At 61.8% G+C, this 224,089-nt stretch carries 235 protein-coding genes, 2 tRNA genes and 2 pseudogenes; 106 read left to right on the forward strand and 133 right to left on the reverse strand.

Translation table 11 applies throughout. The features are described from left to right. Positions 1-119: pseudogene (locus G7020_RS01455) on the forward strand (IS30 family transposase); the annotation flags it as partial. A 2-nt stretch (positions 120-121) separates the two neighbouring features. Here the strand turns inward: G7020_RS01455 and G7020_RS01460 are convergent. After that, positions 122-1,102, reverse strand: a complete 981-nt coding sequence (locus tag G7020_RS01460) for an integrase repeat-containing protein (RefSeq protein ID WP_181082266.1) — start codon at positions 1,100-1,102, stop codon at positions 122-124. Between the two features lie 48 nt (positions 1,103-1,150). Further along, a complete protein-coding gene (gmtY, locus tag G7020_RS01465) occupies positions 1,151-2,524 on the reverse strand; it encodes a gamma-mobile-trio recombinase GmtY (protein WP_181082267.1) in 1,374 nt (457 codons plus the stop codon). A 110-nt stretch (positions 2,525-2,634) separates the two neighbouring features. On the opposite strand from gmtY, the gene G7020_RS01470 reads away from it, so the two are divergent. The 4 genes from G7020_RS01470 to G7020_RS01485 all read left to right on the forward strand — a co-directional run bounded on the left by G7020_RS01470 (position 2,635) and on the right by G7020_RS01485 (position 4,572). Continuing rightward, complete coding sequence (locus tag G7020_RS01470) at positions 2,635-2,982, forward strand: hypothetical protein (protein ID WP_336509692.1); 348 nt, start codon at positions 2,635-2,637, stop codon at positions 2,980-2,982. 365 nt (positions 2,983-3,347) lie between these two features. Then, positions 3,348-3,485 (forward strand): hypothetical protein, encoded by a 138-nt coding sequence (locus G7020_RS01475; RefSeq protein ID WP_169904023.1) that lies wholly within the window; start codon positions 3,348-3,350, stop codon positions 3,483-3,485. Positions 3,486-3,839: 354 nt separating this feature from the next. Beyond that, complete coding sequence (locus G7020_RS01480; RefSeq protein WP_169904024.1) at positions 3,840-4,142, forward strand: hypothetical protein; 303 nt, start codon at positions 3,840-3,842, stop codon at positions 4,140-4,142. Positions 4,143-4,197: 55 nt separating this feature from the next. Further along, complete coding sequence (locus G7020_RS01485; protein ID WP_169904025.1) at positions 4,198-4,572, forward strand: hypothetical protein; 375 nt, start codon at positions 4,198-4,200, stop codon at positions 4,570-4,572. Positions 4,573-4,629: 57 nt separating this feature from the next. Here G7020_RS01485 and G7020_RS01490 read toward each other — a convergent pair whose 3' ends face one another. Then, complete coding sequence (locus G7020_RS01490; RefSeq protein ID WP_169904026.1) at positions 4,630-5,313, reverse strand: hypothetical protein; 684 nt, start codon at positions 5,311-5,313, stop codon at positions 4,630-4,632. Between the two features lie 254 nt (positions 5,314-5,567). Here G7020_RS01490 and G7020_RS01495 point away from each other — a divergent pair, with 254 nt between their 5' ends. The 8 genes from G7020_RS01495 to G7020_RS01530 all read left to right on the forward strand — a co-directional run bounded on the left by G7020_RS01495 (position 5,568) and on the right by G7020_RS01530 (position 10,531). After that, a complete protein-coding gene (locus G7020_RS01495; protein WP_181082268.1) occupies positions 5,568-6,203 on the forward strand; it encodes a hypothetical protein in 636 nt (211 codons plus the stop codon). A gap of 220 nt (positions 6,204-6,423) precedes the next feature. Further along, on the forward strand, positions 6,424-6,828 hold the full coding sequence (locus G7020_RS01500) for a hypothetical protein (protein ID WP_169904028.1): 405 nt from the start codon (positions 6,424-6,426) through the stop codon (positions 6,826-6,828). 72 nt (positions 6,829-6,900) lie between these two features. Continuing rightward, positions 6,901-7,488 carry a DUF262 domain-containing protein gene (locus tag G7020_RS01505; protein WP_169904029.1) on the forward strand — a complete coding sequence of 196 codons (588 nt, stop codon included), beginning with the start codon at positions 6,901-6,903 and terminating at the stop codon, positions 7,486-7,488. Positions 7,489-7,598: 110 nt separating this feature from the next. Next, positions 7,599-8,090, forward strand: a complete 492-nt coding sequence (locus G7020_RS01510; RefSeq protein WP_169904030.1) for a phage protein NinX family protein — start codon at positions 7,599-7,601, stop codon at positions 8,088-8,090. Positions 8,091-8,187: 97 nt separating this feature from the next. Further along, positions 8,188-8,631, forward strand: coding sequence for a hypothetical protein (locus G7020_RS01515; protein WP_181082269.1), 444 nt, complete (start codon positions 8,188-8,190; stop codon positions 8,629-8,631). 203 nt (positions 8,632-8,834) lie between these two features. Beyond that, positions 8,835-9,890, forward strand: coding sequence for a hypothetical protein (locus G7020_RS01520; RefSeq protein WP_181082270.1), 1,056 nt, complete (start codon positions 8,835-8,837; stop codon positions 9,888-9,890). A 73-nt stretch (positions 9,891-9,963) separates the two neighbouring features. Continuing rightward, entirely contained in the window at positions 9,964-10,311 is a 348-nt protein-coding gene (locus tag G7020_RS01525; protein WP_169904034.1) for a hypothetical protein, read from the forward strand. 4 nt (positions 10,312-10,315) lie between these two features. Next, complete coding sequence (locus G7020_RS01530) at positions 10,316-10,531, forward strand: hypothetical protein (protein ID WP_181082271.1); 216 nt, start codon at positions 10,316-10,318, stop codon at positions 10,529-10,531. Between the two features lie 175 nt (positions 10,532-10,706). Here G7020_RS01530 and G7020_RS01535 read toward each other — a convergent pair whose 3' ends face one another. Beyond that, positions 10,707-11,264, reverse strand: a complete 558-nt coding sequence (locus tag G7020_RS01535; protein WP_169904035.1) for a hypothetical protein — start codon at positions 11,262-11,264, stop codon at positions 10,707-10,709. 186 nt (positions 11,265-11,450) lie between these two features. On the opposite strand from G7020_RS01535, the gene G7020_RS01540 reads away from it, so the two are divergent. The 7 genes from G7020_RS01540 to G7020_RS01570 all read left to right on the forward strand — a co-directional run bounded on the left by G7020_RS01540 (position 11,451) and on the right by G7020_RS01570 (position 16,755). Further along, positions 11,451-12,155, forward strand: a complete 705-nt coding sequence (locus G7020_RS01540; RefSeq protein WP_169904036.1) for a hypothetical protein — start codon at positions 11,451-11,453, stop codon at positions 12,153-12,155. 118 nt (positions 12,156-12,273) lie between these two features. Beyond that, positions 12,274-12,453, forward strand: a complete 180-nt coding sequence (locus tag G7020_RS01545) for a hypothetical protein (protein ID WP_116827117.1) — start codon at positions 12,274-12,276, stop codon at positions 12,451-12,453. Positions 12,454-12,548: 95 nt separating this feature from the next. After that, entirely contained in the window at positions 12,549-13,049 is a 501-nt protein-coding gene (locus tag G7020_RS01550) for a hypothetical protein (protein ID WP_169904037.1), read from the forward strand. 94 nt (positions 13,050-13,143) lie between these two features. After that, positions 13,144-13,842: a hypothetical protein gene (locus G7020_RS01555; RefSeq protein WP_169904038.1), complete on the forward strand. Its 699-nt coding sequence runs from the start codon at positions 13,144-13,146 to the stop codon at positions 13,840-13,842. A gap of 98 nt (positions 13,843-13,940) precedes the next feature. Beyond that, the gene (locus tag G7020_RS01560; RefSeq protein WP_169904039.1) at positions 13,941-14,342 is read left to right on the forward strand and encodes a hypothetical protein; all 402 of its coding nucleotides are present in this window, start codon (positions 13,941-13,943) and stop codon (positions 14,340-14,342) included. 144 nt (positions 14,343-14,486) lie between these two features. Continuing rightward, positions 14,487-15,779, forward strand: coding sequence for an HNH endonuclease (locus tag G7020_RS01565; protein ID WP_169904040.1), 1,293 nt, complete (start codon positions 14,487-14,489; stop codon positions 15,777-15,779). A 139-nt stretch (positions 15,780-15,918) separates the two neighbouring features. Then, positions 15,919-16,755 carry a prepilin-type N-terminal cleavage/methylation domain-containing protein gene (locus G7020_RS01570; protein WP_258189224.1) on the forward strand — a complete coding sequence of 279 codons (837 nt, stop codon included), beginning with the start codon at positions 15,919-15,921 and terminating at the stop codon, positions 16,753-16,755. Here G7020_RS01570 and G7020_RS01575 read toward each other — a convergent pair. The 4 genes and pseudogenes from G7020_RS01575 to G7020_RS01590 form a co-directional block, all read right to left on the reverse strand. Then, complete coding sequence (locus G7020_RS01575; RefSeq protein WP_011645027.1) at positions 16,736-17,698, reverse strand: SdiA-regulated domain-containing protein; 963 nt, start codon at positions 17,696-17,698, stop codon at positions 16,736-16,738. The two genes, G7020_RS01570 and G7020_RS01575, sit on opposite strands and share 20 nt — an antisense overlap. Positions 17,699-17,742: 44 nt before the next feature. Continuing rightward, a pseudogene (locus G7020_RS01580) lies at positions 17,743-18,023 on the reverse strand (TraR/DksA family transcriptional regulator). After that, complete coding sequence (locus G7020_RS01585) at positions 18,023-18,874, reverse strand: universal stress protein (RefSeq protein WP_011645025.1); 852 nt, start codon at positions 18,872-18,874, stop codon at positions 18,023-18,025. Before G7020_RS01585 ends, G7020_RS01580 begins: the two are co-directional and overlap by 1 nt. Positions 18,875-18,888: 14 nt before the next feature. Then, positions 18,889-20,376, reverse strand: coding sequence for a SulP family inorganic anion transporter (locus tag G7020_RS01590; RefSeq protein ID WP_011645024.1), 1,488 nt, complete (start codon positions 20,374-20,376; stop codon positions 18,889-18,891). Between the two features lie 509 nt (positions 20,377-20,885). Between G7020_RS01590 and G7020_RS01595 the strand changes: the two genes are divergently transcribed. Both G7020_RS01595 and G7020_RS01600 read left to right on the forward strand, forming a co-directional pair. After that, positions 20,886-21,446: a recombinase family protein gene (locus tag G7020_RS01595; protein ID WP_011645023.1), complete on the forward strand. Its 561-nt coding sequence runs from the start codon at positions 20,886-20,888 to the stop codon at positions 21,444-21,446. A 3-nt stretch (positions 21,447-21,449) separates the two neighbouring features. Beyond that, positions 21,450-24,416, forward strand: coding sequence for a Tn3 family transposase (locus tag G7020_RS01600; RefSeq protein WP_019486346.1), 2,967 nt, complete (start codon positions 21,450-21,452; stop codon positions 24,414-24,416). Between the two features lie 32 nt (positions 24,417-24,448). Here the strand turns inward: G7020_RS01600 and G7020_RS01605 are convergent, their stop codons facing one another. From G7020_RS01605 to G7020_RS01630, 6 genes are all read right to left on the reverse strand, one after another. Next, positions 24,449-24,652, reverse strand: coding sequence for a glutathione S-transferase N-terminal domain-containing protein (locus tag G7020_RS01605; protein WP_181082273.1), 204 nt, complete (start codon positions 24,650-24,652; stop codon positions 24,449-24,451). 112 nt (positions 24,653-24,764) lie between these two features. Next, positions 24,765-26,423 (reverse strand): GMC family oxidoreductase, encoded by a 1,659-nt coding sequence (locus G7020_RS01610; RefSeq protein WP_219852536.1) that lies wholly within the window; start codon positions 26,421-26,423, stop codon positions 24,765-24,767. Beyond that, positions 26,413-27,054 carry a gluconate 2-dehydrogenase subunit 3 family protein gene (locus G7020_RS01615; RefSeq protein WP_219852537.1) on the reverse strand — a complete coding sequence of 214 codons (642 nt, stop codon included), beginning with the start codon at positions 27,052-27,054 and terminating at the stop codon, positions 26,413-26,415. The genes G7020_RS01610 and G7020_RS01615 overlap by 11 nt, the downstream gene beginning before the upstream one ends. After that, positions 27,054-28,025, reverse strand: coding sequence for a hypothetical protein (locus tag G7020_RS01620; protein WP_181082275.1), 972 nt, complete (start codon positions 28,023-28,025; stop codon positions 27,054-27,056). The genes G7020_RS01615 and G7020_RS01620 overlap by 1 nt, the downstream gene beginning before the upstream one ends. A gap of 10 nt (positions 28,026-28,035) precedes the next feature. Further along, entirely contained in the window at positions 28,036-29,145 is a 1,110-nt protein-coding gene (locus tag G7020_RS01625) for an enolase C-terminal domain-like protein (RefSeq protein ID WP_181082276.1), read from the reverse strand. Continuing rightward, positions 29,142-30,944, reverse strand: a complete 1,803-nt coding sequence (locus G7020_RS01630; RefSeq protein ID WP_181082277.1) for a thiamine pyrophosphate-requiring protein — start codon at positions 30,942-30,944, stop codon at positions 29,142-29,144. Before G7020_RS01630 ends, G7020_RS01625 begins: the two co-directional genes overlap by 4 nt. 489 nt (positions 30,945-31,433) lie before the next feature. Between G7020_RS01630 and dusA the strand changes: the two genes are divergently transcribed. Both dusA and tal read left to right on the forward strand, forming a co-directional pair. Next, positions 31,434-32,435, forward strand: a complete 1,002-nt coding sequence (gene dusA / locus G7020_RS01635; RefSeq protein WP_181082278.1) for a tRNA dihydrouridine(20/20a) synthase DusA — start codon at positions 31,434-31,436, stop codon at positions 32,433-32,435. A 521-nt stretch (positions 32,436-32,956) separates the two neighbouring features. Beyond that, on the forward strand, positions 32,957-33,883 hold the full coding sequence (tal, locus tag G7020_RS01640; protein ID WP_181082279.1) for a transaldolase: 927 nt from the start codon (positions 32,957-32,959) through the stop codon (positions 33,881-33,883). A gap of 26 nt (positions 33,884-33,909) precedes the next feature. Here tal and rssC read toward each other — a convergent pair whose 3' ends face one another. Continuing rightward, positions 33,910-34,392, reverse strand: coding sequence for an anti-sigma factor antagonist RssC (gene rssC / locus G7020_RS01645; RefSeq protein ID WP_181082280.1), 483 nt, complete (start codon positions 34,390-34,392; stop codon positions 33,910-33,912). Then, positions 34,389-35,573 (reverse strand): two-component system response regulator RssB, encoded by a 1,185-nt coding sequence (rssB, locus tag G7020_RS01650; protein WP_181082281.1) that lies wholly within the window; start codon positions 35,571-35,573, stop codon positions 34,389-34,391. The genes rssC and rssB overlap by 4 nt, the downstream gene beginning before the upstream one ends. 204 nt (positions 35,574-35,777) lie before the next feature. Between rssB and G7020_RS01655 the strand changes: the two genes are divergently transcribed. After that, complete coding sequence (locus G7020_RS01655; protein WP_181082282.1) at positions 35,778-36,077, forward strand: PilZ domain-containing protein; 300 nt, start codon at positions 35,778-35,780, stop codon at positions 36,075-36,077. Between the two features lie 19 nt (positions 36,078-36,096). On the opposite strand, the gene G7020_RS01660 is transcribed toward G7020_RS01655, so the two are convergent. Next, positions 36,097-36,798 carry an MlaA family lipoprotein gene (locus tag G7020_RS01660; protein WP_181082283.1) on the reverse strand — a complete coding sequence of 234 codons (702 nt, stop codon included), beginning with the start codon at positions 36,796-36,798 and terminating at the stop codon, positions 36,097-36,099. A 191-nt stretch (positions 36,799-36,989) separates the two neighbouring features. On the opposite strand from G7020_RS01660, the gene G7020_RS01665 reads away from it, so the two are divergent. Next, positions 36,990-37,256: a DUF4404 family protein gene (locus tag G7020_RS01665; protein WP_181082284.1), complete on the forward strand. Its 267-nt coding sequence runs from the start codon at positions 36,990-36,992 to the stop codon at positions 37,254-37,256. A gap of 54 nt (positions 37,257-37,310) precedes the next feature. Here G7020_RS01665 and queF read toward each other — a convergent pair whose 3' ends face one another. The 4 genes from queF to G7020_RS01685 form a co-directional block, all read right to left on the reverse strand. After that, entirely contained in the window at positions 37,311-38,141 is an 831-nt protein-coding gene (gene queF / locus G7020_RS01670; protein WP_181082285.1) for an NADPH-dependent 7-cyano-7-deazaguanine reductase QueF, read from the reverse strand. 80 nt (positions 38,142-38,221) lie between these two features. After that, a complete protein-coding gene (locus G7020_RS01675) occupies positions 38,222-39,001 on the reverse strand; it encodes an ABC transporter permease (protein ID WP_181082286.1) in 780 nt (259 codons plus the stop codon). After that, positions 38,998-39,927, reverse strand: coding sequence for an ABC transporter ATP-binding protein (locus G7020_RS01680; protein ID WP_181082287.1), 930 nt, complete (start codon positions 39,925-39,927; stop codon positions 38,998-39,000). The genes G7020_RS01675 and G7020_RS01680 overlap by 4 nt, the downstream gene beginning before the upstream one ends. 533 nt (positions 39,928-40,460) lie before the next feature. Next, on the reverse strand, positions 40,461-40,868 hold the full coding sequence (locus tag G7020_RS01685) for a PA2817 family protein (protein WP_181082288.1): 408 nt from the start codon (positions 40,866-40,868) through the stop codon (positions 40,461-40,463). A gap of 1,040 nt (positions 40,869-41,908) precedes the next feature. On the opposite strand from G7020_RS01685, the gene G7020_RS01690 reads away from it, so the two are divergent. From G7020_RS01690 to G7020_RS01955, 54 genes are all read left to right on the forward strand, one after another. Beyond that, a complete protein-coding gene (locus tag G7020_RS01690; protein WP_028690967.1) occupies positions 41,909-42,661 on the forward strand; it encodes a hypothetical protein in 753 nt (250 codons plus the stop codon). Positions 42,662-42,779: 118 nt separating this feature from the next. Further along, positions 42,780-42,992 carry an AlpA family transcriptional regulator gene (locus tag G7020_RS01695; protein WP_009459729.1) on the forward strand — a complete coding sequence of 71 codons (213 nt, stop codon included), beginning with the start codon at positions 42,780-42,782 and terminating at the stop codon, positions 42,990-42,992. 42 nt (positions 42,993-43,034) lie between these two features. Continuing rightward, positions 43,035-43,910, forward strand: a complete 876-nt coding sequence (locus G7020_RS01700; RefSeq protein WP_028690966.1) for a ParA family protein — start codon at positions 43,035-43,037, stop codon at positions 43,908-43,910. Next, positions 43,894-44,142: a hypothetical protein gene (locus G7020_RS01705; protein ID WP_019726333.1), complete on the forward strand. Its 249-nt coding sequence runs from the start codon at positions 43,894-43,896 to the stop codon at positions 44,140-44,142. The genes G7020_RS01700 and G7020_RS01705 overlap by 17 nt, the downstream gene beginning before the upstream one ends. Then, positions 44,135-45,793 carry a ParB family protein gene (locus G7020_RS01710; protein ID WP_028690965.1) on the forward strand — a complete coding sequence of 553 codons (1,659 nt, stop codon included), beginning with the start codon at positions 44,135-44,137 and terminating at the stop codon, positions 45,791-45,793. The genes G7020_RS01705 and G7020_RS01710 overlap by 8 nt, the downstream gene beginning before the upstream one ends. Positions 45,794-45,808: 15 nt before the next feature. Further along, on the forward strand, positions 45,809-46,369 hold the full coding sequence (locus tag G7020_RS01715) for a DUF2857 domain-containing protein (protein ID WP_023093474.1): 561 nt from the start codon (positions 45,809-45,811) through the stop codon (positions 46,367-46,369). 3 nt (positions 46,370-46,372) lie between these two features. Then, the gene (locus G7020_RS01720; RefSeq protein WP_028690964.1) at positions 46,373-47,605 is read left to right on the forward strand and encodes an STY4528 family pathogenicity island replication protein; all 1,233 of its coding nucleotides are present in this window, start codon (positions 46,373-46,375) and stop codon (positions 47,603-47,605) included. Positions 47,606-47,923: 318 nt separating this feature from the next. After that, the gene (locus G7020_RS01725) at positions 47,924-48,703 is read left to right on the forward strand and encodes a PFL_4669 family integrating conjugative element protein (RefSeq protein ID WP_028690963.1); all 780 of its coding nucleotides are present in this window, start codon (positions 47,924-47,926) and stop codon (positions 48,701-48,703) included. After that, on the forward strand, positions 48,700-49,227 hold the full coding sequence (locus G7020_RS01730; protein ID WP_028690962.1) for a DUF3158 family protein: 528 nt from the start codon (positions 48,700-48,702) through the stop codon (positions 49,225-49,227). The genes G7020_RS01725 and G7020_RS01730 overlap by 4 nt, the downstream gene beginning before the upstream one ends. Positions 49,228-49,300: 73 nt before the next feature. Beyond that, positions 49,301-49,741: a single-stranded DNA-binding protein gene (locus G7020_RS01735; RefSeq protein WP_028690961.1), complete on the forward strand. Its 441-nt coding sequence runs from the start codon at positions 49,301-49,303 to the stop codon at positions 49,739-49,741. A gap of 283 nt (positions 49,742-50,024) precedes the next feature. After that, positions 50,025-52,037, forward strand: a complete 2,013-nt coding sequence (locus tag G7020_RS01740) for a DNA topoisomerase III (protein WP_028690960.1) — start codon at positions 50,025-50,027, stop codon at positions 52,035-52,037. 519 nt (positions 52,038-52,556) lie between these two features. Beyond that, the gene (locus G7020_RS01745; RefSeq protein WP_023103930.1) at positions 52,557-54,164 is read left to right on the forward strand and encodes a DNA cytosine methyltransferase; all 1,608 of its coding nucleotides are present in this window, start codon (positions 52,557-52,559) and stop codon (positions 54,162-54,164) included. A 242-nt stretch (positions 54,165-54,406) separates the two neighbouring features. Continuing rightward, entirely contained in the window at positions 54,407-54,964 is a 558-nt protein-coding gene (locus tag G7020_RS01750) for a hypothetical protein (protein ID WP_023103929.1), read from the forward strand. A 330-nt stretch (positions 54,965-55,294) separates the two neighbouring features. Further along, positions 55,295-55,507 (forward strand): hypothetical protein, encoded by a 213-nt coding sequence (locus tag G7020_RS01755; RefSeq protein ID WP_003290186.1) that lies wholly within the window; start codon positions 55,295-55,297, stop codon positions 55,505-55,507. A 21-nt stretch (positions 55,508-55,528) separates the two neighbouring features. Then, the gene (locus G7020_RS01760; RefSeq protein ID WP_017512401.1) at positions 55,529-55,921 is read left to right on the forward strand and encodes a hypothetical protein; all 393 of its coding nucleotides are present in this window, start codon (positions 55,529-55,531) and stop codon (positions 55,919-55,921) included. Positions 55,922-56,094: 173 nt separating this feature from the next. Then, complete coding sequence (locus tag G7020_RS01765) at positions 56,095-56,781, forward strand: hypothetical protein (RefSeq protein WP_017512402.1); 687 nt, start codon at positions 56,095-56,097, stop codon at positions 56,779-56,781. A gap of 80 nt (positions 56,782-56,861) precedes the next feature. After that, positions 56,862-57,599: a hypothetical protein gene (locus G7020_RS01770; RefSeq protein ID WP_017512403.1), complete on the forward strand. Its 738-nt coding sequence runs from the start codon at positions 56,862-56,864 to the stop codon at positions 57,597-57,599. Between the two features lie 97 nt (positions 57,600-57,696). Continuing rightward, a complete protein-coding gene (locus tag G7020_RS01775) occupies positions 57,697-57,975 on the forward strand; it encodes a hypothetical protein (protein ID WP_009459701.1) in 279 nt (92 codons plus the stop codon). A gap of 289 nt (positions 57,976-58,264) precedes the next feature. Continuing rightward, positions 58,265-59,077 carry a hypothetical protein gene (locus G7020_RS01780; protein ID WP_023103925.1) on the forward strand — a complete coding sequence of 271 codons (813 nt, stop codon included), beginning with the start codon at positions 58,265-58,267 and terminating at the stop codon, positions 59,075-59,077. Positions 59,078-59,201: 124 nt separating this feature from the next. Continuing rightward, the gene (locus tag G7020_RS01785) at positions 59,202-59,555 is read left to right on the forward strand and encodes a DUF3085 domain-containing protein (RefSeq protein WP_009459699.1); all 354 of its coding nucleotides are present in this window, start codon (positions 59,202-59,204) and stop codon (positions 59,553-59,555) included. Positions 59,556-59,923: 368 nt separating this feature from the next. Continuing rightward, positions 59,924-60,841 (forward strand): DUF3577 domain-containing protein, encoded by a 918-nt coding sequence (locus G7020_RS01790; RefSeq protein WP_023103924.1) that lies wholly within the window; start codon positions 59,924-59,926, stop codon positions 60,839-60,841. A 57-nt stretch (positions 60,842-60,898) separates the two neighbouring features. Beyond that, complete coding sequence (locus G7020_RS01795; RefSeq protein ID WP_023103923.1) at positions 60,899-61,588, forward strand: DUF3275 family protein; 690 nt, start codon at positions 60,899-60,901, stop codon at positions 61,586-61,588. 94 nt (positions 61,589-61,682) lie between these two features. After that, positions 61,683-62,006 carry a hypothetical protein gene (locus G7020_RS01800; protein WP_023103922.1) on the forward strand — a complete coding sequence of 108 codons (324 nt, stop codon included), beginning with the start codon at positions 61,683-61,685 and terminating at the stop codon, positions 62,004-62,006. Between the two features lie 101 nt (positions 62,007-62,107). Then, positions 62,108-62,515 carry a hypothetical protein gene (locus G7020_RS01805; RefSeq protein WP_023103921.1) on the forward strand — a complete coding sequence of 136 codons (408 nt, stop codon included), beginning with the start codon at positions 62,108-62,110 and terminating at the stop codon, positions 62,513-62,515. A gap of 16 nt (positions 62,516-62,531) precedes the next feature. Further along, entirely contained in the window at positions 62,532-62,792 is a 261-nt protein-coding gene (locus G7020_RS01810; protein WP_023103920.1) for a hypothetical protein, read from the forward strand. A 78-nt stretch (positions 62,793-62,870) separates the two neighbouring features. Further along, positions 62,871-63,518 (forward strand): hypothetical protein, encoded by a 648-nt coding sequence (locus G7020_RS01815; RefSeq protein ID WP_023103919.1) that lies wholly within the window; start codon positions 62,871-62,873, stop codon positions 63,516-63,518. Positions 63,519-63,556: 38 nt separating this feature from the next. Beyond that, positions 63,557-64,690, forward strand: a complete 1,134-nt coding sequence (locus tag G7020_RS01820) for a DUF6094 domain-containing protein (RefSeq protein WP_254912518.1) — start codon at positions 63,557-63,559, stop codon at positions 64,688-64,690. A 50-nt stretch (positions 64,691-64,740) separates the two neighbouring features. Next, positions 64,741-65,061, forward strand: a complete 321-nt coding sequence (locus tag G7020_RS01825) for a hypothetical protein (protein ID WP_023103917.1) — start codon at positions 64,741-64,743, stop codon at positions 65,059-65,061. A 90-nt stretch (positions 65,062-65,151) separates the two neighbouring features. Further along, the gene (locus G7020_RS01830; RefSeq protein WP_023103916.1) at positions 65,152-65,457 is read left to right on the forward strand and encodes a hypothetical protein; all 306 of its coding nucleotides are present in this window, start codon (positions 65,152-65,154) and stop codon (positions 65,455-65,457) included. 135 nt (positions 65,458-65,592) lie between these two features. Then, positions 65,593-67,872 carry a helicase-related protein gene (locus G7020_RS01835; RefSeq protein ID WP_028690958.1) on the forward strand — a complete coding sequence of 760 codons (2,280 nt, stop codon included), beginning with the start codon at positions 65,593-65,595 and terminating at the stop codon, positions 67,870-67,872. Positions 67,873-67,985: 113 nt separating this feature from the next. Further along, positions 67,986-68,855 carry a hypothetical protein gene (locus G7020_RS01840; RefSeq protein WP_028690957.1) on the forward strand — a complete coding sequence of 290 codons (870 nt, stop codon included), beginning with the start codon at positions 67,986-67,988 and terminating at the stop codon, positions 68,853-68,855. Between the two features lie 160 nt (positions 68,856-69,015). Continuing rightward, positions 69,016-69,615: a PilL N-terminal domain-containing protein gene (locus tag G7020_RS01845; protein WP_028690956.1), complete on the forward strand. Its 600-nt coding sequence runs from the start codon at positions 69,016-69,018 to the stop codon at positions 69,613-69,615. After that, on the forward strand, positions 69,612-70,253 hold the full coding sequence (locus G7020_RS01850) for a hypothetical protein (protein ID WP_023103912.1): 642 nt from the start codon (positions 69,612-69,614) through the stop codon (positions 70,251-70,253). The genes G7020_RS01845 and G7020_RS01850 overlap by 4 nt, the downstream gene beginning before the upstream one ends. A gap of 14 nt (positions 70,254-70,267) precedes the next feature. Next, the gene (locus G7020_RS01855; RefSeq protein WP_023103911.1) at positions 70,268-70,993 is read left to right on the forward strand and encodes a TIGR03759 family integrating conjugative element protein; all 726 of its coding nucleotides are present in this window, start codon (positions 70,268-70,270) and stop codon (positions 70,991-70,993) included. After that, the gene (locus G7020_RS01860) at positions 70,975-71,580 is read left to right on the forward strand and encodes a transglycosylase SLT domain-containing protein (RefSeq protein WP_028690955.1); all 606 of its coding nucleotides are present in this window, start codon (positions 70,975-70,977) and stop codon (positions 71,578-71,580) included. Before G7020_RS01855 ends, G7020_RS01860 begins: the two co-directional genes overlap by 19 nt. Then, positions 71,577-72,116, forward strand: a complete 540-nt coding sequence (locus tag G7020_RS01865; protein ID WP_017515759.1) for an integrating conjugative element protein — start codon at positions 71,577-71,579, stop codon at positions 72,114-72,116. Before G7020_RS01860 ends, G7020_RS01865 begins: the two co-directional genes overlap by 4 nt. Before the next feature lie 4 nt (positions 72,117-72,120). Next, positions 72,121-74,310, forward strand: coding sequence for a type IV conjugative transfer system coupling protein TraD (gene traD, locus G7020_RS01870; protein WP_023103909.1), 2,190 nt, complete (start codon positions 72,121-72,123; stop codon positions 74,308-74,310). Beyond that, entirely contained in the window at positions 74,307-75,056 is a 750-nt protein-coding gene (locus tag G7020_RS01875) for a TIGR03747 family integrating conjugative element membrane protein (protein ID WP_023103908.1), read from the forward strand. Before traD ends, G7020_RS01875 begins: the two co-directional genes overlap by 4 nt. 98 nt (positions 75,057-75,154) lie before the next feature. Next, positions 75,155-75,538, forward strand: coding sequence for an RAQPRD family integrative conjugative element protein (locus tag G7020_RS01880; RefSeq protein WP_023465080.1), 384 nt, complete (start codon positions 75,155-75,157; stop codon positions 75,536-75,538). Next, on the forward strand, positions 75,535-75,768 hold the full coding sequence (locus G7020_RS01885; protein ID WP_009459672.1) for a TIGR03758 family integrating conjugative element protein: 234 nt from the start codon (positions 75,535-75,537) through the stop codon (positions 75,766-75,768). Before G7020_RS01880 ends, G7020_RS01885 begins: the two co-directional genes overlap by 4 nt. Before the next feature lie 16 nt (positions 75,769-75,784). Then, positions 75,785-76,144, forward strand: coding sequence for a TIGR03745 family integrating conjugative element membrane protein (locus tag G7020_RS01890; RefSeq protein ID WP_023103906.1), 360 nt, complete (start codon positions 75,785-75,787; stop codon positions 76,142-76,144). A 12-nt stretch (positions 76,145-76,156) separates the two neighbouring features. Then, positions 76,157-76,555: a TIGR03750 family conjugal transfer protein gene (locus tag G7020_RS01895; RefSeq protein ID WP_023103905.1), complete on the forward strand. Its 399-nt coding sequence runs from the start codon at positions 76,157-76,159 to the stop codon at positions 76,553-76,555. Continuing rightward, entirely contained in the window at positions 76,552-77,241 is a 690-nt protein-coding gene (locus tag G7020_RS01900) for a PFL_4703 family integrating conjugative element protein (protein WP_023835765.1), read from the forward strand. Before G7020_RS01895 ends, G7020_RS01900 begins: the two co-directional genes overlap by 4 nt. Continuing rightward, on the forward strand, positions 77,238-78,164 hold the full coding sequence (locus tag G7020_RS01905; protein WP_023103903.1) for a TIGR03749 family integrating conjugative element protein: 927 nt from the start codon (positions 77,238-77,240) through the stop codon (positions 78,162-78,164). The genes G7020_RS01900 and G7020_RS01905 overlap by 4 nt, the downstream gene beginning before the upstream one ends. Beyond that, a complete protein-coding gene (locus G7020_RS01910; RefSeq protein WP_017515583.1) occupies positions 78,154-79,584 on the forward strand; it encodes a TIGR03752 family integrating conjugative element protein in 1,431 nt (476 codons plus the stop codon). The genes G7020_RS01905 and G7020_RS01910 overlap by 11 nt, the downstream gene beginning before the upstream one ends. Next, positions 79,565-80,005: a TIGR03751 family conjugal transfer lipoprotein gene (locus G7020_RS01915; protein ID WP_023103901.1), complete on the forward strand. Its 441-nt coding sequence runs from the start codon at positions 79,565-79,567 to the stop codon at positions 80,003-80,005. The genes G7020_RS01910 and G7020_RS01915 overlap by 20 nt, the downstream gene beginning before the upstream one ends. Further along, positions 80,005-82,872 (forward strand): conjugative transfer ATPase, encoded by a 2,868-nt coding sequence (locus G7020_RS01920; protein WP_023103900.1) that lies wholly within the window; start codon positions 80,005-80,007, stop codon positions 82,870-82,872. Before G7020_RS01915 ends, G7020_RS01920 begins: the two co-directional genes overlap by 1 nt. Positions 82,873-82,885: 13 nt before the next feature. Next, positions 82,886-83,650 (forward strand): DsbA family protein, encoded by a 765-nt coding sequence (locus tag G7020_RS01925; RefSeq protein ID WP_028690954.1) that lies wholly within the window; start codon positions 82,886-82,888, stop codon positions 83,648-83,650. A 178-nt stretch (positions 83,651-83,828) separates the two neighbouring features. Next, a complete protein-coding gene (gene radC, locus G7020_RS01930; protein WP_023103898.1) occupies positions 83,829-84,323 on the forward strand; it encodes a RadC family protein in 495 nt (164 codons plus the stop codon). A 161-nt stretch (positions 84,324-84,484) separates the two neighbouring features. Then, the gene (locus G7020_RS01935; protein ID WP_017514119.1) at positions 84,485-84,931 is read left to right on the forward strand and encodes a TIGR03757 family integrating conjugative element protein; all 447 of its coding nucleotides are present in this window, start codon (positions 84,485-84,487) and stop codon (positions 84,929-84,931) included. Continuing rightward, positions 84,928-85,875, forward strand: coding sequence for a TIGR03756 family integrating conjugative element protein (locus tag G7020_RS01940; protein WP_023103897.1), 948 nt, complete (start codon positions 84,928-84,930; stop codon positions 85,873-85,875). The genes G7020_RS01935 and G7020_RS01940 overlap by 4 nt, the downstream gene beginning before the upstream one ends. 9 nt (positions 85,876-85,884) lie before the next feature. After that, positions 85,885-87,279: an integrating conjugative element protein gene (locus G7020_RS01945; protein ID WP_023103896.1), complete on the forward strand. Its 1,395-nt coding sequence runs from the start codon at positions 85,885-85,887 to the stop codon at positions 87,277-87,279. Then, the gene (locus tag G7020_RS01950) at positions 87,276-87,632 is read left to right on the forward strand and encodes a hypothetical protein (RefSeq protein WP_017516006.1); all 357 of its coding nucleotides are present in this window, start codon (positions 87,276-87,278) and stop codon (positions 87,630-87,632) included. The genes G7020_RS01945 and G7020_RS01950 overlap by 4 nt, the downstream gene beginning before the upstream one ends. Before the next feature lie 15 nt (positions 87,633-87,647). After that, the gene (locus G7020_RS01955; RefSeq protein ID WP_028698647.1) at positions 87,648-89,168 is read left to right on the forward strand and encodes a conjugal transfer protein TraG N-terminal domain-containing protein; all 1,521 of its coding nucleotides are present in this window, start codon (positions 87,648-87,650) and stop codon (positions 89,166-89,168) included. 11 nt (positions 89,169-89,179) lie between these two features. Here G7020_RS01955 and G7020_RS01960 read toward each other — a convergent pair whose 3' ends face one another. The 3 genes from G7020_RS01960 to G7020_RS01970 form a co-directional block, all read right to left on the reverse strand. Then, complete coding sequence (locus G7020_RS01960) at positions 89,180-89,545, reverse strand: DUF3742 family protein (RefSeq protein WP_028690953.1); 366 nt, start codon at positions 89,543-89,545, stop codon at positions 89,180-89,182. Between the two features lie 84 nt (positions 89,546-89,629). Then, complete coding sequence (locus tag G7020_RS01965; RefSeq protein WP_028690952.1) at positions 89,630-90,262, reverse strand: RES family NAD+ phosphorylase; 633 nt, start codon at positions 90,260-90,262, stop codon at positions 89,630-89,632. Between the two features lie 12 nt (positions 90,263-90,274). Continuing rightward, positions 90,275-90,901 carry a hypothetical protein gene (locus tag G7020_RS01970; RefSeq protein ID WP_023657212.1) on the reverse strand — a complete coding sequence of 209 codons (627 nt, stop codon included), beginning with the start codon at positions 90,899-90,901 and terminating at the stop codon, positions 90,275-90,277. A gap of 319 nt (positions 90,902-91,220) precedes the next feature. On the opposite strand from G7020_RS01970, the gene mobH reads away from it, so the two are divergent. Then, positions 91,221-93,065 carry a MobH family relaxase gene (mobH, locus tag G7020_RS01975; protein WP_028690951.1) on the forward strand — a complete coding sequence of 615 codons (1,845 nt, stop codon included), beginning with the start codon at positions 91,221-91,223 and terminating at the stop codon, positions 93,063-93,065. An 80-nt stretch (positions 93,066-93,145) separates the two neighbouring features. Here mobH and G7020_RS01980 read toward each other — a convergent pair whose 3' ends face one another. From G7020_RS01980 to G7020_RS02035, 12 genes are all read right to left on the reverse strand, one after another. Beyond that, positions 93,146-95,797: an excinuclease ABC subunit UvrA gene (locus G7020_RS01980; protein ID WP_028690950.1), complete on the reverse strand. Its 2,652-nt coding sequence runs from the start codon at positions 95,795-95,797 to the stop codon at positions 93,146-93,148. 25 nt (positions 95,798-95,822) lie between these two features. Then, positions 95,823-97,688: a Na+/H+ antiporter NhaA gene (nhaA, locus tag G7020_RS01985; protein WP_028690949.1), complete on the reverse strand. Its 1,866-nt coding sequence runs from the start codon at positions 97,686-97,688 to the stop codon at positions 95,823-95,825. 60 nt (positions 97,689-97,748) lie between these two features. Then, complete coding sequence (locus G7020_RS01990; protein WP_028690948.1) at positions 97,749-99,062, reverse strand: replication-associated recombination protein A; 1,314 nt, start codon at positions 99,060-99,062, stop codon at positions 97,749-97,751. 51 nt (positions 99,063-99,113) lie between these two features. Then, on the reverse strand, positions 99,114-100,421 hold the full coding sequence (locus tag G7020_RS01995; protein ID WP_028690947.1) for an NAD(P)/FAD-dependent oxidoreductase: 1,308 nt from the start codon (positions 100,419-100,421) through the stop codon (positions 99,114-99,116). An 18-nt stretch (positions 100,422-100,439) separates the two neighbouring features. Beyond that, positions 100,440-101,270 carry an S-formylglutathione hydrolase gene (fghA, locus tag G7020_RS02000; RefSeq protein ID WP_023464790.1) on the reverse strand — a complete coding sequence of 277 codons (831 nt, stop codon included), beginning with the start codon at positions 101,268-101,270 and terminating at the stop codon, positions 100,440-100,442. Positions 101,271-101,328: 58 nt separating this feature from the next. Continuing rightward, positions 101,329-102,663, reverse strand: a complete 1,335-nt coding sequence (locus G7020_RS02005; protein WP_023464791.1) for a DUF3422 family protein — start codon at positions 102,661-102,663, stop codon at positions 101,329-101,331. A gap of 182 nt (positions 102,664-102,845) precedes the next feature. Beyond that, a complete protein-coding gene (locus G7020_RS02010; RefSeq protein ID WP_023103885.1) occupies positions 102,846-103,244 on the reverse strand; it encodes a VOC family protein in 399 nt (132 codons plus the stop codon). Between the two features lie 43 nt (positions 103,245-103,287). Then, positions 103,288-104,397: an S-(hydroxymethyl)glutathione dehydrogenase/class III alcohol dehydrogenase gene (locus G7020_RS02015; RefSeq protein ID WP_011871467.1), complete on the reverse strand. Its 1,110-nt coding sequence runs from the start codon at positions 104,395-104,397 to the stop codon at positions 103,288-103,290. A 59-nt stretch (positions 104,398-104,456) separates the two neighbouring features. Beyond that, complete coding sequence (frmR, locus tag G7020_RS02020) at positions 104,457-104,732, reverse strand: formaldehyde-responsive transcriptional repressor FrmR (protein WP_007182548.1); 276 nt, start codon at positions 104,730-104,732, stop codon at positions 104,457-104,459. 282 nt (positions 104,733-105,014) lie between these two features. After that, a complete protein-coding gene (locus G7020_RS02025; RefSeq protein WP_028690945.1) occupies positions 105,015-105,905 on the reverse strand; it encodes a carbon-nitrogen hydrolase family protein in 891 nt (296 codons plus the stop codon). Further along, positions 105,902-106,510 carry a GNAT family N-acetyltransferase gene (locus G7020_RS02030; protein ID WP_028690944.1) on the reverse strand — a complete coding sequence of 203 codons (609 nt, stop codon included), beginning with the start codon at positions 106,508-106,510 and terminating at the stop codon, positions 105,902-105,904. Before G7020_RS02030 ends, G7020_RS02025 begins: the two co-directional genes overlap by 4 nt. Position 106,511: 1 nt before the next feature. After that, positions 106,512-106,919 (reverse strand): ketosteroid isomerase-related protein, encoded by a 408-nt coding sequence (locus G7020_RS02035; protein ID WP_023103882.1) that lies wholly within the window; start codon positions 106,917-106,919, stop codon positions 106,512-106,514. Positions 106,920-107,073: 154 nt separating this feature from the next. On the opposite strand from G7020_RS02035, the gene G7020_RS02040 reads away from it, so the two are divergent. Continuing rightward, on the forward strand, positions 107,074-107,979 hold the full coding sequence (locus G7020_RS02040) for a LysR family transcriptional regulator (protein ID WP_023103881.1): 906 nt from the start codon (positions 107,074-107,076) through the stop codon (positions 107,977-107,979). Positions 107,980-108,129: 150 nt separating this feature from the next. Here G7020_RS02040 and uvrB read toward each other — a convergent pair whose 3' ends face one another. The 3 genes from uvrB to G7020_RS02055 form a co-directional block, all read right to left on the reverse strand. After that, positions 108,130-110,106, reverse strand: a complete 1,977-nt coding sequence (uvrB, locus tag G7020_RS02045; protein ID WP_028690943.1) for an excinuclease ABC subunit UvrB — start codon at positions 110,104-110,106, stop codon at positions 108,130-108,132. A gap of 375 nt (positions 110,107-110,481) precedes the next feature. Then, on the reverse strand, positions 110,482-110,913 hold the full coding sequence (locus G7020_RS02050; protein ID WP_023835768.1) for a DUF488 family protein: 432 nt from the start codon (positions 110,911-110,913) through the stop codon (positions 110,482-110,484). Positions 110,914-111,165: 252 nt separating this feature from the next. Beyond that, positions 111,166-112,146 carry an IS5-like element ISPa26 family transposase gene (locus G7020_RS02055; protein ID WP_024086516.1) on the reverse strand — a complete coding sequence of 327 codons (981 nt, stop codon included), beginning with the start codon at positions 112,144-112,146 and terminating at the stop codon, positions 111,166-111,168. 448 nt (positions 112,147-112,594) lie between these two features. Between G7020_RS02055 and G7020_RS02060 the strand changes: the two genes are divergently transcribed. The 3 genes from G7020_RS02060 (at position 112,595) to G7020_RS02070 (ending at position 116,592) form a co-directional block, all read left to right on the forward strand. Further along, on the forward strand, positions 112,595-113,536 hold the full coding sequence (locus G7020_RS02060; protein WP_028698648.1) for a LysR family transcriptional regulator: 942 nt from the start codon (positions 112,595-112,597) through the stop codon (positions 113,534-113,536). Between the two features lie 466 nt (positions 113,537-114,002). Further along, entirely contained in the window at positions 114,003-115,217 is a 1,215-nt protein-coding gene (locus tag G7020_RS02065) for a glutathione-independent formaldehyde dehydrogenase (RefSeq protein ID WP_023093406.1), read from the forward strand. Positions 115,218-115,701: 484 nt separating this feature from the next. After that, positions 115,702-116,592 (forward strand): LysR family transcriptional regulator, encoded by an 891-nt coding sequence (locus G7020_RS02070; protein WP_023103878.1) that lies wholly within the window; start codon positions 115,702-115,704, stop codon positions 116,590-116,592. Between the two features lie 22 nt (positions 116,593-116,614). Here G7020_RS02070 and G7020_RS02075 read toward each other — a convergent pair whose 3' ends face one another. Beyond that, on the reverse strand, positions 116,615-116,908 hold the full coding sequence (locus G7020_RS02075) for a helix-turn-helix domain-containing protein (protein WP_009459591.1): 294 nt from the start codon (positions 116,906-116,908) through the stop codon (positions 116,615-116,617). 119 nt (positions 116,909-117,027) lie between these two features. On the opposite strand from G7020_RS02075, the gene G7020_RS02080 reads away from it, so the two are divergent. After that, positions 117,028-117,681 carry a substrate-binding domain-containing protein gene (locus G7020_RS02080; protein WP_023106332.1) on the forward strand — a complete coding sequence of 218 codons (654 nt, stop codon included), beginning with the start codon at positions 117,028-117,030 and terminating at the stop codon, positions 117,679-117,681. A 118-nt stretch (positions 117,682-117,799) separates the two neighbouring features. After that, positions 117,800-118,768, forward strand: a complete 969-nt coding sequence (locus G7020_RS02085) for a Dyp-type peroxidase (RefSeq protein ID WP_020924940.1) — start codon at positions 117,800-117,802, stop codon at positions 118,766-118,768. Positions 118,769-118,805: 37 nt separating this feature from the next. Here the strand turns inward: G7020_RS02085 and G7020_RS02090 are convergent, their stop codons facing one another. The 3 genes from G7020_RS02090 to G7020_RS02100 form a co-directional block, all read right to left on the reverse strand. Beyond that, entirely contained in the window at positions 118,806-120,749 is a 1,944-nt protein-coding gene (locus tag G7020_RS02090; protein WP_023103875.1) for a tyrosine-type recombinase/integrase, read from the reverse strand. Positions 120,750-120,975: 226 nt separating this feature from the next. Beyond that, a tRNA-Gly gene (locus tag G7020_RS02095) sits at positions 120,976-121,051 on the reverse strand. A gap of 19 nt (positions 121,052-121,070) precedes the next feature. Beyond that, a tRNA-Glu gene (locus G7020_RS02100) sits at positions 121,071-121,146 on the reverse strand. 213 nt (positions 121,147-121,359) lie between these two features. Between G7020_RS02100 and G7020_RS02105 the strand changes: the two genes are divergently transcribed. Both G7020_RS02105 and G7020_RS02110 read left to right on the forward strand, forming a co-directional pair. After that, entirely contained in the window at positions 121,360-122,127 is a 768-nt protein-coding gene (locus G7020_RS02105; RefSeq protein ID WP_181082289.1) for a hypothetical protein, read from the forward strand. A gap of 21 nt (positions 122,128-122,148) precedes the next feature. Beyond that, positions 122,149-122,832, forward strand: a complete 684-nt coding sequence (locus G7020_RS02110) for a glutathione S-transferase family protein (protein ID WP_181082290.1) — start codon at positions 122,149-122,151, stop codon at positions 122,830-122,832. A 264-nt stretch (positions 122,833-123,096) separates the two neighbouring features. On the opposite strand, the gene G7020_RS02115 is transcribed toward G7020_RS02110, so the two are convergent. The 3 genes from G7020_RS02115 to msrB all read right to left on the reverse strand — a co-directional run bounded on the left by G7020_RS02115 (position 123,097) and on the right by msrB (position 124,991). Beyond that, positions 123,097-123,993 carry an ATP-binding protein gene (locus tag G7020_RS02115; RefSeq protein ID WP_181082291.1) on the reverse strand — a complete coding sequence of 299 codons (897 nt, stop codon included), beginning with the start codon at positions 123,991-123,993 and terminating at the stop codon, positions 123,097-123,099. 84 nt (positions 123,994-124,077) lie between these two features. Further along, the gene (locus tag G7020_RS02120) at positions 124,078-124,560 is read right to left on the reverse strand and encodes a glutathione peroxidase (RefSeq protein ID WP_181082292.1); all 483 of its coding nucleotides are present in this window, start codon (positions 124,558-124,560) and stop codon (positions 124,078-124,080) included. A gap of 32 nt (positions 124,561-124,592) precedes the next feature. Next, complete coding sequence (gene msrB, locus G7020_RS02125) at positions 124,593-124,991, reverse strand: peptide-methionine (R)-S-oxide reductase MsrB (protein ID WP_181082293.1); 399 nt, start codon at positions 124,989-124,991, stop codon at positions 124,593-124,595. Positions 124,992-125,178: 187 nt separating this feature from the next. Here msrB and G7020_RS02130 point away from each other — a divergent pair, with 187 nt between their 5' ends. Both G7020_RS02130 and htpX read left to right on the forward strand, forming a co-directional pair. Continuing rightward, positions 125,179-126,390 (forward strand): pyridoxal phosphate-dependent aminotransferase, encoded by a 1,212-nt coding sequence (locus tag G7020_RS02130; protein WP_181082439.1) that lies wholly within the window; start codon positions 125,179-125,181, stop codon positions 126,388-126,390. A gap of 129 nt (positions 126,391-126,519) precedes the next feature. After that, entirely contained in the window at positions 126,520-127,392 is an 873-nt protein-coding gene (gene htpX, locus G7020_RS02135; RefSeq protein ID WP_181082294.1) for a protease HtpX, read from the forward strand. Between the two features lie 63 nt (positions 127,393-127,455). On the opposite strand, the gene G7020_RS02140 is transcribed toward htpX, so the two are convergent. From G7020_RS02140 to ccmA, 15 genes are all read right to left on the reverse strand, one after another. Next, positions 127,456-128,106, reverse strand: coding sequence for a thiopurine S-methyltransferase (locus G7020_RS02140; RefSeq protein WP_181082295.1), 651 nt, complete (start codon positions 128,104-128,106; stop codon positions 127,456-127,458). A gap of 69 nt (positions 128,107-128,175) precedes the next feature. Beyond that, on the reverse strand, positions 128,176-129,570 hold the full coding sequence (locus G7020_RS02145; protein ID WP_181082296.1) for a sigma-54-dependent transcriptional regulator: 1,395 nt from the start codon (positions 129,568-129,570) through the stop codon (positions 128,176-128,178). Continuing rightward, on the reverse strand, positions 129,567-130,748 hold the full coding sequence (locus G7020_RS02150; RefSeq protein WP_181082440.1) for an ATP-binding protein: 1,182 nt from the start codon (positions 130,746-130,748) through the stop codon (positions 129,567-129,569). The genes G7020_RS02145 and G7020_RS02150 overlap by 4 nt, the downstream gene beginning before the upstream one ends. 137 nt (positions 130,749-130,885) lie before the next feature. Beyond that, entirely contained in the window at positions 130,886-132,355 is a 1,470-nt protein-coding gene (locus tag G7020_RS02155; protein WP_181082297.1) for a sigma-54 dependent transcriptional regulator, read from the reverse strand. A gap of 402 nt (positions 132,356-132,757) precedes the next feature. Continuing rightward, a complete protein-coding gene (locus G7020_RS02160) occupies positions 132,758-133,054 on the reverse strand; it encodes a flagellar protein FliT (protein WP_181082298.1) in 297 nt (98 codons plus the stop codon). A 207-nt stretch (positions 133,055-133,261) separates the two neighbouring features. Further along, positions 133,262-133,690 (reverse strand): hypothetical protein, encoded by a 429-nt coding sequence (locus G7020_RS02165; RefSeq protein WP_181082299.1) that lies wholly within the window; start codon positions 133,688-133,690, stop codon positions 133,262-133,264. A gap of 29 nt (positions 133,691-133,719) precedes the next feature. Then, complete coding sequence (gene ccmI / locus G7020_RS02170) at positions 133,720-134,937, reverse strand: c-type cytochrome biogenesis protein CcmI (RefSeq protein WP_181082300.1); 1,218 nt, start codon at positions 134,935-134,937, stop codon at positions 133,720-133,722. Beyond that, the gene (locus tag G7020_RS02175) at positions 134,934-135,407 is read right to left on the reverse strand and encodes a cytochrome c-type biogenesis protein (protein WP_181082301.1); all 474 of its coding nucleotides are present in this window, start codon (positions 135,405-135,407) and stop codon (positions 134,934-134,936) included. The genes ccmI and G7020_RS02175 overlap by 4 nt, the downstream gene beginning before the upstream one ends. Further along, positions 135,404-135,934, reverse strand: a complete 531-nt coding sequence (locus G7020_RS02180) for a DsbE family thiol:disulfide interchange protein (protein WP_181082302.1) — start codon at positions 135,932-135,934, stop codon at positions 135,404-135,406. Before G7020_RS02180 ends, G7020_RS02175 begins: the two co-directional genes overlap by 4 nt. Before the next feature lie 2 nt (positions 135,935-135,936). Beyond that, on the reverse strand, positions 135,937-137,910 hold the full coding sequence (locus tag G7020_RS02185) for a heme lyase CcmF/NrfE family subunit (protein WP_181082303.1): 1,974 nt from the start codon (positions 137,908-137,910) through the stop codon (positions 135,937-135,939). Then, positions 137,907-138,374 (reverse strand): cytochrome c maturation protein CcmE, encoded by a 468-nt coding sequence (ccmE, locus tag G7020_RS02190; protein WP_181082304.1) that lies wholly within the window; start codon positions 138,372-138,374, stop codon positions 137,907-137,909. Before ccmE ends, G7020_RS02185 begins: the two co-directional genes overlap by 4 nt. Further along, positions 138,371-138,547, reverse strand: coding sequence for a heme exporter protein CcmD (gene ccmD / locus G7020_RS02195; RefSeq protein ID WP_181082305.1), 177 nt, complete (start codon positions 138,545-138,547; stop codon positions 138,371-138,373). Before ccmD ends, ccmE begins: the two co-directional genes overlap by 4 nt. Continuing rightward, a complete protein-coding gene (locus G7020_RS02200; RefSeq protein WP_181082306.1) occupies positions 138,544-139,299 on the reverse strand; it encodes a heme ABC transporter permease in 756 nt (251 codons plus the stop codon). Before G7020_RS02200 ends, ccmD begins: the two co-directional genes overlap by 4 nt. Before the next feature lie 148 nt (positions 139,300-139,447). Further along, positions 139,448-140,119 (reverse strand): heme exporter protein CcmB, encoded by a 672-nt coding sequence (gene ccmB, locus G7020_RS02205; protein WP_181082307.1) that lies wholly within the window; start codon positions 140,117-140,119, stop codon positions 139,448-139,450. Further along, positions 140,116-140,751 carry a cytochrome c biogenesis heme-transporting ATPase CcmA gene (ccmA, locus tag G7020_RS02210; protein WP_181082308.1) on the reverse strand — a complete coding sequence of 212 codons (636 nt, stop codon included), beginning with the start codon at positions 140,749-140,751 and terminating at the stop codon, positions 140,116-140,118. The genes ccmB and ccmA overlap by 4 nt, the downstream gene beginning before the upstream one ends. A 133-nt stretch (positions 140,752-140,884) precedes the next feature. On the opposite strand from ccmA, the gene G7020_RS02215 reads away from it, so the two are divergent. Together G7020_RS02215 and G7020_RS02220 are read left to right on the forward strand one after the other, a co-directional pair. Next, on the forward strand, positions 140,885-142,408 hold the full coding sequence (locus G7020_RS02215; RefSeq protein ID WP_181082309.1) for a flagellar hook-length control protein FliK: 1,524 nt from the start codon (positions 140,885-140,887) through the stop codon (positions 142,406-142,408). After that, positions 142,405-142,734 carry an EscU/YscU/HrcU family type III secretion system export apparatus switch protein gene (locus tag G7020_RS02220; protein ID WP_181082310.1) on the forward strand — a complete coding sequence of 110 codons (330 nt, stop codon included), beginning with the start codon at positions 142,405-142,407 and terminating at the stop codon, positions 142,732-142,734. The genes G7020_RS02215 and G7020_RS02220 overlap by 4 nt, the downstream gene beginning before the upstream one ends. A gap of 20 nt (positions 142,735-142,754) precedes the next feature. Here the strand turns inward: G7020_RS02220 and G7020_RS02225 are convergent, their stop codons facing one another. From G7020_RS02225 to flhA, 14 genes are all read right to left on the reverse strand, one after another. After that, positions 142,755-143,171, reverse strand: coding sequence for a DUF2802 domain-containing protein (locus tag G7020_RS02225; RefSeq protein WP_181082311.1), 417 nt, complete (start codon positions 143,169-143,171; stop codon positions 142,755-142,757). Positions 143,172-143,174: 3 nt separating this feature from the next. Continuing rightward, positions 143,175-143,654 (reverse strand): chemotaxis protein CheW, encoded by a 480-nt coding sequence (locus tag G7020_RS02230; RefSeq protein WP_181082312.1) that lies wholly within the window; start codon positions 143,652-143,654, stop codon positions 143,175-143,177. A gap of 84 nt (positions 143,655-143,738) precedes the next feature. Then, complete coding sequence (locus G7020_RS02235) at positions 143,739-144,542, reverse strand: CheW domain-containing protein (protein WP_181082313.1); 804 nt, start codon at positions 144,540-144,542, stop codon at positions 143,739-143,741. A gap of 79 nt (positions 144,543-144,621) precedes the next feature. Next, positions 144,622-145,410 carry a ParA family protein gene (locus G7020_RS02240; protein ID WP_181082314.1) on the reverse strand — a complete coding sequence of 263 codons (789 nt, stop codon included), beginning with the start codon at positions 145,408-145,410 and terminating at the stop codon, positions 144,622-144,624. Positions 145,411-145,521: 111 nt separating this feature from the next. Beyond that, entirely contained in the window at positions 145,522-146,316 is a 795-nt protein-coding gene (motD, locus tag G7020_RS02245; RefSeq protein ID WP_181082315.1) for a flagellar motor protein MotD, read from the reverse strand. 149 nt (positions 146,317-146,465) lie between these two features. After that, positions 146,466-147,206 (reverse strand): flagellar motor protein, encoded by a 741-nt coding sequence (locus tag G7020_RS02250; protein WP_181082316.1) that lies wholly within the window; start codon positions 147,204-147,206, stop codon positions 146,466-146,468. Continuing rightward, a complete protein-coding gene (locus G7020_RS02255) occupies positions 147,206-148,318 on the reverse strand; it encodes a protein-glutamate methylesterase/protein-glutamine glutaminase (RefSeq protein WP_181082317.1) in 1,113 nt (370 codons plus the stop codon). The genes G7020_RS02250 and G7020_RS02255 overlap by 1 nt, the downstream gene beginning before the upstream one ends. A 48-nt stretch (positions 148,319-148,366) precedes the next feature. Further along, entirely contained in the window at positions 148,367-150,541 is a 2,175-nt protein-coding gene (locus G7020_RS02260) for a chemotaxis protein CheA (RefSeq protein ID WP_181082318.1), read from the reverse strand. Between the two features lie 11 nt (positions 150,542-150,552). Continuing rightward, positions 150,553-151,347 carry a protein phosphatase CheZ gene (locus tag G7020_RS02265; protein WP_181082319.1) on the reverse strand — a complete coding sequence of 265 codons (795 nt, stop codon included), beginning with the start codon at positions 151,345-151,347 and terminating at the stop codon, positions 150,553-150,555. Between the two features lie 20 nt (positions 151,348-151,367). After that, positions 151,368-151,742 carry a chemotaxis response regulator CheY gene (locus G7020_RS02270; RefSeq protein WP_171819274.1) on the reverse strand — a complete coding sequence of 125 codons (375 nt, stop codon included), beginning with the start codon at positions 151,740-151,742 and terminating at the stop codon, positions 151,368-151,370. A gap of 283 nt (positions 151,743-152,025) precedes the next feature. Then, positions 152,026-152,751 carry an RNA polymerase sigma factor FliA gene (gene fliA / locus G7020_RS02275; RefSeq protein ID WP_181082320.1) on the reverse strand — a complete coding sequence of 242 codons (726 nt, stop codon included), beginning with the start codon at positions 152,749-152,751 and terminating at the stop codon, positions 152,026-152,028. A gap of 17 nt (positions 152,752-152,768) precedes the next feature. Then, positions 152,769-153,596: a flagellar synthesis regulator FleN gene (gene fleN, locus G7020_RS02280; RefSeq protein WP_181082321.1), complete on the reverse strand. Its 828-nt coding sequence runs from the start codon at positions 153,594-153,596 to the stop codon at positions 152,769-152,771. Positions 153,597-153,687: 91 nt separating this feature from the next. After that, on the reverse strand, positions 153,688-154,968 hold the full coding sequence (gene flhF, locus G7020_RS02285) for a flagellar biosynthesis protein FlhF (protein ID WP_181082322.1): 1,281 nt from the start codon (positions 154,966-154,968) through the stop codon (positions 153,688-153,690). Between the two features lie 15 nt (positions 154,969-154,983). Beyond that, entirely contained in the window at positions 154,984-157,104 is a 2,121-nt protein-coding gene (flhA, locus tag G7020_RS02290) for a flagellar biosynthesis protein FlhA (protein ID WP_181082323.1), read from the reverse strand. A gap of 220 nt (positions 157,105-157,324) precedes the next feature. On the opposite strand from flhA, the gene sodC reads away from it, so the two are divergent. Then, positions 157,325-157,846: a superoxide dismutase family protein gene (gene sodC, locus G7020_RS02295; RefSeq protein WP_181082324.1), complete on the forward strand. Its 522-nt coding sequence runs from the start codon at positions 157,325-157,327 to the stop codon at positions 157,844-157,846. Positions 157,847-157,922: 76 nt separating this feature from the next. Here the strand turns inward: sodC and flhB are convergent, their stop codons facing one another. The 16 genes from flhB to fliE form a co-directional block, all read right to left on the reverse strand. Then, positions 157,923-159,059, reverse strand: coding sequence for a flagellar biosynthesis protein FlhB (gene flhB, locus G7020_RS02300; RefSeq protein ID WP_181082325.1), 1,137 nt, complete (start codon positions 159,057-159,059; stop codon positions 157,923-157,925). A gap of 91 nt (positions 159,060-159,150) precedes the next feature. After that, positions 159,151-159,930 (reverse strand): flagellar biosynthetic protein FliR, encoded by a 780-nt coding sequence (fliR, locus tag G7020_RS02305; RefSeq protein WP_181082326.1) that lies wholly within the window; start codon positions 159,928-159,930, stop codon positions 159,151-159,153. Further along, a complete protein-coding gene (gene fliQ, locus G7020_RS02310; protein WP_181082327.1) occupies positions 159,930-160,199 on the reverse strand; it encodes a flagellar biosynthesis protein FliQ in 270 nt (89 codons plus the stop codon). The genes fliR and fliQ overlap by 1 nt, the downstream gene beginning before the upstream one ends. A 169-nt stretch (positions 160,200-160,368) precedes the next feature. Continuing rightward, a complete protein-coding gene (gene fliP, locus G7020_RS02315) occupies positions 160,369-161,145 on the reverse strand; it encodes a flagellar type III secretion system pore protein FliP (protein ID WP_181082328.1) in 777 nt (258 codons plus the stop codon). Further along, positions 161,145-161,564: a flagellar biosynthetic protein FliO gene (gene fliO, locus G7020_RS02320; RefSeq protein WP_181082329.1), complete on the reverse strand. Its 420-nt coding sequence runs from the start codon at positions 161,562-161,564 to the stop codon at positions 161,145-161,147. The genes fliP and fliO overlap by 1 nt, the downstream gene beginning before the upstream one ends. Position 161,565: 1 nt before the next feature. After that, positions 161,566-162,045 carry a flagellar motor switch protein FliN gene (gene fliN, locus G7020_RS02325; protein WP_181082330.1) on the reverse strand — a complete coding sequence of 160 codons (480 nt, stop codon included), beginning with the start codon at positions 162,043-162,045 and terminating at the stop codon, positions 161,566-161,568. Positions 162,046-162,084: 39 nt separating this feature from the next. Next, a complete protein-coding gene (gene fliM / locus G7020_RS02330; protein ID WP_181082331.1) occupies positions 162,085-163,056 on the reverse strand; it encodes a flagellar motor switch protein FliM in 972 nt (323 codons plus the stop codon). An 11-nt stretch (positions 163,057-163,067) separates the two neighbouring features. Continuing rightward, positions 163,068-163,601, reverse strand: coding sequence for a flagellar basal body-associated FliL family protein (locus G7020_RS02335; protein WP_181082332.1), 534 nt, complete (start codon positions 163,599-163,601; stop codon positions 163,068-163,070). 208 nt (positions 163,602-163,809) lie between these two features. Further along, a complete protein-coding gene (locus tag G7020_RS02340) occupies positions 163,810-165,042 on the reverse strand; it encodes a flagellar hook-length control protein FliK (RefSeq protein ID WP_181082333.1) in 1,233 nt (410 codons plus the stop codon). Between the two features lie 102 nt (positions 165,043-165,144). Beyond that, the gene (locus G7020_RS02345; RefSeq protein WP_181082441.1) at positions 165,145-165,453 is read right to left on the reverse strand and encodes an Hpt domain-containing protein; all 309 of its coding nucleotides are present in this window, start codon (positions 165,451-165,453) and stop codon (positions 165,145-165,147) included. Positions 165,454-165,656: 203 nt separating this feature from the next. Continuing rightward, positions 165,657-166,109, reverse strand: coding sequence for a flagellar export protein FliJ (fliJ, locus tag G7020_RS02350; RefSeq protein WP_181082334.1), 453 nt, complete (start codon positions 166,107-166,109; stop codon positions 165,657-165,659). Positions 166,110-166,112: 3 nt separating this feature from the next. Continuing rightward, complete coding sequence (gene fliI, locus G7020_RS02355; protein ID WP_181082335.1) at positions 166,113-167,471, reverse strand: flagellar protein export ATPase FliI; 1,359 nt, start codon at positions 167,469-167,471, stop codon at positions 166,113-166,115. Further along, positions 167,461-168,258, reverse strand: a complete 798-nt coding sequence (fliH, locus tag G7020_RS02360) for a flagellar assembly protein FliH (RefSeq protein WP_181082336.1) — start codon at positions 168,256-168,258, stop codon at positions 167,461-167,463. The genes fliI and fliH overlap by 11 nt, the downstream gene beginning before the upstream one ends. A gap of 3 nt (positions 168,259-168,261) precedes the next feature. Beyond that, entirely contained in the window at positions 168,262-169,278 is a 1,017-nt protein-coding gene (gene fliG / locus G7020_RS02365) for a flagellar motor switch protein FliG (RefSeq protein ID WP_181082337.1), read from the reverse strand. Further along, complete coding sequence (fliF, locus tag G7020_RS02370) at positions 169,271-171,052, reverse strand: flagellar basal-body MS-ring/collar protein FliF (protein ID WP_181082338.1); 1,782 nt, start codon at positions 171,050-171,052, stop codon at positions 169,271-169,273. The genes fliG and fliF overlap by 8 nt, the downstream gene beginning before the upstream one ends. A gap of 14 nt (positions 171,053-171,066) precedes the next feature. Further along, positions 171,067-171,396 carry a flagellar hook-basal body complex protein FliE gene (gene fliE, locus G7020_RS02375; protein ID WP_181082339.1) on the reverse strand — a complete coding sequence of 110 codons (330 nt, stop codon included), beginning with the start codon at positions 171,394-171,396 and terminating at the stop codon, positions 171,067-171,069. Between the two features lie 535 nt (positions 171,397-171,931). On the opposite strand from fliE, the gene G7020_RS02380 reads away from it, so the two are divergent. Both G7020_RS02380 and G7020_RS02385 read left to right on the forward strand, forming a co-directional pair. Beyond that, the gene (locus tag G7020_RS02380; protein ID WP_181082340.1) at positions 171,932-173,128 is read left to right on the forward strand and encodes a benzoate/H(+) symporter BenE family transporter; all 1,197 of its coding nucleotides are present in this window, start codon (positions 171,932-171,934) and stop codon (positions 173,126-173,128) included. Positions 173,129-173,243: 115 nt separating this feature from the next. After that, positions 173,244-174,245 (forward strand): NADP-dependent oxidoreductase, encoded by a 1,002-nt coding sequence (locus tag G7020_RS02385; RefSeq protein ID WP_181082341.1) that lies wholly within the window; start codon positions 173,244-173,246, stop codon positions 174,243-174,245. Positions 174,246-174,355: 110 nt separating this feature from the next. Here the strand turns inward: G7020_RS02385 and pyrF are convergent, their stop codons facing one another. Continuing rightward, a complete protein-coding gene (gene pyrF / locus G7020_RS02390) occupies positions 174,356-175,066 on the reverse strand; it encodes an orotidine-5'-phosphate decarboxylase (protein ID WP_181082342.1) in 711 nt (236 codons plus the stop codon). Between the two features lie 143 nt (positions 175,067-175,209). Between pyrF and G7020_RS02395 the strand changes: the two genes are divergently transcribed. Further along, a complete protein-coding gene (locus G7020_RS02395; RefSeq protein ID WP_181082343.1) occupies positions 175,210-175,377 on the forward strand; it encodes a DUF2897 family protein in 168 nt (55 codons plus the stop codon). 3 nt (positions 175,378-175,380) lie between these two features. Here G7020_RS02395 and G7020_RS02400 read toward each other — a convergent pair whose 3' ends face one another. The 6 genes from G7020_RS02400 to G7020_RS02425 all read right to left on the reverse strand — a co-directional run bounded on the left by G7020_RS02400 (position 175,381) and on the right by G7020_RS02425 (position 180,753). Beyond that, positions 175,381-176,811: a PLP-dependent aminotransferase family protein gene (locus tag G7020_RS02400; RefSeq protein WP_181082344.1), complete on the reverse strand. Its 1,431-nt coding sequence runs from the start codon at positions 176,809-176,811 to the stop codon at positions 175,381-175,383. Positions 176,812-176,958: 147 nt separating this feature from the next. Then, positions 176,959-177,756: an OmpA family protein gene (locus G7020_RS02405; protein ID WP_181082345.1), complete on the reverse strand. Its 798-nt coding sequence runs from the start codon at positions 177,754-177,756 to the stop codon at positions 176,959-176,961. Then, positions 177,753-178,106 (reverse strand): DUF4398 domain-containing protein, encoded by a 354-nt coding sequence (locus G7020_RS02410; RefSeq protein WP_181082346.1) that lies wholly within the window; start codon positions 178,104-178,106, stop codon positions 177,753-177,755. Before G7020_RS02410 ends, G7020_RS02405 begins: the two co-directional genes overlap by 4 nt. A gap of 22 nt (positions 178,107-178,128) precedes the next feature. Continuing rightward, a complete protein-coding gene (locus tag G7020_RS02415; RefSeq protein WP_181082347.1) occupies positions 178,129-178,944 on the reverse strand; it encodes a substrate-binding periplasmic protein in 816 nt (271 codons plus the stop codon). 129 nt (positions 178,945-179,073) lie between these two features. After that, positions 179,074-180,003, reverse strand: coding sequence for an electron transfer flavoprotein subunit alpha/FixB family protein (locus G7020_RS02420; protein WP_181082348.1), 930 nt, complete (start codon positions 180,001-180,003; stop codon positions 179,074-179,076). Then, on the reverse strand, positions 180,004-180,753 hold the full coding sequence (locus tag G7020_RS02425) for an electron transfer flavoprotein subunit beta/FixA family protein (RefSeq protein WP_181082349.1): 750 nt from the start codon (positions 180,751-180,753) through the stop codon (positions 180,004-180,006). It lies immediately after the preceding gene. A 330-nt stretch (positions 180,754-181,083) separates the two neighbouring features. Here G7020_RS02425 and G7020_RS02430 point away from each other — a divergent pair, with 330 nt between their 5' ends. Further along, positions 181,084-182,739 carry an electron transfer flavoprotein-ubiquinone oxidoreductase gene (locus G7020_RS02430; RefSeq protein ID WP_181082350.1) on the forward strand — a complete coding sequence of 552 codons (1,656 nt, stop codon included), beginning with the start codon at positions 181,084-181,086 and terminating at the stop codon, positions 182,737-182,739. 408 nt (positions 182,740-183,147) lie between these two features. Here the strand turns inward: G7020_RS02430 and G7020_RS02435 are convergent, their stop codons facing one another. From G7020_RS02435 to G7020_RS02445, 3 genes are all read right to left on the reverse strand, one after another. After that, positions 183,148-183,714 carry a DUF1285 domain-containing protein gene (locus G7020_RS02435; RefSeq protein WP_181082351.1) on the reverse strand — a complete coding sequence of 189 codons (567 nt, stop codon included), beginning with the start codon at positions 183,712-183,714 and terminating at the stop codon, positions 183,148-183,150. 9 nt (positions 183,715-183,723) lie between these two features. Beyond that, on the reverse strand, positions 183,724-184,326 hold the full coding sequence (locus tag G7020_RS02440) for a DUF4823 domain-containing protein (RefSeq protein ID WP_181082352.1): 603 nt from the start codon (positions 184,324-184,326) through the stop codon (positions 183,724-183,726). Between the two features lie 339 nt (positions 184,327-184,665). After that, entirely contained in the window at positions 184,666-185,286 is a 621-nt protein-coding gene (locus G7020_RS02445; protein ID WP_181082353.1) for a TetR/AcrR family transcriptional regulator, read from the reverse strand. 73 nt (positions 185,287-185,359) lie between these two features. On the opposite strand from G7020_RS02445, the gene G7020_RS02450 reads away from it, so the two are divergent. Further along, a complete protein-coding gene (locus G7020_RS02450; RefSeq protein WP_181082354.1) occupies positions 185,360-186,493 on the forward strand; it encodes an aminotransferase class V-fold PLP-dependent enzyme in 1,134 nt (377 codons plus the stop codon). A gap of 204 nt (positions 186,494-186,697) precedes the next feature. Here G7020_RS02450 and G7020_RS02455 read toward each other — a convergent pair whose 3' ends face one another. The 14 genes from G7020_RS02455 to G7020_RS02520 form a co-directional block, all read right to left on the reverse strand. Continuing rightward, the gene (locus G7020_RS02455) at positions 186,698-188,107 is read right to left on the reverse strand and encodes an amino acid permease (protein ID WP_181082355.1); all 1,410 of its coding nucleotides are present in this window, start codon (positions 188,105-188,107) and stop codon (positions 186,698-186,700) included. 178 nt (positions 188,108-188,285) lie between these two features. Continuing rightward, positions 188,286-189,071, reverse strand: coding sequence for a TatD family hydrolase (locus tag G7020_RS02460; protein WP_181082356.1), 786 nt, complete (start codon positions 189,069-189,071; stop codon positions 188,286-188,288). Between the two features lie 268 nt (positions 189,072-189,339). After that, positions 189,340-189,696, reverse strand: coding sequence for a PilZ domain-containing protein (locus G7020_RS02465; RefSeq protein ID WP_181082357.1), 357 nt, complete (start codon positions 189,694-189,696; stop codon positions 189,340-189,342). A gap of 31 nt (positions 189,697-189,727) precedes the next feature. Beyond that, positions 189,728-190,714 carry a DNA polymerase III subunit delta' gene (locus tag G7020_RS02470; RefSeq protein ID WP_181082358.1) on the reverse strand — a complete coding sequence of 329 codons (987 nt, stop codon included), beginning with the start codon at positions 190,712-190,714 and terminating at the stop codon, positions 189,728-189,730. Then, positions 190,707-191,339, reverse strand: a complete 633-nt coding sequence (tmk, locus tag G7020_RS02475) for a dTMP kinase (protein ID WP_181082359.1) — start codon at positions 191,337-191,339, stop codon at positions 190,707-190,709. The genes G7020_RS02470 and tmk overlap by 8 nt, the downstream gene beginning before the upstream one ends. Beyond that, positions 191,336-192,403, reverse strand: coding sequence for an endolytic transglycosylase MltG (gene mltG / locus G7020_RS02480; protein ID WP_181082360.1), 1,068 nt, complete (start codon positions 192,401-192,403; stop codon positions 191,336-191,338). The genes tmk and mltG overlap by 4 nt, the downstream gene beginning before the upstream one ends. Continuing rightward, a complete protein-coding gene (gene pabC, locus G7020_RS02485; protein ID WP_181082442.1) occupies positions 192,400-193,215 on the reverse strand; it encodes an aminodeoxychorismate lyase in 816 nt (271 codons plus the stop codon). Before pabC ends, mltG begins: the two co-directional genes overlap by 4 nt. 2 nt (positions 193,216-193,217) lie before the next feature. Further along, positions 193,218-194,462: a beta-ketoacyl-ACP synthase II gene (gene fabF, locus G7020_RS02490; protein WP_181082361.1), complete on the reverse strand. Its 1,245-nt coding sequence runs from the start codon at positions 194,460-194,462 to the stop codon at positions 193,218-193,220. 188 nt (positions 194,463-194,650) lie between these two features. Further along, positions 194,651-194,887 carry an acyl carrier protein gene (gene acpP, locus G7020_RS02495; RefSeq protein ID WP_016493661.1) on the reverse strand — a complete coding sequence of 79 codons (237 nt, stop codon included), beginning with the start codon at positions 194,885-194,887 and terminating at the stop codon, positions 194,651-194,653. Between the two features lie 191 nt (positions 194,888-195,078). Continuing rightward, complete coding sequence (gene fabG, locus G7020_RS02500; protein WP_181082362.1) at positions 195,079-195,822, reverse strand: 3-oxoacyl-ACP reductase FabG; 744 nt, start codon at positions 195,820-195,822, stop codon at positions 195,079-195,081. A 14-nt stretch (positions 195,823-195,836) separates the two neighbouring features. Continuing rightward, positions 195,837-196,772 (reverse strand): ACP S-malonyltransferase, encoded by a 936-nt coding sequence (gene fabD / locus G7020_RS02505; protein ID WP_181082363.1) that lies wholly within the window; start codon positions 196,770-196,772, stop codon positions 195,837-195,839. A gap of 59 nt (positions 196,773-196,831) precedes the next feature. Next, the gene (gene plsX / locus G7020_RS02510; RefSeq protein ID WP_181082364.1) at positions 196,832-197,902 is read right to left on the reverse strand and encodes a phosphate acyltransferase PlsX; all 1,071 of its coding nucleotides are present in this window, start codon (positions 197,900-197,902) and stop codon (positions 196,832-196,834) included. A gap of 3 nt (positions 197,903-197,905) precedes the next feature. Next, a complete protein-coding gene (gene rpmF, locus G7020_RS02515) occupies positions 197,906-198,088 on the reverse strand; it encodes a 50S ribosomal protein L32 (protein WP_037021568.1) in 183 nt (60 codons plus the stop codon). Between the two features lie 12 nt (positions 198,089-198,100). Continuing rightward, positions 198,101-198,628: a YceD family protein gene (locus G7020_RS02520; RefSeq protein WP_181082365.1), complete on the reverse strand. Its 528-nt coding sequence runs from the start codon at positions 198,626-198,628 to the stop codon at positions 198,101-198,103. Between the two features lie 101 nt (positions 198,629-198,729). On the opposite strand from G7020_RS02520, the gene G7020_RS02525 reads away from it, so the two are divergent. Beyond that, positions 198,730-199,308, forward strand: coding sequence for a Maf family protein (locus G7020_RS02525; protein WP_181082366.1), 579 nt, complete (start codon positions 198,730-198,732; stop codon positions 199,306-199,308). Between the two features lie 8 nt (positions 199,309-199,316). Here G7020_RS02525 and G7020_RS02530 read toward each other — a convergent pair whose 3' ends face one another. Genes G7020_RS02530 through rluC form a run of 3 tightly spaced genes read right to left on the reverse strand, consistent with a single transcriptional unit; the run spans position 199,317 to position 201,922 of the window. Beyond that, on the reverse strand, positions 199,317-200,300 hold the full coding sequence (locus G7020_RS02530) for a S49 family peptidase (RefSeq protein ID WP_181082367.1): 984 nt from the start codon (positions 200,298-200,300) through the stop codon (positions 199,317-199,319). After that, complete coding sequence (locus G7020_RS02535; RefSeq protein ID WP_181082368.1) at positions 200,290-200,976, reverse strand: HAD-IA family hydrolase; 687 nt, start codon at positions 200,974-200,976, stop codon at positions 200,290-200,292. Before G7020_RS02535 ends, G7020_RS02530 begins: the two co-directional genes overlap by 11 nt. Continuing rightward, positions 200,969-201,922, reverse strand: a complete 954-nt coding sequence (rluC, locus tag G7020_RS02540; RefSeq protein ID WP_181082369.1) for a 23S rRNA pseudouridine(955/2504/2580) synthase RluC — start codon at positions 201,920-201,922, stop codon at positions 200,969-200,971. The genes G7020_RS02535 and rluC overlap by 8 nt, the downstream gene beginning before the upstream one ends. Positions 201,923-202,481: 559 nt before the next feature. Here rluC and rne point away from each other — a divergent pair. Both rne and G7020_RS02550 read left to right on the forward strand, forming a co-directional pair. After that, complete coding sequence (gene rne / locus G7020_RS02545; RefSeq protein ID WP_219852541.1) at positions 202,482-205,550, forward strand: ribonuclease E; 3,069 nt, start codon at positions 202,482-202,484, stop codon at positions 205,548-205,550. 208 nt (positions 205,551-205,758) lie between these two features. Next, on the forward strand, positions 205,759-207,363 hold the full coding sequence (locus tag G7020_RS02550; RefSeq protein ID WP_181082371.1) for an FMN-binding glutamate synthase family protein: 1,605 nt from the start codon (positions 205,759-205,761) through the stop codon (positions 207,361-207,363). 9 nt (positions 207,364-207,372) lie between these two features. On the opposite strand, the gene murB is transcribed toward G7020_RS02550, so the two are convergent. The 8 genes from murB to G7020_RS02590 all read right to left on the reverse strand — a co-directional run bounded on the left by murB (position 207,373) and on the right by G7020_RS02590 (position 214,213). Then, positions 207,373-208,398, reverse strand: coding sequence for a UDP-N-acetylmuramate dehydrogenase (murB, locus tag G7020_RS02555; RefSeq protein ID WP_181082372.1), 1,026 nt, complete (start codon positions 208,396-208,398; stop codon positions 207,373-207,375). Further along, positions 208,395-208,859: a low molecular weight protein-tyrosine-phosphatase gene (locus G7020_RS02560; RefSeq protein WP_181082373.1), complete on the reverse strand. Its 465-nt coding sequence runs from the start codon at positions 208,857-208,859 to the stop codon at positions 208,395-208,397. Before G7020_RS02560 ends, murB begins: the two co-directional genes overlap by 4 nt. A gap of 2 nt (positions 208,860-208,861) precedes the next feature. Then, positions 208,862-209,626: a 3-deoxy-manno-octulosonate cytidylyltransferase gene (gene kdsB / locus G7020_RS02565; protein ID WP_181082374.1), complete on the reverse strand. Its 765-nt coding sequence runs from the start codon at positions 209,624-209,626 to the stop codon at positions 208,862-208,864. Then, positions 209,623-209,808 (reverse strand): Trm112 family protein, encoded by a 186-nt coding sequence (locus G7020_RS02570; protein WP_037021556.1) that lies wholly within the window; start codon positions 209,806-209,808, stop codon positions 209,623-209,625. The genes kdsB and G7020_RS02570 overlap by 4 nt, the downstream gene beginning before the upstream one ends. A gap of 46 nt (positions 209,809-209,854) precedes the next feature. Next, positions 209,855-210,859 carry a tetraacyldisaccharide 4'-kinase gene (lpxK, locus tag G7020_RS02575; protein ID WP_181082375.1) on the reverse strand — a complete coding sequence of 335 codons (1,005 nt, stop codon included), beginning with the start codon at positions 210,857-210,859 and terminating at the stop codon, positions 209,855-209,857. Then, entirely contained in the window at positions 210,859-211,287 is a 429-nt protein-coding gene (locus tag G7020_RS02580) for a biopolymer transporter ExbD (RefSeq protein ID WP_181082376.1), read from the reverse strand. Before G7020_RS02580 ends, lpxK begins: the two co-directional genes overlap by 1 nt. Beyond that, the gene (locus tag G7020_RS02585) at positions 211,284-211,916 is read right to left on the reverse strand and encodes a MotA/TolQ/ExbB proton channel family protein (protein ID WP_181082377.1); all 633 of its coding nucleotides are present in this window, start codon (positions 211,914-211,916) and stop codon (positions 211,284-211,286) included. The genes G7020_RS02580 and G7020_RS02585 overlap by 4 nt, the downstream gene beginning before the upstream one ends. Before the next feature lie 71 nt (positions 211,917-211,987). Continuing rightward, positions 211,988-214,213 (reverse strand): DNA internalization-related competence protein ComEC/Rec2, encoded by a 2,226-nt coding sequence (locus G7020_RS02590; RefSeq protein ID WP_181082378.1) that lies wholly within the window; start codon positions 214,211-214,213, stop codon positions 211,988-211,990. Between the two features lie 182 nt (positions 214,214-214,395). On the opposite strand from G7020_RS02590, the gene G7020_RS02595 reads away from it, so the two are divergent. After that, the gene (locus tag G7020_RS02595) at positions 214,396-214,911 is read left to right on the forward strand and encodes a DUF2062 domain-containing protein (RefSeq protein WP_181082379.1); all 516 of its coding nucleotides are present in this window, start codon (positions 214,396-214,398) and stop codon (positions 214,909-214,911) included. A 4-nt stretch (positions 214,912-214,915) separates the two neighbouring features. Here the strand turns inward: G7020_RS02595 and G7020_RS02600 are convergent, their stop codons facing one another. From G7020_RS02600 to G7020_RS02610, 3 genes are read right to left on the reverse strand one after another with little or no spacing between them, the layout of a single operon-like run. Continuing rightward, positions 214,916-216,163 (reverse strand): lipoprotein-releasing ABC transporter permease subunit, encoded by a 1,248-nt coding sequence (locus tag G7020_RS02600; RefSeq protein WP_181082380.1) that lies wholly within the window; start codon positions 216,161-216,163, stop codon positions 214,916-214,918. After that, complete coding sequence (lolD, locus tag G7020_RS02605) at positions 216,163-216,858, reverse strand: lipoprotein-releasing ABC transporter ATP-binding protein LolD (RefSeq protein ID WP_181082381.1); 696 nt, start codon at positions 216,856-216,858, stop codon at positions 216,163-216,165. Before lolD ends, G7020_RS02600 begins: the two co-directional genes overlap by 1 nt. 7 nt (positions 216,859-216,865) lie before the next feature. Then, the gene (locus tag G7020_RS02610; RefSeq protein WP_181082382.1) at positions 216,866-218,113 is read right to left on the reverse strand and encodes a lipoprotein-releasing ABC transporter permease subunit; all 1,248 of its coding nucleotides are present in this window, start codon (positions 218,111-218,113) and stop codon (positions 216,866-216,868) included. A 101-nt stretch (positions 218,114-218,214) separates the two neighbouring features. Between G7020_RS02610 and G7020_RS02615 the strand changes: the two genes are divergently transcribed. From G7020_RS02615 to G7020_RS02625, 3 genes are read left to right on the forward strand one after another with little or no spacing between them, the layout of a single operon-like run. Next, entirely contained in the window at positions 218,215-218,787 is a 573-nt protein-coding gene (locus tag G7020_RS02615) for a PilZ domain-containing protein (RefSeq protein WP_181082383.1), read from the forward strand. A 1-nt stretch (position 218,788) separates the two neighbouring features. Continuing rightward, the gene (locus G7020_RS02620; protein WP_181082384.1) at positions 218,789-219,094 is read left to right on the forward strand and encodes a phosphodiesterase; all 306 of its coding nucleotides are present in this window, start codon (positions 218,789-218,791) and stop codon (positions 219,092-219,094) included. Then, complete coding sequence (locus G7020_RS02625; RefSeq protein ID WP_181082385.1) at positions 219,091-219,813, forward strand: glycerophosphodiester phosphodiesterase family protein; 723 nt, start codon at positions 219,091-219,093, stop codon at positions 219,811-219,813. The genes G7020_RS02620 and G7020_RS02625 overlap by 4 nt, the downstream gene beginning before the upstream one ends. Before the next feature lie 203 nt (positions 219,814-220,016). On the opposite strand, the gene sthA is transcribed toward G7020_RS02625, so the two are convergent. From sthA to nqrF, 4 genes are all read right to left on the reverse strand, one after another. Continuing rightward, on the reverse strand, positions 220,017-221,411 hold the full coding sequence (gene sthA / locus G7020_RS02630; protein ID WP_181082386.1) for a Si-specific NAD(P)(+) transhydrogenase: 1,395 nt from the start codon (positions 221,409-221,411) through the stop codon (positions 220,017-220,019). Positions 221,412-221,580: 169 nt separating this feature from the next. Then, positions 221,581-221,805: a (Na+)-NQR maturation NqrM gene (gene nqrM / locus G7020_RS02635; protein ID WP_181082387.1), complete on the reverse strand. Its 225-nt coding sequence runs from the start codon at positions 221,803-221,805 to the stop codon at positions 221,581-221,583. Further along, positions 221,802-222,725 (reverse strand): FAD:protein FMN transferase, encoded by a 924-nt coding sequence (locus tag G7020_RS02640; protein WP_258189230.1) that lies wholly within the window; start codon positions 222,723-222,725, stop codon positions 221,802-221,804. The genes nqrM and G7020_RS02640 overlap by 4 nt, the downstream gene beginning before the upstream one ends. 130 nt (positions 222,726-222,855) lie before the next feature. After that, complete coding sequence (nqrF, locus tag G7020_RS02645) at positions 222,856-224,079, reverse strand: NADH:ubiquinone reductase (Na(+)-transporting) subunit F (protein ID WP_181082389.1); 1,224 nt, start codon at positions 224,077-224,079, stop codon at positions 222,856-222,858. Positions 224,080-224,089: the final 10 nt, after the last annotated feature.

The raw sequence follows: 224,089 nt of genomic DNA on the forward strand, positions 1-224,089 counted from the left end.
TGACCGTCGAAGCCGTCAATCGGACAGTAGCGAGGATCAATCTACGCCCGCGCAAGCGCTTGGGCTGGAAGACGCCGTACGAAGTGCATACAGGGGTGAGCGTTGCACTTATGTGTTGAATTCAGGACGGATATTTTTTACGAGCACTTTTGTATTTGACACTACTGCTGATACCCAAAACCTTCACAGCGCATCGCACATCGTCTAAGCAAATGTAATTTTCCGGCAACAAAAAGTTTATCCAACCCGGAAAATCTTTATATTTTTCTTTAGGCCACTTTGGCAACCGAGCATCAACCGAGCAACCATTCTGATACTCTACACTGGTGGAGAATCTATATTGCGCAGCAACAGACTTGGCTTCTTGCCAAGTCGAGCACCGCACAACACAAGAATCACTTCCAAATACTTCTTGCCAACTAATCCAATATTTTTCATAAACCGTCTCCGGATGCGCTGGCAACTTTGAATCTTCCTTATGGCGAGTTATATATTCAACCCGACTATTAATGCCAATTCTACGCACCGCCGACATGAACCCTTCGTAAGTCTCATACTTACCCTTACCTTTTTTTATATTTTTAACCTTTATAAAAAACGGCCAACCTTTCCATTCACCGGAGTAAAATTTATTAGGATTACTAGGCAGCAAAGGATCTTCTTTATATCGCGCTTTATAGTCGCAACATGATTTTAATCCTAATCGAACGGCTGCTTCGGAAGCCATACCCATTGTAGGGTATCGAACCGGCTTAATCCGACCGATCCATGCTGAGAACCCTAGATATGCTTCCCCGTAAAATTGACGAGGATTAGATGGTAGCCTCGGATCCTCCTTATAACGCGAGCAATATTCATCAAACGTTTTGATACCCAATCGGTTAACGGCTTCCCCTGCCTCAGCAACAGCACCATAATTTGCTATACCACTGAAAGCATCCCACCCTTTATACTCACCCTTATAAAATTTGGCTGGACTCCACGGCAACCCTGGAATCTCCTTATACCTTTTATAATAAGCTCGCGTATCCGTCACCCCCATCGCCTTAACAGCTTCCGATGCTTCCGCATAACTCAGAAAATATTTATTTTTCTTGTACACGGCACGCCCCTACGAATTAAGCTTGCAGTAAACATTACTGTTTACACATCAGGAAAAGAGACCACTAGCAACTTTCTCAGCATGTTCAAAGCTGGCTCTCAACTCTTCTTCTGTTTGATGCATATAAACCAAGCAGGAATCTGGGTCTTTATGATGCATCGCCTTCTGAATTTCTATCTGGGATAACCCGTACGCATGCAAACGAAATCCATAAGCATGCCTATGACCATGCTCAGTAGTTCCAAATTTTTTTTCATGCTCTAAGCCAATACGGTTGACAGCATTCTTATGCTGACGGGAAAAATTTTTCAAAGTTTCAGGCTCGCCTTTGCTATTTGTAAACGCATAGGGGTGCTCTGATCCAACTGGCGCATCCACCCTCTGACAGCTCAAATAGCGTTCAAACGTATAAAGAAATTCTTTTGCCATCGCAACGGGCGAGAAGTGCACCTGAAAAAAACCTTCAGTAGAGTCATTTAGTAATGGCGCTTTCCAACCAGCATGCAGTGCCTTGGATTTTGGATAATCGGTTCTAGGCATTAACCGATATCGACGCGCTAGATATTCTCTTCGAGAACCATACTGTTTATCGGGAGATGCTCCAAATGCAGGGTGATATATCCTGACTAGAGCTTCACCCCGTTTACGATCGACGATGATATCTTGCAGATAGAGCTGAAATGCCTCACTTTTCCTAACACCACCGTAATGCATTAACAAAGTAAGAGCGCGCCCCTTATAATCTATGAATGCATGTTTTACTGCATCTGGATCTTCGCATCGACGCACCCAGCCATTGATCAGTAAATTATTAATCTCCTTTTCAGGAAATTTCTTCGTAATACGACCGCTTGACTTCGGAGTCCTACTCGTGCGAACACCTCTTACTTTCTCATTCCGCCTCTTCGCCTCATCAGGATCGCTCAAGTGGGATAAGAATACCTTGGCTTCTTTATTGTAATATGCGCACCAATTCATCCTCTCCTCTTCAGTGTTCGCCTTGTGGAATGGGTTTGCGCGCTTTGTGTTGTACTCTGGCTGTTTGGCTAGCCAGTCTGTGTACTTGGTCAGATGAAATAGAAGCGTTCGGAAATCATCAGGTTTTCTGGGCATCCAGTACAAACCACTGGGGTCTAACAGTGAACTGGTATTGATCGTCCCTAACTCGATAGATTGAGCGAACGCAGATAACAGATCTGTTGTGTCCTGAAATCGATCTTTGTTCGCGTTGATGTACTTGATTAAAAGTTTTACCGCGAACGCGCTCCGCTCCCTCCAGGAGGCGCTCTTGGTTTGCTGATCTGCTAGGTATCTTAGGTGCGATACCAAAACCCCTCCCTGCGTCAGCAGACCTGGAAGCTGGATCTCACGGCCCGTCTCGTCGTTTCGATACCTTACATTTACCTTTGCTACGTAGGCCATCGCTCTCGAGCCTCATAGTATTTAGTATTTGTTATGCGGATCTAGCATCAACACTAGTAATTATTTTGGATAAGTCCAGCCCAATTCTCAGAGGAATCAGAGGAAATAGTATGTTTCTGGTTGCGGTGCTAATGCATCATTGGAAGCAGGACGACACGCGCGGCTTCGATCTTTCGCTATGGTTTGGTCAGGAGCTCTGTGGGCTCTGCTACGCCACACCTAGAAAGAGCAAGATCTGCATCAAGATCGTGATTCTCGAGGGCAAGCCAGACAAGTCGCACCCCCTACGAGGTGCCGTGGCTGCGCTGGCGCTGACCGCAATCGAGAACTACGCCCTTATGATCGGTTGTACGGAGATCGAGGTCCAGGAGCCTGCAGCAGGTGCTATCCCGGTCTATGAGAGCCTGGGGTTCGCCTTCGATCCGACGGACCGGCTTGTCATCTCTATTGAGCAGTAATACTATCCACCTAAATCCCGATACCCGAGAGGTGTCTATGCAGAAGCCAAAGCACGAACCGAAACCAATGATGGCAGCACGCTTCCAAGCAGAAGCTCGTGCGGTCCTTGCTAATCGTTCCGTGAAAGCCAGCCGTTTTCTGGACGTAGCAATGTCCAAAGGCCGTGATTTCGAGCCCGTTGGCCGCCTCGCTGGCTGACAAGCATCATTGATTTCCAAAGAGCTGCCCTGACGGGCGGCTTTTTTTGTGCCTGCAATTCACAATACCCCCGGCCGGGTTCGTGGATCCTCCATAAGCATGCTTCTGGCACGCTTGCGAACGCCTCAATATTGCCCTCATTAACTTCCAAGAGTGTGGAGAGATCATGAGCAAGGCTGAAGAAAGAACAATGAAATCACTGCGAAACTGGTGGGCTCAGGGCAAGGCGACGGCCAAGCAGGTCCGCCAGTGCATGGACCTGGAACAAAAGGCTCGGGTTGAGCAGCTGAAATCCCCACTCTGAATCCCAACCAACTGGCTGTACTGGCCGGCCCCGGCTATTCAAGGTAGGAATTATGAGTAAGTTAGCAGCGCTTTTGGGCCCCGCGGACGAGAAGACGCCGTATCAGCGTGGACGTGAAGCAGGCCAGAAGGGAGACCCGGGGCCAGCCTTCCCCAATCCGGATTCGACCTGGGAAGACCGATTGTACGCCCGCGGTTGGTCACGAGGCGCAGATGATCGGGCTGGCCAACGGAGTTAGTTGCCGTCCAACAAAAAAGGGGCCCATGCGGCTCTTTTTTCGTAAAGAGGGTTCTGGCACAGGGTAAGTGGCAACAAGATGGCCATATCAAATTCATCTCATGCAAGGAATTCAATATGGCTACCGCCCACACCATCACACTCGCTTCGGGACTGGCGGTGCCTGTCGTGCAGTACAACTCGACCATCAACGGTAAAGGGTTCTACGTCAGCTTCAACGACCACGACATGTGGATCTATGGCTGCGACACCACTGCGCTAGTGCGTGATCAAATGGATGGGTTCTACATCCTCAATGGTGATCACCGTGCAGCCTACGCATCGCTTATCTCGCAAGGCTTTGAAGCGTGCATGGATTACTTCAAATCCAACATCGGGATCGCAAACAAACGTAGCGACCTTCCGCCGCAAGCCGCCTGAGCCTGATCACCCCACCCTCACGCCCGGGCTCGCCTGGGTCTCAAGGATTCAAATCATGAACCCTGGTCAGACCATGAGTATTCAATCTCTCAAAAGCAACTTGATCGGTGTTATGCCGGTCCTCGATGCGAACCTAGCCGCTGCGCACAGTGAGTACATGGCCGGCGACATACCTGCCGGTGCTTTTCACTATGTACGTTCACGTCATCTGACTGCCTGCGCAGTAGTCTCCCGCGATGACCTTGAGGCCGTAGACGCTTACAAGGCATGCGCGTTCTTAGCGATAGATCTGCGCAATGGAATCAAGGAGCTGACCGAGAGTGTGAAGGACCAGGTAGATGCTTGGTGGCAGTGTTATCGAGATGCGGGTTTTACGGAGCTTCACCCGTTTTTTGAAGCACCTATGCTGCCTTCTACGCCTATCAATTGAGCCATCTCATCAAATTCCAACCCGGTGCCAATGAGACCCGGGTTGAGTTCTTTGAAATCAGTTAGGTCTGAGTGCCGGCACCAACCTGACCAAGTCCAGCCTCCCCATCAACCTCGCGTAATCCTCTGACCACTGGCAGTAGTTCTGTGCGTCACCGTCACCCTCCCCTATCAGCACCAACTGGTGATACACAAGCCCGGTCATCATCGGCATGTGCCGGACTACTGGAGTGTGCTGCTTGCCGGAAAAATAGACCGACTCAGCAAAACTCAGAAGCTCAGATGGGTTTTGGCTTTTGCGATGCTGAGAAGGAAGGATAGTGGTGTCAATGACACACCCATTTTCCAAGGTGATCCAGGCATGAGCATTTATCGGCCGGCCTACAGGACGCCCATCCTGAAAGTCCAACCCATAGCCCCCGGCGACGTCGCGCTGCAGCTGCTCTAGGTCAAGGCCCACATAGAGGCCATCAACCAGCTCGATGTCTCCAACAGTGACGGTATGCCGGACACCCAACTCAAGCAGGATGTATGACAGCTCACGGGCGACTCTGAAGCATTTCCCTGGCAGCACGTCGGTATGCGGGAGAAACTCCGAGAAGTCACGAGCGATCGCATCAACAATCTGAGGTATGTCGATCTTCAACCCTGGAGTGATCCTCAGCGGGTAGTTCGACAATCCACCTGCAATCGCATCGGTCCGCACCATGGCTACCTTGAAAGCGTCTATGTACTCGTGCATTGGTACTTGCTCCGGCGAATCAGTGTCAATGGGCGATGACGATACAGATCGACCAAGGATCAAGCGACCCCAGCACACCATTCCCTGGGCTGGATAACGACCGCATTGGTACCCCACCTGAGGTATTGGAGGTTCGATTAGGCGTGCATTCCAAACGTTGGGGCGGCAGCCTTATTTTCCCCTTGGGAGGTTCTGGCACACTTAGTACGCCCTGATGATGGTTCCACTGTCCAAACAGACTCGGAGCCTCAACCATGAACCCAGCATTTCAAGAAGCCCTCGCCGCCCGCTTGCTCTGGATCAATGTCGCTGCTTTTGCTGGCATCGAAGGGTGCGAGGCTCAAACCGAAGCCGCCTTGGAGGTTGCCTACAACGCGGTGCACGATCTTGCGTCGAATGATGTTCTGACCTACCGCCACTATGGCCCCTGCGTGCCAGTCTTGCTTCAAGACATCCCTGAGCTGGCAGACCAATACAGCCTTGCTCACGAGCTCTATACAGAACTGCATGAAACCAACGTTAAGAGCGGATCGATTGGCAGGCTCTCAGCCAGTTGGTTGCAACCTGAGCCACATGAACACTTCTCTTACACAAGCTGGCTTGCTGCGGTCGATATGGCTATCGCTCAACTCATGGACGCTCGTGTCGGTACGGTTGCACACATTCGCCAAGGGCATTACCGCACAGTGATGCACCAATGGTCACATGGAGAGTCGCCGGTCGACACGGCAGAGGAATGCATTGATGCCTACGAGTGCAACCAGGAAATGTTGGAGGAGGAAGCCCACCGCGCGTACTGCCAGGACATTCACGACACCTATGCGTCGATTGAAGCAGATCTCTGGGCGGGATGGCGTGAGGAGTGTGAAGACCTGGGGCTTGCGGCCTAACACCGGTGGCTAGCGATTCAGTTCGTCAGACCCAATTTGCGAAACCGAATACCCAGTTCTCAGCTCATAGCTCATAGCTCATAGCTCATAGCTCATAGCTCATAGCTGGGATTCGGGCCATGCCAATCCGTCATTTTCAACGAGATGGGGGCTTCTGGCACACCGAATCCTCTACGAATATGAGGCCAATCAAATGCGACCCTTCAGAAAGGAAATATCCATGAGCGCCCACATCCCGGACTATCGCCCATCCGTTGGCCAGACTTTGTTTATGGGATACATGAACGACCAGCCCTACCTTGTGTCTGTAACCGGCTACCACCAAGACGCCCGCTTTACGAAAGAGCAGATCGAATTCACTGTCTGCAAAGACGGCAAGGCGCACAGCTCGAGCATCGATCTCTTCAAGTTCTACCCGGACGCCCCGATCGATAGTCAATTCGTCTTCTGCGTGGTGCAGACGTCATTCGATGGGCGGGAGCTTCTTGAGGTAGAAGAAGCCTACTTCTTCGATGCGACAACCGCGTTTGCGCACAAGACCAGCCTGGAATCTGGCGTGATCAAATCCCGACTGGATCTGCATGACAAAGACCGGACCTTCCGCGTACAGGTTGAGATGGTGTAAGCCTGGCTACCACCGACATACTGGCCCCACAAAAGTACGGACACTGGTTGTCCCTGAATACGGATTACAGCAATGGCACGTCAGATCAGCGAATTCGAGCAGCAACTGAATAAACTCATCAATCCACTGCGCACCGCACGCTGGTCAGCGGACTACCGCTGGGATGGCTTGGAGCGCGCATTGAGTGGTCTCGGTGAAGATTATGGTGGATTGGAGATGATCCCGGACTTCCAGCGCGGGCATGTTTGGACACACGATCAGCAAGCCCACTACATCGAAAACTGTCTGCGCGGCGTTGTACCTGTCAGCGGTTTGCTGATCCAGTTCAATAGCGCTAGCTGGAACGAAATCGCCAAAGCAGATACCGATCTCCCGCCTGGACTGCAATGCGTTGACGGACTGCAACGCTTTACTGCAATCACCGAGTTCGTCAAAGGCAACGTGAAGCCATTCGGGTTCACTGCTAAGGAGTTGATGGGCACGGCGTACAGCGCACGGAAGTTCTACGTGAAGGTCGCTGTCTATGACTTCACCAGCCGCGAGCAACTGCTAACGCAATACCTCGACTTGAACGCGGGCGGCACGCCGCATAGCGCCAAAGAAATTCAGCGCGTGCGTGAGCTGCTGGAACAAGCCAAGAAAGTCGTCGACCCCAACTAACCGGGCGAACCCTAAACCTGGAACGATGGAAATGTCGGCGATGTTTCGGCTTCTGGCACACCGCCAATCAAGGCAGCATAGAGGTATTGATTCCAGCCGAGGACACCGAAATGACCGCCCACGCTCCCATCCTGCCCGACCAGTCCCAAGCACTTTCGGGTTTCGTACGAATCTATCTTGAGGAACTGGACGGTCCAGCCCTGGACTGGGCGGTTGCTCAAGCGGCCGGGATCAAGGTTCAGATAGAGTGCCCCCAATACCAGAACCTCACACGAGCCTATCGCGTTACCTCGCGGGGCTTGAGCCTGTTCAAGCCGAGCGCAGACTGGGCTCATGCCGGCCCGTTGCTGCGCGAATACCAGGTGGCGCTCAATCCAGAGGCTCACTACGGGGCCGAAGGCACTGAGAACTCCGAGCGCTGGATTGCAAACATCTACTACAGCGGCGGCGAACAATACACCACTGAGCCTGCGCGCAATGAACTCGTAGCGCTTTGCCGTGCCGTCGTTGTCACAAAGTTCGGGGACTGGGTCAGTGTGCCAGTTGAATTGAGTGTGGCACCGGAAGCGGCGTACCCAAGCACAGACGTTGTCATGCCATAAGGCATATACCCATAAAAACCCGCAAGGGGGTTTTCAATGAGGACCCGTTGTTCTGAGGTAAATTGATAGCTTGTCCTGGGCAATATCTGGAAGAGACATGACTGAATATTCACCTACGCTTGGTACCCCGAAGCCTCCTCCACGACGCCAGCTCATCGTGGCAGCCTTCACTGGCTTTAACATGTATTTGATCGGAGGCATGGTTACTCTCGTGCATGTCCTGCCAGAAACAATTGGTCAATATCTCCTGGGGATGACCCTGCTCGTATGGGTTTTCCAATGCTCGGGCGGGCTTGTTTATGAGCTGTACTACCGCAAAGCAGCAGATCGAGCCTTTTGTGCCGCGCTGGTAGTCGTTTATGGGCTGGGCTACGTCTTGTGCATTCAGGGATCGAATCCCCAGCTCCCCACCCCGCCTCAGGGCATTTCTACTAACTTTGTGATCAGCGCACTTATCATCGTTGCACTAGGTGCGATCGCTTCGTTCCTTACTCGATGGACAGTGTGGGGAGACTTTCGCCTCCGACTCATGGGGCTTTAACACACAGAGTCCTTCACAAGGCCCGGCATATGCCGGGCTTTTTGTTGTCCGGCACGAGCAGGTGCATTCGACTCCTCAGAGCAGGTTCCAAGTAGTGCTGTTGAACCCGAACGTCGCTGCTTGGGCGGTTCTGGCACACGCAAAGCACCCTGATACTGACCCTATCGAAACACAGGTTCTAAACACATTCAGGAGTATCAAACATGAGTTCAACCGTTACCACCGGCAAACTGATTGGCGCATTCCGCGGTCAAGACGGCCAGCCTTGCTATGTCATGTTTGAGCAAACCTACGAATCGAACTGCTACCCCCACACCCCTCGCTGGAGCGCCCGGGCAATTGGATCGTCATCGCAGATGATTCGCGCGATCTTTCGTTCTGCCTCGGCCTGCGAAGGCCAATCGCTGGTAGGTGCTGGCGGACGGACAATCACGCCTGAGAGCTATATCGCGGGCTGGCTAGCAGAGATGGCCAACCCTGTCGCGATGGCCAACCTGGACATCATCCTTAAAGCTGGAAAAGAGTGGAATTCTCCGCTGACCATGAGCGCGTTCAACGACTCCAAGCCCGCGATGCAAGCACAGGGCTATGGGACACAGGTCGCGGCGCTTGAGGCCGGCGAATCCGTAGAGCTTTCCCTGTACGCGGACAGCAACCTCTTGGGCACCTTGTATGACGGCATGACTCTAGGCGCACACCGGGTTATTCAGAGCTACAACATCCCACTGAGCAACCCGCGTGACGAAAGCCTGGGCTACAAGCCTCAGAAGGCCAAGGCATACGACGTTACATCGCCGCGCTGCATGCAGGTCCGGGACAATGACAACGTCCTGATGATGGGCAGTGACGGACAGTGGCGCTGTGAGGGCTGGGCATACAGCATCGTTGCCCAGTTCGTAGCCTCGCTTTGGGAAGCAGAGGTTAAGGAGCCAGGCAGCTACCGCAAACGCATTCAGGCACTCCGAGCCTCGGTGGAAAACGCAGAGCCGATGCCTGCCACCGGCGTAAGGGTTATCGTCGACACGACCGTGAAGGTCGAAGACTACAAGCAGCGGACCATTGAGCGCTTGTTGGCGAAGGTTGAACACAGCTCTGTTGGTAAAGAAATCCACTTCGCTATGCCGCAAGGTCAGGACGAGATCTACTCCCTCACCCAGTTCCCTGCCGCAAACACGACTTGGGTCATCGACGCCAAGCCCGCGGCAAAGCCTACCCCGCAGCAAGCACCCATGGAGCAATTGAGTTTCCTGGCAGGCTGAATTCAGGTCGATCGTGCGGTGGCCAGTTACAATGCCGATCATGGCCACCGCGCATAAACTTCGGAGTGTATTCGTGAACAATCCCGCAACCACTGAACGCCCAGGTTTGAAGCTCCTCGCAATCGAAGCCAGGCCCGAGTCATTCGCTTTCCACTACAGCCGCGACGGCCGTGAGTGGGCGGTTGAACTGGGTGCGGTAGCGAGCGAGAAACTGCAAGACCTGATCAACGGCGCGTCCGACCTGGATCAAGCAACGCTCAGCGAGCTCCGCAAGTTTGGCCTCGTGGTGTTGAATCCGGATGGCGGAATTAAATACCCGGTCTCAGTGACCGAGATCGGATTCAGAACTGCCAAAGGTCTGGCCGAAATTCAAACCGCGCCAGCGGTGCCAGGCCGGATGCTCATCACAGACCCTGAGTGAGTTTATGATTACGACACAGCAACGCGAATACACCGTGGCCATGGCTTCATCCGGCAATAGCTATCTGATTCACCGTTTCTTCCACGAGGTGCTTTCAGGCGGGACGGGACAGGAATCGCATATTTACAGCTCAAAGTGCGGCAGCGTAGCTGTTCCAGGGATAGATCGGGATCCTGAGTTGGTAAAAACGTCAAAGCGCTGCAAGCGTTGCTTCAAATGAGTGAGCCCGGCACTGTCCGGGCTTTTTGTGACCTGCACTTGGACTCGCCTTTAAATCCTCAGTGAGGAATTCGCCCTAAGCTGAGGGATTGGTAGAGACGGGCGAGTTTATTCAGACCCACCCCAGACTCAGGGATGTTCGGGGGAACTCAAGCTTGCGAATACTCAGATGAAGATTAGATAAATGCCGTTGGGCACGACTGTTCAATTGGATGCTGGACGGGACTTTTCCCGGGCGTTTGAAACTCATCACCGGCCAACACTCTCTCGCAAAGCTGCTTCACAAATGCAATATGAGCTGCTTGTTTGGCCCCTTTCTCCGTCGAGTCTTTGACTCTGACCCTTACAGACCCATGCAGAAAAGCGGCCTGCATGAATATCGAATGGGTATAGACATTTTTTATCAGGCAGCGGCGCTTGATTTCAGTAAGAAAGGTGATCGCATCTGGAGCGCGGGGTAACGTGTTGATGACGTGGGAGCAGACCTCCGCATGGGTTGCTAGATCCGGCACCACATCTGCGATGTAATCCAAAGCTACTGAACTGCGCGTCATCAAGGCATGACGCAAAGCGGTTTCACTCACAATCTCACATGATTCAAAGTCGAAGACCTCAGCATTGGTCGGAGCTATACGGCCACTACGATTCCCGCGCCTGGTGTTTGAAGCCGAGCCTTCTGGTGAACCATCAAGCCCGATTTCGTACATGGATCTACTTTCTAAAAGATTGCTCACTCAAATCTACCTTCTGAATCGAACAGCCTTGTAGCACGGCGTTTTTGACCCAGGCAATCCAATAACTGCAAGGATAAATCCGAGCCCAACAATTTAGTTCATTTGCGGTGAAAGCCTGAGGTTCTGCCACAACGAAAATGGCATCAGCATGTGATCATCTAGTCCAATGACTCATGAGTACAACCAATGAAATCCACCCTGACTTCGGCCGCAGGCCTGCGCTTCGTCAAGTTCGACATCGAGCGCTGCATTCGTATCGTGACTGAGGACGGCGAACATTGCCTGCCGATTGACCCTCGGCAGTGTGAAGACATTCTAGCGCCGATTGCCCTGGATGGATCGTTGAGCATCGGAGACCACCAGCGTTTGAATCTCATCACCATTGAAATTGGTGGCGCTTCCTACGCGGCTATGGACACCATCGATGGGGAGCTCTACCAGCGGGCTGCCAATGCAGAATCCGACGATTACTCGCACATCTTCTCAGAAGGTTCGTATGGAGGCGTCGTGTGGCGCGTTGTGGGCTACCTCTCCAACCGTCCTGGCGATGCCTTGCAGCTGAACAGCGGTAATGACGAAGCAGGCGTGCGGGCAGCCCTGGGCGCTTTCCAGTCGCTTCTTTCGCCAGCACCTGCACCCTCCCCAACTCGTGTGGTAGTGGAACTCTCCGATGGCGGCTTGGTGGGCATACATAGCCAACAACCTGTCGAGGCCATCGTTGTGTGCTTCGACCACGAGGATGAAAGCAATGGAAGTGTCAGCGAACAGGCACAGTGGTTCAAGGACAATGCCGGCAAGACTGCGGCGATCTGGCATCACCGCGACAATGCAACAGAGGAGATGCAGGCCTTCTTCGCCAAGGCAGCAGAGCGCTCCACCGCCCCAAGTTGAAACTCTGACCGCTGGCCCACCAGCGCCGGTATTCGGCAACTATTGTTATCGTCGAATTCCGAGATGTCGAGCGCGGTACCGGGCTAGAATCCACTTAACGCGTACTGAGGAGAACCCAATGCAAATTCAACCCGAAACAACGTATCGGTTCACTAAGAGCGGCAACCTTGTCCGCACCAAATCACCCACTGACTACGGCGGACGTGGCAACTGGGTTGTTGCCCGCATCGACACCGGAAAAGAAATGATTGTGCCGGGACGTGCTCTGATCGATCCCGACCATCCGGATTGGTCTTAGGGAGCGCTGGAAATACAGAGTGTGCCGTAGGTTCTGGCACACTCAGAGCGACCTCACAATGTGTCCATCATCCAGCGGACACCATCGAGGTCATCATGCAAGGTAACATCAGCTACCGCCCTTCCCCTTTCCCAATTGCCACTAAAGCCACCAACGGTTTCCGAACGCTGGCTGAACTCTGCACCTTGTGGAATGTGCTCAGCGCCGTATGCCTGACTGATGATGGTGCTGAACTGGACAATTCCTTTCTGCACTTCGACAAGGGAGACGACGTCGCCGATGTCTGGCACTGGTTTGAGCAGCAGAACCCCTTGTTCGTAGCAGCGAGTGCTGGGCAGCACATCGGCGATGACCATCCATTCCGCACCTTGGGATTGGTCGAACAGGCCCTGGCCCACGTCGCAAGCATTCACCCTTCCGTCACGCAAGTCGTCTACGGCGATGATCTGCGCTGGCGCTACTCGGCGAGCGGGGGCGCACCGGTAGCTTTCAATCGCACTGAAAACATCAGCCTTCTCGAAGACGCTGCTGATGAAGCATTCGACCGTGCACTGCAGAACGTGGTCCTCACCTTGGGCAAGGTTAGCAGTAGCTGACTGCCGGCACCTCCTCGCGGTGTACGTGCTTCTGGCACATGATAGTTGCCCTCACGATGAGAACTCATAACCGAGCTCACAAGAGGGCCACTAGATGAACACCCCACGAACTATTCCCGCAGCGGGTCTGCGATTCACGAAGTTCGCCATGGAGCGTTGCCTGCACGTTATCTACGACAGCGGCGAGCACTACATGCCCTTGGACGCCCGCCAGCGCGAAGAGATCCTTGCCCTGGTTGCCAATGCGACCAGGCTGACTGATGAAGACGCCGCCCGCCTGGCGCTCATTCACTGCGAACTTAACGAGACCATCAGTATCGTGCTGGATACCCTGGACAGCCCCCTGTACGCGCTGGCCAGCGACCCCAACGATCTTGAGCACATGCTATCAACTGGTCATTACGCCGGTGTCGTATGGCGCGTGGTGGGCTTCCTGTCTGATACCCCGGACGAAGCCATTCAACTCAACGTCGGGACCTGTGAGGCGAGCGTGCGTCAGGTGCTGGAAGCATTCGAATCCTTGGTTGAGGCAGCAACTGCCCCAGTCCGCCTTGTGGCAGATGTCACTGGTGGCGCACTGCACGGCATCTATGCCGAGCGACCGGCGGAAGTGGCATTCATCAGCCATCACCGTGACGACCTGGACGAGGAGCAGGTCCGGGAAGGCTACACCGCCACCAATGGCCAGCCAGTGGCTATGTGGCTGCAAGACTCTACTGGCGGCGAGAAAATCGTGGTTGACCACTACTTCACCGAGCTCAAGAAATCCGCGCAACGGAGCGCGGCGGCTTAAACTGGGCATTCGTCGCGCCGGCGTCATGCTGGCTATCTCCGGTGCCGCTGGATCAACTGGATGCAGTGGCACCCAATTCTGAATTATGAGGGGGCATCTTGGCTGGGGAAATTTCTGTAACGTTCGGCTTCTACTTCTGCGTAGAGCCACAAACGGTTGAGGGCAAGCAAACTTCCAGCCTTTACGACCTGGTCGAACCAATTGATGAGACGTTGGCTGGACGCTTCTTTCAAGCGGAAGATGAAAATACGAGTCGTTATGCATACGGTTGTGCCAGCGGGTGGTTCGGGCAGGAGATGACAGGCACAGGTAATCTGCCTGCCGGGGACCGCTGGGCAGACTTCAAAGTCCGCAACGGGGATTTCGAAGCGCTCAAGAAGGAGTACCAGCGCTTCATTGAAGACGACAACGTTATTCAATTGAAAGCGTTGATGGATGAGCACTATGGACCGGACTCCTACGAGATCCGCCTGGGATCATTTGCCGGTCAATCGTTCTAAGCCACTTCCTCACTTGATATGCACCCCGGGCTGGTATGGCCGGGGCTCTGTCGCCGGCTATCCAATCCCAGGGTTATCACCGATACTCGTGGCCATCTGCCCTACAGCACTTGTAGCGCGCATCTAACGAGTGACGGATCACCCATGACCACGCTGGCCCGGGGGCGCAAAACCACCCCGACTTCCAAAGCCAAGCCAAAGAAACCAACGGGACGGTTGAGCCGCGCCCAATACGCTGGTTACGAGGCATGGCTTCAATTCAAAGTGGCTTACGTTCTCTATCTGGATGAAAGCACCAGTACAGCAGACCACTCAGAATACGCTCAGTGGTTCGACGGGGGCGTACTGGGCTCGCGTGCGTTTCACCACGACGCTCAAACCCTCACCTCGACAATCAACTTCTCCAGCCTCATCACTTCCCGGCCCGACACCGTCATCGAGGAGGATTTATCAACGCTTCCTACGCACCTGTACGCCCTGGACGTTGAAGACATAGCCGACTTTACGGGTGATGACGTCGTGCAGGCCTGGGAGAGCCGTGCCCACTCTTGTGGCTCACAAGAAGCTGCGGCCGAGATGTTTGCCCTCTACAGGGTGTTGATCGGGGACGATGAGTTTTATGCCGGCGCAACCACCTACCTTTACCACCCAGACGTATTGGCCATCTTCACCCCGATCGCCGAGGCAGAAGCGACAATTCAGAAAGTGTTGGTCGATCTGGAAGCGGCACACGTGCAGGGCCCGGTGATCGATACCCTGCCAGAGGCTGTGGAAGTACCACTGCTCAGCCTGGGCGACATTCGAGACCTCAGCACGGAGCAGCTTAAGTCCGCTTGGGCAAACAGGCCGGATAGCTTCGCGTCACTTGAGGCTGCTGCAGAAACACTGGCCATCCTCCGATCGCTCAACTCGGCTCAGCTGGAGAAGTCCAGCTATCGATTGATGATGGATCACGAACTGATACAGGAGCTTGGGGATTCGCTTCCAAGCGAAAGCGAAGCATCTGCGCCGTCGCCATCAGTCGAGCTGGCCATGCTCAAGGTCGACCGGCGAACAGTGCGCACGCAGGTTTCAGTTATTCGCCCAGGGCAAGCCAATTTTCGGGGGACCATGTTTGCCAGGTACGGAGGGGAGTGCTGCATCTCTGGCTGCAGAGTGGATACCCTGCTGGAAGCTGCCCACATCATTCCCTATCGCGGAGATCAAACGGATGATGTAAGAAACGGGCTGCTGTTGCGGGTAGATCTACACCGCCTGTTCGATGCGCACCTGATAACAATCAATCCGGTCACACTCAGGGTAGAGGTAGCCAACTCCGTAGATGATGCTGAGTATCAAGCCTTAAACGGCAAGCGTATGTTCGTGTTCAGCCCGAAACCGAGGATTCTATTCCTGGAAAGCCATTTCCTAAAGTTCGTTGAGAACACCACATTATAACCAGTTGGTAATTTAAGCGCGCGGCGTCATGCGAAAAGTTAATATGTTAAAAAATGTTAGAAATTAACGTAGGTCTTTTGGGATGACATATTAATTGGATCCAGTATTTTCACGGTTCAATCAATTGGATATCTTTCTAATGCGACCTAAGCTAGACCTTGGCCCTGGCCATGCAGAGGTACAGTCAAGGCAACATATCTCCCGGCATGAATCGACTCAAATTAAGAATCAAGCAGGTTTCACGATGCTTGAACTGTCAATTGGCCTAGCAATAATGGCAATTATTGTTATCTACACCACGCCTAACTTGATCGAAGATCTGAATGAGAAACGTGCGAACATCACAGCTCAGGAGACACAAACGCTGATCGATGCAGCCCGCACTTACAGAATTCGAGAAGGGAAATGGCCAGGAAACGCGACTTGCGCAGATGCATTTTTGGTTCTTCAAAATACAGTACCTCCATTTCTCACTGGGGCACCAGATAAAAACAGATTTAACTCTCTGGTTACGCCGTCCTGCACTCAATATACATTCAGCATTGATCAAACCATCATCAAGGACTGGTCAGGAGTTGTTGCCAATCTTTTGCCATCGACAAAGGAGGTCGACACGTCAAAATCGCTCATTCGCACTACAATCGGCATCCCTGGCACCGAGCCTGCCCTTGATTCCAAGCTTTCCAGGATTGCGACTGGAAACGCCGAACTCAACCGTATGAGAACCGAATTACTTCTCGGCGGAAATGATATTTCTGAAGTAAATGAGATAGCTGCTGTATCGGGGGTTTTCAGCGGAAATCTCTCGGTAAAGGATGCGACCCTGTTACATGGGCTGCTGACCGCAGAAGGCGAGTCTCAGTTTATGAAAAAAGGGGAGCCCGCAGAATTCGGAAAAAATCGTACGCTAACAGCTCAAGTGTCCCGACCACGCCCGACAGTAGCTTGTTGGCTGGTCAATCTGGTTCACGGGTAAAGCGATAGAACAGGTTTGGCTCACTGACCACGTACAAATACCCTTCATCATCGATGGTTACGCCTTCGGCCTGGGGTATGCCTTTCAGCAAACCAGCAAAACCCCTCGCCAAGGAACGGAAACTCACCACCTTGCCCTCATCGGTCATTTCAATCAGCAGTTTCGACTCGTCGCTGAGCAGTATGAGATGGCCACTCTGTTGGTCGAAGACGACCGAAGACAAGTCAGTGGCAAATACCTTGTCCTTTACCAAGTTGGACAGGTCGCGCACGTGCAGGGAAAAACCTCCTGCCAGGCTGGCACGAAGGCCGCCCACTTCCAGCAATTGGCGAGGGTCACGCTCCTTGGTCACAAACAAGCGATCACCTTTCAGGTCGTAGGCGAGCCCTTCAAGGCCTTTGTTGTCCTCCTTGCCAAGCGCCAGGGTCAGAGCTGGATACTGGTCCCGGCTCAATGAACGATCGGGAGAAAGCTTACCGTCTTCGGCGATGGGGACATCCACAATAACCAGGCTCTGCCGGCGCTCCTCGGCGATTACCAGCTGGCCGTTGCCGGCATAGGAGACCGCCTCCACATCGTGGAAGCCATCCAGGTTGTAACGCCTTTCCACATCACCGTCACGACTAAGGGCCAATAGTTCGTTTGGGCCGTTGGTGACTGCCCACAGCAGGTTTAGGTCAGGGTCAAAGGTCAGACCCGAAAGATTGTTGTCCACACCGGGGACCGCCTTAGCATCCAGTTCAACCCGATAGCCAGGCAGCCACACAGAGCGCTCCTGCCAATCGTCGGTGTGCCAGCTGGTCTTTATCCAGAAGTACAAACGATCATCAAGGTGATGGGTGCGGACTTGGAATACGGTGAGCAACACAAGGCACAGCAGTGCCCACATCCAAGCGCTTGCTTTCCGTGTTCGGCTCAGCCAGTTTTTAGCCATCAAATACATTAGGAGCCTCGTTATTTGGGCTGACGCCACGAGTCGTGACGATTTCAATCCGACTCGGTGCGACTCGCACAGGTGATGCACAATGGCGTGGCCGGATCGAACTCCAGACGGCCCGAGGCGATCAACTCGCCGCATTGGTTACACCAGCCATCATTGCTTGCTGCTGGAGTGCATCAATTCTCGACAGACGCCCTACCTTGCTTTGATCCAGCTCTACCGATTGCGAGCGAGACTCAGCGTCTTCCAGCAATTGATCCAGCTCGGCAGCCCGCTGTTCCAGCAGGGTCTTGAAATGGGCAAGATCCAGGGCGTCGTCCATGGACATTAACGCAGCAGTAACAACGGACTGGTGGTGGTGCGGAGCATGCTGGTCGTGGTGCTACCGACCAGGAACTGCCGGATACGTGAATGGCCATAGGCCCCCATCACCAGCAGATCAATGCCATGCTCTTTCTGATAGGCGTGGAGGGTAGGCTCTATCTCGCCGTTCAGGGCCTCGGCGCGAACAGTGAATCCGGCGTTGAGCAGCACTTTCTGCGCCCAGTCCAGCTGCGCCGACGATTCGTCGCTCACGGGCCCAACCATGACCAGGTGGATCGGCAGCCCCTTCAGCAGGGGGCTGGCCGCCAGCATCTCCACACCCTTGCGGGTAGTAGCGCCGCCATCGAAGGCGAGCATCGCGCTCTCAGGCTTTTGGAAGTTGGCCGGGGTGACCAGAATCGGTCGGTGCATGATACGGATCACGCTCTCCAGCTGGCTTCCGACATGCTGACTCAGACCACCGCTAGATTCGCCCTGGCGACCGATGACCAGCAGGCGCGTTTCGGTTTGCAGCTCTTGCAGGCTTTCCAGCAGATCGCCATGACGTTGCTTGGACTCCGGCGCGGCCACGCCATCCTTAATGGCCCGCTCTTTTGCGGCCGCAAGCATGATCCGCCCTTGTTCAAGGGCCAACTTGCCACGCTGTTCATCCAGGGAAGCAAGCTCATCGAGCAGATGCTCGCGGCTGCCAAGGCCGATATTGCCACTCAGATCGGCCGTAACCGGGTACTGGCGCTGATCCAGCACATGCAGGAAGGTCAGCGGGGCTTCCAGGCTCAGACTGGCCCAGGCCGCGTAGTCGCACACGGCTGGAGCCGAGGCGGAAGCGTCTATACAGGCAATTACTTGGGTCATTGTTGTTCTCCTTCTTAGTGGCCCATGAGTTGATCAATGGCGTCGGGTTTATCGTGAACACCGAAGCGATCCACGATAGTGGCGCTCGCTTCGTTGAGGCCCAGCACTTCAACTTCGGTGCCTTCGCGGCGGAATTTGATGACCACTTTGTCCAAAGCGGCAACGGCGGTGATATCCCAGAAGTGAGCACGGTTCAGGTCGATGGTTACCTTGTTTAGGGCTTCTTTGAAGTCGAAGGCCGCGACGAACTTGTCTGCCGAGCTGAAGAACACCTGGCCGGTGACGTTATAGCTACGATGCTCGCCGGCTTCGTCCAGCAAAGAGCTGATCGCCATGTAATGGCCAACCTTGTTGGCGAAGAACATCGCGGCCAGCAGTACGCCGGCCAACACGCCGAAGGCAAGGTTGTGGGTGGCGACCACGACCACCACGGTGACGACCATGACAATGTTGGTCGACAACGGGTGCTTCTTCAGGTTGCGCAGCGAATCCCAACTGAAGGTGCCGATGGACACCATGATCATCACTGCCACCAGCGCAGCCATCGGGATCTGCTTCAGCCAGTCGCCGAGGAATACCACCATCAGTAGCAGGAATACGCCTGCGGCCAGGGAGGACAGACGAGAACGACCGCCGGATTTAACGTTGATGATCGACTGACCAATCATCGCGCAACCTGCCATACCGCCGATTAGGCCCGAAGCAATGTTGGCCACGCCTTGACCCTTGCACTCGCGGTTCTTGTCACTGGAGGTGTCGGTCAGGTCGTCGACAATGGTCGCGGTCATCATCGATTCCAACAGACCGACCACAGCCAGTGCTGCCGAATAAGGGAAGATGATGGCCAGCGTCTCGAATGTCAGCGGCACGTCAGGCCAGAGGAAGATCGGTAGCGTATCCGGCAGTTCACCCATATCACCGACCGTGCGGATATCCAGCCCAACCGACATGGCGACGGCGGTCAGCACGATGATGCACACCAGCGGCGATGGGATGAGCTTGCCGATCTTGGGGACATAGGGGAACAGATAGATGATGCCGAGGCCTGCGGCTGTCATGGCGTAGACGTGCCAGGTGACATTGGTCAGCTCGGGCAGCTGAGCCATGAAAATCAGGATCGCCAGTGCATTGACGAAACCGGTCACCACCGAGCGCGAGACGAAGCGCATCAGCGATCCGAGCTTCAGGTAGCCAGCAGCGATTTGTAGCACGCCACATAGCAGCGTGGCGGCCAGCAGATATTCAAGACCATGGTTCTTGACCAGGGTCACCATCAGCAGTGCCATTGCACCGGTTGCGGCCGAGATCATTCCGGGGCGACCACCGACAAAGGCGATAACCACGGCGATACAGAAAGAGGCGTACAGGCCGACCTTGGGGTCGACGCCGGCAATGATCGAGAAGGCGATGGCTTCAGGGATTAGGGCCAGTGCGACCACAATACCGGCGAGGATGTCGCCACGGATGTTGGATAACCAGGTTTGTTTTAACGAGTGGAGCATCAGAATTCCCAAGGCAATGGATCGCGCAGAACAGCATGGCGCAGGCCATGTGCAGCTGGTCGATACGAGGTCAAATTGTCGGATGTAGAGGAGCTGTGGCGGGTGTTAAAACCTAAAGCACAGCAGAACGCGACCGCTGGCAGAGCAAGCAGTCACAGATGATGCGGGGGGCGAAGCGCTATGGCGGCGTAGGCAGCCAGATCATGTTTTGCAGGGTAAGCATGAGGTCTTATCGAGTGTCTTTAGTAACTCAATGGCCGCAACAGTCTACAGGAAGAGGGCAATTTCTGCGAGTCACCCCCGGACTAGGGCGTCCTGTTTGGATGTCAGCCTGAGCTATACCCTAACTGGATGTCAGGCAAGGCCGCACCGCGCCGTCAGAATAGAATCCGCTTTCACATTCTTTGACACATGCTTGCCAAGGTCATAGATTTCAGCCTGACAAATTCAAGGCTTCGGGCGCAATGGAACCAAAAACCAACGTAAGCCCTACAGCCCATGGAGGCATCTTGCAGGGACAACGCATCGGTTATGTCCGGGTCAGCAGTTACGATCAGAATCCGGAACGACAACTTGAGCAAGTTGAGGTCGGCAAGCTGTTCACCGACAAAGCCTCGGGCAGGGACACCCAGCGTCCCCAGCTGGAGGCCATGCTCGGCTTCGTCCGCGAGGGCGACACCGTTGTGGTGCACAGCATGGATCGCCTGGCCCGTAACCTCGATGACTTGCGACGCCTGGTGCAGAAGCTGACCCAGCGCGGCGTGCGTATCGAGTTCCTGAAAGAGGGCCTGGTGTTCACCGGCGATGACTCGCCGATGGCCAACCTGATGCTGTCGGTGATGGGGGCCTTCGCCGAGTTCGAGCGCGCCCTGATCCGTGAGCGGCAACGGGAGGGCATCGCCCTGGCCAAGCAGCGCGGCGCGTACCGGGGCCGCAAGAAGGCCCTGTCCGACGAGCAGGCTGCTACCCTGCGACAGCGGGCGTCGGCCGGCGAGCCCAAAGCGCAGCTTGCCCGCGAGTTCAACATCAGCCGGGAAACTCTCTACCAGTACCTACGCACGGACGATTGATACATGCCGCGTCGCTTGATCCTCTCGGCTACGGAGCGGGATACCCTGCTCGCGTTGCCGGAAAGCCAGGATGACCTGATCCGCTACTACACCTTCAACGACTCCGACCTGTCGCTGATCCGCCAGCGGCGCGGCGACGCCAACCGCCTGGGCTTCGCGGTGCAGCTCAGCCTGCTGCGATATCCAGGCTATGCGCTGGGCAGCGACAGCGAGTTGCCCGAGCCGGTCATCCAGTGGGTGGCCAAGCAAGTTCAGGCCGACCCAACGAGTTGGGCGAAATACGGCGAACGCGACGTGACTCGCCGCGAGCACGCCCAGGAACTGCGCACCTACCTACAACTGGCCCCGTTCGGCCTGTCCGACTTCCGCGCCCTGGTGCGCGAGCTGACCGAGTTGGCCCAGCAGACCGACAAGGGTTTGCTGCTGGCCGGCCAGGCGCTGGAGAGTCTGCGGCAGAAGCGGCGCATCCTGCCGGCGCTGAGCGTGATTGACCGGGCCTGCTCGGAAGCCATTGCGCGGGCCAATCGCCGGGTCTACCGCGCCCTGGTCGAACCACTCACGGACTCGCATCGGGCCAAACTGGACGAGCTGTTGAAGCTCAAGGCCGGCAGCAGCATCACCTGGTTGACCTGGTTGCGGCAGGCCCCACTAAAACCGAACTCCCGGCACATGCTCGAACACATCGAGCGGCTGAAGACATTTCAGCTGGTGGATTTGCCCGAAGCTCTGGGCCGGCACATCCACCAGAACCGCCTGCTCAAGCTGGCCCGCGAGGGTGGGCAGATGACGCCCAAAGACCTCTGTAAGTTCGAGCCGCAGCGGCGCTACGCGACCCTGGCCGCCGTGGTGCTGGAGAGTACGGCGACCGTGATTGATGAGCTGGTCGATCTGCACGACCGCATCCTGGTCAAGCTGTTCAGCGGCGCGAAGCACAAGCATCAGCAGCAGTTCCAGAAGCAAGGCAAGGCGATCAACGACAAGGTGCGCCTGTACTCCAAGATCGGCCAGGCCCTGCTGGAGGCCAAGGAAAGCGGCAGCGATCCCTACGCCGCCATCGAGGCGGTGATTCCCTGGGACGAGTTCACCGAGAGCGTCAGCGAGGCCGAGCTGCTGGCCCGGCCGGAGGGCTTCGACCATCTGCACCTGGTTGGAGAGAACTTCGCCACCCTGCGCCGCTATACGCCAGCCTTGTTGGAGGTGCTGGAACTGCGCGCCGCCCCGGCTGCGCAAGGCGTGCTGGCGGCCGTGCAGACCCTGCGCGAGATGAACGCCGACAACCTGCGCAAGGTGCCGGCCGATGCGCCCACCGCCTTCATCAAGCAGCGCTGGAGGCCGCTAGTGATAACCCCGGAAGGCCTCGACCGGCGCTTCTACGAAATCTGCGCCCTGTCAGAGCTGAAGAACGCGCTGCGCTCCGGCGACATCTGGGTCAAGGGCTCGCGGCAGTTCCGCGACTTCGACGACTACCTGCTGCCGGCAGAGAGGTTCGCCGCGCTCAAGCATGCGCAGGCTCTGCCCCTGGCGATCAACCCGAACAGGAACCAGTACCTGGAAGAGCGCTTGCAGCTGCTGGACGAGCAGCTGGCCACCGTCACCCGCCTGGCCAAGGACAACGAGCTGCCCGATGCCATCCTCACCGAGTCGGGGCTGAAGATCACCCCACTGGATTCCGCGGTGCCCAATACCGCGCAGGCGCTGATCGACCAGACCAGCCAGTTGCTGCCGCGCATCAAGATCACCGAACTGCTGATGGACGTGGACGACTGGACGGGCTTCAGCCGCCACTTCACCCACCTGAAGGACGGTGCCGAGGCCAAAGACCGGACATTGCTGCTGGCAGCGATCCTGGGCGATGCGATCAACCTCGGGCTGACCAAGATGGCCGAGTCGAGCCCCGGCCTGACCTACGCCAAGCTGTCCTGGCTGCAAGCCTGGCACATCCGAGACGAAACCTACTCGGCGGCCCTAGCCGAGCTGGTCAACCACCAGTACCGTCATACCTTCGCCGCTCACTGGGGCGACGGCACGACCTCTTCTTCCGATGGCCAGCGCTTCCGGGCGGGCGGTCGGGGCGAAAGCACCGGGCACGTCAACCCGAAGTACGGCAGCGAGCCGGGGCGGCTGTTCTACACCCATATCTCCGACCAGTACGCACCGTTCAGCACCCGCGTGGTGAATGTCGGCGTGCGCGATTCCACCTATGTGCTCGACGGCTTGCTGTACCACGAGTCCGACCTACGGATTGAGGAGCACTACACCGACACGGCTGGCTTCACCGATCACGTCTTCGCCCTGATGCACCTGCTGGGCTTCCGCTTCGCACCGCGCATCCGCGACCTCGGCGAAACCAAGCTGTATGTTCCGAATAGCGTCCAGGACTACCCGACATTGCGCCCAATGGTTGGCGGCACCCTGAACATCAAGCATGTCCGCGCCCACTGGGACGACATCCTGCGCCTGGCCAGCTCGATCAAGCAGGGCACCGTCACTGCCTCGCTGATGCTGCGCAAGCTCGGCAGCTACCCGCGCCAGAACGGTCTGGCCGTGGCCTTGCGCGAACTGGGCCGGATTGAGCGCACACTGTTCATCCTCGACTGGCTGCAAAGCGTAGAGCTACGTCGCCGCGTGCATGCCGGACTGAACAAGGGCGAGGCGCGCAACTCCCTGGCCAGGGCGGTGTTCTTCAACCGCCTCGGCGAAATCAGGGATCGGAGCTTCGAGCAGCAGCGCTACCGGGCCAGCGGTCTCAACCTGGTGACGGCCGCCATCGTGCTGTGGAACACGGTGTACTTGGAACGCGCCACCCAGGCGATGGGCGAAGCGGGGAAGTCGGTGGATGGCGAGCTGCTGCAGTACCTGTCGCCGCTGGGGTGGGAGCACATCAACCTGACCGGCGATTATGTCTGGCGGCAGAGCCGCAGGCTGGAGGACGGGAAGTTTCGGCCGCTAAGGCTGCCCGGAAAACCTTAGCGTACGATTTTTTCCGAATTCTGCGGGCTCCCCTATTTGACGATGCCCATGCTGTCGGCCATGGACGTGTCGTCATCGCGCACCAGCACCGGTATCTGGTGCTTGCCGATCAGATGGGTGATGGTCTGCTCGTCATCGGCTGGCAGCACCACGCACTCGGCTTCGATCCCCTTCAGATTCAATGCCATGCGTACTCGGGCACTGAATGGACAGTGGTCGTAGTAATAGAGCTTCATCGTTCACCTCCGCACAGGGTTAAAGAAAATGACCGGAACAAGCGTTTGCGGTTTTGTCTTTCAGCCATGAACCGACGAGAGGGGCGGCACTGCGGGTTGGCGGTCAGCCGCTTCATAGCTCGCCACGTGCCGCCAGCGCGCGAATGCGATCGGCGGTGCGGCAGGCGATCGCCTGGATGGTCAGCGACGGGTTCACCCCGCCAGATGTCGGAAACACCGAGCCGTCGCAAATCCACAGGTTGGAAATGTCCCAACTACGGCAGTCGCCGTTCACCACGCTGGTCGCCGGGTCGTAGCCCATGCGCGCGGTGCCCATCAGGTGCGCGGTGCCGTCCGCTTCGCTCCAGAGGTTGCGCGCGCCCATGCCGTCGAGGCCGCGACGCATGAAGTCGACCGCATGATCGACCAGGTACCGATCGTTATCGCCCATCGACCAGGTGACGCGGGCAATCGGCAGGCCGTATTGGTCCTTTTCGTCCGCCAGGGTCACCCGGCTGCGCTCCTGCGGCAGTGTCTCGCCGACGATTTTCAGCCCGACCTGATGGTTGTACTTCTGCATCTCATCGACAAGCGCCTGGCCCCAGAGGCCGTGGTTACCGGTCTGGGTGGCAGCCCAGGCGGCTGGCAGCGGGCCCTGGCTCATGATCGAGTATCCGCCGTGAAAATCCTTGCCGCGGTCTTCGTAGTTCCAGTGCTCACACACCGCAAGCGAGGGCGGCCCCTTGTACCAGCGGATTTCTTCGTCGACCTCGCCCCATACCGCCTGGTTGGTGTGCACCATCAGGTTTTTGCCCAGCAGCCCGCTGCTGTTGGCCAGGCCGTCGGGGTAACGCGCGTTAGCCGAGTTGAGCAGCAGCCGCGGCGTCTCGATGGCATAGCCGGCGACCACCACGTTGCGCGCACGCTGGAAACGCCACTGGCCGTCGCGCTGGTAGTGCACGCCGCTGGCCAGGCCGTCGCTGGCCGTTTCGATGCGACCGACCATGGCGAGATCACGAACCTCCGCGCCGGCTGCCAGCGCCCTCGGAATCCAGGTATTGAGCACGCTCTGCTTGGCGTTGGTCGAACAACCCGCGACGCAAAAGCCACGGTAGACGCATGGCGGCGCGTTGTCGCGTGGCGCCGAAAGGGTCGCCAGGGGCGTCGGCGCCCAGGCCACGCCCATCGCTTCGCAGGCCTTGACCAGGGCCATGCCGGAGGCGTTGATTTCGTGCTGGCGATACGGGTAGCGTGGCCGCTTCGGTCCCCAGGGATAGCGCACCGGGCCGGAGATTTTCAGCGCCTGTTCGACCTCTTTGTAGAAGCGCCACATTTCCTGCCAATCGAGCGGCCAGTCGAAGCCGTAGCCAAGCAGCGAACGCGCCCTGAACCACTCCGGGCGCATCCGCAGGGAAACCATGGCAAAGTGCACCGTGCTGCCGCCGACCGATTTTCCGCTGTTATTGGTGCCGAGCTTGAGCGGGTTTTCTCCATCACACAGGCGTTCATCGGTCCAGAACAGTTTTTCCTGGTGCGCTTCGTCCGAGGCGAATTCCTCCAGTGGGCGCCACCAGGCGCCGGCATCGAAGGCGACGACGGAAAAACCCGCTTCAGCCAACTTGCAGGCGAGCGTGCCGCCACCAGCGCCGGTACCGACGATGGCGAAATCCACCGACTCGTGCTCCGGGTACTCACGCATCGGTACCCAGCCGCCACGGAGGAAGACATTCGGTGCCTGCCCGTGGCGGCCACGCGGGGTATGCAGGGCATCGAGCCAGCGATCAGCGGACACGACGGTTCAGCTTCCGTGCTTTGGCTTCCTTGCCGGCATGGGCTTCGGCCGCTTCCCAGCTGTCGCGGGCATCTTCGGCCAGCCGCACATAGCCGCGCGGGCTGGCCGGGCCGCCAAAGCCGAGTTCGTTCCAGGAGGTCGGATGGCTGTAATAAGCGCTGGTGATGTCATGCACCAGTCGTTGGCTGAAAAAGACAGCGGTCGGCATGCCCTGCCAAGCCGGGCCTTTCAGTTCATCGCGCTGCATGGCGGCGAGCAGCTCGTCCTGCAGCACGGCGGGCAACTCGGCGAATGGTTGTTGATAACGCTTATTCGACTCCTGATCGAGCGCTTCGAGGCCGATCTTCCAGGCCTGCTGCAGCGGCGGCAGCCGCGCGTCGCGATAGCCGTCACCGGCGCCATCGGCAACCTTGATTTGCACCAGGGCAGCGACGGGAATCGGTGGGCGGTCTGCCGGTTGCGGCACGATGCGCGCGCAGACCGCCTGCAAGGTACGCCACTGCGCCGCGCCGAAGTACATGGCCTCGCGCGGCACGGCCAGACGTTGATCGACGACCTGACGGCTCGGCTCGTCCCAGGACGGCCCCTGGCGTTTGCGCAACACATCATAGTCCGGATAACGGTTGGTCATTATTTCCACCATCGGTATTGGGCCAGTTCCCTTTCCTCATCCAGCAACGAGTGCGCCACGAGCCCGGCCAGTGCGAGGCCGGTAAAGCTCGGCGGCGCCGGCAGTGGCGGGCCGGCCTGCAGATTCTGTCGCCAATTGCGCCAGCCACCATTGTTGCGAGCGATGCCGAAGGCATGGAAGCCGGCACCGGCGAACCCCATGATGGCGGTGAAGCGCAGGGCCAGGCGCGACAGCCAGCGCAGCCGCCGACGGTGTGGGCTGGTCAGGGCGCTGACGGCCAGCAGACCGGCGGCGAGTGGCGGCGCGGTCACTGGCAGGTACATGGCGGGGTTCTGGAACGAACCGCGAAAATGCAGCAGGGCGGCTTCGGCGGTGGAGCCGATCAGGCCGCCTGCAGCCATCAGCGCCACTGACTTGCCCGCTGGCAGGCCGAACACTCTCGGCACGACATCACCACTGGCATTGCGCAAACTCTCGGCGTAGTAGCCCAGCAATCCGGAGAGCACCAACGCTGAGGGCGCGCCCAGCGGCGCTCCGTAAAAGAGGTTGCTCCAGCCGACGCCACCCGGTCGCTTGCTGACGTTGTAAAGGTGAAACCCGGTACCCATCAGGCCGGTCAGTCCGACCAGCAGGTAAAGGGGGGTACGCACCTTGCTGGCGATAGCGGTCGGAGCCTGCTGCCCTTGCCCGCTGGCCAGCAACGACAACATCGAGGTGATCAGCGGCGTATACATGGCGCGGTTCTGGAAATCTCCGCGGTAGTGCTCCATGGCGCTGTCCAGGGCCACCGAGGTGGCCAGCAATCCGGCACCGCGGTCCAGCGAGCGTGCGGCGTCGACCAAAGTGCCTTCGCTCGGGTGGAACGACAGGTCGTGATCGCGCTTCTCGTATTTCTGCCAGCTCAGCGCCGCCATGCCCAGCGCGGTGGTGGCGCCGACAGCCAGCAGCCGGAGTTGCGTACGTGAAACCATGCTTCCCCCATCAGATGGCGTATCGTCGGGCATCCGCCTTGCGCAGCCGCAAGCCATGGCCGGGGCGCATCAGGTCCGGCGCTACATGACCGTCCTTGAGCTGCGGCGCCCCCTCGAACAGCATCGACTCCAGCCGCACGTGATCGTGGAACCACTCCAGGTGACGAAAGCGAGACGCGGCGCAACAGGCATGCAGGTGCAACGCCGGTGCGCAGTGTGCGGAAAGATCCAGATGGAATGCCTCACACAAGGCCGCCGCCTGCAGGAATCCGGTTATGCCGCCGCAGCGGGTCAGGTCCGCCTGAAGCACATCCACCGTTTCATGTTCGACGAGGCGGCGAAAATCGTCCGTCGTGTAGGCGTACTCACCGGCCGCCACGTCCATTGCCTGACCGCTGGCACTCAGCGCCGCACGCACCTCGCGCATACCCGCGAGATCATCCGAGCTGACCGGCTCCTCGAACCAGCCGACCTGCTGCTCGGCCACCCGATGAGCGAAGGCGATGGCGCTGCGCGGCGTATGGGCACCATTGGCGTCGATGAACAGTCCAGCCTCGCCGATCGCTTCGCGCGCAGCCCGGACACGTTCGGCATCGCGCAGCACATCGGCACCGATTTTCATCTTCACCCAGCGACAGCCGTCCTCGTGGACCCAGCGTTCGAACTGCTTGCACAGACGGGTATCGTCGCAGGTGGTGAATCCGCCGCTGCCATACACCGCGATACGCTCGCGGCGTGCATCGAGCAGGCGCGCCAGTGGCAAGCCAAGCAGGCGCGCCTTGAGGTCCCAGAGCGCACAGTCGACCGCGGAGATGGCGCAGGCCGCCAGCCCCGAGCGACCGAGGTTGCGTACGCTGGCCCAGAGTTGATCGTTGAGCCGACCGATGGCGAAGGCATCCTCGCCTTCGACTCGCTCGCGAAGGCGCCCCTCGATCAGCCGCACCAGAGACGCATCGGCATAGGTATAGCCGAGCCCGGTCTCACCGGCAGCGTCCAGCTCGACCACTACCAGCGTCGTGGCGTTCCAGGCAAAGGTACCGTCAGCCTCTGGCGCGTCGGTTGGAATTCGGTAGGCCGCCACCCGCAAGGCACGGATGGCGGCAGCCGACCGCAGCGTCACTTTTCGTCCTTGTGGTGCCCCGGCATGATCGAACCGAGCACCTGCTTGGCGGTCTGCTTGATGATTCCGCGCTGGTCAGGATCGCCCTGCAGCAACACCGAGGCGTAGGCCTTGGCCTGCTCCAGTTTGATGTGCGGCGGCAGCGGCGGCACGTTCGGGTCGGTCTTGAATTCGAGCAGCACCGGTCGGTCTGCCGCGAGCGCTTGTTCCCAGGCGGCAGCCACCTGATCCTCGCGGTCGCAAAAGATACCTTTCAGACCGATCGATTCGGCGAAGCGGTGATAAGGCACATCGGGAATGTTCTGCGAAGCCTCGAACTTCGGATCGCCTTCCATCACGCGCTGTTCCCACGTCACCTGGTTGAGGTCCTCGTTGTTGAAGACACAGCAGATCAGCTGCGGGCTGGCCCATTCCTTCCAGTACTTGGCTACGGTAATCAGCTCGGCCATGTTGTTCATCTGCATGGCGCCGTCACCGACCAGCGCCACCACCGGGCGGTCCGGATAGGCGAACTTGGCGGCGATGGCATAGGGCACGGCGGCGCCCATCGAGGCCAGACCGCCCGATAGCGAGCACATCATGCCGCGACGGATCTTGATGTCGCGCGCGAACCAGTTGGCACAGGACCCCGAGTCGCTGGTGATGATCGCCTGGTCCGGCAGACGTGGCGACAGCTCCCAGGCCACGCGTTGCGGGTTGATCGGATTGGCCGTGGCCATGGCCCGCTCTTCCAGCTTCTCTTCCCACTTGCCGCGCCACTTCTCGACCTGCTGACGCCAGCTGCGGTCGGTCTTCTCTTCGAGCAGCGGCAGTAGCGCGCGAAGGGTTTCCGAAGACTGGCCCTGCAGGTTGACCTCCATCGGGTAGCGGATGCTCAGCATGTCGGCCTTGATGTCGATTTGCACGCCGCGCGCCTGGCCTTCCTCGGGCAGAAACTCGGAATAGGGAAAGCCCGAGCCGATCATCAGAAAGGTGTCGCATTCGGTCATCAGCTTGTAGCTTGGCTCGGTCCCGAGCAGGCCGATCGAACCGGTCACCCAAGGCAGGTCGTCCGGGAGCGCTGCCTTGCCGAGCAGCGCCTTGGCAACGCCAGCGCCCAGCTTCTCGGCGACGGCGATGACCTCGTCGGTCGCATCCAGCGCACCGGCACCGACTAGGATGGCGACTTTCTTGCCCGCGTTGAGCACTGCGGCTGCACGTTGCAGGTCGACTTCGTAAGGCACCGTCTTCGGTCGGGTGTAGCCGATACCGGACAGCACAGCACCATGCGTGCGTGGCGGTTCGCTGTACTCGGCTTCCTGCAGGTCATTGGGCAGGATGATGACCGCCACCTTGCGCTCGCCATAGGCAGCGCGAATCCCCCGATCGACCAGATGACGCACCTGAGCCGGAGCGCAGGCCTGCTGGACGAAGGCACCTGCGACATCCTTGAACATCGCCGGCAAATCGATTTCCTGCTGGTAATGGGCGCCCAGCGCAGTGCAGGCCTGTTGGCCGCAGATGGCGAGCACGGGCATATGGTCGAGGCGTGCGTCGTAGAGGCCGGTGAGCAGGTGCGAGGCACCGGGGCCTGAGGTCGCCAGGCAGACACCGAGGCCGCCACTGAATTTGGCATCAGCCGAGGCCATGAAGGCCGCCATTTCTTCGTGGCGGGCCTGGATAAAGCGGATCTTGCCACCGGCCCGGTTCAAGGCGCCGAGCACGCCGTTGATGCCGTCACCGGGATAGCCGTAGATACGGCGCACGCCCCATTGGTAGAGCCGCTCGACAAAGTAATCTCCGACTGTCATTCCACTCATCGTGTACTCCTCTCGTTGATCGATGCGCTTGGGGCAGGACAAGCCCGCCAAGCTCATCGCGAAAAGCGGCCTATCCCCATCGTTCGCCAGCATGACTGCGTATGGCTTTCAGCAAGTCGGCGCGGCTTGCGCCATGGAGGCACATCCAGAACGCGATCCAGTGCGAACACCTGGGTACGCGGAGTCGCCTTTGGGTGGGCGCGCGGTCCGCAGTAGCCCAGGCTGCCGTGCCTCGGCACTCCAGAACGCCGAGATGGGGCGTTTTTTGTGCGATGCCGGTAAAGCAGGTGAAGTTCCACCCATCTGCCAGACGGACACAGACAATGAAACGACGGGAGGCTCAGTGCGGAAGTCATCTCGTGCACACTCCCGCTCATTTTTTGATACCTGGATGCTACCCTGACACCCCCGTGCACAGCTGTGCATGCAAGGTCTGAAAATCTGTCTCCGCATGATTTTTGACCAAAACACGTAAAACCAGATATCTATATGAATCAAGAGCTTACAGTTTCAACACGCCAGGAAGTGTCCAGAAGATTCAGCGTGGCACCGATGATGGACTGGACCGACAGGCATTGCCGCTTCTTCCTGCGTCAGCTTTCCCGCCACGCCCTGCTTTATACCGAGATGGTCACCACCGGCGCCCTGATCCATGGCGATGCGGCGCGCTATCTGGCCTATGACGAGGTCGAACATCCGCTGGCGTTGCAGCTCGGCGGCAGTGTGCCAGCCGATCTTGCAGCCTGCGCGAAGATGGCTGAAGCCGCCGGCTATGACGAGGTGAACCTGAATGTCGGCTGCCCCAGCGATCGCGTGCAGAACAATATGATCGGTGCGTGCCTGATGGCACATCCGGCGCTGGTGGCCGACTGCGTGAAGGCCATGCGCGACACGGTGGACATCGAGGTGACGGTCAAGCATCGCATCGGCATCAACGGGCGCGACAGTTATGGCGAGCTGTGCGATTTCGTCGGCCAGGTGGCCGAAGCCGGTTGCCGCAGCTTTACCGTGCATGCGCGGATCGCCATTCTCGAAGGCCTCTCGCCCAAGGATAATCGCGATGTGCCGCCCTTGCGCTACGAAGTCGCGGCGCAACTGAAGGAGGATTTTTCGCAGCTGGAGATCATCCTCAATGGCGGCATCAAGACCCTGGACGAGTGCGAGACCCATCTGCAGCGTTTCGATGGCGTGATGCTCGGACGCGAGGCCTATCACAATCCCTATCTGCTGGCGCAGGTGGACGCCCGGCTGTTCGGCGGCACTGAGCCGATCATCAGCCGCGCCGAAGCGCTGGCACGGATGCGGCCCTATATTCAGCGACACGTGGAGGCTGGCGGCGCAATGCACCATATCACCCGGCACATGCTCGGACTGGGCCAGGGCTTTCCCGGTGCGCGGCGTTTCCGTCAGCTGCTTTCGGTCGACATCCACAAGTGCAAAGATCCGCTGGCGCTGCTCGATCAGGCGGGCAGTCTGCTGGAAGGACGCTGACAGGCTATTGAAAACAGCTTCCTTTCCAGGTTACGTATTATTCGAGTTCTGAAAATCCGCAGAAGCGGTTGAGTTGTAGCGCCTCGTGGGAATGGGCCATGCCCGTGAAGTGTTTCCACACCGAAGCCTGGGCCTTGTTCGCGGGCATGGCCCGCTCCTACGAGCGAATACCCATCGCTCAGTTGTAGGTCGAATTAGCCGAAGGCGTAATCCGACGATCCGAAGGTGTAATGCGACCATCCATGCCTGACCGCTCGGCATTTAACGTGTCCGGTCGCTCGCCTGTCGGGTCGGTGAAGCGTGACCCGACCTACCCGATGTGATGGCCACCTGTGGGAGTGCTCCAGCAACACGTAACGGGGACACAGCCATTGAAAAATCACCTGTTAAACCGGCTTCACTGAAACATGCATCACTGAAAAAGGAACACGCGGGACCCTTTTCAATCCAAATGATGGCCGCCCGCCCCTGCTTGTCAGCTTCGGGCCAGGACCATGCTACTCAGAAGACAGAGCGCTCACATGACATCAAAGCTGGAACAACTCAAGCAGTTCACCACCGTTGTCGCCGATACCGGCGACCTCGACGCCATCGCCAACCTGCAACCGGTGGATGCCACAACCAACCCGTCGCTGCTTCTCAAGGCGGCAGCCCTGCCCCGCTACGCTGACCATCTGCAGGCGGCCATGTCGCGTTGCGGCGGCGATATCGGGCTGGGTTGCGATCTGTTCGCGGTCGCGGTCGGCGGGGAAATACTCAAGCTGATTCCCGGGCGCATCTCGACGGAAGTCGATGCACGGCTTTCCTTCGATGCCCAGGCGATGGTCCAGCGCGGTGAACGCCTGATCGAGCTGTATGAGCAGGTGGGCGTCTCCCGCGAGCGCGTGCTGATCAAGCTGGCCTCGACCTGGGAAGGCATACGCGCCGCCGAGCAGCTGGAAAAGGCCGGCATCCAGACCAATCTGACGCTGCTGTTTTCCTTCACCCAGGCCGTTGCCTGCGCGCAGGCCGGCGTGTTCCTGATTTCACCTTTCGTGGGCCGTATCTACGACTGGTACAAGAAGCATGAAGGCCGTGACTACGCGGGTGCTGAAGACCCTGGCGTGCAATCGGTCAGCCGCATCTATGACTACTACAAGGCCCACGGCTACAAGACGGTGGTGATGGGCGCAAGCTTCCGCAACATCGGCCAGATCGAAGCGCTGGCAGGCTGTGATCGCCTGACCATCAGCCCTGAGCTGCTCGGCCAGCTGGCCCAGGCAGAAGGTCCGCTGGAACGCCAGCTGGTGCCGGGCCGTGCTTCCGAGCCGCGCCTGGCGATGGATGAAGGGGCTTTCCGCTGGGGCCTGAACGAAGATGCCATGGCCACTGAGAAACTGGCCGAGGGCATTCGCCAATTCGCACGGGATCAGGAAAAGCTGGAAGCCCTGCTCCAGGCCAGACGCTAAAGGCTCAGGCGTGGCGGCAACAGACCCTAGGAGCGCTCCAGCGCCATAACCAAGTCCCGAAAGACTTCGCGGTTGGATTCATTGAGGCTCATCAGAATGCGGTGAGCCTCGAGCACCTTGGCCTTGACCACATCCTCGGACTGATCCTGATTCGGCAGGTCTGCCAGTTGCTCGGGTGACGGCAACGGCTGATCGACGATGTTGAAGACCTGATCGAAGCCCATGGAGTGCAGCAGGCGGGTGATGTCGGCGTGGGTGGTAACCAGCGTCGGCAAGAGGCCGACCTTCTGCCGGGAGAGAATCGAGAGTTTGGCCAGCAGGCCGAGGGTCGTGCTGTCAACGCTGCTGCTCTCGGTGAGGTCGATGACGATCGAAGAGAAGTTCAGCGACGAGAAGATCTGTTCGATGGTCGCATCCAGCGCCGAACACAGCGTCAGACGTATTTCACCGACGAACTTGAGGACGAAGGTACCGTCCTGCTCGGCGAACTGGATTTTACCGGTGCTCATGCCAGGTTCCTGCTCAATACCAGCAATGCGATGTCATCAGGCATATCCTCCAGCTCGGCCAGACCGAATGCCTGGCGAAGGCCATCAAGGGTGCCACCCGCCTCGGAAATCAGCCCGGGCAGCTGCGCCTCCTTTTCTTTGAGGGTCTCCCCTGGCAAAAGGTCCAGAATGCCATCCGACAATAGCGTCAGGCTGAAGGATTCGGGCAGTGCGATCTCATGATTATCGTAGGTCGCTTCGACAAAGAGTCCAACCGGCAGGCCCCGCCCCTCCAGGTAGCTGGCCGAACCGCCGGTATAGAGCACCGGCAGCGGCAGATGTCCGCCGATGCTGTAGTGCAGCACATTGCGCTCCTGATCGATGACCCCGCCGAGCATCGTGACATGCTTGCCCAGCTTGCAATTGATCAGCCCGCGGTTGATGTGATCGAGCACTTCCGAGGGCTTGAACTCGCGCAGGGCGCCACCACGCCGCGATTCATACAACAGCCGCGTCGTCATGAATTTCAGCAGTACCGTAACGAATGCCGAGGACGCACCATGGCCGGACACATCCGCCAGGTAAAAGCCGATGCGGTGATCATCGATTCTGAAGTAATCGACGAAATCACCCGAGAGGTACAGCGACGGAATGATCTGATGATCGAAGTAAAAATCGTCGAGGGCGCAAGGCGTGATCGGCAGCATGTTCATCTGCACCTGGCGACCGGCGTCCTGATCTTCCTGGAGCAGATGCAGGCTGGCCTGCAGGTCACGATTGGCCGCTTCCAGCTGCTCGCGATAACGACGGTTTTCCAGGCGCAGGCGGGAACGGTCCAGGGCTCGCCGAACCGCATGTTCGAGCATCGCCAGGTCTTCGAGAGGCTTTATCAGGTAGTCCGCAGCGCCCAGGCGTAGCGCCTCGACGGCATCGCTCATGACGCCGGCACCCGACACGACGATGACCGGAAGATCGGCCTGACGCTCACTGATCAAGCGGATCAGCTCCAGGCCATCCATTTGCGGCATGCGCAGATCGCAAATCACCAGGTCAGGCTGCTCGGCGTCGAACAGCTCCAGCCCTTGAGGCCCGTTCTGTGCCTGCAGGACCTTGAAACCACTGTCATCCAGATAGGCCGCCAGGCTGGCCCGTACTACATCGTCGTCATCTATGATCAGTAGCGTCGTGCTTGGGTTGTGCATGTTCCTACCAGGCTGTATCGCCAGGGCTACTGGCGAAAGCATCGGCCCCGCGCAGGCGCCGGGCAAAGGGATCTTTTCAAGGCGCAGACGGTACTCCCATACGACAAGCGTTTCAAGCCGGGCGCGACAGCCCCGTCCGTGCTTTACAGGCCCGACAGACGGGGGCTATAAGAGCGCGTACAGCCTCATTCAAAGGATAGAAACATGACCCAGAGTGACCGCTATTACAGCGAAAAACGCGACTTCATCCGCATGCAGGTCGAAACTGCCATCAGCCTTACCCATGGTGGGCAGACCTGCAACGGCGTTTGTCTGGACCTTTCAAGCACGGGCATGCAGGTGCTGGCCGAAACCGCACTGCAACTGGGTGACAGGGTCCATGTCCATATCCCCTCGCCGCACAGCGAACTGAAGGGGCTGGATGCAGAGACCGAAGTCGTGCGTGTCGGAGTCCAGGAGGATGGCCGCCAGGCCCTCGGGCTGGCCATCCTGTCCATGAGCTGAGCCGGGCGGCTCGGACCGGTCAGAAATCGTCTTCGACCTGCCCATCCATGGTGCGAAATTCACGATTCTGCAGATAGGCGTTGCGCACGAAGATATATTTGTCGCCGGTGATCATCTTCTCCGCAGAAAGCAGGCCCGCGCGCATGTCGACCACACCCGTTCCGTAGGTCACATTGCGGGTCGGCACGTGATCCATATAGGGATAAGGCTGCAGGAAGGCGTCGGGTACGCGCCCCGCCGCATCGCGCACCGTACTCGGCCCCAGCAGCGGCAGCACCACATAAGGGCCACTGCCCAGCCCCCAGGCGCCCAGCGTCTGGCCGAAGTCCTCATCGTTCTTCTGCAGCCCCATGCGCGTGGCCACGTCGAAGAAGCCCAGCACACCAAAGGTGCTGTTGAACAGAATGCGGCTGGTGTCGATGCCGGCATCGCGGATCTTGCCCTGCAGCAGGTCGTTGGTCAGCACGACAACGTCGCCGAGATTGCTGAACACATTGCCGATGCCATCTTCGAGAAAGTCCGGGGTCACCTTCTGATAGCCCTTGGCGAGCGGCTTGAGGGTGTAGCTGTCCAGGGTGTCGTTGAAACGGAACACCACACGGTTGACGCCCTCCCAGGGATCTTCCTCGGCGGCCTGCACGGGCGACGCAGCCAACGCGGCCAGCGCAGCGAGCAGCGCAACCTTGCAGTATCCGACCCAGTCCTTGCCAATCACTTGCATGCTGAACACCCTCATTATTCCAATGACGCCGCCGCCTGACAGGCGCAGCAGTATAAATCCATTCCGGCTTTTGTCGGCAGCCGGCAGATATGCGGCCACTGCCGAGCCGCTCGGCATCTAAAGAGACAGACAAGCCCAGGCCGCTGGTTTAACCTTCCTTCATCGAACAGGCCATACGAGAGGGAAGCACCATGCCGGAACATGATCTGCAGTCACAGCTTGCGGAGCTGCGCAGCCACCTGGCCCAGGACACCCCGCTGAGCGAAGAAGAACGCGCCGCATTGCACGCCATTGCCCAGGACATCGAACTGCGCCTGGCCAACCAGGGCGTCGTCGACCAGAACGATTCGCTGGTCGATGGCGTCCACCTCGCCGTGGAACGCTTCGAGGTCAGTCATCCGAATACCGCCATGACGCTGCGCAACATCATGCAGACCCTAGCGAACATGGGCATCTAGCAAAAACGGTACTGGAGGCTGGACGCAACTGCGCCGCCGGTCTCCAGCTGCCACTCACTGTCTGACGAGACGTCCGTTATCGATCGCAACGGCCTCGGTGCTGCGATACGGATTGATATCCAGCCCGCCACGGCGCAGATAGCGCGCATAAACACTCAGCCGCTCCGGCTTCAGCAGACGCTGCAAGTCGAGGAAGATGCGCTCCACGCACTGCTCGTGGAAGTCGGCATGCTGGCGAAAGCTCACCAGATATGCCAGCAGACTCGACGGCTCCAGCGCCGCGCCGCGATAGTCGACCACCAGCGAACCCCAGTCCGGCTGCCCCGTGACCGGGCAGTTGGACCTGAGCAGATGGCTGTGCAGGCACTCCTCGACCTGGCGTGACGCATCGCAACGCAGCAGTTCGGCCTGTGGCGAATCGTAGTGCTCTATCGTCACGTCCAGATCATCGATGCAACGCCCCGGCAAGGGCGCGACGCCCTCTGTGGCGACGTCATCCAGCGTGCGCAAACGCACCTCGACCGGTTTGCCAGCTGCAGCCGAAAGGTCCTTCACCATCACCGTCAGCAACGCTTCACGGCTCTCGAAGACCGACTGGTTCAGCGAGTTGAGGTAGAGCTTGAAGGACTTGGACTCGATGATGTTCGGCGAATCGGCAGGAATCCTGAACTCGCCGATGGCCACCACCGGCTTGCCGGACGGCAGCAGCCAAGACAGCTCGTAGCAGTTCCAGATATCGACGCCCCGATAGGGCAGCGTCTCGACCGTCAGTCCCAGCTCGGCCCATTTGGGCGCACGCGCAATGGGAAACAGCTGCTCGGGACTGTAGGTCGCGACATAGGCACTGGACTTGCCCAGCGGCGAGAGTTCGGCGGGATGCTGCATATTGAGAAGAACCTGAACGAAAACGCCGCGAAGTTTAACGCTTCGCGGCGTTTTTTCCAGCGGCTGTGGCGCTATCGCGATTACTGGCGCATGCCGCGACCGCTTTTCAACAGACGAATGCACCACAGGTACATCAGTACCGCTGCAGCAGCCATGAAACCGATGGCAATGCCGATGCTGATATCCGAGACCCCGAGAATGCCGTAGCGGAACGCATTGACCATGTGCAGCACCGGGTTGGCCAGCGACAGCGTCTGCCAGAACGGCGACAGCAGGTTGATCGAATAGAACACCCCGCCCAGATAGGTCAAAGGGGTCAGCACGAAGGTCGGGATGATGGAAATATCATCGAAGTTGCGTGCAAAAATCGCATTGAGAAAGCCGCCCAGAGCGAAGATCGCAGAGGTCAGGGCGATCACCAGCAGCGTGATGCCCAGGTGATGCACCTGCAGGTCGGTGAAGAACATCGACAACAGCGTGACGATCAGCGCCACCGCCAGTCCGCGGGTGATGCCGCCCAGTGCGAAACCGATGAGAATCACATGGGGCGAGACCGGCGAAACCAGCAATTCCTCGATGGAGCGCTGGAACTTGCTGCTGAAAAAGCTGGACACAACGTTGCTGTAGGAATTGGTGATCACCGACATCATGATCAGCCCCGGCACGATGTACTCCATATAGCTGAAACCATCCATCTCGCCGATCCGCGCACCGATCAGATTGCCGAAGATGACGAAGTACAAGACCATAGTGATCGCCGGCGGCAACAGGGTCTGCGGCCATATCCGCATGTAGCGGCGAATTTCACGATGCACGATGGTCTGCAGCGCAACAAGATTGGCCTGAAACTCCGTGTTCATTGGGCCTCCTTCAGGTTGCTTTCCACCATCGAAACGAACAATTCCTCCAGCCGGTTGGTCTTGTTGCGCAGGCTCACCACTTCGATGCCCTGCGCCGACAGCAGGCGAAACAGGTCGGTAACGCCCTGGCTCTTGTCCACCTGCACTTCCAGTGTGTGATGATCGACCAGCCTGGCCGGATAACTGCCCAACTCCGGCGGCACCAGCTGCGACTCCTTCAGATCGAGCAGGAAGGTTTCCACATGCAACTGCTTGAGCAGCTCACGCATGCTGGTGTTCCTGACGATCTGGCCGTGGTCGATGATGCCGATGTTGCGGCACAGCTGCTCGGCCTCTTCCAGATAATGGGTGGTGAGGATGATGGTGATGCCTTCGCGGTTGAGTTCGGTGAGGAACGACCACATCGAGCGACGCAGCTCGATATCCACACCCGCCGTGGGCTCGTCGAGGATCAGCAGGCGCGGCTGATGGATCAGCGCACGGGCGATCATCAGCCGCCGCTTCATCCCGCCGGACAGCATCCGCGACGACACATCACGCTTATCCCACAGCCCCAGCTGGTTCAGATAACGCTCGGCACGCTCCTTGGCGACCTTCGCCGGAATGCCGTAGTAGCCGGCCTGGGTGACAAGAATGTCGAAGGCCTTCTCGAACTGGTTGAAGTTGAATTCCTGCGGCACCACGCCCAGGCAACGCTTGAGTCCGGCGGGATCTCGATCCAGATCATGACCGAACACGTTCACCGTGCCGCCGCTCTTGTTCACCAGCGTCGAGAGAATGCCGATGGTGGTGGACTTGCCGGCCCCGTTGGGTCCGAGCAAGGCATAGAAATCACCCTCAGCGACATCCAGGTCGATGCCCTTGAGGGCCTGAAAGCCATTGCCATAGGTCTTGGTCAGCTGCCGAATGGACAGAGCAGTACTCATAGAAAATGCACACAACGCAGGAAGTGAAGGCCTTTCGCTCGCAAGCGGAGCGAAACGGCGAAACAAGCTAGATAAGGGCGCGCGCAGGCATTTTCAACCGCGCGCCCGTTTCAGCCACGGTCGCACCAATCGGATACTGATCGCATAAGCCGACGGCCAGACTCGGTCGCTCAGCCCAATCCAGCAATAGCGGAGTTCGTTAACGGCCATGTATTGGCGAAGCATTCTGCTTTGCGGGAGCGGCTTCAGCCGCGAATATCCGCAGTTGTAGGTCGAATTAGCCGAAGGCGTAATCCGACGATACGGGGCACAACCAGGCGAATATTCTCGACTCCGCCCGTCGGGTCGATAAAGCGTGACCCGACCTACAACACGCTTTTGGCTTTTGTAGGTCGAATTAGCCGCAGGCGTAATCCGACGATATGGGGCACAAACTGGCGAATGTTCTCGACTCCGCCTGTCGGGTCGGTGAAGCGTGACCCGACCTACCCAATGTGATAAGCCGCCTCTGGGGGTACGGGGACATAGCCTTGTCAATGCCTGACGCTGTGCTCGGACATGCTGAGCAGCTGCTTTTCCATGTTCCAGTCGAACGGCTCGCCACTGCTCTCGGCTTCGTAGCGGCGCTCCTCCAGCCTCTGGAACACTTCAATCTCTTCGTCCGGCATGAAATGCAGGCAATCACCACCAAAGAACCACAGCAGGTCGCGCGGCACCAGATGAGCGATCTGCGGATAACGGTGGAAGACCTGACAGATCAGGTCCTGCCCCAGATGCCGCTCCTCGGGGATGTCGCGCAGATTCATCACCAGCTCATCGAAGCGCTCGAGAAACAACGCATGACTCTCGTCGGAGACCTGCCCGGTTTCACCCATGGCGAGCAGGATGCCGCGCAAATGGGCCAGGAGTGCCAGATTGTGATCGTGATATGCGTTGGCCATGCTTCACCTGTCTTGATGTGGGCACGCGATTATAGGTGCACGCGCCAGCGAGTGGGACTTGTCTAGTTGACTCGTTGGCAAGGCCCGGGTTCGCCCCCGAGCGTCGATTGCGCAATGGCAAAAGGGCCGGCGACCCGAACAGTCATCCGCATGGAGGCGATCGGCAAGTGGAATAACGAAACGAAAAAAGGGACCCGAAGGTCCCTTTTTCAAGGATGTAAAAGACGTTAAATCTTTTGCACCTGTATCTGGAGCGGGAAACGAGACGTGTACTAGGACAGTAAGTCGTTGTTTCCCAATCACTTTCTTCGTTGGGCTGGCCAGCGAAGACCTCAATTGTAGCCTTGTTTTTCGTCCTCGGCAACAAATTCGTCCAAAGAGTTCCACAGACGTCCAAAGAGCTGCACTCAGCACACCAGACCCACGATCGGTACATCGTCGTAGGCAACTCCCTCGAACTCATCATCCACGCCCGGTCGTCTGCCCCGCATCCATCACCGCGAAGACGATCAGGCAGATGGTTCTGGTGATGGCACAGCTCGGATGCCACCTAGGAACGCCTGCACCACAACTCACAGGCGACCTTCTGGTCAAGCTCCTTTGAAAGAACGCGCATGCTGGCCACCGCGTTTCCGCACACGATTCTTTGTCGATATATCAGGATGACGGGGCAAGCATGACAGGCGCCGGTTTGCTGCGTCCGACTGGACATTCGAGGACGATTGCGGCCCCCTCACGCTTCCTGAGACCGCTGGCATATCAGGTCATACCTAGACGGTTTTGCAGAAACCGTAACTTCTCACGACCCTGATAGCGTGAGCGTCGCTGTCGAGCCTACGTCCCGATGCTCGACCTTCTGATCGATGATTTTTGCACATCGAACACACGACGACTACCAGTTGCGCGAACTGGTGAGAAGTATTCAAACCACATGACGAAGCGGCCTTCGGGACCCACTTCCTACACAAGCGACAGGCCGACCATGAGGTCGGCGACAAAGGAGTCGGTCATGTAGTTCTTCTCCTGGAAGGAGACGGAGCATGCACGAGAACAAGAATGATGCACCAACATCAAAGGTGTTCTATCGCCCGATCGAAGCGTCCATCCGCTGGGCCGGGCTGCTGCGATACGAGCAGGTGATCCTGGCTTCGATTTCGTCGCCAAGGCGCCTGCCGCAGTCGTTGGACTGTCCACGTTGTGACGAGCTGCGGCTTTGCACCGAACGCATCTTCGACGGCATCCTCAATGGAGAACTGCCCTTCGGACGGAACGGCATCACGACGCGCGATTCCGCGCTGATCGACTCCCCTGATCTGACGGTGCGCCACGTCGATCTGAAGCGCTGGATGCGCCAGCACTATCCCGAGCAACGACCGTGCTTCCTTTTCTCCCGGAGCGAGCGCATCGCCCATCCCTTCATCTCGGTGGAAACTGGGCAGGCGATGCTAGTCGAGCGCCTGGCCCTGAAGTCCACCTTGGACCAGTACAAACGCCAACTGCATGAGCTGCAGGAAAAGCACGGAGCGCTTCTCAAGCAGATGGCGCCCTCTGCTGGCGCACAGTGCCTGATCAGTGATCGCGCCGAAGCCACCTACCTGAACATCATCGGCAGCATGCTGGACCTGATGCTCGGCCAGTCGCCTTCCGGCGTTCCGTACTCCAGCTTCAAGACGCAGGAGGCGGTGGTCAGCGCGTTGGTCGCCCATCACAGCGGCGCAATGGGGATCGCGGAGCGGACGCTAAACGGCAAGTTCGCCACGGCCAGACGCCGGCTGCGTAGCGCAACAGTCTGAGGTTTTCCATCTTGTATGTGCAATCGCGGAGATTGCATTTGCAATGTCTTTTCCCATCCATGTCTATTGAATGGAGGTCACGCCAACAAACGCCACTGAGCGTTCAGGAGTGACCGCCATGTCGCAAACACCTGCACTGCCCGCAAGCGAGCGCCGCATCCTGCGGCTTGATGAAGTCGAAACCAAGTCGGGTTTCAAACGCGCCCACATCTACAACCTGATGCGCAAAGGCCTGTTCCCGAAGGCGCTGCGCCTGGGCGTGCGCGCGGTCGGTTGGGACTCCATCGAGATCGATCAGTGGATCGCCGAGCGCGTCAACAACCGGGCCTGACCCGTTCTCCAGCGGACTTCCCATCCTCACACGGAGAACGCCATGCAGGTCGTATCCATCATTTCAACCAAAGGTGGCGTCGGCAAGACCACCACGGCCGCGAACCTCGGCGGGCTTGCCGCGGACGCGGGGCTGCGTGTACTGCTGCTCGACCTCGACGTGCAGCCCACCTTGTCCTCGTACTACGAGCTAGGCCACCGCGCACCTGGTGGCATCTACGAGTTGCTGGCCTTCAACGAGCGCGACCTCGGGCTGCTTGTGTCCCGCACGAACATCGAGGGCCTGGACTTGGTGCTCTCCAACGACCACCGAGGCGAGCTGAACACTTTGCTGCTGCACACGCCGGATGGGCGCCTACGGTTGCGCCATCTCTTGCCGGTCCTGGCGCCTCTCTATGACCTGGTGCTGATCGACACCCAAGGTGCGCGCTCGGTGCTGCTGGAGATGGCGGTGCTCGCCTCCAACCTCGCGCTGTCGCCCGTGACCCCGGAAATTCTCGCGGCGCGCGAGCTGCGGCGCGGCACCATGCAGTTGCTCGAAGACATTGCGCCCTACCGGCACCTGGGCATCGAGCCTCCACCTCTGCATCTGCTCATCAATCGCGTCCACCCTGTGTCAGCCAATGCACGGCTGATCCAGCAGGCCCTGCGCGATCTTTTCCAGGACCACGCCGGCATCCGCGTGCTGGCCACCGACGTGCCGGCCATCGAGGCGTATCCGCGTGCAGCTACGCGCGGATTGCCAGTGCATCGGGTCGAATACCGCCAGCCGCCGGGCAGAGTCGCCCTCGCCGCGCTCGACACCATGCGCGGCCTCGCAGACGAACTATTTCCGCAATGGCGGCACCGATTTGCCATGGTGTCCGGCCGTCCGCCACACCCTCTTGATGCCGGGAGGTCCCATGGCGAACGCACATGAGCTAGCCCGAGGCCACAAGCGGCTTCGCGCCCTGATCGAGTTCGCGGTTGGCGAAGGTTGGCACGTCAAACGCACGCCTGGCGGCCACCTCAAGTTCACCAAGCCTGGCTGCGCCGCGATCTACACCAGCTCGACGGCAAGCGACCACCGGGCGACCCTGAATGCCCGTGCGCAAATCCGCCGCGCCGAGCGCGAGGCCCGATACCAAGCGCAGGGAGGCGGCCATGGCTGAGATCACCTCCCAGCAGATGGCTGGCAAGCTGCTCGCGGCCGGGTTCGAGCGCAGCGGCCCGTCAGCCTCGACCTTGAGCGACCCGATCGCCGACACCCCCATGGTCGTGACCCTAGATCAGTTGCGCCCCTACGACCACGATCCCAGGAAAAAACGCAACCCGGCCTACGAGGAAATCAAGGCGTCCATCCGCGAGCGCGGTCTGGACGCAGCGCCGGCCATCACTCGCCGACCAGGTGAGTCCCACTACATCATCCGCAACGGTGGAAATACTCGGCTGGCGATCCTGCGCGAACTATGGTCAGAGACCAAGGACGAGCGGTTTTTCCGTGTATCGTGCCTGTTCCGGCCGTGGCCCAGCCGCGGCGAAGTCGTCATGTTGACCGGCCACTTGGCCGAGAACGAATTGCGCGGGGGCCTCACGTTCATCGAGCGCGCCCTCGGCGTCGAGAAGGCGCGCGAGTTCTACGAGCAAGAAAGCGGCACCACCTTGAGCCAGTCCGAGCTGGCCCGCCGCCTCGCCGCCGATGGCTTCCCGGTACAACAGTCGCACATCAGCCGCATGAACGACGCGGTGCAGTATCTCCTGCCCGCGATCCCCACCGTGCTCTATGGCGGTCTCGGTCGCCATCAGGTCGAACGCCTGTCGGTCATGCGCAAAGCCTGCATGCTCGCGTGGGAGCGCTACGCCAAGGGTCGCCCACTGGTTCAGGACTTCGACGAATTTTTCCAGGAAGTGCTGTCGCAATTCGACGTCCAGGCCGACGAGTTCTCCGCGCAGCGTGTACAGGACGAGCTGATCGGCCAGATGGCCGAGATGCTGGGTGTCGATTACGACGTGCTCGCCCTGGACATGACCGAATCCGAGAGCCGGCAGCGCGCCTTGGTCAGCGACCCAACGCCGCCATCGACGCCGCCTGCGTTGCCGGAGCCGGGAACCATCGCGCGCCCACCTGCCAACACTGCGCCACCCATCGCAGGGGCTGCATCCGCAGCGCCGCCTGCAGGCCGACCTGCGGCAACGCCTTCGACGCGCGAGAGCGACACGGATGCCAGCCAGGCAAGTCCGGCCAACCCTGCGGTGGGTGGCGATCTGCTTCGGGAGCACATCGTCTCGCCGGCACCGACGACCGAACGGCTCCAGTCCATTCAGCGCATGGTCGCCGACCAGTTGGGTGATGCGCTGCCGCTCGACTTCTCGGCGAGTGTCTTGCAGTCCATCCCTGTGCAGGCTGGCGGGCTCTATCCGATCTCCGATGTCTGGTACATCGATCCCGGCGTGGACACAGCCGAGCGCCTGCGCATCCACATCGCACAGTTCGCCCGCGAAATCGCGGGCGAGGCAGACCTGGACGAGTGCATTGATGACCGTGCAGAGGGTATCGGTTTCGTCTGCCGGGCCCGCACCCAAAGCTCGGCACCGCTGGGCCGTGCCGTCCTCGCGCTGTTAGCGTGCCTGGCCGGTCAGCGGCCCGCCGACGTCGGCCTGCACGACGGGCAAATCGTCATCGAACTGCCGGCGCTGCTGCACGGCCAGGGTGATGCGGCCCAGCGATTGAGCGATACCTCGCTGGTCAAGCTGTTCCGGCTGCTGCGGCTGGCCCGGCGCCTGCTCGACCTTGAAGCCGGCGCTGAAGGCGTTGGAATGTGAGCGAGGGAGGCCAGCATGTCCGCACCACACCCACTCAACCAGGCCGTCATCGCCCAGGCCCTCTATGACCTGCGCAATGGGCAACTGCGCCGGTGCAAACTGATGGGGTTTGGCGAGGAAGAACTGGACGCCCTCAAGCATCCCGCGCTGATCAGCGTGCTCGCCAACGCTAACGTCTCCTGGTGCTCGGTGACGGTCAACCGCGAAGTGCTCCGGCGACTGCTCAAGCAGGCGCAGGACGTGGAGAAGGAAATCGCCACGGTCGATCGCATGCTCAGGCTGGGCGCGAGCACCGAGATGGTCAGTCGGTTCTATGGCCTGACCCACCAGGAGGTGGCGCTTCGCCGCGAAATCCTCGGCCTGCCGAAGCGCAAGGGCCGCCACCCCGTGCTGGACGAGAAACAGGACACGGAGCTGTGGCGGCAATGGAAGGCCGTGACCGGCAGCAGGAATGTCGATCTCGAAGACGAAACCTCCATCCTCGACGCTACCATGGACTTGGCCGAAGGCATGTCGCTGCCTCTGTCGGTGGTCTGGGCCTCGATCAAGAGCTGGGTCGATCAGGGATTGGGTTGAGCCATGGCCGTGGACGACACCGCACCACGCCGTGGCCCCGTCGCACTCGCGGATCTGTTCGATGCTGCCCTGAAAGACCTCGCGCCCAAGCCCAGCCCCAGTGCGCCAGCACCCGTGCCTACGCCGACGCCCGCCACGTCAGGCGATGCCTTCCTCTTCAGCGGCAACCGGCACGAGACCGTGCCGCGGCGGCTGTTCCTCGACCGTCGCCTGACGCCGCTGGAGCGCAACGCCTGGCAGGTGTTCCGGCTGATGCTCAACGACGACGGCATGACAGCCTTCCCGACGTATGAGCAGCTTCGACCCTGGCTGGCGTCGATGCCCTGCGCCGGGCAGGCCTCGCATGAAACCGTGGCCCGAGCGTTGACGCTGTTGCGCCTCACCCGATGGTTGAGCCTGGTACGGCGACGGCGTGACCCCAAGACCGGCCGCATCCTCGGCAACCTCTACGTTCTGCACGATGAACCACTGACGCCCTTCGAGGCCATGCAGCTCGACGCCGACTACCTGGCACTGGTCAGCCAGTCCCTCGGCCATTCGGCCAAGGCTGTCCAGATGGTCGGTCTGAACACCCTCAAGGAGATCGCGGAAGATCCGATGCTCTCCGGACGCACACTGCCGTCGCGGCTACAGGTCCTGGCCGAACGCCTCGCCAGCCAAGGCATCACGGCCGCCGAAAGTTATCCACAGGAGGATGCCGCCCACGATTCCGAAGAAGGAGCATCGAGCCTTCTTCGGAATGCGGACGACCCGTCTTCGGAATCCGAAGCAGGGGCGAAACCCGCGCCAGACGCCTCTCTTCGGAATCCGAAGCAGGCCCGTACAGTACGTAGTAGTCGTATTAATGAAGTACGTACTACCGCGCAGGCGCGCGCGCTGGGCGATCTGCAATGGCCCAAGCGCTTCACGGAACTGAAGGCAGAGCAGCAGACAGGTGCCAGGGTGGCATTGCAGCAGGTCGATGCCGCGCTGAGACAGGCCGTGCTGGACGACTGGGCCGCACGATGCAGCAGTCATGGCATCCGCAATCCTGCGGGGTATCTGTTCGGCATCATCCAGCGCGCCATCCATGGCGAGTTCAATGCCTGGGCCAAGAAAGACGCGCCATCGGCACCCGTCCCGCCAAACGAGCGGCCACCAGCAGCACCGCCACCTCAGCCGCAGGGTAAGCCAGTGCCGCCGGAAGTCGCCAAGCAGCACATCGAGCGGCTACGCAATCTGCTCGCCAGCAAGTGAGCCGGCATGCAAGTCGGTGAAAGTAGATGCCCATGGCCGCCAATAGAGCTATCCCCTGGGGATAGTTCCGCTGCTGGGCACAACGCCAAGTTGTCGCAGGCCTGGGATCGACCATCTGCCGCAGCATCGGTGTTGCCTACCCTGATCCCGGCGTGCAGCGTTCGTTGACGCTCCATGGAGCTATCCCCTGGGGATAGCTCGCGCCGCATGCAACCGCCGCGCCCTAAACCGGGGCCCGCCGGGATTCGGATTCTTGACTGACTGCCTTCCGCTTCCTGCCGAAGCTGGCCGCTCCTTTTCCAACAACGAGCGGACACCATGGCAACCAATGAACCTCTGCAACTGAATCTCGGCTCCCTGCGCAGCGCGATGTCGCTGACCCTGCACACCCATCACGCTTCCCGCATCTGGCACGGCCGCGCCGCCGCCGAGGGGCGACCGGGCATCGTCGGCCTGAACGGCTACATCGCCCAGATGAACAAGATGCGGCGGGGCTCGGAGCAGGACGACCCGTACTCGGACTGGTGGATGCTGCGCATCGAGGACAAGCTCGACCAAACCAAGGTCACGCTGCAATCGCTGCGCGAGCAGGTGGACCAGGCGCTGGCGAGCGTGCCACCGGCGCTCAGCCTGGGCGAAAACCTCAACGTGCAGCCGGTCAAGCTCCCGCTCTTCGTCAACGCGCAGCTCGGCTTTGCCGCGGTCTATCTCCTGGCCGACTACGACGACATCGCCCGCAAGCTGATCCTCGCCCACCACACCGCGCTCATCGACCGCAGCACCTTGGAACGCTGGCTCAACGAGGGCGCGCACGCGCTGCGCAGCCTGTTCTCGCTGGCCCAGCAGTATCGCTACTCGGGCTGCACCCGCGACGATTTCGCGGCGAAGAACGCCGCTGCGCGAGTCGCGCTGGAGAAGTACGGCGAACTGCCGCAGGAGGTGCTGGAGGGGACACGCCGCTCGAAGTTTGCGCCACCCGTCGTGCGCCGTGGCCTGCAACAGCGCGGCGACGGTCCTGCCACAGCGCCTCCGCCCAGCGACGAAGCCGCCACCGCAGAGCCGCCCGAAGCGTCAGCCGGCGAGGACGAGCCCGCATGAACGATCTGAACCAACCGACCCGCTACTTCCGGGGCCTGCAACAGGGTGCCTTCATGCGGCTGGAACACGCGGCCTCTCTAAAAGGCCTTTTAAAGCCTTTTAAGGGTAAAGGGGACTTCGAGGCCTGGGCCAGCCAGTGCTTCGCCATGCGCGACGAGTTGATTGCCCTGGCACAGCGACAGGTGCTGGAGCAAGCATGCGGGCACCCCTTCCACCTTCTGCCCATCGAACTGGCCCAACAGACCACTGGCGCAGGAACCGTCTTCTTGCGCTGGCGCAGGCACGACAGGTCGGCCATGGGCGTGGCGCTGTGGCGGGAGCTGATCGCCAGCAGCAGCACACCCGTCAACCTGCTGGCCGACCTGCACGCGATCGAGCTGCAGCGCATCACGTTGAACATGCAGATCAGCCTGCTGCACACCTTGGGCAGGCAGGCGCAGGAATGCGCCAGCAAGGCCGCCGAGGCGGACGACGCCTACCTGCACCGGCTCACGTCCGTTCCTGCCGCAATGCGCGATCGGTGATTGCGCCGGGCATCCCAGCACGCGCCCGGCGCCGACGAGGCACGGGTATTTCAACCACCACGGAGATCACACCATGAGCACGCATTTTTCTGGCGAAGGCAACATCGGCTCGCCACCGGAGTACCGCGAATTCCCCAACGGCAATGACGAACCCAGCCGCTTGCTGCGCCTGAACGTCTATTTCGACAACCCCGTACCCAAGAAGGATGGCACCTTCGAGGACCGCGGCGGCTTCTGGGCGCCGGTGGAAATCTGGCACCGCGACGCCGAGCACTGGAAGGACCTGTACCAGAAAGGTATGCGCGTGCTGGTCATCGGCCGCATGGAGCGCGAGCCTTGGACGGACAACGAAGATCAGCCGCGCGAGACCTGGCAGATCAACGCGCGCAGCGTCGGCATCCTGCCGTACCGCATCGAGTCCGTGGCCCTCAGTCCGAAGCCGCAGGAGGCAGAACCGAAGCCACAGGCTGCCCAGGAATCGACCGCGCCGAAGGAGGCGAAGCGCAGGAAGTGAACCGGCATGGAGGGCGGCCGCCGTAGTGCTTCGCCGCCCTCCATGCACCCCGCAAGCTATCCCCTGGGGATAGCTCCATCAACGTCCATCGACTTCCACGCGCTCCCGCAAATCGCGGCTACTGGTCCGCACACCTGCGGCCACGCGCCATCCCCGCCCGAGCCATTCCATCGGCGTGAAAGCGGTCGCCGGCGCATGCGGCTTGTTTGCTGCTACCCCAGGTGGCGCTCGGCATCCTCGATTCCAGCAACTCCATGAACAACGGGAATCGGGATGGACGGACATGCGGCTGTTCTTGTGCGAGAAGCCCTCCCAGGGCAAAGACATTGGCCGAATTCTCGGTGCCACGCAGCGCGGTGAAGGCTGCCTCAACGGTTCCGGCGTCACCGTCACCTGGTGCATCGGCCATCTCGTCGAAGCGGCAGCCCCCGAGGTCTATGACGCGGCGCTCAAGCGCTGGTCGCTGGAGCAGTTGCCCATCATTCCTCAGCACTGGCGGGTCGAGGTCAAACCTAAAACCGCCACGCAGTTCAAAGTCGTCAAGGCGCTTCTGGCTAAGGCGACCCAGCTTGTCATCGCCACAGATGCCGACCGCGAGGGCGAGTTGATCGCCCGCGAGATCATCGACCTGTGCGGCTACCGCGGTCCCATCGAACGGCTGTGGTTGTCGGCGCTCAACGATGCGTCCATCCGCGCGGCACTCGGCAAGCTCCGGCCATCGGCCGAGACGCTGCCGATGTACTACTCGGCGCTGGCGCGCTCTCGGGCGGATTGGCTCGTCGGCATGAACCTCAGCCGCTTGTTCACGGTGCTGGGACGGCAGGCCGGCTACGACGGCGTGCTGTCGGTAGGCCGCGTCCAGACCCCCACGCTCAAACTGGTCGTGGACCGCGACCGCGAGATCACCGCCTTCGTGTCCGTGCCGTACTGGGCCATCGACGTGTCCCTGTCCGCCGGTGGCCAGACTTTCGCCGCGCAGTGGGTTCCCCCGAAAGCATGCACCGACGACGCCGGCCGCTGCCTGCAGCAGCCCATCGCGCAGCACGCCGCGCAGCAGATCCGCGCCGCGGACAGCGCCCAGGTGGTGGCGGTCGAAACCGAGCGCGTGCGGGAAGGCCCGCCGCTGCCGTTCGACCTGGGGACCTTGCAGGAGGTGTGTTCCAGGCAGCTTGGGCTCGATGTGCAGGAGACCTTAGACATTGCTCAGGCCCTATACGAGACGCACAAGGCCACGACGTACCCGCGCTCCGATTCGGGCTACCTGCCCGAAAGCATGTTCGCCGAGGTGCCAACGGTCCTCGACAGCCTGGTCAAGACCGATCCCTTGCTGCGACCGATCATGGACCAGCTCAACCGCACTCAACGCTCACGCGCCTGGAACGACGCGAAGGTGTCTGCTCACCACGGCATCATCCCGACGCTCGAACCGGCGAACCTCTCGACCATGAGTGAGAAGGAACTGGCAGTGTATCGGCTGATCCGGGCGCATTACCTGGCGCAATTCCTTCCTCACCACGAGTTCGACCGCAATGTGGCGAACCTCTCCTGCGGCCAGCAGACGCTGGCGGCCACCGGCAAGCAGGTCGTCGTCAAGGGGTGGCGCCTGGTGCTGGCCGAACCGCAATCCGAGGAGGATGGCGACCCTGCGGCGCGCAGCCAGGTACTGCCCGCGCTGCGCGAGGGCCTGGCATGTCAGGTGGCCGACGTCGATCTGAAGGCGCTCAAGACGCTGCCCCCTCGGCCCTATACGCAGGGCGAGTTGGTCAAGTCCATGAAGGGCGTCGCCAAACTGGTCTCGGACCCGCGCCTGAAACAGAAGCTCAAGGATACGGTCGGCATCGGCACCGAAGCGACGCGGGCCAACATCATCAGTGGCCTGCTGACGCGGGGCTACCTCGTGAAGAAGGGCCGCGCCATCCGTGCCTCGGATGCGGCCTTCACCCTGATCGACGCGGTGCCCACAGCGATTGCCGACCCAGGGACAACCGCCGTCTGGGAACAGGCGCTGGACATGATCGAAGCTGGACAGCTCACGCTGGACGTATTCATCGGCAAGCAGGCTGCATGGATCTCACAGTTGATCGCGCAGTACGGCAGCACGTCCCTGTCCATCAAGGTTCCCCACGGACCGCCTTGCCCACAGTGCGGCGCACCGACGCGCCAGCGCACCGGCAAGAGCGGCCCATTCTGGTCGTGCAGTCGCTACCCCGACTGCAAAGGCACGCTGCCGGTCGAATCCGGCACGTCCAAGCGTGGTGCCTCGCGCCCGCGCCGCAGCGGCCGCAAAGGCTCCTGACCGACCCCGTTCCCCGTGAACCGTGCCCGCCATCGGCGGCGCGGCCTGTGTTCCGCACGCCCTGCGGGACGCCCAGCGCGCAACGCCTTCTTGTCCGTGTGCGCGTCCCGCTTGGTCATCCCCGGCCGCGGGACCTGAAGGTAGCTTCTCCGCGAACCGCCTCCTGCGCGTTCTGCTGATCTGCATTTCTCCCGCCTCTGCGAAGGGTCCCCCGGTGGCTTGCCAAGCTGCGCGAGCCACCCGGAGACCCTTCGTGGTCAGCGGTATTCGGTGCCGGTGCCCGCCGGCGCAAAAACGGGCTCCCTTTGTGCGCGGATGTGCGCCAGACGATGCCGGCGCGAACCACGACATGCGCCGGGTGTGATTGCTGATGAGCAGACGGTTCTAGCGACGACCGGGCCTGCACCAGCCCACGGGTGGTTCTGTCCTCCCGAGCCGAAGGCCGCAGGGCCTTCGGCGCCTTTCTCCTGCCTATCAACGTCCCGGCCCGCCCCGGGCCACACGAACAGGAGACCCGACATGAACCCGCAACCTTGCACCCTTCGCGGTGCGCCCCAGGCCGCGCCACTGCTGTACGGCAGCGTGTGCAGCGGCATCGAGGCCGTGAGCCTCGCATGGCAACCCCTCGGCCTCAAAGCCGCGTGGTTCGCCGAGATCGAGCCGTTCCCGAGCGCCGTGCTCGCCCACCGTTACCCCCATGTGCCCAACCTGGGCGACATGACCGCGATCGCCCGTCAGGTGCGCGCCGGCACCGTGCCGGCGCCCGACATCCTGGTCGGCGGCACGCCGTGCCAGTCGTTCAGCGTTGCCGGCGCGCGCCAGGGGTTGAACGACCCGCGCGGCGCCTTGACCCTTGCCTATGTGGAGCTTGCAAATGCCATCGACCAAACCCGCCACCAAGACCGCCGCCCGCCGGCAACGCTCGTCTGGGAAAACGTCCCCGGCGTCCTCAACGACCGCAGCAATGCCTTCGGGCATTTCCTGGGCGCACTGGCCGGAGAAAGCCGTGCGCTCCAGCCGCCAGGGGAAAAATGGGCGCACGCTGGTTGTGTGTCTGGACCCCGCCGCCGCATCGCCTGGCGCGTGCTCGACGCTCAATATTTCGGTGTCGCCCAACGCCGCAAGCGCGTGTTTCTTGTGGCATGTGGTGGTGATGACCTCGATCCCTCCGAAGTACTTTTTGAGCGCACAGGCCTGCGCGGGGATTCTTCTGCGGGCCGCGCGCCGTGGCAAGAAGCTGCCCGCGCTGCTGGACCGGGTGCTGCAGCAGCAGGCGGATACGCAGGATTCGCTGGACTGAACCAGCCCTACGGCAAGGTCACGACGACGTTCGGATTCAGCGGCGGCATTGGCCCCGTCGATGTTGCGGCATGCCTGATGGCCGCGGGTCCCAAGCACGACATCCGCACCGAGACGTTCATGGTGCAGTCCATCGCCGGCAGCATCGCCCACACCCTCGACACCGCCAACAACGGCAAGGGCAGCAGCGAGGACGGTACGGGAAAGGGCGTGCCGATCATCGCCTTCACCGCCCAGGGCAGCGGCGCGGACGCCACGATCGACCTGACGCCGACGCTGCGTGCCGGCGGGCATCGCAACAGCCATGCGAACGCAGGCGTCGTGCCCGCCATCGCCTTCGCGCAGAACAACCGCGGCGAAGTGCGCTTCGAGTCGGGCCATGGACAGGTGTCTTGCACCGTCCTGTCCAACGGCAAGCCGGGCTACGGTGTGCCGATGGTGGCCTGCGTTGCCCTGCGGGGACGGACGCAGGGTCTTGCTGCCGAACTGGGCGGAAGCGTTGCGGCGGCGTTGCGTACCAGCGGCGGCGGCGCAGACAAGCCCCATGTCCTGGCCCCCGACTTCGAGGCACATTTCCGCTACGACTGGAATGAATCCGGTGCAGCGGACTGGTCGCAATGGCGGGTGCGGCGGCTGATGCCCATGGAGTGCGAGCGGCTGCAGGGCATGCCCGACGACTACACGCTGATCCCGTATCGCGGCAAGCCTGCCGCAGACGCTCCGCGCTACAAGGCGATTGGCAACTCCATGGCCGTCCCGTGCATGGCTTGGCTGGGCAACCGGCTGGTGCAGTGCCTGCACAAGACGGACTCGACCGCTTCGGATTGATCGACGACGCAGCCTGCCGGCCGCGCCATTCTCCCCCTGCATTGCCGATGTATCGGCAGCAGCCCGCAGCCAGGGTGTCAAGGCTGCCGTGGGTTCCGCCCACGCCACCCACCAGTTCGCTTCGGCATCTCACCGGCGAACGCTGCCCACCGGGGCATCGATGCCTCCTTTCTCCAACCCACGGGATGGTCGCCACGTCCCGTCAGGGGCATGTCGCCACCCGGTCGATTTCAGGACTTCCCATGGACACCATCACCAAGCAAGACCGCATCACGCTGAAGAACCTCAAGGTCGCCGACTTCGCCAGCGAGGAAACGCTGTGCTTCACCGCGACCATCGTGTTCGACGGCACTCCCATCGCCGAGGCCCGCAACGACGGGCATGGCGGCTCGACATTCCTCCGCGCGCTCAACGGCAAGACGACGCTGCTGGCTCAGGCCGAAGCCTTTGCCAAGGGCTTGCCGCCTGCGCCGCTCGATCTAGGCCAGGAGGGTGAAGACCCTCATTACATCGACATGACGCTCGACTTCCTGGTCGATGAACTGGCCGATGCCATGCACGCGGAGCGCAAGGTGCGAGCCGCCTTCAACCGCGACATCGGCAACAAGGTGCTGTTCATCAAGGACGGCAAACTGCTGTTCATCAAAGGCATCAAGCTCAAGGCTATCGCCGACCGCAAGGCGTACTTCGCTTCGCTGCGCACCAGGCAGGCCCAGCCCATCGTCATCCTCGCCGAGCTTCCGCCCGAGCGGGCATTCGACCTGTGGAAGCAGCATGTCCTGGGCGACAAGCCCGATTGACCCAGCGCCACCGCACCCTCCTGACAGCCCCGTACTCGATGCGGGGCTTTTCTTTTCCTGTGCTCATCAATCGGGGCTGGGCCGAATGCCGTTTTCCAACTGACGCGGCGCAGCCCTCGCACGAAGCTGCCTGCATGTTCGCTGATTCGTCAGCACATGCCAGCAGCCAGGGTTCCAGGCTGCCGCGGGTCTCTCCCGCGTCACCCACCAGTCCGCATCGCATCAATTCTGCGGATGAGCGTCCCCGTGACGCTGATGCTTTTTATCAACCGCGTGCGGGAGCTGCCATCCCGTGAGGGACAAGGCCCCGCTTTTCCAAGGAGCCCGTCCATGTCCCAGCAAGCCTCTTTCGGCCAGTTGGCCCTGACCTACTGCGGCAAGTTCCTGCCGCTCGAAGTCTTGCAAAGCGCCGCCGGCCACTACATCGGCACGCGCGATACCGAAGGTCCCGTTTCGCGGGAATCCCGCGAGTACTTCCGCAGCTATGCCGCGGCTCAACGCGCCCTCGAAAGAGGCGGCTGGTCCCAGCTCGCCATTCCCTGATCCAACTGGAGAAATCACGTCATGAACCAGCTACTGCCGCGGGAAGTCGTCGATCAGATCATGCGGGAAGAGCAGCATTTCGCTGCCGCGCCCCAAGCCTTCTTCGAGGCCTGGAAGCGCGGTGTCGAGATTGCTGGTCCCGAGTGGTTCGGCGACGGCACCCGTGAAGGCCTGAACCAGGCCAAGACCAAGTGGGATTTGCGTCCCGACATGCTGCGGCTCAACGATGCCCTCGGCGTCCTGAGCAGCGGCGAACGCATGTTCCTGTCCGCCATGGTCAGCTTCTACAACGCGCGCGAGGGCGGTGCCATGCTCAAGCGCTGCCGCTTCCACGGGCTGTCGGACTTCGACGGTCTCGATCTGGAACGCCGCAAGGTCATCGCCGACCTGCTGGTGAACTACAGCGGTTGGTGAGCCGGTCTCCGGCACGCCACTGTCCTCTCGATCCCCCCGTGAGGGACATGCGCCCATAAGGCCATGTCCCTCAATTTTTCTTCCCCATCGCCCGACGCCAACGGCCTTGGGCTATTCCCTGCGGACGCCATCGTCCGCATGGGCTGGCTCCGCTCTTCTCGAAAGGAGCCAGCATGGCAAACAACTACTACGAAGGCACGGGCGTTCTCGTGCTCAACCGCGTTACTCCCGTCATCAAGGCACTGTTCGGTGCTTTCGCGCTCGACGAAAACCATCCCGGCAATGGGCAGGCCTACATCGCCCAGATCGCCGAAACCAATGATCCACGCTGGACAGATGTGCTGGACGGTCTGGAAAACCTGGCCACACAACTCGGCATCCCCATGCCCGACGACGAAGAGTTGTCGATTCCGCCTCTGCTTGAACGGCTGGCCGCGCACTTCGGTGCTGACCAGGACGGGGAGCTGGAGAACCTGATCGAGCACCACCAATTCGAGGACGGCGCCGACCTGGAAGCCCTGCTTCTGATCGCTACCCGCTTCGATGACGGCCATAACCTGACCGCCATCCAGTTTGAGGGCTGCTGGTATTGCAGCAAGCCAAGGCTATTCGAGTTCGGCGGCAACGGCTGCTACCTGAGCCGTGAGGTCCAGGTCTTCAGAACGTCCTCGCAGGCGCTTCAACTCGGCGATCAACTGCGCAACACCATCCTGGCCGCCGACATCGAAGAGGCCTCAGCGTTGATCGCGCTGGAGGCCGCCAACCTGCTTGCCGGCATCACCGATGAGCAATTTCGCCTAAATGTGCGCCATCGCATCGCCGAACGGCTGGTTCAGACGCCAACGATCAGCGCCGACTGACGCATTTTCCACTTTCAACCAACCGGGTCCAATTCCCGGTGGCGGAGATTGGCCCCAATATTCAAATCTGGAGAGTTCCCATGTCCCAGAAACCCAATCCCTTTCTCCGCGGCTACTGGAATCTGAAAATCGTCCGCACGCTGTGCATCGGCTACGACGACGGAAGCCCGCATGTCTGGCGAATCATCCACGCGAGTCAAAAGCACTTTTCCGACGAGGAACTGATTTCATCCTCGTGCATCGTCACCAGCGATTTCGCCGTGGTCAGGAATGGTCCCGAACCCGTGAGTGCCGAGGTGCTGGCCGAATGCGATACCGCAGAAGGTGTCAGCGGCGAAGGTGTAATCGGTGCCGTGGTCTATGCCATCCATGGCGACGACTTCGACGGTCGCCCCATCCACGTCGGCGACGCCTATTCGGCAGAGGCAGCGCGGGAAGTCGTACAGCGCCTGAGTTTCGAGACCGGCTACTACAGCCGGTGCTGGGAAATCAGCAGCGCACACATCAGCCAAGAAACCGGCCAATACCTCGCCAACCTGGCAGACCTCGCTACGCCGGAGGCATTCCTGTTCATCGCGTTCCGGGTTCCGTACAGCCCGGCGATCGGCATCAAGCTGATCTCCACTCCCTGGACGGACAAGAACCTGGACCACGCCGAGGGCATCAGTGCGGAGCAGCTTCGCCAGGAGCACCGAAGCAAGGGTATGCCGGATGACCTGGCGAACGTCATTGAACTGGCTGGCCAGGCCGACGTGCGCATCCTGATTCTCGACGCCGACGCACCCGTGCTGTTGGGCCTGCCGTTGGCCGAATCCTAGCAGCCGCTCGACGCAACATCCTTCCTCTTTGTTCTCCCCCATACCGGCCCGTCTCCCTCCCGGAGCCGGGCTGGTCCATTTTCATAGGAGCAACCTCATGTTCCCCGACCTCATCTCGCGCACGCCAGACTTCGAGCACCAGCTCGGCGCCTGCGTCAATGCCATGGGCCAGGACGACGCCATCGGCCAGATCCTGGTATTCGAGCGCATGAGCGGCACGCTGCACATGCGCCATATCGCCAGCGCCGACCTGGTGGACACCGACATTGACGACTACGAAATGGTCGTCTTCGACGGTGGCAACACCAGCGGCGATACATGGAAGCATGTCTTCTTCCCACGTCAGCGCGAGCACTACTTCGTGTACGAAGCCTGACCCAACCAAGCCCCTTTTCGAGGGGCTTTTTCTTGTCCGCAGCGCAGGAAAGCGGGTGCGACGCTGTGCGATTTCTTGCAGGCAGGCCGCCCATTCCAGAGCCATCCTTGCTCCATGTTCGTCGGCGTTGCCGACACATGCCCTGGCAGCCGAGACCTTCAAGGCTGCAAGTGCGGGAAACCGTGCTGGTCGTTTCTTCCTATGGACGTACCCCGTCCGTTCACGCCACCCACAAGGGACCTCTCCCTTGCGGGCGGGGAATCCCTTGTTCTTCCTCAAGGAGATTCCCATGGACCGTTCCCTCATCAAATCCATGATGCCTTCGCTTGTCGCGGGCCATGTCCCTCGCAACGTGCGTTCGTTCAAATACCGCGTATTCGATGATCAGCCGCAGTCCTCGACGTTGGGCTTCGCCATTGACCCTCAGCCCTTCAACGGCAAGGTAGTCTCCGCGACCGACGATGCCATCGTCGTCAAGCTCAAGCCTTCCGAGTTCGCCGTGCTCGATCCCAACCTGGTGACCACCGTTCCCAGCGAGGGCGCCAAGGTCCATGTCCAACCCTACGCCCGGCGACGTTTCGACGGGCTTCGCGCGGACACCCCGGAAGTCGTCACCGAGAAGACTTCGGATGGCACGCCTTACACCATCACGAGGCATATCCTTGGCAAAGCACCCGCCAAGCTGCCCATTCCCGAGCCGCAGTGCATGGAGCTGGGCCAACTCATCGAGCAGTTGGAGGAGATGCCCGCGCCCGACGGGTTCCGGTGCATCACCCACATGCTGGTCGATGCAGGTGCCCGCGACTTCGCCTGGGTCGATCCCAAGCCCTCCAGGATCATCGAGACCCCGCCGGCGATCAGCTTCACGGTCTCAACCACCAAGTTCGAGGGTCAGGTGACGATCCTCTACGACCGTGGCGGCGACACCTACGTGGTGGAGCTGCACCGCGACGGTGAGTTGGTCGATAGGCACGACGAGGTGTATTTCGACATGCTCGGTGAAGTGCTGGAGCGGCTCATCGACGACGGGCGCTGGCGCCTGATCGACGTGAGCGTGATCGACGCCAAAGCCTTTCGGCAACGTCAGGCGGTTCCAGCCTGACGTGCCAGACAGGAAGCCTAGCGGCACGACTGATCAGTCCACAGCCTACCGGCGACTGCCCCACAAGCCTTCCATCCGTTTCGGTGGAGGGCTTTTTTCTTCATCCATACAGGAGATTTCAACCATGTCACTGCGATTCAGAGGCTCCGACCTGCGCCCCGTGCTTGCCGAAGCCATCGCCAACCAATGCCGCGTCGCCCTGGCCAAGGACCAGGGCGTGTACTTCCTCGCCGAGCGCGGAGAGCGCCGCCCCGATGGCCGCGTGAAGCTGCTGGCCTATGCCGTCGGCTGCAACCCGGATACCGACCCGTTCGATGACTGGTGGGAACTGGCACGCGCCGAGCTTGGCGGCGACGACTTCGGCGAGTTCTTCGACCCGAAAGACAGCGTTTTCACTCGCATTCTGCAAAGCTCAGATGATCTGGAGCTGTCCGCCACCGCTACGTATCTGTCGCTGGCGGCGGTGGAATCGGCGTAGTCCAAAAATGTCCGCATACCCCTTGAAGCCCCCATTTCGGGGGCTTTCTTTTGGGCGGAACTGGGCAGCCTGGAAAAAATGGGAAGCGCCCGGATGCCGATTGATTGCTGTCGCGCGCGCGAGGCCCGGCCATGCTGACCCCATGCCTGCTGACGTTGTCAGCGACATGCCAAGCAACCATCGGTCTTCAAGGTTGCGTCGCAGTTCCCACTGCGTGACCGAGCCAGCTCGCACCGCATCCATCCGCGAGCGGCCACCAGTCTCTGGTGGCGGATGCTTTCGCCTTATCGACCCACCGCGGGGTTACGCACCTTTCCCCGCATGCGTGGGGCTGGTGTGTCTCCGCTTCTTCCCTATGGAGATTCACCATGAACACCACGTCCAACGAGAAATCGTATTTCGACCTCCACACCTCGGGCATCGGCTACATCCAGCGTGTCCGTGAAGTGCCTGTCCGGGGCGGCCGCCGTGCGCAGCCTTTCCTGGCATGCACCGTTGCCGCGCTGGTCGGCCCCGCCAGGGACCCCAGCTACCGCTACTTCGACGTCAAGGTCTCGGGTGCCGAGGCCAAGAACCTCGTCCAGCGCTACATCGGCGTTGACGATCCCAAGCAGCGCCCGCTGGTGCGCTTCCGCCTCGGCGACCTGTGGGGCGATGCGTACATCCGCGACAAGGGCGAGCGCAAGGGTGAAGCCGCCGCGTCCCTCAAGGCGCGACTGCTCAAGGCCGAGCCGCTTGACCGGGCCGAACTGGCTTCCATCAAGCAGCACGAGCTGATCACCCGCGGCATCGGCTACCTCAGCCGTCCGAAGGACGTCACCCCCAAGGATGGCGATCCGTTCCTGTCGTGCTGCGTCGCGGCTCTGGCCGGGCCTGTCGGTGAACCGGACTATCGGTACTTCGACACCATCGTCGCCACCCCTGAAGCCGAGCACCTGGTTCGCCGGTGCGTGCAGGCCATCGAAGGGGACCGCAAGGTGCTGATCGCCTTCAAGTTGAACGACATGAAGATCGATCCGTACATCCGCACCAAGGGTGAGCGCGCCGGGGAGCCGGGAGCGAGCCTGGAATCGACGCTGATCCACATCGGTCTGATCAAGATCGACGGCACCCAGGTCTATCCGACGAGCCAGGCGCAAGCCGAGGCGTCGCAGGCCGAGGACGCACCCGCGCCCGAAGCCGAGGACGCCGCCGACACCGCTGCCGACCAGCCTATCGAGCCCGCCGAGCGCGAGCCCGCAGGTGAAGTCGAAGAGCAGGAGCCGGCATTGGCTGCTTCGTTCTGATCCGGCATGGCCCCTCACGGGGCCTTGCCTTTTTCCTATTCCTCAAGGAGAAGCATCATGGCAGTCACATCGGCACCCGAGAAATCGGCCACTCCCATCATCGTCCCGGGCCAGCTCGCGCTGCGCACCATTCATGGCCGCAACGGAAAGTTCAATGTTGGCAAGCTCGAATGCCAACTCGGAAAATTCACGATTAAAGACGCGGAGTTGGAGCAATACCCCGAGGGCAAGTATCAAGGGGAGTTCGTCCTTCGCTACATCTTCCTCAAAGGCTATCCGATCAGCGACGGCAGCATGCGTTTCGAGATGCGCGCCAACCTGGACGGTATGACACTTTTCGGCATCGACAAGCTGAGCAAGGCCGAAGCACATAGCTTCGCCCCGCAGGAAGTCGATCCGCTCGATGAAGATCAAGGGACACAGCCTGCGACAACGCCGGCCAAACCCGCCAAGGCATCCAGGTCCGCCAAACCTGCACCCGTGCAGACGTCCGCGGACCCGCTGGTCGATACCACGCCCTTCGGCGTGGACGCGCCGCCTGCTGCGGCTGCTGCCCCCGGCAGCACCGAGGATGGCGACGCCGCGCTGTTCGGCCTGTTGTGGCCGCTGGGCGAGTCTGTGAAGCTGGATTCGACCATCGACCGCCGCGCCCTGCGCGCCCAGATCGCCCGCCTGGGCGAACTGGGCTACGCGCTGGACTTCAAGACGCAGGAGTGGAGCCGCCAGGCCGAACTGCAACCTGCGTGATTGCAGACACCGCATCCGCGGTGTTCTTCATCCACCCGCTGGGGTTCCTTCCCCATGCGGGGGTGGCCTCGGCTTTCTTCTGGAGGTCTCCATCATGTCCACCATCACTTGCGATACACCCCGTTCCGCGCTGGACGAAACCGCGTGGCGCGCCGTTTGCAAGACGGCCGCCGAGCATGCCCAACGTGGTTGCGGCCTGTCCTGGGATCACTGGGTCACGCTTTTCAGCTCGGAGATCGACGCGCAAGCCAGTCGATTGCCGGAAAGCCAGCGCGTTCATGCGCTGGAAATCGCGACCCAGGAATGGGACTACGCAACACCTGCCGAACGGCAGGAAACCCAGGACTGGCTCGCTGAAAACGGCTGCTGTTCGCATGGGATCACGCTGGGTTGCTGCCCGGCCGGTTGCGGTTCCTAGCCCGCACTGCATTCCATCGCCGCACACGCGGCATTCCATCACCCGCTGGGGGTTCTTCCCCACGGGGAGGCCTCTGGCTCTACTTCTTCAGGAGGCCTCTCATGGGCTGGTATTTCTCTCCCCAATCGCGGTCTGAACTGATCGCCGAACTGATCGCACCGCAGGAGACCGAGCGCGCCAGCGTGAAGGTCATCGCCCACACGCTGCGCGGCAACGTCCTCTGGTCCGTCGCGGAAGTGACGGCCAGGGCCGAAGGCGTGCATCGTGATCTCGCGCCGGGCCAGTCCCTGCGCTACATCCGCTGCGATCTTCTGGAGCGCAGCGGCAACCAGTGGGGCTACAAGCCGCTGGACGAGTCCATGCACCCGTACTACTACTCGTGCCCGCTGTCCTATCTGGACCTCGCACCGGAGCAGTCCGCCGACTGGCGTGCAGGCGTTCGCGCCTACCACGCGCGGCGTCGTACACCCACGGTTGCCACGGCACCCGCCGCGGCACTATTGGCCTGAGCCAGGAGGAACCAACATGGACCCGATCCTGGCTGCGCTCCCCGCCTCGCTGTTAAAGCTCGTTGAAGGCAGTTTGTCCAACGACGAAGTTTCCTCCGACGAGGAAATGCTGGCGTACTTCATCGACAACGGCCTCACCGAGGAGCAGGCACGGCAGGCGCTGACCTATCGCGACCAGTACCTCAACAACATCTACCTGGACGGCTTCACGCCGATCACCGCGGTGGACGAGGCGCTTCACTTCAACCCGCACACCCGGCAGTTCGAGCCGGACTGAGCGGTTTTCTTCCACCCCCCCCGGGGCAGTACCTGCCCCGACGGGCGGTGCTGTTCCCGCTCATCCGAGGACACCACCATGCCCGCAAACACTTCTTCCACGCTGTACCGCATCGACGAATGCCCGGACGTGATGGCCGACGCCTGCGTTGGCGATGACCAGGGCAACCTGATCTTCCTGTCCATCTGGGCACGCGACACCGCCGTCCAGCAATTCCTCGCTCGCCTGACCCTCGGGCGCGACGAGCAGGGACTGGACCAGTTCCACGTCATCACCGACCAGGGCGGCAGCGTCCCGGTGTTCATCGGCAACGTCGATCGCCTGGAAAAGCGCATGACCCGCGCCTACCGGCGAACGCTGTTCGGTTCGCTGTCCAACGTGTGGCTGTTCGACCGGCGCTGCGTCAAGCCCGACAAGGCCAACGCCAGCGCATTGGCACTGCTGCCGCGCGACAGCGCCCACCGGCTTGACCGCCTGTGGATGCTGGTGCGGGACACCTGCCCGTTGCCGCTACTCGACCACTGGCGCGAGACCGTGCTGGAACTGCTGCAAAGCCGCGAGATGCTGGCCCGCCTTCCGTTCGCCCTCGGGCCGCTGGAAGGCCATCGGCTCGCCATCGACGTGCCGGCGCTGACCCTGGCGCTGGGCTCCCTGATCCGCAGTGACGCGCTCACCGCCTATCCCTATCCGACCAAGATTTGGACGCCGGAAGCGGTAGCGGCTTGACCCCCTCGGAGGCACGTCTCGGCGTGCTTCCGTCTTTCATCCCCGCCAACCAGGAGACTTCCATGGCCCTCATGTTCCCGCGGCTCGCCCGCAATTTCGCCAAGAACGGGTACTACCCGACCGACGAACCCACGCTCGAAAGAGCCCTCAACGCACTGATGCCCAGCGACGGGCCGATGTGCATCCTTGATCCCTGCGCCGGCGAAGGCGTGGCGATCGCCGAAGCCGCCTATGCCCTCGGGCGTGACCAGGCCAAGGCATTCGCGGTCGAGTTCGACGCGGAGCGGGCACGCCATGCCCGAGGCTTGGTCGATCACTGCCTGCACGCGGACCTGATGGACACGATGGTCTCCAAACAGTCCTTCGGGTTGCTCTGGCTCAACCCGCCGTATGGCGACCTGTCCAAGGACGTCAACGGCAACATCGGCTATCAAGGTCAGGGACGTGCCCGCCTCGAAAAGCTGTTCTATCAGCGTTCGCTGTCGCTGCTGCAGTACGGCGGCATGCTGGTCTTCATCGTCCCCGGCTACGTGCTCGACGCGGAGCTGGTTGGTTGGCTGACACGCCACTACACCGATCTGCGGATCTACCGAGCGGTGGAAACGCAGTTCAAGCAGGTGGTGATCTTTGGCCGAAGGGTGCGCCAGCGCGAGCAGGCCCCCGATGGCGTCAAGGCCGTGCGCAACCTGCTGCTGCAGGTTGGGCTTGGCGAAGTCGAAGCCGAGGAACTGCCGAGCGAATGGCCGTTCCTGCCGTACATCGTCCCCGCCAGTCCGGTCGAGCCGGAGCATTTCTTCCGCGTGACGATGGAGCCGGAGCAGTTCGCCGATGAGGTCGGTCGGCTGCAAGGCCTCTGGCCGTCGCTGGACACGCACCTGGGGGCCGCGCAGCAGTCGCTGCGTCCACCGGCGCGAGCCTTGTCCCACTGGCATCTCGCCCTGGCCTTGGCAGCGGGCGCGATCTCCGGCGTTGTGCGCTCCCAGACGGGGCGCGTGCTCGTCGTCAAAGGTGACACCCACAAGGACAAAACGCTCCAGCGGGAATTCACCGAACGCGAAGACGGCTCCATCGCCGAGACCCGCATCCTCACCGACAAGTTTGTGCCCGTCATCCGCGCGTGGGACATGACGCCTGGCTCCGCGACACGGGGCGAGGTGTTGACCATCCGCTGATCCACCGGACGCGCTACCGTCCTGCTGTACCACATCGAAGGAGAAACACCATGTTCCCGAATCCGTTCAAGCGGCCAGCGCCGCACAAGCAACCGTTGTTCGCACCGAGTACGTTGAAGTTGAGCGAGAAGGTGCATTGGCTGGCCCGAAGAGGCCTGATCGACCCCTTAGCCTATGTCCAGCGCCATGTGCGCGGGGACTGGGGCGAGATCGATGAGGCCACACGCCAAGCCAACGACGTGGCGATCCAACAGGACAACCTGATGATCTCGCAGTTCAGGATCACGCCGGACCTGGCGCTAATCGTCAAGACCAGCGAGGACCACCAGACCACGGTGATCCAGCTTCCCGAAGAGCGGGACCTGATCTGACGTCCCCACATCGTCATCCTCATTCTCCTGACGGAGCCACTTCACTCCGGCAGGGGTGTCGTGGCTCAATGACTCATCAAGGAGGAGCCCATGGCATCACATCGCATCGAAACCTACTGTCAGAACCTGGCGTTCCCCATCGGGGCGCTTATCTTCAGCAAAGGCATTGACCGCCTGGTCCGCTCGGGTCGCCTCGACCCGATCCCGTACTTCAGGCGCCACACCCGTGGCGACTGGGGCGACGTCAACGTCCAGCAATGGCAGGCCAACAGCACCGCGCTTCAATCAGGCGCATCGCTGGCATCGCACTACGTGATCCATCCGGGGCTGGCCATTCGCATCGTTACCGACGCGGAGCGCCACGCCACCGTCATCGTTCTGCCGTCCGAGGACTGAGCACGGTTCAGCCGCTGGCCACCCAGGCCAGCACCTTCAACCACCGTCGGCCACGCGTCGATTTACTTCCCACCACGGGGCATGCCACTGCCCCGCTGGGGGTGGTGCATGCCCCTTTTTCTTTGGAGCATCACCATGTCCCTCGATCTCGAAACCAATGCCGCTGAAGCCGCGCCCGTACAGGGCGAACTGCTCGACGCGGAATCTTCCCCTCTGACCCTGAGCCTTCAGGATTTCGTCGGCGAGTTCGGCGACGAACTGCTCGACGCCCTCAACAGCGCCAACCCGCCGGTCTATACCGGCCAACCGCAAGCACATCGCCAGCTCATCGTCGCCAGCCTCAAGCGCAAGCTGTTCCAGGCCCAGGCCGAAGTCGTCCACGCCGCCGCGGAGCTGCTGATTGACCGTGGCGAGCGCGCCGCGATCGTCAATGGCGAGATGGGCTGCGGCAAGACGACCGTCGGCATCGCCACGGCCGCTGTGCTCAACGCCGAAGGCTACCGCCGGACCTTGGTTCTCTCGCCCCCGCACCTTGTTTACAAGTGGCGGCGCGAGATCCAGGAGACAGTAGCGGGCGCGAAGGTCTGGGTGCTCAACGGCCCCGATACCTTGGTCAAGCTCATCAAGCTGCGCGAGCAGTTGGGTGTGCAGCCGACCGGCCAGGAGTTCTTTGTCCTGGGGCGCGTCAGGATGCGGATGGGGTTCCACTGGAAGCCTGTCTTCACCCAGCGGCGCACCCGCCACGGCGACGTGGCGGCCTGCCCGGACTGCGGCACGGTCATCACCGACCTCGACGGCGAGCCGGTCAACCCGGTCGCGCTCGAAGCCGAGGAGTACCGCAGGAAGTGCAGCCATTGCGCAGCGCCCCTGTGGACGCTGATCCGCCCACGCAGCCTGTCCGGCAGCGACCAGTCCTCGGCCGTGCTGAAAGCCTTGAAGCGCATCCCGACCATCGGGGCAGTCACCGCGCAGAAGCTGATGCAGAAGTTCGGAGACGGCTTCCTGGCCTCGATGCTCGGCGACAACATCCATGAGTTCATCAACCTCATGGACGGCAACGGCGAGCTGGTGTTTTCCGACCGTCAGGCCACCCGCATGGAACGTGCGATGGCCAACATGGAGTTCGGCTTTGGCGAAGGCGGCTACCAGCCGTCCGAGTTCATCAAACGCTACCTGCCGCAAGGCACGTTCGACCTGCTCATCGCCGATGAGGCGCACGAGTACAAGAACGGCGGCAGTGCCCAAGGCCAGGCCATGGGCGTGCTGGCAGCGAAGGCTCGCAAGACCTTGCTGCTGACTGGCACGCTGATGGGCGGCTACGGGGACGACCTGTTCTACCTGCTGTTCCGAGCCCTTCCGGGGCGGATGATCGAAGACGGCTACCGCCCGACCACGAGCGGCAGCATGACCTCGGCCGCGATGGCGTTCATGCGCGATCACGGGGTCTTGAAGGACATCTACTCCGAGAGCACCGGCACGGCGCACAAGACGGCCAAGGGCACCAAGGTATCGGTGCGCACGGTCAAGGCCCCGGGCTTCGGCCCCAAGGGCGTCTTGCGCTGCATCCTGCCGTTCACGATCTTCCTCAAGCTCAAGGACATCGGCGGCAACATCCTGCCGCCGTATGACGAGGAGTTCCGCGAAGTCGCGATGGACACGGCGCAAGCCGCGGCCTACCGCGATCTGGCGGGTCGGCTGACCGCGGAGCTGAAACAGGCTCTTGCACGACGCGATACGACCTTGCTGGGTGTGGTGCTCAACGTGCTACTGGCCTGGCCAGATTGCTGCTTCCGGTCGGAGACCGTGGTGCATCCGCGCACGCGCAACACCTTGGCGTTCGTCCCGGCTCAGTTCAACGAGTTCGAGATCAGCCCCAAGGAGCGTGAGCTGATCGACATCTGCAAAGAGGAGAAGGCGCAGGGCCGCAAGGTGCTGGCCTACACGGTCTATACCGGCACGCGCGACACGACCAGCCGGTTGAAGGTGCTGCTGGAGCAGGAAGGCTTCAAGGTGGCGGTGCTGCGCGCAAGCGTGGATGCCAGCCGCCGCGAGGACTGGATCGCCGAACAACTGGACCGTGGCATCGATGTGCTCATCACCAACCCCGAGCTGGTTAAAACGGGACTGGACCTGTTGGAGTTTCCGACGATCGTGTTCATGCAGTCGGGCTACAACGTGTACTCGCTGCAGCAGGCGGCACGCCGCTCCTGGCGCATCGGGCAGAAGCAACCCGTGCGCGTGATCTACCTTGGCTACGCCGGCTCCTCGCAGATGACCTGCCTCGAACTGATGGCCAAGAAGATCATGGTCTCGCAGTCCACCTCGGGCGACGTGCCCGAATCAGGGTTGGACGTCCTGAACCAGGATGGTGATTCGGTCGAGGTCGCACTGGCCCGGCAACTGGTCGCCGCCTGATCCCCACGCCAACGCTGGCCTAACGCCGCCGGCTTTCCGCTGTTCCCACCTTGCAGCCACGTCCACGGTCTCCGTGGGCGTGGCTGCGCTTTTTCGATCCCAAGGAGATTTCCATGAACACCAATACCCAAGCAACGACCAAAGTCGTCAGTGCTCGCCTCACGCTGGACGTGACTTACCTGCTCAACGGCGAGGCCGAATCGGAAATGCTGGCACGGCTGCGCAGCATGTGCGAATACGCCATCGATGAGGGTCTGCTGACCGGCGAGACCGCCGCGGAAGTGGATAAGTGGTCGATCGATGTGTCCGAGCAGCCCTCGGAAGCTGAGAGTGACACCCTGGTAACCGAGATCGCCTCCTTCATGCGGCAGCGCATCGAAGACGGCAATCTGAACGCTGAAGACATCCCCGTGCGCCTGGCGCGCTACGGCCTGATGGCTCCCGAGGCATTCGCCGACGAGATGCGCGAGCGCATGGGTATGGCCGACGAAGAACCCGAGAGTCAGGCTGTCATCCCTCCGACCGAGCCTGCTGAAGGCGGCGAGATCGAGATGCAAGTCGCTGTCGCCTGCGTCGATGCTTCCGGCACCCCCAACATGCCGGTCTTCAAGGTCAGAACCACCCAGGAGGAATACGACCAGGGTGCCCACTACCACAAAGCCAAGGATCTGGCCGAAGAAGCCCGGTACGAAGGGCCGTTCGTCTGCTTCGACGCTGCCGAATATGGCCCCATCCTGTCGGCCGCCCGCGAACTGGGTCTTGTCCCGCAGGTCGTCGTGGTCGATATGACCGACGGCCAGATCCACTCCATCCGCTGCGACACCGGCGAGATCAAAGTCGTCTGCTACGACACCAGCGATACCGACGAGTACTCGGTGGCGATGGCGGACCGGCCGCTCGGCGAGAACGGCCAACTCGTGCGCTGCTGGGCGCATGCCCAACTGGCACAGGTCGATCCTGGCCTGAAGCTGGCTCGGGGTTGATTCGGCAGGGTCCGACCTGCGCTCTCATTGGCCCCTTCGGGGGCCTTTTTCTTTGGAGGGAGGCTGTCGGAAAATCGGACGGGGCGTGATTCGCATTGTTTGCTGCCGCGCACGACCCCAGCGGCGATGGTGAGGGCTCGATGTTTCAGGACGCCGAGCTATGTGCCCCTCTCCACCCTGGTTTCACCATCCCGAACGCCGCCTGCTGACGGGATTTCTCGGCCTGCTTTGGTCGGTACTGGCTGGCGGCTGCGCGACAACGACTGCGCCGCACGCACCCGATGCCTTCGAGGAAGTCTCGACCGCGCCCGAACCCGAAGCGCCCGAGTACATCCCCGTTGTGCGCTATGGGCGCTACACGTTGGTCGAGCTGGCCCCCACGGCGGCGCAGCGCGACCTGCTGTTGCAGACCATCGATGTTTCGATGCCGGCGGATGCCCGCGTCACGGTCGGCGATGGGCTGCGGCACGTGCTCAAGCGCAGCGGCTACAGCCTGTGTCAAACGGCACATGCCGTGATCGAGTTGTATGCGCTGCCGCTGCCGGCGGCGCACCTGCATCTCGGTCCCATGACCTTGCGCGACGCGCTGATCACCCTAGCTGGTCCGGCCTGGGAACTGCACGCGGATGACCGCGCACGACAAATTTGCTTCGAGCGGCCCGGCGACAGCATGGCCGTCGAATCCATGCCTGAACCGGCCGCCGCCGATGCGGTGCAGACCTTCCCACTGATGCCCTCCATTCCAGGCGGCCAGCCATGAACACTCCCCAATCCTCGCGGCGCCCGGCTGCCGCCGTGGTGGCGCAAAGCCTGCTCTGGCTCTGGCTGCTCGGTCTCAGCGTCATCGTGGCCCTCGGCTACCAGGCGATGAGCGACCAGGCCGACGAGGAACGGCTCGACTCCCGTTTGCAACGCCTCGAAGCGCAGGCGGTGGCCTTGGCCGAGACCATCGGAACCATCCAGCAGCGTCCGCAGGTCGCAACGGCGGCGGACCTCAAAGACACCCGCCAAATCCTGGAAGCACGCGCTTCCCAAGTTGAGAAGACATTGAGCAGCTACGCAGCAGCCGACGACCTTCAGGCGCTGCGCGCGGAGATCGAGCAGATCAAGACGCGTCAGACCGCCGCGCGTGCAGCAACACCCGCCCAGCCGCGCACATCGAGCAAGCCCGCCGCCAAGCCTGAACCGCCGCCACTGCCGTTCCGCATCGTCGGCGCCGAACTGCGCGCCGGCCAGCTCAGTGTGTCCGTCGCGCCGAGCAGCGGGGACTTCACGCCCGACCAGCTTCAGGTGCTGTTGCCCGGTGATGCGGTCGGTCCATGGCGCTTGCAGGCAATCGATGGCAGCGCTGCGGTGTTCCAAGCCGGCGAACAGATCCGTCGCGTGGCGATTCCCTGATCGGAGCACACGACATGAAGCCGTCGATCATCCTTTCCGCACTCCTACTGGCTTCAGTCCAGTGGCCCGCGTGGGCGCAACAGCCAGCCACAGCTCCAGCCCGCAATGCGCAGAGCCAGGAGCGCCCGCTGGCCGCCCGCGTCCTGGACGACCGAGTAGCAAGCAACTGGGGGCTCCAACCCCAGGAATGGGCGCGTTACCGCGAGCTGATGGATGGGCCGCTGGGCATCTACTCGCCAAACCTGGACCCGCTGTCTGCCCTAGGCATCGAGGCACGCACCGACGAAGAACGGCGGCGCTATGCAGAGCTGCAGGTGCAAGTCGAGGCTCGCCGCGTCGAGAAGCTGCTCGCCTACCAACGTGCCTACGACGAAGCCTGGCAGCGCCTGAACCCCGGCATGCAGCGCGTGAACCTGCCCGACGACGGGCCGGGCACCGGCACCGCGCGCGGCAGCGGTCGCATGGCGGTGTTCGTCAAGGACGGCTGCGCGGCCTGTGGGCAGCTCGTGCAGCGGCTGCAATCCTCGGGTGCCGAGTTCGACCTGTATATGGTGGGCAGCCGCCAGGACGACGCACGCATCCGCGACTGGGCCAAGCGCGCGCAGATCGACCCGGCGCGCGTGCGCAGCGGCAGCATTACCCTCAACCACGACGGCGGCCGCTGGCTGTCGCTGGGCCTGCCCGGTGACTTGCCCGCGGCTGTGCGCGAGGTGAACGGCCAATGGCAGCGCCAGCCGTAGCGGCCACCTCCTTCTCGCAGCTCTTGTGCGCACTGGTGCTCGCTACCGGCCTGTGCGCCTGCGCCGTCCATGCCCAGGAGATTCCGCCACCTGCCTACCAGCTCGCCGCCCAGCAGGCGGGCATCCCCTCGACCGTGCTCTACGCCGTGGCCTTGCAGGAGAGCGGCGTTCGACGCAACGGGCGCATCGTGCCGTGGCCGTGGTCCCTCAATGTCGCCGGCCAGTCGCGCCGCTTCGCCACGCGCGCCGACGCCTGCTCGGGCTTGCAACAGGCAATGCGTACCACGCCCCACACGCGCATCGATGCAGGCCTGGTCCAGATCAACCTCGGCTACCACAAGCATCGCTTCACCAGCGCGTGCGACCTGCTGGACCCGTATCGAAACCTCGCCATCGCCGCTGAAATCCTGAACGAGCAGCACACGTCCGGCGAAGACTGGCTGCTCGCGATCGGCCGCTACCACCGTCCTGCGGGCGGCGAGCCCGCCGCCCGCTACCGGCGCAGCGTGTCGCGCCATCTCGCGCGTGTGCAGGGCGCACATCCAAACGCCGCGGTGCTCGCCGCGCGCCAGGAGACTTCCCCATGACAAAATCCCATCTGGCCCTGCGGGGCCTGCTTGTGCTGCTGGCAGGTCTGCCGCTGGCATCGCGTGCCGGCGATCCGCTGATCGTGGTCGAAGATCGCGGTGGCACGTCGGCGCTGCCGTACTACGAGGCCCTCAACCTCCAGGCGCGCGCCGATGTCCCGGGCCGGCCGCCCATTCCGACGCCACAGGTTCCCGCCACACCCGCGGACGAGGCAGCGATGCTGCCGGTGCGTAGCGCCAAGCTCACGCCCGGCACCGTCGCGCGGCGCGTGATCGAAGCGCCCGGCCTGCGGCCGTTCGTGGTCATCGGCGACGACGACGCCTCCCGGGCCTGGCTGCAGCGCCGCGGCGTCGCTTTGCGCGAACGCGGCGCGGTCGGCCTCGTGGTCAATGTCGAGACCGCGCAGGGCCTGGCACGGTTGCGTGCCCTGGTGCCGGGCGTGCCGCTCGCGCCCGTAGCCGGAGACGACCTGGCCGATCGCCTGGGGCTGCGGCACTACCCGGCGCTGATCACGGCCACCGGCATCGAGCAATGAAGCCATGTCGGGGAAACAGCCGGTCGAGGTTCTGCTACGCCCAGCGGTGGAGCTATACACCGTCGCGGCGTGTGCAGGCGCCGCGTTTCTGTGCCTGGTGGCCCCATGGTCGCTCGCGCTGAGCCCGTCGATGGGCGTCGGCAGCGCGCTGGCTTTCGGCGCTTACGGCGCGATCCGCTATCGCGATGCCCGCGTGATCCTGCGCTACCGACGCAACATCCGCCGCCTGTCGCGCTACGTGATGACGAGCAAGGACGTGCCCGTCAGCCAGCAGCGGCTTTTCATCGGGCGCGGGTTCCTGTGGGAACAAAAACACACCCATAGGCTGATGCAGACGTACCGGCCGGAGTTCCGCCGATACGTCGAGCCGACGCCTGCCTACCGGCTGGCACGGCGACTGGAGGAGCGGCTGGAGTTCGCGCCGTTCCCGCTATCCCGGCTGTCCGCGCTCACGGGCTGGGATGCTCCTTTCAACCCGGTGCGTCCGCTGCCGCCTGTGGGCGGCCTGCCACGCCTGCACGGCATCGAACCGGACGAGGTGGACGTCAGCCTTCCGCTCGGCGAGCGTGTCGGGCACTCGCTGGTGCTGGGCACCACGCGCGTGGGCAAGACGCGACTGGCCGAGTTGTTCGTGACCCAGGACATCCGCCGCAAGAGCGCTGCCGGCGAGCACGAAGTCGTGATCGTCATCGACCCCAAAGGGGATGCGGACCTCTTGAAGCGCATGTATGTCGAGGCCAAGCGCGCCGGCCGTGAAGGCGAGTTTTACATCTTCCACTTGGGCTGGCCGGAGATCAGCGCCCGCTACAACGCGGTGGGCCGATTCGGTCGCATCTCGGAAGTCGCCACCCGTATCGCAGGGCAACTCTCCGGTGAAGGCAATAGCGCGGCCTTCAGGGAGTTCGCGTGGCGCTTCGTCAACATCATTGCTCGTGCCCTGGTGGAACTGGGACAGCGCCCGGACTACATGCTGATCCAGCGGCACGTCATCAACATCGACGCGCTGTTTATCGAGTACGCCCAGCACTACTTCGCCAAGACCGAGCCCAAGGCCTGGGAGGTGATCGTCCAGATCGAGGCCAAGCTCAACGAGAAGAACATCCCGCGCAACATGATCGGGCGAGAGAAGCGCGTGGTTGCGCTGGAGCAGTATCTCTCCCAGGCGCGCAACTACGACCCGGTGCTCGACGGACTGCGCTCGGCAGTTCGGTACGACAAGACCTACTTCGACAAGATCGTCGCGTCATTGCTGCCGTTGTTGGAAAAGCTAACCAGCGGCAAGATCGCGCAGCTCCTGGCACCGAACTATTCCGACCTGGCCGACCCGCGCCCGATCTTCGATTGGATGCAAGTCATCAGGAAGCGCGCCATCGTCTATGTGGGACTGGACGCGCTGTCCGACGCCGAGGTTGCCGCAGCGGTCGGCAACTCCATGTTCTCCGACCTGGTTTCGGTCGCGGGCCATATCTACAAGCACGGAATCGACGATGGCCTGCCAGACGCCTCGGCTGGCGCGCGCGTACCGATCAACGTCCATGCGGATGAATTCAATGAACTCATGGGTGACGAATTCGTGCCGCTTATCAACAAAGGCGGCGGCGCCGGGCTGCAAGTCACCGCGTACACGCAGACCCTCTCGGACATCGAGGCCCGCATCGGCAATCGCGCGAAAGCTGGCCAGGTGATCGGCAACTTCAACAACCTGTTCATGCTGCGCGTGCGCGAGACTGCCACTGCCGAACTGCTGACGCGGCAGTTGCCGAAGGTCGAGGTCTATACCACTACCATCGTCTCCGGGGCAACCGACAGTTCGGACATCCGCGGCGCGACGGATTTCACGTCGAACACCCAGGACCGCATCAGCATGTCCAGCGTGCCGATGATCGAGCCATCGCACGTAGTCGGCCTGCCAAAAGGCCAATGCTTCGCGCTGCTGCAGGGCGGCCAGCTTTGGAAGGTTCGCATGCCGCTGCCGCTACCAGACCCGGATGAAGTGATGCCGACGGACCTGCAACAACTGGCAGGGTACATGCGCCAGAGCTACAGCGAGGCTACGCAGTGGTGGGAGTTCACCAGTTCCCCGGCCTTGCAGGATGCGGCCTTGCCCGATGACCTGCTGGATGATGCTGCTCCAGCCGAGCCTGCTGCGGTGGCCACCGACACCGACCACAGTGGCGACGAGGCCGCGCCGTGAAGGACGCCGCCTCGACCGCGCAGCGGGAGCAGAATCAGCGCCAGGGCCTGATCGTCGGCACCATCACCTTGCCGTTTCGCTTGCTTGGAGTGCTGATCGGCTCGCTGCTGTTCTCGATCGTGGTGGAGTGCGTCGGCATGCACCTGTTCTGGAAGGACCAGGGCTGGCGCCATTCCCAGCAGATGTTGCAGTACGAGCTTGGGCATCTGTCCAACCACTTCACGCGCAGCGTGGTCGTGCAGGAGCCGGGGCGCACGGCGCACGAGTTGGTGGATACAGGCTACGAATGGGTGTTTGTTCGCTCCGGGCTGCTGGCGCGCATGAGCCAGACCGCCGAGCGCGTCCGCGCGCCCAGCCACGAGCAGGCGCGCAACTTCCGCTACTACATCAGCCAAGCCTATGTCTGGGCCGAGAGCTACCTGATCGCCGCGGCCTTCACGACGCTGACCTTCCTAGTGCGCCTGCTGGTCCTGGTGCTCACGCTGCCACTGATCTTCACGGCTGCTTTCGTCGGTCTGATTGACGGTCTGGTGCGACGTGACGTGCGCAGGTTCGGCGCGGGCCGCGAATCCGGGTTCATCTACCACCGCGCGAAAGCCAGCCTTATGCCCCTGGCCGTGCTGCCGTGGATCACGTACCTGGCACTGCCGATCTCGGTGCATCCATTGCTGATCCTGTTGCCGAGCGCCGCCTTGCTGGGACTGGCCGTGAGCCTGACTGCGGGCAGCTTCAAGAAGTACCTCTAGCCGATCAATCCGGTCATCCGCAGGTTCCTATTGTTTGCGGCCTGAAACAGCCCTGATCTCCACGATCTAGCCATTGCTGATCACACAGGAATGGCGCGATGTTGGCTCCGATCTGGCTGCGCGCCGCGCATCGCGGCGTGCCCACTTTTCTCGTGACGGCCCTTGTGTTGGGCCAGTCCTCGATGGCCTTGGCCGAGTCCCCAGCGCAGCGTCAGGAGCTGGTCGCAGCGCTGCGCCAACTCGACGCGCTGGAGCGCACGGTCGCCGACAGCGCCGCGCATGCCCCCATCCAGCCGGGCGAGCGCTACCACTTCGACTACCCGAGGCTGCTGGCTGACCTGGCGCGCGTGCGCGCCGGCATCCAGGCCCATCTCACACCGTCGCGCGCCCAGCCGCGCGACCCGTCCGAATTGGCCGGCGACTACCGCACGGAGCGGGTCGTCCCGCCATCACCGCCGACGACCGCGGAGGGCAAGCCATGAACGGCGCCCAGGTCTCGGCATTTCAAGCCAACAGCGGCATCGCACCTTCAGCGATGGCGACCGTCCTGGTCGGCGTCGTGTTCGCGGTCCTGCTCGTCTGGGGCGTCTGGGCCATGCGAACGGCCTACGTGGGGTGGTCCGAGAGCCGCCTCAACCAGCGCCAGTTCCTCGGCGTCTGCATCCGATTCGTCGCGATGTACCTCGTCCTGACTTTCTTCCTCCTCTCCTGACCTGAAAGGCATGACCATGCAAAACCGCATCCTCAATTCCCGTCTTGCCCAGCGCGCCGCCGTGGCCCTGGGCGCCGCTGCGCTGCCCGTGCTGTCGTTCGCGCAGGGTCTGCCGCAATTGGAGAACCCGACCCGCGGCACGGGCAACGGCATCATGGAAACGATCCGCAACTACGGCTACGACATCATCATGCTCGTAGCCCTGCTGGTGGTGGCGTCGATGTTCATCGGCGTGTGCTACCACGCTTACGGGACCTACGCGGAAATCCACACAGGCCGCAAGACGTGGGGCCAGTTCGGCCTCACGGTCGCCATCGGCGCCGTCCTGCTCGTGATCGGCATCTGGCTGCTCACCGAAGCCACCGGCATCCTGTAAGGCGAGGCCGGTATGTCTGAGCAGCAGCACGTCCGTGCGGACGGGACCGTGACGTTCCTTCCGCACCGGCTCAACCGCCACCCCGTTGTCGTGCGCGGCCTCACCGCCGACGAGCTGTGGATCTGCTGCGGCTTGTCCGGCGCCGCCGGCCTGCTGGTCGGCGCGCCGCTGTCGTGGGTGTTCCGCACGATCGCGCTAGCTCCCACGTTCGTCGTCCTGGGCGTGGCCTTGGGCGTGTTCATCGGCGGCGGCATTCTTCGCCGCCTCAAACGCGGGCGTCCCGACACCTGGCTGTATCGGCAACTGCAATGGCGCATTGCGACACGTCATCCACTGATGGCGGGTTGGGTGGGCGGCCATGTGCTGATCTCGCGTTCCGGCTTCTGGACCACCCGAAGGAGCGCGCGATGAGCCGCTTCAAGAACGAGATCACCCACCTGCAGGCGCACATCAAGACGCTTCGCCTGGGGGCTGGCGCCCTGGTCATCGTCGCCCTGGTCATGGGCGGCGGCTGGTGGAGCGCTCCGCGCGATCTGACCATCCACGTTCCGCCTGACCTGCGCTCCGGCAGTACCAGGAAGTGGTGGGAAGTGCCGCCCGAATCGGTCTATGCGTTCACGTTCTACGTGTTCCAGACGCTCAACCGCTGGCCGACGAATGGCGAAGAGGACTACGCGCGCAACCTCCACACGCTCTCGCCGTATCTCACCCCGTCCTGCCAGGCCTTCCTTCGCGCGGACTACGACTACCGCCGCAGCACGGGCGAGCTGCGCCAGCGCGTGCGCGGGATTTATGAAATCCCCGGCCGCGGCTACGGCGACGACCCTACGGCGCGCGTGCGCGTGGTCTCCGACCGCGACTGGGTGGTGACGCTGGACATCACCGCCGACGAGTACTACGGCGCCGAGCAAGTCAAGCGCGCTCTGGTGCGCTATCCAGTGAAGGTCACGCGGGTGGACGTCGATCCTGCCCGCAACCCGTTCGGCCTGGCGCTCGACTGCTATGAGGGCGCGCCCCAGCGCATCAGCACGCCGGAGCCAACGCGCCCGGCGTCTGGCGGCCTGTCTCCGCAAGCGCCCCAAGGAGAAACCCCATGAAGCATCCTGTACTCACGCTGCTGGGGCTGTTGGCCGTGGCCGCCGCTCCTGCTGTCCAGGCAGTGGAGATCCTGCGCTGGGAACGTATGCCGTTGGCGGTGCCGCTGAAGGTCGGCCACGAGCGCATCGTGTTCATCGACCGCAACGTCCGCGTGGGCGTACCTGCGGGCGTCGGCGAGCGCCTACGGGTGCAGAGCGCGGGCGGCGCGGTGTACCTGCGCGCCAGCGAGCCGATCGAGCCCACGCGGCTGCAATTGCAGGACGCCGACACGGGCGCGCTGATCCTGCTGGACATTGCGGCGGAGCCAGCCAAGGACGGCGAAGCCGAGCTGGAACCAGTGCGCATCGTCGAGGGCAACAGCACCCCGGCGCGCTATGGCGATCAGCCCGGCGATGACAACGAAGCTCCGGCGCGCGCCCAGGACCAGGCCGGCGCGCGAGCGGCGCGACGCGAGACCCCGGTGTCGGTTGTCCTGACGCGCTTTGCCGCACAGAACCTCTACGCGCCGCTACGCACCGTGGAGCCGCTGCCGAGCGTCATGCGGGTGAACCTGCGCCGTGACCTCGACCTCGGCACGCTGATGCCGACGCTGCCCGTGCGCGCGGTCGCGCTCGCGTCATGGCGTCTGGAAGACCAGTGGGTGACCGCCGTGCGCCTGACCAACAGCAGCAGCGGCTGGATCACCCTGGACCCGCGCGTGCTGCAAGGCGATTTCCTCACCGCCACCTTCCAACACGAGGCGCTTGGCCCGCGCGGGACGCCCGAGGACACGACCGTTCTGTACCTGGTGACGCGCGGGCGTGGCCTTGCGCAATCGCTGCTACCAGCGGTCAACCGCTTCGACCCGGCCGTGCATCTCCCGCAACCGGAAGCCGGTTCCCAGGATGGCACCGACCGCAAGGAGGTCCGCCATGCGCAGTAATGGACTCCTGAAGTGGCTGATGATCCCGGTTGCCGTGCTGGTGCTGTTCGTCGCCATCCGGCTGTTCTCGGGAGGCAGCACTTCGGCACCACCGACCGCGGATGCCGGCGCCAAGCTCACGCCAGCGGAAATGAAGGCGCTGGGCATCGAGGGCGATACCCCGCGCGACACCGTGGCGACGCTCGTTGCCCAAGTGAAGCAGTTGCGCACCGAGCTTCAGACCGCGCTCTCGGACAACAAATCCCAGCGCGAAGAAAACCAGCGACTGCGCCAGCGCGAGAACTCCATTGACCAGCGCATCAATTCGGCCCTCGACTCCGAGCGCACCAACCTGCGTCGCGACCAAGAGCAGGCAGCCAGCGCGCGTCAGCAGACCGAAGGGCTGCTGGCCGACCTGCAACGGCGCCTGGACAGTATCGGCGGACGTGGCGGCGGCCATGCCGACCTGCCGGTGGGTCTGGGGCTGCGTGACGGCGACGAGGCCGGCATGGAAGGCGGCGTGCGCTGGGTCGAACCCGACGATGCGAGGAAAGCCGAGGGGCGCAACAGCAGTCGTGGCACGGGTAGCGGCATGAGCTTCCCGACGAGCTTCGGCCCCGCGCAGAGCACGTTGGAAACCACGGCGGAAACCGTGGCGAACGCGGGCGCACGCGCCGCAGGCGTGAAGAGCGCCAAGGCGGTCTATACCGTACCGACCAATTCGACGCTGATGGGGTCGGTGGCGATGACGGCGCTGATCGGCCGCGTGCCGATCGACGGAACCGTCAACGATCCGTACCCCTTCAAGGTGTTGGTCGGATCGGACAACCTGACCGCCAATGGCATCGACATTCCCGACGTGGCCGGTGCCGTGTTCAGCGGCACCGCATCGGGCGACTGGACGCTCTCGTGCGTGCGCGGCCAGGTACGCAGCATCACCTTCGTCTTCCACGACGGCACGATCCGCACCATCCCCGAAGACCGCGACGGCAACCAGCAAAACAACCAGCAGCAGAACTCTCAAAGTGGAGGCCTGGGCTGGATCAGCGACCCATACGGCATTCCCTGCGTCAGCGGGGAGCGGCGCAGCAACGCCCAGCAGTACCTTGGCTCGCAAGCCCTGATTACCGCCGCCGGTGCCGGCGTCGCCTCGCTGATCGACAGCGACAGCGGCCAGATGTCCTACGTCGGCGCCGACGGCTCCATCGGCAGCGTCGGTATCTCGGGCAATGAAGCCGTGGGCCGCATCCTGGCCGGTGGCGTGCGCGACATGGCCGACTGGGTGAACAAGCTGTACGGCCAGGCGTTCGCCGCTGTCTATGTCCAGCCCGGCGCGAAGGTCGCCGTCCACCTCGAAAAGCCGCTCGCCATCGACTTCGATCCCGAAGGCCGCAAGGTCGATCACCGCGCAGGAGAAAGCCATGCTCTCGAACTTGAATAAGGCCCTGGCGCTGGCCCTCGCCGTCGCGGTGCTCGGCGGCTGTGCCACCAGCAAGGAAAAGCTGCTCCCCCACGGCGACAGCACGATGATGGACATCTGGCAGCAGAACGCCGGTGACGGGGGTGGTGGCGCCGGCCAGGTGGCGCGCAGGCAATTGCTCGATGCACGCCAGAGCCTGCGCCGGACGCTGACCGAGGCCGACGTGGAGGCCGCGCCCACCGAGCAGATGCGCTACACGCGCACGGCGCGCAACGAGGTCTATCGCCAGTTCCACCGCCTGCCGAACCCCGATCTTGTCATGTATGTGTACCCGCACCTGGCGGGCACCGATCCCGTGCCGGTTCCGGGCTACACGACGGTCTTTCCCCTGTACCAGCGTGTGCAGTACGCCATGCCGGGCGAGCGCGTGGAGGACTACTGATGCGCTGGAAACTCCCCTGGCCGAAGCTGGCTGCATCCGATGGTGGCAATGACGAGCAGCCGGACGGCTGGCAGCGCCACGTCGAGGCGTTGCGCCAGGCCGGCATTGCCGAACCCGGAGCGACGGTCCAGGGCCGCAGGCCGGCGACCGTGGCGGACGAGCAGGCGATGTACGACGTTGCGCAGTCATTCGCGGAGCTGCTGCCGTGGGTGGAGTTCCTGCCGCCGTCGAAGTCCATGCTGCTGGAGGACGGGCAATCGGTCGCGGCCTTCTACGAACTGGTCCCGCTAGGCACCGAAGGTCGGGAACCGGGCTGGCTCGCTCATGCCCGCGATGCGCTCGAAAACGCGCTCCAGGACTCGTTCGATGAGCTGGATGAGAACCCGTGGGTGCTCCAGCTCTATGCACAGGACGAGCCCAGCTTCGACCAGTACATGCAGACGCTACGCGACTACGTGCAGCCGCGCGCCCGCAGCACGGCCTTCACCGAGTTCTACCTCCGCTTCTTTGGCCACCACCTGCGCGCGGTGGCCAAGCCCGGCGGACTGTTCGAGGATACGGTGGTCACGCGGTTGCGCTGGCGCGGCCAGACGCGGCGCGTGCGCATGGTGGTCTATCGCCGGGCCGCCGGGCAGGCGAACCGCCGCGGCCAGACACCCGAGCAAATGCTGAACATCGTCTGCGATCGCCTCTGCGGCGGCTTGGCGAACGCCGGCATCCAGGCCCGGCGCATGGTCGCGGCCGATGTTCACGACTGGCTGCTGCGTTGGTTCAACCCACGCCCCACGATGCTCGGGCCCGGCGCTGAGGAGCGAGAGCGCTTCTATGCGCTGGCCCGCTATCCCGACGAGGTGGAGGAAGGTGAGATTGAGCTGGCGAGTGGTCGGGACTTCAGTCAACGGCTGTTCTTCGGTCAGCCTCGCTCCGATGCCGAGCACGGCACCTGGTACTTTGACGGTATGCCGCATCGCGTACTGGTCACCGACCGGCTACGCATGCCGCCCGGTACGGGGCACCTGACCGGCGAAACCCGCAAGGGGGACGCTATCAACACGCTTTTCGATCAGATGCCCGAAGACACCACGATGTGTCTGACCATGGTGGCGACGCCCCAGGACATCCTCGAATCGCACCTGAATCACCTGGCGAAGAAGGCTGTCGGCGAAACACTGGCATCGGAACAAACGCTCAAGGATGTGCAGGAGGCACGCTCGCTCATCGGCAGCGCGCACAAGCTCTACCGCGGCACGCTGGCCTTCTATCTGCGCGGACGCGATGAAGCCGAACTTGACAGGCGCGGTCTGGACCTCGCCAACGTGATGCTCAACGCGGGGTTGCAGCCTGTGCGCGAGGACGATGAAGTCGCGCCGCTCAACAGCTACCTGCGCTGGCTACCGTGCTGCTACAACCCTGCGCAAGATCGACGGAACTGGTTCACCCAACTGATGTTCGCCCAGCATGTGGCGAATCTCTCGCCGGCGTGGGGTCGCAGCCAGGGTACGGGTCATCCGGGCAACACGTTCTTCAACCGCGGCGGCGGGCCGATCACGTTTGATCCACTGAACCGCTTGGACAGGCAGATGAACGCCCATCTGTTCCTGTTCGGCCCCACCGGCTCGGGCAAGAGCGCAACGCTCAACAACCTCTTGAACCAGGTCACGGCCATCTACCGGCCGCGGCTGTTCATCGTGGAAGCCGGCAACAGCTTTGGCTTGTTCAGCGACTTCGCAAAGCGCCTGGGTCTGACCGTGAACCGGGTCAAGCTGGCTCCTGGCTCGGGCATCAGCCTGGCGCCGTTCGCCGACGCTCGCCGGCTGATCGAAACGCCCAGCAACGTGCAGACGCTTGATGCCGATGCACTGGATGAAGAATTGCCAGCCGATTCCTCGGTCATGGAGGAGGACGAGCAGCGCGACGTGCTGGGTGAACTGGAGATCACGGCACGGCTGATGATCACAGGCGGCGAGGACAAGGAAGAAGCCCGGATGACGCGGGCCGATCGCTCGCTGATCCGCCAGTGCATCCTCGATGCCGCCGAGCACTGCGTGGCCGAGAAACGCACGGTGCTCACGCGCGACGTGCGCAACGCGCTGCGCACGCGCGGCCAGGACCCGACGCTGCCCGAGATGCGGCGCGTGCGGCTGCTGGAGATGGCGGACGCGATGGACATGTTCTGCCAAGGCACGGACGGCGAGATGTTCGATCGCGATGGCACGCCGTGGCCCGAGGCCGACATCACGCTGGTGGATCTCGCGACCTATGCCCGGGAGGGCTACAACGCGCAGCTCTCCATCGCCTACATCAGCCTGATCAGCACGGTGAACAACATCGCCGAGCGCGACCAGTACCTGGGCCGTCCGATCATCAATGTGACCGACGAAGGCCACATCATCACGAAGAACCCGCTGCTTGCGCCCTACGTTGTAAAAATTACAAAAATGTGGCGCAAGCTAGGGGCCTGGTTCTGGCTGGCTACACAAAATATCGACGATCTGCCGCGTGCCGCGGAGCCCATGCTCAACATGATTGAGTGGTGGATCTGCCTGTCGATGCCGCCCGATGAGGTCGAGAAGATTGCACGCTTCCGCGAACTCTCGCCCGCGCAGAAAGCGCTGATGCTCTCGGCGCGCAAAGAAGCGGGCAAGTTCACCGAGGGCGTCATCCTTTCCAAGAGCATGGAAGTGCTGTTCCGCGCCGTGCCGCCCAGCCTGTACTTGGCGTTGGCGCAGACCGAACCCGAAGAGAAGGCCGAGCGCTACCAGCTCATGCAGCACTACGGCTGCACCGAACTGGAAGCGGCCTTCAAGGTGGCCGAGAAGATCGACCAGGCGCGCGGCATCGAGTCGCCGGCCTTGGAACTGTCGTAAGACGGAGAACGCCATGGAACAGAAACGTCCTTCCATTCCGATGCAGGTCCAGGCGTTCCGCCGCCGCAACGGGCGGCCCCGCTGGCCCTGGGCATTGGCTGCTGTGCTGGTCGCGCTGCTGCTGATCTGGCTTGTGTCAAGGTCGCCCGGCGAATCCCCGCCGCAGCCGCCCACGCCGGTCAGCATGGCACCGGTGGCCGGGCCGCCCTGGCTAATGGGCAACCCCAAAGGCCGTTTCACGCTGACGCTCTATGCCGACCTGGAGTGCCCGTTCTGCCGGGAGTATTTCCCGCAGCTCAAGCGGTGGATCGGCAACAACACCGACGTGGCGCTGCAATGGCACCACCAGCCGCTGGCCGAGCACGAGCCGGCCGCGTCAGCCGAGGCACGCCTAGTGGAATGCGCTGCCGAAGCAGGTGGGCATGTCGCGTTCTGGCAGGCGATCGAATGGGTCTATGCCCACACGCGCAGCGGCGGCCAGGGCTTGCCCGATGGCTTGCGGTACCCCGAATCGACGCCAGCCAGCGAGCAGTGCATGGCAAGCGAAAGGCCCAGTGCGGCTATCCGCGCCCAGGCTGCGGAAGCCACCAAGAGCGGCGTAACCGCCACGCCGTCGCTGCGCCTGCTCGATCGCCAAACGGGCCAGGCCATCCTGCTGCAGGGGCCGATCGAGGGCGATGCCTTGCTGTCAGCCATGGACATGCTGGCGGCTGAGGGTCCGACCAGCACACCCACATCCGAAATGCCTGCCGACGTCGTCGGCGACATGCCCAGGTAGCCCCGGTCTTCAAGGCTACGGCGCAGTCCTCTGCGCTGACCGCGACTCGTTCGCCTTGCATCCTGGCCGCGAACGGTCACCGCAATCGCGGTGATGGATGCATCTTTTCATTCTCATCCCCAGGAGGGCTTGCCCTCGGGGGCGCGCGCCCTCCGATCTCACCGTCTGGAGGTTCGCCATGTCTTTCGCCATCAATGACTCCTGTGTGGAGTCGCTTTCCGCCGTAGCTGCCCAGCACGAAGACTGGATCATCCAGCAGGCCATCGTGCTGCTGGAAAAACGGATCTTCAAAGCTGGACCATGCCTCAGCCAGCCGGCCGCCGTGCGGGACTATCTGCGCGTGAAACTGGTCGCTGAACCCAACGAGATATTCGCCGCTGTGTTCCTGGATAGCATGCACCAGGTGCTGGCCTACGAGCCATTGTTCAGGGGCACGATCAACTCGACTTCTGTTTATCCACGTGTCGTCGTACAGCGTGTGCTGGAGTTGAACGCCGCCGCGGTGATCTTCGCGCACCAGCACCCCTCGGGCATCTCCGAGCCGTCGAGCGCGGATCGTGTGCTGACCCAGCAACTGCAGGCCGCGCTGGCGCTCATCGATGTACGGGTACTGGATCACATCATCGTAGGCCAAGGTTCCCCGTTCTCCTTTGCGGAGTCAGGCCTGCTGTAACGGTCGCATTGCTTCATTGATCCTCGCGGAGGCTTCGGCCTCCGTTTTTTTATGGCCCGGGACAAGCAGGTATGCGGGCAGCCCGCGATGCGCATTGTTTGTTGGGGTGGCATCGGGTTCGCGTTTGACTATGGCCCTGATCAACTTTCGGGGCACGCGACATGCCGGCATCCTTTTCCACGTTCGCGTCGGGCTGGCGAACCCTTGGTCTCGTCGTGGCGCTGCCGGCGTCCCTGGCCGTGTTCAGCCCCGTCACCTTCGCAGCCGACGTACTGGTCGTCACCGACAGCCACCACCCGGTCAAGACCATGGGCGGCGAGCGGCTGATCGAGCTGGACGAAGCCCGCCGGATTGAAGCGGAGCTTTCTGCGGAACTGCCCGCCGCCCCCGAACAGGCGGCGGCCACCGTCAAGCGTCGGCTGAACCAAGGCGGCGCCGACCTACAGCGCCGCATCGCTTCCGCATACCAGGGCGTCACCGACGCATGGAGCCTGGGCATCACCAGCATCCCGGCTGTCGTGGTGGATCAGCGCTACGTGGTCTATGGCGAGCCGGATGTGGCCCGCGCTGTCGCGCGCATCGAGCAGCGTCGGAGGACCCAGCCATGACGAGGCCATTCGACCTTATGCGCCGCATGCGGGCTGGCGTGGCTTCCTTGCTGCTGCTCAGCGCCACGGGTAGCTACGCCTTGAACACCACCGCCATCGTTGCCTCGGTGGCCTCGCCCGATTGCTTGGAGTACCGGGTGGTGGGTATCTGCTACTGGCTCTACTGCACCTGGGGAGGCTGCACGGTGCGCACCTCTGTCAAGGTGCGCCACTACATCCCCGATGCGGTCGTCTCCAGCTACAGCAACACGGGCGAGAACCCGTGGGTCGAAGTCCGGGCGATGAGTACGGCCAACCCGTCCGCCCAAGCGGGCGGCGATGGAACGACGAACGAGGATCACGAAAACAATCTCGCGAAATTCAAGAACGCCGACGTGATCGGCCATCCCGGCGTCGAGGTGTTCAACCAGTTTGTTTCGTCCTCGGGCTACTTCTGCGAGGGCGCGGGAACGGCATTCATGCCGTATCTGCTCAGCACCTTGGACACGCTTGCCTGGCGCTACAACGTGCCCGAGATGGCCTACCCGGAGGCATTGATTCCCGGCATGCGCGAGGTCGGCGCACGCACCACGATGAACCTTTGGGGCAACGTGTATCCCCGCGGCGGCTTCCTGCACCAGACCGACGACCACAAATCGGGAGCCGTGGTGGCCCAGCGTGCGGGCGATGTCGTCACGCGCCGCGGGCAGTTGCACGTGTACCAGCCGCTGCTTGCCAATGCCCGCGATGGCTACTGGCCCGCCAGCGCGCTGATGGAGGGTGATGCCTCGACTGGCAAGTGGCAGGAACTCACGCCCGTCCTGTCCTCGTCCTGCACGGTTTTCCCACGCACCGGCTTCCTGACTCAGGCCCAGCAAGGCGACTACGCCTGGGCGCTGTGGCGGCCGTATGCCTGCTGCGAACGCCGTGGACAGGTGTTCCTTGGCAGCGTTGATTTCCTTTGAGGTGCCGCGATGAAGCGTTCCGACTCTATGCAGTTCTCCCCACCGGCTCGTGGCAAGAGGATCTGTTTGGCGCTTACCGGCGCGTTGGTTCTGGCAAGCGGCGTGGCCTGGGGCCAACTGGGCTACCAGACCAGCGGCAACGTCATCGGCGATGACGTCATGTACTCCATCGGCGGCGGCAGCGCCGTTTCGATGGGCCGCGCAGCCGGCATGCGCTCGCTCGGCGTGGGTGTCGGCTGGAACAGCAATCTGATCTGCGGCGACATGAGCATCCAGACCACGTTGAAGAATCAACTCAACGGTGTCACCAATGGCTTTCAGCAGATCATGTCCTCGGTGATCCAGAGTGCTACGAGTGCTGTGGCGTCCCTGCCGGCGTTGATCATCCAGCGTGCAGATCCAGGCCTCTACAACCTGCTCACCAACGGCGTTCTGCAAGCGCGGCTGGATTTCGACCGCTCGAAGCTGACGTGCCGCGCCATGGCCGAAAAGATGGCCGAAACGGCTGGCGGCCAACTCGGCTGGAGCCAGATGGCAGAGGGGTTGGCGCTGCGTGACGCTGTTTCGAGCACGGATGCCGTCTCGGCCATCGAGCAGGCCGAGACGCGCCGTGGCAACGATGGCGTGCCCTGGGTCGGGGGAAGCAATGCCGGCGGCTCCGGTCAGCCCGCGATCAAGGTGGTCGGTGACGTCACCCGCGCGGGCTACAACCTGGTCAATGGCCGCGGGGTGACCGACACGTCGGCAATCGCTCCGGCCAGTTGCACGAGCCTGTCGTGCCAAACCTGGACCACGCCGCAGGCGGCCATCGAGTGGGCAACACGGGTGCTCGGCGAGAAGGAGCAGCGCACCTGCGACGCCTGCACCAAGACGGAGACGGTGCCCGGCGTCGGGCTGACGCCCCTGATCCAGGAGGAGTACGACGCCAAGCTGCAGGCGCTCCAGGACCTGGTCTCCAAGGCGAAGAACACGACGCCCGAAAACCTGCGGGAGGCCGGCAGCGCGTCGCTGCCCATCACGCGCGGCGTGGTCGAGGCACTGCGCGACGAACCGGACCAGCACCTGCTGTCGCAGCGCCTGGCGTCCGAGGTTGCGCTGGCGTCGGTGCTGGAGAAGGCGCTACTGCTGCAACGCACGCTGCTGACCGGCAAGAAGGAGCCCAACGTGGCGGCCAACCAGCTCGCCGTGGAGGCGGTGAACCACGAGAGCGACACGCTCGATCGCGAGATTCGCAACCTCAAGACCGAGCTGGAGCTGCGCCGGGAGCTGGCGAACAACTCGCCCATGGCGATCATCCAGCGCCACGGCACGCGCGCGGCGGGCTCGCGTGGCATCTACGAAGGCGATCCGGTGCCTGACCGCCTCGATCAGTTGCAGAAGGGCAATCCGGGAGGCCGGCCATGAGCCTGATGCGTGCGGCCTGGCTGCGCCCGCGCTGGCTGTTCAACCGGCGCGCAGCGAAGGCGCTGCTGTGGACGATGGTACTCGCGGCCGTCGCCGTGGGTGCCAACATCGTTGGCATCTACCTCGTCGGAAGTGTCGCGGGCTGGGAGCGTTGGCTGGCGGCAGCAGCGGGCTACTTCCTGGTCTGGCGGCTGTGCCTGTATGGCGCGACGGCCTACGGCTGGGTCTGGATGCGTCGCCGGCTGCTTGCGCGTGAGGACGACGCGCAAGCGCGGCGCCGCCTGGTACGCAGCGAGATCGCCGGCGTCGTTGCCATCGTGGCGCTTGAAGCCAGCCTGTTGATGCAGGGCTGAGGGGAGGTCCGAGCCATGACGCTTTTCACAACCGACTACCTGGAGTACTACCTGACCTTGGTGTCCTGGATCGTCAACAACGGCATCTGGGCGGTACTGGTATCCAGCGGGGTATTCGCACTGCCCTTCGTGGCGATCATCGTGCAGGAATGGCTTAAGGCCCGTGCGGAAGGTGCCGACGAAGGCAACAAGGGCGTGCTCTCGGCCGCACGCATCGAGAACCGGGTGTTCGTCGCCATCGTGGTGGTGATGTTCGCCGGCATCCCCTTCATCGACGTGGACCTCAACACAATTCAGTACGACAGCTCGCGCTCGGCCCAGTGCCAGGTCAACGTGCCGCAGCCCACGGATACCGGCTGGTCCCAGTCCTTCAGCACCATCAACAACCAGAGTGCCAAGGTGCCGGTCTGGTGGGCCTTCATGCACGCGCTCTCGCGCGCCGTCACCAGCGCCTCGGTGGCGGCAATCCCGTGCGGGACAGACCTGCGACAGATGCGCATGGAGATCGACGCTACCCGCATCAATGACCCGGTTCTGGCTCAGGAAGTGGCCGATTTCACACACGACTGCTACGGACCTGCACGCGCTAAATTGTTCATGGCGCGGCCGGAGCTGGACGACGCTCAAATGAACGACGTGACCTGGATCGGTTCGAGGTTTTTCACGGATACCGGCGGCTACTACGACAGCTACCGTTCCAGCACGGCGCGCGAGTCATGGCCCTATGACGACACCCGCGACGCAGGGCTTGCGCAGGTGGCCAGTGGCGGCGGCTACCCGACCTGCAGGCAGTGGTGGGCCGATGGCAGCAACGGCCTGCGGGCACGGCTGCTGGGCCAGGTGGACCCCAGCCTGTTGAATCGCTTGGCGGGCTGGGCCGGGTTCCTGAGCCGTACCGAGGTGGACGATTCGGTGGTCCGTACCATCGCGTCACCGCGACAGCAGAAGCTCAACCAGGGTTCGGTCTATACCGACTACGGCGGCCAGATCGACAAGACCCTGCCGAACATCGTGACGCGGGCCACGGGGGATGTAGGAATGGCGGTCGGGGCACTTGCCGCATTTCCCGCCATGGACGTGGTGCGCCAGGCGCTGCCCATGGTGCTTGCCTTGCTCAAGATGGCACTGGTCATCTGCATCCCGCTCGTACTGGTCGTCGGAACCTATGACCTGAAGACGGTCGTCACCGTCAGCGTCGTGCAATTCGCGCTGTTCTTCACCGATTTCTGGTTCCAACTCGCACGCTGGATCGACAGCACCATCCTCGATGCGCTCTATGGGTGGGGCTTCGGCTGGAACCGGCCACACACTAACTTCGATCCGCTGGTGGGGTTGAACAATGCCTTTGGCGACCTGCTCCTGATGTTCGTCATGGGCACGATGTTCCTGGTCTTGCCGGGCTTTTGGCTTGCGAGCCTTACCTGGGTTGGGATTCGGGCCGGGCACGTCATCCAGGGGCTTTCAGATGGCAGCAAGAGCGCCGGCCAAGCAGGCGGTAAGGGCGCTGGGGCCCTTACCGGAGGAAAGCTGAAGTAGCGCGGTGCCGATCAGTCGTCGGTGTACAACTCGTGCGACGTATCGTTGTACAGATTGGGATCGTAGCCGGGTGTCTTGCGCAGTTCGGTGAGGTCGGTGAACGGCCACTCGTCTTCTTCCGATGTATTGGCAGCCGCCGCCCATCCCGCCACCACGACTCCCAGCAACACGAGTGCGAACCAGAAGGCGGCGTAGAGCAGCGCGCCCAGCACAGCCAGCTTGACCACCCACAGCAGCACTGTGGCACCAACCGAAGGCACCCCTTTGGCCACCAACCAATTCGATACCCGCCGTTCGCCACGCGCATAGACGCGCCATCCGCGGCCAAAGGTACGGCCGAGGCGTTCTGCGGTACTGGTGCGGGTCGTCGTGTTCATGGTCGTCTCCTGCTACTGAGGAATGCCTATTCCTGTTTGCTCCACTTCATTCCGTTTCGGGCTTCAATGTGTTTTCTTGCTGCTTCAGGACGCTTCGTCATCCGGTTCCACCGGGCCGGGGTCGGGCTCCACGCCGATGCGGTAGGTGGCAACGAAACGCGGCCAGTCCACATGGTCAACCAGGTCGATGTCCTCGACAACGCTGACCTTCGTTCCCGCACGCTCGAACAGGGCGATGCTCGCGGCGGGATAGTTGTTGCGCGACGGATAGAGCACCCCGTCGAACAGCGGCTGGCCGTCGTCGCCGACCATCGCATGCACCTGAGCGGACACCTGCTGCGTGTGCGTGTAGTCGCGGCTCGCCAACTGCTCCAGATTCAGGCCGAAGTAGCCCGCCATGACGCCCGGCGCCGTGAGGTCGGCCAGGAGCACGTCGTCCAGCACGCCCACGGCGCGGACCATCCGGGCGTGGACCTCCTTCAGGGCGATGGAGCGCTTCGTGTCTTCAAGCCACTGGTGCTTGTGAAACACCGACTCCATCAGCGCCGTGGGCAGGTCGCGCCCCAGGTAGAGCACGCCGTAGGCCCCCGCCGGGTCATCGTAGCGATTCGTGCTGCTGCGACCATAGTACAGCGGGCTGCCCCGATAGACGACGCGGCTCACATGCTGGAGCAGTTCACCGGCATCGATCAGGAACGAAGGCAGCTCGTGGCTCATGGCGATCTCGCTTCAATGCACCTGGACGCCCAGCACGTTGAACACGGCCTCGGCCACGTCATCGATCGTGCCATGCGTCACCGCATCCACCGGCGAGCGCCCACCCAAGCCTTCGAGCGGTTCGGACAGTGCGCGGTAGATCGTCCAGTGATCGATACCCTCGACCTCCTGAAGCACGGTTTGGGTCAACTGCTGTTTCACCGGGTCGAGCTGCCAGTCGGGCAGCTTCTGACCGCGCGGCCCCACGTTCAGCGCCAGCAGCCGACGCGCGAGGATGTCCTTGTAGATCTGCTGGCGCGACTTGTCCGCCAGCTTGGCGAACTCCGCGGGCGGCAGGTTGTGCGGCTGGTTGAAGGTTTCCAGCAGCACGGCGCGGCCTCGCTGGACGTCGGTTTCATTCGGTGCCCAGCGCGTGTCGGCGCGCAGCGCGGCCGCCTTGCGTGCAAGGGCCTGCCCAACGGTCTCCCCCTCCAAGTTGGCGGGCAGTGTCACCGCTTCCACACGCTCGTGGACGAACGCCTGCAACTCGGCCGCGAAAGCCGTGGCATCCCGGATTTCGACGGTATCCGCGAAGCGGCGTACATCTTCCACCGTGACGCGCGGCAGACGGTCGGCAATGAATTCAATGGCAGTGGGCATGGTCATCTCCCGAGTAGGTTTGGGACAGGATTCACTCTAGTCGCCTTTGTCGCGTCTGTCAACTTAGTCGCCTGAGTGAGAACAACCTACCTGGCGGAAGCAGCGTTCCCACAGCATAGGCAGAGGCCAGCGCCGGGTCGCCGTCCAATGCATTCGAGCGGGTTCCACATTGACGCTGGAGCCGCAACCCAGGCCTCGCTATACCGAAACGGTTAAAGGCCAAAGGGCCGAAATGGCAAGGGAATGGGGTGCAAGGGGAAAGGCCCTACCTCGAAAAGGCCAAAAGGCCTCCCGGTCGGCCCGTCATCAGGACACCCACATGCTTTCCCTGTTCCAGCGAAAACGGCCCCCGGTCGCTGCCGCACCGACGCCACCACCCGTCACCGCCCTCCCGAAAGGGCTGCTGCGTCCTGAGTCGGCCGCATCGCTGCTGGCCACCCCACGCCGGCAGAAGCTGCTGGAGCACATCTGGCAGCGTACCTCGCTCTCGCGTAGGCAATTCGCCACCCTGTATCGCACGCCCCTGGAACGCTATGCCGAACTGGTCCAGGCCTTCCCGGCCTCCGAGGCGCATCACCATGCCTACCCGGGCGGCATGCTCGACCACGGCCTGGAGATCGTCGCCTACAGCCTGAAACTGCGGCAGTCCCATCTGCTGCCCATCGGTGCCAGTCCCGAAGACCAGGCGGCCCAGTCCGAAGCCTGGACCGCCGCCGTTGCCTATGCTGCGCTGCTCCACGATATTGGCAAGATCGCCGTCGATCTACACGTCGAACTGGCCGACGGCAGTACTTGGCATCCGTGGCATGGCCCGCTGCACCAGGCGTACCGATTTCGCTACCGTGACGACCGCGAATACCGCCTGCACAGCGCCGCAACAGGCTTGCTCTATCGCCAACTGCTCGACCGCCACGTCCTGGACTGGCTCAGCGACTATCCGGCTCTCTGGGCACCGCTGCTCTATGTGCTGGCCGGTCAGTACGAACATGCCGGTGTACTGGGGGAACTCGTCGTGCAAGCAGACCGGGCGTCGGTGGCCCAGGAGCTGGGCGGCGATCCGGCGCGCGCCATGGCCGCGCCCAAGCACGCACTGCAACGCAAGCTGCTGGACGGGTTGCGCTACCTGCTCAAGGAACAGTTGAAGCTGAACCAGCCGGAAGCCTCCGATGGCTGGCTCACCGAGGATGGTTTGTGGCTGGTGAGCAAGACGGTTTCGGACAAACTGCGCGCACACCTCCTGTCTCAGGGGATCGATGGCATTCCTGCGAACAACACCGCCGTGTTCAATGTGCTGCAGGACCACGGCATGCTGCAGCCCACACCGGACGGCAAGGCGGTCTGGCGCGCGACCGTGACCAGCACGACCGGCTGGTCCCATTCGTTCACCCTGTTGCGTCTCGCTCCCGCGCTGATCTGGGAGTCTGGCGAGCGACCAGCACCTTTCGCGGGCACGGTAGAGATCGACGCGACGCCCGCGGAAAACGACGCCAGCATGTCGGCTCCCGCGCCTACCGTCTCGGTGAACCCAGCGCAGGGAGGTCAAGAGCCTCCGATTTGGGAGGGCGACAGCACCACCATCGTTTCACCGCCCGCAGCCCAGCCCGTGCCCGACGTCATGGAGGATTTGCTCGCGATGGTGGGCTTGGGTGAGTCGGCCGGCGTTGGCCAGGATGCCGAGGAGTTCCTCCACACCCCCGCGCCAGCAACAGCCGCGACGTCCATTCCATCGCCTGCACCTGCACCCGCGCCTACGCCTGGGTCATCGGCAACGAAGCCATCCGGGGAACAGTTCATGGTTTGGCTGAAGCAGGGAATCGCCTCACGACGGCTCATCATCAACGACGCGAAGGCACTCGTGCATACGGTGAATGACACGGCCTACCTGGTCAGCCCGGGTGTGTTCCAACGCTATGCGCAGGAGCATCCCGAAGTGGCCGCACTCGCCAAGCAGGAGAGTCAACAGGATTGGCAGTGGGTGCAGAAGCGCTTCGAGAAGCTGCAGCTACATCGAAAGCAGCCCAATGGCCTGAACATTTGGACCTGTGAAGTCACGGGCCCGAGGAAGTCCCGCCGACTGCATGGCTACCTCCTCGAAGATGGGTCCTTGGCACTCGCCGAAATACCGCCCAACAATCCCTATCTTGCTCTGACTCAGGAAGGATGACGCGATTCGGGCATTGATCGCCACCGTCGTGTGGCGACGATCAATGCCCCGCGAAAACTGGCAACATTTGGCGAACTGAGCTACTCGGCCCGCGCCAACTCCTGTGCAAGGAACGGAGCGGTTCTGCTGCCAGACGTTCGGGCCACCTGCTGAGGGGAGCCCGCCACCACGATGCTGCCGCCGGCAGCGCCTGCACCAGGCCCCACGTCGATCACCCAATCGGCCTGGGCCACCGCGCGCATATCGTGTTCGATCATCACTACGGTATTGCCGGCATCGACCAGGCGCTGCAACTGCACCAGCAGCCGGTCGGCGTCCGACGCATGCAGCCCGGTAGTCGGCTCGTCGAGCACGTACAGGCTTCGGCCGCGCTGGCTGCGCTGAAGCTCGGTCGCCAGCTTGATACGCTGCGCCTCGCCACCGGAAAGCTCGGTGGCCGGTTGCCCCAGGCGCAGGTAGCCCAGTCCGATATCGCGCAGCAGTTGCAGTGGCCTTGCCACAGCGTCTTCACCCGCGAAGAATTCGCTGGCTTCGTCCACGGTCATCTGCAGCACCTCGGCGATGTTGCGCCCGTTCCATTGCACCTTCAGCGTGGCCTCGTTGTAGCGTGCGCCATGGCACGTCGGGCACGGCGCGTACACGCTGGGCATGAACAGCAGTTCCACGCTGACGAAGCCCTCGCCCTCGCAGGTCTCGCAGCGCCCCTTGGCGACGTTGAACGAGAACCGTCCGGCATCGTAGCGGCGGCGTCGCGCATCGGGCGTGGCAGCGAACAGCTTGCGCACATGGTCGAACAGGCCCGTGTAGGTGGCTAGGTTCGACCGCGGCGTGCGCCCGATCGGTTTCTGGTCCACCTGCACCAGACGCTGTACGGCGTCCACGTCGCCCGCCAGATGGCCGCCGGTCGCTTCGATCACTGCCGGCCCTTCGCTGGTGGCGCTTTCGGCTACATCGTCTTCCGGCTCGTGGCCCAGGTGCAGCAGCACCAGCTCCGGCAGGGCCTGCGCGACGAGGCTGGACTTGCCCGAGCCGGAGATGCCGGTGACGGCCGTCAGCACGCCCAGCGGAATGCGTGCGTCCACGCCATGCAGGTTGTGGCGGTGGACGCCCTGCAGCTCCAGCCAGCCGATCGCTTCGCGTGCCCGGCTCCCCGGCGCGGGGATCTCGTCGAACAGGTAACGGGCGGTGCGCGATTCGGCAATCTTGCGCAGGCCATCCGGCTCGCCACTGTAGAGCACGCGGCCGCCACGCTCCCCGGCATCCGGCCCGACATCCACTAGCCATTGCGCGCGGCGCATCAGTTCCAGGTCGTGCTCCACCACGAACACCGAGTTGCCTGCGTCGCGCAGCCGATCGAGTGCGTCGTACAGGGCCTGGCTGTCGGAGGGGTGCAGCCCCGCCGAGGGCTCGTCGAGCACGTACACGACGCCGAACAGCAGGGAACTCAATTGCGTAGCCAGCCGCAGGCGTTGCAACTCGCCAGCCGAAAGCGTCGGCGTGGCCCGGTCCAGCGTCAGGTAGCCCAAGCCCAGCCCGCGCAGTTGGCGCAGGCGTGCCATCACGCCACCGGCCAGGCGCTGCGCGGCGAGGCGCTTTTCTTCCGACAGCGCGGAGGTGCGGCGCACGTCGGGCGATACCGCGTGTACGGCACGACCGGAGGCCGCGCGTTGGGCACGGTCGCGCCGGGTCGCTTCCTTGTCCGTAGCCGCCCCCGCTGCATGGGCGCGGAAATCACCCTGGGCAATGGGTTCGAGCAAGGCCGCCAACTGGTCCAGCGGCATCTGCATGAACGCGCCGATGTCCACGCCGGCGAAGGTGACCGACAACGCCTCGGGCTTGAGCCGCTTGCCGTGGCAGGTGGGGCACGGCTTGCCCTCCATGAACCGGGACACGCGCTTTCTCATCAGCGCGCTCTGGGTGTTGGCAAAGGTGTGCAGCACATACCGGCGAGCACCGGTGAAGGTGCCCATGTAGCTCGGCTCCATCTTGCGCTTGAGCGCGGCGCGGGTCTCGGCGGGCGTGAAGCCGGCGTACACCGGCACCGTCGGTGTTTCCTCGGTGAACAGAATCCAGTCGCGATCCTTCTTCGGCAGGTCCTTCCACGGTCGGTCAACGTCGTAGCCCATGCTGACCAGGATGTCGCGCAGGTTCTGGCCTTGCCAGGCGGGGGGCCAGGAGGCGATCGCCCGCTCGCGGATGCTCAGGGAGGGATCGGGCACCATGATGGCCTCGGTCACCTCGTACACATGGCCCAGGCCGTGGCAGGTCGGGCACGCTCCCTGCGGCGTGTTGGGCGAAAAATCCTCGGCGTACAGCATCGGCTGGTTGGCTGGGTAGGCGCCGGCGCGCGAATACATCATCCGCACCAGGCTGGACAGGGTGGTCACACTGCCCACGGAGGAACGCGCGTTGCTGGAGCCACGCTGCTGCTGCAGCGCCACCGCCGGCGGGAGGCCGTCGATCGCATCGACGTCGGGCACGCCGGCCTGGTCGATCAATCGCCGCGCATAGGGGGCCACCGACTCGAAGTAACGTCGCTGAGCCTCGGCATAGATGGTGCCGAAGGCCAGCGAGGACTTCCCGGAGCCGGAGACTCCCGAGAACACCACGAGCGCGTTACGCGGGATGGAAACGTCCACCTCTTTGAGGTTGTTCTCGCGCGCCCCGCGCACCTGCACGAGGCCGCTGGCCGCAGCGGTACAAGAGGATTCACCGAAAGAATTGTTTGGCATGTTCTTATCCTGTAGTTCGTCCCGCTCAGGACGGGACTTCCTGAGTTCGTGGGCCGCGGCGACTGGCTTCGAGCGCCGCGGTGACAGTGCGGGCGTCGTAGCTGCCGCGCAGACGACGACCCTCGACGAAGAACGTCGGCGTGGCGTGCGCACCGCTGGCGACCGCACTGGCGAGGTCGCGCTCGACACGCTCGATCACCGCGGTGCTGTCGAGATCCGCGATGAACCGTTCGACGTCGAGCCCAAGCTCGGCGGCGTAGCCGATCAGATGCTCGCGCTCCAGCGCATGCTGACGGGTGAACACGAAGTCCAGCCACGGCCAGAACATCCCCTGGTTCGCCGCTGCCTCGGACGCCCGCGCGGCGATCGGCCCGTGCGGGTGGTGCGGCAGATGGCGCACCACATACCGCAGGTCGTCCCCGAAGTGGGCACGCAGATCGTCCCAAGAACCGGTCGCGTGCGCACAGTACGCGCACTCGAAGTCCACGTACTCGACGAGTGTGAGCTGGGCGTCCTCCGGCCCGCGGATGTGATCGATCTCCGGATCGACCGGTGGCTCAAGCACCATCGGCAGGTCAGCGGTCTTCTCACCCCACCGCTTGGCGGCGACCTTGAAGATCAGCCACCCGAGCAACGTGGCGAACACCATCGACACGAGCACGCCGACCGTCGCCTGGCGGCCCAGGTCGGAGGTCGTGCCGAACGCGAGCCCGATGATCAGCAGCGACACGGTGAAGCCGATCCCGGACAGTGCCGCACCACCGAACACGCTCCCCACCCCGACGCCCTCGGGCAGCCGGCCCAGGCCGAGACGGACGGCGACGAGCGTGATGAGCCCGATGCCCACGAGCTTGCCGAGCACGAGCCCTGCGATGACGCCCCACGTGACTGGCGAGCCGAAGGCCTCGGCGAGCAGCCCGCCACGCACGTCCACTCCGGCGTTCGCCAAGGCGAACACCGGCACGATCAGCAGCGCCGTCGGCAGCCGCAGGAACTCGTGCAATCGCTCGTTCACCGAGATACCCCGGGACAGCCCGCAGTCCACCGCGCGGGCCGATGCGGCACTCGGAGACTGCCAGAAGTCGCGGAACAGTTGTTTTGCCGCGACGACCTTGTGACGTTGCGTCGCGTAGGCGGGGATCAGCAGCCCCGCGGCCATCCCGGCGAGAGAGGCATGGATGCCGGAGTACACGGTTGCGAGCCACAGCACGATCACGATCAGCACATACGGCATTGCCCGCCACTGGCGGGTGCGCCCTAGCCACCACAACGCAACGAGACTGGCGAGGGCGATCAACAACGGGACGATCCGAATCTCCTCGCTATAGACGATGCCGATGATGGACACGGCGAGGAAGTCATCGACCACGGTCAGGGTGAGCAGGAACACGCGCAACTGACCGGATAGCCGCGGGCCGACGATCGCCAGGGTGCCCAGCATGAATGCCGTATCGGTGCCGACCACCGCCCCCCACCCGTGCAGGCCTTCACTTCCGGCCAGCCCCACGATCAGGACATACACCAGCGCGGGAAGCACGACACCTGCGACACCCGCGATCAGAGCGAGACGGGCACGGCTGCGGTCCCTGAGCGATCCGTGGGCGAACTCCTGACGCACCTCCAGGCCGATCAGGAAGAAGAAGACCACCATCAGGCCGTCGTTGACCCAGTGATGCAGATCCATGTGCATGCCCAGCGGCCCGAAGTCAAACCCGACGTCCAGGTGCCACAACGCGAAATAGGCATCGGATAGCGGCGAGTTCGCCCACGCCAGCGCCACGACCGTGACGATCACCAGCAGCACCGCAGCACCAGACTCCGTGCGCAGATAGCGGGCAACGCGTCCCCGGCTGATATTCGCCGAGGATGCACCGAAAGAAGTGGCTGACATGTTCTTATCCTGTTCCTGTAGTTCGTGAAGTCGCGATGAGCCGGTTTCGGAGGCGACCGGTCAGGCGTCCGCCTCTGGCAGCGTCCCATCATCCAGCGAGCGCAGCCAAGTAAGCCTTTCTCCCAGCCTGCGCTCAACACCTCTGTCCGTTGGCTGATACCAGCCCGGCCGCGCCACGCCCTCGGGAAAGTAGCTTTGCCCAGCGGCATAGCCGTTGGGCTCGTCATGGGCATAGCGGTAGCCTTCGTGATACCCCATCTGCTGCATCAGCTTCGTCGGCGCATTGCGAAGATGGAGAGGCACAGGCAGGGAGCCGCTGTTCTTGACGAAGGCCTTCGCCTTGTTCCAGGCGGCATAGGCAGCGTTCGACTTGGGGGCGGCAGCAAGGTAGGTCGCCGCGTGGGCAATCGGTATTTCGCCTTCGGGGGAACCCAGCCTCTCATAAGCCAGCGCGGCATTGAGCGCCAGTTGCAGCGCCTGCGGGTCGGCATTGCCGATGTCTTCGCTGGCCACCACGATCATGCGGCGCGTCACCTGGCTGACGTCGCCGCTGCCGTCGAGGATGCGGGCCAGCCAGTACAGGGCCGCGTCGGGGTCGGAGCCCCGCAGCGACTTGTGGAAGGCGGAGAGCTGCCAGTAGAACTCGTCGCCGCCCTTGTCGAACCTGCGCAGTGATGGGCTGGTGGACAGTTTGGCAAACTCGCCATCGACCACGGCCTTGCCCGCGCCCGACGCAGCATTCGTCACCTGCTCAAGCAGATTGAGGAAGCGCCTGCCATCGCCATCGGCAAAGCCCTTGAGCAGATCCAGCGCGTCCGCGTCCAACGTGACGCCCTGGAGATGCGGCAGTGCGCGTTCGTAGAGCTGGTTCAGTTCGTCGCCGGACAGCGGTTCGAGGGTATAGACCTGCGCGCGTGAGAGCAGAGCGGAATTGACCGCCAGCCCCGGATGCTCGGTCGTTCCCCCCACCAGGGTCAGGAGCCCCGACTCGACATGGGGCAGTAGGGCATCCTGCTGCGCCTTGTTGAAGCGATGGATCTCATCGACGAAAAGCACCGTCGATCGACCATGGTTGCCCAGTTCTGCCTGGGCCTCGTCGATGGCTTGCCGGATGTCCTTCACCCCGGCAAGCACGGCCGAGATGGCGATGAATCGGCTGTCGGTCGCACTGGCGGCCAGGCGCCCCAGGGTGGTCTTGCCCACGCCTGGCGGCCCCCAGAGGATGAACGAGTGCAACTTGCCCGCCTCGAACGCGAGACGAAGCGGCTTGCCGGGGCCGAGCAAGTGCCGTTGCCCGACGAATTCATCCAGCGTCTTGGGCCGCAGGAGTTCGGCCAAGGGAGGCTTGGGCTTTGTCGTGAATAGATCGGTCAAGTTCCTCTCCCTGGTATTTCTGATAGTTGACGTTCCGATAAGGTGTGCACCTCAATCCAGAGAGCCGGATTTATCCAACGCCGTGGGCTCTTTGTCGCTAATCGCATGCATGATGATGCGAGAGCCGCGGTAGCCGATGCTATGGTTCCATACCCAGCTCAACGCGACGCTGAGACGATTTCGCGTACCGATCAGAAAGTAGATATGCGCGAGCTTCCAGATCCACCACGCAAAGGCTCCACGCAGCTTAACCCGCCCCATGTCAATTACGGCCAGGCTGCGGCCGATGGTGGCCAGGTTCCCCTGATGCCGGTATTTGAAAGGCCCGTCAGCGGGCTTGCCTTTCAAACGCCGTCCAATGAGGTTGGCGACGTACTTGCCTTGCTGTTTGGCGGCGGGGGCGATGCCCGGTACGGGCTTCCCATCAGCCATGGTGCACGAGGCGGTATCGCCGATGGCGAAGACCTCCGGGCGACCGGCCACCGTCAGGTCGGGACCAACGACCACTCGACCCGCACGATCAGACGCAGCACCCAACCAGCGAGCCGCGGGAGACGCCTGGACGCCGGCGGCCCAAACGATGGTCTTGGCCGAAAGAGGCTTGCCGCCATACACCACGCCGTCGGCCGAGCATTCGGTGACCGGCGTACCCAGCACGACCTCGACCCCGAGCTTTTCGAGTGCCTGGCGCGTATAGGCCGAAAGATCCTCTGGAAAGACGGACAACAGACGCGGGCCCGCCTCGATCAGTACAACCCGGGACGTGCTCGGGTCGATCGAGCGGAAGTCACGCGCCAGCGTGTCTCGTGCAAGCTCGGCGATGGTCCCGGCCAATTCAACCCCGGTGGGACCACCACCGATGATGACGAACGTCTGCAGCGCGGCACGCTGCTGAGGATCGCTCGTGCGCTCGGCCTCCTCGAAAGCCGCGAGGATTCGGCCTCGAATGGTCGTGGCATCTTCCAGCGTCTTCAACCCCGGCGCGAAAGCCCCCCATTCGTCGTGTCCGAAATAGGCATGGGTAGCACCTGTCGCGAGTACGAGCGTGTCGTAGGTTTGGCGCGAGCCATTGTTGAGAATGACCTGACGCGCGTCCTGGTCGATACCTTCCACTTCCGCCATCAAGGTGTTCACTTCCGGGCGATTTCGGAATAGATAGCGAATAGGCCAGGCGATCTCGGATGTCGAGAGAGATGCCCCTGCGACCTGGTAAAGCAGCGGCTGGAACAGGTGATGATTGCGCCGGTCGATGATCGTCACATCGACCTCGGCACCAGCAAGCTGGTTGGCAACCTCGATCCCGCCGAAGCCCGCTCCGATAATGACGACGTGATGTCGGTTTTTGGAGGTCTTTGTCATGACCTGATCTCCTCTCTCTCAGCGTTTCAGCGCCGATGCGTGGTGTGCCATATGCTCGCCAATGAAACTGGCAATGAAGTAGTAGCTGTGGTCGTAGCCTGGGCGCAGATTCAACGTGAGCGGGTGCCCCGTCTCGTCGCAGGCCTTGCGCAGCAGATCGGGCTGAAGCTGACTCTCCAGGAACTCGTCGCCCAAACCCTGATCCACCAGCAGCGGCAGACGCTCCTGCACGGTGCGAATCAGCTCCACGGTGTCGTACTGCTTCCACGCCTCCCGGTCGCTGCCCAGGTACGCCTCGAAGGCCTTGTGTCCCCAGGGAACCTGGGTGGGCGCGACGATGGGCGAGAAGGCCGAGACGCTTCGATAACGGCCCGGGTTGCGCAGGGCGATGACCAGAGCACCGTGTCCCCCCATGGAATGGCCGCTGATGCTCCGCTCCGCTGTCACGGGAAAGTGGGCCTCGATCAGCGCCGGTAGTTCCTGCACCACGTAGTCATACATCCGATGATTCGCAGCCCAGGGTTCCTGCGTGGCGTTGACGTAGAAACCTGCCCCCTGTCCGAGGTCATAGGCGGGATCGTCGGCAACGCCTTCGCCGCGAGCGCTGCTATCGGGCGCGACGACGGCAATGCCATGTTCGGCTGCGTAGCGCTGGACGGCGGACTTGGTGATGAAGTTCTGCTCGGTGCAGGTGAGGCCTGAAAGCCAGTACAGCACCGGCACCTTGCCGTGCTGTGCCTGCGGAGGCAGATAGACGCCGACTTTCATCGTGCAACCGAGCGTCGTGGATTCATGCTGATAAACGTCCTGCCAACCATCAAAGCTGGCGTGATGTTCGATGCGTTCCATGGTGTTCTCCTATGTTCAAAGGAACGGCGCAGCTCTCGCGCGCCAGGACGGCAGCTCGTCAGGAAGATTTCTCTTCCGCTGCCGTGTCGCCGTGGGCGTGTCTGATCCTGCGCACGATCCACCAGATCGTCAGCATCACCGCAGGCACCAGAACCGCCATCACCGGCGCCACGCTGTCGTGAACCATCGGAATGCCCTTGAGCAAATAGCCGAGAAGACTCACGACGTAATAAGAAATTGCCGCGACCGACAGGCCTTCGACGGTTTGCTGAAGGCGCAATTGCATCTTGGCCCGGTTGTTCATCGACGCAAGCAGATCGCGGTTCTGGCGTTCAAGCTCGACGTCGATCCAGGAACGCAGCAACGCGATGGCCCGGGTCAGCTTGTCGGAGAGCTTGGTCTGGCGCTCCTTTACGGATTGGCATGTCCGCATGGCGGGAGCGATGCGACGCTGCAGGAAATCCGCCCAGGTGCAGTACCCGGATACGGCCTCTTCCGAAAGCGCTGCCAGCCTTTCCTCGACGATCTCGTAGTAGGCACGGCTGGCGCCGAAGCGATAGAGATTCGCCGCAACGCCAGCTTCCAGCTCGGCAGCCAGGCCGGTCAATTCGGACAGCAGCACGTCGCTGTCGCGCCGTTCCACCAAGCTCGTACACATCTCGTCGGTGATCGCCGCAAGGCGCGACTCCATGCGTCGCAGTTCCGACGTCATCGATCGTGTCAACGGCAGGGACAGCAACGCCAAGGTGCGGTAAGTCTCGATCTCCAGCAGACGTTGAGCCAGCGCACCCGCCCGCGCCGGGGTCAAATCGCGGGCCAGGACGAGGATCTGCGTCAGGCCATCCTCATCCTGTCGAAAGTCGGTCAGGATGGCGGCAGAGCCGTTCTCCACCAGCGAGTAGCACAGGCTGGCAGGATCGAAGCGATCGACCTCCTTCTCCGTTTCCGGCGTCCACGGAAGAAGTCTCAAACGGATGCCGGATACGACCGGGCCGGGAGGAACAAATCCATGCTTGAACGGATTTTCGCCGCACGGCTCTCCCGTCTCGGAATCCAGCGAAGCGCACCAGAGATACGTCGAGAACTCGGTGTGCTTTTCGCAGTGCAGGTCTCCTTCATCCCATGTCACGCCGTGGAGCGGCGTAGTATGGTCGGGTTCGGCAACGCCGAAGCGATGAGACAACTCGCTCATCGCCATCTGATCCCTGGCCTGGTCGCCTTCGGTCATGAAAGCGAGCTGCAATATGCCGCGGGGGGCCTGAATCAAGAGATGCGGGCGCGCGTGCACTTCACCCACGGCGGCAGCACGATCGGTATAGGCCGGCATGCCGTACACGGTGGCGGTCGGGGTGGGTTGTACGGTCGTCGTATTGATGTTGGCCGGCTCTTTCATAACGACCTCATTTCTTCTTGGTTGAAAAACACGCTTCAAAGCAAATGCCCGCAGCCATGCGTTTCGCACATGGCTGCGGGCCGATCTTCATGAGCGGGCACCGCTCTACACGGTCCGTCTAATAGGCTCGCCGTGTAGAGGCTTGTGCTGGCCCTTTCAGAACGCCCTCAGCTTCCTAGCTTTCAGACGAAGGTGTACGAGCAAACCTTGTTGCCCGCCGGATCACGCAGGTAGGCCGCATAGGCACCCGGCAGGTGGCCACGCGGGCCAGGCTGGCCCTCGTCGGTGCCGCCTGCGGCAAGGCCGGCGGCGTGGAAGGCATCCACTTCGGCGGGAGTGGCGGCCGCAAAGCCGACCGTCACGCCGTTGCTGGAAGGCGCTTCACCATTGCCCGGACGGGCGATGATGAAAGCCGGCTTTTCGCGACCGAAAAGCACCCATCCGTTGCCGAAAGGACCGAGGTTCTTGATGCCGAGAGCACCCAGAGCGGCGTCATAGAACGCGGCCGACTTCTGGACGTCGGCGGCGCCGATGAAGACGTGCGAGAAGATGCCGTCGCCGGAAATGACAGGATTGGACATGGTTAATTTCCTTGGTGGTTGGTGTTGAATGGATAGTGAGTGATCAGTAGTGGATCACCGTGCGAATCGACTTGCCTTCATGCATCAGGTCGAAGGCGTGGTTGATCTCGTCGAGACCCATGGTGTGAGTGACGAACGGGGCGAGATCGATCTCGCCTTTCATTGCGTCTTCCACCATGCCCGGGAGTTGGGTGCGCCCCTTGACCCCGCCGAAAGCCGACCCCTTCCAGGTCCGGCCGGTGACCAACTGGAACGGACGGGTCGAGATTTCCTTGCCGGCCCCGGCGACGCCGATGACGATCGACTGGCCCCAGCCGCGGTGGGCAGCTTCCAGAGCCGAACGCATCACGTTGACGTTGCCGATGCACTCGAAGGTGTGATCGACACCCCAGCCAGTCATCTCGATCAGAACCTCGTGAATCGGCTTGTCGAAGTCCTTCGGGTTGAGACATTCGGTCGCGCCGAAGGTACGAGCCAGTTCGAACTTCGCCGGATTGGTATCGATGGCGATGATGCGGCCCGCTTTGGCCTGGCGTGCACCTTGAATCGCAGCGAGACCGATGCCGCCGAGGCCGAAGATGGCCACCGAGTCGCCGGGCTGTACCTTGGCCGTGTTGTGCACGGCGCCGATGCCGGTGGTCACGCCGCAGCCCAGCAGGCAGACGTGCTCGGGGTTGGCGTCCGGGTTGATCTTGGCCAGCGAGACTTCGGCGACGACCGTGTATTCGCTGAAGGTCGAGCAGCCCATGTAGTGGTAAAGCGGCTGACCGTTGTACGAGAAGCGAGTCGTACCATCGGGCATCAGCCCCTTGCCCTGGGTTGCGCGAACCGCGACACACAGGTTGGTCTTGCCGGACTTGCAGAACAGGCACTCGCCGCATTCGGCGGTGTAGAGCGGAATGACGTGATCGCCAGGCTTCACGCTGGTCACACCTTCACCCACCTCCACGACGATACCCGCACCTTCATGACCCAGCACGACCGGGAAGAGACCTTCGGGGTCGTCGCCCGACAGGGTGAAGGCGTCGGTATGGCAAACGCCGGTATTCGTGATCTTGATGAGCACCTCGCCCTTGCGCGGCGGCTCGACGTCGATCTCGACGATTTCCAGCGGCTTTCCTGGCCCGAAGGCAACTGCTGCACGTGATTTCATGATGTCGCTTCCTTTACTAGCTAACTAAATTTGCCCTCACCGAGGGCACCCTGGTGCCTCTATCGCAGATAGGAGCGGACGATAGAGATGGTCTCGTCAATGGACTTGTTCTGCGAATCGCTCCTGATTTCGCTACTGGGAAATTCTTCCCGCAGATAGCTCTCCAGAACGGTTGCCATCAATCCGTTGACTGCCCCACGAACGGCCGCAAGCTGCTGAAGAATTGCAGGGCATTCCGCACCTGCATCAAGCGCTTGCTCAAGAGTCGCTACCTGACCTTTGATGCGCCGGATGCGCGTCAGTGCTTGCTTCTTTTCTTCCGGACTGTGTGGCATCGAACACCTCTCTACTTGGGTACACCGCCGCATTATACAATACTCCCCCATAGTATATGCGGCCGAACTTTGCCACAAATTCTGTGCTCTTCGAGCACTCTTACAGGCTAGTACAGGTTTGTTCCCAAGAAGCGCAAAACATTCAAATCAATGAATATTTCTTGCATGTATCGACAGCATCGGGGCAAGTTCAAAACTGGTCAAACTGGAAAAATCTATGCGCAGATAGATATGACCTATCTAAGCCGACTCATCGAGTTGAAGCTATCAAGATGAGACCGGCTAGGCGACCTGATGACCCGAGTGTCGAGCTTTCCGCAGTGCAGGCAACATCTGTCCGTCCCAGTCACGATCGACCGCAACCTGGGCCTGTTCTTGGTTTCGTTCGAGTGCTTCAACGTCAAGATCACCGATCGCCCATGTCTGCGTGCCGCAAGTAGTCGCGAGAATGCCATCCTCGGGGAATCCACGATCCATGGGTGCATAGATCGTGGCCTCGCCAGTGTTCGTGTCCAGCGCCGGACTCCAGTCAGCAGCTCCGGTCGTCACGGCCTGTGCGACGAACATCCGGTTCTCCAGTGCCCGCGCCATGCAGCCCACACGAACCCGGGTTGCACCTGCCCTCGTGTCCGTACAGCTCGGGACCAACAGCAGGCGTGCACCCGCCTCTCGCTGGGCTCGCACGGGCAATGGAAACTCACTGTCGTAGCAGACAGCGATGCCGGCACGCACGCCATTCAGGTCGAACACTTTGAGTTCGTCGCCCCCCTCGATGACGCCAGTGTCTTTCTCGAACCCCGTCAACTGCAATTTGTCCTGGTAGTCACGCGTGCCGTCCGGCGCAAACCACCACGCCCGGTTGCGATAGCGATCCGGTCCAACCCGGGTCAAGAACGTACCGGCCTGAATGGTCATGCGCAGCTCGCGCGCCAGGTCGGTGTACAGGGCCAGCCACGCAGGCTGCAAGGCCTGCAGCGCGGCCAGCGAGGCGTTGAAATCCTGGCGGATGCCAGGCTCGAACATCGCAGCCAGTTCGAGGGACAGATATTCTGGCAACACGGCCAGTTCCGCTCCGGCACGGCTCGCCTCCTCCAGAACCCGCCGCTGCCGCGCTGCGAATGCCTCGAAGCCCGTGGGCTGACCCACTGCGTATTTCGCAACTGCTACTTTCATTTCGCGTTCTCCAGGGAGCGCAGCCACATCGTGAGCGTCTGCTCGGTTTCGCTCGGCTCACCCACCTGTTTCCAGGGCAGCGTAACCTTCATGTCCGACTGCCGCACGTAGCCACGACGGATCCAGAAGGGATCATTACTGCGGTAGTTGGAAGGACGCCGGGGATCGTCGTCTGCTCGATCCACCGACGCGAACGATGTCCACTGCATGCCGCCCAACGAACGGGCATGCGCTTCGCGTTCGTCAAAGAAGCGATGGCCCAGGCCAAGGCCCCGGAAGGCCGGGAGCAGGACTGATTCGCCGCAGTAAAACACTGCCTCCATCGGGATTCCTCGATCGGCGAACGGCACCTGGAAGGCCGGCTCCGCATCGCCGAGCGGCAATCCCGTGGACGCACCCACGACCACGTCATCAGCGAGCGCGAGTACCAGCAGGCTGTCTGCCGAACGGGCGTACATAGCGAGGTAGTGCTTCTCGTATTCGGTGTCGCCCTCGTACAGGTAAGGAAAGCTGCGGAAGACGCTCGCCCGCAGGCCTGCCACGGCATCGAACCATTCGGCAATGTCCGGACCACGATGAACCAGCACCTGCACGTCGCTGGTCATTTCAGGCGTCCCCTCCAACCTGTGCGATCCAGTCGCCGAGGTTGTAGTAGTTGGTGACACGAGCGATCTTGCCATCGCGGATCTCGAAGAACGCGCCGCCCGGCAGCACGTAGCGCTGGCCCTGGGCTTCCGGCAGCCCGTCGTCCGTGACCTTGTATTCGCCATGCACCACGTACTCCGCGCCTGCACACAGGCCGTCGGCGCTGACCATCACCACGATCCCGCGCAGTTGCTCGCCATAGCAGCGGTCCATGCGCTGCAGGAAGGCGCGGAAGGCTTCGCGACCGACCTCACGAGCGCCCTGGTTCAAGTCGTGCGCGACGTCATCGGTCAACATTGACAGCATGGCCTCGCGGTCACCGCGGTTGAAGGCGTCGTAGTAGGCAGTGATGAGAGTCGCAGCGTTCATTCGCGTTCCTTATTGGGTTGTTCGGAGCGGAGCATTCCGGGGTGTTGTCAGTCTGGGCAACCGCGCCTCCCTTGTATATGGAATTGTTGCGATTTTATAATTCCACAATCTGGAACAATCAACGAGCAGCGAAATCGGCCATAAGGCGTGCGTCATGAACAAGGAAATGGAACTACTGCGCATCTTTCGGGTGGCGGCCGAAAGCAGCAGTTTTCGCGATGCGGCCGTCCGGCTGGGGACTTCTCCGCAAGGTGTAACCCGTGCCATCCAGCAACTGGAGCAACACTACGGCGAGGTGTTGTTTCATCGAAGCACGCGCCAGGTGCGCATCACCGCCTTCGGCGAAGGGCTGCTAGACCAAGTGCGCCCCGCATTGGAGCGGTTCGAGGATCTGTGGCGAACGCCTGGCTCCGACCAGCAGGCCTCTCTGTCCGGTACGGTTCGCATCACCGCACCGCACAGCTTGGGCACCAGAGCGGTGCTACCGGCACTGGAGCGCGTGGCCGCGCGCCATCCCGGCATCACGCTGGATGTGCGCCTGTCCGATCGCATCAGCAATACGGTTGACGAAGGGATTGACGTCGGGATCAGGGTCGGATTCATGCGCGATAGCCGCTTCGTCGCACGCAAGGCCGCCGACATGAGACTCCCCATCGTTGCCGCTCCGCGCCTGATCAAGAAAGTGGGCGTACCTGCAAACATCGATGCGCTAAGCAGCCTGCCAGTTACCGTGGCCTTGGATATCAATACCGGCCGTCCCTGGCCTTGGCACTTCAAGGCGGGACGCCAGTGGACACCTACCGCACCCACTCTCGTCGCAGACAATGCCGACATGGAAATGGGAGCGGCGCTGGCCGGGATCGCGTTCGCGCAACTGGCGGACTACATGGCCGCCCCCTACATTGCCAGCGGGAAGCTCGTGCGAGTGCTGGAGAACGAAGAACCTCCGGCATGGGGGTTGTACGTCTATCGGCCTCAGCGTGGCCCCATTCCGGGAAGGGTTCGAGCGGTATTTGATGAAATGCTGGTCGCCGTTGGATCGTTGCCAGCTTTGCGCTGACACGTCGCAAGACGCTGTAGGGCACACACCTTGGAAAGCGGGGCACTGAGCCTCGGCGGCTCACCCCTCCGGTTGAATGATGAGCCGACCGTCTGCCCGCTTGCCCCAGGTGCAGATCGGTCGGCCATGCAACTCAATGCCGGCGAACGATTAGATGTAAATGAATTGCCGGTACAACCCATCCAACTGATGACGAATGTCTTCGACGCGCTGCTCGTCACCGGTATCGGTAAATTCGAGTAGCTGCTGTTCCTTGGCAGTGATCTGATCGCAAAGGTCGGACAAGTTCTCGCAGAAAGCCTCGGAATGAACGGTGGGCTCCTCCGTATTCGTCTCTTCCCCTGCTAGTTTTCGCACAGACGAGGCTGGAGAAATCCCATTTTCCTCGTTAAAGGCAATTTGAAGCTGCCTGCGCCTATTGGTCTCATCGATCGCCTGCTTCATCGCCGGCGTCACCGCGTCGGCGTACAAGATCGCCTTGCCGTTTTCATTCCGAGCGACTCGACCGATCATCTGAATGAGCGCATGGGCCGAACGCAAGAACCCTGCACGGTCTGCATCGAGAATGGCAACCAATGATGCCTCTGGAATATCCAGCCCTTCGCGCAAAAGACTAATCCCAATCAAAACATCGAACTCTCCTGCGCGCAGGCCATTGATGATCTCAACACGATCCTCCGCTTTTATGTCCGAATGCATGTAGCGCGCTCGAATCCCGTTGTCCGTCAAGAAATCCGTTAGCTCTTCTGCACTGACCTTCGTCAGCGTAGTCACAAGCACTCGATTCTTTCTCTTCACGCACTTCGATATTTCGGCAAGCAGGTCATCTATGTATCCATCCGCTTTCCGCACTTCAACCTTGGGGTCAAGCAGTCCCGTTGGCCTGATAACCTGTTCGACAACCCTGCCTTTCGACACCCTCAGCTCGTAGTCGCCCGGAGTAGCGGAAACAAAGATGGTCTGAGGCTTGACCTTCTCGAACTCGTCAAAGTTCAATGGCCGGTTGTTCTTCGATGAAGGCAAACGGAACCCGTAATCGATCAGCGTGTCCTTGCGCGCCTGATCCCCCCGGTACATTGCGGATATCTGTGGCACCATGACATGAGATTCATCGACGAACAGCAGCCCGTCTTTCGGCAAATAATCCAGCAACGTGATCGGAGGAGAAGCTGCGTCTCGGTCGCTGAAGTAGCAGGAATAATTCTCCATCCCCGAGCAATAGCCGACCTCGCGCATCATTTCCACGTCATGCGTGATCCGCTCGTACAGTCTGTTTGCCTCGACCAAGCGATTATTCCTGTTCAGCTCGGCAACCCGCTCTTCCATATCAGCGAGTATCTTTTTGGATGCAGAATCTATTTTGTTCGTGGGCGGTGCGAAAAGCGTTTTTGGCGAAACCAAATAATGGTCTATCTCTCCCAACGTCTTGCCAGTAACAGGGTCCATCCATTGGACAGACGCAACAGTGTCATCCAACAGTTCCACCCGAACCGCCCTGTACTCGGAATCAGCGGGGAAAATGTCAATCACATCACCTTGGACGCGGAACGTTGCACGCTTGAGCGTACGCTCCGTGCGATCATATTGCAGCAAAGCCAAGCGACGAATTAGCTCTCTCTGGTTTAGTTTGACCCCAGGGGACAGAGCGATCTGTAGCGCTCGATATGCATCTGGATCACCCAGGCCGTAGATTGAAGACACCGAAGCGACGACGATCACGTCACGACGCTCAATCAAGGATTTGGTCGTGGACAGGCGCAGGCGCTCAAGGTGGTCATTGATGGCCGAGTCCTTCGGTATGAAACGATCGGTGCCCGGCATATAGATCTCGGGCTGAAAATAGTCGTAATACGAAACGAAGTACTCGACCGCATTCTCAGGAAAGAAGTGCTTCATTTCACTATAGAGCTGCGCGGTCAACGTCTTGTTGGGAGCCAAGATCAACGTGGGCCGCTTCAGACGATGAATCACATTGGCCATGGTGAAGGTCTTACCTGAGCCGGTGATACCTTTCAGCGTCTGGTGCGTCGCACCTTCTTCTATGTCCGACAGCAGCCGCGCGATCGCCTCTGGCTGGTCCCCCGCCGGCGTATAGTTGGAGTGCAGAATAAACATACCGGTTGACATTAGATATCTCCTAATTGAGCTACTTCAATTTGTCCTGATGTATCGGCTATTCCAGAAGACCTATAGCAGTACCAAACTGGGGTGTAAATGACGGCGATCCTGCCGCGCCCCACCTGGGCGTAGGCGTCGCCAACATGATAGCCCAACACATGGGCGGGCTTCCCAGTGCATATCCGCCGATCGCCACGACGTCAGCCAGCGGCCCGTCTGCCAATGCACCTGGAGCCACTCGCCTCGTTGAGCGCTGACATCGAGCCGTGGCGGGCGAGGTTGCTCTGTACGCCCAATGTGTGGCGCCGGCTCCCGCCGATACGCGCCTTTGTCTCTCTCAGCCCTCCAGACGAGGCGTTGGAAACGTGGAGCTACGTCGCCCCTCTAAAGATGCACGATCTCAACATTCGGCCATTTGCCTGCAAGGTACTCGGCCACTAGCCTCCGATGGCAGTGATGGGGCTTGTCTTCGCTGCAAAGCAGGCAACTGTTATCAATCTTTTCTTTATCGATTGACTCAATCTTTCGGGACGACATTAAATCCAGAAATTTACTGGCGTAGATATCCCAATCTCCCCCTTTTATTTTATATTCCTCGAACATGTCTTTGGTTGGAGCAAGTGCTGGTAGATGTTCATATTCCATCCCACACAACGCCTCGGAAAAATATCGAAGATCCTCGCGTTTAGCGAACCCGGCCAATTGCGAAACATTATTCAGGCGAACATCGACAAGGCGCTTGGCACCAGAAGCACTTAACTTGGTGAAGAAGGACCGCGCGGAGGTCTTAGTGAATCCAATCGTGAATATCTTCATCTGCCTTATTCCCCTCGTTCCTTCATCCATAAATGGCTGTTATTGAGCTACCGCCAGGCATGCCCGTCAATCGCAGCTAAGGAAACGCTGGGGGCATGGTGTACTAGGGATGGTCTGAAGTAGCCCCTGTTTTCCGGCTACTTCGCCATCGACACTTTCAAAAAACGGTAGCCGCTCAAATCCCGGTCAAACCTGCCGTCTATTTCAGCCTTTTTTGCCGCTGCAAGCACCTCGCAGCAGTCACTTCACTCTTCACGGACGCACCTCTCCTGCATTGGAGAGCAAATGTCGACGCGCCATCCAAATGTTCGACAGGGCGAACAGCGTCACCATCTGAGCAGTGTTTTTCACCAAGCCTCGGAAGCGCACTTTCGTATAACCAAACTGGCGCTTGATCACCCGAAATGGATGCTCAACCTTGGAGCGAACCTGGGCCTTGGCTCTTTCGATCTTACGTATCGCTTTGTATAACGCGCTGCGGTTACCGTGCTTTTTGTAAGTGCTGCGCCGGGCTGCAATCTGCCAGATGACTTGGCGCCCCTCATGCTCTTCACGCTTCTCTACACCGGTATAGCCCGCATCAGCGCAGACCACGTTCTCACCACCGTGCAGCAGTTTGTCGACTTGGGTTACGTCCGCGACGTTGGCCGCAGTGACCACCACGCTGTGCACAAGCCCGGACTCATCGTCGACACCAATGTGAGCTTTGGCACCGAAGTAATACTGGTTGCCCTTCTTGGTCTGATGCATTTCCGGGTCGCGTTTGCCGTCCTTGTTCTTGGTCGAACTGGGCGCATGAATCAGAGTGGCATCGACGATGGTGCCTTGTCGCAGTGACAAGCCACGGTCGCCCAAATAGCCATTGATCACGCCGAGAATACCGGTGGCCAACTCATGCTTTTCCAGCAGGCGACGGAAGTTGAGGATGGTGGTTTCATCCGGGATTCGCTCCAGGCTCAGACCGGAAAACTGGCGCAGGATCGTCGTCTCGTACAGCGCCTCTTCCATCGCCGGATCGCTGTAACCGAACCAGTTCTGCATTAGATGAATCCGCAGCATCGCCATCAGCGGATAGGCTGGACGGCCCCCTTCGCCCTTTGGGTAATGAGGTTTGATCAGAGCAATCAAACCCTCCCAGGGTACGACCCGATCCATCTCTATCAGGAACAGCTCCTTGCGGGTCTGCTTGCGCTTACCGGCGTACTCGGCATCGGCGAAGGTCATTTGTTTCATCATCGAAAAGCTCGGCGATTGGTGTCCGGGGATTTTGCCAAATCAGGAAGTCTTTTTCAGGATTTCCCCAGCTGCGCCACAACGGCCATGGCAGGCTCCATTCTCTCCCCGCTTCAACGGCCACGACCCGAACAGCTCAAGAGCTTAGCACCGCCTTTTGCGGTTGCGTGCCTCACCACTCACGCTTACTCCCTTCCAGAACGCGCCAACTGCTAAGCTACATGAGGACGACTCGCCCACAGCGCAAAGCACCTGTGTTCGCGCTATTGGCTGTCCCGTGCGTTGTGGTGCTGACCGTCGATGACGAGTCGAACCTACTGTATGGGCACTGCGCGCGGCAGCCTTTCATGCGTGCCAGCTACGTGCCCAAGGTTGGACGCGGATCGAAGCGTGCGCAGGGTTTTTCGTGAAAGTATAAAATCTAATCAACTTTATCAGAAGAAAATATATGATCGTAAGAAACTTTGAATACTTGCTTGCTTTGCACCGTGAAGGCCATTTTGGCAACGCGGCCAAAAGCTGCAATGTTTCTCAGCCGACACTCTCCGCGGGCATTAAGCAATTGGAGGAAGACATGGGTGTCGAGATCGTGCGTCATGGCCGACGCTATGACGGCCTCACTTCTGAAGGGATGCGCGTACTGTCTTGGGCTCAGCAGATGTATGACGACTGCAAAGGGCTGGAGCGAGAACTCTCCGCACTACGGCGAGGTATAGAGGGGCAATTCCGGCTAGGGATACTCCCAGGAACTGCCGGTGTAGCGCCCACATTAAGCATCGCCCTTGCTGAAAAAACACCCTTACTTCAACAATCAGTTCTGGTTTCCGGCGCTTCTTCCCTGCTACAGGCGATTCGAGAAAACAATTTGGATATCGCACTCATGCATTTGGAGGATATCCCAGGGGAAGACTTCGATACTCACCTTCTGTACCGTGAACGCATTTTCCTTTTTCACGCCGCGAGAACACAGCAACCCCGAAGCACAACGTGGGACCATGTTCTCAATAGACAACTCTGCGTGCTGAACTCGGCAGTACCTGAACCCATTCAAGATAGGCTGATGCAATGTACCGCGCAGACTATTCGCACTGATTCAATTGACGTGCTATCGGCACACGTGGCGACAGGAAAATATTCGGCAGTTCTTCCGCAATCTCTCGCCGGCCAACTCGCGCACATTCCAAATCTCCACGCAATCGCAATCAATGGACCAATGTCGCACTCAAATGTCGGATTCGTTGCTGGGAAAAATGCGTTCGAGGCACCGTCATCGCGTGCATTGCTCGAAATGGTGCACACCCCCGAACTCGCCGCCACTCTTCAATCCGTTATATCGATCCATCGTCGGTTCCAGCCCAAAGCAGACTCATCTCAAAGCCCCCTGAAATAGCGAGTCTTGAAGAGCAACTCTGTATTGCTTCAACCAGGCGAAGATTGCAGGCATGCCGTGTGCGCCGCTAACAGGCGCCACGTGCTGAGCAACCCATCGAAGGCCACTAGGTCCAGGGGCAACTCGGGGGACAGGAGTACCTGCTGCATGCGGCCTCCTCATGTCTCGCTGGGTCGAGCTGACTGTTCCTAGATCAAGCTAGGAGGCGCGATGTAGCGATGATCGTTGCCCTCTCCCGGCTAGGAGACGAGCACGGCTCGACGATCCCGCGTAGATAGATCGTGCCTATCTGTACATAGATTATTCCAGTTTGACCACTTCTGAGCTTGATCCGATGCTGTCAAGACCGCAGAAGGAGACGCGGCCAACGGCTAGGCAGTACCACGATCGTTCTTCTTGACAGCGGTAAATTTCGTTTCCCACTTCGATTTAGAAGATGGAAACATTAACGCACAGAGGTGACGAAATGACTCCGACCGGTAACCGAATCGTGACTTTCGAGAAGCCCTTGGAAATGAAGGTCAACACCTTCAAATTTCCAGAGCTGATAACCCCTCAAGGGAAAAGCGCACCCCATGGCGCTATCCTCAAAATAGTTACCACAAATATCTGTGGCAGCGACCTTCACATTTATCGCGGTTCGTTTGCTGTTCCCAAGGGAATGACCATGGGCCATGAAATGACCGGCGAAGTGATCGAAGTGGGATCAGACGTCGAAGTCGTGAAGAAGGGCGACATCGTTTCCGTTCCCTTCAATGTGGGGTGTGGGCGTTGCTACAACTGCAAGCATATGCGCTCCGATGTATGCGAGAACACCAACCCCGAAATCGACTGCGGAGCCTACGGGTTCAACCTCGGTGGCTGGACGGGGGGGCAAGGTGATTATCTCTTCGTACCGTATGCGGATTTCAATCTCCTTCGCTTCCCTGACAAGGATGCCGCCATGGAAAAAATCCGCGACCTGACCCTTCTCTCTGACGTATTACCCACAGCTTTCCATGGGTTCGCTGGCCCAGACTGGCCAGCCGCGCCGGCCTACGTCGTCGGCGAAAACATCCTGATCTTCGGTGCCGGGCCGGTCGGCAGAGCGGGTGCCGCCTGCGCCAGACTTCTGGGTGCAGGCGCCATCATCGTTGCCGATTACATTCAAGAGCGGCTGGACCTTCTCAAGCCACACGGCGTGGAAACCATCAACCTTTCCGACGGCGTGCCGATCGAGGAGCATCTCGAACGCATTACCGGGCACAGGGAGGTGGATCGCGTCATCGACTATGTTGGTGTGGACTGCCGCGGGTTTGGCGCGGAGGCTGACAAGATCGTGGAGAGCGCTGTTACCAACGCAATGCTCAAATATGTCCGCTTCGGCGGAATGACCAGTACGGTCGGTGTGTACTGCGCAAACCCGATCTCGAAAGACCCGAAAGCCAAGAAAGGCCATATGGATCTGGAATGGTCCAACGCCTGGATCAAGTCGCCGCGAATGTCGGCTGGTCAATCTCCGACGGCCAACTACAACCACGCGTTAATGCGGGCGATACTGAACGATCGCATGCCTTACCTTTCGCCGATGATGAACACTAAGTTCATCAAGCTCGAAGACGCGCCCGCCGCGTACAAAGAGTTCGACGCGGGTTCTGCATACAAGTACGTCATCGACCCGCATGGTTCAGTGCGGCATTAAGCATCCGGCGCGGGCTAAGCATCAGGATGTCTCACACTTTCTGGTGAGAGGCATTCTGGTCCCGCCAGTCTCCGGGCAGCAACTGGAGCCGGCGAATATTTTCGCCGGCATTTGCCGTCTGCCCCAGGGTACTTGCCTTGGCTCGGACCAGGAGCAGAGCCTCAGCAATCCGCAGGTGATGATCAACCGCAAGCGTGTTCAAGCGCTTGGTTCGCAATCGGCCAAGGGTCAGACGGGGACGATGCACGGCATCCATTGACGTGCGTGGCTGGAGATAGCCTTCGTCTGATCCTTATCACCCCACGGACTTGATCAGGCTCGCCTAGTGTTGTGCCTGCCTCGGGCCATCGCACGGTCAACCCAGCCCTGGCTCATTCAGCCAGAAGTTTCCAATGATGTGGCCGAACTCGCCGCCGCCAGAATGGCAGTCACTTCTATAGGGAGATAGCACAGTGTTGGATAAGTCGGAACGGGAGGGTGGCCTATGGAGCTGCGCCATCTTCGCTGCTTCGTAGTTCTTGCTGAGGAGCTACATTTCACGCGGGCGGCTGAGCGCCTGCATATCGAACAACCACCGCTATCACGAGCCATCAAGGAACTTGAGGACGAGTTGGGCGTAGTGCTCTTCGACCGAAACCGACGAGGAACAGTTCTAACGGCGGCGGGCGCGGTCTTCTTGCAAGATGTTCGCCGTCTATTCACAGTGCTGGAACAGGCTCGTGAAAATGCCAAGGCTGTGGCATCGGGCTTGCGCGGTAGCCTGCGCATCGCTGTATCAGATGGGGCTATCGATCCACGGCTGTCGGCATTTCTGGCTCGTTGCCGCGCCGAGGAGCCGGAGATCGAAATACGCTTGTCAGAAGTGCCTCTGGCAGAGCAAGTGCGTGGCTTGCGTTCGGGCGACTTCATGATCGGGTTCGCGCACACGGGCGATGTCGGCGACGGTATCGCTGCCGAACCAATCTGGCACGACCCGCTGGTGATTGCGGTGCCAGCTCGTCACTCATTGCTCACCTACAAGGAGGTGCCACTTCAAGAACTTCAAGGCCATCCACTTGTCCTGTGCGACCCGCAGGTATGCGAGGGCTATTGCCGCGAACTCAAGCGGCTGCTCAACACGTTGGAGCACAAGCTGAATGTTGTCGAGGAAGTGTCCTCGCTGGACATGATGCTCACGTTGGTCGGCGCCGGCTACGGCATCGGCTTCATGACGGCGACCAAGATTCCCATCTCCCAACGGCCGGATGTGGTGATCCGCCCCTTGGCGATGGATTCTGCCGTGATCACCACCTACCTGCTTCGGCCGGACGGCGGCAATTTATCGGCTTCGGTGGAGCGATTTATCGTTCGCCTTCGCGACTCTTCGGACGGTTGACGGAGCCTGGCAGGCTAGACACTCAGGGATCAGTGTCGGCACGCAGATTGCGTTCGGTCGCCGTCATCAGGTCAGCCGCGCTTATTCCAAGTGCCGTAGAAATTTTCAGTATGAGCGGAAGCGTGGGCACGTGCTCACCACGCTCGATCTTACCCATGTGAGAACGCGAAATGCTTGCCCGAGATGCGAACTCGTCTTGCGCGACTCCTTGAGCGACGCGCGCAGCGCGCACGGCCTGTCCGAAGGCTAACGCCGACTCGGATTCATACGTCGATGTGCCAGAAGGACGGCCTGGCTGAATTGTTGATTTCTGCATTAGCAGAAGCGTCAAACAATCTGCCACAATTAACCACGTTAAAGATAACGACGTTAAACTTCACTCTTTCCTGAAACGCTGGTTTGCCTTTCTGGACAGATCGCTTATTGGGGGCCCTCATGCATGACGCCACCAGCCAGTTTTCCCATTTCAGGCTTGCTATCGCGCCCGGAGTGCCATCCTCTTGCCTCACAACGCTTCTTGCCCTACAGCGCGCGGAGGAACCAGAAGTCACCATCACGTTCTTTGAGACCTCAGCCGATGATCTGTTGACGGGCCTTGAGGAAGGCCGCTACGACGCTGGAATGACGCTTCGGAACGCTGGTGCTCCGGCTGTGAAAAGCCAACCGCTCTGGGTGGAGAACGTGGCTGTTGCAGTGCCGCTGGGGTCCCCCTTAGTTGCCCAGGCGAAGATCACGCTTGCCGAGCTTCTGGACTATCCGGTGTTTCGCTGGCCGGCGGAGGCTTGCCTACTGCTGGATCAGCGACTGTCCTTTCTTCCGTTGAGCCAGCAGAGCATTCAGCACGTGACTTCGTTCGAGATGATGGCGCTTTGGGTGACCGCTGGCTACGGAGTGGGGCTCTCCGCGCAATCGCGCATTGAGCGTGCCCATGCGTGGGGGATCACTATGCGACCGCTTTCAGACGGCCCCTACGAGATCGTGACATACCTGCAGCGACCCCACGGACGAGCCAATGTTGTTTCTGAGCGGTTCGAGCACAGGGCAATGCTGGTTGCCAGGGACAGGGCGGCTTGCTCGAATACCCCATAGCCCGCTCTCGCCGAGGCTGCGTGCGGGTAATTGCAGCGGCACGCGCCTGTTAGCGCGCCAGTGATAGCGCTTCCATCTCTGGCAATATGATGAATTAACATGGTCTTTGGAGGCACGAATGGTTGGAAGTGGTTGGGATCGAGTACCAATTGACTCGCAAAGCATCGATGCGCCGCTGTCGCGCGCGGCGGTGTTTCTCACGTTGACGGTCGCCGAGGGCCACGAGGCCCTTCAGGCGGTCGCCGGCGTCTTGGACGGGCTGGACGACCTGATCAAAACGGTGGGCTTCCGCGATCTCAACGGCCGGCTGTCGTGCATCACTGCACTGGGATCGGCGCTATGGGACCGTTTCCAGACCGGGAAGCGCCCGAAGGAACTACGGCCCTTCGTGCCCATCGAGGGTGCCAAGCACACCGCGCCTGCCACGCCCGGCGACCTGTTCTTTCACATCCGTGCCGAACGCGAGGACCTCTGTTTTGAATTCGAGCGCCTGCTGCTGGACCAACTGGGCAGCAGCGTGACGGTGGCCGACGAGGTGGTCGGTTTTCGCTACTTCGACTCCCGCGACCTGCTTGGCTTTGTCGATGGCACGGCCAACCCGACCGGGCACGACATCGGCGCCTCGACGCTGGTCGGCAGTGAAGATCAGGCGTTCGCCGGCGGCAGCTACTTGGTGGTGCAGAAGTATCTGCACCAAATGCAGCCGTGGGCTCGGCTCGCCAAGGACGAGCAAGAGCGGATCATCGGCCGGGAGATCGTCAGCAATGTCGAATTGCCCGACGCGACGAGCGGCCAGAAATCGCACAAGACCCTCGCCACGATCGTGGACGACGACGGCACCGAGCACGACATCCTGCGCGACAACATGCCCTTCGGCCGCCCCGGCCAGGGCGAATATGGCACCTACTTCATCGGCTACTCCAGGCATCTGTGGGTGACGCAGAAGATGCTGGAGCGCATGTTCCTCGGCGATCCGCCAGGCATGCACGACCGCCTGCTCGATTTCTCGACGGCGCACACCGGCGCCGTGTTCTTCGCTCCCGCACCGCGCACGCTGAGCGAACTCGTGGAGGCGGTGCAAGCGTAATGCAGGGGCCGCAAGGCCCCTGCAAGGTTTGAGAGCCCTATGCTCCGTCTAGAACTACTGCGCTATCCACCAGCCGACGAACGCTTTGCCGCACATCCTCGGGGATGGGGTACGGGGCAATGGCCTCGGGCATATCCGCATAGTGCTGGTAGTCGCCCATGATGACCTGGATGATCGCCGGTACGTTGGTCGGCGTGACCGCATCAATGGCCGCGCGGTCCCCCAGGTCAGGGTGCGGCTGGGTCAGCATGCGGTACAGATCCCACGAATCCGCGTGCGGGCACTGGTTCATGAGCACCTGGGCCAGCTTGTGCTTGAGCGGCACCAGTTGCCAATCGGGAACACGCTGCCCCCGATTGCCCAAACTGATGGACAGCAACTTGCCCGCTTTCAGTTCGCGGTTGATCTGGTCCTTGGACTTTCCGGCCAGCTTGCCGAACAGCGGGACCGGCAAGCTGCTTGGAGACTCGTAGATGGTCAGCATTTCCTCGCGCTCGCGCTGGATCGCGGACACTTCCGGCTCTGGGGCATGCGTCGGAGGCGGCGGTACCTGAGACAGCCGCTGGAACGTGATGCCGCCGCTGCTCGGGGTTACGACAATAGGCGTGGCCACGACGGGCGGGACGCCGGGAGGAGTGGGCTCGGCCATCGCGAGGGTCGCATCCACCGCTTCCTCCACTTCTGCCATCGCCGGCGCCCCGTCGATACGGATGGTCAGATGCGCGCTCGCGGCTTCCACTTCGCCCTGTTCGAGCAGGTCGAGCCGATCGGCCCAGTCCTGCATCATCCGACGGCGCGGCTCAACGTACTTGGCGTGGTTGTAGGACGAACTCACCTTGTTGGGGTCGGAATGGGAAAGCTGCGCGTCCACCCAAATCTTCGGGTAGCCAATCTCGTTGAGCGCCGTCGAGATAGTGCCGCGGATGCCGTGGCCGGTCAGGCGCCCCTCATAGCCCATGAGCTGCACGGCCTTGTTGAGGGTGTTCTCGCTGATGCGCTTCTTGAGTTCGCTGCGGTGTGACAGCAAGTACTTCTGCGCCGGCCGCATCACCCCCAGGAGATAGCGCACGATCTCGATGGCCTGCAGGGATAGCGGCACGATATAGGGGGGCACATCCTGCGGCCGCTTCCCTGCCTTGCGCATTTCATCCTGGAGCTGCTTGACGATCTGCGGTGGGATGATCCACAAGCCCCTGTCGAGGTCGAACTGTTCGGGTTCGGCCAATCGCAGTTCGCCGGTGCGCACCCCGGTCAGGAACAGCAGCCGGACGCCAAGCTGGGTCTGCCAGCCACGGGGGTTGTAGAGCCGGAGCTTCTGGAGGAACTCGGGCATCTCGGGCAGGTGCAGGTAGGGATTGTGGGCTACGGGGGGCTTGGGCTCTGCCACCACGTCCAGGTCGGCGGCCGGGTTGACTTCCAACCCCTCGGCAATGACCAGGGCATAGCGGAACAACTGGTTGAACCAGGTGCGGACCTTCTCGGCGGTGGTGAACGCCTTGCGTTTCTCGATCGCCGCCAAGACGCCCAGGAGTTGGGGGCGGCGAATGTCGTAGATCGACATTCTTCCCAGGGTGGGCAACACGTCCTTGTTGAAGATGCGCAGGATCTGCGACAGCGTGCTTTGACGGCCTTCCTTGAGTTCCTTGCGGCGATGCTCGACCCAGGCATCGAAGACGGTCTTGAAGGTGTATTCGCCCGCCAGCTTGGCCGCGTGCCGTTTCTGGTCGCGCTCGACCTGAGGATCGATCCCCCTGGCGAGCAGGGCCTGGGCCTTGTCTCGCTCGATCCGGGCCTCGCGCAGGCTGAGAGCAGGATAGCCGCCCAGGCACAGGCGCTTTTGCTTGCCCAGCCAGTAGTAGCGGAATTGCCATGACTTGCCGCCTGCGGCTGAGACCATCAGGCCCAGGCAGTCGTTGTCGGAGAGGGTGTAGCGTTTTCCGGTGGTCTTCGCCTGCCGGACGGTCAGATCAGAGAGCGCCATTTCGAGACTCCTAAGTAATGACTTAGGCCCTATGCTCGTCATGGTCCCCGCTCAGCCCCAGCAACTATCCGGTAGCCGACCCACCCGTATTCTTGTGCCTTATTTGGTCACTCAAAAACGGTAGCTGTGGGTGGATTTCCGTGGCACTCGCTGGAATGAAAAAAGGAGCCGAAGCTCCTTTTTTCAATGACCTACAGACCCCAGTAGAAGTCTGTGGATCAAAATTTGGAGCGGGAAACGAGACTCGAACTCGCGACCCCGACCTTGGCAAGGTCGTGCTCTACCAACTGAGCTATTCCCGCAATACATCTACAACAATAATGGCGTCCCCTAGGGGACTCGAACCCCTGTTACCGCCGTGAAAGGGCGGTGTCCTAGGCCACTAGACGAAGGGGACGTTGCCCGGAAACTACAACTTCTTTCCGACTTGCAGCTTTCACGCTGTGCTTCACGCTGCAAGTGGCGCGCATTCTAGGGAGGACTTGGATGGTCGTCAAGCACCAACTAAAACTTTTTCAATCAATGACTTTCATCGCCCGCATTGCGCTATCAGCTTGCCATCCAACCCACTACACTCAGGAAAAAACCACCACCCCAAGAGGTGCGCCCAGTGTCCCCGGTTCTGATTGCAGGATTGGTCCTCGCAGGCTTGTTCATGCTGATACTGATTGGCTTCATCAATCAGATCGTGGAGAAGAACAATCTGGAGAAGGCGCGTGCACGGGCCGAGCTCAACAACCGCATGCGACGTTGCGCTGACCTTTCCGACTCCTTTCCCGGCCAGATGATGAGCCCTGCACTCAAGCTGATGCTGACTCGGCTTGAACTGCATGCAGGCGAGCGCCTGCTTGCGCTGGAGAAGAAAAACCAGAACCTGGCCACTCGCGTCGATTCGCTGCGTGACACGGTCGCCATGGGCGATGCGATCCCCGTGCCGAACACGCCCGTGAAGATTCTTGCCGAAGCCCAGGCCAAAGCTGTTCGCCTCCTGCTGGAAGACCTGCACGCGCAAGTGATCTGGGCCAACAAACAGGGCCAGCTGGACACGGCTTCCGCCAAACGCTGGGTGGGGGAAATCCAGCGCATGATGGTGTTCCTGCATATCGAATACTTCAATAACCTCGGCAGACAGGCACTGCAGCAAGGCAATGCGCACAAAGCGCGCCTGGCTTTCGAGCGGGGCATCCAGCATGTGCGCAAGCAGCCGGACAAGGCCAGTTTCCAGCCGCAGCTCAAACAGCTCGAAGCCCACTACGCCCACGCCAGCCAGCTCGAACAAACGCAACAGAAACCCCGCCTTGCAGAAACCAGCGAGCTGGTCGAAGGTCTGAAGGACCTCGAAAGCGAAGACGACTGGAAGAAGAACAATATCTACTGAGCCACACCCCCGGAGAAAGCCATGTCCCTAACCCTGTTTGGCGCTCAGCTGTCGCCCTTCGTCCGCAAGGTACGCCTGTGCCTGCTGGAAAAATCGCTGGATTATCGGCTCGAAGTGGTCATGCCGTTCACACCACCCGAGTGGTATCTGCAACTCAATCCCCTCGGGCGCATTCCGGCACTCAAGGACGATGAGCTTTGCCTCGCCGATTCCAGCGTGATCTGTCAGTATCTGGAGGAAGCCTACGCAGACACCACTCGGCTGTACGGCAATGATGCGCCGCAGCGCGCACAGATACGCTGGCTGGAGAAATATGCCGACTACGAACTTGCGCCACTGACGACCTTCGGCATCTTTCGCAATCGCATCCTCAAGCCCAGCATGGGCCACACCTGCAATGAAGACGGCGTGCAGGCAGCTCTGAATGAAAAGCTGCCACCACACTTCGACTACCTTGAGCGGCAATTGGGACAGAACGACTATTTCGTCGGCTCACAGCTGTCGCTGGCCGATATCGCCATCACCTGCCAGCTGATCAACCTGGAACACGGCGCAGAGCAGGTCGATGCCAGCCGCTGGCCGGCCCTGGCAGCGCATTTCGCCCGCATGAAGACACTCGCTTCGGTTGCCAGCCTGCTGCCAGAAGAGCAGCGCATGAATGCCAAACTCATCGAGATGGGCAAGCGCGTGCAACAGCCGGGCTAGGGTCTGTTGACGCTACAGGCTGAGCATTTGATCTGCCTAGACATGTCATGACGCTGCTGCGCCTGCGGATCGTCGGATTACGCCTGCGGCTAATTCGACCTACAACTCTGCAAACCTCGCACATGCCATGCAGGTCGGGTCACGCTTCACCGACCCGACGAACAGGGTCGGGCCTGCCTTCGAAGCATCAGGTTGCGCCTGCGGATCGCCGGATTACGCCTTCGGCTAATTCAACCTACGGGGAACAGCGTCCGGCGCCTGCCCCTACGGCTCGTGACGGAACGGCAACAGACGAACGCCTACCCACTGCCGCGCAAACTGGTAGGCGCAGCGTCCGTTGCGGTTGCCGCGTGCGGTGGCCCAGCGGATCGCATCCTTCTCCAGCGTCTCATTCCATTCCCAGTCGAGCCCGGCCTGCCCGGCCAGCGAATCGATCCAGTGACGCACCACGTTCAGGTAATGTTCCTGACTGAAGGGATAGAACGAAAGCCAGAGACCGAAGCGATCGGACAGGGCGATCTTGTCTTCCACCGCTTCGTTGGGATGCAGCTCGCCATCGATCATTTGCCAGTTTTCGTTATCGCTCTGGCGTTCCGGCACCAGATGCCGGCGATTGGAGGTTGCATACAGCAGTACGTTTTCCGGCGCCCGCTCCAGGGAGCCATCCAGCACGCTCTTCAGCACGCGGTAGTCGCCCTCGCCCGCCTCGAATGACAGGTCGTCACAGAACACCACGAAATACTGCGGCTGCCCGGCCAGCAGCTCGACCACTTTCGGCAGATCGGCCAGATGGTCGCGCTCGATCTCGATCAGGCGCAGACCCGCCGGCGCATGCTCAGCCAGCAAGGCGCGGATCAACGATGACTTGCCGGTACCGCGCGCGCCCCAGAGCAGAACGTGATTGGCCGGCAACCCGGATACGAATTGCCGCGTGTTGTTCGACAGAAGCTCACGCTGCCGGTCGATGCCGATCAGATCGTCCAGAGCCAGATCCAGCGTCACTTCCAGCGGCTGCAGGTAGCCACTCTGCCCTTCCCTGTGCCAGCGCGCAGCCAGGCTTTGGCTCCAGTCCACCGGCGTGCGCAACGCAGGCAACAAGGGCTCCAGCCGGCTCATCAGCATGTCGGCACGCTGCAAAAAGGCCTTCAGTTCGACATCCATTCAAGCACTCCAGAACTTCTCGACTACAAACAAGAGCGGCAAAAGGCCTCGAACGAGGCACCGCGACGACCATGGTACGCAGGCTTACAGATGGGCCTCTATGGATTTCGCCAGGGTTTCCGGCGCTGTTCGCGAAGCGAAACGCTCGATGGAGCGCCCTTCATCGGCGATCAGAAACTTGGTGAAATTCCATTTGATCGCCTTGCTGCCCAGCACTCCCGGTGCACGCTTCTTCAGTTGCACGAACAGCGGATGGGCATCACCGCCATTGACCTGGACCTTGGCGAACAGCGGAAAGCTGACACCGTAGTTACGCTCGCAGAAGGCGGCAACCTGCTGCTCATCACCGGGTTCCTGCCCGCCAAACTGATCGCAGGGAAAGCCCAGCACCACCAGCCCCTGCGATCCATAGCGTTTCCACAGCGCTTCCAGCCCCTTGTATTGCGGGGTGAAACCGCACTGGCTGGCGGTGTTGACCACCAGCAGCACCCTGGCGTCGAATTCGGCCAGGGTCTTTTCCTGGCCATCGATGGTCAGGCAGGGAATATCGAACAGTGGATCGCGCATCCGTGATGCCCCGCTGGTGTCATGCAGGCCGCTCAGAGGTCGCGCGGCTTGTGATTGAGGGAAACCGAGTTGATACAGTAGCGCAGGCCGGTAGGTGCCGGACCATCGGGAAAGACATGCCCCAGATGCGCGTCACAGCGCGAACACTTGACCTCGATACGATGCATGCCGTGGCTGAAGTCATCGACGCTGGCAATGGCGCTCTCGCTCACCGGCTGAAAATAGCTCGGCCAGCCACAGCCGGAGCTGAACTTGGTATCCGAGTCGAACAATGGCGCATCGCAGCAGGCGCAGAGATAGAGGCCAGCGGTCTTGGTGTCGTTGTACTTGCCGCTAAACGGGCGCTCGGTCGCACCCAGCCGGCAGACTTGAAACTGCTCATCCGACAGCTCGGCACGCCAGGCTTCGAGGGGTTTCTCAAGCTTTTCCATCGGTACACCTCATGAACTCAAAAAAGGCGGATCTGTACCTTTTCCGGTGATCGGGCCGCACGTATCATGCCTCGTTCTCAGACGCCTAGTCTGGCAGTGGAGTTTCAGGCTGCCAAGGCGGCAGATTCACGTCAAACGTTGCCAGCCGTCTGGCATGGCACGTCCTTACTTCGGGACACTCAGGATCATGCAGGTCAGCAAATCGAACAAGCTCGCCAATGTCTGCTACGACATTCGCGGGCCGGTGCTCAAGCACGCCAAACGCCTGGAAGAGGAAGGCCATCGCATCCTCAAGCTGAATATCGGCAACCCGGCGCCGTTCGGTTTCGAGGCCCCGGAGGAAATCCTCCAGGACGTGATCCGCAACCTGCCGACCGCCCAGGGCTACAGCGACTCCAAGGGTCTGTTCAGCGCCCGCAAGGCCATCATGCAGTACTACCAGCAGAAGCAGGTGGAAGGCGTGACCATCGAGGACATCTATCTCGGCAACGGCGTGTCCGAGCTGATCGTGATGTCCATGCAGGCGCTGCTCAACAATGGCGACGAGGTGCTGATTCCCGCGCCGGACTATCCCCTGTGGACCGCCGCCGTGAGCCTGTCCGGCGGCAAGCCGGTGCACTACCTGTGCGACGAACAGGCCAACTGGTGGCCCGATCTGGACGACATCAGGGCCAAGATCACGCCGAACACCAAGGCGCTGGTGCTGATCAACCCGAACAATCCTACCGGCGCGGTCTATTCCAAAGAAGTGCTGGAGGGCATGGTCGAACTGGCGCGCCAGCACAAGCTGGTACTGTTCTCCGACGAGATCTACGACAAGATTCTCTACGACGACGCCGTGCACATCTGCACCGCTTCCCTGGCGCCGGACGTGCTTTGCCTGACCTTCAACGGCCTGTCCAAATCCTACCGGGTCGCCGGTTTCCGCTCCGGCTGGGTCGTCATTACCGGGCCGAAGCACAAGGCCAAAAGCTATATCGAAGGCCTGGATATCCTGGCCAACATGCGCCTGTGCGCCAACGTGCCGGCACAGCATGCGATCCAGACCGCGCTGGGCGGCTATCAGAGCATCAACGACCTAGTGCTGCCGCCGGGGCGCCTGCTCGAACAGCGCAACCGCACCTGGGAGCTGCTCAACGACATTCCGGGCGTCAGTTGCGTGAAGCCGATGGGGGCGCTCTATGCCTTCCCACGCATCGACCCGAAGGTCTGCCCGATCCACAACGACGAGAAGTTCGTCCTGGACCTGCTGCTCTCCGAGAAGCTGCTGATCGTTCAGGGCACCGCCTTCAACTGGCCCTGGCCCGACCATTTCCGCGTCGTCACACTGCCGCGCGTGGATGATCTGGAGCAGGCAATCGGTCGTATCGGCAACTTCCTTGGCTCTTACAGTCAGTAACAGGCAAGCAGGATCCGCGGCTCGATGACACAGGCGACATAGCTTGAAATAGTCGCCTGGTTGAATAGCACCGACCCGCACCTTATATAGCCTAACGTTCTTTACTGTTCCCTTGGAGTTAGCCGCAACATGATGCGCATTTTCTTGTTCCTGGCCACCAACCTCGCTGTGCTGGTCGTCGCGGGTATTACTCTGAAGCTGCTCGGGGTGGACCGCTTCACCGGGCAGAACCACGGTAGCCTGCTGGTCTTCTGCGCCGTGTTCGGCTTCGCTGGCTCACTGGTATCGCTGTTCATCTCCAAATGGATGGCGAAGATGAGCACCCGCACCGAGATCATCAGCCAGCCACGCACGCGCCATGAACAGTGGCTGCTGCAGACCGTCGAACAGCTTTCCCGCGATGCCGGCATCAAGATGCCGGAAGTGGGCATCTTCCCCGCCTACGAGGCCAACGCCTTCGCCACAGGCTGGAACAAGAACGATGCCCTCGTCGCCGTCAGCCAGGGCCTGCTCGAGCGTTTCTCCCCGGAAGAAGTCAAAGCCGTACTGGCCCATGAAATCGGCCATGTGGCCAACGGCGACATGGTCACACTGGCGCTGATTCAGGGCGTGGTGAACACCTTCGTGATGTTCTTCGCGCGCATCTTCGGCAATTTCGTCGACAAGGCGATCCTGAAGAACGAGGACGGCCATGGCATCGGCTATTTCGTCGCCACCATCTTCGCCGAACTGGTACTGGGCATTCTCGCCAGCATCGTCGTCATGTGGTTCTCGCGCAAACGTGAATTCCGTGCCGATGAAGCCGGCGCGCAACTGGCCGGCACCGGCGCCATGATTGCCGCACTGCAGCGCCTGCGCGCCGAACAGGGCGTACCGGTGGATATGCCTGACACCCTCAAGGCGTTCAGCATCAACGGCTCCCTGCGCAACGGCCTGGCCGGCCTGCTGATGACCCATCCACCGCTGGAAGCCCGTATCGAGGCCCTGCGCCAGCGCGGCTGATCGGCGAAAGCCGGATATGAAAAAGCCCAGCCTGATGGCTGGGCTTTTTCATGAGACGGGATACTAACGCCGCATCAGCCGATAGCAGTTCTGGTCCATTCGCTTCAGACCGCGCTGCAGAAATTTCTCATCCAGGGCACTCGCCCGCTCCAGCAGCGAAATATCCCAACAGTCGCCCATGGACGCCTCGATCTCCGCATCGCTTACCGCGAAAGGCGGGCCATCCATCTGCGCCTGCTCATAATCGAGTACGATCAGCAACCCCGTGCAGCCCGCTGCGAGGATAACCGACAGATGCTCGGTATAACGCTGGCGCATCGGCGCCGGCAAGGCGATCAGCGCCGCCCGGTCATACAGTCCCTGGCAACCGGTAACATCCTCGGCCGTCAGCGCAAAGAAATCACCGCAACGGATTTCCAGCGAGCCGGAACGATAGATCCTGAACCCATCCCGCTGCTCGATCCGGGCAGGCAGATTCTGCTCGGCGAAGAAATCCTCGACGGCCTTTTCGCTCAACTCGACGCCCAGCACCTCGAAACCCTGTTCGACCAGCCAGACCAGATCCAGGCTCTTGCCGCAGAGCGGCACCAGCACTTTCGCACCCGCCGTCAGGTGCAATCCCGGCCAGTGACGGCGCAACAATGGATTGACCTCGCCCAGATGAAAGCCGATTTCGTTTCGTGCCCATCGCCGGTGCCAGAACGCTTCGTCCATATTCAGATCCTCGTAAGCCCATGCGCGCAGGAGCTTATCAGAGCCACCCCACCGCCCTGCTCACTTCCCCTACAGCAGAGCCTCGATATCCATGCCAGCATCGCGCATCTGAGCCAGCTTGTAGCGCAGGGTGCGAGCGCTGATGCCCAGTCGATCGGCCGTCTCCTTGCGACGCCCACGCTCGCTGCGCAGGGTTTCGAGGATCAGCTCGAACTCGCGCCGGCGAAGATCGTCCCCCAGGGCGCCACCGCCATCGGAAGAAAGCGGCACTAGGGATTCCTGCTCCAGCGGATACTCGGGTGCGGCACTGTCGCCTGCTGGCGAAGCAAAGCCGATCGTTGCGCTCAGGCACAGATCCTCCGGGCGGATCAACCCGCCCTGCTGCAGGATCAGGGCTCGCTGAATGGCATTGTCCAGTTCGCGGACATTGCCGGGCCAGGCATGCCTGAGCAGGTATTGACGCGCCTCGCCCGTCAATCTTGCGGCAGGTTGACGCATCTTGGCTGCATGACTTGCCAATAGCCGTTCGGCCAGCGGCACGATATCCGCCGGACGATAACGCAGGGGCGCCCAGGCAAGCGGGAACACCGAGACACGGTAGAACAGGTCTTCGCGAAAGCGCCCGCTGCGCACTTCCTCGGCCAGATCGCGGTTGGTGGTGGCAATGACGCGGATATCCAGCGCCAGCGGCTTGCGCGCACCGACACGCTCGACCTCGCGCTCCTGCAACACACGCAGCAGCTTGGCCTGCAGCGCCAGCGGCATTTCGGAAATTTCGTCGAGCAGCAGCGTGCCACCTTCGGCCAGCTCGAACTTACCCGGCTGGCTGGCGATTGCGCCGGTAAACGCGCCTTTTTCATGGCCGAACAAGGTGGCTTCGAGCATGTTGTCCGGGATCGCCGCACAATTGATCGCCACGAAGGGCTTGCTCGCGCGACGCGACTGCTGGTGGATGTAACGCGCCAGCACTTCCTTGCCGGTGCCCGATTCGCCGGAAATCAGCACCGTCGAGTCGCTTTGCGCCACGCGAGCGGCCAACGCCAGCAACTGGCGGCTGGCAGCCTCTTGCGCAACAGGCCCCGGCGCGTCCGAGCTACCGGGCTGCCCACAGGCATGCCGCGCAATCAGCTCAAGCAGCACCTTCGGCTCGAACGGCTTGACCAGGTAGTCCACAGCACCCTGACGCATCGCTTCGACGGCTCGTTCGACCGCGCCGTAGGCCGTCATCAGCAAGACCGGTAGCTGTGGATAGCGCTGACGTATGAATACCTGCAAGGCATGGCCATCCATGCCGGGCATGTTCACATCGCTGATCACCAGCCCGAAGGTATTCGCCTGCAATGCCAGCACCGCCGATTCCGCGCTATCGACCGCCTGGTAGGCGAAGCCTGCAAGTTCAAGGGTATCGCCCAGGGCTTCGCGCAGGGAACGGTCATCCTCGACCAGCAGGATTCTCACAGTCATCGAAGCTGCTCCGCAAGCAACGGTAAACGCAGGGTGGCGCAGGTACCCCGACCTGGCCGGGAGCGCAATGAGAGGGTGCCCGAATGGGCGCGGGCAATGGATTTGACCACTGCCAGGCCCAGTCCGGTGCCGGTCGCCCTGGTGGTGAAGAAGGGTTCACCGAGGCGCGTCAGGGTCGTGGCCTCGATGCCAACGCCGTTGTCGCTGACGCTGATATGCATGACCGAATCCCGTGCATAAACATGTATTTTCAAACGCGGCTCATCAGCACTGGCCTGCAATGCATTCTCGATCAGATTGAGCAGCGCCCCGACCAGCATGTCGCGATTGCACAGCAATGCGCCGCCCCGCACGTCGCACTGCCAGCGAACCACAACACCCTGCAAGCGGGTCTCAGCCGCCGCACGCAATGCAGCCAGGAGCTGCGCCGGTGTCAGGCGATTCTCAATAGGCAGGTCGCCGCGAGCGAACACCAGCATATCGCGCACCTGATGTTCCAGCTCATTCAGACGATCCTTCAGGCGGCCAGCAAAACGCTGCTGCTGCTCGTCGCTCAACCCACCCTGCTCCAGATGGCTGGCATACAGCAGGGCCGAGGACAAAGGCGTGCGGATCTGATGCGCCAGCGAGGCCACCATGCGCCCCAGTGACGACAGGCGCTCATGACGCGCCAATTGCTCCTGCAGACGTCGTGTTTCGGTCAGGTCAGTCAGCAGGACCAGCTGTCCCGGTTCGCCATTCAGTGAGCGTGTGGCAATCGACACGCGGCGCCCATCCTTCAGGGAAACCTCATGCCCATCATCCTTGCGCGGAGCGAAGCTGCGAGCGATAACCTCACGCCAGAGCCGCCCTTCAAGGGGCTCGCCGAGCAAGTCCAGGGCCACCGGATTGGCTTCGCGAACCACACCCTGACCATCGATGACGATGACACCACCCGGCAGCAGGTCCAGCAGGCTCTGCAGCCGATTGGCCAGGCGCTCCTTCTCGTCGAACTCGCGCAGGCGCTGCGCGCTGGCTTCGGCGAGCTGCCCTTTCAATTCGGACATACGCGCCTGCAGCAGCTCCTGCGAGTCTTCCAGGCGCCCCGACAGATGAGAGAAACGTTCGAGCGACTGCTCAAGCTCGGCGCTGGCACAAGGCTCGGCAGAATGCGAAATGACAGCGGAGGGAGAAAACACTGAAGTCACTGGCACATGTCCGTCAAAAGATGGTCGGTCAAGTGGTTGTTCAGTGACAGCGAGCAAGGATCATGCCCGGCAATGCATGCGCGGGAACGGGCTGAAACCGCACCGCCTTGCAGCAGCGCGGCGGCGCATCAGTCGTCGGCGTCTTCGTCGCGACGGTTCATGCCGTACTTGCGCATCTTCTCGACGAGGGTCGTCCGGCGAATGCGCAGGCGTTCGGCAGCCCGTGCGACAACGCCACCGGCATCGTCCAGCGCCTGCTGGATCAGGCCCTGCTCAAGGTTGGCCAGATAATCCTTCAGATCGAGCCCCTCGATAGGCAGCATGGCCTGCGCATCGCTGATAACCACAGGCGCATTGATGGCCGCACGCTCTTCCATTTCGGTGTGCAGGCTGGCGGCGTACTGTTCGTCATCGTCATCGACATGGCGGAATTTCTTTGGCAGCTCCATCACGCCGATGACCCCGTAGGGGTGCATGATGGCCATGCGCTCGACGAGATTGGCCAGTTCCCGCACGTTACCCGGCCAGTCATGGCGACACAGAGACATGATGGCGGCGGAATTGAAACGGATCGAACCGCGTTTTTCGTGCTCCATGCGCGAAATGAGCTCGTTCATCAACAGCGGTATATCTTCTATACGCTCGCGCAGCGGGGCCATTTCAATGGGAAAGACATTGAGCCGGTAGTAAAGATCCTCGCGGAAACTGCCTTCCACGATCATCTTTTCCAGGTTTTTATGGGTTGCCGCGATAATCCGTACGTCAGCGTTCTGCGTACGATTGCTGCCTATCCGTTCGAAGGTACGCTCCTGCAATACGCGCAACAGCTTGACCTGCATCGGCAAGGGCATGTCGCCGATTTCATCGAGGAACAGCGTACCGCCCTCAGCCAGCTCGAAGCGGCCGGCGCGGGAAGTGATCGCCCCGGTAAAGGCACCCTTCTCGTGACCGAACAGCTCGCTTTCCAGCAGCTCAGCCGGGATCGCGCCGCAATTGACGGGAACGAAGGGGCCGCTGCGCCGCTTGGAATGGTAATGGAGGTTTCTTGCGACCACTTCCTTGCCGGTACCGGACTCGCCAAGGATCAGCACGCTCGCCTCGGTATCGGCGACCTGCTGCATCATCTGCCGGACATGCTGCACGGCGCGACTGGTGCCTACCAGGCTGCGAAACAGGTTGGTCTCGCGCTGACGCCCGCGCGCCCGGGCCTGGTCATACACCTCGCGATAGACCTGGGCACGGTGCAGGGAATCGAGCAACTTGTTGTAACTGGGTGGCATTTCCAGGCTGGCCAGCACTTGCCGACGGATATCTTCCGGCCACTCCGCCGGGACAGGCTCACCGATCAGAAGAAGCGGCAGGTTCTCATCCCATTTTCCGAGCTGCTTGAGCAGCTCCGCCACACCACCCTTTGTCGAAACAGCACCGAGCATGACCCCAAGTACACTTCGGCTCGACTCAAGCGAATCCACCACTTTTCGCCAATCATCGCTGGTACAAGCCAGATGATCTTCGCCCAGAAAATTGAGGATGACCGCCAAATCACGCCGACGATCCTTATCGTCGTCTATCAACAAAATTTTGGTTTCACGCCACATCTTGTTTATAGGCTCTAGAGGCTGGGAAGAAATACTGAATGCGCATCGAGAGAAACGAGGCGTCACCGGCAGATAGCCACTAGTTAATTAAAAAAATCGCGCGGAGTCAAATTTATGACGTGATTTAACGACTAAAGAACAACCTTCTTTTCCTGCCCCCTGCTTCATGCACTGCGACAGGCCGGAAGCAAGTAATAGGCAACTAAACGACCCTGTATCGAAGATAAAGGAAGTTAAATGCTTTTCAGCGAAAAAAGCTGCCTGATTGCCAAAGATTCCAGATAGCAGATTGCATAAGCGTTAAGCGAAAATGACGAGATGCAGGCTCAGGAGGAAGGAAAATTTTCAGGGCCTGCTTAAACTGACGAGCGGTGCTGCTTTGAAACAGAATGCGTCATGGCATCAACCGAAAAGTTTATAAACTTTTGCACCATGCCGAGAATGATTGAGCTGGATCAACTCTCCCGTCGCACGATTCTGCTCTGCCTGGCAGGCACCCACCAACTCGCGATAGATAATGGTCAGTTCTTGCAAGTGCCGACGGATCGCCGATTCGTCTTCGCGGGGCTCACTCATCGCAGCTTCGACAACCTGACGACACTGGGTATCCAGAACGCTGATCGCTGTCCAGTCCTGCTGCACCATCGCATCGCGCAGCGCGTGACCGGTTTCCTCGAGACGTTTGACTGATGCATTCATGAATCCGCTCCCCGTACGCAGCCGAGCCCTTACAGTCTGTTGATGGCACTCTTGTGCACCTGAAGTCTGTATCGGCAATTGCTGGCAGGCCTTTAGCGGACCATTGCAAAACTGGCTGCGTTTTTCAACGAACTCCGGTTTCAACCGACTGGACAAACAGAGCCGGACTTCCCGAATGGGGCTACGAATGGGCCGCCTGCAAGGATCTCAATGCAGCTGCCGAAGCCCGGTCGGAACGCTGGGTGTGGCAACCGGTTCCCACGGTCCTTCCGGACGACCTGCGCTATACCAGTCACCCTCCCAGCGGTAATACAGGCGTTCGCGGTAGTACAGGTTCCGCCCTTCCACGACATAGACACTCAGACGGTTGTCCCAGTGCGCGGCGGCATGCGGCGGCGGCGCGTAGCGTGGATGGCTTTTTTGCGTGGCGGGAGGCTTCGGTGCGGAGGGCGTGCGCACCGGAGGCGGCTTGACAGCAGGCTCACGGGGCACATCCGTTGCAGGCGGGGCCGGTCTGGGGGCCGGCTCGGAGCGCTGATAGGGGCTACCGGCACAGGCCGCCAGCAGCAGCGCCAGCGTCGTTGCAGCACCCACTTTGAGCAGGCTTTCAGCCTGCCTGTAAACCGAATCCGTCATCGCTCGCCTCTCGCTCGCCCCGCCAGCGATCAGGACGAGGGCGTTTCAGGTTGATCAATGGTCAGCCGGACCACATCCCCGCTTCCCAGCTCCAGGGGTTCGCTGCTGCCTTGCCACTCGCCACGCGTGGCATCGCCCTCCCTGGAGATACGTGCGAACAGCCTGACCTGCTCGAAGTTGGACAACCGAAGCTGAGGCGTCATTGCATCGGCATCGCTCAAACTGACGGTAGCCGGAAGATCGCTGACGCTGAGGCGCTTGACCGCCAACGGCATGGCCGGCCCTGAGGCCGCACGAGCGAATACGAATACCGCATCACCGGGCTGTACCTTGTCGGCCAGTTCATCCCCGAGACGGACTTCGACGCTAAGGCTCGCGGCACCGGCAGCGGCCTCTTCAGCAGGCTTGTCATCAGCGCCGAGCGGCTGTCCAAGACGCTCACGCGCCTGGGCAATGCCGCCCTGAATGGCCTCACGTGAAGGATCTTCGGGCGGCAACGCGGCCACCAGGCGCTCCCAGAAGCCGGCGGCCTCCTCGAAACGTCCGTCTTCGAAAGCTGCAATACCCAACAGACCAAGACTCGTCACTTCATGCGGGTCCGCCTGCAACGCTTCGTCGGTGAGTTGCCGTATCTGCTCGGTCCACTGGCGACCCCCGGCAAAATACAGTGCTTGCGCCCATTGGCCGAGCAGCTCCGGCGCGCGCCCAGCCAGTTCGACGAGCTGCGCATAGGCACCGGCGGCATCAGCCGGACGCTCCTGGTTCATGTAGGTCCGGGCCAGGAAATACCAGGCCTCGGTGGATTCGGGCTGCGCCTTGACCGCACGCTCGAGCCGCGCCGTCATCTCTTCCATGGTTTTGGGCTGCTCAATGAATTCGCGCGTCAGTTCCAGCTTGTCGCTGGCCCCCCAGTGCAGGTACATGCCATAACCGAACAGTGGCACCAGGATCGCGGCAATCAGCGGAATCGTGCGGCCCAGGCTGCTGCTGCGTCGTACGTCATCACCTTCAGTGTCGTCGAGCAGCTCGCGCGCGGCATCGGCACGCCCTTCCTCGAACTGCTCCGCTGTCAGCGTGCCGGCAGCCTGCTGGCTGGCCAGCTCGCCGAGCCTTTCTTCATACAGCGCAACATTGAGCGCTGTCCGGTCTTCTTCTGCCTGTACCCGGCGGCCCCGCAGTACGGGAAGCAGCAGGATGGCCAGAGCGGCCAGCAGCAGCAGCGCGGCCCCTATCCAGAAATCGATCATGGTTCTTTTTTATCCAGCAACGTGGCGAGGCGTTCACGTTCGGCCTCGGAAAGAGTGTTCTGCGCATCGTCGTCCGTAGCACGACGCCGCCGCATCAGGATCAGCGCCAACACGCCGAAGCCCAATACCAGCAAGCCTATCGGGCCGTACCAGAGCAGTAGCGTCTTCATGTTGAGCGGCGGTTTGTAGCGCACGAAATCGCCATAACGCGCGACCAGGTAGTCAACGATCTGCTCGTTGCTCTGCCCTTCTTCGAGCATACGGAAGATTTCACGGCGCAAGTCCATGGCGATGGGCGCATTGGAGTCGGCAATGTTCTGGTTCTGGCATTTCGGGCAACGCAGCTCTTCAACCAGGGTCCGGTAGCGTTCGCGCTCGGTCTCGTCCCTGAACTCGTAGGCATCGATCGCCGCCTGCGCGCCACCAATCATGCACAGCGCCAGCAGAAAGCCTTGGATCAGCTGTTTCATTGGTCCACCAGTTCCTGATAGAGCGCAGCGAGCTGTTCACGCCATACGCGCGGGTCGATGGCGCCGACATACTTGTGGCGAATGATCCCGTCCTTGTCGATCAGGAAGGTCTCCGGCGCACCGTAGACGCCGAGGTTGATCCCCAGACTGCCCTCTGGATCCTCGACGTTGAGGCGATAGGGGTTGCCCAGCTCGTTCAGCCAGCGACGCGCGGCCTCGCTGTCATCCTTGTAGTTAACCCCATAGACCACCACGCCCTGACTGGCCAACTGGTTGAGCATCTCGTGCTCGGCGCGGCAGGTCGGGCACCAGGTCGCCCATACATTCACCAGCGCCGCCTCGCCCTTGAAGTCGGCAGCACTCAGCATGCGCTCCGGGTCTTCCAGCGATGGCAGCGAGAATGCGGGCAGCGGCTTGTCGATCAGCGCCGACGGCAGCTCGGACGGGTCCAGGAACAGGCCGCGATAGAGAAACACCGCGACCGCCAGGAAGATCGCCAGCGGCAGCAGCATCAACAGTCTTTTCATGCTCAGGCTCCTTGCTGGGCCAAGCCCAGGGCCTCACGGACACGGGTCTTGACCTTCACGCGATAACGCCGGTCACAGGCGGACAGAACACCACCGACGGACATCAGCAACGCCCCCAGCCAGATCCAGCGCACGAAGGGCTTGATATGCACCCTCACCGCCCAGGCGCCGTCCTCCAGCGGCTCACCCAGAGCCACGTAAAGGTCGCGGGTGAAGCCCGCATCGATACCGGCCTCGGTCATGGGCATCTGCTGGACGGTATACAGGCGCTTCTCGGGATGCAGGAGAGCAATCTGCTTGTCACCGTCGAAGACCCGGATGGTGCCCTTGTCCGAGGTGAAGTTCGGTCCGTCGAAATGCGTGGCGCCTTCGAAGACGAAGGTGTAGCCACCCAGTTCCAGCGACTCGCCCGGCGCCAGACGCAGGTCGCGCTCGGAACTGTGCTGGCTGACCAGCACCACGCCGATAGCACATACCGCCAGGCCCAGGTGCGCCGTCTGCATGCCCCAGTAGCTCGGCGCCAGGCTGCGAATGCCCTTGAACAGACCCTTGTGGCGAGTCTTGTCGAGCACGTCGCGCACACCGGCCACCACGACCCAGGCCGCCAGCAGGCATACGGCAAGCCCCGCCCAGTGGAAATCACCGAGCAGCATCGAGCCCAGCCCAGCCAGCACGGCGCTGGTGATCAGTACCGGGGTCAGCATGCCCAGCAGCCATTTCACCGGCGTGTCTTTCCAGCGCACCAGGATGCCCACGCCCAGGGCGAGCATCAGCGCGGCCATCAGCGGCAGGAACATCGCATTGAAATAGGGCGGCCCAACGGACAGCTTGGTGTCGGACAAAGCATCAAGCAGCAGCGGATACAGCGTGCCCAGCAGGATCATCGCGGTTGCGACCACCAGCAGCAGGTTGTTGACCAGCAGCAGGGTTTCGCGGGACCAGAGACTGAAGCCAATCCGGCTTTTCACCACCGGCGCGCGCAAGGCGAACAGGGTCAGCGAGCCACCGACGACCAGCAGCAGGAAAGCCAGAATGAAGACGCCGCGCTCCGGATCGGTGGCGAAGGCATGCACCGAGGTCAGCACACCGGAGCGGACCAGGAAGGTGCCCAGCAGGCTGAGCGAGAATGCGGCAATCGCCAGCAATACCGTCCAGCTCTTGAAGACGCCACGCTTCTCCGTCACCGCCAGCGAATGGATCAGCGCCGTGCCGACCAGCCAGGGCATGAAGGAGGCGTTCTCCACCGGGTCCCAGAACCACCAGCCGCCCCAGCCAAGCTCGTAATAGGCCCACCAGGAACCCAGCGCGATACCGGCACCGAGAAAGGCCCAGGCGACCAGTGTCCAGGGCCGCGACCAGCGTGCCCAGGCGGCATCCAGGCGGCCACCCAGCAAAGCGGCGATGGCGAAGGCGAAGGCCACCGAGAAACCGACATAACCCATGTAGAGCATCGGTGGATGCACGATCAGGCCGAAGTCCTGCAGCAGCGGGTTGAGGTCGCGCCCGTCCATCGGCGCCTGCGGCAGGTAGCGCTCGAAAGGGTTGGAGGTGATGATCAGGAACAGCAGGAAGCCGATGCTGATCAGGCCCATGACCCCCAGCACCCGCGCCAGCATGTCCTCGGGCAGCTGGCGGGAGAAAATCGCCACGGCGAAGGTCCAGCCGGCCAGGATGAAGGCCCAGAGCAGCAGGGAGCCTTCGTGGGCACCCCATACGGCGCTGAACTTGTAGTACCAGGGCAGCGCGCTGTTGGAGTTGTGCGCGACGTAGGCGACGGAGAAGTCATCGACCATGAACGCGTAGGTCAGGCAGGCGAAGGAGAATCCCAGGAAGGCGAACTGCCCCCAGGCAGCCGGCTGCGCCAGGCTCATCCACTGATGATCACCGCGCCAGGCACCGATCAGCGGCAGCGTGCCCTGCACCACGGCCAGGCACAGCGCCAGAATCATGGCCAGATGGCCGAGCTCGGGAATCATTTTGCATACTCCTGCTTGTCGCCTTCGTAATGCTTCATCATGCCGCTCTGCTCAAGCGCCTGGGTGACTTCCGGCGGCATGTAGTTCTCATCGTGCTTGGCCAGCACTTCGTCGGCGACCAGGACGCCTTCGCCATTGACGCGCCCCAGAGCGACGATGCCCTGCCCCTCGCGAAACAGGTCCGGCAGGATGCCCTGGTACTGGATGGCGATGCTGGCGTTGTTATCCGTGACGCGGAAAGTCACGGTGAGCGAATCCTTGCTACGTGTCACCGAACCCTCTTCCACCAGCCCGCCGGCGCGAATCCGAGTGCCTTCCGGCGCTTCGCCGGCGGCGATCTGGGTCGGCGTGTAGAAGAGGTTGATGTTCTCTCGCAAGGCAGACAGAGCCAGCGTTACCGCGATGCCCACGCCGGCCAGAATGGTCAGAATGATGAACAAACGCTTCTTGCGCACAGGATTCACTTCATTTCCTCCCGGCGCAAACGACGCGCCTCATCTTGCAGATATCGCCGGCGTGCCAGCATTGGCAGCGCCACGTTCAGAACCAGGACGGCCAGGCTGATGCCATAGGATGTCCAGACGTACAGGCCATGGTTGCCCATGGCGATGAATTCGGAAAACGATGAGAAATTCATGATGCCTTACCTACCAGCGCCTGCACCTCGGCCTTGACCCAGCTGCTGCGTGATTCGCGACGCAGCACTTCCAGGCGCATGCGCATCAGCAGTACCCATGTGAAGAAACAGTAGAAGCCCAGGACCATGACCAGCAGCGGCAACCACATTTCGACCGGCATCGCGGGCTTTTCGGTGACCGTGAAGGTCGCGGGCTGATGAAGGGTGTTCCACCACTCCACCGAGTACTTGATGATCGGGATGTTCACCACCCCGACGATGGAAAGCACCGCGCAGGCTTTCGCCGCGCTGTCGCGGTTGCTGATGGCCTGCCCCAGCGCAATGATGCCGAAGTACAGGAACAGCAGGATCAGCATCGAGGTCAGGCGGGCATCCCAGACCCACCAGGCGCCCCAGGTCGGCTTGCCCCATACCGCCCCGGTCAGCAGCGCGATGAAGGTCATCCAGGCACCGATGGGCGCGGCCTGCTGCAAGGCGACATCCGCCAGTTTCATTTTCCACACCAGACCGACCAGGCCCGCGACGGCCAGCATCACATAGATCGATTGCGCCAGGAATGCGGCGGGCACATGGATATAGATGATCCGGAAGCTGTTGCCCTGCTGGTAGTCCTGGGGCGCAAACGCCAGCCCCCAGATCGTGCCTACCGTGACCAGCACGAAGGTTGCCCAGCCAAGCCAGGGCATCCAGCGGCTGCTGATTCCGTAGAACCATTTGGGCGAACCCAGCTTGTGGAACCATGTCCAGTTCATAGCACCTGCCTCACATCCGCTACGCATTCCGATACTGCCCCGAAACCGCACGGGCGCCACTTGTTCGCGATCAGTAAAGTCGTCGGTGCCAGGGGCCGCCTGTCGAGGAAAGCCGTAGCGCTATCGAATAAATCCATCGTGCAATCCATCACTCGCCAACACTGATTTTCAGGCCAGCCGCTATCGCAAAGGGTGTAAGGGTGACAGCCAGGGCCGTCAGACTGGAGAGCCATAACAGATGACCGACCGCCGGCAGCCCCTGCAGCGCTGCCTGCAGCGCCCCACTACCCAGAATGAGCACAGGGATATACAACGGCAGAATCAGCAATGCCAGCAACAGGCCGCCGCGCTTGAGGCCGACGGTCAGCGCCGCGCCGACCGCGCCGAGCAGGCTGAGCACGGGCGTTCCCAGCAGCAACGAGATCAGCAGCACCGGTAGCGCGCTCATCGGCATGCCCAGCATCAACGCCAGCAACGGCGCCAGCAACACCAGCGCCAGGCCGGAAAAGGCCCAGTGTGCCAGCACCTTGGCGAGTACCAGAAGCGCCAGCGGGTGCGGCGAAACGACCCACTGTTCGAGCGAGCCATCTTCGAAATCGCTGCGAAACAGCCCGTCCAGCGAGAGCAGAACGGCCAACAGCGCCGCGACCCAGATCAGCCCCGGCGAGATGGTTTGCAGCAGTTGCGACTCCGGCCCGACCGCCAGCGGGAACAGGGCGATGACGATGGCGAAGAACACCAGCGGGTTGGCCAGCTCGGCGGGACGGCGAAACAGCAGACGGGTTTCGCGGGCCAGCAGCAGAGTGAAGACGTTGCTCATGCGGCGCGCTGTCCCAGATCGATTTCACGAAAGCCGGCCGGTTTTTCAGCGAGCGAGTGATGGGTGGTCAGCACGACCATGCCACCCTGCTCGCAATGCACGGCCAGGTGTCGTTCCAGTTGCGCCACGCCATGCTTGTCGAGCGCGGTGAAGGGCTCATCGAGAATCCACAGCGGCGGGGGCGAAAGATAGAGCCGGGCCAGACCGACGCGGCGTTGCTGGCCGGCAGACAGCGTGTGACAGGGGACATCCTCGAAACCGCGCAGGCCCACCGCATCCAGCGCCTGCCAGATGGCCTCACGAGTCGCCGGATGATGCAGGGCGCATAGCCAGGTGAGGTTTTCCTCAGGCGTGAGCAGGCCCTTGATGCCCGCCGCATGACCAATCCAGAGAAGATTGCGCGCCAGTTCGTCGCGCTGGCTTTCAAGATTGCGGCCATTGAGCCGCACTTCCCCTGCGGTCGGTTGCATCAACCCAGACAACAGGCGTAGCAGACTGGTCTTGCCACTGCCATTGGGGCCGGCGATCTGCACCATTTCACCGTTGGCGATCTGCAGATCCAGCCTCTCGAACAACAGACGCCAGTCCCGTTCGCAGGAAAGCGCCACAGCTTCTAGAAAAGGACAGGACACGCTATGGACACCTCAAGATGAAAAGGGCGTAGCCGCTACAATGACAGACAAGCCGGGCGCGCCGAATTATACATGCCGCGCCTTGGGGCCGCAGACCACAAAGTCGAAAGGTTGTAAGAGCATTTAAGTAAAAATGACCGAGATCAAAAGCACCCAGGCTATTCCCCCCGCCAACCCGCCCCGCTCGACGGCAGGCTCCGCCGAGCTGGCGTTGAAACTGCTGCAGCCCATGCAGGGGCTGCTGGCCGCCGGGGAAAGTGCCGAGGCCGAGGTCGTGAGGATCAGGGAAGCCCTCCAGGCCTTTCAGCTGACGCTGCGCCTGACACTTGGCAGCGGGCGCCAGGCAACGGTCGAAACCACCAGCAACAAAGCCGTCGCACCAGGCGCAGCCCTGTTCGTTACCGCTGCATCCGATAACCGCCTGATGGCTGTGCTGCAACCCGGCAGCCGGCAACCCATGAGCAGCATCGACCTCGGCCAGTTGCCCGTGGGCACCCTGATCCAGGGCAAGGTCACCGCCAGCCAGCAGACCCAGCAGGCCGGGCAGAGCGTATTCAAACTGGTGATCAGCCTGCTCAATTCTCCACTGGCCGGGCAGAAGCTGAATATCGAATCGAGCCTGCCGCTGGCACCGGGCAGCCTGATCACCGCCCGGGTCCAGGGCGACCAGTCACTAACATTCATGCCGCTGAGCGGTCGTCTCGATCAACTGGTACTGGGCCAGCACCTCGGTGCACAGAACAGCCGTCAGGGCTCGCTTGAAGGTCTGTTCAGCGCATTGACGGCCGGGGCGGTCCTGCCCGACGGCTTGCGCGGCGCAGCCGAACGCCTGCTCGGCCTGATCCCTGAAATGCAGCAGCTGGGCGATGCCAAGACCCTGGCCCAGGCGCTGGCCAAGAGCGGTATCTTCCTTGAAGCGCGCCTGCTCAATGGCAATACCGACAGCCTGCCCACGGATATGAAGGCCGCCCTGCTGCGTCTGGTCGCGCAATTGCCGGGGCTGCCTGGCAGCGGACCACTGACAGCCGCCCAGACGGCGGCAACCCTTGGCCAGGCGCTGCCGGCTTTCGCCCGCAGCGCACTCGGCGCGCTTGGACAGCCGAATGCGCGCCAGCTCGCACAGAACTTTCCCCTGCCGGGGCGACTGCTGCTCGATGCCGACGGCGAAGCCGATCTGGAACTCATGTTGAAACTGGCGGCGGCGGCGGTATCACGGCTGCAGACTCACCAGTTGTCCAGCCTCGCGCAGACTCAGACCGGCCCCGACGGCACGCAGGTCACGACCTGGCAGATCGAAGTGCCGATGCGCGATACGCGCGACATCATTCCGCTGCAGGTCAAGCTGCGGCGCGAGGAAGAACCCCGGCAAAACGGCAAGGAAAAAGGCGAAACCCTGTGGAAGGTCGAACTGGCATTCGATGTCGCCCCCCTGGGGCCACTGCAGGTTCAGGCACAGCTGGTCAGTGGTAGCCTGTCGAGCCAGATCTGGGCCGAACGCAGCCATACTGCCCAGCTGATTTCCACCGAACTCGACTACCTGCGCCAGCGACTGCTCGATGCCGGGCTGACCGTGGGTGAGCTGGCCTGCCGTCAGGGTACGCCGCCGCAAGGCCCCCGCACCGCTGTCGATCAACGCTTCGTGGATGAAACCGCATGACTGCCAAGACCCCGCGCCAGGCCATCGCGCTCACCTATGACGGCATCAACGCGCCCAGCCTTTCGGCCAAGGGCGACGATGAACTGGCCGAGGCAATACTGGCCATTGCCCGCGAGCATGAAGTGCCGATCTACGAAAACGCCGAACTGGTCAGGCTGCTGGCACGCCTGGAGCTTGGCGATGCCATCCCCGAAGCGCTATATCGCACCATCGCCGAAATCATCGCCTTCGCCTGGTATCTGAAAGGCAAATGCCCGCCGGGCTTTGCCGAGCAACAGCCCGCGCCGTCGCTGCCCCTGCTCGATGCCCCCCCGACTCCTGAGTGAAAGACACCTTCGCTCAGATCCTAGTCGGTCTTGCGCCGCGCCTGATGCAGCTTGCTCATCAATTCGGCTTCGGACTGGGACAGCCCGCAGGATTGCGTCAGATCATCGACGCTGGCCCCCATGCCGACCAGCTTGGCGGCCTGGGAAAAGGAAAAGTTGTTCGGATCACGCTGTTCGAGCTGGGTGATCCGGTCGGGCAGCGGTGAGACCATGCGCGAAAGCTCGTGCAACTCCTGGCCCATATGCACACTGCCGTCCAGATAGGTATCCAGTTGAGCGCTCAACTCCTTGATTCGCCGGTCCCGAATGGCATCGTTGCGCGCCTGCAGCTGAGCCTGCTGGCGCTGGCGCCGGAACAGCCAGACGCATAACCCCAGCAGCGCAACGCAACACAGGGCAAGCGCGACGACCGACGCGACCAGCGAGGCAATCAGCATGTATCAGATGCTCTCAAGTTCCGCCCATTCTTCTTCGTTCATCAGTTTTTCGAGCTCGACCAGAATCAGCAGCTCATTGTTCTTGTTGCACACGCCCTGGATGAATTTCGCCGATTCGTCGTTACCGACGTTGGGCGCGGTTTCGATCTCCGACTGCCGCAGATAGACCACTTCAGCAACGCTATCGACCAGAATGCCGATCACCTGCCGATCCGCCTCGATGATGACGACGCGCGTATTGTCCGTAATCGGCGCGGTCTGCAGCCCGAAGCGCTGGCGCGTATCGATCACCGTCACCACGTTGCCGCGCAGGTTGATGATGCCCAGCACGTAGCTTGGCGCACCCGGCACGGGCGCAATTTCGGTATAGCGCAACACTTCCTGGACCTGCATCACGTTGATGCCGTAGGTTTCGTTATCCAGACGGAAGGTCACCCATTGCAGGACCGGATCATCGGAACCCTGCGCGGAAGTCATCTTCATAGCCCCACCTCTTGTTGTACCGCTGTGGCGGTCGATTCTATCGATTGCTCGGGCCGCGTGTGCGCACCCTGCTTGTTCAATTGATTACGAAGGTACGCCTTTCAGGCGGCGTGTTGCACCACTGGCAATCAGCTCCGCAAGCGCGGCCACGTCCAGCAGGGCGCACATGTGATCGATCACCGTCCCGGCCAGCCAGGGTCGCTGGGTACGTTGCGAGCGCCACTTGACCTCACGTGGATCCAGGCGAATCGAGCGGCTGACTTGATGCACGGCCAACCCCCATTCGTAGCCCTGTACCGATATCACATACTGCAAGCCCTGGCGAAAATCGTCGCGGTAGCGATCAGCCATCACCCAGCGCGCCGTATCCAGCACCTTCAGGTTGCCCGCCTGGCTTGGCAGGATACCGAGAAACCAGTCGGGCTGGCCGAACAGCGGCGTCAGTTCCTGCCCTGCGAGCGGGTAGATCGAGCCGAGACTGATCAGCGGCACCGCCAGCGTCAGGCCGGCGACATCGAACAGAAGACACTCGAACGGCGCCTCGCCCCATTCCGGCTGGCCACCTTTGTATTGCGGCGGCCCACCCACTCGCCCCGCCGTCTCCAGCGTGGCGACAGGTTCGATCAGGGCCTGTTGTGGCGCCACTGGCGCAAGCTCGGGTTCAAGCGTCAGCGGGGCAACGGACTCGGTCACCTCGACGATCGGCTGGACCTGCGCAGGCGCGATCACCCGCTGCCTGTCGCGCAGCTGTTCTTCGAGCACTGCCGCCTGGAACTCGTCCTGACTGACCGTCTCGGTCAATTCCAGGCTGGCATCCTGCAACAGCTCATCGAGATACGACTGCAGTGTCTGTTGCGACCGGCTTTCTTTAAGAAGGGTACGACTCATGAAACCCACTCGCGCGAACCAACTGGGTAGACTATCGGCTGCCCATGGACTGAACTTGAACCTGTCTCATGGCGCGTCATCAGGCCACCTGCGGAGAGCTTTGTGCCGCCAGCAGCGCCTTGAGCAACGAGCGGTAGGCAAGTACCGCACGGCTGCTGGGATCATGCTGTGAAGGCGTGACACCCGCAAGGCTGGCATCACGCAGGCGTGTATCGATGGGGATGAAAGCCTGCCACAGATTGGCCTGATAGCCATTGCGCAGCACCTTCAGGGTATTCATCGAAGCCTGGGTGCGGCGGTCGAACATGGTCGGCACGATCGTGTAGGGCAATGCCTGCTTGCGTGAACGGTTGATCATGGCGATGGTGCTGACCATTCGCTCCAGGCCCTTTATCGCCAGGAATTCGGTCTGCACCGGGATGATCAGCTGCTGGCTGGCGGCCAGCGCGTTGACCATCAGGACGCCGAGCAATGGCGGACTGTCGATGATGGCGTAATCGAAATCCTGCCAGAGCTGCGAAAGGCTCTTGGCAATGACCAGCCCCAGACCGCTCTGCCCCGGCGCCTGGCGCTCCAGGGTGGCCAGTACGGTGCTGGACGGCAGCAGCGAAATCCGCTCGTGACTGGTCGGCAGCAGCAATTGCCAGGGCAGCCCTTCGGGCACCGTGCCCTGGTGCTGAAACAGGTCGAACACGCTGTGATCGAGATTGTCGGGATCATGGCCGAAATAGCTGGTCATCGAACCATGGGGATCGAGATCCAGCACCACGACACGCTTGCCGGAATCGGCCAGCAATCCGGCAAGGGCGATGGAGGTGGTGGTCTTACCCACTCCGCCTTTTTGGTTGGCGACAGCCCAGACTCTCATAACTCTCTTTCCATCCGGCTCGAATCAGAGCGTGAATATGCCACGACGACATGGGCGACGAAGATTTGACGACATCTCCCCTGCCTCTGTTTGACTCGAAGCAAAAGCACTTTATGTGCCAGGCTGCCGACCTGCTTCGGCAGGACGCGCGGCCCCGCCGTGAGAGCCGCTTTCGCCGCGTCGCACATCGAGATTGCGTGAAATGACCAGCACCACCCGCCGATTGCGCGCCCTGCCCTCCAGGGTTGCGTTGTCCGCTATCGGCTGGAACTCGCCGTAGCCCACCGCCGCCAGCCGTGACGGCGCCACCCCGTCGGCCGCCAGCATCCGTACCACACTGCCGGCGCGGGCAGCGGACAACTCCCAGTTGGTCGGGTACTTGTCCGTACTGATCGGCAGGTTGTCGGTAAAGCCTTCGACCCGAATCGGATTGTCGAAAGGCGCCAGAATCCTGGCAACCTTTTCCACCAGCTCGAAGGCATGATCGTTGGGCAAGGCGTCGCCGCTGGGAAACAGCAGGCTCGAATTCAGCTCGATCTCGACCCACAGCTCGTTACCGCGCAGGGTCAGCTGGTTCGAGCCGATGAGGTCGGCAAACGCTTCGCGCATGCTGCGCATGATGCTTTCCAGCGGATCGATGGGCTGCGACGGCTCATCGGTCTGGGAAGGATTTGGCTGAGTGGTACGAGGCCGCTCTTCACCGATGGGTATCGGTTTGAGGGCTCGGTCCGGCTGATTGAAGACACCGACCAGCGAATCGGAAAGAATCTTGTACTTGCCCTCGTTGAGCGAGGAAATCGAATACATGACCACGAAGAAGGCGAACAGCAGCGTGATGAAGTCCGCGTAGGAAACCAGCCAGCGCTCGTGGTTGTCCGGTTCTTCCTGGATTCTGCGGCGAGCCATCGTTCAGGACCCTGACGATGCGATCAGTGAAACAGGCGCAACATCGAGCAGGCGCACGTACAGGAAACCAGCCCCAGGCTCCATGGTCGATGTGCTTTCAGCGGTCGCCATATGTGTCCCCCCTGTCCACGCCGCCGGCCCTGAACCGTTCAATCGATGAAGCCCTGCAGTTTCATTTCTATCGAGCGGGGGTTTTCGCCCTCGGCAATCGACAGGACTCCTTCGAGCAGCAATTCACGGTAGGTGGTCTGTTTCTGCACGATGCTCTTGAGCTTGTAGCCAATCGGCAGCACCAGCAGGTTGGCAAAGCCCACACCGTAGATGGTCGCCACGAATGCCACCGCAATGCCGCTGCCCAGCTGGCTGGGATCGGCAAGATTGCCCATTACATGAATCAGCCCCATGACGGCGCCGATGATGCCGATGGTGGGTGAATAGCCGCCCATGCTCTCGAACACCTTCGCCGCACGGATATCGCGGGTTTCCTGGGTATACATGTCCACTTCAAGGATGCTGCGGATCACCTCGGGCTCGGCGCCATCGACCAACAGCTGCAAACCCTTGCGGGCATAGGGATCAGGCTCGGTTTCGGCAACCGGCTCAAGGCCCAGCAGGCCTTCCTTGCGGGCGGTCGTGCTCCAGCTGGTGACCAGGCTGATGCCCTTCAGCATGTCGACGCGAGGCGGAAAGAAGATCCAGCCGATGATCGACATCGCCCGCATGAAGACCGCCATGGGCGTCTGCAACAGTACCGCCCCGAGGGTTCCACCCAGTACGATCAGCGCCGCCGGCCCATTGAGCAGCGCGGAAATATGCCCACCCTCGAGAAAATTTCCCCCGACGATGGCGACGAACGCAAGAACCAGCCCGATAAGGCTGAGCACATCCATCAGATGCAGGCCTCGCTCAGGTGCCGGCCGATGTCATCGAGCGCGTAGACGGCGTCGCTGAGGTTCGCCTTGGCCACGGCCATGGGCATGCCATAGATCACGCAGCTGGCCTCGTCCTGGGTCCAGACCTGGCTGCCACATTGCTTGAGCATGCGTGCGCCCTCACGACCATCGGCCCCCATGCCGGTGAGGACCACCGCCAGAACCTTGTCATTGAATGCCTTGGCGGCGGAACCGAAGGTCACGTCGACACAAGGCCGGTAGTTGAGCCGCTCATCACCGGGCAGAATGCGCACCGCGCCACGCCCGTCGACCATCATCTGCTTGCCACCGGGCGCCAGCAAAGCCAGGCCGGGACGCAGCAGATCGCCATCTTCGGCTTCCTTGACACGGATGTTGCAGAGCTTGTCCAGACGTTCGGCGAAGGCCTTGGTGAACGCGGCGGGCATGTGCTGGATCAGCACGATGGGCGCCGGGAAGCCGACCGGAAGCTGGGTCAGCACCCGCTGCAGCGCCACGGGACCGCCTGTGGACGTGCCGATGGCGACCAGCCGGTAGGCCTTGCGCCGTGGCGCTGGCGAAACCGGGCTCGGCGCCGGTGCGTGCGCCTGTGCTGGCGTACTGCGCGGCGCGGTGAAAGCGGGCACTGCCGGCGCTGCCGCCGTGCGGCCAACCGGAGCCGCCGACGGCGTACGAGGACTGACGTAATGCCGATTGCTGCGCGAGATGGTGTGCACTTTCTCGCAGAGCAGCTGCTTGACCTTGTCCGGGTTGCGCGAAATATCCTCGAAATTCTTCGGCAGGAAATCCACCGCCCCGGCATCCAGCGCATCCAGCGTGACGCGCGCGCCTTCATGAGTCAGCGAGGAGAACATCAGTACCGGCGTCGGACAACGCTGCATGATCTGCCGCACCGCGGAAATGCCATCCATTGTCGGCATTTCATAATCCATGGTGATGACGTCGGGCTTGAGCGCCAGCGTCTGGTCAATCGCCTCTCGTCCGTTGGTGGCGGTGCCGATCACCTGGATATTCGGGTCTGAAGAGAGGATTTCCGATACACGGCGCCGAAAGAAGCCGGAATCGTCCACTACCAGGACCTTGACTGCCATAAAACACTCCTAGCGACAGCACTCCCCCAGGGAGCGCTGTCCAACTGATCAGATCCTGCGTGCGTAACGCTTGAGCATGCTCGGCACATCGAGGATCAGAGCTATCCGCCCATCGCCCGTGATGGTCGCACCGGACATGCCTGGTGTGCCTTGCAGCATCTTGCCCAGCGGCTTGATCACCACCTCTTCCTGGCCCACCAGCTGATCGACGACGAAGCCGATGCTCTGGTTACCGACACTCAGGATCACCACATGACCTTCGCGCTGCTCCTCCTGCTGCGCGTCCTTCACCAGCCAGCGCTTGAGATAGAACAGCGGCAGCGCCTTGTCGCGCACGATCACCACTTCCTGACCATCGACGACATTGGTGCGGGACAGATCGAGATGGAAAATCTCGTTGACGTTGACCAGCGGAAAAGCGAATGCCTGGTTGCCCAGCATCACCATCAGGGTCGGCATGATCGCCAATGTCAGCGGCACTTTGATCACCACGCGCGAGCCCTGGCCCTTGGCGGAGAAGACATTGACCGTACCGTTGAGCTGGGAAATCTTGGTCTTGACCACATCCATGCCGACGCCACGACCGGAGACGTCGGAGATCTCCGTCTTGGTCGAGAAACCCGCCGCGAAGATCAGGTTGTAGCACTCCAGATCACTCAGTCGCTCGGCTGCATCCTTGTCCAGCATGCCCTTCTCGATAGCCTTGGCACGCAGGATGTTGGCATCCATGCCTTTGCCGTCGTCACTGATGATCAGCAGGATGTGATCACCCTCCTGCTCGGCGGACAACACCACCTTGCCGGTGCGCGGCTTGCCTGCGGCTTCGCGCTCATCCGGCATCTCGATGCCATGATCGACCGCGTTACGCACCAAGTGCACCAGCGGATCGGCCAGAGCCTCGACGAGGTTCTTGTCCAGATCGGTTTCCTCACCGATCAGCTCAAGATTGATTTCTTTCTTCAGGTTGCGCGCCATGTCCCGGATCAGACGCGGGAACCGACCGAAGGCCTTCTTGATCGGCTGCATGCGCGTTTTCATCACCGCGCTTTGCAGGTCGCCAGTGACCACGTCGAGATTGGACACGGCCTTGGACATGGCCTCGTCGCCGCTGTCGGCACCCAGCCGCACCAACCGGTTACGCACCAGCACCAGCTCGCCGACCATGTTCATGATCTCGTCGAGCCGCGCCGTATCAACGCGTACCGTGGTTTCGGCTTCACTGGCCGGTTTTTCCGCCGCGGCCCTGGCAGGCGCGGCGGCAGCCTTGGCGGGTGCGGCTACGGGTTTCGCTGCAGCAGCTTTCGGCGCGGCGCCCGGCTTGGCTGAAGCGGGCGCAGATGCTGGTGCGACCACTTCCGCTTCGAACTTGCCTTTGCCATGCAACTGATCGAGCAAGGCCTCGAATTCATCATCGGTGATGTGATCGCCGCCTGCAGCGGGAGCAGAAGCGGAAACAGTCGTGGTATCGGCGCTTGCCTGCTGCGGCTCAGCGGCGGCAGGTACTTCGGCGAACTGTCCCTTTCCGTGCAACTGATCGAGCAGCGCCTCGAACTCATCGTCGGTGATCTCATCGCTGACAGGCGCCTCGCTAGCCTTGGGTGCAGAAGCAATCTGCGCGGCGCCGGAATCGATCTTGAACTGTCCCTGGCCATGCAGCTGATCGAGCAGCGATTCGAATTCAGCGTCAGTAATTTCATCGTCAGCGACGGCAGCAGAGGCGTTGCCCGCCGCATCGTCCAGCGCACCGAGCAACTGCTCGAACTCGTTATCCGCAGTCGCGGCTTCAGGCTCTGGCGCAACAGCGACAGGCTCGGCAGCCGGGGCATCCATGCTGGCCGGCTCGGCCAGGCGCGCCAATGCGGCCAGCAGTTCAGGTGTGGCCGGGGTCACTTCAGTGCGTTCACGCACCTGATTGAACATGGCATTGACGGCGTCCAGTGCCTGCAGCACGACATCCATCAGTTCCGGTTCAACGCGACGCTCACCCTTGCGCAGGATGTCGAAAACGTTTTCGGCGATATGGCAGCACTCGACCAGCTCATGCAGCTGGAGAAAGCCGGCACCGCCTTTTACCGTGTGAAAACCGCGAAAAATCGCATTGAGCAAGGCGGTATCGTCGGGGCTGCTTTCCAGCTCCACCAACTGCTCTGACAATAGTTCGAGAATCTCGCCGGCCTCTACCAGGAAGTCCTGGAGAATCTCCTCATCGGCGTCGAAGCTCATATTCACATCCCCTAAAAGCCCAGGCTCGAAAGCAGGTCGTCGACATCATCCTGACCGGACACGACATCCTCTCGTATATCGGCATGCATCTGCGGACCTTCACCATTGGAAGATTCTTTTTCTCGTTTTTGTCTTTCCTGCTCCAGGCGTATCGCCTCGCAGTCGTGCCGGATACCTGCCATGCGATCGACCTGACCGGCCATCAGCACAAGATTGAGCAGGTTGCTTTCGAGTTCGCTGACCAGCCGGGTGACCCGCTTGATCACCTGCCCGGTCAGATCCTGAAAGTCCTGAGCCAGCATGATTTCGCTGAGATTCTGCGAGAGCTGACTGCCATCGTTCATGGAGCGCTGAAGAAACGAATCGACCCGACGGACAAGATCCCTGAACTCTTCAGCATTCATGTCCCGGCGCATGAAGCGCTGCCAGTCAGCCGTCAGACTCTGGGCTTCGTAGCTGACGTAGTTCACCAGTGGCGTCGACTCTTCCACCAGATCCATGGTGCGATTGGCCGCCTTTTCGGTCATCGTCACCACATAGGAAAGACGATCGGTCGCATCGGTGATCGGCGATGGATCGCCGCCCGTGGCGCTGGTATCCATCTCGAGCTTGACGATGGCGTTGTGCAACTCGCGCGTGAGCTTGCCGACCTCATGATAGAGGCTGTTGTTGCGAATCTGATTAAGCTCATTGAGCATCTGCGCAGTATCATCCAGGCGGCCTTGCTGCAGACTTTCGAGCAGCTGAGGCGCACGGGCTCGCAGAGTCGCTTCAAACTCCACAAGACTTTGTTCTGCTTGCGTCATAGTACCCTCGCGGCGCTACTTCAGCCGTTGACGCGCTCGAAGATCTTCTCGATCTTTTCCTTGAGCACCTGAGCCGTGAATGGCTTGACCACGTAGCCGTTAACACCGGCCTGTGCGGCTTCGATGATCTGGTCGCGCTTGGCTTCAGCGGTGACCATCAGGACCGGCAGGTGCTTGAGGCGCTCATCGGCGCGCACATGACGCAACAGGTCGATGCCGCTCATGCCGGGCATGTTCCAGTCAGTCACGAGGAAGTCGAAACTGCCACTCTTGAGCATGGGCAACGCGGTGGTGCCGTCGTCCGCTTCGGCGGTATTGGTGAAACCCAGATCGCGCAAGAGGTTCTTGATGATCCGTCTCATCGTCGAGAAGTCGTCAACGATGAGGATTTTCATGTTCTTGTCCAAGTACACCTCCGTAAATCCCGAAATCCCCAAAGCCCTGCTCACGGCTTTTCTGCGGGCTTCATCGATAAAGCCTGTAGGGCACCTCTAAAAACTACCTGCGTTGTCATCGCTGCGTTAAAAACAGGCTCGTGGCGCGAGTCCGATCAAAATGCTCATTTACAACTCGTAAACTGCGCTTTTTCGCCTGTTTTTGCCTTGCGCTGACTGCCTCGCCTACGTTTCTAGAGGCGCCCTGTAGAAAGCGGCCTCGAATGCTTTTTGCAAACCGGCGTCAGCGCGCGCGCCACTCACCGAGGCGGGCACGCAAACGTGCCGCGCATTGACTGTGCAACTGACTCACCCGCGACTCGCTGACCCCCAGAACCTGGCCGATCTCCTTCAAGTTCAACTCTTCGTCGTAGTACAGCGAAAGCACCAGCTTTTCACGTTCCGGCAGGTTGCTGATGGCCTCGGCCAGCGCCTGCTGAAAACGCTCGTCTTCGAGATCACGAAACGGCTCGGGATGCGCGCTGGCGGCATCTTCACCGAACTCTCCGTGCTCGCCTTCCTGAAGCAGATCATCAAAACTGAACAGGCGGCTGCCCAGAGTGTCACCCAGAATGCCGTAGTACTCATCCAGACTCAATTCAAGTTCGGCTGCAACCTCGTGATCTTTAGCGTCGCGACCGGTTTTCGCCTCAATGGCCCGAATCGCCTCGCTGACCATGCGCGAGTTGCGGTGCACCGAGCGCGGCGCCCAGTCGCCCTTGCGTACCTCATCGAGCATGGCCCCGCGAATGCGAATACCGGCATAGGTTTCGAAGCTCGCGCCTTTTCCCGAATCGTATTTCTTCGATGCCTCGAGCAGCCCGATCATGCCGGCCTGCAGCAGATCATCCACCTGCACGCTCGCCGGCAAGCGCGCCAACAGGTGATAGGCGATGCGCTTGACCAACGGCGCGTACTGGTCGATGAGCTGGTATTGCGAGTCTTTTGCCTGAGCCTTGCTGTAATACATACCCAATCCAGCCGGTGTCATTCGTGAGTGTCTGCGGCGGGCCTGACAAGGCGCTCCACAAAGAACTCCAGATGGCCGCGCGGAGTTGCCGGCAGCGGCCAGGTATCCACTTTCTGGGCAATGGCCTTGAACGCCAGCGAAGACTTGGCGCGCGGGTACGCCTCATAGACGGCGCGCTGCTTCTGTACGGCCTTGCGCACAGATTCGTCGTAGGGCACCGCCCCCACATACTGTAGCGCCACATCGAGGAAGCGCTCGGTCACCTTGGCCAGTTTGGCGAACAGATTGCGCCCTTCCTGCGGTGCGTGTGCCATGTTGGCCAGCACGCGGAAACGGCTGATGCCGTAGTCACGGTTGAGCAACTTGATCAGGGCATAGGCGTCGGTAATGGAGGTCGGCTCGTCCGTCACCACCAGCAGGACTTCCTGTGCGGCACGGACGAAACTCACCACACCATCACCGATACCGGCGGCGGTGTCGATGATCAGCACGTCGATATCATCGCCAATGTCGCTGAATGCCTGGATCAGCCCAGAGTGCTGCAGACTGGACAACTGCACCATGCTCTGGGTCCCGGAAGCCGCGGGCACGATGCGTATGCCGCCCGGCCCCTGGATCAGCACATCGCGCAGATCACATTCGCCAGCGATGACATCGGCCAGGGTGCGCTTGGTGGTCAAACCCAGCAGCACGTCGACGTTGGCCAGGCCAAGGTCGGCGTCGAGCAGCACCACCCTGCGACCGAGATCGGCCAACGCCAGCGCCAGATTGACCGACACGTTGGTCTTGCCGACGCCACCCTTGCCGCCAGTCACTGCAATCACCTGTACGGGATGAGTACCCATTTTCACACGCCTATATCTTGCTGGGGCCACAGGGCCATCGATGCGTTCAGCCGGAACGCGTCTTCATTGTCTGTATCACGGGACCAAGCCTTCATCCGACCTTCCGTGATGATCCGTTGTACAACCCGGTAAACATGTCGGCCATGGTCTCCTCGCTGGGAGACTCGTCCAATTGCAGGCTTACCGCCCGACTGACCAATTGATGACTGCGAGGCAACTGCAGGTCATCAGGGATGCGCGGTCCATCGGCCAGATAGGCTATCGGCAGATGCTGGCTAATCGTTAGCCCAAGCACGTCACCCAGGCTACCGGCCTCATCCAGCTTAGTCAGGATGCAGCCCGCCAGCCCGCAACGGCGATAGTTGTGCCAGGCTGCCTTCAATACCTGGCTCTGGCTGGTTGCCGCCAGCACCAGGTAGTTTTTCGATTTGATGCCACGATCGGCCAGGGTTTCGAGCTGCATGCGCATCATCGCATCACCTGCCGGAAGCCCGGCGGTATCGACGAGAATCAGGCGTTTGCGCGCCAGGGGCTGCAGCGTCTTGCCCAGCGGCTGGGCAGGGTCGATCTGAACGACTGGCACATCGAGGATACGACCCAGCGTTCTCAGTTGCTCCTGAGCGCCGATACGGTAGTTGTCCATGCTCGCCAGGGCGATACTCTGCGGCCCGTACTTGAGCACGTAGCGCGCCGCCAGCTTGGCCAGCGTGGTGGTCTTGCCGGCACCGGCCGGGCCGACCAGAGCGATGACGCCGCCCTCTTCCAGCGGCTCGACCTTGCTGACCTTGATCGATTGCGCCAGATGCGCCAGCAGCATGCGCCATGCCTGACGCGGCTCGGCCACGGTGGACACCTTCTCCAGCAGGCTGCGCGACAGATCAGCCGGCAGGCCGATACGCTGCAGACGGCGCCAGAGGCCAGCCTGCTGCGGGCGGCGGCTTTGCTCCTGGCCCCAGGCAATGGAGCCCAGCTGCACTTCGATCAACTCGCGCAGGCCTTGCAACTCACTGTGCATGGCCTCGACCGCACGGGAATCGAGCGAAGCCGTCGATGCGGAAGGTGTCGCTTGGGCGACCGCAGCCGGCTTATCGTCAAGCAGTTGACGGTCCTTGCCGGCCTGCGCGCGTGACGGCGCACTCAGCTCGGCGTGGGCGCTGGCGATTCGCGCCTGGGTCTTGCGCAGTTCGGCCTCGAGCGCCGCATTCGGTTGCTTCGAGACGGCAGGTTCCATCGGGTAATCGAGCACAGCGGTCAGCTCGACGCCGCCGGCGACACGGCGATTGCCCGTAATCACGGCATCGGCGCCCAGCTCGTCACGAATCATCTTCATGGCGATGCGCATGTCGGCTGCGAAGAAACGTTTGACCTGCATGGCCTGTACCCTCGGTTAATTCTGACCCACCGTCGCAACGATGGTGACCTGCTTGTTATCCGGTATTTCCTGGTAGGCCAGGACATGAATGCTGGGGACCGACAGGCGGGCGAATCGCGACAGCATCGCGCGAACCGGACCAGCTACCAGCAGAATCGCCGGTTTGCCCAACATTTCTTGACGCTGTGCGGCATCTACCAGTGACCGTTGCAACTTTTCGGCCATTCCCGGCTCCAGGAGAATACCATCGTCGGCCCCCTGGCCAGCCTTCTGCAGACTGTTGAGCAATATCTGTTCCAATCTGGGTTCCAGCGTAATCACAGGCAGCTGCGGCTCTAGTCCCACAACGTTTTGCACGATTGCACGGGAAAGCGCGACCCGTACCGCCGCCACCATCGCGGCGGGATCTTGACTCTTGGCCGCGACATTGGCGATGGCCTCGGCGATGGTACGGATATCGCGCACCGGCACCTGCTCCTGCAGCAACGCCTGCAGCACCTTGAGCAGCGTCGAGAGGGAAATCATCCCCGGCACCAGCTCCTCGGCCAGCTTGGGCGAACTCTTGGCCAGCAACTGCATCAGTTGCTGGACTTCCTCGTGCCCCAACAGTTCATGGGCATGCTTGTGCAGGACCTGATTGAGGTGAGTCGCGATCACGGTGCTGGCATCGACCACCGTATAGCCGAGCGACTGCGCCTGATCGCGCTGGCCGGCCTCGATCCACACCGCCTCCAGACCGAACGCCGGGTCCTTGGCCGCGATGCCGTTGAGCGGGCCGAACACCTGCCCCGGATTGATCGCCAGCTCGCGATCGGGATAGACCTCGGCCTCGGCCAGGCTCACGCCCATCAGCGTCAGCCGATAGGCATTGGGCAGCAGGTCGAGGTTGTCGCGGATGTGCACCGATGGCATCAGGAAGCCCAGGTCCTGGGAAAGCTTCTTGCGCACGCCCTTGATCCTGGCCAGCAGCTGCCCGCCCTGGTTGCGGTCGACCAGCGGGATCAGCCGGTAACCGACTTCCAGGCCGACCATATCCACCGGCGTGACGTCGTCCCAGCCCAGCTCCCGGGTTTCCGCCGCACGCTGTGCCGGGAGCATTTCCTGCTGCGTCTGGACTTCCTGCTCAGCCTTCAGCTTGACCTGCTTCTGGCGATGCCAGATCCAGTAGGCGCCGGCTGCGGCCACGGCACCGAGCCCGAGAAACGACATATGCGGCATGCCGGGAACCAGGCCCATGGCAATCATCAGCCCCGCGGATACGGCGAGCGCCTTGGGCGAGGCGAACATCTGCCGGTTGACCTGCTGGCCCATATCCTCGGAGCTGGTGACGCGAGTGACCATGATCGCCGCCGCAGTGGACAGCAGCAGCGACGGAATCTGCGCCACCAGGCCATCACCGATGGTCAGCAACGCATAGATCTGCCCGGCTTCGGAGAAGCTCAGGCCGTGCTGGAGCATGCCGATGCCCATCCCGCCAAGCAGGTTGATGAACAGGATCAGCAGGCCGGCAATGGCGTCACCGCGAACGAACTTGCTGGCACCGTCCATGGAACCGTAGAAATCGGCTTCCGAAGAAACCTCGGTGCGGCGCTTTTTCGCTTCCTCCTGATCGATCAGGCCCGAGTTCAGGTCGGCGTCGATGGCCATCTGCTTGCCCGGCATGGCGTCGAGGGTGAAGCGCGCGCTCACTTCGGAAATACGCCCTGCACCCTTGGTCACCACGACGAAGTTGATGATCATCAGAATCGCGAAGACCACGATACCCACGACGTAATTGCCGCCGATCACCACATTGCCGAAGGCTTCGATCACATGACCGGCGGCGGTGCCCCCCTCATGACCGTGAATCAGCACGACCCGGGTAGAGGCGACGTTCAGCGCCAGACGCAGCAGCGTGGCGACCAGCAGCACGGTTGGAAAGACGGCGAAATCCAGCGGTCGCAAGGCATACACGCTGACCAGCAGCACGACGATGGACAGTGCGATATTGAAGGTGAACAGCACGTCCAGCAGGAACGGCGGCACCGGCAACATCATCATGCCGAGCATCACCAACAGCAGCAGCGGCACGCCGAGATTGCCTCGACCAGCGCCCGCCAGGCCATTGCCTATCTGGATGATTTGCGTGCGATCCAATTTGAACCCCGGTAGAGCAGAACAAAGAATTGACGCAAACGCGCCCTGCCTCGGCTATAGCAAGAAGGGGTCCAACTTGCCGAGCCGCCATCTGCCTGGCCCGACCGCCATCGAACCGAGCCAGTCCCTGACAGTCTCAAATCCAGGGCCGTCGACAGACAGAAACGCCGATGCCCTTTCCGGCAGCAGTTGCCTCACCTCACTTAACAGGAGTCTTGCCATGAAACAGTGGTTTATCGCGGCACTCGCCAGCTGCACGGCGCTGGGCCTGCAGGCCGAAACCCTCAGCGTGCCGATCAATGCCGTATCGACCCAGGGTGTCGGCGAATCCCTCGGCAACGTCAGGATCGAAACCAGCCAGTACGGCCTGGTATTTCGTCCCGAACTGTCCGGCCTCGACGCCGGCACCCATGGCTTCCATCTGCATGCCAAGGGCAGCTGCGAGCCCGCCGAAATCGACGGTAAAACCACCCCTGCAGGTGCAGCAGGCGGGCATTGGGACCCGAAGAACAGCGGCAAGCACGGCGAACCCTGGGGCGATGGCCACCAGGGCGATCTGCCGGCGCTGATGGTCGATGCCCAGGGCAAGGCCAACCAGCCGGTTCTCGCGCCCCGGCTGCAGAGCCTCGGCGATATCAAGGGCCTGGCGCTGATGGTGCACAAGGGCGGCGACAACCACGCCGACCATCCCGAGCCACTCGGCGGAGGCGGCGCTCGGGTCGCTTGCGGGGTGATCAATTAAAAGCCGAAAAAGAGCGCTGGAAGCTGAACGATATTGAAATCGTCCCGCTTTCCAGCCTCCAGCGCTCTTGTCGGCTTTATGCGTCCCGACGCAAATCCGGCGGAATCGGCAGGTCGTTCAGGGGCTCGGGCCGCTTGCCCTTGCCCGAGCGGTACTGGCGCAGTTGGTAGACATAGGCCAGCACCTGCGCCACTGCCAGGTAGAGGCCAGCCGGGATTTCCTGTTCCAGCTCGGTGGAGTAATACACCGCCCGCGCCAGCGCGGGCGATTCGAGCACGGTCACCTGATGCTCCTGAGCGATCTCGCGAATCTTCAGGGCTACGAAGTCGCCACCCTTGGCCACCAGTATCGGCGCACCGCCCTTGCCGCCATCATATTTCAGCGCCACGGCAAAGTGGGTCGGGTTGGTGATCACCACATCGGCCTCCGGCACGGCCTGCATCATCCGCCGCTGGGCCGCCTCACGCTGCAGCTGGCGAATCCGCGACTTGACTTCGGGCTTGCCCTCGGCGTCCTTGTATTCGTCCTTGACCTCCTGCTTGGTCATCATCAGCTTCTGCTTGTTGTCCCAGAGCTGGAAAGGCACGTCCACCAAGGCGATCAGAATCAGCCCACAGGCCATCCACAACGCACACCAGCCGACGACTTCCACGCTATGGGCAATGGCCAGCTCCAGCGGCTGCTTGGCGATGGACAGCAGATCGTCCTGATAGGCATTGAGCACCAGCAGCGCCACCGTCAGCACCACCAGGAACTTGCCGAGCGCCTTGAGCAGCTCCACCAGCGCCTTGGCCGAGAACATCCGCTTGAGGCCCGCGCCCGGATTCATTCGGCTGAACTTCGGTGCCATCGCCTTGGCTGAAAACAGCCAGCCCCCCAGCGAGATCGGACCGACGATGGAGACGATCAGCAACACGATCAGCAGCGGCATGATCGCTTCCAGCGCAAGCAAGCCGCTGTTCACCAGCAGCCTGACCATGGAGCTCTCATCCAGCAAGGCTTCACGGCTGAGGTCGAAACTGCCCTGCATCATCATCATCAGGCTGCCGGCCAGGCCCGCACCGGATGCCAGCAGGCCGCCAATCCCGCCCAGGGTAACGGCCACCGTGTTCAGTTCACGGGAACGCGCGAGCTGGCCCTTCTCACGGGATTCGCGCAGCCGTTTGGCCGTGGGTTCCTCGCTTTTTTCGGCGCCATTTTCGTTCTCAGCCATGCAGGGCCTCCCGACGAATCGAAGAACACAGTCGCATCAGAGGCTGATTTCAACGCAGCCTGGTCGAGCGTAGTAATTTGTAAACACCCTCTCAGCGCACACCTATCAGTTCACGCAACATCGCCAGCGCCTCACTGGCAAAACCCTGATATTGCGCCAGGATATCGCCCATGCCGAGCCAGACGATCACCAGGCCCAGCACCAGCGTCAGCGGAAAACCAATGGAGAAGATATTCAGCTGTGGCGCGGCGCGGGTCATCAGGCCGAAGGCGAGGTTGATCACCAGCAGCGCGGTAATCGCCGGCAGCACCAGCAGCAAGCCGGCGCCCAATACCCAGCCGAGCTTGCCGGCCACCTCCCAGAGGTGATTGGTGCCGACCAGCCAGCCGCCGATGGGCAGGGTGACGAAGCTTTCCGTGAGAATCTCCAGCACCACCAGATGCCCATTCATGGCCAGGAACAGCAGGATCACCAGCATATTGAAGAACTGGCCAAGCACCGGCACCGAAACCCCGTTGGCCGGATCGACCATGGAGGCGAAGCCAAGGCCCATCTGCATGGCCAGCATCTGCCCGGAGACGATGAAGACCTGAAAGAACAGCTGCAGCACGAAACCCAGCATCACGCCGATCAGAATCTGCTCGGCGATCAGCACCAGCGCCTGCCCACTCAGCGCCTCCACCACCGGCACAGCAGGCAGCCCCGGCACCAGCACCACGGTAATGGCCAAGGCCAGATACAGCCGCACCCGCATCGGCACCAGCTGGGTGCCGATGATCGGCATGCTCATCAGCAGCGCCGCGATGCGAAACAGCGGCAGCAGAAACTGCCCTACCCAGGCGCCGATCTGCGCATCGCTCAGGGCAAACATCAGCCGATGATCAACGGAATGTTCTGGATCAGGTTCTCGGTGTACTCCATCAACTTGCGCACCAGCCATGGCCCCGTCCAGATCAGCGTCATCAGCATGACCAGCAGACGCGGCAGGAAGCTCAGGGTCTGTTCGTTGATCTGCGTGGCGGCCTGGAACATCGCCACCAGCAGGCCCACCAGAAGGCTCGGCATCACCAGCACACCGACGATGGTGGCGGTCATCCACAGACCGCCACGAAACAGATCGACCGCAACTTCGGGTGTCATCGGCGTACTCCCAAGCAGGCCGTTGAAAAATGTAGGCGAGGCAGGCAAGACAAGGCGAAAACAGGCGAGGAACGGACCGGGCTCGCGTACGAGTTTAGTGGCCTAAATGAGCAGGCCGAGCCTGTTTTCAACGCAGTATTGCCAACGCAGGTAGTTTTTCAACGGCCTGCTAAAGTGTTCCGAAACTTCCAGCGAGCGTGCCAATGATCAACCCCCAGCCGTCGACCAGCACGAACAGCATGATCTTGAACGGCAACGAGATGATCAGCGGCGACAGCATCATCATGCCCATCGCCATCAGTACGCTGGCCACCACCATGTCGATGATCAGGAACGGGATGAAGATCATAAAGCCGATCTGGAACGCCGTCTTCAGCTCGGAGGTGACGAAGGCCGGCACCAGAATGGTCAGCGGCGTGGCTTCAGGCGTCTGGATATCGGTGCGCCGGGACATCCGCACGAACAGCGCCAGATCGCTCTCGCGGGTTTGCGCCAGCATGAAACCCTTGAGCGGCACTTCGGCGCGGGCAATCGCCTCCTGGGCCGACAACTGTTCATTCAGATAAGGCTGCACCGCCTCGTTATTTATCCGCTCGAATACCGGCGCCATGATGAACAGCGTGAGGAAGATCGTCAGGCCCACGAGGATCTGGTTCGATGGCGTCTGCTGCAGGCCCAGCGCCTGACGCAGGATGGAGAAGACGATGATGATGCGGGTGAAGCTGGTCATCAGCATGACGAATGCCGGGATGAAGCTCAGCGCCGTCATGATCAGCAGAATCTGCAGACTGACCGAATATTCCTGCTGCCCCTCGGCATCTGTGCTCAGGGTGATCGCCGGGATCGACAGGGGGTTGTTGCCCTGGGTGATCAGTGCGCCGGCATCCTGGCCCACAGCGAACGGGGCGGCCAGCACCAGCATGACCGCCAGCAACAATCGAAGCATCAGGGCTTGTCCTTTTGATCCCGACCCAGCAGCTCCATGAGGCGCTGGGCGAATTCCGGGTTGGCGGGTTCGGCATCCGGCAGGTGCACCGGCTCTTCAAGTACATGCAGAGGCGTAATGCGACCGGCGCTCAGGCCAAGCAGAATCTGCTCGCTGCCCACCTGCACCAGCAACAGACGCTCACGAGGGCCGAGGGCATGGCTGGAGATCAACTTGATGGCCTGGTTGCCGCGCGGGTTGAGCCGCTGCATCCGTCGCAGCACCCAGGCCAGCAGAAAGATCAGACCGATCACCAGCAACAGACCCAGCAGCAGCTTGCTCAACTGCCCGCCCACGTCGACGCCGCTCATGTTCGCCGAAGGTTCGGCGGCCATGACCGGCAAGGCCAGCAGCAGCGCAAGGAAGGCCAGGATTCGCATGTCAGCGCAACTTCTTGATGCGTTCGCTCGGGCTGATCACGTCGGTGAGGCGGATGCCGAACTTCTCGTTCACCACCACCACTTCACCGTGGGCGATCAGGGTGCCGTTGACCAGCACATCCAGCGGCTCACCGGCCAGCCGGTCGAGTTCGACCACCGAGCCCTGGTTGAGCTGCAGCAGGTTGCGGATGCTGATCTCGGTACTGCCGACTTCCATGGAGATCGATACCGGAATATCGAGGATCACATCCAGATTCGGCCCCTCGAGCCCGACCGAAGCCGAGCTCACTTTCGGGCTGCTGCCGAACTCCTCCAGCGGAGCCCGCGGCGGTGCCGCAGCCGCCGGAGCCACTGCCGGCCCCTGATTCAACAACGCATCGATATCGTCCTGGTTGGCATCACCCGCCTCGGCCAGCGCCGAAGCCCATTCATCGGCAAGCGCCTGCTCATCGGTAGATGTGTGTTCCTGTTCGTCTGCCATCGCAAATCCTCGACCGGCTAATAAATGATAAGGCCCGAATCAGCGTGAACGCATCACGGATTCCAGCACCTGCAGGGAGAGGTTGCCCTTGTGCGCGCCGAGCTTGACCTTGAAGGTTGGCATACCATTGGCGCGCAGGATCATGTCTTCGGGCATTTCCACCGGAATGACATCGCCCGGCTGCATGTTGAGGATGTCGCGCAGCTTGAGCTGCCGCCGCACGACAGTGGCGCCAAGCGGTACGTTGACGTCAAGGATATCCTCGCGCAGAGCCTTGGACCAACGCTCGTCCTGGTCGCTGACATCCGACTGGAAACCGGCATCGAGCATCTCGCGGATCGGCTCGATCATCGAATACGGCATGGTTACATGAAGATCGCCACCACCGCTGTCGAGTTCGATATGGAACGTCGAAACGACCACTACCTCGCTGGGGCTGACGATATTGGCCAGGGCCGGGTTCACTTCCGAATGCACGTATTCGAAATTGACATCCAGCACCGCATGCCAGGCCTCCTTCAGGTCGAGGAAAGCCTGTTCCAGCACCATGCGCACCACGCGCAATTCGGTCGGAGTGAATTCACGGCCCTCGATCTTGGCATGGCGACCATCACCGCCAAAGAAATTGTCCACCAGCTTGAACACCAGCTTGGCGTCGAGAATGAACAGCGACGTGCCGCGCAGCGGCTTGATCTTCACCAGATTGAGGCTGGTGGGCACGTACAGCGAATGGATGTACTCGCCGAATTTCATCACCTGTACGCCACCCACCGAAACGTCCGCCGAGCGGCGCAGCAGGTTGAACATGCTGATGCGTGTGTAGCGGGCGAAGCGCTCGTTGATCATTTCCAGGGTGGGCATGCGGCCACGGACGATGCGGTCCTGGCTGGTCAGGTCATAGCTCTTGATGCTGCCCGGTTCGGAATCGCCTTCGGTATCGACCAGGCCGTCGTCGACCCCATGCAGGAGCGCGTCGATCTCGTCTTGCGAGAGCAGGTCTTGAACAGCCATCAGCGGGGCCCCTATTGAAGTACGAAGTTGGTAAACAGCACTTGCTCGATGGCCAGTTTGCCGATTTCCTTCTGGGCCAGCTCCTGAACGCTGGCGGTGGCCTGCTGGCGCAACATCTCCTGCCCCACGGGGGTAGCCAGTGAAGCGAACTCCTGGCTGGAGAAGAGCATGACCAGTTGATTGCGCAACAGGGGCATGTGTTCCTTCAGCGCATCCAGCGCCGCCTGATCGCGCGACATCAGGGCGACGCTCACCTGCATGTAACGCTGGCGACCGCCGGTGTTGCTGAAATTGACCACGAATGCCGGCGCCAGCACTTCATAGATGGCAGCCTGACGCTGAGGCGCCGCCTGGCTGCCTTGCGCCGCATCCGGACTTTTCGGCTCGCCCTTGTTCATGAAATACAGCGTGCTGCCCACCGACACTCCAACGGCCAGCAACAGACCGAGTACGACCAGAACGATCAGCTTGAGTTTACGCTTGCCGTCCGCCGGAGCCGCAGCAGCGGGACTCGCTATATCCGGGGGACCCTGTGTTTTAGCCATGCCAAATATCCGTCATCACGCGTGATTTCATGTCGTTCAATGAGCTGGGAGCAACTGCTGTGCCAAAGTATCGGCCAGTGAGGGAGCACAGTAAATGACCAGCGGCCTGAGGGATTCCGAAGAAAGAGCTGCGCATTATCCCCGGAAAACAAAAACCGGGCACCAACAGCCTGTTGGCACCCGGCTCTTTGAACCCACGTGAAAGGCGTCAGGCGTAGTAATCCACCAGCCCGCGCGCATCACCAGCCCTTGCACCGCTGATTTCCATCGAGCCCTGAACCACCTCCCCCTCATCACCGGCCAACCCGGCAATGGCACCGCCACGCCCCTCACGCGACTCGGCGTCGCCTTCGCCCTGACGACCGTGCGCGGACTGATCCGATACGTTCACATCCATGCTCATGCCCTGCTGCGAGAACATGTCGCGCAAGCGCTGCATCTGCCCTTCCAGCGTTTCACGAACGCCGGCGTGAGGGCTAAGGAAGGTCACCTGACTGTGCTCCTTGCTCATGTCGATGCGAATTTCCATGCGGCCCAGTTCGGCCGGGTCGAGCTGTATTTCCGCCGACTTGAGGTTCTGGCTCGACAGCCACATCACCCGATCAACCACCGCTTCGCTCAAGCCGGGCTGCTGCATTTGCAGCGGCTGTCCCGGGACCAGTACGGGGCGCTGTGCCTGCTGGGCCTGATTTTGCTGTGAAATCGCCTGAGTCAGGGTATTGAGCCGGTCAGGCGCGGCATCGACGGCACTGCTGCGGCTCTCCTTCGGCGCGATCTGCTGATCGAGCAGCTCGGCAAAATCCTCCTCAAGCGAAAACGTCTCGCCATCCTCGCTGGCCATCTCGTCTGGAAGCAGATTCGCGGAAAGGTACGCTTTCGCTTCGGTAACAGCCTCACCTTCAGCCAAGCCTTGCGCGGGCAACATTTTCTGCGCTGTCGCCTGGGTCTCGACCAGCGAATGCTGCGCCATCAACGAATCCTCGGCCTCCGGCGCGGCGTCGGATGCTGTCATGGGCATTTGCCCCTGCGGCCAACCTGTCAGGAGTTCGCCATCTGGTGTTTGCAGTGCCTCATCCGCACCTTCGGCCTGCCCCCCCATACCCAGTAACAGCAACGGATCGAGCTCGACTTCAGCCCCCTGCTCCGCCCCCTCGGTTACCGGCAAGTCGTTGCCAGCCTCGGCAAGGCCCGGCGTTTGCGTGCCGCTTTTCTCGGCGGTTTCATCTGCGGACTTGTCTTTGCCGGACGTGTTGCGCGCGGCAGTGGCAGCGCCATCCTGACGCTCGACAGGTTTGCCCTGGCGCTCCCTGGCATAGACGTCGGCAAAGCTGGAAGCATCGTCCCGGCCGGCTTGCGAAGCATTCCTGGAAGAGGTGCTCGCGGTCTTGGCGACTGTCGCCGGCGCCTTGGTGTTGAGCAATAAATCAGGAGAAACGGCCATGAATAGTTCCGCTTGAAGTAATGAGTTGTGTAGCCCCTGAGTCAATCTCAAGCAAACTCCGGGCCAGTAACAAGCTCAGGATATCGATTCCGTAGCGCCGTCTCAGCCAGGCCCACAAAAACGCTGGCGCTCGGCACGATAGAGAATCCGCACAATGGCAAACTCGCGTTCGATTCGCTCGATCAGTTCGCACGCCTCTTCAAGCTGTCCGCGCTGCGCGGCCTCTTCCAGGGCATGGCAATGTTCGGCCAGCAGGGCGGCGCCCATGTTGCTGCAACTGCCCTTGAAGCTGTGCGCCGCCTGGCGAAGGTACTCTGCGTCAGCACTTCGGCAGGTCGTCTGCAGCAGGCGCAGCCTTTCCTCGGAATCGCCAAGAAAGGTATCCAGCAACTGCGGGTATTCAGCCTCCATTACCTGCTGGAGTTTCAGCAGGACACTCGCGTCCAGATGATCGGCCACGGCACTGCTCCCGGTTCTCAATCAAGCCTATCCAGTCGGCCCCAGTCCCTACGCTGAGCATGCGCTGCAAACTGCTCTGCCACCGTCATGGTCACCGTGGCCTTACTCATTTCGTCAACAATTTGACCAGAGCCCATAATCTGTCACCGCAAAATTCAATCTTGCCTCGGGCGGCCCGCCAGACGCTGTGAAAATTCGTCGAGCAGCTTCTGCTCGCGCTTGTCGGCAGCGGTTCGCGCTTCCTGCAGATAACGCTCGACCAGCTTGCGCAAGCCGTCCAGCCGGGCACGGCGCTGCTGCCATTGCTGACGCAGCTTGTCCAGGTTGGCCTGGTGCCAGTCCACGCTGCGCTGCTGCTGGCCGATGGCCGATTCGAGCTGTGAAAGGAAACGCTGATAGTTGACCAGCCACTGACCGGACACGCCCTGACTGCCCTGCGTCATCCATTGCTGCTGGTAATCACTGAAATACTGGCGCAACTCGCCCAGCTTGGCTTCGGCCTGGGAAAGCTGGGTCTGGCCCTGGCCGAACAGACGTGCGGCCTCGCGCTCGGCACGCTCGGCCATATCGATCACCGGGGCCAGGCGGGCCGCTCGACTCGCAGGCAAGGGTTAGCCGCCGGGCCGGGGATTGAACACGGTGGCCAGCAAGGCTTCGCTCTGCGCCAGGTGCTCGGACTCGTTCAACCCCTGGCGCAGGTAGCCAACCATCTCGGCCTGTCGGGCGATAGCCAGGTCGGTCTCCGGATCGCCACCCGGCACATAGGCGCCGACGCTGATCAGATCGCGGCTCTGCTGGTAACGCGACCAGAGCTGCTTGAAGCGCTGCGAATGGCGCACATGCTCGGCGCTGACCACTTGCGGCATCACCCGGCTGATGGAGGCTTCGATATCGATGGCCGGGTAGTGACCTTCCTCGGCCAGGCGCCGGGACAGCACGATATGGCCATCGAGCACACCCCGCGCGGCATCGGCGATGGGGTCCTGCTGGTCGTCACCTTCCGACAGCACCGTGTAGAAAGCCGTGATCGAACCACCGCCCTCCTCGGCATTGCCGGCGCGCTCCACCAGGCTCGGCAGCTTGGCGAACACCGAGGGTGGATAACCCTTGGTCGCCGGCGGTTCGCCAATGGCCAGGGCAATTTCGCGCTGGGCCTGGGCGAAACGCGTCAGCGAATCCATCAGCAGCAGCACGTTCTTGCCCTTGTCGCGAAAATACTCGGCGATACGGGTGCAGTACATGGCCGCGCGCAGGCGCATCAACGGCGCTTCGTCAGCTGGCGAGGCGACCACCACGGAGCGCTTGATGCTCTCTTCGGTGAGGATGTTCTCGATGAATTCCTTGACCTCGCGGCCCCGCTCGCCGATCAGCCCGACGACAATGATGTCGGCCTCGGTGAAGCGGGTCATCATGCCCAGCAACACCGACTTGCCCACGCCGGTGCCGGCGAAAAGCCCCAGACGCTGGCCGCGACCGACCGTCAGCAGGCCGTTGATGCTGCGAATGCCGACGTCCAGCGGTTCGCTGATGGGGTGGCGCTTGAGCGGGTTGATCACCGGGCCGTCCATTGGCACCCAGTCCTCGGCCTTCATCCCGCCCTTGCCATCCAGCGCCCGCCCGGCGCCGTCGAGCACCCGACCGAGCATCGACATGCCCATCGGCAGCCGCCCGGTATTGGGTAATGGCACCACACGGGCACCCGGCGCGATGCCGGCCAGGCTGCCGACCGGCATCAGGTAGAGTTTGCCGCTGGAAAAGCCCATCACCTCGGCCTCGACCTGGGAGGGATGGTAGCTGTCCTCGTTGATCACCAGGCAGCGGCTGCCAACGGCGGCGCGCAGCCCTTCGGCCTCCAGTGTCAGGCCGACCATACGCAACAGCCGACCCTCGAGGATCGGCTGGCTGGGTAGTTTGATCGCCTCGCCGTAAACCTCTAGGCGCCTGGCGAAACTGGTCCGGTCAAGGCGCATCGGAGCTCTCTATATCCGTGCCCTTGCCTGGATGCAGATCCAGATGCAGATCCGCTTCGGGCGGGCTGGTGGCATTCTCGCGCTGTTGCTCGAACAGCTGCTTGATCGCCTGCGCCAGCCGCGTTTCGATGCTGGCGTCGATACGGCTGTGTTCGGTTTCGATCCGGCAACCGCCGGGCAGCAGGTCTGCGTCCTCGACGATCTTCCAGCTTTCCTCGTGACGCTCGCGCAGCCCCTTGACCAGCTCGAAGTCCTGCGGATTGATATGGATGCGCACGTTGCCGGCGCCCATGGGCAGCAGCTTCAGGGCTTCGCGCAGCACCTGGTGTATCTGGCTGGAATCGGTCAGCAGGTCGCGCTGGATGACCTCCCGGGCCAATTGGCTGACCAGCGTGACCATGGCGTGTTCAAGGTTGCGATCCTGTTCGGCGATAGGGTCGAGCAGTTGCGTCATCAGCCGCTCCAGGCTGTCGAGCCGGGGCGCCAGGGCCGCCTCGGCTTCCTGTCGGGCCTTGAGCTGACCGGCATGGAAGCCGTCCTTTTCGCCGGTGCTGAAACCTTCGTTGTAGGCCTCCTGGCGAATCGCCTCCAGCTCATCGAGGGTCAGCGGCTTGACCTCCTCGACGGGCACATCTTCGCTATGGGAAAGCTCTTCGGCATCAGCCGGCCCGATTTCGTCGGACGCCGGCGGCTCTTCGCCCGGCTCGTCGAAACTCGGCAAGGCCCAGCGATCGAAGACATTGATGTCCTTCGCGCGGATGACATCGCTGGGGTTTTCCCTGGACATGGTTTAGATCATCTCTTCGCCGCCCTTGCCGCCGAGCACGATTTCTCCGGCTTCGGCCATGCGACGGGCAATGGTGAGGATTTCCTTCTGGGCACTCTCGACTTCGCTGATGCGTACCGGCCCCTTGGCTTCCAGATCGTCACGCAGCAATTCACCGGCGCGCTTGGACATGTTCTTGAAGACTTTTTCCTTGATCGCCTCGTCGGCACCCTTGAGCGCCATCACCAGCACCTCGGAGGATACTTCACGCAGCAACGTCTGGATGCCCCGGTCATCGACATCGGCCAGGTTGTCGAAGACGAACATCAGGTCTTCGATCTGCGCCGACAGGTCTTCGTCGATGTCGCGGATGGCGTCCATCAACTGGCCTTCGACCGAGCTGTCGAGGAAGTTCATGATGTCGGCGGCGCGCTTCACGCCCCCCAGGGTCGCCCGGCTGGTGTTGGAGTTGCCGGAGAACTGCTTCTCGAGAATCTGGTTGAGCTCCTTCAGGGCCGCCGGCTGCACGGTATTGAGCGAGGACACACGCAGGACGATGTCCAGCCGCGCCTTGTGGTCGAAATGCGACAGCACCTCACCGGCCTGATCCGGATCGAGGTAGGCCACGACGATGGCCTGGATCTGCGGGTGCTCATAGCGAATCACGTCGGCAACCGCGCGCGGCTCCATCCACTTGAGGCTGTCCAGACCGCTGGTGTTGCCGCCCAGCAGGATGCGGTCGATCAGGCCGCCGGCCTTGTCTTCGCCCAGCGCCTGGGTAAGCATCTTGCGGATATAGCCGTCGGAACCCACACCCAGGCTGGTCTGATCGCCGACGATCTCGACGAATTCGCTCATCACCCGCTCGACCTGGTCGCGATGGATGTTGCGCATCTGCGCCATGGCCGTGCCCACGCGCTGCACTTCCTTGGGACCGAGATGGCGCAGCACCTGCGCGGCATCGGCCTCGCCAAGGGACAACAGCAGGATCGCGGCCTTGTCGACCTTGTTCAGCTTGGTGGCAATACGGGCATCACTCATCGGCGTTGATCCACTCTTTGACGACCTGGGCCACCCGGCCCGGGTCTTCAGCTACCAGATTCTTGATGGCATTCAGTTGCGCATCGTATCCCTCGGTCGGGCTCGGCAGCATGATGCTCTGCGGCCCGCTCAGGCTGACCCGGTCACTGGCCAGCGCACCCTCGGCATCCACGTCGCCCAACTCGGCGTCACCGCCGACCGGCTGCAGCTCCTTGCCCTTGCCGGCATGGGTCAGGTTATTGAGTACCGGGCGCAGCACGCCGAACACCAGCACCAGGATGAACAGCACGCCGAGCACCTGCTTGACGACGTCCCAGAACCACGGCTGCGAATAGAACGCCGGCTCTTCGAAGGCTTCATCGAAGGAGTCAGGCGCAAAGGGCGCATTGATCACGCTGACACTGTCGCCACGGCTGGCATCGAAGCCCACGGCGTCCTGCACCAGGCGGGTGAAGCGCGCCAATTCTTCGGCGGTTCGCGGCACCCGCGTGGCTTGTCCGTCGGCGTCAATCGCGACCTGATCGTCCAGCACCACGGCAACCGACAGGCGGCGCAGGCGTCCCTGTTGCTGCTTGGTGTAGCTGATGGAGCGATCCAGTTCATAATTGCGCGTCGATTGCTCGCGTTTGTCTGCCGGATACGGCGCCAGCATCGGCTGGCCGGTCACCGGGTCCATGATCTGCTGGCCGTTGGCGTCCAGCAGGGGCTGACCAGGTGCGACGGCACCGGCGGCGGCCTGTCCGGCCAGGGCATTTTCCGGTGCCGTGGCCGGGCCTGGCGGCTGGTTGCTCAGCGCGCCCGGGACGCCTTGCGGACCGAGGCTGCTCTGGCGCTGTTCGTTGACGCTTTGTTCGCTGCGCAGCGCCGGCTGATCGGGGTTGAAGGTTTCCGAGGTGGATTCGACGGCGCTGAAATCGACATCGGCGGACACTTCGGCCTTGTAGCGGCCACTGCCCAGCACCGGCTGCAGGATGTTATGCACGCGCTGGGTATAGAGGCTTTCCATGCGGCGACTGTAGTCGAACTGCTTGCCGGCCATGCTCAGCTCGGTCAGCTCCTGCTGGTCGGACAGCAGGTTGCCCTTCTGGTCCACCACGGTGATCTGCGACTTGTTCAGCTCCGGCACGCTGGTCGCCACCAGGTTGATGATCGCCATTACCTGGCTCGGCTCGAGGCTGCGCCCCGGGTAGAGTTCCACCAGTACCGAGGCACTGGGCTTGCGCTCGTCGCGAACGAATACCGAGCTTTTCGGAATCGCCAGGTGCACACGCGCAGCCTTGACATTGTTCAGGCTGGAGACGGTACGCCCCAGCTCACCCTCCAGACCACGGCGATAGCGGGTGGCCTCCATGAACTGGCTGGTGCCAAGCCCCTGCTCCCGGTCGAGGATTTCAAAGCCGATATTACTGTCAGCCGGCGCGATGCCGGCACTGGCGAGCCGCAGCCGCGCCCGGGCGAGATCGCCCGCCTTGACCAGCAAGGCGCCGGAAGTGGGCTCCACGGTGTAGGCGATATCGGCAGCCGCGAGGGTTTCCATGACCTGATTGGCGTCCATGCCGGCAAGGCTGCCGAGCAGCGGACGGTAGTCCGGCTGCTGCGACCAGAGCACCACGGCAAAACCTATGGCGACACTCGCAGCCAGCCCGACAAGCAGGCCGATCTGCCGCAGCATCGACATTTCGGAAAGATTTTCCAGGAAGGACAGGCCAAGCAGAGGCTTCTTCGGCTCACCCGAATCAACCGTCACTGGAACCTTGCCAAGTGCGTCAGCCATCGTTCAACCCTGCCTCAAACCGGCATCTGCATGATGTCTTGATAGGCCTGAACCAGCTTGTTGCGTACCTGGGTCATGGCCTGAAAGGAAACGCTGGCCTTCTGCGAAGCGATCATGACATCGGTCAGATCGATACCGCCCTGCCCCATCTCGAAGGCAGTGGCCAGTTGGTTGGAGGCTTGCTGGGTTTCATTCACCTTGTTGACCGCTTGCCCGAGCATCTCGGAAAAGCTCGGCGCGCCGACCTCGGGAACGGCAGGCTCCGGCTTGGAACGTGCCATGGCATCGGTCTGCATGGCCCGCATTTCCAGCATCAAGCGATTGAATTCAACACCTTGGCTCATCTTGTCCTCCAACAGCTGCGGTTTTTTTGACGCTTCGCAGCGAGCACGTTCGTAATAGCAACATCGGTGCCAGTCTGGGAGCGCGCCCGAGTGGAGGCTGCCGAGGAAGTACAACCAAGCGTTTCTGTCTTCCTTGCAGGCTGTGGTTTACGTCTTTTCGCTGCTTTTACTCCGCTCGTCGGGTCGGTGAAGCGTGACCCGACCTACAAACCCCAACCATGCGTAGGTCGGATTAGCCGAAGGCGTAATCCGACGATGCGCGATATAATCCGGCGAACGACCTCGACCCCGCCCGTCGGGTCGGTGAAGCATGACCCGACCTACAAAACCCCAACCATGCGTAGGTCGGATTAGCCGAAGGCGTAATCCGACGATGCGCGATATAACCCGGCGAACGACCTCGACCCCGCCCGTCGGGTCGGTGAAGCGTGACCCGACCTATGAGGCTGTAACGCTCATCATGCCGCTGGCTGTATGGTGACGCGCGCAAGCAGGGCGCTTAGGCTTGGGCGCAAACAATCCAACAAGGACAACCATGCCGGCCCCCTCCCGCCTGCTCTCTCGCCCACTCGCCGACAGTTCGCCATCGACCATAGTCGCCGGCTTCATCGCCATGCTCACCGGCTATACCAGCTCGCTGGTCTTGATGTTTCAGGCGGGTCAGGCCGCCGGACTCAGCAGCGGCGAAATTTCATCATGGATCTGGTCACTGTCGATCGGCATGGCGATCTGCAGTGTCGGGCTTTCGCTACGCTACCGCACCCCGGTGGTAATCGCCTGGTCCACGCCCGGCGCGGCGCTGCTGATCAGCAGCCTGCCCGGTGTTCCCTATGGCGAGGCCATCGGCGCCTTTATCTTCGCCTCCGCACTGATTGCCCTGTGCGGCCTGACAGGCAGCTTCGAACGCCTGATGCGCAGAGTGCCGGCTTCGCTCGCGGCGGCGCTGCTGGCCGGCGTGCTGTTCAACATCGGCATCGAAATCTTCCGGGCAGTGGAGGTAGAGCCCTTGTTGGTGCTGGGGATGTGCTTCGGCTACCTGCTGGCCAAACGCCTGCTGCCGCGCTACGCGGTACTCACAGCCCTGGTCGTCGGCTGCACGCTGGCCGCTGGCCTGGGCCTGCTGGACTTCCGGCAGCTGAGTCTGGAAATCGCGGTGCCGGTCTGGACCACGCCAGCGCTGTCGTTCGCAGCCATTTTCAGCATCGGCATCCCGCTGTTCGTGATCGCCATGGCCTCGCAGAACATGCCGGGATTGGCGGTACTGCGCGCGGAGGGCTATCAGGTGCCAGCCTCGCCACTGATTTCCATCACCGGCATCGCCTCGGTGCTGCTGGCCCCGTTCGGCTCCCATGGCATTCATCTGGCAGCCATTACCATGGCCATCTGCAGCGGACCGGAGGCGCATCCCGATCCCTCCCGGCGCTATACCGCCGCGGTCTGGTGCGGACTGTTCTACGGCATTGCCGGTATTTTCGGGGCGACGCTGGCAGCCCTGTTCGCCGCCTTTCCGGCGGCACTGGTGCTATCCATCGCAGCACTGGCCCTGCTGGGCTCGATCGGCAGCGGCCTGACCCAGGCCATGCAGCTGCCACGCGAGCGTGAGGCGGCGCTGATCACCTTCATGGTCACCGCATCCGGGCTGACGCTGTTCGGCATCGGCTCGGCGCTGTGGGGGCTGGTCGCCGGCGTGCTGACGCTATGGATCCTCAATGGGCATAAAGCCGCGAACTGAGTCAGATACCGATATCACTCGGACAGATACCCCTGCATTCCAGCCTGCCGGCTTTGCTTGCGCGGCTGCTACCGGACGGCTAAACCAAGGGTTTTGCAAACACGCAGAGGTTTCCATGAATCAGATCAACCGCCAGTTCCTGCTGGCCAGGCGTCCCGTCGGCACGCCCGGTCGTGACACCTTCGAATTCGTCGAGAAGCCTCTGGGCGAGCCCGGCCCGGGCCAGATTCTGGTCCAGGTACAATACCTGTCGCTGGACCCGGCGATGCGCGGCTGGATGAACGACGCCAAGTCCTATATCCCGCCAGTCGGCATCGGTGAAGTCATGCGCGCGCTGGGCGTCGGCAAGGTGATCGCCTCCCAGCATCCGGAGTTTGCCGAAGGCGACTACGTGAACGGTGCGCTGGGCGTACAGGCGTACTTCCTCGGCGAGCCGAAGGGCTTCTACAAGGTCGATCCGAACCAGGCGCCGCTGCCACGCTACCTTTCCGCACTGGGCATGACCGGCATGACCGCCTACTTCGCCCTGCTCGCCGTGGGCGAACCCAAGGCCGGCGAAACCGTAGTGCTCTCGGGGGCTGCGGGCGCGGTGGGCAGCGTTGCCGGGCAGATCGCGAAAATCAAGGGCTGCCGCGTGGTGGGCATCGCCGGTGGCGCCGACAAGTGCCGCTTCCTCACCGAGGAGCTCGGCTTCGACGCAGCCATCGATTACAAGAGCGAAGACGTGGCCGCGGGCCTCAAGCGCGAGTGCCCCAAGGGGGTCGACGTCTATTTCGACAATGTCGGCGGCGACATACTCGACGCCGTGCTGACACGCCTCAGTGTGGGTGCCCGCGTAGTGATCTGCGGCGCAATCAGCCAGTACAACAACAAGGAAGCGGTCAAGGGACCGGCGAACTACCTGTCGCTGCTGGTCAACCGCGCACGCATGCAGGGCATGGTGGTCACCGATTACGTTTCACGCTACCCGGAAGCCATGCAGGACATGGCCGGTTGGCTGCAAAGCGGCGAGCTGAAGAGCAAGGAGGACATCGTCGAAGGGCTGGAAACCTTCCCCGAGACGCTGATGAAACTCTTCACCGGCGGCAATTTCGGCAAGCTGGTGCTGAAGGTCTGACCCGCTCCCAGGCGCTTCTCGCGTTTCAGCCATCACGCCGTAGGGCTGAGTTTATTCATGAATGTGCAAGGCCGAATACATTCGGCCCTACGAGCCTTGCGGCATGAAGGTTATGCCAGGGAAGCAGAACCCAGTTCGGCCACCACGGCGGCCAGCGCCTGGGCCGGATCGGCGGCTTGGGCGATGGGACGCCCGATGACCAGATAATCCGAACCCGCCGCCATCGCCTCGGACGGCGTCAGGATGCGCCGCTGGTCATCGGCGGCGCTGCCGGCAGGGCGAATGCCCGGCGTCACCAGTTGCAGCTGCGCGAACTGCTCCTTCAGGGGTTGGGCTTCCTGCGCCGAACACACCAGTCCGTCCAGGCCGGCCTGCGCCGCCAGCCCGGCCAGGCGCAGGACCTGCTCCTGCGGCGGCAGATCCAGGCCGATACCGGCCAGGTCCGCCTGTTCCATGCTGGTCAGCACCGTCACGCCGATCAGCAGCGGCTGCGCCCCGTTCACCTTGTCCAGCGTCTCGCGACAGGCCGCCATCATCCGCAGGCCGCCCGAGCAATGCACATTGACCATCCACACACCCAGTTCCGCCGCCGCCTTGACGGCCATCGCCGTGGTGTTGGGAATGTCATGGAATTTCAGATCCAGGAACACCTCGAAGCCCTTGGCCTGCAAGGCTTCGACCACCTGCGGCCCGCAACGGGTGAACAGCTCCTTGCCGACCTTGACCCGACACAGCGTCGGATCGAGTTGCCCAGCCAGTGCCAGCGCGGCCTCATGGGAAGGAAAATCGAGCGCAACAATGATGGGCGTCTGGCAGGTCATGGCGAAGTCCTTGGCAAAATTCGGCGCGTATTGTCGCAGAAAACACCGAATGAAGCGCCGTCGAAACCCGCTACAGGTGACGCTGCCCTGCCCCCCGGCGTAAGGTGACAGACATCACCCTCCACATGGTTCAGGAGAAAAACATGCCTTGGTATATCTGGTTACTACTGGCCGTGGTGCTCGGCAGTATCGTCGGCGGCCTGCTGATGCTGCGCGCCGGCGCCCGCAAGATTCCGCTGACCGAAGAGCAAAAACAGCGCATCGCCCAGCGCAACGCCGAAGCGGATGCCGAGGATGCGCGCAACAGATAACACTCAAGCAGCCTGACGGCAGAGCTGCCCGGCGAGTTCGCCCAACCTCTTCAGCGCCCGCTCCGCTTCGACCGTCCAGGGCAATCCGCAATTGAGCCGCACACAGTGGTTGAACTGCTCGGTATTGCTGAAGATGAGCCCCGGCGCAATGCTGATCCCCTGCTGCAAGGCCAGGGTATGCAGGTCCTTGGTATTGATCCGCGCCGGCAGGCTGACCCAGAGGATGAAGCCGCCGGTGGGACGGGTCATCTGGGTGCCTTCGGGAAAATAGCGCTGCACCGCCAGCTGGAAGGCGCTGAGATTCTTGCGGTATTCCTGCCGGATGAAGCGCAGATGCCGGTCATAGCCACCATTTTCCAGGTAGGCGGCGACGCCCATCTGGGTGACGCTACAGGCCGAGTGGGTGCTGAAGGTCTGTAGTCGCTGGATCTCTTCGCGATAGCGACCAGGCACGATCCAGCCAATGCGCACGCCCGGAGACAGGGTCTTGGAGAAGCTCGAGCAATAGATCACCCGGCCCTCTCGATCATTGGACTTGAGCGCCCTGATCGGGCCTGACTCGAACATCAGCTCGCCATAGATATCGTCCTCGACGATCTGGATGTCGAACCGTGCCGCCAGCTTCAGCAGCTGCTTCTGCCGCACGTCAGGCATGCTGCCGCCCAGCGGATTGCTCAGGCGCGCGGTCAGCACCAGCGCCTTGATCGGCCACTGACTGGCAGCCAGCTGCAAGGCTTCGAGGCTCAAGCCGGTATCCGGATCGCAGGGAATCTCGATGACCTTCAGCCCGAGCAGATCGGCCAGTTGCAGCAGGCCGTAGTAGCTGGGCGATTCGGCGGCGATCAGGTCTCCGGGACGGGTCAGCACGCGCAGCGACATCTGCAGCGCATCGACACAGCCGTGGGTGATCACCACCTCATCCGGCCCGACCACCACGCCGGCGTCACGCATGCGAATCGCCACCTGGCGGCGCAGTGGCTCGTAGCCAGGGCTGAACATATAGCTGAAGGCCCGCGGGCTCTGGAAACGGGTGACCTTGGCCAGTTGCTGGTGCAATGCCCGCACCGGCAGGTAATCGACGTGGGGCACCGCCGCACCGAAGGGAATCAGGCCATCACGGCGCGACTCGCTGAGCACCAGGTTGATGATGCTGCTGCGGGTGACCAGTGCGGGGCGCTCGACCTGGGCGATATCCGGCGTCGGCGCCGTCAGGGCCGGGGTATGGTGCACATAGAAGCCGGACTGCGGTCGGGCCCGGATCATCCCCTGGTCTTCGAGATTGGCGTAGGCCTGCAACACGGTGGCGTGACTGACGTTCAGTTGCTGACTCAGCTTGCGTACCGAGGGCACACGCTCGCCCGGCAGGTAGACACCGCGGCGGATGTCCTCCGCGAGCTGATGTGCGATGCGCTGATAAAGCAACAGACTGGTCATTTCGTCGATCCCTGCCAACTGGACCATAACAGTAGTACAGCCCTGCCAGGCATGACCAGTACAGTTAAACAGCAACTCACCGACACAGTCGGTTACAGATCACTGAAAAGCCAGCCGAGCTGGTAGTACTTCGTTAAAAACAACCTGTCAGCGTGGGTTACCCAGGCGCCCCTCGGCATCGGAAAAGACGATCTCGACCCGGCGATTCTGCGCACGCCCTCGCGCCGATGCATTCTCGCTGATACGAAAGGCCTCGCCGTACCCCACGACGTCCATGCGCCCGGCCTCGATGCCCAGCTCCTCCAGGAAGTTGGCGACCACCTGGGCGCGGGAACGGGACAGCGCCAGGTTTTCCGCCGCGCTGCCGCGATTGTCGGTGTAGCCCTCGATACGCACCCTGCGCGCAGGGTTGAGCTGGAGAAAATGCGCCAGCTTGAGCAGCCGATGGTTGGCTGCCGCCCCCAGTTCGGCGCTGGAGGGTTTGAACAGCACATCCCCCAGGGTCATCACCAGGCCACGACCGGTTTCGGCTGCAGCGAGGCCGGCCATCTGATCTTCCAGCCACTGCCCCTGCTGGCGCATATCCAGCAAGCGGGCCTGCTGCAGGGTCTGGCGCAACCGCTCATGCTCCATTTCCAGCTGGGTGGCGCGGCGCTGGTTCTGCAACTGTTCGCCGTGCTGGCTGGCGATCTGACTGTAACGCTGACTGAGATAGGCGTAATGCAGGGCATCCTCGGCGTTGCCCGAATAATCGGCAAAGCGCTGGGCACGCTCCAGTGATTCCTCGGCACGCCGCACATCCATGGGCACATCGCCCACTACCTGCGGGTTTTCGCTGACGGCCTGGTACGCCAGGCGCGCCTCTCCCAGCGCCTGTCTCACTTCAGGACTCGTGCACCCCTGGAGCAAGCCCAGCGACAGCAACCCGACGACAAAAGGCTTCATTGCACCGCCCCCAACTGCTCACGTAGCTGGGCGATACGTCGATTCAGCTCCAGCAGTTGCAGCTGGCTCTTCTCGTTCAGCACCCTCGCCTCGGCCAGCCGCGCATCCAGTTCCGCCTGTTCGGCCCGCAGGCGCGCCTCACGGTAGCGCTCCCTTGCCATCGCGGCCTGGGCTTTGCCGAGTTTTTCTTCAGCCATGAGCAGTTCCGGCGTTTGCTCTGGAACGCCGACCGCATGCGCCTGAGCCACGGCCTGCTCACTGAGCTTCAACTGTTCATTCGGTGCCGGATCGCTGGCGCAGCCGCCGACTATGGCCAGCGACACGAGGATGCAGGAAAGGGATGTTCTCAAGCGCGTGTTCCCGAATAACAGGTTAGGGTTTCGGCTTTATCGACTGCTGCTTCCAGCGTTCGAGATTTTCCGCCAGCAATTGCTCCTCGACGCCAGCGGCGCGCAATTCTGTCATTTTTACCGCCAGCTGTCCGCGCAACCAGGGGCTGTTGCAGGCCGAGTCGTGGGCGACGGCGAAATGCATGCCACGCCCGGACACCGGCGGCTCCAGGCGCTGTACAGCGTCGAGAAGCCCCAGCGCACTCATCCGGGCCACGGCGTTGTAGCGTTCATGCAGCACATAATCGGCCTTTCCCGCCAGCAACTGCTGCACGGCCTCGGCCAGGCCAGGCGTCGAACGCAGGTGCAGGTTTTCCTTGGCGTACTGCTCGAAGTCACCAACAAATTTCGTCATGGCCCCATGAACCCCGGGACGCCCGTGCAGATCCTCGCGGCTGGCATAGAGAAAGCCCGGCTCGTTGCGAACCCAGGCCACCAATTGCAGGGAAGTAATCGGCGGATGGACGACATCCATGTGCTCAAGCGCCTGTCGGCTCAAGTCCGCATCGAGCAGCAGGTCCATCCTGCCGCTGCGCACTTCCTCGAAGGCCTTGTCGGCATTGCCCGCGTAGAGCACTTCAAGTTTCAGGTCGAGTGAGTCGGTGATTTTTTTCAGCAGATCGGCATTGGCGCCCATCAGCCGCTTGGGGTTCTGCGGATCTCGCCAGAGAAACGGCGGATTGTCCGCATTACCGGTGGCTATCAGCCGCTCGCACTTTCCTGCCGCCGCGCTGGCAGCTAGCGGAGCCGCCAGTGACAGCACAATCAAAGCGGATTTCAGCAGCAAAGCACAGCGCATGGAAAGCCTCGTCATGGATCGATGGAACCGGACGGCGATCTTAGCATTGCAACCGAGCGCCCAAGAAAAACCCGCTACGCGAGCGGGTTTTTCTGCAGCGCATTAGGGTCTGATCAACAGACCCTAATCTCAGACGAGCTTTTCCAGCTCCGGCACGATCTCGAACAGATCGCCCACCAGGCCGTAGTCGGCCACCTGGAAGATCGGCGCATCTTCGTCCTTGTTGATCGCGACGATCACCTTGGAATCCTTCATGCCCGCCAGGTGCTGAATGGCACCGGAGATGCCGACCGCGATGTACAGCTGCGGCGCGACGATCTTGCCGGTCTGACCGACCTGCATGTCGTTGGGCACGAAGCCGGCATCGACTGCGGCGCGGGAAGCGCCGACTGCGGCGCCCAGCTTGTCGGCCAGCGAGTACAGGTGCTTGAAGTTCTCGCCGTTGCCCATGCCGCGACCACCGGAGATGACGACCTTGGCGGCGGTCAGCTCAGGACGGTCGGACTTGGCCAGTTCTTCACCGGCGAAGGAGGAAATACCCTTGTCGCCAGTACCGGACACCTGCTCTACAGCAGCGGAACCACCTTCGGCATTGACCGGATCGAAACCGGTTGCACGCACGGTGATGACCTTGATGGCTGCCGTGGACTGTACGGTGGCAATGGCGTTGCCGGCGTAGATCGGGCGCTTGAAGGTATCGGGGCTCTCGACCGCAACGATCTCGGAGATCTGGTCGACATCCAGCTGTGCGGCCACGCGCGGCAGGAAGTTCTTGCCATTGGTGGTGGCGGCAGCCAGGACGTGGCTGTAGTTGGTGGCCAGATCGGCGATCAGTGGCGCGACGTTTTCCGGCAGCTGGTTGGCGTAGGCTGCGTCGTCGGCGACCAGCACCTTGGATACGCCCTCGATCTTGGCAGCCGCTTCGCCGATGGCGCCGCAGCCACTGCCGGCTACCAGTACATGGATGTCGCCACCGATGGCTTGGGCCGCGGCGACGGTATTCAGGGTCGCGGCAGCCAGAACGGCGTTGTTGTGTTCAGCGATAACCAGGATAGTCATTTAGATTACCTTCGCCTCGTTCTTCAGTTTCTCGACCAGTTCAGCCACGGACTTGACCTTGACGCCAGCGCTGCGCGCAGCGGGCGCTTCGACCTTGAGGGTCTTCAGAGTGGAGCTGGTGGTAACGCCCAGCGCATCTGGCGTCAGGGTTTCCAGCGGCTTCTTCTTGGCCTTCATGATGTTCGGCAGCGAGGCGTAGCGCGGCTCGTTCAGGCGCAGGTCGGTAGTGACGATCGCCGGCAGGTTCAGCGCGACGGTCTGCAGGCCGCCGTCGATTTCACGGGTGACATTGACCTTGTCGCCGGCGACTTCCACCTTGGAGGCGAAGGTGCCCTGGGCATAGCCGGTCAGCGCGCCGAGCATCTGCCCGGTCTGGTTGTTGTCGCTGTCGATGGCCTGCTTGCCGAGGATGATCAACTGCGGCTGCTCCTTGTCGACCACGGCCTTGAGCAGCTTGGCCACGGCCAGGGAGTTGAGCTCTTCAGTCGACTCGATCAGCACGCCGCGATCAGCACCCAGCGCCAGCGCGGTACGCAGCTGCTCCTGGGCAGCGGTCGGGCCGATGGTGACGACCACGATTTCATTCGCCACGCCCTTCTCTTTCAGGCGCACGGCTTCTTCCACGGCGATTTCGCAGAAGGGGTTCATCGACATCTTGACGTTGGCGAGGTCGACGCCGGAGTTGTCCGCCTTGACGCGAACCTTGACGTTGTAATCGACCACTCGTTTGACAGCTACGAGAATCTTCATGGATTCCTCTTACTCTCCGGTGATGGGGATTTCGCCGAGGCGAACCGAACTCGATTCGTGATACTGGCTGCAACCTGGCCGCCAGGCCTGTACGGCGAACGCAAAACTGCCCGTATCTTGAACGCTGGGCATTGGGCCGGTCAACAAAACATACAGCCCGTCACGGGGTACGGCAGGCCGATTCTAACAGGCTTCGGAAAAATTCAAACAAACGTTTGTATTGGACCCATCCGGGCGGCTATATATAATGCCAGCCCGGCTGGGTCAGGGAACCGATCACAGCCTCCTCCACCCTCTATAGAACAAACAAGCCTGAGTAGGAGAAAGCCAATGGAACGCGAATACATGGAATTCGACGTCGTCATCGTCGGTGCCGGCCCCGCGGGCCTGTCCGCTGCCTGCCGGCTGAAACAGAAAGCCGCCGACGCCGGCCAGGAAATCAGCGTCTGCGTCGTCGAGAAAGGCTCCGAAGTCGGCGCGCACATTCTATCCGGCGCGGTGTTCGAGCCGCGCGCGCTCAACGAGCTGTTCCCCAACTGGAAGGAACTCGAAGCACCGCTGAACACCGCGGTCAAGCGCGACGACATCTACCTGCTCAAGAATGCCGAATCGGCCAGCAAGCTGCCCAATGCATTCGTGCCCAAGACCATGCACAACGAGGGCAACTACATCATTTCCCTGGGCAACCTGTGCCGCTGGCTGGCGCAGCAGGCGGAAAACCTCGGCGTGGAAATCTACCCCGGCTTCGCCGCCCAGGAAGCGCTCGTCGATGAACAGGGCGTGGTCAGGGGTATTCTGACCGGCGATCTGGGCGTCGATCGCGAAGGCAATCCCAAGGAGGGCATGTACACGCCGGGCATGGAGCTGCGCGCCAAGTACACCCTGTTCGCCGAAGGCTGCCGCGGGCACATCGGCAAGCAACTGATCAGCCGCTTTCAGCTCAATGCCAACGTCGACCCGCAGCACTACGGCATCGGCATCAAGGAACTCTGGGACATCGATCCGGCCAAGCACGAACAGGGCCTGGTGGTGCATACCGCCGGCTGGCCGCTGGACGACGAGAACACCGGCGGCTCCTTCCTCTACCACATGGAGAACAACCAGGTCGTGGTCGGACTGATCGTCGACCTGTCCTACAGCAACCCGCACCTGTCGCCGTTCGACGAGTTCCAGCGCTACAAGCACCATCCGCTGATCAAGCAGTACCTGGAAGGCGGCAAGCGCGTCGCCTATGGCGCCCGTGCCATTTCCAAGGGCGGCCTGAATTCGCTGCCGAAGATGGTCTTCAAGGGCGGCGCGCTGCTCGGCTGCGATGCCGGCACGCTGAACTTCGCCAAGATCAAGGGCAACCACACCGCGATGAAATCCGGCATGCTCGCAGCCGAGGCTGTCGCCGATGCGCTGTTGGCGGGCAACGAGGGTGGCGACGAGCTGACCGCCTACGAAGAAGGCTTCAAGAACAGCTGGCTGTACGACGAGCTGTACAAGAGCCGCAACTTCGGCGCCGCGATTCACAAGTGGGGCGCGATCAAGGGCGGCGCATTCAACTTCATCGACCAGAACATCTTCGGCGGCAAGATTCCCTTCACGCTGCACGATACCAAGCCGGATCATGCCTGCCTGAAACTGGCCGACGAAGCGAAGAAGATCGATTATCCCAAGCCCGACGGCAAGCTCAGCTTCGACAAACTGAGCTCGGTGTTCCTCTCCAACACCAACCATGAGGAAGAGCAACCCGTTCACCTCAAGCTGACCGACCCGAGCATCCCGATCGACAAGAACCTGCCGATGTACGACGAACCGGCCCAGCGCTACTGCCCTGCGGGCGTCTACGAAGTGGTGGCCAACGACGACGGCAGCAAGCGCTTCCAGATCAACGCGCAGAACTGCGTGCACTGCAAGACCTGCGATATCAAGGACCCGGCCCAGAACATCACCTGGGTGGCGCCGGAAGGTGCTGGCGGCCCGAACTATCCCAACATGTAAACTGCAAAAAGGCTCCTTCGGGAGCCTTACTTTTGACTATGTCCCAGCTCTGTGTTGCGAGCACTCGAGGCGTGAGGAATCCCTTCGAATATCCGAGATGCAGGCTGTTGTAGGTCGAATTAGCCGAAGGCGTAATCCGACGATCCGACGGTGTAATGTGTCCATCCATGCCTGACAGCTCAGCATTTAACGCGCCTGGCCGCTCGCTTGTCGGGTCGGTGAAGCGTGACCCGACCTACCCGATGTAACGAACCGCCTGCGGGAGCGGTCGGGCGGCGTTCCGCTTCAGCCGCGAATTTCGCGGAGTGCTCTGGTCTAAAAACCGCTCCCACAAAAGCAGCGTTGCTCCACCAACACGTAACCGGGACAGAGCCTTTCCTTTATCTGATCAACTATTCAACCAGGCCGCTATTGCTGAGGCCCGATAGGGAAGCATCGCCCGTTGCTCCAGATACCCAGCCATTTCTCCCCCTCGATCTCGCACGGCACCGCCAGCTCCACCAGCTGGTAGAAGACGTTGCGATGGATCAGCGCTTCGAGGTTGGCGCGCACATGCACATAGGGCGCAGGCTCCTGGGTCGCCAGATCGATTTCGAAACGCAGCGGATGTTCCGGTCCGGCCTCGACCTCCTCCTCGACATTGGTGAAAAAGCGCAGCAACTGCGCCTCGCCCTGCCCCTCGGCTTCGAGCCGGACCGCCACGAAAGGCGCATCCTCGACCTGAATGCCGACCTTCTCGACCGGCGTCACCAGGAAATAGTCATCGCCGTCGCGGCGAATCACGCTGGAAAACAGCTGCACCATGGCCGGTCGGCCAATGGGCGTGCCCATGTAATACCAGCGACCGTCGCGGGCGATACGCATGTCCAGATCACCGCAGAATGGCGGGTTCCACAGATGCACGGGCGCCGGTCCTTTTTTCTCGCTCCGTGGAATCTGCCCCAGCAGGTTTGCAGCCTTGTCTGAATCAGTCATGGCAAGCCCTCAGCGAGCGGTACCCAGCAAACGCCGTGCATAATCGCGCAACGGCGGCCCCAGCAACTCTTCAGGCTGATGATCGTACAGCCCCAGCAGCCCGCCCCGACTGCGGATACGCGCGGTATCCACCAGATAGCGCGTTCCGGTTTCGACCAGCATCAGCTGCACCACGCTGCTGTCCACGCCAAGGCGATCCAGTGCGCGCTGGTCGTTCAGTTCGTCGAAACTGCCGATGCGATCATCCGCTGCGGCGAAACGCATGTACAGCAGGTAGTGGGCACCGACGGCTGCCGTCTGGGCCATCGCCTCTTCGAAGCCGAGCGGCTGGGCAGAACGACGCACCATGGGAAAATACTCGACGAAGCCCTTGAAGGCCTCCTCGGCGACCACGTTCGGGCGCGGATAGACATCCCCCGGCGGGACGAAATGGCCCTGGGCAATATAGATGAAGGAATCCGGCTGCAACCGCCAGGAGGCCGAGCGCCGGGTCTCGCTATGGTCGAGAATGCCGGCATCGCGCAGGTGATGACGCGTGCCTTCGGCCATGTCGCTGACCTTCATGCAGCCACCCAGCGCCAGCATGACCAGTACAACGCTCAACAATCGCATGTCACAGCCTCCTCAAGCGATGCCGGAATTCCGACGAGAGGCTCGTGCAATGCAGCAACCGAGCCATCTGGTCCGTAGCCTGCCGGCAGGCTGTTGAAAAACGTAGGCGAGGCAGGCAAGACAAGGCGAAAACAGGCGAGAAACGTAGCGCAGCGAAGTAACAGCCGCAGGCTGGCCCGCAGGGTGAGCGCAGCGAATCACGCGGAGTTTAGTGGCCTAAATGAGCAGTACTCACTTCGTTCGCCCTTCGGGCCGCGCTGAAGCGCGTTAGCCGCAAGCGGCTTGCCGAGCCTGTTTTCAACGCAGTATTGCCAACGCAGGTAGTTTTTCAATGGCCTGCTAGTCCCGCTTGCGCTTGTTACCCATCCGCACGCCAATATCCATCAGGAACTGGAAGAAGCCCTCCTGATCCTCCAGCACGTTGCTCCAGAACGGCGAGTGATACAGCGCCACGGCGCCATGCACCAGTGCCCAGGCGGCGCAGTAATGGAAGTATGGCGGTACGTCTTCCAGTTTGCCTTCGGCGATGCGGCCTTTGATCAGTTGGGTCAGGTGCTCGAAGTTCGAGGCGCGGATGCGGTGCAGCTCCTCGATCATCTCGGGCTCCTGATTGCCCTTGACCACTTTTTCTTCGAGACGGTCGAACAGGCGATAGCGTTGCGGGTCGCCCATGCGGAACTCGAAGTAGGCACGCGACAGCGCTTCCTTGTCCTGATCGAGGCTCGGCGAATGCAGCAACTCGTTGAGATCACGCTCGTAGTCGAGCATCAGCCGCAGATAGATCTCGGCCTTGGACTTGAAATGCTTGTAGATGGTGCCTTTGCCGATACCCACCTTGTCGGCGATCATCTCGACGGTAACGCTGTCTTCGCCCTGTTCGAGAAAGAGCTGAAGGGCGATATCGAGAATCTCCTGCTCGCGACGGCGGAATTCGCGGACCTTGCGCGGTTCAATTTGCATAAGAGGCTGCAACGTCAAAATCGGAAGCGGAACATTATGCCTATCCAGTCAGAAAATGCACGGAACAACACCAATGAGCACACTGAATGACGAATTTCCCCAGATCGAAGGCCTGCGTTACCTGAACCATGCCGCCGTCGCCCCCTGGCCACGCCGGGCAAGCGAAGCCGTGTCGCGCTTCGCCCGGGAGAACATGACGCTTGGCGCACGGGACTACCCGCAATGGCTGAAAGTCGAGACGAGCCTGCGCGGGCGACTGGCCAGGCTGCTCAATGCGCCATCCACGGCGGACATCGCACTGGTCAAGAACACCTCCGAAGCGCTGTCATTCGTCGCCTTCGGGCTGGACTGGAAGGCCGGCGACCAGATCGTCATCAGCGATGAGGAATTCCCCTCCAACCGGATCGTCTGGGAGGCTTTGCGACCGCAAGGCGTCGAGGTGATACGCGTCAGCCTCAAGGGCGCAGACCCCGAAGCCGCGCTGCTGGCCGCCTGCGGTCCGAAGGTGCGCCTGATGGCCATCAGCGCCGTGCAGTACGCCAGCGGCCTGCGCCTGGACCTGCCGCGTCTTGGTGAAGGCTGCGAGCAGCGCGGCGTGTTGCTGTGTATCGATGCGATCCAGCAACTGGGTGCCCTGCCCTTCGACGTCCGCCAGAACCGCTGCGCCTTCGCCATGGCCGATGGCCATAAATGGCTGCTGGGTCCCGAGGGGCTTGGCGTCTTCTATTGCCGCAGCGATCTGCGCGCCCGCCTGAAACTGCACGAGTACGGCTGGCACATGCTCGAACACGCCGGCGATTACGACCGCGAGGACTGGGAACCGGCACGCAGCGCACGCCGCTTCGAATGCGGCAGCCCGAATATGCTCGCCAGCATGGCGCTGGAGGCGAGTCTTTCACTGCTGGAAGAGATGGGCATGGAGAAGGTGGAGCAGGGACTGTCCAAGCGGATCGATCATTTGCAACGCGAATTGTCGGCCATGTCGGGAGTCGAGCTGCTGAGCCCCGCCGATCCTCGCCGACGCGCCGGCATCCTGACCTTCAGAATCGACGGATGGGACAATCAGGCCCTGTTCGAGCGACTGAAATCGGAACAGATCGTCTGTGCGCAGCGCGGCGGCGGCATACGCTTTTCACCGCACTTCTATACCCGAACCGAAGTCATCGAACAGGCCCTGGCAATCATTCACGGCCTGAAAGCGATATGAGCTATCAAAGGCAGCGATCAATAGTCCCGGTGGCTATTCCAAATCCGTTTTAAAAACGCGCCAATTGCCCTGCAAACTCGTCGATAGCGATCAATACTTCCCTTACTGGTCGTGCCCTCCCCCCAAAGCACGACCAGTTGAGGGAGCGAGGAACGTGACCTCAAACTCCTAATGGTCTTGACCCGGCTCTGCGCCGGGTTCTTTTTATCCGCTGAACGAGCGACTCGTCCCGGCACGCCGGGCAAGACGCAGGCGGAAGCAGAACCAGATGAACAGCACCCAGAACGGGATCGCCATTATCGAGACGCGCAACCCCGGCATCGAAAGCATGATCAGTGCGATAAAGGCCACGAAAGCCAGGCACAGGTAGTTGCTGAAGGGGTAGCAGAACGACTTGAAGGATGGCTCGACGCCCTGCGCCATCATCGCCTTGCGGAACTTCAGGTGCGCGAGGCTGATCATGGCCCAGTTGATCAGCAATGCCGCCACCACCAGCGACATCAGCAGTTCCAGCGCGCCTTGCGGCAGCAGGTAATTGACCACTACGCAGAGCAGGGTCATCAGCCCCGAAAAGGCAATCGCCAGCACCGGTACGCCGCGACGATTCACCCGCATCAGCGCCCGCGGCGCATCACCCTGCTCGGCCAGTCCGTAAAGCATCCGGCTGTTGCAATACACACCGCTGTTGTAGACCGAAAGCGCCGCCGTCAGCACCACGAAATTGAGGATATGCGCCGCAGTATCGCTGCCGATCAGTGAAAAAATCTGCACGAAGGGACTGCTGCTGTAGGGATCGCCCGCCGCCCCCAGGGTTTGCAGCAGACTATCCCAGGGGTACAGGGCCAGCAGCACGCTCAAGGCCCCGATATAGAAAATCAGAATACGGTAGACGACCTGATTGATGGCCTTGGGTATCACGGTCTTGGGGTCGGATGCCTCGGCGGCGGTGATGCCCACCAGCTCCAGCCCGCCAAAGGAAAACATGATGATCGCCAATGCCATCACCATCCCGCTGATGCCGTTGGGAAAGAACCCACCGTGCGTCCACAGATTACTGAAGCTGGCCTGATCGCCACCCCGACCACTCAGAAGCAGATACAACCCCAGCACGATCATGCCGACAATCGCGCCAACCTTGATGATCGCGAACCAGAACTCGGCTTCGCCGAACGCCTTGACGTTCGCCAGATTGATCAGGTTGATCAGAATGAAAAATGCCGCAGCCGTGGCCCAGGTCGGCACTTCCGGCCACCAGAACTGCACATATTTGCCGACCGCCGTCAGTTCGGCCATGCCCACCAACACGTAGAGCACCCAGTAGTTCCAGCCCGAGAGAAAGCCTGCATAGGGCGTCCAGTACTTGTGCGCAAAGTGACTGAAGGAGCCGGCGACGGGCTCTTCAACGATCATCTCGCCCAACTGGCGCATGATCAGAAAGGCGATCAGGCCACCAATGGCGTAGCCTAGGATCATCGAAGGTCCGGCACTGCGCAGCACGCCTGCCGACCCCAGGAACAGCCCCGTGCCGATGGCGCCACCCAGCGCAATCAGCTGGATATGCCGGTTTTTGAGGCCCCGCTGCAGAGTGCCGGGAAGCGGCGTGTCGCTGGACATGGCACAACCTATTTCTGAAAAAGTAGCGTCCCGCCTTGCCAGGCAGGAGGAAAGACTGGAACTGCACACCGGTCCTGAAACGATCTACCAGGCGATATGAGTACCAAAGCGGCGCGAATTGTACAGGCTGCCGGCCAGGACGGCCTGCGTCATGACGTTGCGTTTTGTCGGAGCCTGGTCAGACAGCAACCCGCGCCAGAGGAAACAGCCGCCGGAAATTATCGGTGGTCTGCTCACTCAGCTGCTCGAAATCGACGCTACGAAGCTCGGCCAGGAACTGCGCCACCTCGCGCACGTACTGCGGCAGGTTCGGCTTGCCCCGGTGCGGGATCGGCGCCAGATAGGGCGAATCGGTTTCCACCAGCAGGCGATCGGGCGGCACCCGCCGTGCAACGTCACGCAGGGCATCGGCGTTGCGAAAGGTGACGATACCCGAGAATGAAATGTAGTAGCCCAGATCGAGCGCAGCCCTGGCCATGTCCCAGTCCTCGGTGAAACAGTGCAGCACGCCTGCCTGGGGCAACGCCGCTGCGCGCAGCAGCTCCAGCGTATCGCCACGCGCGGCGCGGGTATGCACGATCACCGGCTTGCCACAGGCGCTGGCCGCCTGCAGATGGAGCCTGAACGAGCGCTGCTGCAGCTCGGCGGCTTCCGGCTCGTAGTGGTAATCGAGCCCCGTCTCGCCGATGGCCACCACATGCGGATGCTCCAGTTCGGCCAGCAGCCAGTCGAACGCAGGCTCGGCGTTCGGCGCCAGATCCAGAGGATGCACACCCACCGAGCAATCGACATCCGCATAACGCTCCGCCAGCGCTTTTACGGCTGCCGCATTGTCGGCACTGACACCAATGCAGAGAAAATGCCCGACGCCACGCTGCCGCGCAGCCTCCAGCGCGGCATCAAGAGAGCCCTCGTGCGCGGTGAGATCGAGTCGATCAAGATGACAGTGGGAGTCGATGAGCATTCGTCGTCACAGCTTGGCAGGGAAGCCGGGGAGTATAGCGGAAAGCTGGAGGCTGGAGGCTGGAGGCTGGAGGCTGGAGGCTGGAGGCTGGAGGCTGGAGGCTGGAGGCTGGAGGCTGGAGGCTGGAGGCTGGACAGCGTGCGGTCTAATGTCAAAACTCCGTCAAGCTTTTTCGTCCAGCCTTCCAGCTTCAAGCGCTCTATCGGCTTTTCTCGTCCAGCCTCAAGCACTTCTATCGGTTTTTCTCGGCTTTTCCCGGCTTTACGCCTTACATCGTATGCGTCGGACGGTCGGACTTCATCGCGCCGGCCAGGTAGGTTTCGATCTTGTTGCGGGCGGTGGTGTCGCCCTCGCTGAACTGCACGCCGACGCCTGCGGCGCGGTTGCCCTGGGCGCCTTTCGGGGTGATCCAGACGACCTTGCCGGCGACTGGAATCTTCTCCGGCTCGTCCATCAGGCTCAGCAGCATGAAGACCTCATCGCCGAGATTGTAGCTCTTGTTGGTAGGAATGAACAACCCGCCATGCTTGATGAACGGCATGAAGGCGGCATAGAGCACCGACTTGTCCTTGATGGTCAGGGACAGGATGCCGTTACGCGGACCGAGATTTGCAGGCAGGCTCATGGAATGTTCCTAGCAAAAGACCGGATGGAGTCTAACGCGCCCCAGGCAGGCTTGCCCACTGCACCAGCAACGCTTCGAGAAGCAAGACACGGTTGAGGTTGGCTTTGCCCAATACCTTCTGTCGATGGGCCAGCAACCAGTCCTGCAACGCCAGCAGCTTTGCCGGTGTGGTTTTCTGCGCCAGGTACTGGATCACCCTGGACATATCGTCTGCGCCAAGCCCCTGTTCATCCTCGCTCATCTGGTAACGCAGGATCAGGTGCGCCCACTCGCAGAACCAGTCGAACAACAGGATCAGCGACAGCGGGTTCCAGGCTTCCGCCAGCTGGCTGGGCGATTGCTGCTGTTTAAGCAGCTTCTTTATCCCCTCCACGACCTGCGCGCGCATTTCGAGCACGCCCAGGCCATGCAGTCGGCACGCCGCCAGGGGCGAGCCCGCCGCCAGTGTCAGCAGCTCCTCGCGTTGCTCGACGGGCAGCTCGGGCAGCTGCTGAGCGAGCCAGTCGAGGCTTTGCCCACGCGCCGGCAAGGGGCAGGCCTGCTGCACACAACGGCTTCTGATGGTCGGCAGCAGTCGGCTCGGCTGGTGAGTGATCAGCAGCAGCACGGTATCGCCAGCGGGCTCTTCGAGGCTCTTGAGCAGTGCATTGGCCGCGTTGAGGTTCATCGCCTCGGCCGGTTCGAGCAGCACCACCTTGCGCCCGCCAAGCTGCGCAGTCTGGGTCACGAAAGCAACCAGTTGGCGCACCTGATCGACCCGAATCGCCTTGTCGACCTCTTCCGGTTCGAGGATGTAATGATCGGGATGGGTCTGTGCGGCGAGCAACTGGCAACTCCGGCAATTACCGCAGGCGCCGGCTGCCGATGGCTGTCGACACAGCAACAGCGCCATCAATTGCTCGGCCAGGGCGCGCTTGCCGATACCCGCCGGCCCATGCAGCAGGTAGGCATGGGCGTGTTGCTGACGGCCCGCCAACAGTTGCCACAGACCGGCCTGCCAGGGAAGGATGTCAGCCACCGATGCGCTCCAGTATCTGTGGCAGCAGTGCCTGCAGATCGCGCTGCACCGCCGCCAGCGGTTGTCCGGCATCGATCACCCGATAGCGCGCCGGCGCCTGGCGAGCACGTTCGAGATAGGCATTGCGCACGGCTTCGAAGAAGCCCAGCCCCTCCTGCTCGAAACGATCGAGACGCCCACGTGCCGCCGCACGGCTCAGGCCGATTTCGACCGGCAGGTCGAAAATCAGCGTCAGGTCCGGGCGCAACTCGCCCTGCACGAAGTTTTCCAGTTGCTCGATGCGCTGCAGGGGCAGGCCGCGACCGCCCCCCTGATAGGCATAGGTCGCATCGGTGAAACGATCACACAGCACCACCGCGCCCCGTGCCAGAGCCGGGCGAATGACCTGTTGGATATGCTGCGCGCGCGCGGCGAATACCAGCAGCAGTTCCGTATCACTGGCCATCGGCTCATCGGCCGGCACCAGCAGAATCTCGCGAATACGTTCGGCCAGTGGCGTACCGCCCGGTTCACGGGTCAGCACGACATCGATGCCGCGCTCACGCAGATATTCGGCGATGAATTCGCGATTGGTGCTCTTGCCCGCGCCCTCTGGCCCCTCCAGGGTGATGAAGCATCCTGTCACTGGCTATTCTCGCTTGGCGCCGGCACTTGCCGGGGTGGTGGACTGGACCGGTAATCGGCACGACGCTTGAGCTGGTATTCGCGCACCGCCCGATTGTGCTCGGCCAGCGTATTGCTGAACACATGGCTGCCGTCGCCACGCGCCACGAAGTACAGACTGGTGCCTTCCATCGGATGCAGGGCAGCGTGAATCGCCTCGCGACCGACCATGGCGATGGGCGTGGGCGGCAGGCCGGCATTGGTGTAGGTGTTGTAAGGCGTCGGCTTGCGCAGGTCGGCACGGGTAATGCGACCGCGATAGCTTTCACCCATGCCGTAGATCACCGTCGGGTCGGTCTGCAACAGCATGCCGCGCGCGAGACGGCGCACGAACACACCGGCAATCTCGCCGCGTTCGGAAGGTACGCCGGTTTCCTTTTCGATGATCGAGGCCATGGTCAGGGCTTGGTAGGGGTCTTTATAAGGCAAGCCCTCGCTGCGCCCCTGCCATTCCTCGGCCAGTACGCTTTCGAGTCGGCTAAAGGCCCGCCGCAGCAATTCGATATCGGCCACGCCACGGGTGAAGCTGTAGGTGTCGGGAAAGAAGCGCCCTTCCGGGTGCAGCTCGGCATGACCGAGTCGTGCCATGACCTCGTGGTCGGACAGGCCGGCGAGAGTCTGCTCAATCAGGGACGAAGCCTGCAGCGCCGCACGCAGCTGGCGGAAATTCCAGCCCTCGACAATGGTCAAGGTGTGCTGAACGACCTCGCCACGCTGCCACAGCCCGATCATCTCGCCCACGGTCATGGCCGGAAGCAGGCGGTATTCTCCGCTGTGCAGATTCTGCCCAGACAGATTCAGCCGCCAGTGCAGGCGCAGCCAGAACGCATCCCGCAAAACACCTTCGCGCTCCAGTCGCTGAAACACACCACTGGGCGTATCCCCGGTTTTGACTTCCAGCAGACGCACATCGTCGAGCTGAAGCGGCTGCTCCAGCGCGGCGTGAAGTTTCCAGGCAACCAGGCCGAACGCCAGCGCCGCGAGCAGCACCACGCCCAGCAGCGCCAAAGACAGTTTTCGAATCACGTACCACTCGACAGATCGGTAATCAGGCCCTGCAGTTTACGTGTGAGCGCACCTACCGGCCAGACATGGGTGTGCAGCTGGCGCACGGGCCAGATGCCGTAAAGGCTGTTGCAGACGAAGATTTCCTCAGCCCCGAGCAGCCGTTCAAGCGTGATATCGCAGACCTGGGTTCGTATTCCCGCACGCTGTGCGCGCTCGAGTATTTCAGCGCGCATGACACCCGCGACACCGCAACGCTCAAGCGATGGCGTTTGCAGCACGCCTTGCGAACCCAGGAAAATATTGCTGAACACCCCCTCGATGACGCGCCCCGACATATCGCACATCAACCCTTCGGCACAGGCCGAAGCCTGCCATTCAGCACGGGCCAGCACCTGCTCCAGGCGATTGAGATGCTTCAAGCCCGCCAGCGCCGGCTGCTCGGCCAGACGCGTGACACAGGGATACAGACGCACGCCATGCGCGGCATACTCGCGAGGGTAGTCAGGGGCTGGCGAGCCCAGCAGCACCGTGCGCGGCTGGCCGGGTTGCGGTGGCGCATAGCCGCGCTGGCCATCGCCCCGAGTGAGCACGAGCTTGGCGACGCCGTCGCCGAGCGCGGAACTGAATGCGAGGATCTGCGTGCGCAGGTTCGCCAGGTCGCAGGGAATACCCAGGCGCTGGCAGCCGTTGTCGAGTCGCTGAAGGTGCCGATCCAGCAATTGCGGTTGCCGGGCGATGACCCTGATGGTTTCGAACAGGCCATCGCCGTAGGCGAAGCCACGATCATGGACGGGCACTCCGCCAGCGGGTTGCCCGTCCACCCAGGTCAATGTCACTCGGTGAACCGACTGAACACCAGCGAACCGTTGGTGCCGCCAAAACCGAAGGAGTTCGACAGCGCGACGTCGATCTGCCTTGGCTTGGCCTCGTGCGGGACGAAGTCCAGGTCGCAGCCTTCATCCGGTTCGTTGAGGTTGATGGTCGGCGGCGCCACCTGATCACGAATGGCCAGGATACTGAAGATCGCCTCGACCGCACCCGCGGCACCCAGCAGGTGCCCTACCATGGACTTGGTCGAACTGACCGACAGCTCATAGGCATGGCTGCCGAAGACCGTCTTGATCGCCGCCGCTTCGGCCTTGTCGCCGGCTGGCGTAGAGGTACCGTGGGCGTTGATGTAGTGCACCTGTTCAGGATCGATCCGGGCATCCTGAATGGCATTGCGGATGCAGCGCGCGGCGCCGGCGCCGTCTTCCGGCGGCGAGGTCATGTGGAAGGCATCGGCGCTCATGCCGAAACCGATCAGTTCGGCATAGATCTTCGCACCGCGAGCCCGCGCATGTTCCAGTTCTTCCAGAACCAGGGAGCCTGCGCCATCGGACAGGACGAAACCATCACGCCCCTTGTCCCAGGGCCTGCTGGCCGTTGTCGGGTCGTCGTTGCGCGTGGACAAGGCCCGGGCAGCGGCAAAGCCACCGATGCCCAGTCCGCAGGCGGCCATTTCCGAGCCACCGGCGATCATCACGTCAGCTTCGCCATAGGCAATGTTGCGCGCCGCCATGCCGATACAGTGCGTACCTGTGGTACAGGCCGTGGCAATGGCGTAGTTGGGGCCTTGCAAGCCCAGATGGATCGAGAGGAAGCCCGAGACCATATTGATGATCGAGCCCGGCACGAAAAAGGGTGAAATGCGCCGCGGCCCTTGTTCGATCAGAGCCTTGCAGCTGTTTTCGATATTGGTCAGGCCGCCGATACCGGAGCCCATGGCAACCCCGATGCGCTCGCGATTGGCATCGCTGATCTCCAGCCCGGAATCACGCACGGCCTGGAAACTGGCAGCCAGGCCGTACTGGATGAAGAGATCGAGCTTGCGCGCCTCTTTGGCCGGCAAGTACTGCTCGACATCGAAATTCTTGATCGATCCACCAAAACGGGTGGCATAAGTGGAAAGATCCATGTGTTCTATCAGGCCGATGCCACTGCGACCGGCGAGAATCCCCTGCCAGCTGCTTGGCACATCGTTACCCAGTGGCGATAACATGCCCATCCCGGTGATGACGACGCGTCTACGCGACACAGCAATTCTCCTTACGTTTGCTTGTTGCCCGACCTGCTCCGCTGGCAATCGCAACGGACGAGAGAGCATCCTTCACAGAGGCCGCTCGCATGGGCGCGATCCGCTGCATTTAATCTGATTTTCAAACAAAAGCCGCACTACCCGTTCAAAGGCAGTGCGGCTTTACTGACTCGAAGCAGGATTACAACTTACTGCGCGTGCGCGTTGATGTAATCGATGGCTTCTTGAACAGTGGTGATCTTCTCGGCTTGCTCGTCCGGGATTTCGGTCTCGAATTCCTCTTCCAGAGCCATCACCAGCTCAACGGTGTCAAGGGAGTCGGCACCCAGGTCTTCGACGAAGGAAGCGCTGTTGGTGACTTCATCTTCCTTGACGCCAAGTTGCTCGGCAACGATTTTCTTGACGCGTTCTTCGATGGTGCTCATACCTTGTTTTCACTCCTATGGAAAAATCCAGGCAGCTGGTCTGCGCGGTAGTGTATAGAAAGCGTTTTCCGCATTTCAAGCTGAAAGCGGGCAAGCATGAGCCTGCTTTCAACCTTATGTCTATAAACACACCGCAGTTTTATAACGAATCAATCAGCCGTTATGGCTGTATACATGCGTTGGGCGACGCATCAGCTCATGTACATGCCGCCATTCACCGGAACCGTGGCCCCGGTAACATAGGCAGCACCATCAGAAGCCAGAAAAGCGACGACCTTGGCAATTTCTTCCGCCTGTCCGAGACGACCCAGAGGAATCTGTCCCAGTAGCGCGTCACGCTGAGCCTCAGGCAGCTCACGCGTCATGTCGGTATCGATGAAACCCGGCGCCACGGCATTGACCGTGATACCGCGCGAGCCCACTTCACGAGCCAGCGCACGACTGAAACCTTCGAGGCCAGCCTTGGCTGCGGCGTAGTTTACCTGTCCCGCGTTGCCCATGGCACCCACTACGGAACCAATGCTGATGATCCGCCCCCAGCGCGCCTTGGTCATGCCGCGCAGTACACCCTTGGTCAGGCGATAGAGGCTGTTGAGATTGGTATCGATCACATCGTTCCATTCGTCGTCTTTCATGCGCAGCATCAGATTGTCACGGGTGATGCCGGCGTTGTTGACCAGAATGGCGGGCTGGCCCAGGTGCTGCTGAATATGTTCAAGGGTGCTCGCCACGGACTCGTCGTTAGTCACGTCCAGCACCAGACCGGCGCCTTCGATACCGTTATCCCGAAGGGTTTCAGCAATGCGCTCGGCCCCCGCAGGAGAAGTCGCGGTACCAATCACGATGGCGCCTTGGCGACCGAGCTCCAGCGCCACAGCCTGGCCGATGCCTCGACTGGCGCCTGTCACCAGCGCAATCTTGCCTTGCAGATTCATAGTGTTCTCCTTGTTCATGCCAGCGCGCCACGGGTGGCGGCAAAGGCATCGGGGGTGTCGAGATTGTAGGTGTTGATGCCCTTGACGCAACGCTTGTTGAGCCCCGACAGCACCTTGCCCGGACCACATTCGACCAGCTCGGTCACGCCACGCTCACCCAGGGCCACAATGGTTTCGACCCAGCGCACCGGGCTGTAGAGCTGAGCCAGCAGGTCGCGCTTGAGCACATCGAGATCCTCGACGATCGCCGCGCTGACATTCTGTACCAGCGCAATCTCGGGCTCCTGCCAGGCCGCCGCAATCAGCGAGTCGGCAAAGCGCTCCGCCGCCGGGCGCATCAGGTCGCAATGCGACGGCACACTGACCGGCAACGGCATGGCGCGCTTGGCGCCCCTGGCCTTGCAGGCTTCGATGGCGCGCTCGACCGCGGCAGCGGAACCGGCGATCACCACCTGCCCTGGGGCATTGAAATTGACCGCGCTGACCACCTCGCCCTGCGCCGCCTCGGCACAGGCAGCCAGCACGTCGGCATCTTCCAGACCCAGGATCGCCGCCATGCCGCCCGTACCCGCAGGCACCGCCTGCTGCATCAGTTGACCACGCAGCTCGACCAGCTTCACCGCATCGGCGAACGGCAGGCTGCCGGAAGCGACCAGTGCGCTGTACTCGCCAAGGCTGTGGCCGGCGACGAATGCCGGACGCGCGCCACCTTCGGCCAGCCAGAGGCGCCACAGCGCGATGGAGGCCGCGAGAATGGCCGGCTGGGTCTTGTCGGTCTGGTTCAGTTGTTCCTGCGGGCCTTGCTGGGCAAGCGCCCACAGGTCGTAGCCCAGCGCGGAAGAGGCTTCGGCGAAGGTTTCCAGTACCAGCGCCTGGGTGCCGTACTCGGCGAGCATACCCACGGACTGGGAGCCCTGCCCCGGAAAGACGAATGCAAGTGATGCGGACATGAAACAGCTCTCTTGTTGTGGTTCGTCAAAAGAATGCGCCATGCCGGCGCTTCGAATTCTCAGTTGGATGGCAAGCCATCGACTGTGGTCACATCAGTGCCGCCAGCAAACGACTGACCGGTCACGAGCAGACGCTCCAGTCTACTGTGCAATTGCTCCGGCAGGTTATGCCGGACATCTTCCGCCGCGCGCCGGATGGCCGACCGAAAGCCTTCCCTGCCGGCACCGCCATGGCTTTTCACGACGATGCCCTGCAACCCCAGAAAGCTCGCTCCGTTGTATTGCGCCGGACTCATGTCGGCACGCAGCTGGCGCAACAGCGGCAGCGCAAGCACGCCCAGCAGGCGCGACAACAGCGAGCGCCGACACAATGCCTCGACTCGCGAGGACACCAGCTGCGCCAGGCCCTCGGTGGACTTGAGCAGAATATTGCCGACAAAGCCGTCGCAGACGACCACGTCGGCTTCCCCCCGGAAGAGTCCGTCACCCTCGATAAAGCCGCTGTAGTCGAGATCAACCGCCTGCTGCAGCAACACCGCCGCCGCCTTGACCTGCTGATTGCCCTTGATCGCCTCGGTGCCCACGTTGAGCAGCGCCACCCGTGGTCGCTCGACCCCCAGAGTCTGCGCCGCGACCGAGCCCATCACGCCAAACTGGTAGAGCTGCCCGGCACTGCAGTCCACGTTCGCCCCCAGATCGAGCAACAGGCAGGAGCCGTCGCGCGTCGGAATGGCGGTCGCCATGGCCGGGCGATCGATGCCCGGCAGGGTCTTCAGCACATGCCGGGCCAGCGCCATCAGAGCGCCGGTGTTGCCGGCACTGACGCAGGCCTGGGCCTGGCCGTCACGCACCAGCTCAAGGGCCACGCGCATGGACGATCGAGGCTTGCCACGCAAGGCCTGGGTCGGTCGCTCATCCATCCCGACGACCTCATCGGCCTCGACGATTTTCAGACGCGCAGCATCCACCCGCCCATATCGGGAGACGATTTCTTCAAGGATGGAGGTTTGGCCGACAAGGACCAGGTGCAGCGAGGGCGTTTCAGCCAGACAGTCGAGACTGGCCGGAACAATGCGGTGAGGACCGAAGTCCCCACCCATTGCATCGATCGCGATGATCGGAGCGGACAAGGTTTACTCGTCAGCGCCCTTGTCGATCACCTTGCGACCGCGGTAGAAACCTTCCGGGGAAACATGGTGGCGCAGGTGAACTTCACCGGTGCTCTTTTCCACGGACAGGGCGTTCGGCACCAGTGCGTCGTGGGAACGGCGCATATCGCGGGCGGAACGGGATTTTTTGTTCTGCTGAACAGCCATTGGGATCAACTCCTAAACGTTTGGGTCACGCTTTAACTGCGCCAGTACGCTGAACGGGTTGGACCGCGTTACCTCGTCCTCACTCGGCTCGGGCTCATCAGGCCCTGCCGGCGGCTGGCAAATTTCAAGGTCATGGAGTGGAACAATCGGAAGAGCGAGCAGAAGCTCCTCTTCAACCAGCGCCAGCAGATCCAGAGGATCCTCTCCCACTTCCAGCACGTCATAGCCCTTGGGCAGGTGCTGGCTGCTCGAACCCTCATTCACAACGGCATAATCGCATTCGCTATGGATAGGCAGAACAACCAGCTCCAGACAACGCTGGCAAATCATCGTGACCTCAACGTCCAGCTCACTGTGGATGACCACGGTTCGCTGCTCGTCGCGCCCAAAGTCGAAGCTGGCGCGCACCACACCTTTATCGTCCTCTAGAGGATCGACAAGCCGCTTGAGCTCCGACAACTGCAGCTCGCCCTTGAGGGAGGCCGCTCGGTCAGCGAGCTTGCGCGGGTCAACGTGCGGGGGTATTGGTCCTTTCAACATAAGCGCGGCATTCTAGGGATGCGCCCCACGACTGTCAAAGGAATTCAGCTTCTCAGCCCCGCTCAGTCGAAGACCACTCAGCACCTATATAAGGAAGGAAAATGCGCCACCTGCTTCTCGCCTCCAGCTCCCCCTACCGACGCGAACTGCTTTCACGGCTGCGCCTGCCGTTCGACTGCTGCGCCCCGCACATCGACGAAACCGCCCGCCCCGATGAATCCCCGGAACAGCTGGTGCGCCGGCTTTCCCGCGAAAAGGCCCGGGCACTGACCGAAACCCACCCGGATCATCTGATCATCGGCTCCGACCAGGTGGCCGTGCTGGGCGACAGGATCATCGGCAAGCCGCATACGTTCGAGCGCGCCAGGGAGCAGTTGCTGTCATGCAGCGGCAAACGCCTGGATTTTCTGACCGGCCTGACGCTGCTCGACAGCCGCAACGCAAGCGAACAGGTCGACTGCCTGCGCTTCAGCGTACTTTTTCGCGACCTCGGCGAGGCGCAGATCGAGCGCTACCTCAGGGCCGAACAACCCTTCGATTGCGCCGGCAGCTTCAAGGCCGAAGGCCTGGGCATCAGCCTGTTCCGCGCCACCGAAGGCGAAGATGCCACCAGCCTGATCGGCCTGCCGCTGATCCGGCTGGTGGACATGCTTAACAACGCGGGAATCGAGGTTCCTTGAAGCCCAGGTCAGCGCAGCGTTGGCCCCTGGAGCCCCATCCACATTGCCAGCTGCGCGCCCATACCGGCACCGAGTTTCTTGGTGAAGCGATCCAGCGGAGATTCCTTGACGGTGAAATCCACCAGTTTTTCCTCACCGATCACTTCCCGCGCCACATAGCCGGTGCTGCCCAGGGCGTCGATCAGCCCCAGCTCCAGTGCCTGTTCACCGGACCAGATCAGGCCGGAGAACAGCTCGGGATGTGCGTCCACCTGCAGTCGGTCGCCACGCCCTTGCTTGACGCTATCGATGAACTGGCGATGAGTGGTCGTCAGCACACTCCGCCAGAATTCGGTTTCTTCCTGCTTCTGCGGCTGGAACGGATCGAGGAACGCCTTGTGCTCGCCGGAGGTGTACACCCGCCGCTCGACGCCCAGCTTGTCCAGCGCCTCGACAAAGCCGAAGGTTGCAGCCGTCACCCCGATGGAGCCCACCAGGCTCGATTTGTCGGCATAGATTTCATCGGCGGCGCTGGCGATGTAATAAGCACCCGAAGCGCCCAGGTCGGTAATCACCGCGTAGACCTTGACCTGCGGATACTCGCCACGCAGCCGGCGAATTTCATCGTAGATATAGCCCGACTGCACCGGACTGCCACCGGGACTGTTGATACGCAGCACTACCGCCCGGGTGCCCGCATCCTCGAATGCCGCGCGCAACGCTCCGACTATGTTGTCGGCACTGGCCTGCTCCTGGTCGGCGATCATCCCGCGCACGTTGATCACCGCGGTATGGCTGTCGCCGCCCTTCTTGTCGCCACCCAGTTGCAGCAGTGGCGAGAAAAGCGCCAGCGCCACGAACAGGTACAAAAAGGTCAGCGACTTGAAGAAGATCCCCCAGCGCCTGGCCCTGCGCTGCTCCTGCACACCCGCCAGCAGCGTCTTCTCCAGCAGTTTCCAACTGTTTCGCTCTTCCTTGCTCCCCTCGACCGGGGCCTTCCATTCATCCGACATATCTACCTGCCTCAGCCGTACCTGCAGAGCGCAGCCACTGGCCGAGCTCCGAAAAACCATTGATCGCAAAACGCGGCGAACAGGCCTGCAGCACCTCGAAAGGCTGCGCACCGTAGCCGACCGCGACACTATCCACCCCGGCGCGCCTGGCCATCTCCAGGTCGAACACCGAATCGCCAATCATCAGCGCCTGTTCGGGCCTTGCCCCGCAGTGCGCCAGGATTTCCTGAATCATCAGAGGATGAGGCTTGCTGGCGGTTTCATCCGCGCAGCGCGTGACGTCGAAGAAATCCGTCAGCCCCTGCCCCGCGAGCACCCGGTCCAGCCCCTGCCGACCCTTGCCGGTCGCCACCGCGAGCAGATGCCCCTGCTCGCGAAACTGCCGCAAGCCCTCGGCAACGCCGGGATACAGCGCCGCAGGCTCGGCATCGAGCGCCAGGTAATGCTCGACATAGGCGTCTCTGAAGGCCGTCACCCTCGTCGCATCCGCCACCTGCGGATAGAGCACGGCAATGGCCTCAGGCAAGGCAAGTCCGATGATGCCCTTGATGGCGACCTCATCGAGCACCGGCAGGTCACAGGCCGTAGCCGCCGCGCAAACCGATTCGACGATGCGCCCGATGGAATCCATCAGGGTTCCGTCCCAATCGAAGATCAGCAGGCTGTAGTCACTCACCCAGGCGCTCCAGCGTGCGCGACCAGACCTCGTCCACCGGCGCTTCCAGGCTCAGCTCGCCGCCCTCGGGCAAGGGCACCCGCAATGCATGGGCGTGCAGAAACAGACGCTTGCCACCCAGCTCGCGAATCAACCCGGAAAACTCCTCATCGCCGTACTTGCTGTCGCCGGCAATGGCATGTCCGGCATGACGCGCATGCACACGGATCTGATGGGTGCGCCCGGTAATCGGCCTGGCCTCGACCAGCGTGGCGAAATCGCCGAAGCGACGCAGCACCCGGAACAGCGTCAGCGCCTCCTTGCCTTCCTCGGTGACCTCGACCATACGCTCGCCGGAACGCAAGGTATTTTTCAGCAGGGGCGCGCTGACCTGCTTCGTGCCTGTTTCCCAGCGACCACGCACCAGCGCCATATAGCGCTTGTCGACACCATCGCCACGCAGCGCCTGATGCAGGTGGCGGAGCATGCTGCGCTTCTTGGCGATCATCAGCAGACCCGAGGTATCGCGATCCAGGCGATGCACCAGCTCCAGCTCCTTGGCATCGGGACGCAGCTGGCGCAGCGCTTCGATGACGCCGAAGCTGAGCCCGCTGCCGCCATGCACGGCGATGCCCGCCGGCTTGTTGAGCACGATCAGCGCCTTGTCTTCATAGACGATGGCCGCTTCCAGGCGTTCGAGCAGGCCCTGCGCCAACGGCACCGGCTCATCGCGCTCGGCCAGCCGCAATGGCGGCACACGCACCATATCGCCGGCCTGGAGCTTGTATTCGGGCTTGATCCGGCCTTTGTTGACCCGCACCTCACCCTTGCGCAGGATGCGGTAGATCAACGTCTTGGGCACGCCCTTGAGTTGAGTGCGGAGGAAGTTATCGATGCGCTGGCCGGCAAGTTCCGGCGAGACCTCGAGCATTTGCACGCCCGTGGTCTGAAGAGGGGTATTGGTCATCGGCGAATGGTATCAATTTTCATGCAATTGAAGCACTTAAACATTACTGTTATAGTCCCGTGCGCCGCCAAAAGCGGCCAGGTCCGAGGAAGCATGCGAAACAGCCATCCCCGACCGGAAACATGTTCGAGGACGTGAGGCCGTCCGACGCACCCTCTCTCAAGTAGCGACGAGGTTGCGAAACAAGCCTTGAAGACATGATGCGTGCCCCCTCTTTTGGGCAATCGCGATAATCGAAAACCCGCTCCCCGGATTCTGCGAGCGGCACCCGATTTTTCAACGTATGCGTGTTGGGTCGAGATGCACAGCATCGGATTGCGTAGCAAAGGCTTACACAGACGTTTCATTCCGTCCGCTACCGATGCCTGATTCCTCCTCCCGAACCATTGCTGCTGTTTCGACAGCAAGCAGGAGACGTCGTCGCGACGCCGGCCCAACTGGCCTCACATCGCTGGACACTGGAGTGCCTTACAACCATTCCTGACGCACCTGACACCGACTGCGAGAGTCGTGTGTGCCGAACGCCGTTTCCGGATGCCACGGAAACCGACGGTACTACATGAAAAGAATGCTGATTAACGCAACCCAGCCCGAAGAGTTGCGCGTTGCACTGGTCGATGGCCAGCGACTGTTCGACCTGGATATCGAATCCGGTGCTCGCGAACAGAAGAAGGCCAACATCTACAAAGGCAAGATCACCCGCGTCGAAGCCAGCCTCGAAGCCGCTTTCGTCGATTTTGGCGCAGACCGCCACGGCTTCCTGCCGCTCAAGGAAATCTCCCGCGAATATTTCTCCAAGGCCCCCGAAGGCCGCGTCAACATCAAGGACGTCCTGAAGGAAGGCCAGGAAGTCATCGTCCAGGTCGAGAAGGAAGAACGCGGCAACAAGGGCGCCGCCCTCACCACCTTCATCAGCCTGGCCGGTCGCTACCTCGTACTGATGCCGAACAACCCGCGTGCCGGTGGCATTTCGCGGCGCATCGAAGGCGAGGAACGCAACGAACTGCGTGAAGCGCTGAACGGCATCAACGTCCCCGCCGACATGGGCCTGATCGTGCGCACCGCCGGCCTCGGCCGCTCCAGCGAAGAGCTGCAGTGGGACCTCGATTACCTGGTGCAACTCTGGAACGCCGTCAAGGAAGCCTCCCAGGACCGCCCCGCGCCCTTCCTGATCTATCAGGAATCCAACGTCATCATCCGCGCCATCCGCGACTACCTGCGCCAGGACATCGGCGAAGTGCTGATCGACAGCATCGATGCCCAGGAAGAGGCCCTGAGCTTCATCCAGCAGGTGATGCCGCAGTACGCCAGCAAGATCAAGCTGTACGAAGACAGCGTGCCGCTGTTCAACCGCTTCCAGATCGAAAGCCAGATCGAAACCGCCTTCCAGCGTGAAGTGAAACTGCCGTCCGGCGGCTCCATCGTCATCGACCCCACCGAAGCGCTGGTGTCCATCGACATCAACTCGGCGCGCGCCACCAAGGGCGGCGACATCGAGGAAACCGCGCTGCAGACCAACCTGGAAGCGGCCGAGGAAATCGCCCGCCAGCTGCGTCTGCGCGATATCGGCGGCCTGATCGTCATCGACTTCATCGACATGACCCCGGCCAAGAACCAGCGCGCCGTGGAAGAGAAGGTCCGCGAAGCACTCGAAGCCGACCGCGCCCGCATCCAGGTCGGTCGCATCTCGCGCTTCGGCCTGCTGGAGATGTCCCGTCAGCGCCTGCGCCCCTCGCTGGGCGAAACCAGTGGCATCGTCTGCCCGCGCTGCAAGGGCCAGGGCATCATCCGCGACGTCGAATCGCTGTCGCTGGCCATCCTGCGCCTGATCGAGGAAGAAGCGCTGAAGGACCGCACCGCCGAGATTCGCGCGCGCGTGCCCTTCCAGGTGGCGGCTTTCCTGCTCAATGAAAAGCGCAATGCCATCACCAAGATCGAACTGCGCACCCGCGCGCGTATCTTCATCCTGCCGGACGACCATCTGGAAACGCCGCATTTCGAAGTCCAGCGTCTGCGCGACGACAGCCCGGAAATCATGGCTGGCCAGGCCAGCTACGAGATGAGCCCGACTGAAGTCGAAGAGGCCCAGCCGGTCAGTTCGACCCGAACCCTGGTACGCCAGGAAGCGGCAGTCAAAACCGCACCACAACGCACGGCCCCTGCGCCCGCAGCCAATCCGGCACCTATCGCCGCTCCCGCGTCCGCCGCACCTGCCGCGCAGGAACCCAGCCTGTTCAAGGGACTGGTCAAATCCCTGGTTGGCCTGTTTGCCGGCAAGCAGGAAGAACCGGTCGTCGAAGTCGAGAAGAAACCTGCAACCAGCAATCGCCCGCAGCGCAACGATGAGCGTCGCAGCGGTCGCCAGCAGAACCGTCGCCGTGACTCGCGTAGCAACCGTGACGAAGAGCGCAAGCCTCGGGAAGAGCGCGCCCCACGTGAAGAGCGTCAGCCTCGCGAAGAGCGCCAGCCACGTCCGCCACGCGAAGAGCGCAAGCCCCGCGAGCCGCGCGAAGCGCTGGAAACCGGCGAAAGCACTGCGCAGCCGCAGCCACGTCGCGAGCGCGCACCCCGTGAGGAGCGCCAGCCGCGTGAAGAACGCAAGCGCGAGCTGCGTGCACCGATCGACGAGATCGATCAGTCCACCACGACCGTGAGCGAAGGGACCACCGAGCGCAAGCCTCGCCCACCGCGTGAAGAGCGCAAGCCTCGTGCCGAGCAGCTTGCGAACGAGGAAGCCCTGCAGCAGGACGAAGAGACACAGGAAAGCGCCATCGACGAACAGGATTCCACCGAGGGCAGCGACCGTCCGCGTCGCCGCTCCCGTGGCCAGCGTCGCCGCAGCAACCGTCGCGATCGCCAGCGTGATGCCAATGGCAACGAGATCGACAGCGAAAACGAAACCGAGACCGGCAACGTCAGCGAAAGCAATGCCCCGGTGAAATCCGAGCAGGTCGCCATCGCCGCAACCGCCGCCGCTCTGGTGGCCAACACTGCCGATACCGAGCCCGCACCGTCGGCGCCTGCAATCGAGGCTGAAACAGCTGCGCAGCAAGCAGCCGCTGCGCCTGTACCTGTAGAAGCTGAACAGGCACAGCCGGAAGCCGTGGTCGAAGCGCCGGTCAACGCCGCTGCAGAAGCAGAACCGGTCGAAGCCCAGCCGTCCGCGCCAGAGCCGGTCGCAAGCACGCCCGCCCCTGCTGCTGAAGAGCCTGCGGTTGTCGTCGCCGAACCTGTCCCAGCCGTTGAAGCCCAGCCTGCCGCTCCGGCGCCGGTGCTGACGCCTTCGGGTCGCGCACCCAACGACCCGCGTGAAGTACGTCGCCGTCGTCGCGAGGAAGAACGCCTGGCCAAGGAAGCCGCTGAAGCCCAAGCCAGAGCCGCCAGCGAGGCACAGACCGCCGCCGAGCAGCCTCTGGCCAGCCCGGAAATCGTTGCCGCCGACCCTGTCGCCGAGCAAGCGCCCACCGAGCAAGCCGCGGAAACGCCGGTCGCCCTTGTGGAAGATGCCCCTGTCGCACCGGTCGAACAACCGGCTGTCGATAGCCAAGCGCCTGCCAGCGAGCCTTCTCCGGCAAGCGAAGTGGAAAAAGGCAACGAGTCTGACGACGATGAAAATCGCCAACGCTGAAACATCGCGTTGACAGGGATGCTCCGGCATCCCGAGTGAAAACAAAACCCCGCCTCAGTGCGGGGTTTTGTTTTTGAGCGCCAGGCGCAGCGATGCAAGCCTGGTTTCGGGTATTGGCAACCGACCAAAGCCGCGATTGCCATCTTATTGCCAGCAGCCGAACATTGCGCCCGCTCACCTAACGAAAGCACCTTTCCAAGGACGCCGGATGAACCTGTCGCTGACCAATCGCTACGCATTCTTCGTCTGCTGCATCCTGATCACGCTGCTGAGCCTGCCCTGGCTCGCCAGCCTGTGGCCGCTGACCCTGATTGCCGCCCTGCTCAGCCTCATCGGCATCAATGACCTGCGCCAAACACGGCAGGCCGTTCGCCGCAACTACCCCATCCTCGGCAACCTGCGCTACCTGATCGAAACCATCCGACCGGAGATTCGCCAATACCTGCTTGAAAATGACAACGATCCGCTGCCCTTCTCCCGCGCGCAGCGCTCGCTGGTCTATGCCCGCGCGAAGAACCAGGTCGCCGACAAAGCCTTCGGCACCCTCACCGATGTCTATGGCTCAGGTTTCGAATTCATCAGCCATTCGATCCGCACCGCTGCCCACAGCGACCCACAGACCTTCCGGGTAACCATCGGCGGCCCGCAATGCACACAACCCTACAACGCCTCGATATTCAACATCTCGGCCATGAGCTTCGGCTCGCTCAGCGCCAACGCCATCCGCGCACTGAATCGCGGCGCAAAGATGGGCGGCTTCGCCCACGACACAGGGGAAGGCAGCATCAGCCCCTACCATCGTGAACATGGCGGCGATCTGATCTGGGAACTGGGCAGCGGCTACTTCGGCTGTCGCGACGAACAGGGCGCCTTCGACCCGCAGCGCTTCGCCGAACAGGCACGCCAGCCGCAGGTGAAGATGATCGAAATAAAGCTCAGCCAGGGCGCCAAACCCGGACACGGCGGCATTCTGCCGAAACACAAGATCAGCGCGGAAATCGCCGCCACCCGTGGCGTGCCCATGGACCGCGACTGCGTATCGCCCGCCAGCCACAGCAGCTTCTCGACACCGCTGGAATTGCTCGCCTTCATTGCCCAGTTACGCGAACTCAGTGGCGGCAAGCCCGTTGGGTTCAAGCTTTGCCTGGGTCACCCCTGGGAGTTCATGGCCATCGCCAAGGCCATGCTGCAGAGCGGCATCCTGCCGGACTTCATCGTCATCGACGGCAAGGAAGGCGGCACCGGCGCCGCGCCCCTGGAGTTTTCCAACCACATCGGCGTACCCATGCGCGAGGGTCTGCTGTTCGCACACAACACCCTGGTGGGGCTGAACCTGCGCGAACACATCAAGCTCGGCGCCAGCGGCAAGATCATCAGCGCCTTCGATATCCTCAGCGTACTGGCCATCGGCGCCGACTGGGCCAACTCGGCACGTGGCTTCATGTTCGCCATCGGCTGCATCCAGTCGCAGAGCTGCCACACCAACAAATGCCCAACCGGCGTGGCCACCCAGGATCCGCTGCGCCAACGCGCCCTGGTGGTGCCTGACAAGGCCGAACGCGTCTACAACTATCACCGCAACACGCTCAAGGCGCTGTCGGAAATGCTCGCCGCAGCCGGCCTCGAACATCCCGGACAACTGGAGCCCAGGCATCTGGTGCGACGCATCTCCGCGACGCAGATCAGCCTGTTTTCCCAGTTGCACGTCTTTCTCGAACCCGGCGCCCTGCTGCGCGAGGATCTGGAAGGCGATTTCTATCCGAAGATGTGGAAGATGGCCCAAGCGGAAAGCTTCGAGGCACGCATCGAGTGAGGCGCCTGATCAGCCTTCGATGACGTTCGGCTCGATTTCCAGCTCAACGCCGAAGCGTGCGGCGATATCCGCCTGGATGCGCCGCGCCAGCGCCAGGATCTGCTGGCCGCTGGCCTGACCATGGTTGACCAGCACCAGCGCCTGCAAGCCGTGTACCCCGGCGTCGCCGTCGCGAAAGCCTTTCCAGCCGGCCTGCTCGATCAGCCAGCCGGCGGCGAGCTTGACCTGGCCATCGGCCTGGGAAAACGCCACCAGATCCGGATAGCGCTTGCGCAGCCCGTCGGCCAGCGCCTGCGGCACCAGGGGATTCTTGAAGAAACTGCCGGCATTGCCCAGCACCTGCGGATCGGGCAGCTTTTCCCGGCGAATGGCGCAGACCGCCTCACTGACGTCCCGTGCTGTCGGCTGCTCCACGCCCATCTGCCGCAGCCGTTGGCGCAGCGGGCCGTAATCCAGTTGCAGCCGCGCGCTGCGCTGCAGGGCGAAGCGCACCCGCAGGATGATGTAGCGCCCCGCCTGCTGCTTGAACAGGCTGTCGCGATACCCGAAGGCACAGGCCTTCGCATCGAACTCGCACAGCTCGCCGCTCGTGCGGTCGAGCGCGGTCAGGCCGGCGAAAACATCGCTGATCTCCACGCCGTAGGCGCCGACATTCTGGATCGGCGCGGCGCCCACGGTGCCGGGAATCAGGCTCAGGTTCTCCAGGCCGGCCAGGCCCAGCGCCAGACTGTGCAGCACGAAGGGATGCCAGGGCTCGCCCGCCTCCGCCTCCAGCACGACCCGGTCACCATCGTCGGACAGCACGCGAATGCCGCGACTGACCAGGCGCAGCACCAGCGCCTCCACATCCGTGGTGAGCAACAGGTTGCTGCCGCCCCCGAGCACGCGCAGGGGCAAACCCAGACGCTGCGCCGCGGCCAGCGCCTCGCGCACCTCATGGTCATCACGGGCTTCGGCGAAGCAACGCGCGCGGGCCTCCAACGCAAAGGTATTGAATGGCTTGAGCGAACGGTTCTCCTCGACAAGCAGGCTCACAGACGCGTCCTGATTTCATTCAGCAACGCGGCACTGGCCTGCTCGACCAGATCCAGCACATGCTCGAAGCCGTCATCGCCACCATGGTAGGGGTCCGGCACAACCTCGCAGTCCAGCGCATAGCGTCTGAGAAACAGATCCAGCTCGGCGCGACCATTGGCCGGCTGAATCTGCCGCAGGTACGCCAGGTTGTCGTGATCCATGGCCAGGATCAGATCGAAACGCTGGAAATCCTCGGCACAGACCTGACGCGCCCGCAACGGCGCGAGATCATAACCACGGCGACCGGCGAACTGGCAGCTGCGGCCATCCGGCGCCTTGCCCCGGTGCCAGTCAGCCGTGCCGGCGGAATCGATATGGATTCGCTCCGCCAGGCCCGCCGCCTGCACCTGATGACGAAATACCGCTTCGGCGGTGGGCGAGCGGCAGATATTGCCCAGGCAGACGAACAGGACCTTCACGCTCAGGCTCCCAGCAGATGGCGAACGCGCTGCAGGTCTTCCGGCGTATCGACCCCGGTCGGCGGCGCTTCGATGGCGTCGGCGACGTGAATACGCTGGCCATGCCAGAGCGCACGCAATTGTTCCAGGCACTCGGTGCTTTCCAGCCAGCAGGGTCCCCAGGCGACGAAGTCGGCAAGAAAACCGGCGCGATAGGCGTAGATGCCGATATGACGGCGATAGGGTACGCCATGCGGCAGCACGCTACGATCCTGCGCGAAGTCATCACGCGCCCAGGGCAAGGGCGCACGGCTGAACGTCAGCGCCAGGCCATTGATATCACTGAGCACCTTCACCACATTGGGGTTGAACAGCGCCTGGGCATCGGCGAGCGGCTCGGCCAGGGTGGCGATGGCCGCCTCCGGGTGTGCCGCCAGATTGGCCGCTACCTGATCGATGACCGCCGGTGGAATCATCGGCTCGTCACCCTGCACGTTGACCACGATGGCATCCGCCGCCAGTCCCAGGGTCGCCGCCACCTCGGCCAGGCGGTCGGTGCCGGATTCGTGATCGGGCCGGGTCAGCAGCACTTCGGCACCGAATGCGCGGCAGGCGTCGACGATGCGCGCATCATCGGTCGCCACCACCACCCGCTGCGCCGCACTCTTGCGCGCCTGTTCCCAGACATGACGAATCATCGGCTGGCCGGCGATCTCCTGCAGGGGTTTGCCCGGCAGGCGGCTGGAGGCATAGCGCGCCGGAATCACCACGGTGAAGGCAGGTTTCATTTATCGAGCCGCTCGTCCACGTCCAGGGTGCGGGCCTCGCCTTCGAGCATCACCGGAATGCCGTCGCGCACCGGAAAGGCCATGGCATCGACCTTGCAGATCAGTTCGGACTTGTCGTCGGCCAGCTTCAACGGGCCTTTGCACAGCGGGCAGGCGAGAATATCGAGCAGTTTGGTATCCATGGGCGGTCCTTGGATGCAGCCGGGCGCAACGGACGGCGCGAGCGGCTCAGGAAGATTGGGGCAGCAAGCGGTCCAGCCGGGTATCGAACCAGGACACGAAGGCCGCCGAAGGCTCGGCCTGGACCTGCAGATAACTCCAGCCCGGCAACGCGAATGCCCGGCATTTGACCGCATCCTTCTCGGTCATCACCAGCGGTAGCACGGGGCTGAAACTCAGCTGCTCAGGGCTATAGCAGGCATGATCGGCGAAGGGGTGCGGAATCGGTCGCCAGTGTAGCGCCTCGAGCGTGGTGAAGAAACGCTGCGGATTGCCGATACCGGCCACCGCATGCAGCTGCTGATCAGGCGGAAAGTGATCCAGTGGCCAGGCATCGCCGCTGGCCAGTTCGATCAGCCGCGAGGGACGCAGGGTGAAGCCATAGCCCTCGGCGCTGTCGGCTTCGGCACCGTTGAGCAGCACCGCATCGACGCCCTGCAATCTGTCGGCAGGCTCGCGCAACGGACCGGCAGGCAGGCAGCGCCGGTTGCCCAGCCCGCGCACGGCGTCGATCAGCACCAGCTCCAGATCACGGGCGAGCCGATAGTGCTGCAGGCCGTCATCGGACAGGATCAGGTCCAGCGGCTCGCTTTCGAGCAGCGCGCGAACGGCGCGTGAACGGTCCGGGTCGATCATCAGCGGCACCCCGGTGCGCTGCACGATCAGCAACGGCTCGTCGCCCACCTCCGCCGCCGAATGTTCGGGCAGCACGCGCCAGGGATAGGAAGGCGGCCGTGCGCCGTAACCCCGGCTGACCACGCCGACCTTCAGTCCGCGCCGGCGGCAATGTTCGATCAACCAGAGAATCAGCGGCGTCTTGCCGGTGCCACCCACCGTGATGTTGCCCACCACGATGACCGGCACCGGCGCCCGGTAACTGTCGGCGCTGCCGGCGAGGAATTTCCTGCGCCTGGTGGTGACCACCCGCCGATACAGCGCCTCCAGTGGAGAGAGCAGAGACAGGGCCGGATGCCCCTTATACCAGGCGCGCTGCAGGCGATCGACGAATGACATCAGGGCTCCGGCTGGGCCTCGACCGTGGTGATGCGCAGGTGCGAAAAACCGAGCTTGCCGGCTGCATCCATGGCCGTCACCACCGCCTGATGCGGTGCCTTGCCGTCAGCGCTGATGATCATCGGCAGGCTGGTGTCGCCCCCCGATTCCTTGCTGAGCGCAGCCATCAGGGTGCTCAGGTCATGTCTGATCAGCGGGTTGCCATTGAGGCTGAAATGGCCCTCGACATCGATCAGCACTTCCAGCTGCCTGCTTTCGGCTGCCTGCGGCGGTGTGCCGCTGGCCGCTTCCGGCAGATCCACCTGGAGCTGGGTTTCACGGGTAAAAGTGGTGGTGACCACGAAGAACAGCAGCAGAATGAATACCACGTCGATCAGCGGCGCCAGACCGATATCGACATTCTCCCGCGCCTTGCGCCTGAACTTCACGCCTTGCCCTCACCGAGATCGACATCACGGTCGCCCTGCACCACCTCGACCAGCTTGATGGCTTCCTGCTCCATGCCGACCACCAGTTCCTCGACGCGGCGCATCAGGAAACGATGGAAGAACAGCGCCGGAATACCCACCATCAATCCCGCCGCCGTGGTGATCAGCGCCTTGGAGATGCCGGAGGCGAGCAACGAGGCATTGGCCATGCCCGAGCCCATGAAGGCGCTGAAGATTTCGATCATGCCGAGCACCGTGCCGAGCAGGCCGAGCAACGGTGCGATGCCGGCGATGGTACCGAGCGCGTTGAGGTAGCGCTCGAGATCATGAATCACCCGCGCCGCCGCTTCCTCGATGCACTCCTTCATGATTTCACGACCATGTTTCGAGTTGGCCAGCCCCGCCGCCAGGATTTCACCCAGCGGCGAATCGGCGCGCAGCTCCTTGAGTTTCTGGTTGCTGAGCTTCTTGTCCTTGATCCATTTCCATACTTGCCCCAGCAGGTGGGGTGGCGTCACGCGGCTCGGTCGCAGGGTCCACAACCGCTCGGCAACGATGCCTGCCGCAGCGATGGAACACAGAATGATGGGCAGCATGATCCAGCCACCCGCTTTGACAAGCTCCCACACGAGATGAATCCCCCTCGAAAAAGTGGCGCAACTCTAGCATAGGAGCGACACCCCGCCGACGGCCCCGGTTCTCATTTTTCCCGCCAGAAGCGCCGCTCGCCACGCAAGCCCAGAGCCGGTTCGAAGCTGCCGAGGCGAATCCTGATGGCGCCCAGCTCGGCGGTATCGTGAAGCGCCACGCCCGATGCCTGCAGACGCCGGAGCACATCCGGATGCGGATGACCGAATGCGTTGTGCAGACTGCGGGAAACCAGCGCATCACTGGCACCGACCGCCTCGATGAAAGCCGCCGAAGAGGAACTGCGACTGCCATGGTGCGGCAGCAACAGCCAGTGCGCCGCGATGTCCATGTCGCTTGCCTGTAGCGCACGCTCGGCGGACACATCGATATCGCCGGTAAGCAGCAGGCGTTCGCCACCGGCCTCGACCAGCAGTACACAGGACGCCTGGTTGCCGTTGCGCGCCCCGGACCATTGCCAGAGCACAAAGCGCACGCCATCCCACTCCCAGCGCTCGCCGGACCGACAGCTTTCGGCGTCCAGCGTGGCCGGCAGTCTTTGCGGCTCGCCACTGATGACCCGTGGCGCCGGCATATGCCGCTGGATCGCCATGGCACCACCGGCATGATCGCTGTCGGCATGGCTGAGAATCAGCAGATCCAGGCTCTGCAACCCAAGCGCGCGCAACGAGGGAAACACCACGCGCTCACCCATATCGAAATCGCCATAACGCGGCCCGGCATCGTAGAGCAGCGCATGCTCTCGGGTACGCACCAGCACTGCCAACCCCTGGCCCACATCCAGCACCCAGACCTGCGCCTGTCCCGCTGGCCGCTCCTCTGCCGGAGGAAACAGCAGCGGCGCCAGCAACACCAGCCCCAAAGCCCTGAAAGGTACGCCGGCAGGCAGCAGAAGCAGCAGCATGCCCAACGCCACCAGCAGCCAGCACCACAGCGGCAGCGCGCTGGAAAACCAGGCGGGCTGCCATCCGGCCAGCACTTCCAGCACGGCAAACAGCGCCACCAGCAAGCCACCGGCCAGCCACAGCAACCCTTCGCCGACACCCGGCAGCCACAGCAACGCCGTCCCCAGCAGGGACAACGGCACGATCAGCACACCCACCAACGGCACCGCGAACAGATTGGCCAACGGCCCGCTGATACTCACCGGCAGGCCCAGCGCCAGCAGCGCCGGCAACAACCCCAGAGCCATGCACCATTGCGCGCGCCCCAGGGCGTACCACCAGTTCCAGATGCCGAGCCGGCCACGAAAGATCAGGATCAGCAACGCCACCGCCGCGAACGACAGCCAGAAACCGGACTGCAGACTGACCAGCGGCTCGATCAGCAGCACTGCATCGAAGACCGCCAGCAACGGCAACCAGATGCCCAGATGCCGAAAGCGCAGGCGCCAGATGAGTACCAGCGCGACCATCATGCAGGCGCGCTGGACCGGCACCTCGAAGCCCGCCAGCCAGCCGTAGCCGAGAGCACCGAACAGCGCCAACCCGCATGCGCAAGGCAACCAGGGCAGCCGTGCCGGCCACAGGCCCCAGCGCACCAGCAACACCACCAGGCCATAGAGCAGGCCGGCGAGCATGCTCACATGCTGTCCGGAGATCACCATCAGGTGGATGGTTCCCGTGTCCTGCAGGGTGCGCCAGTCAGCGGTTGTCAGCCCGCTGGCATCACCCACCACCAGTGCCGCGATGGCGCCAGCGCGCCCCTGCGCCTCGGTATCCAACAGGCGCTGGCGCAGCCGGTCACGCCAGGCCTGGTGTCCCGTCGCGGAATCTATCCGCTCACCGGCCTTGATCGTACCGTTGGCGCCGATCCGGCCTGCCAGCAACCAGGCTTCGTAATCGAATGAATGGGGATTGACCAGGCCTCGCGGTCGTTTCAGTTTGGCGGCCAGCCGCCAGCGCTCCCCGGCCTGCAGAGCTGGCCCACCGTGCCAGGCCAGACGCACTCGCGAAGGCAGGCCGGCATGCCGTGAAGTGATATCCACCAGTTCGAAGCGCACCACGCCATTACGGACATCCGGCAAGCCGATTACCTGCCCTTCCAGCCAGAAGGTGCGTCCATCGAGTTCAGTCGGGAGGCGATCATCCAGCGCCCACTGGGCGCTCAGGCAGGCCCAGCCAAGCCCGAAGAAGAAGAAAGCCAGCGCCCGGCAGCGCGTCGGCAGTAATGCCAGACCGGCCACGAGCATGACAGGCAGCGCCCACATCGGTGGCAGCTGCGGTAGAAAACGCAGCAGTAGCAGGCCTGCCGCCAGCGCCAGCATCGCTGTACGCATTGCATCTCCCGGAATCCTTTCCAAAGGGATGGACACACTCCGAAGTCACTCAGGCGGTCCGTTACGACGGTTTCGACATCCTGTCGAACGCAGCGCAGTTATACCTAATGTCACAAACTCCTGGCAGGAGCAGGTCTCGTTTCAGGCATAATCACGAAGCTTAAGCCTGCCAGAGAAACACCATGCCGCGTCGTTTTTTCAAACGCTACATGCCGCATCCGGATCGTATAAAGGAGAACAAGTCCCTGCGGTTTCTGGGCGCGCTGATCCATGACCCCAACCTCTGGCATCTCAACCGTCATTCAGTATCACGCGCCATGGCCATCGGTCTGTTCTGGGCGATGATCCCGATGCCCATGCAGATGCTCGCGGCAGCAATTTGCGCACTGCCCGCCCGCGCCAACCTGCCAATCGCAGTCGGTCTGGTCTGGCTGACCAATCCACTGACGATGCCGCCGGTGTTTTATTGCAACTACAAGATCGGCACCTGGCTGATGGACACACCCGCCGTGAGCATGCCGGATGAACTGACCCTGGCCTGGGTTACCCAGCTACTGCGGAGCCATTGGCAACCGTTGTATCTGGGCTCCTTCGTGGCGGCCGTGACGCTCGCCGTGCTGGGCTATGTCGCAACCCAGGCCTACTGGCGCTGGTGGGTGGGGCGTAGCTGGCGCAAGCGCCAGCAGGACCGCCGCTGAACCCTTACTCGTAGCGCAACGCTTCAGCAGGCTGCGTCTGCGCAGCACGCCAGGCGGGATAGAGCGTGGCGAGAAAGCTCAGCGCAAGGGCGGCGAGCGTCACCAGAAGAACGTCTTCCAGGCGCAGCTCGGACGGCAGGGTACTGATGAAGTACACATCGGAGCTGAAGATATGCTGCCCCGATACCTTTTCCAGCCACCCCACCAGCGCGCTGACATTCAATGCGCCCAGCACGCCCAGCACGGTGCCGATCAGCGTGCCGGTCATGCCGATGATGCTGCCCTGCACCATGAAGATCGTCATGATCTGCCGCGGCGTGGCGCCCAGCGTGCGCAGGATGGCGATATCGGCGCGCTTGTCGGCCACTACCATGATCAGGGTGGCGATGATGTTGAAAGCCGCCACCGCCACGATCAGCAACAGCAGCAGGCCGATCATGGTCTTCTCCATCTTCATCGCACTGAACAGGCTGCCCTGGGTCAGCGACCAGTCCTCGGCCCGGTAGCCCTCGCCCAGTTGCGCCGCAAGCTCGGCGGCGACTTCCGGCGCCCGGTAAAGGTCGGCCAGACGAACCCGCACGCCCTCCACCTGTTCCGGCTGCCAGCGCAGAATGCTGGCCGCATCGGCGCGATGGATGATCGTCAGGCTGCCATCGAGCTCCGCGCCCACCTTGAACACCCCGACCACGTTCAGGCGCTGCATGCGCGGCGTGACACCGCCCGGTGTGTCGCTGATCTCGGGCACGATCAGGGTCAGCTTGTCACCCAGCGTCAGACCGAACCGGCGTGCCGTCATCAGGCCGATGATCACCCCGGCTTCACCCGGCCTGAGGTCTTCGAGACGACCAGCGACCATCTTCGAGGCGAGGGTCGAAACCCCGGCTTCGGCCTGGGGATCGATGCCGTTGATTGCCACCGGCTGCATGCTGCCCCTGAAGGACAGCATGCCTTCGAGCTGGGTGATGGGCGCGGCGCCGAGCACCGCCGGATGCGCCACGAGGCCATCGGCGACCGCAGCCCAGTCATCGAGCGGCTGCCCGTCGCCCTTGATCACGGCGTGGGGAACCATGCCCAGAATCCGCTCGCTCATTTCGCGCTGGAAACCGTTCATGACCGACAGCACCATGATCATCGCCAGCACGCCCAGCGACAGGCCGATCATCGAGGTCAGCGATATGAACGAGATGAAATGGTTGCGGCGCTTGGCCCGCGTGTAGCGGCTGCCGATGAAGAGGCTCAGGGGTCTGAACATCAGCCAGCCACCAGCCGGCCATCTTCCAGGCGCAGGATGTGGTCCATCTGTCCGGCCAGTTGCGGGTCGTGGGTCACCACGAGAAAGGCCGTGCGCAACGAGGTGCTCAGCTCCAGCATCAGGTCCTGAATGCCCTGCGCGGTGTGATGGTCGAGGTTGCCCGTGGGCTCGTCGAGCAGCACCAGCGCTGGACGATTGGCCAGCGCGCGCGCGATCGCCACACGCTGACGCTCACCGCCGGACAGCTCGGCAGGCTTGTGCGCCAGGCGGTGGCCCAGGCCGACCCGCTGCAGCAGCTCGGTGGCGCGCGTGCGGGCTTCGGTAATCGGCGTCTTGCCGATCAATAGCGGCATGCAGACGTTTTCCAGCGCGGTGAATTCGGCCAGCAGATGGTGGAACTGGTAGACGAAACCGAGTGCGCGGTTGCGTAGCAGGCCACGGTCTTTCTCGCTCAGCGCGGATAGCTCCTCACCCGCCAGCCAGACACTGCCCTCGCTGGGCGTATCGAGCCCGCCCAGCAGATTGAGCAGCGTACTCTTGCCCGAACCGGAGCTGCCGACGATGGCCACGCGCTGGCCGGGGTACAGCTCCAGTTGCAGGCCGGACAGCACGCTCACCGACTCCGGTCCCTGCTCGTAGCGCTTGCCCAGATCACGGCAACTCAGCACCGCGTCCAGCGACGATCTCTCATTCATAACCTGCTCACTCATAACGTAGCGCCTCGGCCGGCTGGGTACGGGCCGCGCGCCATGCCGGGTAAAGGGTGGCGAGAAAACTCAGGACGAGCGCCGCGACACAGACCTGAATCACATCGGCGGCCATCAGCCGCGACGGCAGGTAATCGATGAAATACACATCGGCGCTGAGAAACTTGTGCCCGAGCAGCCGCTCCAGCGCAGCAATCCAGCCGCTCACATTGAGCGCGGCGAAAATTCCGAGCAAGGCGCCCACCAGGGTGCCGACGACGCCGATGACCGTGCCCTGGACCATGAAGATCGCCATGATCTGCCGTGGGGTTGCGCCAAGGGTACGCAGGATCGCGATATCCCCGCGCTTGTCGGTCACCACCATGACCAGCGTCGAGATGATATTGAAAGCCGCCACCGCGACGATCAGCAGCAACAACAGGCCGATCATGGCCTTTTCCATGCGGATCGCCTGGTAGAGATTACCGTGGGTGCGGGTCCAGTCGCGCGAATAGAAGTCAGCGCCCAGCTGCCTGGCCAGCGAGGCGGCAATGGCGGGCGCCTGGAACAGATCGTCGAAGCGCAGTCGCAGGCCCTGTACCTGCTCGGGCTTCCAGCGATGCAGGCGGGCCATGTCGGTGATATTGGCCATGGCCACGTAACCGTCGATCTCGCCGGCGCCGACATGGAAGATGCCCTGCACCGTAAAGCGCTTCATGCGTGGAAACACACCCGCTGGCGTCACCGTTACCTCGGGCGCGACAAAGGTGATCTTGTCACCGACACCGACGCCGAGCTTGCTCGCGGCCCGGTCGCCGATGACGATGCCGAACTCGCCAGGCGCAAGGCTCGCCAGCGATCCCTCACGGAAAAATTGGTCGATAATCGACACCTGCGGCTCAAGCCCGGGTTCCACGGCGTTGATCAGAATCTTGCTGACCTGTCCGCGATGGGTCAGCAACCCCTGCATCTGAATGAAAGGCGCCACCGCCACGACCTGCGGATGCTCACTCAGTCGCTGCCCCAGGGTTTGCCAGTCGTCGATGGGCACCGGGCTTTCGACCGTCGCGTGCGGCACCATACCCAGCACGCGGGTGCGCATTTCGTGATCGAAACCGTTCATCACCGACAGCACGACGATCATCACCAGCACACCCAGTGCGAGCCCGATCATGGACGTGAAGGAAATGAAGGAGACGAAGAGGCCACGACGCCTGGCGCCGGTGTAGCGCGCTCCGATATAAACGGGCAGCGGTCTGAACATAAATCGATGGGTTCGCTTTCGCTGGCGGGAAAATAACAAGCTGAATGACGTTCTCAGGCGGCCTGATACACTCAAGCCATTACTGCAGCCCAGGGACCGACATGTCTACAGAAGACACTGAAGATCGCCGCGAATACTATCGTATCGAGGATATGATCGCACTGGAAATCCTCCCGCCCGAAGGCCCGGCGACAATCACCGGCGACGGTGCGACCCGTCTGTTCGACCTGCTTGGCGAACTGCATCAGATGGACTTCGAAGCGCAGTACCTGCTGCGCCAGATCAGCGAGCAGAACCGCACGCTGGCCAACTACCTGAAGGTGCAGAACCGGCGTATCGAGCTGCTGGGGCAGGCGCTGGCCCAAGGCCTGCTGAAGGACATCGGTCCCGCGCGCGAAGTCGGCCTGTCCGAAGGCGGGATCAACTTCATCCACGACCAGCCGCTTGCGCAAGACTCCCTCTGGACCCTCAAGATGGTACTGATGCCCCAGGGGCTCGGCATGCTGCTGACGGCGCGCGTGGTGAGTTGCCAGGTACGCGATGACGGGCAGTTTGCAATCAGCACCTCCTTCGAAGCGTTGACTGATGCACAACGGCAACTGCTTGCCCGGCATATCCTGCAGAAACAGGCGACAGAACGGCGCCTGGCTCGTGAAAGCCTGCAAGGAACCTGACATGCGCCCTTTGCTTCTCCCCTTCCTCGTGTTCGCCCTCAGCCTCCCCGCTCACGCGGACATCATCCGCATCCCGGTCGGCCAGCAAGGCACGAGCTATATCGCCCTGCCCACCCGCGGGGAGTCGAAGATACAAGTGCTCGACCGCTTCGGCCTTGCCGACGAAGAACACCCCGCCGTCGGCCAGCCGCCGATTACCCGCTGGGATTACCGGACGTTTTCCGTGTATTTCGAAGGCAATCGCGTGATCAACAGCGTTCTGCACCATCAGCGCGCCAGCCCATTGGAAAGAGAAGCACAACCGTGACCCTGATATACGGCCATCGCGGCGCAAAGGGCGAAGCCCCGGAAAATACCCTGGTCAGCTTCCAGCAATGCCTCGCACACGGCGTGCGCCGCTGCGAGCTGGACCTGCATCTGTCCAAAGACGGCGAGCTGATGGTCATCCACGACCCGACCCTCAAGCGCACTACCGGACGGCGTGGCAAGGTGGTGGAGCACGATGCCGCCGATCTGGTGCATTACGATGCCCGCTACGGCGGACCAGACTGGAAACACCCCTGCCCCATTCCACGGCTGTCGGAGCTGTTCGAGAAATGCGATTTCGAGCACTGGCAACTGGAAGTCAAAAGCGCTTCGCGGGTGCGCGCGGCACGCACGGTGCTAGCGATCAAGGCATTGGCCGAGCATCACGGCCTGCTGGACCGCATCACCATCACCTCCGGCTCACGGGAAGTGCTGCGGGCGCTGAAACGCCTGACACCGGAAATCGCCTGCGGCCTGGTCGCCGAATACGCCTGGCTCGACCCGTTGAAAGTGGCCAGGCAATACGACTGCCAGTTGCTGGCATTGAAATGGACGCTGTGCACCCCCGAGCGCATCGCCAAGGCCCGGGCGCTGGGGCTGCATGTCTCCGTCTGGACGGTGAACGACCCCGCCCTGATGCGCCGCCTCGCCGATTTCGGGGTCGACAGCATCATCACCGACTTCCCCGGATTGGCCGTGGAAACGCTTAGCCAGCGGTAAGGCTGGAGGCTGAGGTTTTTTGCCAGATTCAAGCTTTTTCTTCTGGTCTCACCTTCGCTTGTCGGGTCGATGAAGCGCGACCCGACCTACAGCTTGTGGCTTGAAGCTTGCCGCTGTTTTTCCTGATCAAAAGCTCTCCCGGTTTGGCCAGCGCCAGTTCCGGGAGTCCTCTCCGACCGTCTCAGGCCACCGGTCGGAGCCGCTCAAAAAAGCCGGTTGAGCCCGTCGAATGCTGCGACGCGATAGGCTTCAGCCATGGTCGGGTAGTTGAAGGTGGTATTGATGAAATACTTGATGGTATTGGCTTCGCCCGGCTGATTCATGATCGCCTGGCCAATATGCACGATCTCCGAAGCCTGATAGCCGAAGCAGTGCACGCCCAGCACCTGCAGCGTTTCGCGGTGGAAGAGGATCTTCAGCATGCCGGCCTTTTCCGAGGAGATCTGTGCACGCGCCATGCCCTTGAAGAACGCTTTGCCCACTTCATAGGGCACTTTCGCCTGGGTCAGTTCGCGCTCGGTCTTGCCGATGGAGCTGATCTCCGGAATCGTGTAGATGCCAGTGGGCACGTCATCGACGAAACGCCAGCTGTCGTTGTCGACGATGCTGCCGGCAGCGGAGCGCCCCTGGTCATAGGCGGCACTGGCCAGTGAAGGCCAGCCGATCACGTCACCGGCGGCGTAGATGTTGCCGACGTCAGTTCGGTAATACTCATCGACGTGGATCTGGCCACGGCTGTTGACCTTCAGGCCGATGTTCTCCAGCCCCAGCCTGTCGGTGTTGCCCGTGCGCCCGTTGCACCAGAGGAAGGCATCGGCCTTGATCTTCTTGCCCGACTTCAGGTGCAGGATCACACCGTTGTCCAACCCCTCCACACGCTCGTATTCCTCGTTGTGGCGCACCAGCACGTTGTTGTTGCGCAGGTGATAGCTGAGGGCGTCGGAAATCTCGTCATCGAGGAAGCTGAGCAGCTGGTCGCGGTTGTCGATCAGGTCGACCAGCACGCCCAGGCCACTGAAAATGGATGCGTATTCGCAGCCGATCACGCCCGCTCCGTAGATGATCAGGCGGCGTGGCGTATGGCTCAGAGTGAGGATGGTATCGCTGTCATAGATTCTGGAGTGCGAGAAATCGATATCGACCGGACGATAGGGGCGCGAGCCCGTGGCGATGATGAACTGAGGTGCGACCAGCCGCTCGACCATACCATTGGCGCTGACCACTTCGACAGATTGTTCATCGGAAAAGCTGGCAACACCAAAAAAGATATCGATGCGATTGCGTGCGTAATAGCCGGTACGTGAAGTGACCTGCTTTTCGATGACATCTTCGGCACTTTTCAGCACATCGGGGAAGGAGAACCAGCGCGGTTCGCCAATCTGGCGGAACAACGGGTTGTTGTTGTACTGCATGATCTGCCGTACCGAGTGGCGCAATGCCTTGGACGGAATGGTTCCCAGGTGGGTCGAGTTGCCGCCTACTTTAGGGCGGCTATCCACCACAGCCACCTTGCGCCCAGCCTTGACCGCGTTCATTGCGGCGCCTTCACCGGCGGGGCCTGAGCCCAGAATCACCACATCGTAATTGTAGACAGCCATATTCCCCCCTGGACACGCAGCAGGCAGCCCTGCTGCTTTAACGAGATTCGCTTGATGGAATGACGGGGCCATTGGCTAGCGCCTCATCGTCTGCTTCCTGGCGCCAACGACAAGTCAATGCCGTCCGGACTTCTGCCTACAGCCGGCAGGCCCCAATCACCAGCCAGCGTCAGCCTTTGCTCGCATCGTATGCGAGATCGGTCCGGTCATCCTTTCCGGCATTGACCTCTTCACATTTCTCACGACTGCCGCCACAGATCGAGCACTCCTTTTCGATGCCCAGATTGGCGATACCGCCACAGGAACCGGCGATGGGCTTGCGACCCATGATGACTCCGATGGACATGCCGAAAACGACCAGCAACATGACAAGAAAAACAGTCAACCAGATCATTGCTCTACTCCCGCACCGAACAGTTCATCGAAGGCTGCGGTGCTTGTAGTGACGAATTCCTGCTCTTCATGAACCACGAAGAGCGCTGCGATCCTGTGCTCGGCGGCAAACGCCAGGCCGCGCTCCGGCCCCAGCACCATCAGAACGGTAGACAACCCATCTGCGCGCAGTGTCGATGGATCGACGACCGTCACTGCAGCCAGAGGATGCTCGATGGGCGCGCCGGTTTGCGGGTCCAGCGTATGCGAGTAGCGTTTGCCGTCGCGCTCAAAATAATTGCGGTAGTCACCCGAGGTGGACACACCGTAGCCATCCAGCTCAAGCACCCGCTGCGCGATGCGCTCATGGTCCTGTGGCGCTTCGATGGCAATGCGCCAGGGCACATCACCTGGCTTGCGCCCCTGGGCCTTGAGTTCACCAGTGATTTCCACCAGATAGCTTTCGACGCCCAAAGCTTCAAGCCGCTGCGCTACCAGATCCACCGCATAGCCCGCTGCAATGCTGTTGAAATCGACCTGGACGGCTGCATCCTTGCACAGCCGCTCATCCTCGACCCGCAAATGCTGATGACCAACATCCTGCCGAACCCTGGCGATGTCCTCGGCTGAGGGAACCTGTTCCTGGCGTCCCTGCGGACCGAAGCCCCAGAGATCGAGCAGCGGCTCGATGGTCAGGTCCAGCGCACCCTCGCTTTCCAGCGACAGTTGCTGCCCGGCCAGGACAAGCTCACGCGCGGCCAGCGGCATCTCCATGCACTGACCGGCGGGCAAGGCATTGAAGGTTGCGATATCCGAATCGGCACGATAGGTCGACAGCTGCTGGTCGAGCTGGGCAAGAATCGTTTCCGTTTCGCCTTGCAGCTGTTCTTTTGCAGCCGCACCGCTGCTCGCCACGTACTTCACCGAATAGGTGCTGCCCATGGTCGGACCGGCAAACTCCTCCACCCGCTCCTGAAACAGACAGCCCGTCAGGGCTGCCGCAAAAGCGACAGTCGTGACGGACCTGAGCAGAGCGACAGCGATGAGGGGCCGACGTAACGCTTGGGTCATGCTAGCCGCCGAAGTCGTCGAGCAGGATGTTCTCCGGCTCGACGCCCAGATCGGTGAGCAGCTTGATCACCGAGGCGTTCATCATCGGCGGGCCGCACATGTAGAACTCGCAATCTTCCGGCGCCGGATGATCTTTCAGGTAGTTCTCGTACAGCACGTTATGAATGAACCCGGTCGGGCCGTCCCAGTTGTCTTCAGGCTGTGGATCAGACAGCGCCAGATGCCACTGGAAATTGGGGTTCTCCGCCTGCAGTTGATCGTATTCCTCGACATAGAAGGCTTCGCGCATGGAGCGCGCACCGTACCAGAAGCTCATCTTGCGCTTGGACTTCAGACGCTTGAGCTGGTCGAAGATGTGCGAACGCATTGGTGCCATACCGGCACCACCACCGATGAAGACCATCTCGGCATCGGTGTCCTTGGCGAAGAACTCGCCGAAGGGACCGTAGACCGTGACCTTGTCGCCCGGCTTCAGGCTGAAGACCCAAGACGACATCTGACCCGGCGGCAGGTGGTCCTTGCCTGGCGGCGGCGAGGCGATACGGATATTGAACTTCACCAGACCGACTTCTTCAGGATAGTTCGCCATGGAGTAGGCGCGCACCACGGTCTCATCGACCTTGGAGACATACTTCCACTGATTGAACTTGTCCCAGTCGCCGCGATATTCCTCTTGTATATCGAAGTCCTTGTAGTGAACTTCATGCGGCGGGCATTCGAGCTGCACATAACCGCCAGCGCGGAAGTCGACGTTCTCGCCTTCCGGCAGTTTCAGCGTCAGTTCCTTGATGAAGGTGGCCACGTTGGGGTTTGATTCCACCGTGCATTCCCACTTCTTCACGCCGAAGACTTCTTCCGGCACCTCGATCTTCATGTCCGCCTTGACCGGGGTCTGGCAGGACAGGCGCCAGCCCTCACCTGCTTCGCGACGGGTGAAGTGCGATTCTTCGGTAGGCAGCATTTCACCGCCCCCGCTCTCGACGATGCACTTGCACTGCGCGCAGGTACCGCCGCCGCCACAGGCGGACGAGAGGAAGATGTTGTTGGAGGCGAGTGTCTGCAGCAACTTGCCACCGGCAGGCACGGTAATGGTGCGTTCGCCGTTGATCTCGATGCTGATGTCGCCGCTGGAAACCAGCTTGGCGCGTGCCGCCAGGATGATCACCACCAGCGCAAGCACGATGGCGGTGAACATGCCGATGGCGAGGAAAATTTCGTAACTCATCTGTTCATCC

Source organism: Stutzerimonas stutzeri, from assembly GCF_013522825.1.
GTDB classification, from domain to species: domain Bacteria; phylum Pseudomonadota; class Gammaproteobacteria; order Pseudomonadales; family Pseudomonadaceae; genus Stutzerimonas; species Stutzerimonas stutzeri_AK.

Bases quoted from the DNA above. Each gene is read 5' to 3' on its own strand.
- gmtY (WP_181082267.1), bottom strand. From the start codon at position 2,524: ATGGCCTACGTAGCAAAGGTAAATGTAAGGTATCGAAACGACGAGACG.
- G7020_RS01470 (WP_336509692.1), top strand. From the start codon at position 2,635: ATGTTTCTGGTTGCGGTGCTAATGCATCATTGGAAGCAGGACGACACG.
- G7020_RS01475 (WP_169904023.1), top strand. From the start codon at position 3,348: ATGAGCAAGGCTGAAGAAAGAACAATGAAATCACTGCGAAACTGGTGG.
- G7020_RS01480 (WP_169904024.1), top strand. From the start codon at position 3,840: ATGGCTACCGCCCACACCATCACACTCGCTTCGGGACTGGCGGTGCCT.
- G7020_RS01485 (WP_169904025.1), top strand. From the start codon at position 4,198: ATGAACCCTGGTCAGACCATGAGTATTCAATCTCTCAAAAGCAACTTG.
- G7020_RS01490 (WP_169904026.1), bottom strand. From the start codon at position 5,313: ATGCACGAGTACATAGACGCTTTCAAGGTAGCCATGGTGCGGACCGAT.
- G7020_RS01495 (WP_181082268.1), top strand. From the start codon at position 5,568: ATGAACCCAGCATTTCAAGAAGCCCTCGCCGCCCGCTTGCTCTGGATC.
- G7020_RS01500 (WP_169904028.1), top strand. From the start codon at position 6,424: ATGAGCGCCCACATCCCGGACTATCGCCCATCCGTTGGCCAGACTTTG.
- G7020_RS01505 (WP_169904029.1), top strand. From the start codon at position 6,901: ATGGCACGTCAGATCAGCGAATTCGAGCAGCAACTGAATAAACTCATC.
- G7020_RS01510 (WP_169904030.1), top strand. From the start codon at position 7,599: ATGACCGCCCACGCTCCCATCCTGCCCGACCAGTCCCAAGCACTTTCG.
- G7020_RS01515 (WP_181082269.1), top strand. From the start codon at position 8,188: ATGACTGAATATTCACCTACGCTTGGTACCCCGAAGCCTCCTCCACGA.
- G7020_RS01520 (WP_181082270.1), top strand. From the start codon at position 8,835: ATGAGTTCAACCGTTACCACCGGCAAACTGATTGGCGCATTCCGCGGT.
- G7020_RS01530 (WP_181082271.1), top strand. From the start codon at position 10,316: ATGATTACGACACAGCAACGCGAATACACCGTGGCCATGGCTTCATCC.
- G7020_RS01540 (WP_169904036.1), top strand. From the start codon at position 11,451: ATGAAATCCACCCTGACTTCGGCCGCAGGCCTGCGCTTCGTCAAGTTC.
- G7020_RS01545 (WP_116827117.1), top strand. From the start codon at position 12,274: ATGCAAATTCAACCCGAAACAACGTATCGGTTCACTAAGAGCGGCAAC.
- G7020_RS01550 (WP_169904037.1), top strand. From the start codon at position 12,549: ATGCAAGGTAACATCAGCTACCGCCCTTCCCCTTTCCCAATTGCCACT.
- G7020_RS01555 (WP_169904038.1), top strand. From the start codon at position 13,144: ATGAACACCCCACGAACTATTCCCGCAGCGGGTCTGCGATTCACGAAG.
- G7020_RS01565 (WP_169904040.1), top strand. From the start codon at position 14,487: ATGACCACGCTGGCCCGGGGGCGCAAAACCACCCCGACTTCCAAAGCC.
- G7020_RS01570 (WP_258189224.1), top strand. From the start codon at position 15,919: ATGCGACCTAAGCTAGACCTTGGCCCTGGCCATGCAGAGGTACAGTCA.
- G7020_RS01575 (WP_011645027.1), bottom strand. From the start codon at position 17,698: ATGTATTTGATGGCTAAAAACTGGCTGAGCCGAACACGGAAAGCAAGC.
- G7020_RS01585 (WP_011645025.1), bottom strand. From the start codon at position 18,874: ATGACCCAAGTAATTGCCTGTATAGACGCTTCCGCCTCGGCTCCAGCC.
- G7020_RS01590 (WP_011645024.1), bottom strand. From the start codon at position 20,376: ATGCTCCACTCGTTAAAACAAACCTGGTTATCCAACATCCGTGGCGAC.
- G7020_RS01600 (WP_019486346.1), top strand. From the start codon at position 21,450: ATGCCGCGTCGCTTGATCCTCTCGGCTACGGAGCGGGATACCCTGCTC.
- G7020_RS01605 (WP_181082273.1), bottom strand. From the start codon at position 24,652: ATGAAGCTCTATTACTACGACCACTGTCCATTCAGTGCCCGAGTACGC.
- G7020_RS01615 (WP_219852537.1), bottom strand. From the start codon at position 27,054: ATGACCAACCGTTATCCGGACTATGATGTGTTGCGCAAACGCCAGGGG.
- G7020_RS01620 (WP_181082275.1), bottom strand. From the start codon at position 28,025: ATGGTTTCACGTACGCAACTCCGGCTGCTGGCTGTCGGCGCCACCACC.
- G7020_RS01630 (WP_181082277.1), bottom strand. From the start codon at position 30,944: ATGAGTGGAATGACAGTCGGAGATTACTTTGTCGAGCGGCTCTACCAA.
- dusA (WP_181082278.1), top strand. From the start codon at position 31,434: ATGAATCAAGAGCTTACAGTTTCAACACGCCAGGAAGTGTCCAGAAGA.
- tal (WP_181082279.1), top strand. From the start codon at position 32,957: ATGACATCAAAGCTGGAACAACTCAAGCAGTTCACCACCGTTGTCGCC.
- rssC (WP_181082280.1), bottom strand. From the start codon at position 34,392: ATGAGCACCGGTAAAATCCAGTTCGCCGAGCAGGACGGTACCTTCGTC.
- rssB (WP_181082281.1), bottom strand. From the start codon at position 35,573: ATGCACAACCCAAGCACGACGCTACTGATCATAGATGACGACGATGTA.
- G7020_RS01655 (WP_181082282.1), top strand. From the start codon at position 35,778: ATGACCCAGAGTGACCGCTATTACAGCGAAAAACGCGACTTCATCCGC.
- G7020_RS01660 (WP_181082283.1), bottom strand. From the start codon at position 36,798: ATGCAAGTGATTGGCAAGGACTGGGTCGGATACTGCAAGGTTGCGCTG.
- G7020_RS01665 (WP_181082284.1), top strand. From the start codon at position 36,990: ATGCCGGAACATGATCTGCAGTCACAGCTTGCGGAGCTGCGCAGCCAC.
- queF (WP_181082285.1), bottom strand. From the start codon at position 38,141: ATGCAGCATCCCGCCGAACTCTCGCCGCTGGGCAAGTCCAGTGCCTAT.
- G7020_RS01675 (WP_181082286.1), bottom strand. From the start codon at position 39,001: ATGAACACGGAGTTTCAGGCCAATCTTGTTGCGCTGCAGACCATCGTG.
- G7020_RS01680 (WP_181082287.1), bottom strand. From the start codon at position 39,927: ATGAGTACTGCTCTGTCCATTCGGCAGCTGACCAAGACCTATGGCAAT.
- G7020_RS01685 (WP_181082288.1), bottom strand. From the start codon at position 40,868: ATGGCCAACGCATATCACGATCACAATCTGGCACTCCTGGCCCATTTG.
- G7020_RS01690 (WP_028690967.1), top strand. From the start codon at position 41,909: ATGCACGAGAACAAGAATGATGCACCAACATCAAAGGTGTTCTATCGC.
- G7020_RS01695 (WP_009459729.1), top strand. From the start codon at position 42,780: ATGTCGCAAACACCTGCACTGCCCGCAAGCGAGCGCCGCATCCTGCGG.
- G7020_RS01700 (WP_028690966.1), top strand. From the start codon at position 43,035: ATGCAGGTCGTATCCATCATTTCAACCAAAGGTGGCGTCGGCAAGACC.
- G7020_RS01705 (WP_019726333.1), top strand. From the start codon at position 43,894: ATGGCGAACGCACATGAGCTAGCCCGAGGCCACAAGCGGCTTCGCGCC.
- G7020_RS01710 (WP_028690965.1), top strand. From the start codon at position 44,135: ATGGCTGAGATCACCTCCCAGCAGATGGCTGGCAAGCTGCTCGCGGCC.
- G7020_RS01715 (WP_023093474.1), top strand. From the start codon at position 45,809: ATGTCCGCACCACACCCACTCAACCAGGCCGTCATCGCCCAGGCCCTC.
- G7020_RS01720 (WP_028690964.1), top strand. From the start codon at position 46,373: ATGGCCGTGGACGACACCGCACCACGCCGTGGCCCCGTCGCACTCGCG.
- G7020_RS01725 (WP_028690963.1), top strand. From the start codon at position 47,924: ATGGCAACCAATGAACCTCTGCAACTGAATCTCGGCTCCCTGCGCAGC.
- G7020_RS01730 (WP_028690962.1), top strand. From the start codon at position 48,700: ATGAACGATCTGAACCAACCGACCCGCTACTTCCGGGGCCTGCAACAG.
- G7020_RS01735 (WP_028690961.1), top strand. From the start codon at position 49,301: ATGAGCACGCATTTTTCTGGCGAAGGCAACATCGGCTCGCCACCGGAG.
- G7020_RS01740 (WP_028690960.1), top strand. From the start codon at position 50,025: ATGCGGCTGTTCTTGTGCGAGAAGCCCTCCCAGGGCAAAGACATTGGC.
- G7020_RS01745 (WP_023103930.1), top strand. From the start codon at position 52,557: ATGAACCCGCAACCTTGCACCCTTCGCGGTGCGCCCCAGGCCGCGCCA.
- G7020_RS01750 (WP_023103929.1), top strand. From the start codon at position 54,407: ATGGACACCATCACCAAGCAAGACCGCATCACGCTGAAGAACCTCAAG.
- G7020_RS01755 (WP_003290186.1), top strand. From the start codon at position 55,295: ATGTCCCAGCAAGCCTCTTTCGGCCAGTTGGCCCTGACCTACTGCGGC.
- G7020_RS01760 (WP_017512401.1), top strand. From the start codon at position 55,529: ATGAACCAGCTACTGCCGCGGGAAGTCGTCGATCAGATCATGCGGGAA.
- G7020_RS01765 (WP_017512402.1), top strand. From the start codon at position 56,095: ATGGCAAACAACTACTACGAAGGCACGGGCGTTCTCGTGCTCAACCGC.
- G7020_RS01770 (WP_017512403.1), top strand. From the start codon at position 56,862: ATGTCCCAGAAACCCAATCCCTTTCTCCGCGGCTACTGGAATCTGAAA.
- G7020_RS01775 (WP_009459701.1), top strand. From the start codon at position 57,697: ATGTTCCCCGACCTCATCTCGCGCACGCCAGACTTCGAGCACCAGCTC.
- G7020_RS01780 (WP_023103925.1), top strand. From the start codon at position 58,265: ATGGACCGTTCCCTCATCAAATCCATGATGCCTTCGCTTGTCGCGGGC.
- G7020_RS01785 (WP_009459699.1), top strand. From the start codon at position 59,202: ATGTCACTGCGATTCAGAGGCTCCGACCTGCGCCCCGTGCTTGCCGAA.
- G7020_RS01790 (WP_023103924.1), top strand. From the start codon at position 59,924: ATGAACACCACGTCCAACGAGAAATCGTATTTCGACCTCCACACCTCG.
- G7020_RS01795 (WP_023103923.1), top strand. From the start codon at position 60,899: ATGGCAGTCACATCGGCACCCGAGAAATCGGCCACTCCCATCATCGTC.
- G7020_RS01800 (WP_023103922.1), top strand. From the start codon at position 61,683: ATGTCCACCATCACTTGCGATACACCCCGTTCCGCGCTGGACGAAACC.
- G7020_RS01805 (WP_023103921.1), top strand. From the start codon at position 62,108: ATGGGCTGGTATTTCTCTCCCCAATCGCGGTCTGAACTGATCGCCGAA.
- G7020_RS01810 (WP_023103920.1), top strand. From the start codon at position 62,532: ATGGACCCGATCCTGGCTGCGCTCCCCGCCTCGCTGTTAAAGCTCGTT.
- G7020_RS01815 (WP_023103919.1), top strand. From the start codon at position 62,871: ATGCCCGCAAACACTTCTTCCACGCTGTACCGCATCGACGAATGCCCG.
- G7020_RS01825 (WP_023103917.1), top strand. From the start codon at position 64,741: ATGTTCCCGAATCCGTTCAAGCGGCCAGCGCCGCACAAGCAACCGTTG.
- G7020_RS01830 (WP_023103916.1), top strand. From the start codon at position 65,152: ATGGCATCACATCGCATCGAAACCTACTGTCAGAACCTGGCGTTCCCC.
- G7020_RS01835 (WP_028690958.1), top strand. From the start codon at position 65,593: ATGTCCCTCGATCTCGAAACCAATGCCGCTGAAGCCGCGCCCGTACAG.
- G7020_RS01840 (WP_028690957.1), top strand. From the start codon at position 67,986: ATGAACACCAATACCCAAGCAACGACCAAAGTCGTCAGTGCTCGCCTC.
- G7020_RS01845 (WP_028690956.1), top strand. From the start codon at position 69,016: ATGTGCCCCTCTCCACCCTGGTTTCACCATCCCGAACGCCGCCTGCTG.
- G7020_RS01850 (WP_023103912.1), top strand. From the start codon at position 69,612: ATGAACACTCCCCAATCCTCGCGGCGCCCGGCTGCCGCCGTGGTGGCG.
- G7020_RS01855 (WP_023103911.1), top strand. From the start codon at position 70,268: ATGAAGCCGTCGATCATCCTTTCCGCACTCCTACTGGCTTCAGTCCAG.
- G7020_RS01860 (WP_028690955.1), top strand. From the start codon at position 70,975: ATGGCAGCGCCAGCCGTAGCGGCCACCTCCTTCTCGCAGCTCTTGTGC.
- G7020_RS01865 (WP_017515759.1), top strand. From the start codon at position 71,577: ATGACAAAATCCCATCTGGCCCTGCGGGGCCTGCTTGTGCTGCTGGCA.
- traD (WP_023103909.1), top strand. From the start codon at position 72,121: ATGTCGGGGAAACAGCCGGTCGAGGTTCTGCTACGCCCAGCGGTGGAG.
- G7020_RS01880 (WP_023465080.1), top strand. From the start codon at position 75,155: ATGTTGGCTCCGATCTGGCTGCGCGCCGCGCATCGCGGCGTGCCCACT.
- G7020_RS01885 (WP_009459672.1), top strand. From the start codon at position 75,535: ATGAACGGCGCCCAGGTCTCGGCATTTCAAGCCAACAGCGGCATCGCA.
- G7020_RS01890 (WP_023103906.1), top strand. From the start codon at position 75,785: ATGCAAAACCGCATCCTCAATTCCCGTCTTGCCCAGCGCGCCGCCGTG.
- G7020_RS01895 (WP_023103905.1), top strand. From the start codon at position 76,157: ATGTCTGAGCAGCAGCACGTCCGTGCGGACGGGACCGTGACGTTCCTT.
- G7020_RS01900 (WP_023835765.1), top strand. From the start codon at position 76,552: ATGAGCCGCTTCAAGAACGAGATCACCCACCTGCAGGCGCACATCAAG.
- G7020_RS01905 (WP_023103903.1), top strand. From the start codon at position 77,238: ATGAAGCATCCTGTACTCACGCTGCTGGGGCTGTTGGCCGTGGCCGCC.
- G7020_RS01910 (WP_017515583.1), top strand. From the start codon at position 78,154: ATGCGCAGTAATGGACTCCTGAAGTGGCTGATGATCCCGGTTGCCGTG.
- G7020_RS01915 (WP_023103901.1), top strand. From the start codon at position 79,565: ATGCTCTCGAACTTGAATAAGGCCCTGGCGCTGGCCCTCGCCGTCGCG.
- G7020_RS01920 (WP_023103900.1), top strand. From the start codon at position 80,005: ATGCGCTGGAAACTCCCCTGGCCGAAGCTGGCTGCATCCGATGGTGGC.
- G7020_RS01925 (WP_028690954.1), top strand. From the start codon at position 82,886: ATGGAACAGAAACGTCCTTCCATTCCGATGCAGGTCCAGGCGTTCCGC.
- radC (WP_023103898.1), top strand. From the start codon at position 83,829: ATGTCTTTCGCCATCAATGACTCCTGTGTGGAGTCGCTTTCCGCCGTA.
- G7020_RS01935 (WP_017514119.1), top strand. From the start codon at position 84,485: ATGCCGGCATCCTTTTCCACGTTCGCGTCGGGCTGGCGAACCCTTGGT.
- G7020_RS01940 (WP_023103897.1), top strand. From the start codon at position 84,928: ATGACGAGGCCATTCGACCTTATGCGCCGCATGCGGGCTGGCGTGGCT.
- G7020_RS01945 (WP_023103896.1), top strand. From the start codon at position 85,885: ATGAAGCGTTCCGACTCTATGCAGTTCTCCCCACCGGCTCGTGGCAAG.
- G7020_RS01950 (WP_017516006.1), top strand. From the start codon at position 87,276: ATGAGCCTGATGCGTGCGGCCTGGCTGCGCCCGCGCTGGCTGTTCAAC.
- G7020_RS01955 (WP_028698647.1), top strand. From the start codon at position 87,648: ATGACGCTTTTCACAACCGACTACCTGGAGTACTACCTGACCTTGGTG.
- G7020_RS01960 (WP_028690953.1), bottom strand. From the start codon at position 89,545: ATGAACACGACGACCCGCACCAGTACCGCAGAACGCCTCGGCCGTACC.
- G7020_RS01965 (WP_028690952.1), bottom strand. From the start codon at position 90,262: ATGAGCCACGAGCTGCCTTCGTTCCTGATCGATGCCGGTGAACTGCTC.
- G7020_RS01970 (WP_023657212.1), bottom strand. From the start codon at position 90,901: ATGCCCACTGCCATTGAATTCATTGCCGACCGTCTGCCGCGCGTCACG.
- mobH (WP_028690951.1), top strand. From the start codon at position 91,221: ATGCTTTCCCTGTTCCAGCGAAAACGGCCCCCGGTCGCTGCCGCACCG.
- G7020_RS01980 (WP_028690950.1), bottom strand. From the start codon at position 95,797: ATGCCAAACAATTCTTTCGGTGAATCCTCTTGTACCGCTGCGGCCAGC.
- nhaA (WP_028690949.1), bottom strand. From the start codon at position 97,688: ATGTCAGCCACTTCTTTCGGTGCATCCTCGGCGAATATCAGCCGGGGA.
- G7020_RS01995 (WP_028690947.1), bottom strand. From the start codon at position 100,421: ATGACAAAGACCTCCAAAAACCGACATCACGTCGTCATTATCGGAGCG.
- fghA (WP_023464790.1), bottom strand. From the start codon at position 101,270: ATGGAACGCATCGAACATCACGCCAGCTTTGATGGTTGGCAGGACGTT.
- G7020_RS02005 (WP_023464791.1), bottom strand. From the start codon at position 102,663: ATGAAAGAGCCGGCCAACATCAATACGACGACCGTACAACCCACCCCG.
- G7020_RS02010 (WP_023103885.1), bottom strand. From the start codon at position 103,244: ATGTCCAATCCTGTCATTTCCGGCGACGGCATCTTCTCGCACGTCTTC.
- G7020_RS02015 (WP_011871467.1), bottom strand. From the start codon at position 104,397: ATGAAATCACGTGCAGCAGTTGCCTTCGGGCCAGGAAAGCCGCTGGAA.
- frmR (WP_007182548.1), bottom strand. From the start codon at position 104,732: ATGCCACACAGTCCGGAAGAAAAGAAGCAAGCACTGACGCGCATCCGG.
- G7020_RS02025 (WP_028690945.1), bottom strand. From the start codon at position 105,905: ATGAAAGTAGCAGTTGCGAAATACGCAGTGGGTCAGCCCACGGGCTTC.
- G7020_RS02030 (WP_028690944.1), bottom strand. From the start codon at position 106,510: ATGACCAGCGACGTGCAGGTGCTGGTTCATCGTGGTCCGGACATTGCC.
- G7020_RS02035 (WP_023103882.1), bottom strand. From the start codon at position 106,919: ATGAACGCTGCGACTCTCATCACTGCCTACTACGACGCCTTCAACCGC.
- G7020_RS02040 (WP_023103881.1), top strand. From the start codon at position 107,074: ATGAACAAGGAAATGGAACTACTGCGCATCTTTCGGGTGGCGGCCGAA.
- uvrB (WP_028690943.1), bottom strand. From the start codon at position 110,106: ATGTCAACCGGTATGTTTATTCTGCACTCCAACTATACGCCGGCGGGG.
- G7020_RS02050 (WP_023835768.1), bottom strand. From the start codon at position 110,913: ATGAAGATATTCACGATTGGATTCACTAAGACCTCCGCGCGGTCCTTC.
- G7020_RS02055 (WP_024086516.1), bottom strand. From the start codon at position 112,146: ATGAAACAAATGACCTTCGCCGATGCCGAGTACGCCGGTAAGCGCAAG.
- G7020_RS02060 (WP_028698648.1), top strand. From the start codon at position 112,595: ATGATCGTAAGAAACTTTGAATACTTGCTTGCTTTGCACCGTGAAGGC.
- G7020_RS02065 (WP_023093406.1), top strand. From the start codon at position 114,003: ATGACTCCGACCGGTAACCGAATCGTGACTTTCGAGAAGCCCTTGGAA.
- G7020_RS02070 (WP_023103878.1), top strand. From the start codon at position 115,702: ATGGAGCTGCGCCATCTTCGCTGCTTCGTAGTTCTTGCTGAGGAGCTA.
- G7020_RS02075 (WP_009459591.1), bottom strand. From the start codon at position 116,908: ATGCAGAAATCAACAATTCAGCCAGGCCGTCCTTCTGGCACATCGACG.
- G7020_RS02080 (WP_023106332.1), top strand. From the start codon at position 117,028: ATGCATGACGCCACCAGCCAGTTTTCCCATTTCAGGCTTGCTATCGCG.
- G7020_RS02085 (WP_020924940.1), top strand. From the start codon at position 117,800: ATGGTTGGAAGTGGTTGGGATCGAGTACCAATTGACTCGCAAAGCATC.
- G7020_RS02090 (WP_023103875.1), bottom strand. From the start codon at position 120,749: ATGGCGCTCTCTGATCTGACCGTCCGGCAGGCGAAGACCACCGGAAAA.
- G7020_RS02110 (WP_181082290.1), top strand. From the start codon at position 122,149: ATGTCCCTAACCCTGTTTGGCGCTCAGCTGTCGCCCTTCGTCCGCAAG.
- G7020_RS02115 (WP_181082291.1), bottom strand. From the start codon at position 123,993: ATGGATGTCGAACTGAAGGCCTTTTTGCAGCGTGCCGACATGCTGATG.
- G7020_RS02120 (WP_181082292.1), bottom strand. From the start codon at position 124,560: ATGCGCGATCCACTGTTCGATATTCCCTGCCTGACCATCGATGGCCAG.
- msrB (WP_181082293.1), bottom strand. From the start codon at position 124,991: ATGGAAAAGCTTGAGAAACCCCTCGAAGCCTGGCGTGCCGAGCTGTCG.
- G7020_RS02130 (WP_181082439.1), top strand. From the start codon at position 125,179: ATGCAGGTCAGCAAATCGAACAAGCTCGCCAATGTCTGCTACGACATT.
- htpX (WP_181082294.1), top strand. From the start codon at position 126,520: ATGATGCGCATTTTCTTGTTCCTGGCCACCAACCTCGCTGTGCTGGTC.
- G7020_RS02140 (WP_181082295.1), bottom strand. From the start codon at position 128,106: ATGGACGAAGCGTTCTGGCACCGGCGATGGGCACGAAACGAAATCGGC.
- G7020_RS02145 (WP_181082296.1), bottom strand. From the start codon at position 129,570: ATGACTGTGAGAATCCTGCTGGTCGAGGATGACCGTTCCCTGCGCGAA.
- G7020_RS02155 (WP_181082297.1), bottom strand. From the start codon at position 132,355: ATGTGGCGTGAAACCAAAATTTTGTTGATAGACGACGATAAGGATCGT.
- G7020_RS02160 (WP_181082298.1), bottom strand. From the start codon at position 133,054: ATGAATGCATCAGTCAAACGTCTCGAGGAAACCGGTCACGCGCTGCGC.
- G7020_RS02165 (WP_181082299.1), bottom strand. From the start codon at position 133,690: ATGACGGATTCGGTTTACAGGCAGGCTGAAAGCCTGCTCAAAGTGGGT.
- ccmI (WP_181082300.1), bottom strand. From the start codon at position 134,937: ATGATCGATTTCTGGATAGGGGCCGCGCTGCTGCTGCTGGCCGCTCTG.
- G7020_RS02175 (WP_181082301.1), bottom strand. From the start codon at position 135,407: ATGAAACAGCTGATCCAAGGCTTTCTGCTGGCGCTGTGCATGATTGGT.
- G7020_RS02180 (WP_181082302.1), bottom strand. From the start codon at position 135,934: ATGAAAAGACTGTTGATGCTGCTGCCGCTGGCGATCTTCCTGGCGGTC.
- G7020_RS02185 (WP_181082303.1), bottom strand. From the start codon at position 137,910: ATGATTCCCGAGCTCGGCCATCTGGCCATGATTCTGGCGCTGTGCCTG.
- ccmD (WP_181082305.1), bottom strand. From the start codon at position 138,547: ATGAATTTCTCATCGTTTTCCGAATTCATCGCCATGGGCAACCATGGC.
- G7020_RS02200 (WP_181082306.1), bottom strand. From the start codon at position 139,299: ATGAACTGGACATGGTTCCACAAGCTGGGTTCGCCCAAATGGTTCTAC.
- ccmB (WP_181082307.1), bottom strand. From the start codon at position 140,119: ATGAGCAACGTCTTCACTCTGCTGCTGGCCCGCGAAACCCGTCTGCTG.
- G7020_RS02215 (WP_181082309.1), top strand. From the start codon at position 140,885: ATGACCGAGATCAAAAGCACCCAGGCTATTCCCCCCGCCAACCCGCCC.
- G7020_RS02220 (WP_181082310.1), top strand. From the start codon at position 142,405: ATGACTGCCAAGACCCCGCGCCAGGCCATCGCGCTCACCTATGACGGC.
- G7020_RS02225 (WP_181082311.1), bottom strand. From the start codon at position 143,171: ATGCTGATTGCCTCGCTGGTCGCGTCGGTCGTCGCGCTTGCCCTGTGT.
- G7020_RS02230 (WP_181082312.1), bottom strand. From the start codon at position 143,654: ATGAAGATGACTTCCGCGCAGGGTTCCGATGATCCGGTCCTGCAATGG.
- G7020_RS02235 (WP_181082313.1), bottom strand. From the start codon at position 144,542: ATGAGTCGTACCCTTCTTAAAGAAAGCCGGTCGCAACAGACACTGCAG.
- G7020_RS02240 (WP_181082314.1), bottom strand. From the start codon at position 145,410: ATGAGAGTCTGGGCTGTCGCCAACCAAAAAGGCGGAGTGGGTAAGACC.
- motD (WP_181082315.1), bottom strand. From the start codon at position 146,316: ATGGCTCGCCGCAGAATCCAGGAAGAACCGGACAACCACGAGCGCTGG.
- G7020_RS02250 (WP_181082316.1), bottom strand. From the start codon at position 147,206: ATGGATGTGCTCAGCCTTATCGGGCTGGTTCTTGCGTTCGTCGCCATC.
- G7020_RS02255 (WP_181082317.1), bottom strand. From the start codon at position 148,318: ATGGCAGTCAAGGTCCTGGTAGTGGACGATTCCGGCTTCTTTCGGCGC.
- G7020_RS02260 (WP_181082318.1), bottom strand. From the start codon at position 150,541: ATGAGCTTCGACGCCGATGAGGAGATTCTCCAGGACTTCCTGGTAGAG.
- G7020_RS02265 (WP_181082319.1), bottom strand. From the start codon at position 151,347: ATGACGCAAGCAGAACAAAGTCTTGTGGAGTTTGAAGCGACTCTGCGA.
- G7020_RS02270 (WP_171819274.1), bottom strand. From the start codon at position 151,742: ATGAAAATCCTCATCGTTGACGACTTCTCGACGATGAGACGGATCATC.
- fliA (WP_181082320.1), bottom strand. From the start codon at position 152,751: ATGTATTACAGCAAGGCTCAGGCAAAAGACTCGCAATACCAGCTCATC.
- fleN (WP_181082321.1), bottom strand. From the start codon at position 153,596: ATGGGTACTCATCCCGTACAGGTGATTGCAGTGACTGGCGGCAAGGGT.
- flhF (WP_181082322.1), bottom strand. From the start codon at position 154,968: ATGCAGGTCAAACGTTTCTTCGCAGCCGACATGCGCATCGCCATGAAG.
- sodC (WP_181082324.1), top strand. From the start codon at position 157,325: ATGAAACAGTGGTTTATCGCGGCACTCGCCAGCTGCACGGCGCTGGGC.
- flhB (WP_181082325.1), bottom strand. From the start codon at position 159,059: ATGGCTGAGAACGAAAATGGCGCCGAAAAAAGCGAGGAACCCACGGCC.
- fliR (WP_181082326.1), bottom strand. From the start codon at position 159,930: ATGTTTGCCCTGAGCGATGCGCAGATCGGCGCCTGGGTAGGGCAGTTT.
- fliQ (WP_181082327.1), bottom strand. From the start codon at position 160,199: ATGACACCCGAAGTTGCGGTCGATCTGTTTCGTGGCGGTCTGTGGATG.
- fliP (WP_181082328.1), bottom strand. From the start codon at position 161,145: ATGCTTCGATTGTTGCTGGCGGTCATGCTGGTGCTGGCCGCCCCGTTC.
- fliO (WP_181082329.1), bottom strand. From the start codon at position 161,564: ATGCGAATCCTGGCCTTCCTTGCGCTGCTGCTGGCCTTGCCGGTCATG.
- fliN (WP_181082330.1), bottom strand. From the start codon at position 162,045: ATGGCAGACGAACAGGAACACACATCTACCGATGAGCAGGCGCTTGCC.
- fliM (WP_181082331.1), bottom strand. From the start codon at position 163,056: ATGGCTGTTCAAGACCTGCTCTCGCAAGACGAGATCGACGCGCTCCTG.
- G7020_RS02335 (WP_181082332.1), bottom strand. From the start codon at position 163,601: ATGGCTAAAACACAGGGTCCCCCGGATATAGCGAGTCCCGCTGCTGCG.
- G7020_RS02340 (WP_181082333.1), bottom strand. From the start codon at position 165,042: ATGGCCGTTTCTCCTGATTTATTGCTCAACACCAAGGCGCCGGCGACA.
- G7020_RS02345 (WP_181082441.1), bottom strand. From the start codon at position 165,453: ATGGAGGCTGAATACCCGCAGTTGCTGGATACCTTTCTTGGCGATTCC.
- fliI (WP_181082335.1), bottom strand. From the start codon at position 167,471: ATGCGCCTTGACCGGACCAGTTTCGCCAGGCGCCTAGAGGTTTACGGC.
- fliH (WP_181082336.1), bottom strand. From the start codon at position 168,258: ATGTCCAGGGAAAACCCCAGCGATGTCATCCGCGCGAAGGACATCAAT.
- fliG (WP_181082337.1), bottom strand. From the start codon at position 169,278: ATGAGTGATGCCCGTATTGCCACCAAGCTGAACAAGGTCGACAAGGCC.
- fliF (WP_181082338.1), bottom strand. From the start codon at position 171,052: ATGGCTGACGCACTTGGCAAGGTTCCAGTGACGGTTGATTCGGGTGAG.
- fliE (WP_181082339.1), bottom strand. From the start codon at position 171,396: ATGAGCCAAGGTGTTGAATTCAATCGCTTGATGCTGGAAATGCGGGCC.
- G7020_RS02380 (WP_181082340.1), top strand. From the start codon at position 171,932: ATGCCGGCCCCCTCCCGCCTGCTCTCTCGCCCACTCGCCGACAGTTCG.
- G7020_RS02385 (WP_181082341.1), top strand. From the start codon at position 173,244: ATGAATCAGATCAACCGCCAGTTCCTGCTGGCCAGGCGTCCCGTCGGC.
- pyrF (WP_181082342.1), bottom strand. From the start codon at position 175,066: ATGACCTGCCAGACGCCCATCATTGTTGCGCTCGATTTTCCTTCCCAT.
- G7020_RS02395 (WP_181082343.1), top strand. From the start codon at position 175,210: ATGCCTTGGTATATCTGGTTACTACTGGCCGTGGTGCTCGGCAGTATC.
- G7020_RS02400 (WP_181082344.1), bottom strand. From the start codon at position 176,811: ATGACCAGTCTGTTGCTTTATCAGCGCATCGCACATCAGCTCGCGGAG.
- G7020_RS02405 (WP_181082345.1), bottom strand. From the start codon at position 177,756: ATGAAGCCTTTTGTCGTCGGGTTGCTGTCGCTGGGCTTGCTCCAGGGG.
- G7020_RS02415 (WP_181082347.1), bottom strand. From the start codon at position 178,944: ATGCGCTGTGCTTTGCTGCTGAAATCCGCTTTGATTGTGCTGTCACTG.
- G7020_RS02420 (WP_181082348.1), bottom strand. From the start codon at position 180,003: ATGACTATCCTGGTTATCGCTGAACACAACAACGCCGTTCTGGCTGCC.
- G7020_RS02425 (WP_181082349.1), bottom strand. From the start codon at position 180,753: ATGAAGATTCTCGTAGCTGTCAAACGAGTGGTCGATTACAACGTCAAG.
- G7020_RS02430 (WP_181082350.1), top strand. From the start codon at position 181,084: ATGGAACGCGAATACATGGAATTCGACGTCGTCATCGTCGGTGCCGGC.
- G7020_RS02435 (WP_181082351.1), bottom strand. From the start codon at position 183,714: ATGACTGATTCAGACAAGGCTGCAAACCTGCTGGGGCAGATTCCACGG.
- G7020_RS02440 (WP_181082352.1), bottom strand. From the start codon at position 184,326: ATGCGATTGTTGAGCGTTGTACTGGTCATGCTGGCGCTGGGTGGCTGC.
- G7020_RS02445 (WP_181082353.1), bottom strand. From the start codon at position 185,286: ATGCAAATTGAACCGCGCAAGGTCCGCGAATTCCGCCGTCGCGAGCAG.
- G7020_RS02450 (WP_181082354.1), top strand. From the start codon at position 185,360: ATGAGCACACTGAATGACGAATTTCCCCAGATCGAAGGCCTGCGTTAC.
- G7020_RS02455 (WP_181082355.1), bottom strand. From the start codon at position 188,107: ATGTCCAGCGACACGCCGCTTCCCGGCACTCTGCAGCGGGGCCTCAAA.
- G7020_RS02460 (WP_181082356.1), bottom strand. From the start codon at position 189,071: ATGCTCATCGACTCCCACTGTCATCTTGATCGACTCGATCTCACCGCG.
- G7020_RS02465 (WP_181082357.1), bottom strand. From the start codon at position 189,696: ATGAGCCTGCCTGCAAATCTCGGTCCGCGTAACGGCATCCTGTCCCTG.
- acpP (WP_016493661.1), bottom strand. From the start codon at position 194,887: ATGAGCACCATCGAAGAACGCGTCAAGAAAATCGTTGCCGAGCAACTT.
- fabG (WP_181082362.1), bottom strand. From the start codon at position 195,822: ATGAATCTGCAAGGCAAGATTGCGCTGGTGACAGGCGCCAGTCGAGGC.
- fabD (WP_181082363.1), bottom strand. From the start codon at position 196,772: ATGTCCGCATCACTTGCATTCGTCTTTCCGGGGCAGGGCTCCCAGTCC.
- rpmF (WP_037021568.1), bottom strand. From the start codon at position 198,088: ATGGCTGTTCAGCAGAACAAAAAATCCCGTTCCGCCCGCGATATGCGC.
- G7020_RS02520 (WP_181082365.1), bottom strand. From the start codon at position 198,628: ATGTTGAAAGGACCAATACCCCCGCACGTTGACCCGCGCAAGCTCGCT.
- G7020_RS02525 (WP_181082366.1), top strand. From the start codon at position 198,730: ATGCGCCACCTGCTTCTCGCCTCCAGCTCCCCCTACCGACGCGAACTG.
- G7020_RS02530 (WP_181082367.1), bottom strand. From the start codon at position 200,300: ATGTCGGATGAATGGAAGGCCCCGGTCGAGGGGAGCAAGGAAGAGCGA.
- rluC (WP_181082369.1), bottom strand. From the start codon at position 201,922: ATGACCAATACCCCTCTTCAGACCACGGGCGTGCAAATGCTCGAGGTC.
- rne (WP_219852541.1), top strand. From the start codon at position 202,482: ATGAAAAGAATGCTGATTAACGCAACCCAGCCCGAAGAGTTGCGCGTT.
- G7020_RS02550 (WP_181082371.1), top strand. From the start codon at position 205,759: ATGAACCTGTCGCTGACCAATCGCTACGCATTCTTCGTCTGCTGCATC.
- kdsB (WP_181082374.1), bottom strand. From the start codon at position 209,626: ATGAAACCTGCCTTCACCGTGGTGATTCCGGCGCGCTATGCCTCCAGC.
- G7020_RS02570 (WP_037021556.1), bottom strand. From the start codon at position 209,808: ATGGATACCAAACTGCTCGATATTCTCGCCTGCCCGCTGTGCAAAGGC.
- lpxK (WP_181082375.1), bottom strand. From the start codon at position 210,859: ATGTCATTCGTCGATCGCCTGCAGCGCGCCTGGTATAAGGGGCATCCG.
- G7020_RS02590 (WP_181082378.1), bottom strand. From the start codon at position 214,213: ATGCGTACAGCGATGCTGGCGCTGGCGGCAGGCCTGCTACTGCTGCGT.
- G7020_RS02595 (WP_181082379.1), top strand. From the start codon at position 214,396: ATGCCGCGTCGTTTTTTCAAACGCTACATGCCGCATCCGGATCGTATA.
- G7020_RS02600 (WP_181082380.1), bottom strand. From the start codon at position 216,163: ATGTTCAGACCCCTGAGCCTCTTCATCGGCAGCCGCTACACGCGGGCC.
- lolD (WP_181082381.1), bottom strand. From the start codon at position 216,858: ATGAATGAGAGATCGTCGCTGGACGCGGTGCTGAGTTGCCGTGATCTG.
- G7020_RS02610 (WP_181082382.1), bottom strand. From the start codon at position 218,113: ATGTTCAGACCGCTGCCCGTTTATATCGGAGCGCGCTACACCGGCGCC.
- G7020_RS02615 (WP_181082383.1), top strand. From the start codon at position 218,215: ATGTCTACAGAAGACACTGAAGATCGCCGCGAATACTATCGTATCGAG.
- G7020_RS02620 (WP_181082384.1), top strand. From the start codon at position 218,789: ATGCGCCCTTTGCTTCTCCCCTTCCTCGTGTTCGCCCTCAGCCTCCCC.
- sthA (WP_181082386.1), bottom strand. From the start codon at position 221,411: ATGGCTGTCTACAATTACGATGTGGTGATTCTGGGCTCAGGCCCCGCC.
- nqrM (WP_181082387.1), bottom strand. From the start codon at position 221,805: ATGATCTGGTTGACTGTTTTTCTTGTCATGTTGCTGGTCGTTTTCGGC.
- G7020_RS02640 (WP_258189230.1), bottom strand. From the start codon at position 222,725: ATGGGCAGCACCTATTCGGTGAAGTACGTGGCGAGCAGCGGTGCGGCT.
- nqrF (WP_181082389.1), bottom strand. From the start codon at position 224,079: ATGAGTTACGAAATTTTCCTCGCCATCGGCATGTTCACCGCCATCGTG.